Raw genomic sequence first — 230,686 nt, forward strand, 5'->3', positions numbered from 1 at the left:
CTGGAGCAAATGGTTCTGCACCATGTCGCGCAACGCGCCGGACTGATCGTAATAGCCGCCGCGTTCCTCCACCCCGACCGTTTCGGCGACGGTGATCTGGACATGGTCGATGTGGTCGGCGTTCCACAGCGGCTCGAACAGGGAGTTGCCGAAGCGCAGGGCCAGCAGGTTCTGCACCGTCTCCTTACCGAGGTAATGGTCGATGCGGTAGATCTGCGGCTCGGTGAAGACGGCGCCGACGCGGTCGTTGATGTCCTGCGCCGAGGCGAGGTCGCGGCCGATCGGCTTTTCCAGCACAACGCGTGAATCCGGGGTGGCGAGACCGAAGGCGCGCAGCTGGTCGCTGACCGGGCCGAACAAACTGGGAGAGGTGGCGAGATAGAAGATGCGGACCGCATCGTTGCTGCGCGGCGGCGGATTGGTCAGCCGGTCCGCCAGCTCGACCCAGCCATCGTCGGAGGTGACGTCGACCGGCACATAATCCAGCCGCTCAAGAAAACGGGCGATGACCGCCGTGTCGCGTTCGTCCGCCGGCACATGCTCCCGGATCGCCTCCTCCGCCTTGGCGCGGTAGTCCGACGGGGCGAGCGGGCTGCGCGAGACGCCGATGATGCGGCTGCCGTCGGCCACCTGCCCCGCCTTGTCGCGCAGATAGAGCGCCGGCAGCAGCTTGCGCAGGGCCAGATCGCCGGTGCCGCCGAACACCGTATAGTCGAAGGGAGGCAGTACGGGAGCTGCGACGGTGGAGCGCGGGGGCATCTTCGGACCTCTCGACGTCGATGGCACGGTGCGTTGGATCAGCCCGTGCGTCATGGTGCCACAGGGATGGGCCGGTCACAATGCGGGCCGGCATGGCCCGATCCAGGCCCAAGGTTCCAGGGTTTTCCTCTGCCGGATCAGCCCGGCAGGTTTCAGCCCAGCAGGTTGAGGACGGACGCGCCGCTCTCCGCCGGGCCGGCGTTGTTGCGGAACAGGGAGAACAGGTCCCGTCCGCAGCCGTGGGAGGCATCCTCGCTCGGCGGCGGGGGAGCGCCGCGGCTCTCCCACTCGGCGGCATCGACCAGGGCGTTCAAGATCCCGGCCTCCGCATCCAGCCGCAGGATGTCACCGTCGCGCACACGGCCGAGCGGACCGCCACCCTTCACCTCCGGCGTGACGTGGATCGCGGCCGGCACCTTGCCCGATGCGCCGGACATGCGGCCGTCGGTCACCAGCGCGACCTTGAAGCCCTTGTCCTGCAGCACGCCCAGCGGCGGGGTCAGCTTGTGCAGTTCCGGCATGCCGTTGGCGCCGGGCCCCTGGTAGCGGACGACGACGATCACGTCGCGGTCGAGTTCGCCGGCGCGGAAGGCGGCCTGAACGGCCTCCTGGTTGTCGAAGACGCGGGCCGGGGCCTCCACCAAGCGATGCTCCGGCTTGACCGCCGAGATCTTGATGACGCCGCGGCCGAGATTGCCGGTCAGCACGCGCAGGCCACCTTCGGCCGCAAAGGGAGCCGCGGTGGTGGCGACGACCGCCGGGTCGCCGCTCTGGTCGGCGGCCGAACGGGTCCAGGTCAGGGCGCCGCCTTCGTCCAGTTCCGGCATGCTGCGATAGGGCTCCAGACCGCCCTCGCCATAGATGGTCGAGATGTCGGTGTGGACGAGGCCGGCATCGATCAGTTGGCCGATGATGAAGGGCATGCCGCCGGCCTGATGGAAGCGATTCACGTCGGCGGTGCCGTTGGGATAGACGCGGGCCAGCAGCGGGACGACCGCAGACAGTTCCGCGAAATCCTCCCAGTTCAACTCGATGCCCGCAGCGGCGGCGATGGCCGGGATGTGCAGGGTGTGGTTGGTCGAGCCGCCGGTGGCGAGCAGCCCGACGATGCCGTTGACCAGCGCGCGCTCATCGACGATGCGGCCGATGGGGGTGCCGGCGCCGGGCGTGGTCATCTCCACCACACGGCGGGCCGCCGCATCGGTCAGCAAGTCGCGCAACGGCGTGTTGGGATTGACGAAGCTGGCGCCCGGCAAATGCAGGCCCATGATCTCCATCAGCATCTGGTTGGTGTTGGCGGTGCCGTAGAAGGTGCAGGTGCCGGGCGCGTGGTAGGACTTGGACTCGGCCTCCAGCAGTTCCTCGCGGCCGACCTTGCCCTGGGCGTAGAGCTGGCGCGCCTTGGCCTTGTCGGCGTTCGACAGGCCGGACGGCATCGGGCCGGCGGGCACGAAGATCGTCGGCAGATGACCGAAGGCGAGCGAGCCGATCATCAGGCCGGGGACGATCTTGTCGCAGATGCCCAGGCACAGCACACCGTCGAAGGTGGCGTGCGACAGCGCGACGCCAGTCGCCAGCGCGATGACGTCGCGGCTGAACAGCGACAGCTCCATCCCCTCATAGCCCTGGGTGACGCCGTCGCACATGGCGGGCACGCCGCCGGCGACCTGCGCCACGCCGCCGGCCGTGCGCACCGACTCGCGGATCATGGCGGGATAGCGCTCGTAGGGCTGATGGGCCGAGAGCATGTCGTTGTAGGCGGTGACGATGCCGATCGACGGCTGGGTCTCGCCGCGCAGCGCCGCCTTGTCGTTCGCCCCGCAGGCGGCGAAGGCGTGGGCGAGGTTGGCGCAGCCAAGGCGGTGGCGGCGCGGCTTCCCGCCGGCGCTTTCCAGCCGCGCCAGATAGGCGGTACGGCGGTCGCGGCTGCGCTCGGCGATGCGCTCCGTCACGCGGGCAACGACAGAATTCAGGGGGGCGGGCTTGCTCATGATCGCGTCTCGACCGTTTGTGGGAGGCGATGATTTCCGGAACGGACCATACGCCTGAGGGGACGGGCTGTGAAGAAAATTTTTTTCATATATGGAGTGGCGCAGCGGGTTTTCTCGCCATGCACGGCAAAATTCTTCATAGTGACAGGAGCGTCCCTTGCAGCACCGCGCCTGTCCGGCCACCAGCAGGTCCGCCCTATCCAGGGAGTTAACTTTACGTCATGGCACCCCCGGTCAACAGCGCAGCCGCCAATCCTGCACCAATGGACATATTGGAAGAGGTTCGCCGGCTGCGGGGCGACCTGAAACGGTCGGAAGGGCAGATCGCCGATCTGGTTCTGAGCGACCCGCGGCGGGTGCTCGACCTCAATGTCACCTCGCTGGCTCAGGCTGCCGAGGTCAGCGAGGCGACGGTCGTCCGCTTCTGCCGCAGCGTCGGTTGCGGCGGCTTCCCGGACTTCAAGCTGCGGCTGGCCGAATCGCAGGCGCGCGACGCATTGCGCGACGAGGTGCGCGGCGGCACCCCCTATGTCAGCCAGCATGTGGCGCCGGACGATGATGTCGGCACTCTGGCGCGAAAAATTTTTTCATCGAGTGCCGCCGCCCTGACCGCCGCGTCCGCCGCGCTCGATGACGGGGCGCTGGAGCGGGCCATCGCGCTGCTGGCGGATGCGCCGCGCGTGCTGTGCGTTGGCACCGGCGGGTCGAGCGCGCTTGCCCAGGACGCGGCGCACAAGCTGCTGCGCTTTGGCGCCGACGCCCAACCCTGTGCCGATCCGGTGCTGGCACGCATGCTGCTGGTCAATATGGCGGCCGGCGGGGTGCTGCTGGCGCTGTCCAACACCGGGCGCAGCGGGACGATCAACGAACTGGCGGCGGCGGCGCGGGCGCAGGGCACTGCCGTGGTGGCGATCACAGCACCGCGTTCTCCGCTGGCGGCGATGGCGAGCGTGGTCATCGCCAGCCAGCCGGTGGAGGACACCGAGATGTACACGCCTATGGCCTCGCGGCTGGTACATCTGACGCTGATCGACGTGCTGTCGACCGGCGTGGCTCTGCGGCTGGGCGACCCGGCGGTGCGGCAACTGGCCAAGGTGAAGGCGGCGATCAATGCCGGACGACTGCCTCCCTTGACCTGACGACCCTGGCCCTGACGGCCCTGTCCATGATGACCGCCGGCCGGCGGCATGCCGCATGCGTCATCCGACCATCGACCAAGACGGGCTGGCATGAGCGTGGCCGCGCGGGTCGCTCTTGTACCATCGTCGAATAATTACGCAAACGAACGATTGCTATCCTCGGCCGCAATCAGAATCGGCAACCGTCCTGCGCACCCGCGAAACCGGGATCGGCGGCAGGACGGCAAGCGGGATCCCGAAAGACGGATGCAGGAAGAGGACGCACAGATGACGCACAGGTCCGCCACGCCGCCCAATCGCCTCCGCCGTCTGGCGCCTTTCGCTCTCGCCGGGTTGATGGCGACGGGCCTCGCCGGTCCGGTCTTCGCCCATGGCGATGTCACCCCGCAGCCGGTCGACACCACCGGGCTGGAGAAGCTGGGCGAGACGTGGCGGGACAGCAATCCCTATCGCGGCAACGAGCGCGCCATCGAGATCGGCGCATCGGCCTTCAACCAGAATTGCGCGCGCTGCCATGGGCTGGGTGCGGTGTCCGGCGGCATCGCTCCCGACCTGCGCTATCTGGAAAAGGGCGACGCCGGCGACGAGTGGTTCAAGGAGCGCGTCACCAACGGCTCGATCCGCAACGGCGTGACCTATATGCCGAAGTTCGGCGAGGCGCTGGGACAGGAGGCTCTTTGGGCAATCCGCTCCTGGCTGGAGACCGTCCACGAGGAATGATGGCTAGGTCCAGTTGAAGGAGGCCCATGCGATGGCACTGCGACATGTTCGCACACAAAACAATTGATGCCTTTCGCGGTATTGCACCTCCCCATTTCGGTCTGACACAATGGATGCGGGAAGTTGTCCCGCAGTTCGTTCCATCTTCCGCTGCGCAGGGAACCGCAGGCCATGACCCGGATCCTGATTGCCGACGATCACCCGATGGTGCGCGATGCGTTGCGCAGCGCGGTGCTCTATTCCTGCCAAGCCACCGACGTGATGGAGGCGGACCGGCTCGACAGCGTCATGCAGGCGCTGGAGGAGCGGGGCGACCTCGACCTCGTTCTGCTGGACGTCAACATGCCGGGCATGAACGGCCTGGGCGGGCTGCGTACCTTGCGCCAGCGTTTTCCGGCCACCCCGGTCGTCGTCGTTTCCGCCCATGAGGAGCGCCGCTGGGTGCGCGAGGCGATGGAGAGCGGGGCCGCCGGCTTCATCCCCAAATCGACCCCGCGCGACGCCATCGCCGCGGCGCTGCGGCAGGTGCTGAACGGCGAACTCTATGTTCCGCCCTCCGCCACCGACGAGGACGGCGCCGAGGATCCGGAAGATGCGGAGACCGCGGAGATCGCGCGCCGCATCGCCACGCTGACAGCGCAGCAGTTGCGGGTGCTGGAATTGCTGGGCACCGGCAAGCTGAACAAGGAGATCGCCTTCGACCTCAGCATCACCGAGACGACGGTGAAGGCCCATGTCTCCGCGATCCTGCAGAAGCTGAAGGTCTACAGCCGCACCCAGGCGGTGGTGATCGCCAACCGCGTGCTGGCCGACCGGCGGTGAGGGGCTTGTGCTACTGACAGTCTGGATTGGGTCAGTGCTGCCCCCTCCCCGACCCTCCCCCGCTTTGCGGGAGAGGGAGTTAGGTGGCAAAGCTGCGGAGTTCCCTCTCCCGCGTAGCGGGGGAGGGGTAGGGAGGGGGCCAAGCCGGAGGGGGCGAAACCTCCCAAAAATCGCCACTCTCCTCCTCGCCCTCACGCTCCTCACAACCCCTGCCCTCGCCGCTGGTGTGCCGCAGCCCGACGGCTATCGCCTATCCGACTATCGCTCCCCCACGCCGGACGGCGTCGCCGGAGCCGAAACGGTCGACACCCCCGCCGTCCAGTCCCTGCTGTCACGAGGCCACGTCGTCCCGATCTTCGTCCAGCGGCTGGAGCGCAGCACGCTGCCCGGCGGTCCCTGGCTGCAATCGAAGCCCTACCGGCAGATCCCCGGCAGCGTCTGGCTGCCCAATGTCGGCGTCGGCACACCGGACGCGGCGACGCTCGGCTGGTTCGAATCCCATCTGGACCGCCTGACCGGCGGCGACCGGGCGCGTGATCTATTGTTCTACTGCTTGTCCGATTGCTGGCTGTCGTGGAACGCGGCCAAGCGGGCAGTGTTGCTTGGATATGCCCGGGTCCATTGGTACCCGACGGGCATCGACGGCTGGATGGAGGCCGGTCTGCCGACGGAGGAGGCGCATCCGTTGCCGCCGCCGGCTACCGGCGCGCCCTGACGCCGCAGGTGGTCCGGCGCCGAAAGAGGTGGCGGATTACACCATGGTAGCATGGCGGTCGGCCGCCCCGGACCGCTACTCTTCATCTTGCCAACCATCATGGTCAGCAACAGTCAGCAAGCAGGAGTATCACGCGATGAAGACCTGGCGCAAACCCAAGACCACCGAGATCGCCGTCGGCACCGAGATCAACGCCTACGCCTGCGCCGGCCTGTAAGCCGGACGATACGGGTCCGGGGAAGCCACGGCGTGACATCCTCTTCCCCGGCCCTTCTCTTTCAAGACCGTGCATAAGACGGTGGCCATGAAGATTCTCGTACTCGGTTCGGCGGCCGGCGGGGGCTTCCCGCAATGGAACTGCGCCTGCGAGGGATGCCGCCGTGCCCGTTCCGGCGACCCGGCGGCCAAGCCGCGCACCCAATCGTCGCTCGCGGTCACCGCCGACGGCGAACGCTGGCTGCTGCTGAACGCCTCGCCCGACCTCGGCGCGCAGTTGCTCGCCAGCCCGCAGCTTCATCCCCAAGGGGCCTTGCGCGGCAATCCGATCAGCGCGGCCCTGCTGACCAACGCCGACATCGACCATGTCGCGGGGCTTCTGACTCTGCGCGAATCCCACCCCTTCGCCGTCTATGCCACGCCGCGCGTCCATGGCGTGCTGGCCGCCAACAGCGTCTTCAACGTGCTGAACCCGGAACTGGTCGCCCGCCGGCCGATGGCACTGGGCCAGCCCTTCCAGCCCGCCGGGGCCGATGGCCGCCCGCTGGGGTTGGAGGTGGAAGCCTTCGCGGTGCCCGGCAAGGTGGCGCTCTATCTGGAGGATGCCTCCGCCGGCCCCGGCTTCGGTTCCGTCGCCGAGGACACGGTGGCGCTGCGCATCCGTCCGACCGACGGTTCCAGCGACGGCTTCTTCTACATCCCCGGCTGCGCCGGGATGCCGGACTGGCTGGCCGACCGGCTGTTCGGTGCGCCGCTGGTGCTGTTCGACGGCACCACCTGGACCGACGACGAGATGATCCGCAGCGGCACCGGCATCAAGACGGCGGCGCGGATGGGCCATATGCCGATGTCGGGGCATGCTGGCAGCATGGCCGCCTTCGCGCCGCTGAATGTCGCCCGCAAGATCTACATCCACATCAACAACACGAACCCCGCCCTGCTGGAGGATTCGCCCGAACGGGCGGAGGCCGAGGCGGCCGGCTGGCGCATCGCCCATGATGGGCTGGAGCTGACCCTATGACTGAAGTGATGTCCCGCGAGGAGTTCCGCGCCGCCCTCTATGCCATCGGCGAGCGGCAGTATCACGACCTTCACCCGTTCCATCAGCTGCTCCACGGCGGCAAGCTGCAGAAGGGGCAAATCCAGGCCTGGGCGCTGAACCGCTTCTATTACCAGGTGTCGATCCCGCGCAAGGATCTGACCATCATGTCGCGCATGGACGACCCGGCGCTGCGCCGCGCCTGGATGCAGCGCGTGCTGGATCATGACGGGCTGACCCAGACCGGCGAACTGGACGAGACCAAGGTCGGCGGCATCGAACGCTGGCTGCGGCTGACCGACGGGCTGGGGCTCGATCGCGACTATGTGAAGTCGCTGGAAGGCATCCTGCCCGCCACCCGCTTCGCAGTGGACGCCTATGTCAATTTCGTCCGTGACCATTCGCTGCTGGAGGCGGTGGCGTCCTCGCTGACCGAGCTGTTCGCGCCGTCGATCCACCGCGAGCGCATCGCCGGCTTCGAGCAGAACTATGCCTTCGCCAACGACAGCACGCTGTCCTACTTCCGCAAGCGACTGGACGAGGCGCCACGCGACTTGGAGTTCGGGCTGGACTATGTGCTGACCAACGCCAAGACGGCCGAACAGCAGCGGCAATGCCTGCGCGCCCTGCGCTTCAAGACGGAGCTGTTGTGGGCGCAGCTGGACGCCCTGCACCATGCCTATGTCACCCCCAACCTGATCCCGCCCGGCGCCTTCGTGCCGGCGGACATGGAACCGACGCGGTACAGCCGGTGAACGCGATCGCTCCCCATCTGGCCGAGACCGACCGGCTGCGGCTGGCTCCCGGCGTCATGCTGCGCAATGACCGCCGCCGCGAGCAGTGGATGCTGATGGGGCCGGAGCGGCTTCTGGTGCTGGACGAGATGGCGCTGGCGATTGTCCGCGCCTGCGTCGGGCCGGAAATCGCCGACGTGGCGGCCGGCATCGACCGGCTGACCGTGGAATATGATGCCCCGCGCACCGAGGTCGCCGCAGACGTGCTGGAGATGCTGACCGACCTGCGCAACAAGGGCTATGTCGTCACATGAGGTGCCCCAGGAGGTGCGTCCAATGAGCTGCGCCCTGCCCGCCTTCGCCGCCGCTTCCAATGCCGAACCGGCCCCGCCCTTCGCCGTGCTGATGGAGTTGACGCACCGCTGCCCGCTGCGCTGCCCCTACTGCTCCAACCCGGTGGCGCTCGACCCCGCAAGCGCCGAGCTGGACACCGCCACCTGGAAGCGCGTGCTGGACGAGGCGGCCGACGTCGGCGCCCTGCAGGTCCATTTCTCCGGCGGCGAGCCCTGCGTCCGCAAGGATCTGGAGGAGCTGGTCGCCCACGCGACGGAAATCGGGCTCTACAGCAATCTCATCACCTCGGCCGTGCTGCTCGACCAGCCGCGGCTGGAGCGGTTGCAGCAGGCCGGGCTTCAGCATGTGCAGATCAGCCTGCAGGACTCCGAAGCCATCGGGGCCGACCGCGTCGGCGGCTTCAAGGGCGGCCATGTGAAGAAGCTGGAGGTTGCGCGGGCGGTGGTCCGGCAGGGTCTGGCGCTGACCATCAATGCGGTGCTGCATCGCCACAACATCGACCGGGTGAATGACGTCATCGATCTGGCGATGGATCTCGGCGCCGGGCGGATCGAAATCGCCAACGTGCAGTATTACGGCTGGGCGCTCGCCAACCGCGCGGCGCTGATGCCGTCGCGCGACCAGCTGCTGGCGATGGACGCCGCGGTGCGTGCCCGCCTGCCGGAGCTGGCCGGGCGGATCGTGGTCGATTACGTCGTGCCCGACTATTACGCCCGCCGGCCGAAAAGCTGCATGGGCGGCTGGGCGCGCCGCTTCATGAACGTGAACCCGCGCGGCCGGGTCCTGCCCTGCCATGCGGCGGAGACGATTCCGGGGATGGAGTTCGAGACGGTGCACGACCGCAGCCTGTCCGACATCTGGCGCGACGGCCCGGCCTTCACCCGTTACCGCGGCACCGACTGGATGCCGGAGCCCTGCCAATCCTGCGACCATAAGGAAGAGGATTGGGGCGGCTGCCGCTGTCAGGCATTGGCGCTGGCGGGCAGCGCGGATGCAACCGACCCGGTGTGCGAGCTGTCACCCGCCCATGCCGACGTTGCGGTGCTGCGCGACCGTGACGCTGCGGCTCTGGGGACGGAGTGGACCTATCGCGGCGCCTGACCTCCTATCGCTATAAGAACCGTTCGAGCACCATCTGCGTCGTCACGTCGGCCACGCCGGGCAGTCCGGCGATGGCGGCGCGGATGGTCTCGATGCCACGCATGTCGGGCGCTTCCGCCCGGATGACCAGATCGATGGCCCCGGCAACCGCGTCCATCGCGACGATGCCGGGGATCCTCCGCAGCTTGGGAACCAGCTGGGCACAGCTCCGCCCGGCCTCGTGGCGCAGCAGGAAATAAGCGGCGACACCGTCGGCGGCCGGGCCGTCCTCTACGGTCGTGAAGCCCCGGATGACGCCCGACTTCAGCAGCCGGTCCAGACGTTCCTGGGTGGCGCTGCGCGACAGCCCGACATCGCGGGCCAGCGCCACCAGCGTGCGGCGAGCGTCCTTGCGCAAGGCCGTCAGCAGAAGCCTGTCCTTCTCGTCCATCCCCGTCCCCACGACCCTCGTTTTCCGCGCTGACGCCCGGCGGCGAAATGCCGGTCGGCCGGCATCTTGCCGGGCTGCAACCGGCAGCCTTTCGGCGGAATTTAACGGACAGGGACCATGGACGATTTGCACGGAGTATCCAATGACCTTGCTACCGGACGCCTCGCTTCTGCTGCTGGTGGATATGCAGCGCGCCTTTGACGAGCCCTCCTGGCCGCGGCGCTGGAACCGCGCGGCCGATCACAACGGTCTGCGCCTTCTTCAAGCCTGGCGGCGCAGTGGCCGGCCGGTGATCCATGTGCGTCACGATTCGGTGGAGCCGGCCTCCACCCTTCGCGTTGGCCAGCCCGGCAACCGCTTCCGCGAGGGATTCGAACCGCTGGACACTGAGGCGGTGGTCAGCAAGAGCGTCAACTCGGCCTTCATCGGCACCGACCTGGATTTGCGGCTGCGCCGGCTCGGCATCGAACGGCTGGTGGTGTTCGGCATCTCGACCGACATGTGCGTTTCGACCACGATCCGCACCGGCGCCAACATGGGATGGCCGATCACCCTGGTGACCGACGCCTGCGACTGTTTCGAACTGCCGAACGGCCAGGGCGGGACAATCCCGGCGGAGCAGGTCCACGCCGTCCATGTCGCCACGCTGCGCTTCGAGTTCTGCGAGGTGACCACCACCGACAGGATTATCGAAAACCTGTAACCCGCCGAGGTCAGTCGGGCGACGACCGTTCAAGCCTTGTCGCCCGATCCCCCCTTCTTGCCGCCGCCGTCCTGCTTGTTGACAGTCGCCCAGGCCCGCCGTTCGGCCTCGTCGTGGGAGACTCCGCGCTTTTCGTAACCTTCCTCGATATGCTCGGCCTTGCGCTTCTGCTTGTCGGTATATTTGTCCTTGTCGCCCTGGGACATCGGGTCCTCCTGTTGCGGTTTCCCGGACAACAGCCCATGGCAATGGGAAGTTCCTCCGCGGAATAGGCTGAAACGCATATCCGGGACCGGACAGACGAAAAGCGCGGCTTGCCGTAAGCGGCGCCGTCACCCATCCTTTCCCCAATACTTTCAGGGGGAGGTCCAGGGGTGTTCACGATCTTCAACAAGGGTCGCGCCATCATAGGGGCGGCGGCGCTGGCATTCGGGCTGGTCGCCGGAACGGCGCAGGCAGCGGATGCGGTCCGCGTCGGGTCGAAGCTGGACGCGGAGAGCGGGCTGCTCGGCACCATGATCCTCCAGGTGCTGCAGGCCAACGGCATCCCGACGGAGAACAAGATCCAGCTGGGTCCGACCAAGATCGTGCGCGGCGCGCTGCTGTCCGGCGAGATCGACATCTATCCCGAATACACCGGCAACGGCGCCTTCTTCTTCAACATCGACAGCGATCCGGTCTGGAAGAAGGCCGGCGCCGGCTATGACAAGGTCCGCCAGCTCGACAAGGAGAAGAACGACATCGTCTGGCTGAAGCCGGCCCCCGCCAACAACACCTGGGCGCTGGCCGTCCGCCACGACGTGGCCGACGCCAACAAGCTGAAGACGATGGAGGATTTCGCAAAATGGGTCGGCGGCGGCGGCAAGGCGAAGGTCGCCGCCTCTGCCGAGTTCGTGGAGAGCCCGGCGGCCCTGCCCTCCTTCCAGCAGACCTACGGCTTCACGCTGAAGCCCGACCAGATGCTCGTGCTGGCCGGCGGCGACACCGCCGCGACCATCCGTGCGGCGGCGGAACAGACCTCCGGCGTCAACACCGCCATGGTCTACGGCACCGACGGCGCCATCGCGGCCCTCGACCTCATCGTGCTGGCAGACACCAAGGGCGCGCAGATGGTGTATGAGCCGGCGCCGACCGTCCGTGCCTCGGTGCTGACCGCCAACCCGAAGATCGCCGACCTGCTGAACCCGGTCTTTGCCAGCCTGGACGCCGAGACGCTGCGCGGTCTGAACGCCAAGATTTCGGTGGACGGGCAGGACCAGAAGCAGGTCGCCACCGACTATCTGAAGTCCAAGGGCTTCCTGAAGTAAGCCGACGACGTGACCAGCCGCCTGCGCCTGCACAACCGCGTCGCCCTGCTGATGGCGCTGGCCGCTCTGGTCGGCGCCGTCGCCTTGCCGTTCCTCGGCTTCGCGCCGAACCGTCTGCTGTCTGGACGGCCGGTGCCGCTGTGGAGCGCGGTGCAGGGGTTGGGCGGGGTCCTGGCCCTGTTGCCGGGGCTGGTCCTGCTGGCGACGCCCTTCCTGCGGCCCACCCGCTTCGGCGTCGGCCTGACCGTCGCGGCCGGCGGGCTGTTCACGGCCGGACTGGTCTGGCTGGCGGGCGCCGAGGCGGCGGCACTGGCGCAGGGGGCGTCCGCGGCGGCTCGGACTTCCTTCGCCTCCGGCTTCTGGGTGATGGCCGCGGCGGGTCTGCTGGCGGCGGTCGATGCCGCGCGCCGACTGGGGCTGGGCGCCGTCGGCCGGATGACGGTCGGCGCGGCGATCGCGGGGCTGGTGGCGCTTCAGCTGGCGTCCGGCCATCTCGACGCGCTGTCGATCCTCAAGGAATACGCCAACCGGCGTGAGGTGTTCGCCGACGCCGTGCTGCGCCATGCCATGCTGGTGGTGGCGGCGCTGGTCCCGACGCTTCTGATCGGCATACCGCTGGGCGTCGCGGCTCACCGGGTGCAGGCGGTCGGACGCGCGGTGTTCCCGATCCTGAACGTGGTGCAGACGGTGCCGTCCATCGCCCTGTTCGGGCTGCTGATGGCGCCGCTGGCCGCACTCGGCACCATGCTGCCGGGATCGGGAATCAGCGGGGTCGGTCCGCTGCCGGCGGTGATCGCGCTGACCCTCTATTCGCTGCTGCCGATCGTCCGCAACACCGCGGTCGGGCTCGACGGCGTGCCCGCCCCGGTGCGGGAGGCGGCGAGGGGTATGGGGCTGACGCCGCGCCAGATCTTCCTGCGCGTCGACCTGCCGCTGGCCTTGCCGGTCTTCCTGTCGGGATTGCGCATCACCGTGGTCCAGGCGGTCGGGCTGGCGGCGGTGGCGGCGCTGATCGGCGCCGGCGGGCTGGGTGCCATCATGTTCCAGGGGCTTTTCGCCAACGCGCTGGACCTCGTGCTGCTGGGGGCCGTTCCCGTCATTCTGCTGGCGGTGGCGGCCGACGCCCTGTTGTCCATCGGCATCGCCGCCGCCACCCACCGCATCGGCGTTCTGCCGGGAAGGAGTGCGCCATGATCGACTTCGAGCGCGTGACCAAGCGCTTCGGCTCCTGGACGGCGGTCGATGCCGTGTCCTTCACCGTGGCGGAAGGGGAGTTCCGCGTGCTGATCGGCCCGTCCGGCTCCGGCAAATCGACGGTGCTGCGGATGATCAACCGGCTGATCCCGGCCGATGAGGGCGCCATCCGCATCGACGGCGAGGACATCGCCTCGCTGAAGCCGGAGGAGCTTCGCCGGCGCATGGGCTACGTCATCCAGTCGGTCGGGCTGTTCCCGCACTGGACGGTGGAGCGCAACATCGCCACCGTCCCCGGACTGCTCGGCTGGCCCAAGGCGCGCATCCGCGACCGGGTGACCGAGCTGCTGGAACTGCTGAACCTCGACCCCCGCCGTTACCGCGGCGCCTATCCGCACCAGCTGTCCGGCGGGCAGCAGCAGCGCGTCGGCGTCGCCCGCGCGCTGGCGGCGGAACCGCGCATCCTGCTGATGGATGAGCCGTTCAGCGCGCTCGACCCGATCACCCGCGCCAGCCTGCAGACGGAGCTTTCGGCCATCCACCGCCGCACCGGCACCACCGTGGTCTTCGTCACCCACGACATGGACGAGGCCTTGCGGCTGGGCGACAGCATCGCGGTGATGGACCATGGCCGGCTGATCCAATGCGCCTCCCCGCTCGACATCCTGACCCGCCCCGCCAGTCCGCTGGTGCGCGACCTCGTCGGGCGCGAGGAATGGGGGTTGAAGCGGCTGGCGGTGGAGACGGTCGGCGACCGCGCCCGCCGGCAGGAAAGCGCGGCCGGCGAACCGCTGGCTTCCGAGACCCCGCTGCACCGCGCCCTGTCGGAGATGGTCGCCCGCGGCACCGAACGGCTGCCGGTGGTGGACGGCGACGGCCGGCCGGCCGGCGTGCTGCACCTGTCCGACCTCGTGCGTCCCAACACGGGTGGGACGGCATGACCGTCGCCGGCATGGCCCCGCGCGAGCTTCTGACCGACCGGCTGATGCTGGGTATGGTGGCGCTGGTGGCGCTGGTGCTGGGCATGCCATCGCTGAAGCCGCTGTTCGCCACGCTCTATCCCGGCCTGGACCGCCCGCTGTACGAGGCGGAGAGCTTCGTCCGCCTGACCCTCGACCACATGGCGCTGGTCGGCATCTCCAGCCTCGCCGCCATCCTGCTCGGCGGCGGGGCGGGCATCGCCGTCACGCGCCCTTGGGGGCGGGAGTTCCGCGGCCTGCTGGAGACCGTCGCCACTATGGGCCAGACCTTTCCGCCAGTGGCGGTACTGGCGCTGGCGGTACCGGTGATGGGTTTCGGGTCGGAGCCGGCGCTGATCGCGCTGACGCTCTACGCCCTGCTGCCGGTGGTGGAGAACACGGTGGCCGGGCTGGACGGCGTTCCGGCCGCGGTGCTGGACTCCGCCCGTGGCCTTGGCATGGGACCGGCGGAGGTACTGTTCAGGGTGGAGCTTCCGCTGGCCGCCCCGGTAATCCTCGCCGGCGTGCGCACCGCCGTCATCATCAATGTCGGCACCGCCGCCATCGCGTCGACCGTCGGCGCCAAGACCCTCGGCCTGCCCATCATCGTCGGGCTGAACGGATCCAATCAGGCCTACGTCATCCAGGGCGCTCTGATCGTTGCCGCGCTTGCCGTGGTGATCGATGCCGGATTCGACCGTCTGGCCAGGTGGCTGGCACGCTGGTCGCAATGCTGAAAAGCCGCGATATTTCAGATAGTTATCTTGCGTGAGACACTTAATATTCTTTTAGCATTCCCGTAAGAAACAGTTAGTACCCGAAAGCCGATTAGCGCGCTTATGGTCGCTTCCGAACACAGGCCGTTCGGAATGCAACATCGCCACATGCCCCGCCGCTTCGATGAAGTGCGGGCATGAGGGCGCCGCGAAGAAGAATCCCCGCATCCGGACGGTCCCCAATTCAGGGAGACCGCCACCATGACCATCCGTCCACTGGACCCCGTCCAGGCCCTGGAACGCATGATGCTGATCCGGGCCTATGAAGAAACGCTGATCGACCTGCACGGACGCGGGCGCGCTGCCGGGACCTGCACCTCGGTGGGGCAGGAGGCGCCGGCCGTCGGCGTCGTCTCGGCCCTGACCGCCGATGACCTGATCCTGACCAACCACCGCAGCGCCGGCCATCTGCTGGCCCGCGGCGCCGATCCCGGCCGCATGCTGGCGGAGGTGATGGGCAAGCAGGACGGTTATTGCGGCGGCAAGAGCGGGTCGCTGCACATCTCCGCCAAGGAGCTGGGCGTCGTGCTGACCTCCACCATCGTCGGCGGCGAACTGGCGCTGGCGACCGGCGTCGGGCTGTCGCGGAGCATGCTGAATAAGCTGGGCATCGTCGCCTGCTTCTTCGGCGACGGGGCCGCCACCGAAGGGCGCTTCCAGGAATCGCTGAACCTCGCCGCGGTGTGGAAGCTGCCGATCCTCTATGTCTGCGAGAACAACCAGTGGCAGGCCTTCGTCCACCGCAAGGAGACGATGCTGGCCGATGGCATCGCCGGACAGGCGGCGGCGCTGGGGGTGGAGAGCGCGGTGGTCGACGGCAACGATCCGCTGGCGGTGTTCGATGCGGCCAGCGCCGCCATCGACACCATCCGCCGCACCGGCAAGCCCTTCCTGCTGGAGGCGATGACCTACCGCCTGCGCGGCCATTTCGAGCCGGACGACCAGGGCTATGTCGACAAGGCCGAGCTGGCCCACTGGCGCGACCGCGACCCGATCCTGTGCCTGCGCGCCCGACTGGAGCGCGAAGGCCGCCTGACCGCCGAGGCCGTCGCCGCCATCGAAGCCCGCGTCCGCGCGACGATGGAGGCCGCAACGGCCTTCGCCGACGCCAGCCCCTATCCGGGCCTCGAAGCCCTGACCACCGACGTCTACGCCTGAGCGGAGGCCCACCATCATGACCACCATGACCGTCAACGACGCGATCTCCGCCGCCCTGGCCGAAGAGATGCGGCTCGATCCCACCGTGATGATCTTCGGCGAGGGCGTCGCCACCAAGCGCCACGACCTGCTCGCGGAGTTCGGCGCCGCCCGCGTCCGCAACACCCCGCTGGCGGAGGGCATCATCGCCGGCACCGCCGCCGGGGCCGCCGCCACCGGCCTGCGCCCGGTGGTGGACCTGCTGTTCGCCCCCTTCCTGTGCTATGCGATGGACGAGATCGTCAACAGCGCGGGGAAGCTGCGCTACATCTCCGGCGGGCAGTTCAAGTTTCCGATGGTGGTGCTGGCAATGACCGGCGCCGGATGGGGAGTCGGCGCCCAGCACAACCACAATGTCGAAAGCTGGTTCGTCCACAGCCCCGGCCTGAAGATCGTCATGCCCTCCACCCCCGCCGACTTCAAGGGGCTGATGAAATCGGCGATCCGCGACGACAACCCGGTTTTGGTCTTCGCCGACATCGCGCTCGGCTACAGCGCCGGCGAGGTGCCGGAGGATGCCGACGCCATCCCACTGGGCAAGGCGGCGGTGCGGCGCGAGGGCCGCGACGTGACGCTGGTGTCCTACGCCAAGACGGTCGGCATCTGCATGGCCGCGGCCGACACGCTGGCCGCCGCCGGCATCGATGCGGAGGTGATCGACCTTCGCAGCCTGAAGCCGCTGGACGAGAACGCCATCCTGCGCTCCGTCGCCAAGACCGGCCGGCTGGTGGTGGTGCATGAGGCTAGCCGGCTGTGCGGCGTCGGTGCGGAGATCGCCGCCCTGGTGGCGGAAAAGGCCTTCGCCAGCCTGCGGGCACCGGTACTGCGCCTGACCGGCCCGGACGCGCCGGCCCCGGCCAGCTTCCCGCTGGAGCAAGCCTTCGTGCCGCAGGCCGATGCAGTGGTCGCCGCGGTCCGCTCGCTGATGGTCGAACCGGCGACCGTCTGATCACGCGGACCGGGTGCGGGACGCGGCGCCGGCCGGAAGGTCAGCGCCGCACGCCTGTGGCGATGCGGTCGGCCAGCGTCCCGACCGCTTGGCTCATCGCCCGGACCTGGGCATCGGGTCCGGTACCGGCGGACGGCACCTCCACGGTCTCGCGCGTCGGGCCGCTCTTGCGTCCGCCGGTGCCCGGCGACAGGCTCCATTGCGCATCCAGAACCACGCGGCCGGTGGCGTCGGCGTCGAAGCGCAGCACGGTGACGGCGAGCACCGCCGTTCCCTCCCCCACATTGCTTCCGGCCGTCGGCAGCACCGTCGTGCCCGGCAGACGTGCCGACAGATCGCCGGCCAACGTGGAGCGCAGCCCGTCGGCGAGCGGTTCGGCCCAACGGTCGAACTCCAGCGTCTCCACCCGGTTGCCGTCGATCCGGCGGACGATCTGCGGCCGGTCGATCAGCATCGGCAGGTCCAGCGACCCCAACGCCAGCATTTGCGGCGCGGACCGGGCGGGCTGCGCCGTGCCGGCGGGCGGCACCACCGCCAGCGTGTAGAGCCGGCTCTCCGGCGTCGACTGGCAGGCCGCCAGCACGAGAAGCGGCGCCGCCAGCGCGGCGTTCCGCAATCCGCGCACCCAATCCATCACCCCTTCCTCCCCATTCCGTTACCTCTTGCCCCGAAGCAGCGCCTCCGGGTGGCGTTCCAGATAGTCGGCCAACACGCGGAAGGACCGCGCAGCGTCGTTCAACTGCCGCATCACGCCGGCCAGATCGGCCTGTCCGCCTCCGCCGCCCAACAGCCCGTTGGCGCTGTTCAACGTGCCCTGGGCCGCGGTCGCCACGCCGCGCAGGCTCTTCACCAACTGCGGCAGTTGCCGGTCGGCGTCGCGCATCAGCGTGTCGGCGCTGCCCAGCGCCTTGGCGAGCGCCGCCAGCGAGCGCGCGAGGTCCGGCGAGCCGGCGACACCGCTGATCGACTGCAAGGTGCCGCGCAGATCGGCCAGCAGCGCGTCGAGCGGCAGCGCCGCCACCTTGTCCATCACCTGCCCGGCCGACCGGGTCAGGGAGTCGAGGTCGCTGGAGGCGACGGTGGGCAGATCCGACCGCTCGGTCCCCGGCGCCGTCGGCGGGTTGCCGGGCTCGTAGTCGAAGGACACCAGCTTTTGCCCGGTCAGCAAATTGCCGGACGCCAGCCGGCCACGCAGCCCCTTGGTGACCTGGGTGGCGACCAGCTTGCGCACCGCCGCCTCGTCCATCGGCTTGCCGTCGATCACGGCATAGGTCCGGGCGACCAGATCGGGTTCTATGTCGATGTCGACGGGAATGTGCAGCTCCTGCTTGTTCTCGTCATACTCCAGCCGCACGGCGGCGACATGGCCGACGGTCAGGCCGCGCATCAGCACCGGCGCGCCGGCCTGCAGCCCCTGAACCGAGCCCGCGAATTCCAGCCGGTAGCGCACGCGCAACCGGTCGCGCGCTGCGGCGGCCGACGCCTGATCCTCGTAGAGGGTGAAGGTGTCCCAGTCCTTGGCCTGCTCCCCGGCCTCCGGATCGGGCGGGGTTTCCAGAACGACGCCACCCAGCGCCAGCGACTTCAGCGATTCGGTCTGGAACTTGATGCCGTCGGCCCCGGCGGAGAACTGGATCCCCGACGATCGCCAGAAGCGGCTTCCCTCATGCACCAGCCCCTCGTATGGCGCGCGGACGAAGACCGACACCGATACCGTGCGGTCCTGCGGCGACAGGTTGTAGCCCATCACCTCGCCGATCTGGACGCCGCGGAAATAGACGGGGGAGCCCTGGGCCAGCGACCCCAGCTGTTCCGTTTTCAGGTTGAAGCTGCGCCCCGGCACGTCGGCGCGGATCACCGGCGGCTCGTCCAGCGCGTCGAACTCCCGCCGATCGTCGCCGCCGCCCGGCTCCATCTCCACATAGGTGCCGGACACCACGGTGCTGAGCCCGGACACCCCGCCCAGGCTGAGGCGCGGCGCCACCATCCAGAATCGGGTGCCCTCCTTCAGGTGGCGGGTGGCGGTGCGGTCCATGCGGGCGGTGGCGATCACCTGCGACAGGTCGTCGGACAGCCGCACCGATTCGATCACGCCCAGATCGACGTTCTTGTGCTTGATGCGGGTGCGTCCGGCCTCCAGCCCGTCGCCGGACTGGAAGGTGATGATGATCTGCGGCCCGCGCTCCTCGTACCAGCGCCAGCCGAGCCAGCCGGCGATCAGCACCGCCACCAGCGGCAGGATCCATAAGGGCGACAGCCGCCGGCGCGTCGGCATAGCGACCTCTGGCGGATGGCCGCCCGGAGTCTCGTCAGCCATGCCGCGCCACCCCCGCCTGTTCGTCCGGAGCCGGATCGGGTGCGCCCTCCTCCGCCCGGTCCCACATCACGCGCGGGTCGAAGACATGGCTCGCCAGCATGGTCAGCACGACCACGGAGGCGAAGGCGACGGCGCCGGGGTCGGCGCGGACGGAGGCGACGGCGCCGAACTGCACCAGGGCCGTGAGGATGGCGATCATGAACACGTCGATGTTGGACCAGCGCCCGATGGCGTCGATGATACGGTACAGCCGCGTCCGGGCATGCAGCCTCGCGGCCGAACGCCGCCACGCGGCCAGAAGGAACCAGCCGAGCCCCGCCAGCTTCAACACCGGCACGGCGACGCTGGCGACGAAGACCAGAATGGCCAGCGGCCACAACCCGGCCTCCGCCAGCTCGTGCACGCCGCTGAGGATGGTGCTGGGGGCGCCTTGGCCGAAATTGATGACGGTCATCACCGGCAGCAGGTTGGCCGGGATGTAAAGGACCGCGCCTGCCGTCACCAGCGCGGCGGTGCGCTCCAGGCTGTTCGGTTCGCGCGGATGCAGGCGACTGTGGCAACGGGTGCAACGCTCCGGCGCCGGGCCGTGGTCGCAGCCGTGGATGCGCTGGCAGACGCTGCAGGCGACCCAGCGCGCCGGCGCCGGCGCGCCGGACGGCGGCACATGGTCGATGGCCTGCCAGATCCGGCGGCTGTCGAGCGACAGGTCCATCAGCGTGCGGACCAGCACGAAACCGCCCAGCGCCAGCCCGCCGGACAGGAATTCGGCATTGGCGAAGCCCTTCAGCCGCGAATAGCCGACCAGGAGCCCCAGCAGGAAGACGTCCAGCATCGCCCACGGGCGCAACCGCTCGGCCCAGGCAAACAGGCGCGCCGTCTCCCGCACATGGGTGGGCGGGCGCCCTTCGTGCAGGCGCTGCAGAACGGCGATGACCGCCATGTTGCGGGCGAAGGGGGCGGCCAGCACCAGCGCGCCGACCAGCAGCGCCAGCGGCCACATGCCCTGGTCCGCCAGCGTTTCGACCCCGGTGACGACCAGGCTGGTCCGGTCGTTGCCCTGGATGTTCACGCCCATCAGTGGATTGGCGACGATCAGCAGCAGCAGCAGGGCGCCGGCGATCGCCACCGGCAGCGCATGGTGCAGCCCGCCCCGGCTGTGCCGGAACAGCACCGCCCCGCAGCGGGTGCATTCGGCCCGGCGGCCCGGTGCCGGCAGACGGATGCGGTGCAGGCGTCCGCAGTCGTGGCAGGCGACGAGATCGTCACGCACCTCCGCCACCGGCCCCCTCAACCCTTCCTTGCCCAATCCGACCGACATGCACGCACTCGAACCTTCAACACAGCGAAACCCGCTCTCCAATTGGCTTTTTTGAACGGATGCGCAAGCCCTTGCGAAGCGGATAGGCAGAAATCCGCCGCACCGCAGCATGGTGGACAACGGGCCAGGACCAAGTCCGGGAATTCGCGATTGACCGAAAGATTATGTACATACATTATCGCCGAAACGTCACATCGCAACGCTGCGCGGAGAGCGGGGTGCAGGGGTTGGTAAGGCAAGGCCTGACCGGACAGGACCGCAGCGGTGCACCGGCTTCCCAGCCGGGCGATCCGGTGCAGGGCGGCCTGCCCCTGGACAGCAGCCCCGGCGGCTCGCTGGATGGCGCCCTGGATGGCCGCGGCCCCCTGTTCGACCAGATCAAGCGCGCCGTCGCCGGCCAGATCCTGCGCGGACGCTGGCAGGCCGGCCAGCGGCTTCCCAACGAGGCGGAACTGTCGAGCCTCTATGGCGTCTCCCGCCAGACCGTGCACAAGGCCATCGCCCTGCTGGCGCGGGAAGGGTTCCTGGTCCGCCGCCGCCGCGCCGGCACCTTCGTCGCCACCAGCCGCCGCGACCGCTTCGCCCTGCCCATCGAGGACATCGGCGACGTGGTTGCGCGGGAGGGGCGTGTCTACGAATTCCGCATCCGCGACCGCAGGACGCTGCGCAACGGCGAAGGCATCCGCTGGCCGGACCTGCCCGACGGAACACCGATCCTGACTCTGGAATGCCTGCATTTCAGCGATGGGACGCCGATCCAGCACGAACGCCGCCTCGTCAACCTCGACGTCGTGCCGGAGGTGGTTGACGAACCGTTCGACGTCGTGGCACCCAGCCGTTGGCTGGTCGACCGGGTTCCCTGGTCGTCGGCCGACCATACCGTGCGGGCGGTCAACGCCACGGCGGAGATGGCGGCACTGCTGGGGGTGGAGGCCGGCACAGCCTGCCTGTCGATCAGGCGGCAGACCATGCATCTCAGCCGGCCGGTGACGCTGGTGCACTTCCTGTCGGTGGGCGACCGCTTCAGCCTCAGCGGGTCGTCGATCACCGACAGCGCGACAGAGTTGAATTTGTAAACACAAAAGGACCGGCGACAGCCGCCGGCCGCAACAGGGGGTCTGTTCATGATGGAGAGCAAGGCTATGGTTCGGACGATGGTCAAGGCGGCGCTGCTGGGCGCCACGATGCTGGTCGCCGGTGCCGCCGCCGGCACGGCGATGGCCGACACGCTGGCCGACGTGAAGAAGGCGGGCGTCCTGACCGTCGCCACCGAAATGCAGTTCCCGCCCTTCGATTTCCTCGAGAACAACGAATACAAGGGCGTCGACCGCGACCTGATCGACGAGGTGGCGAAGGAGCTGGGCGTCAAGGCCAAGTACATGGACCTGCCCTGGACCAGCGTGCTGCCCGGTCTGGAAGCCAAGAAGTTCGATCTGGTCATCGCCCCGGTCACCATCACGAAGGAGCGCGTGAAGCGCTACGCCTTCACCGTTCCGATTTCGGAAGCGACCGCCGCCCTGATGAAGCGTGCCGACGACAAGACCATCAACAAGCCGGAAGACATCGCCGGCAAGAAGGTCGGCGGCGGCAAGGGCACTTCGCAGCTGGCGCAGGTGAAGGAGTTCGGCCAGACCCTGCCGACCCCGCCGGACGTGCGTGAGTACGTCGACAGCAACCAGTCCTACGCCGATCTGGCCGCCGGCCGCGTCGACGCCTCGGTCAACTCGCTGCCGAACCTGAACTTCGCCGCTTCCAAGCGCAAGGACACCTTCGCCGTCGTCCTGCCGCCCTTCGGCAAGCCGTCCTACTTCTCCTGGGTCGGCCGCCTGGACGAGAATGACAAGAGCCTGATCGAAGCGGTCAACGCCGCCCTGGTGAAGATCCAGAAGGACGGCCGCATGGCGACCATCCAGAAGAAGTGGTTCGGCGTGTCGCAGGACCTGCCGACCACCGTTCCGGAACCGCAGCTGTAACGTAAGTCCCGATTTCTCCCTCTCCCCCCCGGGGAGAGGGTCGGGGTGAGGGGGATGCGCAGCGTGCCTCTGCTGGAAATGCAGAGCGCCGCTCCTTCCCCCATCCACACCATGCATCCCCCTCACCCTAACCCTCTCCCCGGGGGGAGAGGGGATAGGTCGCGGCTCCGCCGTAATCAAAGGCCCACTCGATGAAGTTCAGCGTCATCATCGACGCCCTTCCCTATCTGCTGGGGGCGGCCGTCACGACCATCTGGGTCTCGCTGCTCGGCGTGCTGCTGGGGCAGGTGATCGGTGTCGTCGTCTGCGTCGCGCGCCAGTCCGGCGGCCGGGCGGCCGACATGGCCGGCGGCGTCTATGTCAGCTTCTTCCGCGGCGTGCCGCTGCTGATCCAGCTTCTGCTGATTTATTACATGCTGCCGCTGATCGGCATCGACGTGCCGCCGCTGGTCGCCTCCGTCGCCGCGCTCGGCCTCGCGTCCGGCGCCTATGTGTCGGAGATCTACCGCGGCGCCCTGAACGCCGTCCCGCACGGCCAATCGGAAGCGGCACTTGCGCTGGGGTTCCCCGCCCAGTCGATCTGGACGCGCATCCTGCTGCCGCAGGCCTTCCGCATCTCGGTTCCCGCGCTGGTCAATGAACTGATCCTGCTGCTGAAGGCGTCGTCGCTGATCTCCGTCGTCGGGGTGGCGGAGCTGACGCGGACCAGCCAGACCATTTCAGCCAGCAACTACCGCCCGCTGGAGATCTATCTGGCGGCCGGCCTCATCTATCTGGTGATCAACGGCGCGCTGGCCCTGTTCGGCACGCTGGTCGAACGCCGCCTGCAACAGGCCTGACCCGATGTTGGACCTTTCCCTTCTCGTCCAGTACGGCCCGGCGCTGCTGCGCGGCTTCGGTGTCACCATCCTGTGCTGGGCAGCCGGCTGCCTGATCGGCATGGCGCTGGGCTTCGTGCTGATGCTGCTGCGGCAAGTGCCGGTGAAGCCGCTGCGCTGGGTCATCCGCGCCTATATCGAGGTGATCCGCGGCACGCCCTTCCTGATCCAGCTGTTCCTGCTCTACAGCGGCGGCCCGTCCATCGGCCTGCGGCTGGAGGCGACGACCGCAGGTATCCTCGGCCTCGGCATCTACGGCAGCGCGTACTTCGCCGAGATCTTCCGCGCCGGCTATCAGGCGGTGCCGAAAGGACAGGTGGAGGCGGCGCTCAGCCTCGGCATGTCCTACGGCTCGATCCTGCGCCGGGTGATCGTGCCGGCGATGCTGGTGTCGACCATCCCGGCCATCGTCAACATGATGGCGATCCTGACTAAGGAGACGGTGGTGCTGTCGATCATCACCGTGCCCGAATTGATGTACGAGATGCAGACGATGGCGGCGGAGACCTTCGCCACCTTCGAGACCATCCTGGGGATGGCGCTGTTCTACTGGCTGCTGGTGGAGGTGGTGTCGCGCCTGGGCCGCCGGCTGGAGGCACGCGTCACCCGTTTCCTGACCCATGCCTCGCCGCAGGGGTCGTCGACCGAGACTGCAACCGCGAGGGCGTGATGACCGCCGTTTCCCAAACCGCCACCCCGTCGCGTTCCCCGACCGCCGCCGATGCCGTGCCGATGGTCTCGATCCGCGGTGTCGGCAAGAGCTTCGGCACCAACGAGGTGCTGCGCGACATCGACCTGACGGTCAACAAGTCGGAGGTCGTCTGCCTGATCGGCCCCAGCGGATCGGGCAAGAGCACGCTCCTGCGCTGCATCAACTTCCTGGAGGTCTACGACCGCGGCGAGATCCGCATCGAAGGCAGGCTGGTCGGCTATACTGAGGATACGCCGCGCCGCCGCCTGTCGAACCGCGACCTGCGCAGCCTGCGCCGTAACGTCGGCATGGTGTTCCAGCAGTTCAACCTGTGGCCCCACATGACCGCGCTGGAGAATGTGGCGGAGGCACTGGTGCAAGTCCGCGGCATGGACAAGGCGTCGGCAGCCGCGCATGCCGGCCGGATGCTGGACCGCGTGGGTCTGGCCGCCAAGGCCGACAGCTACCCCGCCCGCCTGTCCGGTGGTCAGCAACAGCGCGTCGCCATCGCCCGCGTCATCGCGATGGAACCCCACCTGATGCTGTTCGATGAGCCGACTTCGGCGCTCGACCCCGAACTGGTGGGCGAGGTGCTGCAGGTGATGCGCGATCTGGCCGCCGACGGCATGACCATGGTGGTGGTGACCCACGAGATGGGATTCGCCGCCAACGTCGCCGACAAGGTCGCCTTCCTCGACCGCGGCCGCATTGCCGCCTTCGGCACCCCGCGAGAGGTCTTCCACGAATCCACCGAACCGCGGGTGCAGCAGTTTTTGCAGACCTACCACGAGCGGAACAGCTTCTGATCCCCGCTCGCAGATGAAGAAAGGCCGCCCACAGGGGGCGGCCTTCATGGCGGCTCAATAATGATACCGGCAGGCGAGGATTTCGAGTGCCTGGGCGTCGCCGCTTCCGGTCACCCGATAGACCAGCCGATGTTCGCCCGTGATGCGGCGCGACCACCAGCCGGCAAGCCCCTCCTTCAATGGTTCAGGCTTGCCCAACCCAGAAAAAGGGTTCCGCTCCGTGTCGCGGATCAGGTCGTTGACCTTCTTCAACACGGCCCGGTCGTTTTTCTGCCAATATAAGTAATCCTCCCAAGCGCCGTCAGTCCAAACCTTCTTCATTCAGAATGTCTCGCTCGATGCCTTTGCCAGCATCAAGTTGGGCGATGCCCTTGAGCAGCCGTTCCGCGTTCTTGGGGATTTTCAGGAGATGAAGCGTCTCCATCAGTCCCTCGAACTCTTCCTCGGAAATCATCACCACCGACCGTCCCTTCTGACGGGTGACGGTCAACGGCGCACGGCTGTCACAGACCTCGTCCATTACGCTGGCAAGATTGTTCCTGAGGTCGGTGTAGCTGATGTGTCCCATATCGCAGTACTTTACCTTGGCCGGAGTAAAGCATTATGTACAGAAACATGGACAGAGGTCAAGGCCTCCCCACAGCGATGCTCCCCCTGGCACCCCGCCCGCAAACCCGCTAAGAACCTTTCGCACGCGCAATAGAACTGCAATGCGAAAGCCCCGCGCCCGTCGATGATCGAACTCCGGTCCGTCACCCACGCCTATGGCGACCGTCCCGTCCTGCACGATTTGTCGCTGCAGCTGACGGAACGGCGCATCGCCATCCTCGGCGGCAACGGCTCGGGCAAGAGCACGCTGGCACGGCTGCTGAACGGCCTGATCGTGCCGACCGCCGGCACCGTCACCGTCGACGGGCTCGACACCCGCAGCGACGGGCGCACTGTGCGCCAGCGGGTCGGCTTCGTCTTCCAGAATCCCGACACCCAGATCGTCTATCCGACGGTCGAAGAAGACATCGCTTTCGGGCTGAAGGCGCGCAAGCTGCCGAAGGACGAGATCGCCCGCCGTGTCGCCGGGGCACTGGAGCGCTACGGCCTCGACCGCTACCGCCACCAGCCGGCCCACCAGATGAGCGGCGGCGAGAAGCAACTTCTCGCCATCGCCGGTGTGCTGGTGCTGGAACCGGCCTATGTGATCTTCGACGAGCCGACCACCCTGCTCGACCTGCGCAACCGCCGCAAGGTGATCGAGTTGGTGCGCGGGCTGCCGCAGACGGTGATCGTCGTCACCCACGACCTCGACATGGTCAGGGACTTCGACCGTGTGCTGGTGCTGGAGGATGGCCGCGTCGTCGCCGATGGCCTCCCGGCGGTCACCGTGCCGGCCTATATCGAGCGGCTCGGCTGATGCTGGGACTCTACCTGCATCGGGAGTCGGTCATCCACCGCCTGCCGGCGGGGGTGAAGCTGGGCGGGCTGCTGCTGGTGACGGTGGCGGTGCTGGCTCTGCCCGGTGCCTGGGGAGCGCTCGCTGCAGCTCTGATCGGTGCGGCGGTGCTAGCGGCGGCGCGGCTGCCCACCGGACGGGTGCTTGCGGAGTTGCGGGCGCCGGTCGTCATGCTGACCCTGCTGTTCGGCTTCCAAGCCCTGCTGGCCGGCGGCGGCTGGGAGGAAACGGCCGTCGCCGTCGCCCGCTTCGCCGCTCTGATCCTGCTGGCGACGCTGGTCACGCTGACCACCCGCGTCATGGATATGGTTGATTTGTTCGAGCGGCTGTTCGGCCTGCTGCGCCCGGTCGGGGTCAATCCGGCGAAGATGGCGCTGATGCTGGCCCTGACCATCCGCTTCATCCCGCTGCTGGGCGAGCAGGTGCACGAGGTGCGGATGGCCCAGCGCGCCCGCGGCGTGGAACGCAACATAGCCGCCTTGTTCGTTCCGCTGCTGGTCAAGATCCTCACCATGGCCGATGATCTGACCGCCGCATTGGAAGCGCGCGGCTACGACCCGGCCGATACCGGGACCAAAGTTACCGGGACCAAAAACAGCACTCAACGATAAAGACACCAGCCGAAGGAAGCGTCCGCCATGTTGTCCACCCGCGACCTCGTCCTCTGCGCCCTGTTCGCCGCCCTGCTGGGCGGGCTTGGCATGGCGCCGCCGATTCCGCTCGGCTTCCTGCCGGTTCCGATCACCGCGCAGACGCTGGGTATCATGCTGGCCGGCACCATCCTGGGCGCCAAGCGCGGCGGCATCGCTGCCCTGCTGTTCGTGCTGCTGGTCGCGGCCGGACTGCCCCTGCTGGCCGGCGGGCGCGGCGGCATCGGCGTGCTGATGGGGCCGACAGGCGGCTTCGTGCTGTCCTTCCCGGTGGCCGCCTTCGTCACCGGCTGGCTGGCCGAGCGTTTCGCCACCAACGCGAACCCGATCCGCCTGTTCGCGGTCAGCGTGCTCGGCGGCATCCTGGTCGTCTATGCCGGCGGCATTCCCTGGCTGTGGCTGGTTGCCGGCCTGCCGATCGAGAAGGCGCTGTTCGGCTCGCTGGCCTTCGTGCCGGGCGACCTGATCAAGGCCGGTGTCGCCGCCGTCGCCGCCTCGGGCGTCCGCCGCGCCGGCATCCTGCCGATCCATGCCTGATCGAATGGCGCCTGACCGGCTCTCTTTGGCCGGCGGCTATACCGGGACGGACAACCTCGCCCGCCCTTTCGCACTGTCCGCCGACCGGACGCCCGGCCATCCTGCGCTGGTCTTCGGTGACGAGGTGGTGTCCTACGGCACCCTGCTCGACCAAGTGCGGCGGGTCGGTGCCGGGGTGGCCGCCCTGCGCCGGGACGGTGGGCCGCCGCGTGTGGCGCTCAGCCTCGGCAACCGGGCGGAGTTGCCGGCGCTGTTCTTCGGCATCGTTGCGGCCGGCGGGATCGTCGGACTGCTCGACCCGAAATGGAGCGCCACGCAGACCGCCGCAGCCCTCGACACCTTTCGCCCCGACCTGCACCTGACGACGGACACCGTTTCCGACTGGATCGCCAATCAAGCGGCGGGCTGGAGCATCCCCGCGATCGATCCGAAAACGCCCTTTCTGGTCGGTTTCACCTCCGGCACCACCGGGCGACCGAAGGCCTTCATCCGCAACCAGGGCTCCTGGCTGGCGACGCTGGAGGCGAGCCGGGTGGAGTTCGGCATCGGACCCGATGATGTCGTCCTGGTGCCGGGACCACTGGTTCATGGTCTGGGCCTCTATGGCGCAGTGGAGGGGCTGTCGGCCGGCGCCACGGTGCGGGTACAGCCGAAATTCGACGCAACGGACGCTGCAGCGCAGTTGGCGGAGTGCGGGGTCACCACGCTGGTGGTGGTGCCGACGATGCTGGTCGGCATCCTCGACGCGGCGGAGCGTGACGGCCGGCGTTTCCCCGCCCTGCGCCGGGCGGTCTGTTCCGGCGCCAAGCTCGCCCCCGCGGTGCATGATCGGCTGGCCGCGCTCTGCCCGGATGCCGCGGTGCTGGAGTATTACGGCGCGTCGGAGTTGAGCTTCGTCAGCCTGCGCTCGTCACGCGAGGGTGCCCCCACCGACAGCGTCGGCCGCCCCTTCCACGGAGTGGAGCTGAGCCTGCGCGACGATAACGGCAATCCGGTTGAGCGCGGCCAGCCCGGCACCGTTTGGGTGCGCAGCGGCATGCTGAGCGACGGCTATCTCGGCACCACCGACGGCGCCGGCTATCGCGAGCAGGACGGCTGGGGCACGGTGGGCGATTACGGCTGGATCGACGGCGACGGCTGGCTGCGTCTGGTCGGCCGGGCCGGGGACATGGTCATCACCGGCGGCCTGAACGTCTACCCGGCGGAGGTCGAAGCGGCCCTGCGCGCCCACCCCGCGGTGTCGGAGGCAGTGGTGTTCGGCCTGCCCGACCCCTATTGGGGCGACGCCCTGTCCGCCGTCGTCTGGTGGCGCGGGAGCGGACGCGCCTCGCTCACCGAGCTGCGCGGCTGGTGCCAGGAGCGGCTGGAAGCCTACAAGGCGCCACGACGGGTTTTCGCGGCGGCCGACATGCCCCTGACCGGCAGCGGCAAGATCGCCCGCGCCGATGTCCGTGAGCGGGCAAGAGCCGGCGGGCTGGAGGTGGTGGAATGAGCAACCGCCCGATCATCGTCGCCGCACGCCGTACGCCCGTAGGCCGCATCGGCGGTGCCCTGCGCGAGCTTCCCGTCGAGGACCTCGCCGCCCCGGTCATTCGTGCCGTGCTGGCCGACACCGGCATGGACCCGGCGGAGGTGGACGAGGTCCTGCTGGGCAACGCGGTCGGTCCCGGCGGCAATGTCGCGCGGCTGTCGGCGCTGGCCGCCGGCCTGCCAGTATCGGTGCCCGGCGTTACGGTGGACCGGCAGTGCGGATCGGGGCTGGAGGCGGTCAACCTCGCAGCCCGGCTGGTGCAGTCCGGCGCCTGCGACGTCGTCCTCGCTGGTGGGGTGGAGAGCACCAGCACCGCCCCTTGGCGCGTCGCCAAGCCGTCCAGCCTCTACCGCAGCCCGACCTTCTACGACCGCGCCCGCTTCGCTCCCGACGAGATCGGCGACCCGTCGATGATCGAAGCGGCGGAGAACGTCGCCGCCGCCCACGGCATCGACCGCGCCCGCCAGGACCGCTACGCTCTGGACAGCCACCGCAAGGCCGTCGCCGCGCAAGCCGCCGGACGGTTCGACCGCGAGATCGTGCCCCTCACCCTCCGCGACGGCCGCATCATCGACCGCGACGAATGCCCGCGCGTCGACACCAGCCTCGACCGGCTGGCGGCCCTGCGCCCCATTCTGCGGCCCGACGGCACCGTGACCGCCGGCAACGCCTGCCCGGTGAATGACGGCGCCGCCGTGGTGGCCGTGGTGTCGGAGCGGAAGTTCCGCGAACTCGGCCTGACCCACGGACTGGCGGTGGTCGACAGCACCGCGGCAGGGGTGGACCCGAAGCTTCTCGGCACCGGCCCGATCCCGGCGGTGACGAAGCTTCTGGCCCGCAACCCCGGACTGTCCGTCACCGACATCGACCTCGTCGAGTTCAACGAGGCCTTTGCCGCTCAGGTGCTGGCCAGCCTCGACGCGCTCGGCATCGACCCGGCGCGCGTGTCGGTCGGTGGCGGCGCGCTGGCGCTCGGCCATCCCTATGGCGCGTCGGGGGCCATCCTGGTGACGCGCCTGTTCACCGAGCTGCTGTTCCCGGCGGCGGGCACCACGCCCCGCAGGGGCCTCGCCACGCTCGGCATCGGCGGCGGGCTGGGGCTCGCCACACTTCTGGAGCCAGTTTGAATGACCAGCGCCGCCACGACCGGAGATAGTTTCCGGTCGGCTTTCCGTCACCGCGCTTTCGCCCTGTTCTGGAGCGCGCGGGTCTGTTCGATGCTGGCAATCCAGATGCAGGTGGTGGCGGTCGGCTGGCAGGTCTATGCCATGACCGGCGACCCGCTCGACCTCGGTCTTGTCGGGCTGTTCCAGTTCCTGCCCACCCTGGCGCTGGTTTTGGTGGCCGGCCATGTGGTCGACAACAACGACCGCAAGACGGTGCTGTTCGGCGCCCTGTCGGTCGAGATGGTCGCCGTGGCCGCCCTGTTCCTGCTGACCATGGCCGGCGGGCTGTCACCCCACGCGATCTTCGCCGTGGTGGCGCTGATCGGCCTCGCCAAATCCTTCGAGGGGCCGGCCAACCAGGCGATCCTGTCGGCGACGGTGCCGGTGGAGGACCTTCCCAACGCCGTCGCCTGGCAGTCGTCGGGCGTGCAGGTGGCGCAGATCTCCGGCCCGGCGCTGGGCGGCCTTCTCTACATCGCCGGCCCGGCGGCGGTCTACGGCGTCAGCACGGCGATGCTGGTGCTGTCGGTCCTGCTGATCGCCGCCTGCCGGCCACGCCCCGTCACCATGACCAAGCGCGCCATGAGCCTGACCAGCATGCTGGCCGGTGCCGCCTTCATCCGCAGCCGGCCGGAGATCCTGGGCGCCATCTCGCTCGACCTGTTCGCGGTTCTGTTGGGCGGCGCGACGGCGCTGCTGCCGATCTATGCGCGCGATGTGCTGTTTGTCGGGCCGTGGGGCCTCGGCCTGCTGCGCTCCGCCCCGGCGCTGGGGGCGCTTGCCATGGCGATGGTCATCACCCGCTGGGGCGTGAAGCGGCATGCCGGGCGCTGGATGCTGGTGGCGGTGGCCGGGTTCGGCGTCGCCACCATCGCCTTCGGCCTGTCGGCCGATCCGGTGCTGTCCTTCATCGCCCTGTTGGCGGTCGGTGCCACCGATCAGGTCAGCATGTTCGTCCGCCAGACGCTGGTCCAGCTCTCCACCCCCGATGACATGCGCGGCAGGGTCGGCGCCGTCACCTCGCTTTTCATCGGTGCCTCCAACCAGTTGGGCGAGTTCGAATCCGGCAGCGTGGCCGCACTGGTCGGCGCAGTTCCGGCGGTGGTGCTAGGCGGCGTCGGCGCGGTCGGTCTGGCCGGCCTGTGGGCGGCGATGTTCCCGGCCCTGCGGCGGGTGGACCGGCTGTTGGGGCGGTAGACGCATCCACACGCCGCAAGCGAAATCCACTCGTACGCTCTCGACATTCTAAGATTGCGCATTTACCCTTTTGAGCATGCCCTAACGGTCACCGCTTCCAACCGGTGGCATGAAGGCGACCGTAGAACGGGATACGCGATGGTGACGCAGGGCACGGCGACGCCGCCCCTGAGATCAGCTGCTGCAAAACATCCACTTAGCCATACTTCCATCGGATTTCTCGAGGCCCCGGAATGACCACTGTCGTCGCGAATGTTTCGATCAATTTATCGGGGTCTGGAGATACCGCTGGTATCGTTTACGACAACTATTCCCTCCTTACGCAAAATTCTTCGCAGATCGCGTTCCGTTATACACTGAACGGGGCACCGGTGATGGACATTACCGTCAACGGGTCGTTCAACATCACCGATTACAATGCGTCCGGAAGGATAACTTCCATGTCAGCGACCCTGCCCGGCGGGGCTCCACTGCTGTCGTTCAGCAATGCCAACATCAGCTTTTACAGCCTCTACAGCCTGTCCTATGCGCTGACCACCCAGAACATCCTGTCCGGTAGCGACCAAATCTTTGGATCGTCCTATGCCGACACGCTCTATGGATACAACGGAAACGATTATATCGGCGGCGGCGGCGGTGATGATCTCATCAGCGGCGGGTATGGAGTCGATACGATCGACGGAGGTGACGGCTTCGATACGGTCATCTCCAGCCAGAGCTATGCGCCCAACAAACTGATGAGCTACGGCGGCCAGTCCGCAATCATCGATCGCCTCAACGGTTCCGATCTGATTCGGAATGTCGAATATATCCGGTTTTCCGACCGCACGGTCTCAGCCTCCAGCGCGACCGCCTTCGACGCGATGAGCTATCTCGCGGCCAACCGCGACTTGGCGGCCGCGTTCGGAACCGACGGTACGGCTGCCTTTTTCCATTACGCACAGACCGGGCACCTCGAAAGCCGGTCGACGACGTTTGATGCCGCCGGCTATCTGGCTGCGAACCGCGATCTTGCTGCTGCCTTCGGCACGAACACTGCGGCCGCGACGGAGCATTACATCACTTTCGGCCGGTTGGAAGGGCGCAGCACGACGTTCAACGCCATGAGCTATATCGCGGCGAACCCGGATCTGATCCGGGCCTTCGGCACCGACACGACCGCCGCGGCTTTGCATTACGCCACGAGTGGACGCCTGGAAGGTCGAACGATCACTTTCAATGCGGCGGCCTATCTGGCACGCAATCCCGATGTGCAGCGTGCCTTGGGCTCCTCCGAGGCGGCTGCGGCCACCCACTACGTCACGTTTGGCTATCGCGAAGGGCGTTCCACCGTCCCGCTGACCACCACGGGACGGGCGGCCCCGATGCTTGAGTCCGACGCCATGTCCGGAACGCTGGCAGCAATCTCGTAAGTGGACGCGCGGCGGGCGGCGGGCATCCACTTTGCCCGACGCATCGCCTGACGATTCACTGATACCGGATCGTCACCTTGTCCGCAGCCTGCTTGGCCCGCGCCCGTGCATCGTCGGTATCGGTCCCGGTGGCCAGCGCCACGCCCATGCGGCGGTTCTTGCGGGTGGTCGGCTTGCCGAACAGCCGGACGTCGACCTCCTGCTCCGCCGATCCCAGGCTCAGCGCCTCGGCCAACCCCTCGATGCGGAAATTCTCCGCCTCGCGGTCGGCCAGGATGACGGCCGACGCCGACGGAGCACGGCAGATGATGTTCGGGATCGGCAAGCCCAGGATGGCGCGGGCGTGCAGTTCGAACTCCGACAGGTTCTGCGACAGCAGGGTGACCATGCCGGTGTCGTGCGGGCGCGGCGACAGTTCGGAGAAAATCACCTCGTCGGCCGTCACGAAGAACTCGACGCCGAAGATGCCGTAGCCGCCGAGATTGTCGACGACGCGCGCGGCCATCGCCTTGGCGTCGTCCAGCATCGCCTGCGGCATGGCGACCGGCTGCCAGGATTCTTGGTAGTCGCCGCGCTCCTGCCGATGGCCGATCGGCTCGCAATAGAGGATGCCGTCGCGGGTGCGGACGGTCAGCAGCGTGATTTCGTACTCGAAGGGGACGAACTCCTCGACGATCACCTTGCGGCGGTCGCCGCGCATATTCGCCACCGCATAGTCCCAGGCGGCCTCCAGCCCGGCAGCGTCCTGCACCGTGCTCTGCCCCTTGCCGGACGACGACATCACCGGCTTGACGACGCAGGGGAACCCGGTGTGCTCGGCTCCGGCGCGTACCTCCTCCAGGCTTTCGGCATAGCGGTAGCGCGAGGTGCGTAGGCCCAGTTCGGTCGCGGCGACCTCGCGGATGCGGTCGCGATTCATCGTCATGGTGGCGGCGCGGGCCGACGGGACGACGGTGGTGCCGGCATCCTCGAACTCGTGCAGCACCTCGGTGCGGATCGCCTCCACCTCCGGCACGATATAGTCGGGGCGGTGCTTGGCGTTGGCCGCGCGCAGGGCGTCGGCGTCCAGCATGGAGAACACCTCCGCCGCATCGGCGACCTGCATCGCCGGGGCGTTGGCATAGCTGTCGCAGGCGATAACCTCGCAGCCCAGCCGCTTGGCCGCGATGACGAATTCCTTGCCCAACTCCCCGGAGCCGAGCAGAAGGATCCTGGCGGTGAACATCCACGCACTCCCCATATTGGCGACAGCAGCCCGACCATAGGGCTTCCCGCCGGCCGGGCCAAGCCCCGCCGCAATCCTTTCGTATGCACCCGCGGGGCTAAAGCAGAGCGGAATAAATATTTCGAAAATGAAATTATAATGGCATCGGATGAAAACCGCCGATCATGTGTTCATGCGTAAATGAAGCCCTATTCCGGGAGGCGGCGATGGAAACGGTGGCACGGCGCGGAGTTTTCGGTGGCAGAACCGTGATGGCCGCTTGCTTGGCGGCGTCGCTGGCCTTACCCGGCTGTGCCGGCAGCGGCAACGACGACATGGCGGGCGCCCTGCTGATTGGCGCCGCTGTGGTCGGGCTGGGCGTGCTGGCCGCCACCGCCGGCGATGACGACGACGATGGCGATTACAACCGCGGCCGGCACCATCACCGGCGCGGCGGCTACGACAATGGCGGCTATTATGGCAACGGCTACGACACCGGGTACCGAAGCCGGGGTCACGGCGGCTACAGCCGCTATGCCGGCAACGGCCGGTGCGACGATGCGCGCTACCGCACCTCCAACGGCGGGCGGGCGGAGGCCGGCAGCGACGAATGGGACTGCCGCCGTTTCGGCGACGGCCGCAAATGACCGGTCAGCGCCGCCGTCCCTCCAGATTCTTGCGAGCGATGCCGGCGATGATCAGCAGGAAGGCCAGCAGGCGCAGCACATAGACCCAGCTCTGCTCCTCCCGCTCCAGCCCGCCCAGCGCCAGCACCACCTGATTGATCGCCAGCAGCGCAAAAGCCAATGCGAAGCTGGCGAACAGCGCATCGCGCGTCCGCCTCCAGAAGCTGAGGAAGAACATCCCCGCGACCGCATACAGCGCCGCCAGCGCCCCGGTGAAGAAACTGTAAGTCGTGGGCAACATCACTCGGCATCCCAGATGAAGCCGTACAGCAGGATCCCGACCCCGGCCAGCGCGGAGAGATGGCGGAACGGCAGCAGGTCGACCTCCGTCGGCAGAACGACGACATCGATGAACAGCAGCAGGTTGTTGATCGCCAACCCGACGAAGCACAGCGTGCTCCACAGCAGCAGGCGGCTGTGCGACCGCAGGTAACTGCGCAGCAGCAGCACCATGCACAGCAGGCTGGCGGCGAAACACAGCAGATAGACCGCAGACTTCAGGACATCCATGTCAGCGCCCTTCTTTCCCTCTCCCCGGCGGGGAGGGGAGCCGATGCGGGCCGGGTATATCCATAGCGAGTATAGCCATTGTCGAAACAGCCATCGTCTCTGTCCAATAAATCTCAGTCATTGAGGCGGAACCTGAAGGAGTCGGCGAAAACCTGCACCTTGTTGCCGGGTGCCGCGAAGATCTCGCGGATGATGGCGGACGGACGGGTGGCATAGGCCTGCGCGATCTCCTCCACCCATTTGTCGAGGATCGGGGCGGCGGGCTGGTAACGGTGACTGCCGTCCGCCAACGCCACCAGAAGCCCGGCCCCGAGAAAGCCGCCCAGCGCCTCCTGAACCACGACATCGCTGCCGCGCAACTCCCTCACGAGGTCGCCATTCGACCAGTCTCGATCGGGATGTCTGCGCAACAGCAAAAGCAGTTCCAACGCCCAGACGGATCGAATGGAGCTTCTGAGCAGGGTTAGCGCGTCGTCGGACAAAACCATGAACCGGAACCTGACCTGATATGCACAACCGGCGGCGTGGGACGGCGCCGCCCTCGATCCCCCTCATCATCCCCGGACGGCCTCCGCCGGGGCGAGAGGGGCCTGCAAATCCAGCGCGCGCCGCAGGGCACGGGCCAGAACGCCGTCGCGGTAAGGCTTCGGCAGCGTTTCCGCCCGGCTCAGCACGGCCCCCAGCACGGCACCGGGATCGGCGGCGCTGCCGGTGTCGGCGGACGCGCCGGCCTCCGGTTCCGGCGCACTGGTTCCGTTGGCATAGCCCGACGCGAACAGCACCCGCAGCGAGGGATGGCGGCGCAAACCCTCCAGCGCCAGTTCGCGCCCGTTCAGCCCGCCGGGCATCACGATGTCGGTGAACAGAAGGTCGACCGGCTGCCGATCCAGCAGGGTCAGCGCCGCTTCCGCCCCGTCGGCTTCCAGCACGCGGTATCCCAGCGCCGTCACCGCCTGGACGGCGACCGCCCGCACGTCGGCGTCGTCATCCACCACCAGCACCGTCTCGCCTCGGCCGGCGAAGGCTTCGTCGGCACCGTCCTCGTCCGGAGTTGGGCTTTGCAGGGCGTCCATCGTCGCCCGCGGCAGATAGAGCCGGAAGGTGGTGCCGGCACCGGGGGTGCTGTCGATGCCGATCAGCCCGCCCGACTGCTTGACGAAGCCATGGATCATGGCAAGGCCGAGTCCGGTGCCCTTCCCCGTTTCCTTGGTGGTGAAGAAGGGTTCGAAGGCGCGTTCCAGCACGTCCGGCGGCATGCCGCATCCGCTGTCCGACACTGACAGCAGGATATAGTCGCCCGCCGGAACCGACATGCCGTGCGCCGTCTGCGGCTCCTCGAAGCGGGTGTTCGCGGTACGGATCCGAAGGGTGCCGCCGCCGGGCATGGCGTCGCGGGCGTTGATGACGAGGTTCAGCAGAGCCGATTCCGCCTGCGAGCGGTCGACCGAGGCGATCCACAGCGGCTCGGCATCGGCCGGCGGCGCCTCGATGGCGATGGCAACCGCCCCGCCCAGCGTGCGCTCCATTAGCTCGCCCATGCCGGCGACCAGTGCGCCAAGATCCACCGGCTCCGGGTGAAGCTGCTGGCGCCGGGCGAAGGTCAGCAGCCGCCGCGTCATGTCGGAACAACGCAGCGCCGCCTGCAGCGCCATCTCCGCCCGCCGCGCCGCCTTGGGATCGTCGGCGAGGCCGGGGACCAGACGCTCCAGGCTGCCGATCACCACCATCAGCATGTTGTTGAAGTCATGGGCGATGCCGCCGGTCAGCCGGCCGACCATCTCCATCTTCTGCGCGTGGGCGAGCTGCTGCTGGGCCTGGCGCGTCTCGGTCACGTCCATGATGGTGCCGAACAGCTCGGTCGGCACGCCGTCCTCGTCGCGCACGACGACCGCCTGATCCAGCAGATGGCGCTCGCCGCCGTCCGGGCCGCGCCAGCGGTATTCCACCATGGTCAGCCCGGTCTCGTGGACCGACTCCAGCTGACGCAGGACGCGGTTGCGGTCGTCCGGATGCAGCCCGCGTTCCCAGAATTGCGGATCCTCGATGAAGCGGGATGCGGGGCAGCCCAGCACCGTTTCCGTGGTGTCCGACAGGTAGCGGAACGGAATGCCCGGCGTCAGGTCGGCGGTGTAGAGCACGATGGGAAGCTGGCCCAGGATCAGCGCCTGCCGCTCCTCCGACCGGCGCAATGCCTGTTCGGCCTGCCGCATCTCGCGCCGCACCCGCTCATTCTCGTCCAGCAGGCGCTGCTTGGCCTCGACCTCGCGCTTCACCTCCTCGGTCTTGCGGTAGAGATCGACGAAGACCGCCACCTTGCATTTCAGGATCAGCGGGTCGACGGGCTTGAACATGTAATCCACGGCGCCGGTGGTATAGCCGCGGAAGATGTGCGTCTCGTCCTTGTTGATGGCGGTCAGGAAGATGATCGGGATGTGGCGGGACTTCTCGCGCAGGCGGATCAGCTCCGCCGTCTCGTAGCCGTCCATGCCCGGCATGTGGACGTCCAGCAGGATCAGCGCGAAGTCCTGCCGCAGCAGATGCTTCAGCGCCTCCTCCCCCGACCGGGCGAGCACCAGTTGCGCCCCCAGATCCTCCAGCGTCTCGCGCACGGCGAACAGGTTCCGCGGGTCGTCGTCGACGATCAGGATCGCGACGTCCGCCTTGTCGGGCTGGGGATTCGAATCGCTGGTCATGGTTCCGCTTTCCCATCCCGCGGGGACGGCAGCCGGGCCGGAGGACGGTGGCACCGGCGTCACGTCGGGTGCAGGGGCCGCCGGCAGAAGCGTCTGGCGAACAGCGCCCTCGCCGGGCATCGGGACGCTGGTGGTGCCGAGCAGGGTGGACCGGCGAACCGGAGGCACCGGACTGGCGGGCGGCGGGACGAAGGGGGCACGCCGCCCCCTCCGCGCCGTCTGGAGCTTGCGCCGGGTCATGGCTGCACTCCGCCGCGCGGCTGCGGCCGGTTGCCCTTGGCGGTCCAGATCCGCAGCAGCGACAGCAGATGGTCGATGTCCACCGGTTTGGCGATGTAATCGGTGGCGCCGGCTTCGATGCATTTGTCGCGGTCGCCCTTCATCGCCTTGGCGGTGACGGCAATCATCGGCAGTCCGCGGAACTCCTCGATGCTGCGGATGGTGCGCATGGTCTCATAGCCGTCCATCTCCGGCATCATGATGTCGACCAGCACGACGTCCACCTCCGGATCGGCACGCAGCCGCTCGATCCCCTCGCGCCCGCTTTCGGCATGCAAGACCTCGATCTTGTGGGCCTCCATCACGCTGGCGAGCGAGAAGATGTTGCGGATGTCGTCGTCGATCACCAGCACCCGCTTGCCGGCCAGCGCCGGGTCATGCTGGCGCAGATCCAGGATGCTGCGCCGCTTCTCGTCGGGCAGCCGGTCGACGGCACGGTGCAGGAACAGCGCCGTCTCGTCCAGCAGCCCGGCCGGCGAGCGGGCGCTCTTCAGCACCACCGTCTCGGCCAGCCGGCGCAGCCGCGCCTCGTCCTCCGGCGCGATGTCGGCGGCGACATAGACCACCACCGGCATCCAGGCGAGCGTGTCGCGGGTGCGCAGCCATTCGATCAGTTCGAAATCGACGGTTACCGGTCCGGGCAGGGTCGGGCTGGACAGGTCCAGCACCATGCAATCGAAGCGGTCGGCCGTCAGCGCCGCCATCGCCGCCTCGATCGAGGTGACGGTGTGGGTCTCGACGTCGCCGTTGCCGATCAGGGCGGCGACGGCGCCCGGCTGCGGGCTGTCCTTCTCCACCACCAGCAGCTTGCGGTGGTCGCGCTCCTTGAAGCTCTTCACCCGGTTCAGGGCGTCGAAGATCGCCTCGCGCTCCACCGGCTTTTCCGAATAGTCGAAGGCGCCCATCGACAGGCCGCGTCGGCGCTCGTCCTTGGCGGAGATGACGTGGACCGGGATGTGGCGGGTCTGCGGATCGCGCTTCAGCAGGTCGAGCAGCGCCCAGCCGTCCATGTCCGGCAGCCCGATGTCGAGCAGCACGGCGTCCGGCCGGTATTTGCGCGCCAGCGGCAGCGCCGCCGACCCGCCGCTGGACAGGATGGTGCGGAAACCCTTCTCCCGCGCCAGATCGAGCAGGATGGAGGCGAAAGTGCTGTCATCCTCCACGATCAGCACCACCGGTTCGCCGGGGCGCAGCTTTTCACGGTCGTCACCGCCCGGCGGCATGTCCAGCAGAGCCAGCCCCTCCTGTGGGCCGGACGCCACCACCGGCCGGGTCGCCGTGTCCGTCCGCTTGGGCAAAAGCCCGGCCGGCGCCGGGGAGGTGCCGATCGCGGGGGTGCCGAGCGGAGCGGCGGGTTCCGCGATGGTGTCGAAGCTGCGCGGGACATACAGGGTGAAGGAGCTGCCCTTGCCGGGCGTGCTGGAAACGCGGATTTCGCCGCCCAGCAGCCGGGCGATCTCGCGGCTGATCGACAGCCCCAGTCCGGTGCCGCCGTATTTGCGGCTGGTGGTGCCGTCGGCCTGCTGGAACGCCTCGAAGATGATGCGCTGCTTGTCCTCCGGGATGCCGATGCCGGTGTCGGTGACGGTGAAGGCCAGCACCGACGATGCCGCATCCAGCGTCGGGTGCGCCGCGCTCCAGCCCTCGGTCGCCGGGGCGACGCGGAAGGTGATGCCGCCGCTCTCGGTGAACTTGAAGGCGTTGGACAGCAGGTTGTTCAGCACCTGGGCCAGCCGCTTCTCGTCGGTCTGGACGCTGGCGGGCAGCGCCTCGTCCATTTCGATGGTGAAGTCCAGCTTCTTCTCCTGCGCCAACTGCGCGAAGGTGCGCTCCACATGGTTGCGCAGGTCGCCCAGCACGACCTCGCCGATTTCCAGCGTCACCGTGCCGGATTCGATCTTCGACAGGTCGAGGATGTCGTTGATGAGCCCCAGCAGGTCGGATCCGGCCGAGTGGATGGTGCGGGCGAACTCCACCTGACGGTCGGACAGGTTGGTGTCGGGGTTGTCGGCCAGCAGCTTCGACAGGATCAGCAGGCTGTTCAGCGGCGTGCGCAGCTCGTGGCTCATGTTCGCCAGGAACTGCGACTTGTATTTGGAGGTCAGGGCAAGCTGTTCCGCCTTCTCCTCCAGCGCCGCCTTGGCGAGCACGACCTCGCGGTTCTTGCGCTCGACCTCGATGTTCTGCTTCTCCAGCTGTTCGGCCTTCTCCTCCAGCGCCTCGTTGGTGGTGGTCAGCTTTTCCTGCTGGGCCTTCAGCAGCTCTTCCGACTTGCGCAGCGAGGCGGCCTGCTGTTCCAGCCGCTCGTTGGTGGTCTTCAGCTCTTCCTGCTGGCTCTGCAGTTCGGTGGTCAGGCGCTGCGACTGCTTCAGCAGACCTTCGGTGCGCATGTTGGCGGCGATGGTGTTCAGAACGATGCCGATGCTCTCGGTCAACTGCTCCAGGAAGCTCTGGTGCGTCTCGCTGAAGCGGCCGAAGCTCGCCAGCTCGATCACCGCCTTCACGTCGTCCTCGAACAGCACCGGCAGGACGATGATGTTCAGCGGCGGCGCCTCGCCCAGGCCGGAGCTGATCGACACATAGTCGCGCGGCACGTTGGTCAGCAGGATGCGCTTCTTCTCATAGGCGCACTGCCCGACCAGACCTTCCTTCAGGTGGAAGCGGTTGGACAGGTTCTTGCGCTCCTTCAGGGCGTAGGAGGCGACCAGTTCCAGCAGCGGCTCGTCGCGGTCGCGAGTGGCGACGTAGAAGACGCCGTGCTGCGCGTTCACCAGCGGCGCGATCTCCGACAGGATCATGTTGGAGACGGTGACCAGATCGCGTTCGCCCTGCAGCATGCGGGTGAATTTCGCGAGGTTGGTCTTCAGCCAATCCTGTTCCGCATTCTTCAGCGTCGTATCGCGAAGATTGCGGATCATCTCGTTGATGTTGTCCTTCAGCGCCGCGACCTCGCCCATCGCCTCGACGGTGATGGAGCGGGTCAGGTCGCCCTTGGTCACCGCGGTGGCGACCTCGGCGATGGCGCGCACCTGGGTGGTCAGGTTGGCGGCCAGCTGGTTCACGTTCTCGGTCAGGTCCTTCCACAGGCCGGCAGCGCCCGGCACGCGGGCCTGACCGCCCAGCTTGCCTTCGATGCCCACCTCGCGCGCCACGTTGGTGACCTGATCGGCGAAGGTCGCCAGCGTGTCGATCATGCCATTGATGGTGTTGGCCAGCGCCGCGATCTCGCCCTTGGCGTCCACCGCCAGCTTGCGCTTCAGGTCACCGTCGGCGACCGCGGTGACGACGCTGGCGATGCCGCGCACCTGACCGGTCAGGTTCGCCGCCATCATGTTCACATTGTCGGTCAGGTCCTTCCAGGTGCCGCCGACGCCCTCTACCTTCGCCTGACCGCCCAGCTTGCCTTCGGAGCCCACTTCGCGCGCCACGCGCGTCACTTCCGAAGCGAAGCTGTTCAGCTGATCCACCATGGTGTTGATGGTGGATTTCAGTTCGAAGATCTCGCCCTTCACGTCGACGGTGATCTTCTTCGACAAATCGCCCTTGGCGACCGCGGTGGTGACTTCGGCGATGTTGCGGACCTGACCGGTCAGGTTCGCCGCCATCATGTTCACGTTGTCGGTCAGATCCTTCCAGGTGCCGGCAACCCCCTTCACCTGCGCCTGACCGCCCAGCTTGCCCTCGATGCCCACCTCGCGCGCCACGCGGGCGACTTCGGAGGCGAAGCTGTTCAGCTGGTCCACCATGGTGTTGATGGTGGATTTCAGCTCAAGGATTTCGCCCTTCACGTCGACGGTGATCTTCTTCGACAAGTCGCCGTTAGCGACCGCCGTCGTCACCTCTGCGATGTTGCGGACCTGACCGGTCAGGTTGGTCGCCATCGCGTTCACATTGTCGGTCAAATCCTTCCAGGTGCCGGCAACCCCCTTCACCTGCGCCTGACCGCCCAGTTTTCCTTCCGAACCCACTTCCCTGGCGACGCGCGTCACTTCCGAAGCGAAGCTGTTCAACTGATCCACCATGGTGTTGATGGTGGATTTCAGCTCCAGAATCTCGCCCTTCACGTCGACGGTGATCTTCTTCGACAAATCGCCATTGGCGACCGCCGTCGTCACCTCTGCGATGTTGCGGACCTGACCCGTCAGGTTGGTCGCCATCGCGTTCACGCTATCGGTCAGGTCTTTCCAAGTGCCGCCGACGCCCTTCACCTGGGCCTGACCGCCCAGCTTGCCCTCGGAGCCCACTTCTCTGGCGACGCGCGTCACCTCCGACGCGAAGCTGTTCAACTGGTCCACCATCGTGTTGATGGTGTTCTTCAGTTCAAGGATCTCGCCCTTCACCGGCACGGTGATCTTCTTGGACAGATCGCCGTTGGCGACGGCGGTCGTCACATCGGCGATGTTGCGGACCTGACCGGTCAGGTTCGCCGCCATCAAGTTCACGCTGTCGGTCAGGTCCTTCCAGGTGCCGCCGACGCCTTCCACGCGCGCCTGACCGCCCAGCTTGCCTTCCGAGCCCACCTCTCTTGCGACGCGCGTCACTTCCGAGGCAAAGCTGTTCAACTGATCCACCATGGTGTTGATGGTGGATTTCAGCTCCAGAATCTCGCCCTTCACGTCGACGGTGATCTTCTTCGACAGGTCACCCGTCGCGACCGCCGTGGTCACGTCGGCGATGTTGCGGACCTGACCGGTCAGGTTCGCCGCCATCATGTTCACACTGTCGGTCAGGTCCTTCCAAGTACCGCCGACACCTTCCACCTTGGCCTGACCGCCCAGCTTGCCTTCGGAGCCCACTTCGCGCGCCACGCGCGTCACTTCCGAGGCGAAGCTGTTCAGCTGGTCCACCATCGTGTTGATGGTGGATTTCAGCTCCAGAATTTCGCCCTTCACGTCGACGGTGATCTTCTTCGACAAATCGCCCTTGGCGACCGCCGTCGTAACCTCCGCGATGTTGCGGACCTGACCGGTCAGGTTTTCCGCCATCATGTTCACGTTGTCGGTCAGGTCCTTCCAAGTACCGCCGACACCTTCCACCTTGGCCTGACCGCCCAGCTTGCCTTCGGAGCCCACTTCGCGCGCCACGCGCGTCACTTCCGAGGCGAAGCTGTTCAGCTGGTCCACCATCGTGTTGATGGTGGATTTCAGCTCAAGGATTTCGCCCTTCACATCGACGGTGATCTTCTTCGACAAATCGCCCTTTGCGACCGCCGTCGTCACCTCCGCGATGTTGCGGACCTGACCGGTCAGATTGGCCGCCATCACGTTGACGTTCTCGGTCAGATCCTTCCAGGTGCCGGCAACCCCCTTCACCTGGGCCTGACCGCCCAGCTTGCCCTCTATCCCGACCTCGCGCGCCACGCGCGTCAGTTCAGTGGTGACGGTGACAAGCTGCTCAACCATGGTGTTGACGTTGCGGGCGGTGCGCAGGAACTCGCCCTGCAACGGGCGGCCTTCGATCTCCAGCGCCATGGTTTTGGACAGGTCGCCCTTGGCGACGGCGCCGATGACGCGGGCGATTTCCGTCGTCGGCTGGATCATGTCGCCGACCAGCGTGTTGATGCTGTCGACGCAGGTTTCCCACCCGCCGGAGGCGTTGTTCAGCTTGGCGCGCTGGCTGATGCGGCCTTCCTTGCCGATGGCGACGCTGAGCCGGCTGGTCTCGGTGGTCAGGTTGTGGTTCAGCTCGACCACGTCATTGAAAGCGGCGGCGATCTCGCCGTCGATCCCGGTGAGGTCGAGCGGCAACCGCACCGAGAAATCGCCCTTGCGCAGTTGTCGCAGGGCCATCAGCAGAACCTTCGGATCCAACGCGTCCGCCGTCTCGACCATCGCCGTCATGCCGTTCCCCAATCCGCGCGCCGAGCCCACCATGGACCGCGCTCCGCCCATCCCCGAAATCGCTCTGTAAAACCGCTCTGCTGTGCGGTGGAAGAAAACGCAAGCCAACACAACCGGAATGCCGAATGCCCGCAACAAGGCTGTGCGTACATCGCCCCAGTCCGAAGATTGACTGCGCAGTCCTACAGCCCCGCACGATGAAGTAAAGGCGATTCCGGTCAATTTAGCCTTTCGTAGGCGGCGCGAATTCGTGCGGAAGGGTTATGCCTATGACTTATGACGGAGAGGGCCGGTTCTTGCGCTTGTCCGGCTTCATCAGCTCGTTCATTCAGCCGATTGACCATTGCGCATCGAGAGGGTGCCGGAACGATTCACCCGCCGTCATCGTTAAGGTTCCAACCCACGGCGGGTCTTTCCGGCACCGGCCGCCTCCCGCGGGGCAAGACAACCCGACCTTCTTCACAGCCCGGGGCTTGGCCATGACTCTGTGGACATTTACCATGCAGGCTTCGATGTGCTGCATGTTCTCTTGGATGCGCGCCTGCCACCAAGGCGTGGCCTTGGCCCATTCTTTCGCCGGAATGCCCGGATTGCCGATCCTCAGCCCGCCACGCCCGCCGGCCGACGTGCTGCCCTTTCCGGCGCGGCGCGCAGCGCGCGGCGGCGGGTTCGGCGGTGCATTGGGCGGACCGGCGGTGGTGATCCCGCTGGGCCGGCGCTGACCGCCCGTTCACGCAATCGTGTAGACCCCGTGATTTGCCGTCGGCCGGCTGCGGACCTATGGTTAGTGGCAGGAATGGTCCGTTCGGGAGAGGGTCGATGCTGTTCAATTTCCCCACCGCGTCGCAGGCGCGCGAAGACGAGGTGACGCCGCGGGAGCTTTTCCTGTCGCGCCGCAGCCTGATGGCCGGTGGCGCCGCCGCGATGGCGCTGGGCAGCCTGCCGGTGTGGAGCGGCAACGCGCTGGCAGCAGCCTTCGAGGCGCCGACCACGATCAAGCCGGCCGATCCGAAGTTCGATCCGACGACGCCGATGAAGTCGGCCACCACCTATAACAACTTCTACGAGTTCGGCACCGGCAAGAGCGATCCGGCTGAGAATGCCGGCACGCTGAAGACGCGCCCGTGGGAAATCGCCATCGGCGGCGAGGTCGCCAAGCCGATGACCATCGGCATCGAGGACATGCTGAAATTCCCGATGGAGGAGCGCATCTACCGCCTGCGCTGCGTCGAAGGCTGGTCGATGGTGATCCCCTGGGTCGGCTTCCCGCTTGCCGAGCTGCTGAAGCGGGTGGAGCCGACCGGCAACGCCAAATACGTCGCCTTCCAGACCCTGAACGACCCGAAGCAGATGCCCGGCCTGCGTTCCTGGGTGCTGAATTGGCCCTATACCGAGGGGCTGCGGCTGGACGAGGCGATGCACCCCCTGACCCTGCTGGCCGTCGGCATGTATGGCGAGGTTCTGCCCAACCAGAACGGCGCGCCGATCCGGCTGGTGGTGCCGTGGAAGTACGGCTTCAAATCGATCAAGTCGATCGTCAAGATCACGCTGGTGAAGGACCAGCCGCCGACCGCCTGGAACAAGGCTCAGTCGAGCGAATACGGCTTCTATTCCAACGTCAATCCGGAGGTCGACCACCCGCGCTGGAGCCAGGCGACGGAACGGCGGGTCGGCGAATTCTCCCGCCGCAAGACGCTGCCCTTCAACGGCTATGGCGAAGAGGTCGCGTCGCTCTATGCCGGGATGGACCTGAAGGCGAATTTCTGACCATGCCCGCTCCCATGGCCACCGCAGGCGGCGTCGATTGGCGCGCCGCCGCCAACGCCGCCCTTGTGTCCCGCTGGGCCAAGCCGGTCGTCTTCACCGCCGCCCTGGTTCCCCTGGTCTGGACCGTCTGGCTCGCCTACACCGGCGAGTTGGGGGCGGAGCCGGTGCTGGAAAGCGTCAAGGCCAGTGGACTCTGGGCCCTGCGCTTCCTGCTGATCGCGCTGGCGCTGACGCCGCTGCGCATGCTGACGGGGCTGGCCGGGCTGGCGCGCTTCCGCCGGATGCTGGGGCTGTTCGCCTTCTTCTACGCCTGCGTCCACCTGTCCACCTACATCGGGCTGGACCAGTTCTTCGACTGGGCGGCGATCTGGAAGGACATCGTCAAGCGGCCCTACATCACGGTCGGCATGGGCGCCTTCCTGATCCTGACGTCGCTGGCTGCCACCTCCACCGACGGCATGGTCAAGCGGATGGGCGGCAAGAACTGGCGCGCCCTCCACAAGGGTGTGTTCATTGCCGGGGTGGCCGGCTGCCTGCACTTCATCATGCTGGTGAAGGGCTGGCAGACGACGCCGTTGATCTACGCGCTGATCTGCATCGGGCTGCTGGCCTTCCGCCGCTGGCCTATCCGGCTGGGATCTCATAAGGACAGGCGGCGGAAGGAAGCTCGGCAAGCTCCGGTCAGAACACGGCCCGCAGCAGTCCAACGGTCCGGCGAAGCGCCAGCACCGCACTTTCCGGATGGAAGCTCCCCCGCTCGTCGCAGTTGAAGCCATGGCCAGCCGGATAGACATGCACCGGCACCCACGGATAGCGCGCGCTTACCCCCTCGGCGACCGACAGCGGGATGGCGTGGTCCTGCTCGCCGAAATGAAGCAGGGTCGGCACGCGCGGGGCGCTGTCCAGCGTCTTGCCGATCTCCCCGCCGTAATAGCCGATGGCCGCGCGCACCGGCAGAGCCGCCGCCGCCGCCCAGGCGATGCTGCCGCCCCAGCAATAGCCGACGATGGCGGCCGACCCGTCACCGCCCAGATAGGCCAGCGCCGCGGCGACGTCCTGCAGGGCATCGGCGGTCGCGACCGCGCCCTTCAGCGCGATGCCCCTCTGGATGCCGGCATCGTCATAGGGCAGTTCCACCCCGCGTTCGGCCCGGTCGAACAGGTCCGGCGCCACGGTGGTGAAGCCCTGCTGGGCAAAGCCGTCGCAGACGCTGCGGATGTGGTGGTTGATGCCGAAGATCTCCGGCGCCACGATCAGGCGCCCGATCTCCTCGCCCTTGGCCGGCGCCCGATAGGCGCGCAGCCGGTGGCCGTCCGCCGCCGTCAACTCGATCCAGCCGGCGGTTGATGCGTCACTCATGTCCCGAACCCTCATCTTGCGAGACCGTCCTGGCGGTCATTGCCCAGGATCATAAGGCGCTGGACCGTCACGGCAACTGGCGACAGGGCAGCGGACCGCCGCGATGGTCATATCCGCCCTTCCGTTCGTATTATTGCCCCATCACGCTGCGGATTCCGGCCTCCGGGCGCTTCACCGGCCGAACAGGTCCTTGAGGGCCGGAGGCAACTGACCGCCCGGAATCGGCAGGGGGAGGTTTCCTGCCGGCTTGTCAGCCTTGCCGGAATTGCCCGAGCCGAGGACGCCGCCGAGGATGTCGGCCGGAGAGGCGCCTTCCTTCAGCCGCCTCACCGCCTCGGCGGCCCTCGCCGGGTCCTTGATGGCGGACAGGGCGACCCCGCTGAAATCGGGCTGGATCGAAGGTGCGCCGAAGCTCCCCGTCACCAGGACGGGGACCGTCACGCCGGTTTGCTGGAACTGCCCGCCCTGCCCCTTCAGGCTCGACGTCACCGTCGGTTCGAGGCGGAGGTTCAGCCGCCGATCCGGCAGCGACACCGTGCCTTGTCCCTCCACGCGGAAGATCGGCGCCAGCATGCGCAGGTCGCCGGTGCGGGCCACGCCGTGATCGAGGCGGAAATTGCCCCCGAACTCGGCGAAGTCGGTTTCCCGTGCCGCGGCCTGCATCTGCCCGGTGGCGGCGGCGACCGGATCGCGCAGGATGGCCGCGATGTTGATCCCCCGCAGCGCGCCGTCGCGGAACAGGATATGGGCCGTCCCCATCAGGGCGGACACCAGCGCCTTCTGGCTGCCGCCGGCCGAGGTCACGTCGATGACCAGCGCGGTGGTGCCGCGGATCACGTTGGTCCCGGCGAAGGTCGCCAACACCTGTTCGGCCTGAAGGCCGTTGGCGGTCATCTTCAGCGCATAGCTCGCCGGCTGCTTCGTGGCGTCCACCCTCAGGCCGCTGCCGGTATGGCCGCCGAAGGCGGGAAGGTCCGGCGCATCGACAACCAGAACGCCGTCCCGAAGGGTGATGGTGGTCCGGGTGGGCCCGATCCCGATGCCCCGGATTCGGGTCCCCTTGCTGTCGACAACCGCGTCCAAGTTCAGACGCCGCAACGGTGAAATGTCGATCGGCTCGTCGCTCCATCCGGCGTCCGCGGAAGCGGGCGCGGGTCCCTGGGCCGGCGCAGCCGGGGCGGGGGCGGGAAGAAAGCGGTCGAGGTCGATCGGATCGACCGACGCCCGCAGCGTCACCGCCGGCACCTTGCCCGACCAGTCGGCTTGCACCGCACCGCTGGCCTTGACGTCGTCGAGCGCCAGATTGAAATCGTCCAGCGACGCCTGCGGCCCACCGAGGCCGGCCTTGCCGGTGAGATGGACCGTCCGCACCGGCAGTGTCCCGGCGTTCGGAACCCCGAGCCAAGCCGCCAGTGCGGTAACGTCAGGCACCGACGCCGTCAGCGGCCCGCCGGTGCGCCCGTCGGCCTCCGGTTTCGCATCCAGCTTGACCTCGAACAGGTCGGATGCCAGCCGACCGCGTGCCGCCGTCGGCTTGCCTGCGGCCAGCGCGCGGGGGGAGTCGACCTGGACCATCAGGGTCAGCGCACGGCCATTGACCGCGGCATGGCCTTCGATATGAGCCGGCGTATCGAGATCGGGCATCGCCACGACCAGCGACCCATCCGACAGGGCGATGGACTGGCCGGACCGCTGGTCGGTGTAGCCGGCCGCCACATTGCCGATGCGGACGTCGCCCAAGCGCAGGTCGGGAAGCTCTTGGGGCTTCTGCCCTTGCGGGCCGGCAGGCTCATTGCCCTTACCGGCGCCCTGGCCGCCAAAGTCCCAGTTGCCGCGCCCTCCGGCATCCACCACCAGATTGGTCCGCAGGCCATCGACATGCAGACGCTCCAGTTCGATCGTGCCGTGCAGCAGGGGCCACAGCGGCATTTCCAACTCGGCGTTCCCGACCTCGACCATCGGCGGGCGTCCACTGCCGGGCACATCGGACAGGGCCGCCGATGCGACCGCCGCTTTCAGTCGCGGGAATAGCGATACCGAGGCGATCCGGAGATCGAGATCGCGGCCGGTGCGCTCCTTCACCGCCGCGGCGATGCGCTGGGCAATGAAATCCCCGGTCAGGACAAAGGGCAGAGCGGCCACCGCGACGACGACCATACCGACGATGACGGCCAGTGCGATCAGCAGCTTTCTCATGACGCCCCCCCTTTGCCGCGGAGAGGGCACCGCTTTCACGGCGCCCGCCTCCCGTGCCGGACAATAGGCGATCCTACCCTTCGTTGCCCCGCCACGTCTCGGCGGATGTGTCCGCCCCGGCGGTCATACGCCCATCGCTCCGCCGCAGCTTGCGCAGGCTAACCTCGATCGTCCGTTCATAAGTGACGAGAGGCGGCTTGAGGCCATGGTTGAACAGGTCCTGCCGCAGCGCGTGGCTGGTCCCGGTCAGGATCACTTTCACGCCGCGCCGGGCCGCCTTGTGCGCCAGCCCTTCGATGGTGTTGGCGGCGGTGGAATCGAGAAACGGCACGGCGCCGAAATCGACGATCAGCACCCGATGCGTGTCGGCGATGCGGTCGAGCACCGAACCGATGGAGGCCGCCGCGCCGAAGAAGAACACGCCGGAGATGCGGTAGATGACCACATCGGGATCGGCGGCGGCTTCATTGTAGGGCGTGCGGGCGGAGGAGGCACCGTCAGGCCGGTCCTCGGCGACGAACGGGGTCTGGGTTTCGATCGCGGTCACCTTCGACATGCGATGGATGAACAGCACCGAACCGAGCGCGAAGCCGATGACGATGGCTTCCGACAGACCGCGGAAGATGGTGAGCAGGAAGGTCGACAGCAGGACCGCGGCGTCCCCGCGCGAGGAGCGCAGCAGCAGCGCGAAGGCCGGCTTCTCGACCATGTTCCAGGACACGACCGCCAGCACGCCGGCAAGGCTGGCCAGCGGAATGAAGCTGGCCAGCGGCGCCGCGACCAGCACGAAGACCATCAGGAACGCGGAGTGCATAATGCCGGAAACCGGCCCGTGGGCACCGGCGCGAACATTGGTCGCCGTGCGGGCGATGGTGCCGGTGACGCAGAATCCCCCGAACAGGGCCGAGGCGATATTGGCGGCGCCCTGCCCGACCAGTTCGCAGTTGGAACGATGGCGACGCCCGGTCATGCCGTCGGCCACCACCGCCGAGAGCAGCGATTCGATGGAGCCGAGCAGCGCGAACGACACGGCGCTCGGCAGGACCGCCTGGATCTTGTCCAGGGTGATGGCCGGCAGGCTCGGCATCGGCAGACCCGGCGGAATGCCGCCGAAATCGGTGCCGATCGTCGCGACCTCCAGGCCAAGGCCGGCGGTCACCGCCGCGCTTCCGGCGACCGCGATCAGCATGCCCGGCCAATGGGGCCGCAGAATCTTCAGACCGGTGATGATGCCGATCGACGCCAGCGCCAGCCCGACCGCCGCAGGTTTCGCCGTCGGCAGGCTCGACCACAGCACCGGCAGCTTGTCGAGCAGCGGACCCGGCTCCGGCACGCCCAGGGTCAGCCCGAGCAGATCCTTGATCTGGCTGGCGAAGATGATGACGGCGATGCCGGCGGTGAAGCCGACCGTCACCGGATAGGGCATGAACTTGATGTAGGTGCCCAACTGCAGAAAGCCGATGGCCGCCAGGATCAGGCCGGACAGCATGGTGGCGAGGATCAGCCCGTCCATGCCGTGCGCCTGGACCGTGGCGGCGACCAGAACGATGAAGGCGCCGGCGGGGCCGCCGATCTGGAACCGGCTGCCGCCGAGAGCGGACACCAGAAGGCCGCCGAAGATCGCGGTGTAGAGCCCCTGGGCCGGCGACGCGCCCGACGCGATGGCGATCGCCATGGAAAGCGGAAGCGCGACGATGGCCACCGTCAGCCCGGCGATCGCATCGGCGCGGAAATTCGATAATCCGTACCCCTCGCGCAGAATTGTGACGAGCTTCGGGGTGAACAATTCGGCAAAACTGGGCTGACGAGGTTGGGAAATCGGTTCGGTTCGGGCTGTCATCTGTCCGGCGGCCTTCAATAAGGCGGCGGGATCGTCGGCATCAGGTCGGCGGTCGCCGTCGCAGGTTCGATCGGGTGTGGCGTCAGGATTTTTCCGTCGGTGTCCTCAGCCGGACGCCTCGGCCGCCGGCGATGCTCTGCGCATTCTCGCCGATCAGTTCGATCCCGGCGTGGGTGAGGGCATCGACCACCTTGGTCAGGCTGTCGACCACGCCGCGCACATTTCCGTCGCTCGCCTCCATGCGCTGAATGGTCGGGACGGACAGTCCGGCCATTTCGGCGAGTGTCTTCTGGTCGATCCCCAGGAGCGCCCGAGCGGCGCGCATCTGCGAAGCCGTGATCATCCTGCATACCACGCTGATACATCTGGAACTATGTTCAGAATATGCATAATGACGTTTTAAATATCAATAGGGATGTTCAGGAACGCAGCCGCGCAACCCGGCCACGACCATAACGACCCGCCTAGTTCATGGGAGCGGCAATTCGGCATCCAAGCTCTTGCCGTCGCCGCGCAAGACATCCAGGAACCGCTCCAGCACCAGATTCGGTTGGGCGCCCTTCTTCGTCACCACCTGGAACTCCAGGGCATGATGGAAGGTGCCGGGCAGCAGCGCCCGCATCATGCCGCGCTCGACCCACTGCCGGGCATAATGGGTCGGCAGAAAGCCGACATAGCAGCCGGTGAGGATCAGGAACGCCACCCCTTCGCGGTCGGTGGCCGTCGCGGTGTTGTTCAGCTCATGGGGAAGCTGCGCCTGGGTCGGCGCCACGGCGTCGGCCGCCTCCACCGCCTCGCGCGTCACCGTTCCCTCGGGTCGGTCGAACAGCGGATGGCCGTCGCCGCAATAGAGCAGCGATTCCTCCTGGTAAAGCGGCAGACCGGCCAGCCCGGGCAGACCTCTGCGGACCGGGACGACGCCGACGTGCAACTGCCCGTCCAGCACGCCCCGCTCGATCTCGTTGGGCGGAATCATGCGGATGTTGACGCGGACCTCGGGCGCCAGCCGCTTCAGGCCGCGAAGGGCGTGCGTCACCCGCATCTGCGGCATGGTGACGAGGTTGTCGGTGATCCCGATGTTCAATTCGCCGCGCAGGCGGCCATGCAGGGTATTGATCTCGCTGCGGAAACTCTCGGTGCTGGCCAGCAGGCGCAGCGTCGCCTCATAGGCCAGATGCCCTTCGTCGGTCAGCCGGAAACCCGCCCGCCCGCGTCGGCACAGCGTCAGGCCAAGCCGCCGTTCGAGATCCGCCATATGCTGGCTGATCGCCGCCCGGCTGATGTTCAGTTCCACCTCGGCGGCGGAAAAGCCGCCGCACTCCACCACCGTCCGGAACACGCGCAGAAGCCGGATGTCGGCATCGCCGATCGGGGCCATGGGCCGGGTAGGGGGCCGGGTGGGGGACCGGGTGGGCTTGCTCATGCTGGAACCGTGAGGGATGTGGGCGTGATAGGTAAGCAAACAGTTATGTGAAGTTCTTATAGTTTGGATTTAATCACAACCAGGAACCGCGCACACTCTCCGGCGACAGCGCCCCTAACGGATGCGGGAGAACAGCGGATGGCACCCCTGGACAGCGATCACACCCAGTCCCTCGGCCAGTCTTTCGACAAGGCCGCCGGACTGACGCGCGAGGAACTTGACGCCCATTGGATGCCGTTCAGCGGCAACCGCCAGTTCAAGAACAACCCCCGCATGATCGTGAAGGCGGAGGGGACCTGGTACTGGGATGCCGAAGGCCGCAAGATCTACGACAGCCTGTCCGGCCTGTGGTGCAGCGGCGCCGGCCACTGCCGCCGCGAGATCTCCGAGGCGGTCGCCCGCCAGATCGCCGAACTGGATTACAGCCCGGCCTTCCAGCACGGCCATCCGGCCGCCTTCAAGCTGGCGCACAAGCTGGCGTCGATGACCCCGGCCGGCCTCGACCATGTCTTCTTTGTCGGTTCGGGTTCCGAAGCGGCCGACACCTCGCTGAAGATGGCGCGGGCCTATTGGCGGATGAAGGGCCAGCCGACCAAGACCAAGCTGATCGGCCGGTCCAAGGGCTATCACGGCGTCAATTTCGGCGGCACCAGCCTGGGCGGCATCGGCGGCAACCGCAAGCTGTTCGGCACCGGCGTCGATGCCGACCATCTGCCCCACACCCTGCTGCCGCAGAACCTGTTCGTGAAGGGCATGCCGGAGGAAGGCGCCTTCCTGGCCGACGCGCTGGAGGAATTGGTGGCGCTGCACGACGCCTCCAACATCGCCGCCGTGATCGTCGAACCGCTGGCCGGCTCGGCCGGCGTGCTGCCGCCGCCGAAGGGCTATCTCCAGCGGCTGCGCGAGATCTGCGACAAGCATTCGATCCTGCTGATCTTCGACGAGGTCATCACCGGCTTCGGCCGCATGGGCGCCCCCTTCGGCGCTGACGCCTTCGGCGTCGTCCCGGACATCATGAACGTCGCCAAGGGCCTGACCAACGGCGCTGTGCCGATGGGGGCCGTGGTGGCGAAGCACGACATCTACCAGGCCTTCATGGACAATGGCGGGCCGGAATACATGGTGGAGTTCCCGCACGGCTACACCTATTCCGCCCATCCGGTCGCCTGCGCCGCCGGTCTGGCCGCGCTCGACATCTTCGAGCGGGAGAAGCTGTGGGAGAAGGCCGCGGCGCTGGCACCGCATTTCGAAAACCTGATCCACGGGCTGAAGGGGCTGAAGAACGTCGCCGACATCCGCAACTATGGTCTGACCGGCGCCGTCACCATCGCCCCGCTTCCGGGCGAACCGGCCCGCCGGCCCTATGAGATCGGCGAGAAGTGCTGGAAGGCCGGCTATTACGTGCGTTTCGGCGGCGATACGCTGCAGTTCGGCCCGCATTTCTACAGCGAGCCCGCCGACCTCGACCGCCTGTTCGACGTCGTCGCCGACGCCATCCAGGCAACGGCGTAAGGGCGCCGGCAGCGCATTGCTCCACCCTTCCCTCCCGCGCCGGGAGAAGGGTGGAGCAAAGACCTTGCACAACGAACACCCCCAGGAAAGCCACCATGACCACCGTTGCCCACCTGATCGGCGGCAAGACTGACGCGCCCGCCGGCACCCGCACCGCCGACATCGTCAATCCCGCCACCGGTGACGTGGCAGGACAGGTCGCCCTGGCATCCCGTGCCACGGTGGAAGACGCCATCGCCGCCGCCGAGGCCGCCTTCCCGGCCTGGCGCGCCACGCCGCCGGCCAAGCGCGCCCGCGTCATGTACCGCTTCAAGCAGCTGCTGGAGGAGAATGCGGAGCGCATCTGCGCCCTTATCACGGCGGAGCACGGCAAGGTCCTGGACGACGCGTTTGGGGAGCTGACCCGCGGCATCGAGAATGTCGAATATGCGTGCGGCGTCCCGGAACTGCTGAAGGGCGAGTTCTCCAAGAATGTCGGGCCGGCCATCGACAGCTGGTCGGAATTCCAGCCGCTGGGCGTCGTCGCCGGCATCACGCCGTTCAATTTCCCGGCGATGGTCCCGCTGTGGATGTACCCGATCGCCATCGCCTGCGGGAACACCTTCGTCCTGAAGCCGTCGGAGCGCGACCCCAGCTCCGCCCTCTACATCGCCCAGCTGGCGCTGGAGGCGGGCCTGCCGCCCGGCGTGCTGAACGTCGTCAACGGCGACAAGGAGGCGGTGGACACGCTGCTGACCGACCCGCGGGTGCAGGGCGTCAGCTTCGTCGGCTCCACCCCGATCGCCGAGTATGTCTATTCGACCGCCAGCGCCCATGGAAAGCGGGTGCAGGCGCTGGGCGGGGCCAAGAACCACGCCATCGTCATGCCAGACGCCGATCTGGACAACGCCGTCAACGCGCTGATGGGCGCGGCCTACGGCTCCTGCGGCGAGCGCTGCATGGCGATCTCCGTCGTCGTCGCGGTTGGCGACGAGGTGGCCGACCGGCTGAAGGACAAGCTGTCGGTGGCGCTGCGTGACCTGAAGGTCGGCGCCGGCACCGCGGCCGGCTGCGAGATGGGGCCGCTGGTCACCCGGGCGCATTTCGAGAAGGTGAAGGCCTATGTCGACCAGGGCGTCGCCGAGGGCGCGGAGCTGGTGGTGGACGGCCGCGGGCTGGTGGTGCCGGGGCACGAGAACGGCAATTTCCTGGGCGGCTGTCTGTTCGACCGCGTCACCCCGGAGATGACGATCTACCGGGAGGAGATCTTCGGCCCGGTGCTGTGCCTCGTCCGGGTGAAGTCGATGCAGGAGGGCATGGACCTGATCGACGCCCACGAATACGGCAATGGCACCTGCCTGTTCACCCGCGACGGCGAGGCCGCCCGCTATTTCGGCGACATGATCAAGGTCGGCATGGTCGGCATCAACGTGCCGCTGCCGGTCCCGGTTGCCTACCACAGCTTCGGCGGCTGGAAGCGGTCGCTGTTCGGCGATCTGTCGGCCTATGGTCCGGACGGCGTGCGCTTCTACACCCGCCGCAAGACCATCACCCAACGCTGGCCGACCGGCGGGATCCGCGAAGGCGCCCAGTTCGCCTTCCCGTCAATGAAGTAAGAATCATCCCCCGTCGTGACGCCGGTGTCGAGGAAGGCACCGGCGTCGGCGTGTTCTTGTGTGTCCCTAGCGGTGAGTTCCGGTTTGCGGCTCCAGGTGGAGATCGCCACTCGGCTTGGCATGTGCCGAAGTCCTTGCCGTCTCGGCCAACAGCTTGGCTGTCGCCACGGCGAGTTGGTGCTGCGTGTATGGCTTGGCAAGCCGCGGCAGGTCGGCGACGACGCCCTCCGGCAGATCGGCATATCCCGTCGCCAGCAGCACCGGCAGGTCCGGAGCCATGGTACGGGCCGCCTGGGCAAGCTCGACGCCGGTCATGCCGGGCATCGCATAGTCCGTCAGCAGCAGGTCGACCGCCTGCCCGCTGCGCAGAAGCTCCAGTGCCTCGACACCCGATCCCGCTTCAAGGACCGTGTGTCCGAGGTCGGCCAGCATATCGACGGTGCTCATGGCGATCAGCGCGTCATCGTCGACCACCAGAACCACGGCGGGAGACACGTCGGCCGCCGGGGCCGGCGGCAACTCGGCCGCCTGGGCCGGTGTCGTCGCCTTCGGCAGCCATAGCTCAACGAGGGCCCCCTGGCCCGGTACGCTCGACAGCCGGAAGGCACCGCCGGACTGCACCGCCAAGCCATGGACCATCGACAACCCCAGCCCGGTGCCTTTGCCGATGCCCTTGGTCGAGAAGAACGGCTCGATTGCCCGCGCAAGCGTTCCCTCATCCATCCCTGTGCCGGTGTCCCGCACGCTTACATACGGGTAGGAACCGGGCGGCAGTCCAGACGCGACGGGGACCGGTGCCTCGTCCACCGTCACGATGAGCGTGCCGCCGTCGGGCATGGCATCGCGGGCATTCACGGCGAGATTCAGGATCGCCAGTTCAAGCTGGTTAGGATCGATCAGCGCCGGCGCCGTCGCAGGACGGGCGTCGATGCGGGTGACGACGCGCGGGCCGACCGAACGCTCCAGCAGTGTTTTCATGCCGTCCAGCAACCCGGCAAGGTCCACCGCCTGCGGCTGCAGATCCTGGCGTCGGGCGAAAGCCAGAAGCCTTTGGGTCAGTATCGCTCCGCGTTGGGCTCCCTGCATGGCGCCGTCGAAAAGGCGCTCCGTCGTCGGGTCGGCGGGAAGGCGTTTGCGCAGAAGCTCCAGATTGCCGAGAACGGCCATCAGCAGATTGTTGAAGTCATGCGCGACACCGCCGGTAAGCTGGCCGAGGGTCTCCAGCTTCTGCGTCTGGCGCAGTTGCTCTTCGGCGCGTTCGCGGTCGCGGATCTCGTCGCGCAGCTGGTCGAGCGTCGCCGCCAATTCCCGGGTGCGTTCCTGCACCTTGGATTCCAGCGTCTCGGTCAGGCGCTGAAGCGCCTCCTGCGCCGTCTTCTGGTCGGTGATGTCGACAATGACGGCGAGCGCTCCGGCTGCCTTGCCGGTGGAATCCCGCACAGGCAAGCCACTGACACGGGTCCAGACCGGCTGACCGCCGGCGGGACGATGGATGAACTCGATCCCGGTGACGGTCTCGCCGCGCAGTGCACACGCTCCGGGATAGCGATCGCCTGACAGACGGTGACCATTCGCGTCGTAGGCGATCCAACTCTCCTCACCTCCCGGCTGCCGGGAGGGAATGACACTGTTCGGAAGAAAGCTCCGGAAGGCCGGGTTGGACAATATGGTCCGGCCGTTCCGGTCCATCAGGTTCACCCCCACCGGCAGGTGCTCCACCAGTGTTTCGAAGCGTGCCCGTTCGTCGGCGAGATCCGCCAGCAACCGCTCGCGCTCCACCAGCCTCGCCCTCGCCTCATACTGCCTGCGCCGGCCGCGCAGGCAGGTCCGTACGACGCTGATCAGGGTGGTCGGGTGGAAGGGGCGCTCCACGAAGGTGACGTTGCCGAGCAGTTCGGTCAGGCGCGCGGCCTCCGGCGTGCGCTCGGCGCCGTCGCCCCGCAGGGTGAGCAGAATGACGGGAAGGTCCGACCATGGCGGCTGCGCGGCGATCCAGGCGACAAGCCCCTGGAGATCGGCGGTGCGAACCGCCTCCTCCGCCAGGATGAGCAATCCGGCCCCCTCCTCCAGCGCCGTGCAAAGCGCCGGCAGGTCGGGGCAGGCGTGCGCGGCGATCCCGACTTCGCCCAGCAAGGCGGACGCGACGGTGGCATCCCGACCATGCGGCGCCAGGATAAGGGCGCGCTCCGTGGTGACAGCCTCGCTCAAGCCGGATCGTCCTTAAGCAGAGGTCCGCCCTGGCCAATATAGACCGGCACGCCGCGCAGCACCCCCTGGAACGCGTCCAGCGGCGGCCCCATGCTGATGCCCCTCTCGGTGACCCGGTACTCGCGGATGGTGTCCTCATGCGGACCGGCGCGCTTCTTGATCACCGAGATCGCCCGGCGGACGCGGCCCAGCGCCTCGAAATAGCGCAGGAGTACGACGGTATCGGCCAGATAGGTGACGTCGACCGGCGCCTGCATGTCACCGATCAGGCCATGCTGCGCGATGGTGAGGAAGGTCGTCACACCCTGGCGGTTCAGGTACAGCAGCAATTCGTGAAGATGCAGAACCAGAAGCTGCTCTTCCGGCATCGCCGCCTGATAGCCGTTCAGGCTGTCGATCACCACGGTGCGGATCTGGTGGTCGTCGACGCAGGCGCGGACCCGGTGGGTGAACTCACCGGGCGCCAGTTCCGCCGCATCCACCTGCTCGATGACCAGGCTGCCGCGATCCCGCAAGGCTTCAAGATCGAAGCCCATCTCCCTGGTTCGGGCGAACAGCAGGCCAAGCTCCTCATCGAAGACGAACAACGCGGCCCGCTCTCCCCGTGCGACGGCGGCCACTGTGAACTGAAGCGCCAGCAGCGACTTTCCGGTTCCGGCCGGGCCGATGATCAGGGCGCTCGACCCGCGCTCCATGCCGCCGCCCAGCAGCGTGTCGAGTTCGGCGATGCCGCTGGCCAGCCGTTCTCCGGCGAAGCCGGTCCGATGTTCGGCAGCGACCAGCCGGGTGAACACCTGGAAACCGCCGGTGGTGATCGTACAGTCGTGGTAGCCGCCGCGATATGCCTGCCCACGGTACTTGAGCACACGCAGGCGCCGCCGCTCCGCGCCATAGGCCGGCGTCAGCATCTCCAGGCGGATCACGCCGTGCGCGATGCTGTGGACCGTCTTGTCCATGGTGTCGGTGGTCAGGTCGTCGAGCAGCAGCACGGTGGCGCCGTGCCGGGCGAAATAATGCTTGAGGGCGAGGATCTGGCGCCGGTATCGCAATGAACTCTGGGCCAGCAGCCGGATCTCCGACAGGCTGTCGAGGACGATCCGCATCGGCTTGCTCCGCCCGATCGCCTCGAACATCAGCTTGGTCGTCTCGCCGAGTTCGAGGTCGGACGAATAGAGCAGACTCTGCTGGTGCGCCTCGTCGAGCAGGCTCTCGGGCGGAACCAGTTCGAACACCGTGATCTCGTCGCCGAGCGTCCAGCCATGCGCGGCTGCGGCGTTGCGCAGTTCGCCCTCGGTTTCCGACAGGGTGATGTAGAGTCCGGATTCACCGGCCGCCGCGCCGTCCAGCAGGAACTGAAGGGCAATCGTGGTCTTGCCGGTGCCGGGGCTGCCCTCGAGCAGGAAGACACGGTCGCGGGCGAGGCCGCCGGCGAGGATGTCGTCAAGACCGGCAACGCCGGTTCGCGCCTTGTGCAGCTGTTCAGAGGATGCGGCCATGGCGGGCTGGGATATCCGTTGATGGGGTGTCGGGCAACGCATGCGCCGGAGCGCAGTGCGGAATGTCTAAAACAACACGCCGCGCATGCGGAAAGTCATGCACCGTTTGAAAATCCGGCTGGAAATAGGCGGGTAATCTGCAGAGGCGGGGTAGCCGGGCGGCCGTCCCGGGCGTGACGGCGGCGGTGCCTACAAGCACGCGGCGGGAAGTCCGGCGCGCAATCGCCAAACCCTGAACCGCCCCGGCCGCCATCAGCCAAAACTCGGGCAACAGGCGGTTGCGACGCACGGCTCCAGGGTGAGGTGGAGGATCAATGGACGAAGATAATTCTGCACGCAGCGATCCTGACCGTTAAACGCGGTCGTCCAAATCTAATGCGTTGAGTGACAGGGCGCAGCCTGGGCTATCCTCATCGACCCTTCGGCGTACAACAATCGATCGGGCACAGCCTTCGCCCGGACCCGGTCAACCCGGAAGGTCAAGGCCGCCGTCGGCCGCAGAATCCGGAGACAGATCCTTCACCGCGCCGATCAGGAACTCCTTGTTCCCTTCCGGTCCGGTGATAGGGCTTTCGGTGATGTCCAGCACACGCCAGCCCGGCAGGGCATCCAGCCACGCGCGGATGCGGTCGCAGACTTCCCTATGCAGTTCGGGCTCGCGCACCACGCCGCCCTTGCCGACGCGGCCCTTGCCGACCTCGAACTGCGGCTTGATGAGAGCGACCAGCCGCCCGCCCGGCACCACGAGGGCCAGAGCCGCCGGCAGCACGATCTCCAGGCCGATGAAGCTGGCGTCGCACACCACGAGGTCGACCGGATCCGGAATCTCGGCAGTGGTCAGGTGGCGGGCGTTGGTCTTCTCCAGAACCACCACGCGCGGGTCGGTGCGCAGCTTCCACGCCAACTGGCCATGACCGACATCGACGGCATAGACCTTGGCGGCACCGCGGGTCAGCAGCACGTCGGTGAAACCGCCGGTGGAGGCGCCGACATCGACGGCGGTCAGGCCGGTCGGGTCGATGGCGAAGACGTCGAGCCCCTTCACCAGCTTCAGCCCGCCGCGCGACACCCAGGGATGGTCCTGCCCCTTGACCGCCAGCGGGGCCTCCGCCGCGATCAGGTCGCCGGCCTTGTCGATGCGCTTCGTCTCGGAATAGACCAGCCCGGCCAGGATCAGCGCCTGCGCTCTAGCACGGCTTTCCGCCAGCCCGCGCTCCACCAGCGCCACGTCAACCCTCACCCGTGCCATGCCGTCGCCCTTCGCTCGCTCGTGACGGCGCATTCCTGACGCGGAACCGCCGCAAGGGCAAGCCCCGGTTCCAGGCGGCGGCCGGCCAGACGTCAGGCCGGCGGGAAATCCACCGACACGCGGGTGCCATAGGGGCTGCTGTCGGCTGTCAGCCGGCCGCGCAGTTGACCGACGAAGGCACGCACCACCTTCAGCCCCAGCGTCGACGCACGGGCGACGTCCAGGCCCTGCGGGAGGCCGATGCCTCGGTCGACAACTTCCAGATGGATGCGGCCGCCGTCGCCACGGCCGAGCCGCACATCGATATCGCCGGGCACTCCGGCGGGAAAGGCATGGCGTGCCGCGTTGCCGACCAGTTCGCTGACGATCAGGCTGAAGGGAATGACCGACTCCATCGGCATCTCGGTCGTCTCGGCCGTGACCTTGACGCGGTGGGCACCGGGCAGCGTCGCCTCAAGCTCCTGGCACAGTTCGCGCAGATGAACCGCCATGTCGACGGTGCCGGCCCGCAGGGCGCCGTGGGTGCGCTGGTGGGCCTGGGTGACGATGCCGACCCGTCCGCCGGCGCTCTGGAGGGCGCGGCGGACCTCGGGGTCCTTGCTCGACAGGGTCTGAAGGGTCAGCAGGCTGGAGACCAGTTGCAGGGTGTTCTTCAGCCGGTGGCTGACGTCGCGCAGCCGCCGGTCATGTTCGGCCGCCGATTCCGGCGTCTCCTCGGCGGTGACGATCAGGGCGCGGACCACGCCATTGACCCCCAGCATCGGGGTGACCCGCACATCCCAGAAGCGCTCGCCATCGGTGGTGCGGTCACTGGCGGCGCGGTTGCGCTGCGGCTGGCCGGTTCGCCGTGCCTCGATCAGCATGGACAGCGACAGGGCCGGAAAACGCTCCGTCAGGTTGGTGCCCGCGACCGCGCCCAGCGCCCGGAAGGCGGCGTTGGCGAAGGCGCAACGGTCGCCCTCCCCCTCCACCAGGGCGGTGGGTGTCGGCGTCTGATCCAGCAGGCTGCGCAACAGCGCCGGATCGTCGATGCCGACGCCCGCGACGTCGGTGCCGGCCGCCCGATCCGCCCCCGGATCGGCGCCGAACTCCGCGTTGCGGTATGCCGTGACCGCCATGATGTGCGCCATCGCCCCTGACCTCGTAGCCATCCGCTGCCGCAGGCTCTTCCCCCATTTCCTGGGGGCTACCATTTCAGCCTGGGAAGTGTAAGGCGTCGCTCGCGCTCCACACCAGTCCAACAACCCGAAAGGCCGCTAGACAAATGGCATTACGCCATTTGGATGCCCCCATCGAATGGGTGAAGGAAGGAGTCGTCAGGCCCGCGCCGCGGTGCTCTCGATCCCCAGCGCCTGCAGCGCGGTGCCGACGATTTGCTGGGCGGTCAGGCCGGCGGCCTCATACTGCTTGGCCGGCGAGTCGTGGTCGAGATAGAGGTCCGGCAGGACCATCGGCCGGATCTTCAGTCCGCCGTCGAGCAGCCCGGCCGTCGCCAGGAATTGCAGCACGAAGCTGCCGAACCCGCCGACCGATCCCTCCTCGATGGTGATCAGCACCTCGTGCTCCAGCGCGAGCCGGCGGACCAGATCCTCGTCCAGCGGCTTGGCGAAGCGGGCGTCGGCCAGGGTGGTCGACAGGCCGCGCGCCGCCAGCTCCGCCGCGGCACGCCGGGCCTCGCCCAGGCGGGTGCCGTAGCTGAGGATGGCGATCTTGGTGCCTTCCTGCAGGATGCGGCCCTTGCCGATCGGCAGCAGGCTGCCGCGTTCCGGCAGTTCCAGCCCCACGCCTTCGCCGCGCGGGTAGCGCAGGGCCGAGGCACGGTCGTCGATGGCGGCCTGGGTCGCCACCATGTGCATCAGCTCCAGCTCGTCCGCCGCCGCCATCAGGACGATGTCGGGCAGGCAGCCGAGATAGGCGGTGTCGAAGGATCCGGCATGGGTCGCCCCGTCCGCGCCCACCAGCCCGGCGCGGTCCAGCGCGAAGCGCACCGGCAGATGCTGCAGCACCACGTCATGGATGACCTGATCGTAGGCGCGTTGCAGGAAGGTCGAATAGATGGCGCAGAAAGGCTTGAACCCCTCGGTCGCCATGCCGGCGGCGAAGGTCACCGCATGCTGTTCGGCGATGCCGACGTCGAAGCAGCGGTCGGGGAAGCGCTCCCCGAACAGGTCCAGCCCGGTGCCCGACGGCATGGCGGCGGTGATGCCGACGATGGTCGGGTCGGCCGCCGCCTCGGCGATCAGGCTCTGGGCGAAGACGCGGGTGTAGGTCGGGGCGTTGGACTTCGGCTTGGACTGGGCGCCGGTCACCACGTCGAACTTGGCGACGGCGTGCAGCTTGTCGGCCGACTCCTCCGCCGGGCCATAGCCCTTGCCCTTCTTGGTGACGACGTGGATCAGCACCGGCTTGTCGTCGTCGGCATCGCGGACGTTCTGCAGCACCGGCAGCAGGTGGTCCAGGTTGTGACCGTCGATCGGGCCGATGTAGTAGAAGCCCAGCTCCTCGAACAGGGTGCCACCGGTGACCATGCCGCGGGCATATTCCTCCGCCCGGCGGGCGGCGTTGCGCAGCGGACGCGGCAACTGGTCGGCGATCTCCTTCGCCAGATGGCGCAGCGACATGTACGGCTTGGACGAGATCAGCCGCGACAGATACGCGCTCATCGCACCCACCGGCGGGGCGATGGACATGTCGTTGTCGTTGAGGATGACGATCAGCCGCGACTTGGTGGAGGCCGCATTGTTCATCGCCTCGTACGCCATGCCGGCGCTCATTGCGCCGTCGCCGATCACGGCGATGACGTTGCGCCGCTCGCCCTTGATCTTGCTGGCGACCGCCATGCCGAGACCGGCGGAGATGGAGGTGGAGCTGTGGCCGGCGCCGAAGGGGTCGTACTCGCTCTCCGACCGCTTGGTGAAGCCGCTCAAGCCCCCGCCCATGCGCAGCGTGCGGATGCGGTCGCGCCGCCCGGTCAGGATCTTGTGCGGATAGCACTGGTGCCCGACGTCCCAGATCAGCCGGTCATAGGGCGTGTCGAAGACGTAATGCAGCGCCACCGTCAGCTCGACCACCCCCAGCCCGGCGCCGAGATGGCCGCCGGTCACCGAGACGGCGTCCACCGTCTCGGTGCGCAACTCGTCTGCGAACTGGCGGAGCTGTTCGGGCTTGAGGGCCCGCAGCTTGGCTGGCGTCGGACAATGGTCGAGCAGCGGGGTCTTGGTGGCGGTCACGTCGTGATGGTCCTCAAGCTCTGGTCAGGCGCGGCGCGCGACGACGAAGTCGGCGACGGCCTTCAACATATCGGCACGCCCATCGAAAATGTCCAAGTGCTGCGATGCCTGATGGGACAGCATTTCCGCCTGGGCGCGGGCACGGTCGCGGCCGAGAATCGACACGAAGGTCGCCTTCCCGGCCTGGGCGTCGCGGCCGACGGTCTTTCCGGTCTCTTCCGCCGTGCCTTCCACGTCCAGCAGGTCGTCGACGATCTGGAAGGCCAGCCCCAGGTCGTGGGCATAGGCGCGCAGCGCCGTGCGCTGCGGCGGGTTGGCCTTGCCCAGAATGCCGCCGGCCTCGCAGGAGAAGGCGATCATCTCGCCGGTCTTCATGCGCTGCAGCCGGGTGGTGGTGCCCAAGTCGAAGCTCTCATGCTCCGCGATCAGGTCCAGCATCTGGCCGCCGACCATGCCGTGGCCGCCGGCCGCCTTGGCCAGCGCCGACACCAGCTGGCAGCGGATGTTGGGATCCTCATGAGTCTCCGGGTCCGCCAGCACCTCGAACGCCAGCGTCAGCAGACCGTCGCCGGCCAGGATGGCGGTCGCCTCGTCGAACTGGCGGTGGCAGGTCGGCCGGCCGCGGCGCAGCTCGCCGTCGTCCATCGCCGGCAAATCGTCATGGACCAGCGAATAGCTGTGGACCATCTCCACCGCAGCGGCGGCCCGGATGGCGCAGTCGGGGTTGACGCCGAACAGCGCCGCCGACTGCATCACCAGGAAGGGGCGCAGCCGCTTGCCGCCGTTCAGGCAGCCATAGCGCATGGCGTCGAACACCCGCGCTTCCGCCAGATCGGTGGTCGGCAGCAGGGCGCCGATCTTCATCTCGACGGCCTGCGCGATCTCCGCCATGGCGGACTTCAATTCGGTCTGGGAAATGGTCTGCACGTCAGTCGATCCGGGCGGGTTCGGTGCCGAGGGAGCCGTCGGCGCTCACGGTGATGCGGTCGATCTTGGCCTGCGCCTCGCGCAGCTTCATCTCGCAATGACGCTTCAGCGCCGTGCCGCGTTCGTAGGAGGAAATGGCGTCGTCGAGCTTACCGCGACCTTCCTCAAGCTGGCGGACGATCCGCTCCAGTTCGGCGAGCGCATCCTCGAAACTGAGGGCGGCGATGTCGGGCGGAATGGGAACGCCAGGATTCGGAATGGAAGCGGCGGAAGGGGGCATGTCGGACTGAACCATCGATGGAACCTCAAGCCCGCGAAGGTATGCCCCGCCCTCGTCTGGCGCAAGGCCCGAGGCACTCCCGTACCCCGCCCCTTGCGGACTATGTGCCGCCACTGTGCGGCCTATGCGTTCGGGCAGCCCCTCCCCCTTTCGGGAGAACGGGACAGCCGTCGCGCGGGGGGAGATTCTGGTCAGCAGTACATCAGTTCGCGCACATGGGCCGCGCTTGCCGACGCCAATGCCCGAAGGTTGTAGCCGCCTTCCAGCACCGAGACGATCCTTGCGCCGCAATGGGTGCGGGCCAGTTCGCCCAGCTTGCGGGTGGCCCAGACGAAATCATCGTCGATCAGGTGCAGGCCGGCCAGCGGATCGCGCGAATGGGCATCGAACCCGGCGGAGATGATCAGCAGGTCCGGCTTGAAATGGTCGATGGCCGGCAGGATCACATGCGTCATCGCGTGCCGGAACTCCGGCGACCCGGCCATGGCCGGCAGCGGCGCATTGACGCAGTTTCCGTACTCCCCCTTTTCCCCCGCATCGCCGGTGCCGGGATAGAGCGGCGACTGGTGGGTGGAGCAATAGAGCATGTCGGGATCGAACTGCAGGATGTCCTGGGTGCCGTTGCCGTGATGGACGTCGAAATCCATCACCGCCACCCGCTGCAGCCCATGGGCGGCGCGGGCGTGGAAGGCGCCGACGGCGGCGTTGTTGAACAGGCAGAAGCCCATGGCCTTCTCCCGCTCCGCATGGTGGCCGGGCGGGCGGACGGCGCAGAAGGCGTTGCGGGACTGGCCGGTCGCCACCGCGTCGATCGCGGCGCAGACCGCGCCGGCCGCACGCAGCGCCGCCTCCCCCGATCCGGGAGAGACGACCGTGTCAGCATCGACGCCCGCATGCTCCACGTCGGGGATCAGCGACAGCACGCGGTCGATGTGCGACTGCGGATGCGCCCGCAGAAGCTGTTCAACCGTGGCGCGCGGCGCCTCCTGCCGTTCCAGCATGTGGAACTCCTCCGTCTCCAGCGCGGCGAGCACGGCGCGCAGGCGGTCGGAGCATTCGGGATGACCGAGACCCGTGTCGTGCTCCAGGCACGCCGGGTGGGTGAACAGGGTGGTGAACATCGATTTTTCGGTCGTTATCGTTGGTTTTCGGGCGGCGATTGCAGCGTTTCCAAAAACCATTCTTCCCGGATCGCTAATGAAAGTACAGGCTGAATCCAGGACGATTCGTCACAGCCCACTTTCGGGAACCGGGGCAATCCGTACCCCCCTGCGATCGGGGTATAACCGGTGCGGAGGATCGCTGGTTCAGGCCACCCGTTCGATGACGAAGCGCAGGATGCCGTCCTCTTCGGTGACGGACAGCAGGCGGTTGCCGGTCGCTTCGCAGAACGCCGGAAAGTCCTTGCGGGCGCCGGGGTCGGTCGCCTCCACCGTCAAAGTGTCGCCGACGGCGATGGCCTTGATCGCCTTGCGCGCGCGCAGAACGGGCAGCGGGCACTGCAAGCCCTTGGTATTCAAAGGATGGTCGGTCATGGCGGAATGCTACCCGACCGGCTGGCCGCTGTCACGACGGATGCTGTGGCCCGGCCGTCGCCTGCCATTACAAATGATTATTGTTAACAACCGAAAGCTGATATATCTGTAGCAGCTCTGTTTCGCGGTGCGAGAAAAACGGCGCTCCGCCGATGATGGCGACGCTCAAGCCGCCGCATGCGCCAAGCAGCGGCGCGGTCGCCATGCCGGATTCCCACAGGTGGACAATAGCCACCCGATACGAATATACTACGATACGAGCATTTTTCTTTGCCGGGTCGTACAACGACGGCCTGCGCACAATACGACACGTAAAAACGAATCGGAACGGACAGGGCGACGGTAGAGCGATGAAGATCGAGGATTTGCAGGCCAACGCCCGCCGGGCAAGTGCGCTGTTGAAGGCGATGTGCAACGAGCGGAGGCTGCTCATCCTGTGCCATCTGAGCCAGGGCGAGCGGTCGGTGGGCGAGTTGGAGGAACTGGTCGGGCTCAGCCAGTCGGCGCTGTCCCAGCATCTGGCTCGGCTGCGCAACGACAATCTGGTCCGCACGCGCCGCAGCGCCCAGAACATCTACTATTCGCTGAATGGGCACGAGGCGCAGACGATCATGACGACGCTGCACGGCCTCTACTGCACGCCCGCGGCGGAGGACGCCGACAGCGATAGCCGCAGCGGCGACTCGGTCGCCGAGCAGTCCGACCTGCGGGCCGCTACGGCCGGCTGATTGACGGGCGCAAGCCTCAGCCGCGCGCCCGCAGAGCCGCGACCGCCAGCGCCAGCCAGCCCAGCATGAAGCTCCATCCGCCGGCCGGCGCCGTCATCGGCACCGGCAGCGGTCCGACGGTGCCCAGCGCGTAGAGCGTGCCGCAGAACAGCAGAATCCCGACGACGAACAGCCATCCCGCGAGCCGCAGGGCCAGACCGCCCATCCCGCCGTTCCCGATCCGGCCGCCAAGCGCCACCAGCAGCACCAGCGCCAACGCATGCGCCATCTGATACTGCCCGGCGATGCGGAACCATTCCTGCGCCTGCGGCTGGGCGGCCAGCGCGTGACTGGCATAGGCCCCGGTGCCGACAGCCATAGCGCCGTTCAGCGCGGCGAAGACGATCCAGATCCGGTCGATCACTCCCACGGGCGTCCTTCCCTTCCTTCGCGCCACCGCCGGCCCGTGTTTAGAGCCTGGAGCAGTGTTATGCTGACGCCTGTCTACACGCAGCCCGCCCGTGCGAGCAAGAAACGACCATGACGCCCACGCCCCCCACTTCCCTGGCCAGCATCGTCACCCCCACCTGGCAGCGCGAGGAGTTCCTGCCGCGCCTGCATGCCTGTATCCGGGCACAAACCCATGGCGAGATCGAGTGGCTGGTGTTCGACGACAGCCCGCGCCCATCGGCCTACCTGAAGGCGCTGGCCAATCCGCGGCTGAAATATTTCTATTCGCCCCGCCGCTACGCCATCGGCGAGAAGCGCAACATCCTGGCCGAACATGCCAAGGGATCGGTGATCGTCCACATGGACGACGACGACTTCTATGCGCCGACCTATGTGGAGCGGATGCTGGACTGGCTCGACCGGGGACATGATCTGGTGAAGCTGTCCGGCTGGTTCCTCTACAGCGTGCCGCATCGGCGCTTCGGCTATTGGGACACGGCCCGCGGCGGCTCGCACCACCGCTGGGGCCGGCAGGCCTGCAGCTATGTCGAGGCGCCGGACACCCCGCCCTCTCCCGACAATCTCGACGGTTACGGCTTTTCCTACGCCTACCGGCGCGCGGTGTGGGAGGCGGTGCGCTTCCCGGCGGTGAACGCCTGCGAGGACGCGCCCTTCGTCAAGGCCGCGCGCGAACGCTTCCGCGTCGGCGCCTTCCCGGACACGGAGGGGCTGTGCCTGCACACGCTGCACGCCCGCAGCACCAGCCTGTGCCTGCCGCAGTACGAGTTGCCGCCGCTGCTGATGGAACGTCTGTTCGGCCCGGAAGCGGCCGCCTACACCTGAACGTCGAGGAACATGCCGCGGCGATAGTTGCGCGGCAGCGTCAGCACGCCGTTGACCACAAGCGCGGCCAGCTCACGCAGGCTCGGAACCCGTTGCCGTCCCTGCTGGACGACGCCTTCGGCACGTGCCCGTGCGCCGCTCGCGACAACACGACCGCCACCGGAGTCGGGGCGGATCAACTCGTTCGAACGGTCGCCGGTGCGTCTGGTCTCTACCATGGAGGCTATTTACCATAAACGCCGCACAGGGGGAAGAGGCGCCGACTGTGACAATAACCGTTTGAACCCAAGAGGATAGCGCCCGCAGCCACCTGCCGGCTGCCGCACGCCGTCCGGGCCGCAGATATTTGACCTAACGTAATTTCGATAGTGGTAGGATTTCCTTTACGTTTAGAATGCGAACCTTCGGTAGACATAATATTTCGCCGGGTGCGCAGGGTCACGCCGTTCCACCCCACCGAGATTCCCGCCCCAACCGCGAGCCTTGCCGAGGCATCATGACATCGGACGTCGCACGCTTCCTTGGCTTCGCATTTGCCAATGCGGATGTGCTGATCGAGGTGGACGCCCGCGGAATCATCGGCTTCGCCGCCGGCGCCCTGCAGCATGTCCTGGGCATCACCGATGCCGACCTGATCGGCCAGCCGGTCGACCGGATGCTGGCGGCCGGCGACCGCGGGCTGGTGCGGCGCCTGCTGCGCACCGCCGGGTCCAATCGGCGGCTGGAGCCGCGGACGGTCGCCCTGGCCGGCGGGGCGCAGGCCACCCTGTCCGGCTATCGGCTCGGCCGCTCGCCCAACGTGCAGCTGACTCTGACCCGGTCGGAAAGCAAAGGAGCCGACGCGCCGGCCCGCGACGCGGAGACCGGGCTGCTCGACCCCGAGGCCTTCCAGGCGCAGCTGGGCGAGCGCTTCGGCGTCGATGTCGGCCAGTCGCCGCCGAAGCTGACCCTCATCAAGATCGCCGACTTCGGCGAGGTCAAATCGCGGCTGGGCCCGGAACTGACGCTGCGCCTGCTGGGAGAGGTCGGGGCGCTGCTGCGCGTCCACGCCGCCGACGACACGCTGGCGACCCGGCTGGGAGAAGACCGCTTCGGCCTCGTCCACGGCAGCGACCTGTCGGCCGGCGCGCTCGCCGACGAAATCGCCGTGGCCGGCGCCGGCCTGTCGCCGGACGGCCAGCCTCTGGCGTCGGAAAATCTGACGCTCGACATGTCCGCACCCGGCCTCAGCCGCGAGGACGCCGGACGCGTGCTGATGTTCACGGTGAAGAGCTTCGCCGAGGAGACGGCAAAATTCGACATCTCCACCATGCATGACGCGGTGAAGCTGCTGGTCGACCAGACGGTGACGCGGGTGACCAGCCTGCGCACCACCCTGACCGACGACCGGCTGAAGCTGCAGTTCCAGCCCATCGTTTCGCTCGCCACCCGCGGCCTGCACCATTACGAGGCGCTGGCCCGCTTCCCCAACGGTGCCCCCGGCCCGACCATCGCCTTCGCCGAGCAGATCGGCATGGTCCATGACGTCGATTTGCTGGTCTGCGAAAAGGCGCTGGAGACACTGAGCGCCGATCCCTCGCTGCAGATCGCCGTGAACATGTCGGCGGCCTCGCTGGGCAGCGACATCTTCGTGGTCGCCTTCCAGCGGCTGGTCGCCCGCGACCCGGCTTTGCGTTCCCGCCTGCTGGTGGAGGTGACCGAATCGACCGGACTGACCGACCTGCCGCGCGCCGCCCGCGTGCTGGAGGAGTTGCGCCGCGCCGGCCACCGCATCTGCCTGGACGATTTCGGCGCCGGAGCGGCGTCCTTCCCCTACATCCAGGCCCTGCCGGTCGATTTCGTGAAGATCGACGGCAGCTATGTCCGCCGGCTGGGCGGCAGCCCGCGCGACGATGCCATCCTGCGCGCCATGGTCGGGCTGTGCCGGGAGATCCGCGTGCAGGTGATCGCCGAGATGGTGGAGACGCCGGACCAGGCGGCGCAACTCAACGCCTGGGGATTCGAGCTGGCCCAGGGCTATCATTTCGGCAGACCGGCAGACCGCCCGGCCTACAAGCCGGCCAGCCTGTTCGCCTCGCCGGCGGCCGCCCGTCCCGGCCTGTCGGACGGCTGGGCCTGAGGCCGCCCAAAATCTATGACCGACGCCATACGACCAAATCTTTTCCTTCCGAGTGGAATGAAAGCCGGAGCGGCGACGTTCATCGGCTCATGAGGGGACAAGATACCCCCGACACCAGGAGGACGCCGGAATGACTGGCCGCTTTGGTTTTGGATTGAAAGCCGTGGTTCTGGGCGCTCTGGTCGCCGGATCGATGCTGGGCGCCACCGTCAGCCCCGCCGCCGCCCATGATGGCTGGCGCGGACGAGGCGACCATGGCCGCGAATGGTACGGCCCTGGCCGCGGCGGACCGGACTGGCGCTGGGAGCGCCCCCATCACCGTCATTGGCGCGAGCGCGGCGCCTATTACGCCCCGCCGCCCGTCGTCTACGCCCCGCCCCCGGTGGTTTACGCGCCGCAGCCGCGGGTGATCTATGCCCCGCCGCCCGTCGTCTACGCGCCGCCGGTGGTCCCCGGCTTCGGCCTCAGCGTCAACATTCGTTGACGCACCTGGCGCTGACGCAACGGCCCACCCGGCGAAAAGGACGGCTTCCGGCAGAGCGCTCCCCGCATTATGGTGCGCCCCGTTCGGTAAAGCCGCCCCCGCCGGGGCGCAGCAGCCAGGGAGACGGGCTTTGCGGGTTCTTAGTGTGTGCGCCGCGATGGTGGGCAGCCTTTCCATCGCCTTCGGGATCGCCGGCACGGTTGCCGGTTCCGCCGATGCGGCCGAGCCCCGCCTGATGGCGGCGCTGGGCAACACCGTGCTGACGATGACCGACATCGGGCCGAAGCACACCCAGGTGTCGGTGAACGACAAGCCCGTGTTCGAGGACAAGGAGAGCGACATGCTGTCCTTCGTCGGCGCCTATTCCCTGAAGGACCGCTGGATCGCCCTGTTCCAGGCCGACACCGGCGCCAAGGACTGCCCCACCCGCTTCCGCATCCTGGAGGTCGGCGGGCCGCAGCCGTTGGTCTCCTATCCCTTCGGGTCCTGCAGCGACGCCGCCCAGGTCACCATCGACAACGATGTCCTGACCATCTCGATGCCGCAGCCCGGCGGCGGGGGCGAGGCCGCCTGGACCTATCGCAACGGCAAGATCGGCCGCACCAAGTGAGCAATCGGCACGGCAGGGTTCCGCATCCCGCGCCGTGTCCCTAGATTGACGGCGGCAGGCGCAGCTTTTAAGGTCCGGACCTCCGCACATTCCCGTTCCGGGACAGGAAGTTCGCTCCATGACTGCCAGCAGCGCCAGCCGGCCCAGCCGCCGGCCCAACACTCCGCTCTTCTCCTCGGGTCCCTGCGCGAAGCGTCCGGGCTGGTCGCTCGACGCGCTGGACGGCGCGCTGCTCGGCCGCTCCCACCGCTCCAAGCCGGGCAAGGCCAAGCTGAAGGAGGTCATCGACCTCACCCGCGCGGTGCTGGGCATCCCCGGCGACTACCGCATCGGCATCGTCCCCGCCTCCGACACCGGGGCGGTGGAGATGGCGCTGTGGTCGATGCTGGGCGCCCGTGGCGTCGACATGCTGGCCTGGGAAAGCTTCGGCAAGGAATGGGTGACGGATGTCGCCAAGCAGCTGAAGCTGCCGGACGTCCGCAACCTGATTGCCCCCTATGGCGAGCTGCCGGACCTGTCGGCGGTCGATTTCAGCCGCGACGTCGTCTTTACCTGGAACGGCACCACCGCCGGCGTGCGGGTGGCCGACGGCGACTGGATCGCCGACGACCGCGAAGGGCTGACCATCTGCGACGCCACCTCCGCGGCCTTCGCCATGGCGCTGCCCTGGCACAAGATCGACGTCGCCACCTGGTCCTGGCAGAAGGTGCTGGGCGGCGAGGCGGCGCACGGCATGCTGGTGCTGAGCCCGCGCGCCGTCGAACGGCTGGAAAGTTTCCAGCCCGACCGGCCGCTGCCGAAGATCTTCCGCCTGACCAAGAACGGCAAGCTGATCGAAGGCATCTTTGAAGGCGACACCATCAACACGCCGTCGATGCTGTGCGTCGAGGACGCCATCGACGGCCTGCGCTGGGCCTTGTCGCTGGGCGGTCTGACCCAACTGATCCGCCGGTCGGAGCAGAACCTGCGCATCGTCGCCGAATGGGAGGAGACCAGCCCCTGGGCCGGCTTCCTCGCCAAGGATCCGGCGAACCGCTCCTGCACCTCGATCTGCCTGCGCTTCACCGATCCCGACGTGACCGCTCTGACGGAGGAGGCGCAGGCCGCCTTCGCCAAGAAGCTGTCCGCCCTGCTGGAGAAGGAGGAGGCCGCCTTCGACGCCGGGTCCTACCGCGACGCGCCTCCCGGCCTGCGCCTTTGGGGCGGGGCCACGGTGGAAAACGAAGATATGGAGGCGGTGCTGCCCTGGCTCGACTGGGCATTCGCCACCGTCAAGGCGGAGGTTCTCGGCCCCAAGCAGGGCTGAGGTCGACCAAGCGCAAGCCGGGCCTTAATCCACAGCCCTGCTCCACCCTCCTCAAAATGCCCCACCGTGGCACAACCGCCACGGTGGGGCTTTTTGCATGGGCTGCTCTTGTGCTTTGCAGCAAAGGTTCGGGCCAAGAAACCGTTCGTACACCGCAGCATTTCTGCACCAGTGTGACCAGCCCGACGCGTGTTCCAACCTCGCGAGCTTGACCATGGTTATCCACAGAACCGTGGACAAGGTGGTGGATAAGCCTGTTGAACCATCGGTGCCGCCTGTCCCGAAACCGTCATGGAGGAAACGGGACCGATTCGCCCCTGCGGTCGCCGGACGGGCGGGGGCGGTTCCCCGGTTGAGGCGCCGCCCTATCCCGAAGATGGTCTGGCACCCTGTCGGTTGTGTCCCGACTCTTGGAAGGGATTTCCGGCGATCCCGCTGCGGTGCGGCAACGCCGGTGCAACGACGGAAGGGCTCGGGAACGACCATGGCGCACTACCTCATCACCGGCGGCTGCGGTTTCATCGGCTCGCATCTCGCCGACCGGCTGCTCGCCGACGGGCACCGGGTGACGATCCTCGACAACATGTCGAGCGGCCGGCTGGAGAACAAGCCAAGCGCCGCAGCGCTGGTGGTGGGTGACATCGCCGATCCCGACGCGGTGCGCGAGGCGATGGCCGGCGATTCCGGCGAAGGCGTGGACGGCGTCTTCCACCTTGCCGCCGTCGCGTCGGTGCAGAAGTCGCGAGAGCTGTGGGCGGAGACCCACCGCACCAACCTGCTGGGCACAGTCACCGTGTTCGAGGCGGCACGCGATGCCAAACGCGGCAGCCCGATCCCGGTGGTCTACGCCTCCTCCGCGGCTATCTATGGCGACAACACCAACACCCCGCTGAAGGAGGACGAGCTGCCGCGCCCGCTGTCGGCCTATGGCGTCGACAAGCTGGGTTGCGAGATGCACGCCCGCGTTGCCTGGGCGATCCAGGGGGTGCCGACAGTCGGCTTCCGCTTCTTCAATGTCTATGGCCCGCGCCAGGACCCGATGTCGCCCTATTCCGGCGTGATCTCCATCTTCGCCCGCCGGGTCGCCCGCGGCGAGGATGTGGAGATCCATGGCGACGGGCAGCAGGTTCGCGACTTCGTCTTCGTCGGCGACGTGGTGCGCATCCTGGCGCTGACGATGGAGCGGCGATTTGCCGGGTCCCAGGTCTACAACCTCTGCACCGGCCGCGCGACCTCGCTGGTGATGCTGCTGGAGGTGCTGCAGGAACTGTGCAACAGCAAGGTCCGCCGCCGCCACACCGAACCGCGGGCCGGCGACATCCGCGTGTCGATCGGCGACCCGTCGCTGATGCGCTCCACCTTCGACACCATGTGCCAGGTCGGCCTGCTCCAGGGCCTGAGCGCCACCCTGACCGGCCGTATGCCTTGAGGGCGGTGCCATAGGCGGGTATGAGGGAGAGGGTGCAGTCGTCAAGGTGAATGAAGCATGGCCCGCCGCCGTTCCCTGCCCCTGCGGGCGCTGTTCGTCATCCTGGCGGTCCTCGCCGTCGTCGCGGTGGCCGAGCGGGTTCACATCATCCCGCCCGGCACGCTCGACCGCCTGCTGGGGCAGGAGACCCACCGCCCCCGCCAGCCGCGCAAGCAGGAGCAGGCCGAACCACCGCCGCCGGTCGTCGCTCAACCCACCGACAAGATCGACTATGCCGATGTCGCTCGGCAGCTCGACGGCATCCGGGTGGAGCCGGAGAAACGACGCGGCTACCAGCGCGAGGACTGGCCGCACTGGCTGGCGCTGGAGGGCGGCTGCCTGAATGCGCGCGAGAAGGTGCTGATCCGCGACTCCCGCCGCCCGGCGACGCTCGACGCCAAGGGCTGCGGCGTGAAGTCCGGCGACTGGCTCGATCCCTACACCGGCGAACGCTACACCGATCCGCAGATGGTCGACATCGACCATCGGGTACCGCTGGAGGAGGCCTATGCCAGCGGCGGCTACGACTGGAGCCGGGAGAAGCGCGCCGCCTACGCCAACGACACCAGCGACCCGCTGACCCTGCTGGTCTCCAGCCGCGAGGCCAACCGCGCCAAGGGTTCCAAGGGGCCGGAGGACTGGCTGCCGCCGAAGCGCGACGGCATCTGCCTCTATGTCGCCGACTGGATTCTGGTGAAGGCGCGCTGGAACCTCAGCATGGACGAGCGGGAGCGGGTGACGGTCGGCAACATCCTGAACGACTGCCGCGCCTCGGCCGGGCAGCAGCGCTGACGCAGCCCTGCCCTGCCCGGTACTTTGTTGGGCGCACCACCGGTTTCGCGCTACCGTCCGCCCCAAAATCAGATGGCCGGAAATGGGAGGGATGCGTGAACCAGGAACCCAACGTCCTGTGGCGGGAAAGCGCCGCCACCCTGGCCGAACGGCTGGCGAAGCGGGAGCTGTCGGCGCGCGAAGCGGTCGAGGCGCATCTGGCGCGGATTGCCGCGGCCGAACCGGCGCTGTCCGCCTTCATCACCGTCGCCGCCGACGCGGCGCTGGCCCGCGCCGACGCGCTGGACGCCCAACCGGCGCCCGTCGGACCGCTGCACGGGTTGCCGGTGGCGGTGAAGGACCTGACCGACACCGCCGGCATCCGCACCACCTACGGCTCGGCGCTCTATGCCGACCATGTGCCGACCAGCAGCGACATCGCGTTGGCGCGGATCGAGGCGGCCGGTGGCATCGTCATCGGCAAGACCAACACGCCGGAATTCGGCTTCGGCGCCATCTGCCGGAACCGCCTGTATGGCCCGACCCGCAACCCGGCCGATCCCGCCCTGACCTCCGGCGGGTCGAGTGGCGGGTCGGCGGCGGCGGTCGCGGTCGGCATGGCGCCGCTGGCGCACGGCACCGACTATGGCGGGTCAGTGCGGATTCCAGCCAGCTTCTGCGGCATCGCCTCCATCCGGCCGACGCCGGGGCTGATTCCGGCACCCGGCCGCGCGCTGGGCTGGGACACGCTGGCGACCCATGGCGTGCTGGCGCGCGACACCGCGGATTGCGCGCTGCTGCTGTCGGCAATGGCCGGCGGCGACCTGCGCGATCCGACCTCACTGTTCGGCGACCGCGACGACGGTTCGGAGACGCGGCTGGGCGCCACCGCCGATTTCGGCTTCGCCACCGTCTCCCAGGCGGTGCGGGAACGCTTCGCCGAAGCGGTGGAGCGGCTGGAGCGGGCCGCCGGGCCGGTGGCGCGCCGGCATCCCGACTGCGGCGACGCCATGGCGACCTTCCGCACGCTGCGCGCCGCCCAGACCCGCCACGCCTTCGGCCCTATGCTGGCCAAACATGGCGAGGCGCTGACCGACACCATCCGCTGGAACATCGAGGCCGGCGCCGGCATCACCGCCGACGCCTATCTGGAGGCGCAGGCCGCCCGTACGGCGCTTTACCGCCGCTTCGTCGCCCTGTTCGAGGAGATCGACGTGCTGGCCGCCCCGGCCTGCGGCGTGCTGCCTTGGCCGAACGAGGACGGCGAGGTGACGGTGATCGACGGCCGGCCGGTGGAGACCATCCTCGACTATATCGGCGTCACCGCCGTCGTGACGCTGATCGGCTTCCCGGTTCTGACCCTGCCGGTTGGCGGTTCGGATGGGGGGGACGGCCTGCCCTTCGGCATCCAGCTGATTGCCCGGCCGGGCGAGGAACGGCGCCTGATCCGCCTGGGGCGCATGCTGGAGCGGGAGGCCGGGTTCACCCACCGCTGGGCCGCCGGGTGGGCACCCTGACCGGCAGCGGGTGACAAGAGGCCGCGCCCAACCTCCATTGCGGCCGGCCACCCCGTAGGCTATGCACCCGCGCATGAGCGCCGACGCCTTTTCCGATTCCACCCTTCCCACTCCCACTTTGCCCCGGTCGCCCGCCGCCCCGCCTGTCGCGGAGGTCCGGCGCGCCACCGGCATCGGGGCCATCGCCATCCTGCTGTGGTCGACGGCGGCGCTGCTGACCTCAATGTCCAGCGCCATTCCGCCGCTGCAGCTGGTGGCTGTCGCCTTCGGGCTGGCCTTCCTGACCGGCAGCACCGTCGCCGCGTTGCGCGGGCGCAGCGTGATCGGCGCATTGCGCCAGCCCCTGCCGGTCTGGCTGGTTGGTGTCGGCGGGCTGTTCGGCTATCACGCCTGCCTGTTCCTGGCCTTCCATCTGGCGCCGACGGCCGCCGTGGAAGTCAACCTCCTGAACTATCTCTGGCCGCTCTGCATCGTCCTGTTCTCCGCACTGCTGCCGGGGGAGCGGCTGAAGGCCGCCCATGTGGCGGGGGCGCTGTGCGGGCTGGCCGGTACGGCGCTGATCGTGTCGGGTCGCGGCGGCGGGCTGCACCTGGACGCCGGCAGCCTGGGGGGCAATCTGCCCGCCTATGGCGCGGCGCTGGCGGCGGCGCTGATCTGGGGCGTCTATTCCGTGCTGTCGCGCTGTTTCGGCTCCGTCCCGACCGAGGCGGTGAGCGGCTTCTGCCTCGTCACCGCCCTGCTCGGCCTGACCGGGCACCTGCTGTTCGAGGAGGCGACCGTCTGGCCGCAGGAGGCGCTGGGCTGGCTGGTCCTGCTGGCTCTCGGCCTCGGACCGGACGGGCTGGCATTCTTCGCCTGGGACCATGGCATGAAGCGGGGAGACATCCGGGCGCTGGGCGTGCTGTCCTACGCCGTGCCGCCCGCCTCCACCCTGCTGCTGATCCTGTTCGGGCGGGCTAGCGGCGGCTGGACCGTCTGGGCCGCCTGTGGGCTGATCGCCGGCGGCGCCCTGATGGCCAGTTGGGACATGATCCGGGGCAAGTGACAGCGAATTCATGCCTCCGGCGCGGCAAAGGGTGGTAATCGGCAGATCATGTGCTGACCGCTTGCGAGTGCCCGACCGATGCCCGCGCGTGCATACACCCCGCCCGCTCCCACCGGACGCCTGTCCGCCGCCCGCCATTTCCTGTCCGACGTCTGGCGCCTGACCAAGCCCTATTGGTCGTCGGAGGAGAAATGGGCGGCGCGCGGCCTGCTGGCGGCGATCGTCATCCTCAATCTGGCGGCGGTGTTCATGGAGGTCTGGTTCACCCAGATCAACGCAGACATCTTCAACGCGCTGCAGGAGAAGGACCAGAGCGGCTTCATTCACGCCCTGCTGGTGTTCGGCGGCCTGGCGCTGGTCTTCATCGCGGTGGCCGTCTATCGCCTTTATCTGAACCAGATGCTGCAGATCCGCTGGCGGCGCTGGCTGACCGAACGCTATCTCCGCGATTGGCTGGAGAATCAGACCTATTACCGGCTGCAATTCGCCAACACCGGCACCGACAACCCCGACCAGCGCATCGCCGAGGATCTGCGCAGCTTCGTCCAGCTGACGCTGAGCCTGTCACTGGGCTTCCTGACCAATCTGGTCTCGCTGGTCTCCTTCCTCGCCATCCTGTGGAGCCTGTCCGGGTCGGTCACCATCCCGTGGCTGGGCATCGATCTTCCCGGCTACATGGTGTGGGTGGCGCTGGTCTATGCCGTCGCCGGCACCTGGATCACCCACAAGATCGGCAAGCCGCTGGCCCGGCTCAGCTTCGACCAGCAGCGTTACGAGGCCGACTTCCGCTTCGCCCTGGTCCGCCTGCGCGAGAATGCAGAGAGCGTCGCCCTGCAACAGGGCGAGGCGCAGGAGGCGCGCGGCTTCGGCGACCGCTTCGCCCGCGTCGTCGCCAACTGGTGGTCGCTGATGCGCACGCAGAAGCGGCTGGTCTGGTTCACCTCCGCCTATGGCCAGATCGCCGTCATCTTCCCGCTGCTGGTCGCCGCCCCTCGCTATTTCAGCGGCGCCCTGCCGTTGGGCTCGCTGATGCAGACCTCCCAGGCCTTCGGGCAGGTGCAAGGCGCGCTGTCCTGGTTCATCGACGCCTATGTGAACCTCGCCGACTGGCATGCCACCACCAGCCGTCTGACCGGCTTCCACCATGCGGTACAGGCGGTGCGCGCCGCCGGCCGCGACCATGCGGGCGTGGAGCGCGCGGCGGCCACAGACGGCGCCCTGACGCTTGACGGGCTGGCCCTGACCCTGCCCACCAGCGGAACGCCGCTGGTCCGCGCCGACCTGACCGTGCAGCCGGGCGACACCTTGCTGATCACCGGCCCTTCCGGGTCGGGCAAGAGCACCATCCTGCGCGCCATCGCCGGCATCTGGCCCTTCGGCCGCGGCCGCATCGCCCTGCCTGCCGGCGGCACGGCCACCGTCAACGGCAGCATGGTCCTGCCGCAGAAGCCCTATCTGCCCATCGGCACCCTGCGCGCCGCCGTCACCTATCCCTCCCCTCCCGACGCCTTCGAGGCGGAGGCGGTGCGCGAGGTGCTGGACGCCGTCGGCATGGCCGGCTTCGCCGACCGGCTGGACGAGGAGGATCACTGGACGCAGCGCCTGTCCGGCGGCGAACAGCAGCGCATCGCCATCGCCCGCGCCCTGCTGCACAAGCCCGACTGGCTCTATCTGGACGAGGCCACCTCCGCCTGCGATCCGGAGACGGAGGAACGACTTTACGGCCTGCTGCGTGCCCGTCTTCCCGGCACCACCCTGGTCAGCGTCGGCCACCGCCCCAGCCTCGCCGCCTTCCACGACCGCCGGTTGACGGTGCGGCGCGACGGCGACGGGATCGGGGAGCTGGCAGCGGCCAGGTAAGGACGATCAGGCGGCGAACCGGATGGTGGAGGCGATCTCGTCATGGGGCATCGACAGGCTGCCGTCCGGATGCCGCTCGATCAGCCCCAGTTCAGCGAGCGCGGATACATCCTCGTGCACGCGCTTGACGTCCCGCTTTAACTCACGCGCAAGCGCCCGGATACCCTCTGCCGGCCGCTGCCGCAAATGGCGCAGCAACTCATAACGCTTGGGCGTCAACACGGCGCAGAGCGCTTCCCAGCTGTCGAAGTACAGCCGGTCGGTGGACTCGACCGTCTCGCCGGCTTCCGCAGCTTTCCACGCGGCGATCACGTCGGCTCCCGCCTGCGCCAGGGCGCCTTCCATTACGCGGATGTCATGCTTCGCCATGATCTCTCCTCCATGCCGCGACGATTCACTCTGCATCACCGAAGTTGTATCGCTCCTCGCATTCTCCAAGACACCGATGAACGCCCTCTCCCGGGGCGGGAGAGGGAAGAGAATGCCCCCTCCCTGCTCGTTCTCGGTCAAATCTCCCCCCGCGCCTCCGCCAGCAGCCACTGTCGGAAGGCGGCGAAGGGCGGGTGGTTGGCCTTGCCGCGGGGGTGGACGAGGTAATAAGCCCGCGCGCTGCGGTGCGGCCGGTCGATGGCCGGGACCAGGGTGCCGTCGTCCAGCTCGGCGCGGACCAGCAGGGTCGGCAGCAGGGCGACTCCCAGCCCCGCCTCCGCCGCCTGGGCGGTGGTGGCGAACTGCTCGAACACCATGCCGGCGCCGGGACGGGGCGGCAGCCCCTGGGCCGACAGCCACTCGTTCCAGGCGTCGGCGCGCGTGCTGGTGTGCAGCAGCGGCAAGGACAGCAGGTCGGCAGGCTCCGCCACCGGATGCGCCTTGAGGAAGGCGGGAGAGCAGACCGGCAGCACCTCCTCGTCCAGCAGATGGTCGCAGACGGCGTCGGGCCAGTCGCCGAAGCCGTAATGGATGGCAGCGTCCAGGTCATGCAGCCGAAAATCGAAGGGCGCCAGCTTGGTGGTGAAGTGGATCGTCACCTGCGGGTGCGCCGCCTGGAAGGCCGGCAGCCGCGGCACCAGCCAGCGCGTGCCGAAGGTCGGCAGGATGGCGAGGTTCAGCACGCCGCCCTTCGGCGCCGCGATGGTCCGCACGGTCGCCGCCGCGATCTGGCGCAGGGCGTCGCGGATCGGATCGGCATAGAGCGCCCCGGTCGGGGTCAGCGTCACCCGCTGGCCCTTGCGGGTGAACAGCGGGGTGCCGATCTGGTCCTCCAGCGCCTTGATCTGCCGGCTGACCGCCCCTTGCGTCAGCGACAGCTCGGCCGCTGCGGCGGTGAAGCTGCCGGTGCGGGCCGCCGCCTCGAAGGCGGTCAGCATGCTCATCGAGGGGAGGAGGCGGCGCTGCAGATCCATGCCCCTTCATTACCAAAGCTCATGACCTGTGGAAAGAAAGTCGTTTGCGCCCTGGCGCGCGGCACGGCACGCTCGCTATCCTGGAGATCCTGAACAGGCGGGGCGGCATCGCGATGAAGACCGGTGGTCAGTTGGTCGTCGAAGCGCTTGAGGCGCAAGGCGTGCGGCGGGTGTTCGGCGTGCCGGGCGAGAGCTATCTCGCCGTACTGGACGCCCTGCACGACAGCCCGATCGAGATGGTCGTCGCCCGCCACGAAGGCGGCGCCGCGATGATGGCGGAAGCGCAGGCCAAGCTGACCGGCCGCCCCGGCGTCTGCCTTGTCACCCGCGGTCCCGGCGCCACCAACGCCGCGTCGGGCATCCATGTCGCGCAGCAGGACGAAACCCCGCTGGTCGTGCTGGTCGGCCAGATCGAGCGCGGCATGCGCGGTCGCGACGCCTTCCAGGAGGTGGATTACGGCAAGCTGTTCGGCGGCATGTGCAAATGGGTCGCCGAGATCGACAGCGCCGACCGCGTGCCGGAGATGATCTCCCGCGCCTTCCACACCGCGATGGCCGGCCGCCCCGGCCCGGTGGTGCTGGCCCTGCCGGAAGACACGCTGACCGAGACCGCGAACGTCGCCATCGCCCCGCGGGCGGAACCGGTGGAGTGCGCCCCCACGCCGGCGCAGCTGGCGTCCTTCGGCGCGCTGCTGGCCAAGGCGGAACGGCCGCTTCTGGTGGTCGGCGGCTCCCGCTGGACGGCGGAGTCTGTCGCGGCGCTGCAGGGCTTTGCCGAGAAGCTGTCACTGCCGGTGGCGGTGACCTTCCGCCGCCAGATGCTGTTCGACCATTGCCACCCGCTCTATGCCGGCGACATCGGGCTGGGCATCAACCCGAAGCTGACGGCTCTGGTCAGGGACAGCGACTTGCTGATCCTGCTGGGCGACCGCTTCTCCGAAGTGCCGTCGCAGAGCTACGACCTGCTCGGCATTCCCGATCCGGGGAAGGCCATCGTGCACATCCACCCCGGTGCCGAAGAGATCGGCCGCGTCTATCGTCCCTCGCTGGGCATGGTCGCCACGCCGGCCGCCTTCCTCGACGCGGTGGCGGAACTGAGCCTGAGCGCGAAACCGGACTGGAAGGCCCGCGCCGAGGCCGCGCACGCCGCCTATGAGGCCTGGAGCACCCCACCCGACTCCATCCCCGGCGACGTGCAGATGGGCCGCATCATGGCCTGGCTGGAAGACCGGCTGGAGCATGACGCCATCTTCACCAACGGCGCCGGCAACTACGCCACCTGGATTCACCGTTTCCACCGCTTCCGCCGCTTCGGCACCCAGGCGGCGCCGGTCTGCGGATCCATGGGCTACGGCCTGCCCGCCGCCATCGCCGCCAAGCTGCAGCACCGCACCCGCGACGTGCTGTGCTTTGCCGGCGACGGCTGCTTCCAGATGACGGGGCTGGAGTTCGGCACCGCCGTGCAGGAGGGGGCCGCCGTGATCGTGCTGGTCGTCGACAACGGCATGTACGGCACCATCCGCATGCATCAGGAGCGCGAATATCCCGGCCGCGTGTCCGGCACCCGGCTGCAGAATCCCGACTTCGCCGCCTTCGCCCGCGCCTATGGCGGCCATGGCGAAACGGTGGAGACCACCGACCAGTTCGCCCCGGCCTTCGAGCGTGCCCGCGCGTCCGGCCTGCCGGCGATCATCCACATCAAGCTCGACCCCGAAGCCCTGACCCCGACCCGGACGCTCTCCGAGATCCGCGCGGCGGGCAAGGGGAAGTGATTTAGGGAACCCAGCCCTCTCCCGGAACGGGAAAGGGACGCATCTTACGCCTCGCTTTTTGACCCAAGGAGCCACCCCGGTGCAGCACAGCGACATCCTCTCCCGTTTCGGCCTGACCTCCAGCGATGCCGGTCTCACCGCCCGGTCGCCGGTGGACGGCGCCACGCTCGCCACGGTGGCGGAGACCGCGCCGTCGCAGGTGTCGGACATCGTCGCCAACGCCGCCCGCGCCTTCGAGGCGTGGCGCTCCGTGCCGGCTCCGCGCCGCGGCGAGCTGGTCCGCCTGCTGGGCGAGGAGCTGCGCGCCGCCAAGGAGGATCTCGGCCGTCTGGTTTCGCTGGAAGCCGGCAAGATCTACCAGGAAGGCCTGGGCGAAGTGCAGGAGATGATCGACATCTGCGACTTCGCCGTCGGCCTGTCGCGCCAGCTCTACGGCCTGACCATCGCGTCGGAGCGTCCGGGCCACTCGATGCGCGAAACCTGGCACCCGGCCGGCCCCTGCCTCGTCATCTCCGCCTTCAACTTTCCGGTGGCGGTGTGGTCGTGGAACGCGGCGCTGGCGCTGGTCTGCGGCGATCCGGTCGTCTGGAAACCGTCGGAAAAGACCCCGCTGACCGCCGCCGCCTGCCAGGTCATCTTCGACCGCGCCGTCGCCCGCTTCGGCGATGCGCCGGCCAACCTGTCCCAAATCGTCCAGGGCGGCCGTGAGATCGGCGAGGCGCTGGTCGCCCACCCCGGCTTCCCGATCGTCTCGGCCACCGGCTCCACCCGCATGGGCCGTGAGGTTTCCAAGGTGGTGGCGGAGCGGTTCGGCCGCTCGATCCTGGAGCTGGGCGGCAACAACGCCATGATCGTGGCGCCGTCGGCCGACCTCGACATGGCGCTGCGCGCCATCCTGTTCTCCGCCGTCGGCACCTGCGGCCAGCGCTGCACCACGCTGCGCCGGCTGATCGTCCACCGCTCGGTCAAGGACCAGCTGCTGCCGCGCCTGAAGGCGGCCTATGCCTCGGTTTCGATCGGCAGCCCGCTGGAGACCGGCGTGCTGATGGGTCCGCTGGTGGACGCCGACGCCTTCAGGGCAATGCAGCGCGCGCTGGAGTCGGCGAAGGCCGAGGGCGGCACGGTGACCGGCGGCGAGCGCACGCTGACCGACCGCTTCCCCAACGCCTATTACGTCACCCCCGCCATCGTCGAGATGCCGGCCCAGACCGAGGTGGTCCGGCACGAGACCTTCGCGCCGATCCTCTATGTCCTGACCTACGACACGCTGGACGAGGCCATCGCGCTGCAGAACGCCGTTCCGCAGGGCCTGTCCTCCTGCATCTTCTCCACCGACATCCGTGAGACGGAGCGCTTCCTGTCGGCCGCCGGGTCCGACTGCGGCATCGCCAACGTCAATATCGGCCCCAGCGGTGCGGAGATCGGCGGCGCCTTCGGCGGCGAGAAGGAGACCGGCGGCGGGCGCGAGTCCGGGTCGGATTCGTGGAAGGCCTACATGCGCCGCCAGACCGCGACGGTGAACTACTCCTCCGCGCTGCCGCTGGCCCAGGGCATCAAGTTCGAGATCATGGGCTGATCGACGACTGAGTCCCGACCTCCGCGGCGTCGTCGCCCCTTGCGACCCTGTTCGACCGGCGCGACACTCCGGCAGCGAAGGTGAAATCGAGGGAAGCGATGGCGGACGCGGCAGGTCATACGGTTCTGGCACGCCTGCAAGCCCTGCGGGCGGCGCCGGAACCGCTGGCGGCCCTGCTGGCCGACCTGCGCGGGATCGAGCATGGCGGCGATCCCCGCTTCGCCATGACGCTCGACCATTATCTGCAAAGCTGGCTGGGCAGCCAGCCGCGCGAGGTGTTCCGGCTGGCCGGACCCCGCCTGCTGATCCTGGCGCCGGCCGATGCCGGGCCGCTGCTCGACGCCGGGGCGAAGGCGCTGGGCCACATGCTGCTGTCCCACGGCTTCGGCACGCTCCACGCCAGCCGCTACGACATGGCGACGGAGGTGGAGCGGCTTTTCGCCGACCTGTTCCCCAACGACGCCACCGCCGCCCTGCGCGAAGCGGCGGAACGCGCGCCCACCGCGGCGCTCGCCCATCTGCTGGAGGTGGAGCGGGTGCTGCACGGCGCCGATGTCGACAGCATCGTTCGCGAACAGCCGGTGTGGTCCTTCGCCGGCGACCGTGCCGCAGTGGTCGCCACCGAACTGGCGGTGTCGCTGGAGGAACTGGAATCCCGCCTCTCCCTGTCGCTTCGGCGCGATTCCTGGCTGCGGCATGAGGTGGCGGTGCGGCTCGACCGCGGCCTGTTGCGCCATATCGCCCGCGACCGCGCCCACGACCCCCGCGCCTTCACCGTCGATCTGCACACCGCGACGGTGCTGGACGACAATTTCGAGGAGCTGGTCCGCGCCATCCCGACGGAGATGCGGGGGCGGATCACCGCCGAGCTTCCCTGCTGGGAGCTCACCCTCGCCCCGTCCCAAGTGGTCGCAGCGGCGGGACGCCTTGCCGATGCCGGATTCGCGGTGGCGCTGGACCATATGCCGCTGGCGGCCCTCGACAGTCTCGATCTGGCAGGGCTGGAACCCGTCTTCATCAAGACGCAATGGATCCATGGAGCCGCCGGCGCCGCCGACAAACTCTCCGCCGCGGTCGCCCGCTTCGGTACCGGGCGGCTGGTGCTGTGGCGCTGCGACGAGCCCATGGCGCTCGACACCGGGCGCACCGCCGGGGTCACACTTTTCCAGGGCCGCGCAGCCGATGCCGCCGCCGCTGCTCCCCACGGCCTGCCCGAGATCCAGCCCCGCCCTGTCGCCGAGGAACCGGAAGAACCGGAAGAACCGGAAGAGGCCGCCCCTGCCATGGCGGAAATGGTGGAGCCGGCACCCCCATCCCGCCCTGGTCTGCTCGGCCGGCTGCTGGGGCGCGGCTGACGGCCGCACAGCGCAGGCATCCGCGCCCCGCGATTGACAGCCGGTCATTACGGGTTCCTAATAGTTAAAATGCTAACGAACGACGAAGGCGTCGGATGTCCGTCCAAGCGCCCAGCCAAACACCCGCGAAGCCCATCCCAGCCGCGGCGACCTCCCGCTCTCCCCGCCTGCTGAACGCCACCGTTTTCGGGCTTGCCGGGGCCTTCGGGCTGCTGTCCTACATCGGCATCGGCCATGGGATGGAGGCGCTGTGGAACCCGACCGGCGCCGTCATCATCGCCGGCGGCATTACCGTTGCCGCCTTGATGGCATTCCGGGCCAGCGAGTTGCACGCCGCCCTTGCCTCGCTCCGCGCGATTTTCCGCGACGACGAGTCCATCGCCCCCGACATCGCGGAGCTGGTGGCCTTCGCCCGCCTCTATCAGCGCGGGCAGATCCAGCGGGCGGAGGAACAGGGGACCAAGGCCGGCAGTCCCTTCCTGCGGCTGGGGTTGCAGCTGATCGCCGACGGCACGCCGGTCAACGACATCCTCCATGTGATGAACTGGCGCATCCAGAAGCTGATCGAGCGCGAGTCGGTGCAGTCGCGCCTGTACCGCACCCTGGCCGGACTGGCTCCCGCCTTCGGGCTGCTGGCGACGCTGGTCGGGCTGATCGGCATGATGGCGCAGCTCGGCACCGCCACCATCTCGCAGGTGGGCGAGCACATGTCGGTGGCGCTGGTGGCGACGCTGTACGGCGTGGTGCTGGCCAACCTCGTCTTCAAGCCAATCGCCATCAAGCTGGAACAGCGCACGGCGCGGCGCGTGGCGATGCTGAACGTGCTGCTGGAAGGCATCATCCTGGTGCGTCTCGGCCGCTCGCCGACGGTCATCGCCGAAGCGCTCGCCGAGTTCGTACGCGAGCGCGGGGACGAACTCCATGGCACCTCCTGACGATGGGGTGCGGGACCGGGATCTGGCGCCGGACGACGCGCAGGACCTCGCCACCCCCACCTGGGCGACCAATTTCGGATCGAACGGCGGCCTGCTGCCCGCTGCGGCGGATGAGGACCAGGAAATCTGGCTGCTCAGCTACTCCGACCTCGTCACGCTCCTGCTGTCGGTGTTCGTCATGCTGCTGGCGATCACCACGCTGAAGGACCAGCTTCCGACCACGCCACAGCCGGAAACGCCCGCCGTCGCGCTCCACGCGACCTCGACGCTCCCGCCCCTGTTCGACGAGCCGGAACCGGCCATGGTTCCCCAGCCGGCTCCGCCAGAGCCAATCCAACCGCCAGACCCGCGCCCGCGCCTGGACGACGACGAGGTGGCGGTGACCGCCCCCGATCTGGTCGCGGCACGGTGGCGCGAAGCCCTGGCGAAGCTGGGCGTGCCGCCCAGCGTGGCGGTCGATGTGCAGCAGAACCGCGTCGGCATCGTTATCGGCGACGGCATCCTCTTCGCCCCCGGACAGGCCGACCTGACGCCGGGCGGCGACGGGCTGCTGCGCCGGCTCGCCCCGACGCTGGCGGCGACCCGCGGCGAGGTGGTGGTGGAGGGGCACAGCGACTCCACGCCGATCGCCAACCGCCGCTTCCCCTCCAACTGGGAATTGTCGGGCGGCCGGGCGGCCAGCGTGGTGCGCCGGCTGATCGAGCTGGGGCTGCCGCCGGACCGGCTGTCGGCGGTGGGCTTCGCCGATACCCGGCCGCTGTCCGCCGGCAGCGATCCGGCATCGCTGGCACGCAACCGCCGCGTCGCCATCACCATCCAGGCCGACGGCATTCCCGCCGGCCACGAGCCCGTCAGAGCGATTCAATAGGGGCAGGGTTTGATTTGACGCAATGCAGCGACACGGCGGAGGGGGCTATGCTGAGGTCTGGTGGTCGATCTGGTTGACGTATTGTCCTCCACCCCGATGGCGCCGCCCCCGGCGGTTGTTTCCCCGGCGGAAACATCCAAAGGAGGCATCCTGGCGCCCCTTCCCCCGCCCGCCGGGGGAAGGTCGGGGAGGCCTCATCCCGCGGCGCTGCCGTGGCCGCCACCATCCCGCACGGTTCCCGTCCCGCCCAACCGGCCGGAGTGACCATGTCCGTTCAGCCTTCCACGCAATCGTCCGCCGACCAATCTGCCGCCCCTGCCACCGAGATTCCGGCCACCGCGAATCCGGCCACCGGGCAGGTGGTCGCCGTCCGTGGCTCGGTCATCGATCTCCGCTTTCCGGAAGCGGCGCTGCCGCCGCTGTTCGATGCGGTGGAGATCCTGTGGGACGGCCCGGAACGGCTGGTGGCGGAGGTGCAGAGCCATCTCGACGCCGGAACCGCGCGCGCCATCGCCCTGCAGGGCACGTCCGGCCTGCGCCGCGGCACGCCGGCGCGCTCCACCGGCGGACCGCTGACCGCCCCGGTGGGCGACGCGGTGCTGGGCCGGCTGATCGACGTCATGGGGCTGGCGCGCGACGACGGGCCGGAACTGCCGCCCGACACCCCGCGCGCGCCGATCCACCGCGCCCCGCCGCCGCTCGCCCGCCGCAGTCCGCGCCGCGACCTGTTGGAAACCGGCATCAAGGTGATCGACCTGCTGGCCCCGATGGCCCGTGGCGGCAAGGCCGCCATGTTCGGCGGCGCCGGGGTCGGCAAGACCGTGCTGGTGATGGAACTGATCCGCAAGATGGTGGAGCGCCACACCGGCATCTCCGTCTTCGCCGGCATCGGCGAACGCTCCCGCGAGGGGCAGGAGCTTTGGGAGGAGATGCAGCGCTCCGGCGTGCTCGACCGCACCGCGCTGGTCTTCGGCCAGATGAACGAGCCGCCGGGTGCGCGCTGGCGCGTCGGCCTGACCGCGCTGACCATCGCCGAGCATTTCCGCGACGAGGAACGACGTGACGTGCTGCTGCTGATGGACAATGTCTTCCGCTTCGTCCAGGCCGGTGCCGAGGTGTCGGGCCTGCTCGGCCGCCTGCCGTCGCGCGTCGGCTATCAGCCCACGCTCGCCAGCGAGATCGCGGAGCTTGAGGAGCGGGTGGCCTCCACCCCCGGCGCGGTGGTGACGGCGATCCAGGCGGTCTATGTCCCGGCCGACGACTTCACCGACCCGGCGGTGGCGGAGCTGTTCAGCCATCTCGACAGCTCCATCGTGCTGTCGCGCGCCATGGCGGCGGAGGGGCTGTATCCGGCGGTCGATCCGCTGACCTCCACCTCCAGCCTGCTCGACCCGCTGGTGGTGGGGGAGGCGCATTACCGGCTGGCGGAGGAGGTGCGCAAGACCATCGCCCATTATCGCGAATTGCAGGATGTGATCGCGCTGCTGGGCATGGAGGAACTGAGCGCCGCCGACCGTCTGGCCGTGCGCCGCGCCCGCCGCCTGCAGCGTTTCCTGACCCAGCCCTTCATGGTGACGGAGGCCTTCACCGGCCATGCCGGCGTCAGCGTGCCGCTGGAGGAGACGCTGAAGGGGTGCCGCGCCATTCTGGACGGCAACTGCGACGACTGGGCCGAAAGCGCCTTCTTCATGACCGGCACCCTGGATCAGGTCCGCGAGCGCGACAGCGCCGGGAGGGGAGCATGAGCGACCTCTCTCTCATCATCACCACGCCGACCTCCGTCGCCGCCCAGTTCACCGGCCTCCGCCATCTGCGGGCGGAGGATGCCAGCGGCGCCTTCGGCATCTGGCCCGGCCATGCCGACCTGCTGACCGCCCTGGCGATCTCCGTCATCAGCTGGCGCGGCGCCGATGGGCGGGAGGGCCATTGCGCGGTGCGCGGCGGGGTGCTGACCATCCGCGACGGCGCGAAGATCGCGGTGGCGACGCGCGAGGCGGTGCCCGGCGACGACCTCCGCGCGCTGGAGCGCGACGTGCTGGCCCGCTTCCGCCGCAACGTGGAGGAGGAGGGGGAGGCGCGATCCGGCGCCCGCCGCATGCATTTGGCCGCGATCCGCCACATCCTGGCCTATCTGCGCCCGGACCGCCGCCGTTCGGAGAATCCCGGCGGGCCCTTCGCACCGACCCCCGACGGCGGGGAGGAAGCACCATGACCGACGAGCAGGATCCGCTTTCCGGCAGCGTCCGCCGCCAGCGCGAACGGCGGGAGCAATGGCTGCGCGAGGGCGAACGGCCGATGGGCCGCAATCTCGCCCTGATCGGGGCGCTGGGCTGGCTGGTGATCGTGCCGATGCTGGCCGGCCTGTTCGCCGGGCGCTGGCTCGACGAGCGGGCCGGCGGCGGAATCTTCTGGACGGCAGCGCTGCTGTTCGCGGGCGTGGTGCTCGGCGGCTGGCTCGCCTGGAACCGCATCGAACAGGAACGCTGACATGACGGCCGTCCCCTTCCTTGTCCCTGTCGTTGCCGGGGCGCTGGCCGGTCTGGCGCTCGGCGTTCTGTTCTTCCGCGGGCTGGCCGCGACGGCACGGCTCTATGCGCTGGGCGGGGTCCGCCGGGCGGTGCCGCTCTATTTGCTTCGGCTGGCCGGCGCCACCGCCGGATTCACCATCGCCGCCCTCTGGGGCGGGGCGGAGGCGCTGCTGGCGATGCTTGCCGGCTTCCAATTGGCCCGCACCGTCGTGGTCCGCCGGGAAAGGCGGGCGCAGGAGGGAACGTCATGACCGAATCGCCGCTGACGACGCCGGTGGTCTTCCTGCTGGGTCCGGTCCCGGTCACGCTGCCGGTCGTCGCCACCTGGGGACTGATGGCGGTGATGGTGCTGGGATCGGCGCTGGCGACCCGGCGGCTGCGGGTGGAGCGGCCCGGCCCGGTCCAGACGGTGCTGGAACTGGTGGTGGAGACGTTGCGCCGGCAGATCGCCGAGACGATGCAGACCGACGCCACCCCCTTCCTGCCGCTGCTGGGCACGCTGTTCCTTTATCTGGCGGTCGCCAACCTGTCGGGGCTGGTGCCGGGCATGAAGGCGCCGACCGCTTTCCTGGAGACCGCGGTGGCGCTGGCGCTGGTCGTGCTGCTGGCGTCGCAGGCGCTGGGCATCCGCCGCCGCGGCCTGTGGGCCTATCTGAAGGGCTTCACCCATCCCACCCCGCTGCTGCTGCCGCTGAACATCCTGTCGGAGCTGACGCGCGCCTTCTCGCTGTCGATCCGCCTGTTCGGCAACGTGATGAGCGGGGAGTTCGTCATCGCCATCGTGCTGTCGCTGGCCGGCCTGTTCGTGCCGGTGCCGCTGATGGCGCTGGAACTGCTGCTGGGCCTCGTCCAGGCGTACATCTTCACCATTCTTGCCGCGGTCTTCATCGGCGGCGCCGTCGGAACAATCGAGAAGGGCTAAAAACCATGGACGTCCATGCCATCAGCATCCTGGGCGCCGCACTGGCGGTGTCGGTCGGCGCCATCGGTCCGGCATTGGCGGAGGGCCGCGCCGTCGCCGCCGCGATGGAGGCCATCGCCCGCCAGCCGGAAGCCGCCAACACCCTGTCGCGCACCCTGTTCGTCGGTCTGGCGATGATTGAGACCATGGCGATCTACTGCCTCGTCGTGGCGCTGCTTCTGCTGTTCGCCAACCCGTTCGCCTGAGTGCCGCAATACCGAGGTCCGTCATGCACATCGACGGTTGGACGCTTCTGCTCCAGGCGGTCAATTTCCTGATCCTTGTCTGGCTGCTGCGCCGCTTCCTCTACCGCCCGATCCTGGCGGTGATCGCCGAGCGGCAGGCCGCCACCGAGCGGGTTCGCACCGAGGCCGAGGCGGCGCGCCAAGCCGCCGAAGCGGCACGCCAGACCCTGGAGGCGCAGCGCACCGCCCTGCCCGCCGAACGCGACCGCCTGATCGCCGCCGCCCGTGTCGAAGCGGAGGCCGAACGCGCCGCCCTGCTGGAGAAGGCGCGGACCGAGGCCGACCACGCGCTGGAGGAGGCCCGCAGCCGGCTGGCCGACGAGCGGGCGCAGGCTTTGGACGCGCTGCAGCGCCATGCCGCCGATCTCGGCACCCAACTGGCGACCCGGCTGCTGCGCGACGCCCCGTCCGGGACCCTGACCCGCCCGCTGCTGGAGGAGGCCTGCGCCGCGGTGGAGGCTCTAAGCGCCCCCCAACGCCATGCACTGGTTGACGGCATCGATCCGGTGCCGGTGCGCCTTGCCGTCGCCGGATTGCTGCCGACGGAGGACGCCGCCCGGACGCGCGACCGGCTGGCGGCGGCGTTCGGCCGACCGGTGGCCTTGGAGCAGGTCGAGGACCCGTCGCTGATCGCCGGGGTGGAACTGCATTTTGCCCACAGCGTCGTCCGCCGCAGTTGGAAACAGACGCTGGCCGAGGCGAGGGAGGAGATGACCCGTCATGACTCCGCAAGAAGCGATGCCGACGCCCTCGCTTGAGGATGCGCTCGACGCCTGGATGCCGGGCGCGCTGCGCCGGCTGGACGGGCTGGACACGGCTGCGCGGCTGGAATCGGTCGGGCGGGTGGAGTCGGTCGGCGACGGCATCGCCCATGTCTCCGGGCTGCCCGACGTCCGGGTGGACGAGCTTCTGCTGTTCCCCGGCGGCGTCGCCGGGCTGGCCATGGATCTGGACGAGCAGATCGGCTGCGTCCTGCTGGGCGACGCCGCGAAGGTGACGGCCGGCGGCACCGTCCACGGCACCGGGACCGTGCTGCGCGTGCCGGTCGGCGACACGCTGATGGGGCGGGTGGTCGACCCGCTCGGCAATCCGCTGGACGACGGCCCGCCGGTGGAGGCCGAAGGGTGGGAGCCGGTGGAGCGTCCCGCTCCGACCATTGCGGAGCGCGCGGCGGTGTCCGAACCGCTGCTGACCGGCACCGTGGTCATCGACGCCATGTTCCCGCTCGGGCGCGGCCAGCGCGAGTTGCTGATCGGCGACCGCGCCACCGGCAAGACGGCCATCGCGGTTGACGCCATCCTCAACCAGACCGACGGCGACGTTTTCTGCATCTATGTCGCCGTCGGTCAGAAGGCGTCGGGCGTGCGCGCGGCGATCGAGGCGGTGCGCCAGGGCGGTGCGGCGGCGCGCACGCTGTTCGTCATCGCCGCTGCCGATTCCGCCCCCGGCCTGCAATGGCTGGCGCCCTATGCCGGCTTCACCATGGCCGAGCATTTCCGCGACAGCGGCCGGCACGCCCTGGTCATCGTGGACGATCTGTCGAAGCATGCGGCGGTCCACCGCCAGATCTCCCTCCTGCTGCGCCGCCCGCCGGGGCGGGAGGCCTATCCCGGCGATGTCTTCTACCTGCACAGCCGCCTGCTGGAACGCGCGGCCAAGCTGACGGCCGCCAAGGGCGGCGGCTCGCTGACCGCCTTGCCGATCGCCGAAACCCAGAGCGGCAACCTGTCGGCCTACATTCCGACCAACCTGATCTCCATCACCGACGGGCAGGTCTGCCTGGACGCCAAGCTGTTCTACGAGGGACAGAAGCCGGCGGTGGACATCGGCCGCAGCGTGTCGCGCGTCGGCGGCAAGGCCCAGCCGCCGGTGCTGCGCAATCTCGCCGAACCGCTGCGGCTCGACTACGCCCAGTTCCTGGAGTTGGAGGTCTTCACCCGCTTCGGCGGACTGGTGGACGAGCGGACGCGCAAGGCGGTGGCGCACGGCCAGCGCATGCGGGCCCTGTTGGCCCAGCGCCACCTGTCGCCCCGCCCGCTGGCGGTCCAGGCGGCGCAGTTGCTGGCGCTGGCCGACGGCACGCTGGACGGCTTGGCCCTGGAGGCGATCCCGCGCTTCCAGGCGGCACTCGCCACCCTGGCCGCCGCCCGCCCGCCGAAGATCGGCGAGACGCTGGACGACGCCACCAAGACGGCATTGCGCGACCTGATCGCGCAAGCGGTCGTCGGCCTTGGCGGAGCCACGCCATGACGGAACGGCTGACGGAGGTCGAAGCGCGGCGGGCCAGCGTGCAGGATTTGGGGGCGGTGACCGATGTCATGCGCTCGCTCGCCGCCATGCGGCTGCAGCAGGCGCTCGGCACGCTCGCCGGCACCCGCGCCTATGCCGAGGTGATCGCCGGGGCGCTGGCCCAGGCGGCCACTCTGCTGGACGACGCCCCGATGCAGTGGCCGGCGAACGGACGCGGCCATTCCGCGCTCGTGCTGTTCGCGCCGGAACATGGCTTCGTCGGCGCCTTCGCCGAACGGCTGGTCGAGGCGGCGCTCGCCGCCCCGCCCGGCTGTGCGTTGTGGGTGGTGGGCCAGCGCGGCGCGGCCCTGCTGGACGAACGCGGCCGTCCGCCCGCCTGGTGCGCGGCGATGGCGACCAACACCGATGCCGTCACCGCCACCGCCCGGCGCATCGCCGACGCGCTCTATCGCGCGGCGGCGGACGGGCGGCTGGGCCGGGTGGAGCTGCTCTACGGCCGCACCAACGCCGGGGCGCCGCCGGAGCTGGTGCGCCGGCCGCTGCTGCCGCTCGGCCTGCCGCGGGACGGTGCCCGGCCGGTGCCGCCGCTGATCAACATGCCGCCGCGCGAGCTGATCGCCCGGCTGGTGGACGAGTATGTCTTCGCCCTGCTGGCCGACGCCGCGATGGAGAGCTTCGCCGCGGAGAATGCCGCCCGCCTCACCACCATGATGACCGCCCGCCACAACATCGAAACCACGCTGGACGAGCTGACCGCAACGGCCCGCCACCTGCGCCAGGAACAGGTCACGAATGAACTGATCGAACTGGTGTCGGGGGCCGAGGCGATGGGGTGAGAGGACGCGCCAACGCCACCAGCAGTTCCGCCGCCGCCAGCGCCGCGATCACCTCCGGCCGCTTGTCGCCGGTCAGCGCGGCACCGATGGGACAGGTCAGCCCCTCCAATACATTGACCTCCCGCCCCCGCGCCCGGAACCAGCGTTCGAACTTCGCGCGTTTCGTCGCCGAACCGATCATGCCGACATAGGCCGCATCGCCCCGGCGCAAGGCCGCCTCGGTGATCTCGAAATCCAGCGCATGGCTGTGGGTCAGCACCAGATAGCCCGCGCCGGCCGGCGCGCTCGTCAGCGGGTCGAGCGGGCTGTCGGTCAGGATGCGCTCCACCCCGGCAAGGATCGTTTCGGGAAACTCCTGCGCCCGGCCGTCGATCCACAGCAGGCGCAGCGGCAGCGGAGCGAAGGCGCTCGCCATCGCACGGCCGACATGACCGGCACCGAACAGCAGCAGGGTCGGACGTGCCGCCAGCGCCAGGCGCTCCCGCTCCCGCAAAGCGGCGAGAGTGCCGGCATCGGCCCACTCCAGACGCAGCACGACATGGCCGCCGCAGCACTGGCCGGTCGCCGGGCCCAGCGGCAGGTCGAGCGTCTCGGCGGCGGTGCCGTCCTCCAGCATCCGCCGCGCGGTGGCGATGGCGGTCCATTCCAGGCGGCCGCCGCCGACGGTGCCGGCGCAGGATTCCCGTCCCACAAGCATGCCGGCCCCTTCCTCCCGCGGGGTGGAGCCGCGCGCCTCGGCGACGGTGACGAGGATGGCGGGGGCGCTCTGGGACAGCCAGTCGGAGAGGGTGGTGGAGAGGGCTGTCATACCAGTTCAGGTGGGAGTGGCGAAGCGCCTTGCCCCCTCCCCGACCCTCCCCCGCTTTCAGCGGGAGAGGGGGCCTTTTGCGAAGCGGCGGCAGTCCCCTCCACCGCCAATGGCGGGGGAGGGTTAGGGAGGGAGCATTCACCGCCTGCAGCCATTCGCTCCCGCAACGCCGAGATACAGCTCAGCACCCGCTCCGGCGTCGCCGGCGCGTCCAGCCTTGGGCAGATGCGGTGCCCGGCCACGCTCGCCACCGCGTCGGACAGGGCGTGGAACACCGACATTCCCAGCATGAAGGGCGGTTCGCCCACCGCCTTGGAGCGGAAGATGGTGTCCTCGCGGTTCGGCGCATTCTCCAGCAGTGCCACGTTGAAGATGCGCGGACGGTCGGAGCAGGCCGGGATCTTGTAGGTGCTGGGCGCGTGGGTGCGCAGGCGGCCCTGCGCGTCCCACCACAGCTCCTCCATGGTCAGCCAACCCATGCCCTGGACGAAGCCGCCTTCGATCTGCCCCCGGTCGATGGCCGGGTTCAGCGACCGGCCGCAGTCGTGCAGGATGCCCACCCGGTCGACCACATACTCGCCGGTCAGCGTGTCCACCGTCACCTCGGCGCAGGCCGCGCCATAAGCGAAATAATAGAAGGGCGTGCCACGTCCGGCCGCGCGGTCCCAATGGATCTTCGGCGTCTTGTAGAAGCCGGTGGCCGACAGCTGCACCCGCGCCATATAGGCGGCGCGCACCAGATCGGCGAAGCTCATGTCGCGGTCGCCGACCACCACCCGGTTGCGCTCGAACCGCACCGCATCGGGCGCCACACCCCAGTTCTCCGCCGCGAAGGCGACCAGCCGCTCCCTGATGGTGCGGGCCGCCGCCTGCGCCGCCTTGCCGTTCAGGTCGGAGCCCGAAGACGCGGCGGTGGCCGAGGTGTTGGGCACCTTGCCGGTGTTGGTGGCGGTCGGACGGATGGTGGCGATATCGACCTGGAACTCCTCCGCCACCACCTGGGCGACCTTGGTGTAGAGCCCCTGCCCCATCTCGATTCCGCCATGGTTCAGCTGGATGCTGCCGTCGGTATAGACATGGACCAGCGCGCCGGCCTGGTTGTAGTGGCTGGCGGTGAAGGAGATGCCGAACTTCACCGGCGTCAGCGCCAGCCCCTTGCGCAGGATGCGGCTCTTGGCATTGAAGGCGCGGATTTCCTCCCGCCGTGTCCAGTAACCACAGCTATCCTCAAGCTGCGCGATCAACTCCGGCAGGATGTTGTCGGTGACGGTCTGGTGATAGGGCGTCAGGTTGCGGTCATCGGTGCCGTAGAAGTTCCGCTTGCGGATTTCCAGCGGGTCCTTGCCCAGCGCGAAGGCGATCTCGTCGATCACCCGCTCCGCCGCGACCATGCCCTGCGGACCGCCGAAGCCGCGGAAAGCGGTGTTGGACACCGTGTTGGTCTTCAGCGGCAGCGACTCCAACCGCGCCGCCGGATAGAAATAGCCGTTGTCGGCATGGAACAGCGCGCGGTCGGTCACCGGGCCGGACAGGTCGGCGGCATAGCCGGCCTTGGCCGCGAACAGCATGTCGACGCCCTGGATCAGCCCGCTGTCGTCGAAGCCGACGCGATAGTCGATCTCGAAATCATGGCGCTTTCCGGTGATCTGGAAATCGTCGTCGCGGTCGGGACGCAGCTTGGCGGCGCGGCCGGTGCGCTTGGCGACCAGCGCGGTGCAGGCGGCGAACAGGTTGGACTGCGTCTCCTTGCCGCCGAAGCCGCCGCCCATCCGCCGCACCTCCACCGTCACCGCGGCGCTGGGCAGGTCCAGAACATGGGCGACGATGTGCTGCACCTCCGTCGGGTGCTGGGTGGAGACGTGGATCAGCACCTCCTGGTCCTCGCCCGGCACCGCCATGGCGATCTGGCTTTCCAAATAGAAATGCTCCTGCCCGCCGATGGCGAGCCTGCCCTCCACACGATGCGCGGCCACGGCCAGCGCCGCATCGGCGTCGCCGACCCGCAGCGTCATCGGCGCGGTGACCAGAGTGCGCTCGCCATCGCGGGCGGCGGCGATGGTCAGGACGGCGGGCAGATCCTCGTACTCGACCACCGCCAGCCTGGCGGCGCGGCGGGCCTGATCGCGGGTTTCGGCGGCGACGGCGAAGATCGGCTGGCCGACATGCTCGACCAGCGTCGAGGCGAACAGCGGCTCGTCATGCTTGCCCATGCAGCCGATGTCGTTCACCCCCGGCACGTCGTCGGCGGTGAAGATCGCCACCACGCCCGGAGCCTGCCTGACCGGCGACAGGTCGATGGAACGGATGCGCGCATGCGCCCGGCCGCTGAGCCCCAGATAGACGTGCAGCAGCCCGGCCGGCTCGGCGATGTCGTCGACATAGACGGCCTCGCCGCTGACATGCTTGTGCGCGCTCTCGTGCCGGCGCGGGTCGTGGACGGCGCCCTCGATGCGGTCCGGAGCGGTGATGGGAGCGATGGGCGTCGTGACGTCAGGCGCCATTGAATCAGGCATGGGCTAGCCTCCGGTCGCCGACCAGACGGGTTTCCGCCGCCGGGTCGCTGGTCTCGACATACAGCTTCATCAGCAAATTCGCGGCCACGGCGGAGCGATAGGCCGCGCTGGCCCGCCAGTCCGACAGCGGCGCGTAATCGTCCGCCAGCGCCTCCATGCCTTGGCGAACGCAGTCCTCGGTCCAATGGCGGCCCAGCAGCACCGCTTCCGCCCCGCCGGCGCGTTTCGGGGTGCCGGCCATGCCGCCGAAAGCGATGCGGATGTCGGCGACCCGCCCCTCGCCGTCCAGCGTCAGGCGGAAGGCGCCGCAGACGGCGGAGATGTCCTGGTCGAAGCGCTTGGCGATCTTGTAGGCACGGAAGCGCATCCCCGCCTCCCGCTTGGGCAGGATCACCGCCTCGACGAATTCGCCCTCGCGGCGGTCCTGCTTGCCGTATTCGATGAAGAAATCCTCCAGTGGCAGTTCGCGCGTCTCGTCGCCGCGCCGCAGCCGCAGGGTGGCGCCGCAGGCGATCAGCGCCGGCGGCGTGTCGCCGATGGGGGAGCCGTTGGCGATGTTGCCGCCGATGGTGCCCATGTTGCGCACCTGCTCCGCCCCGATGCGGCGGATCAGCTCGCCGAAATCGGGATAGAGCGCCGCGATCCGCTCCACCGCGTCGCTATAGGTGACGCCGGCGCCGATCACCAGTGCGTCGCCGCGATCCTCGATCCGCCGCAGGGCGCGCACCCGGCCGGTGTAGATCACCGTCGCCAGCACGCGCTGGAACTTGGTCACCCACAGCCCGACATCGGTCGCCCCCGCCACGATGGTAGCGCCGGGATTGTCGAGCAGAAGCTGCGCCAGCTGCGGCACGGTGGCGGGAGCCAGGAAGCGGCGCCCGCCAGCGCCGACGCTGAGGATCTCCTCGTCGCGCAGGGCCTTCAACTTCTCCGCCATCGCTTCGCGGTCGGCGAAGCGGTCAGCAACCCGGTCACCGATCCCGTACATCGCATGGGCGGCGCGGACGATGGGCTCGTAACCGGTGCAGCGGCACAAATTCCCCGCCAGCGCGTCGTCGATGCGCTGCCCGTCCGGCCGCTCCTCGTTCAGGTAGAGCGCCAGCAGCGACATGACGAAGCCCGGCGTGCAGAAGCCGCACTGCGAGCCGTGGCAGTCCACCATCGCCTGCTGCACCGGATGCAGCGCGCCGTCCGGCCCCTTCAGATGCTCCACCGTCAGCAGCCGGCAGCCGTCCAGCGTGGCGAGGAAGCGGATGCAGGCGTTCACCGCCTCATACCGCAGGGTGTCGCCGTCCAGCCGGCCGACCACCACGGTGCAGGCGCCGCAATCGCCCTCGGCACAGCCTTCCTTGGTGCCGACCCGCCGTTCCGACAGCCGCAGCCAGTCGAGCACCGTCAGGGTCGGATCGACCGCGTCGATCTCCCGAAGCTCGTCGCCGAGATAGAAGCGGAGGCGCTGGCGCATGGCTGCTCCCGATGAACTGGTGACGATGTGACGCAGTATTTCACCGACGTCGACTCTGTCACCAGATCGGCAGCGCGGGAAAGAGTTTCAAACGATTTGCAAAAGAGGCGCCAGCAATAGCCCCCTCCCCATCCCTCCCCCGCTTCGCGGGAGAGGGGGTAGGACGCTCGGTGACGTGGTATTATCGCGAAGCGGCGGAGTTCCCTCTCCCGCAAAGCGGGGGAGGGTTAGGGAGGGGGCATTCGAAGCCGAACCCTTACGCACTCCCCTCCGGCGTCATCGTCGCCAGCCCTCTATCCTGGCCACCATCCGCGCGCACCGACGCCAGCGTCAGCGCATGCCAGTAGAGGTCCAGCAGGGCCGCCGGCATGCCGCCTTCCTCATGGCCTTCCATCGGCAGGATGGCGGCGGCATGGGCCAGTGCGGCGGTGGCGGCGTTCGTGCTGCGCGACACCGCCTCGCCCAGCAGCCCCAGAGTCTGGCCCAACGCCGCGGCGTCGAAGCGCAGCAGGGCGGGCGGCACGGTGATCTGCGCCTCGCCCCCGCGCAGGCGGCCGACGGCGATGTAGACATGCAGCAGGTCGGGCCGCTCCTCCGGCCGCAGTAGGGCGGCGACGATGCGGTTGCCGGTCAGCGGGCCGGTGCCGTCGAACTCGTACATGGTGGCGCGTTCGCTCTGCCGGGTGGCGGCAAGGCCGGCGAGGCGGGCGGTCAGCGGCTCTCCCGCCCGGCGGTTGGCCTCGTCGAACAGGGCGGGGTGGCTGCCGCCCTCGCTCAGCACCACCAGCGGAGCATCGGTCGCTGCCGCGGCGGCCAGCAGACGGGCCAGCACGGCGAAGGGATCGGTGCCCGCTTCACCCGCTTCCGCTTCCAGCAGGCCGGCGCCGCGGCGCAGCATGGCCTCCGCAAAGCTGATGTCGATGTCCATGGCCGAGCCCTCCTCCCTGACGACGGAGCCCCTTTTAGGCCGGGCCGCCCCGTCCGCTCAATGGTAACCGAAGGCGCCCGTCACCTTTCCGCGGAAGATCCAGTAGGAATAGGCGGTGTAGCCCAGGATCGCCGGGATCAGGAAGGCCATGCCGACCAGCAGGAACACCTGCGTTTCCGGCGGGGCCGCGGCCTCCCACACGGTGACGCCCGGCGGGATCAGGTGCGGCCACAGGCTGATGGCGAGGCCGAGATAGGAGAGGGCGAACAGCGCCATCGACAGCACGAAGGGTGCCACGTCCCGGCTTTTGTCGATGGCCCGCCACAGGGCGACGGCCAGCACCGCCGTGAGGATGGGCACCGGCGACAGGAAGATCAGGTTGGGCATGGAGAACCAGCGCGCGGCGATCTGCGGCAGCAGGAAGGGCGTCCACAGGCTAACCACCGCCACGCCGACCAGAACCACCAGCATCAGCAGCCGCGCCATGCGGAAGCACCAGTCCTGCAACGGCCCGATGGTTCGCCAGATCAGCCATGTCGCCCCAAGCAGCGCATAGCCCACCACCAGCGCCGCCCCGCAGAACAGGCTGAAGGGCGACAGCCAGTGCAGCATGCCGCCGACGAACTGCCTCTCGTACACCGGAATCCCCTGGATGAAGGACCCCAGCACGACGCCCTGCGCGAAGGTCGCCAGCAGCGAGCCGAGGAAGAAGGAGCGGTTCCACCAATGCCGCCCCGCACGCGCCTTGAAGCGGAACTCGAAGGCGACGCCGCGGAAGATCAGCGCGATCAGCATGACCAGCAGCGGCAGGTACATCGCCGGCAGAACCACGGCATAGGCGATGGGAAAGGCCGCGAACAGCCCGGCCCCGCCCAGCACCAGCCAGGTCTCGTTGAAGTCCCAGACCGGCGCCACCGTGTTCATCATGGTGTCGCGGTCCTCCTCCGTCGGGGCGAAGGGATAAAGGATGCCGATGCCGAGGTCGAAGCCGTCCATCAGCACATACATAAACACCGCGAAGCCGACGATCCCGACCCAGATCAGGGTCAGCAGGCTTCCTTCCGCAATTTCCTGCATCGGGCTTACTCCGCCGCTTCGAGAGACTGGTCGGTGGCCGACAGCGGCCGTTTCGGGCTCTGCGCCTCCGGCGGCTGGGGGGCATCGTGGATGTGCGTCGGGCCGGTGCGCAGCAGGCGGATCAGGTAATAGGTGCCGGCGCCGTAGATGATGGTGTAGGCGACGACGAAGGACAGCAGCGAGATCAGCGCGGCCTCCGTCGTCAGCGACGGCGTGACTGCGTCGGCCGTTTTGAGATGGCCATAGACCACATAGGGCTGGCGCCCGATCTCGGTGGTGAACCAGCCGGCCAGGATGGCGACGAAGCCGATGGGCATGCAGCCGACCAGAATGCGGTAGAACCAGTCGCTGTTGTACAGCCGGCCGCGGAAACGCAGCACCAGATGAACCGCCGCGACCGTCAGCATCAACAGGCCGATGCCGACCATCAGGCGGAAGGTCCAGAAGATGATGCGCGGATCGGGGCGCTCGTCGGCCGGGAACTGCTTCAGGCCGGGCACCGTGCCGTTGAAGTCGTGGGTCAGGATCAGGCTGGACAGCGCGGGGATGCCGATCTCCAGATGGTTGGTTTCCTTCTCCACGTCGGGGATGGCGAACAGCACCAGCGGCGCGCGCGGGCCGCCTTCCCAATTGCCTTCCATCGCGGCGATCTTCGCCGGCTGGTATTCCAGCGTGTTCAGCCCATGCTCGTCGCCGAGGAAGATCTGCAAGGGCGCAAGGACAGTGATGAGGGCGAGCGCCATGCCGAGCCCCAGCTTCGCATGGTCGAAATGCCGGCGCTTCAGCAGGTAGAAGGCGCTGATGCCGGCGACGACGAAGCTGGTGGTCAGGAACATCGCCGTCACCATATGGGCGAGGCGATAGGGGAAGGACGGGTTGAACACCACCTGCCACCAGTCGGTGACGAAGTAACGGCCGTCCCTGATCTCGAAGCCGGCCGGGGTGTGCATCCAGCTGTTGGCCGACAGGATCCAGAAGGACGACAGCAACGTGCCCAGCGCCACCAGACAGGCCGCCATCAGGTGGATGCCGCGCGGCACCCGGTCGCGCCCGAACAGCAGGATGCCGAGGAAAGCGGCCTCGAGGAAGAAGGCGGTCACGACCTCGTACTGGATCAGCGGACCCAGCACGTTGCCCACCGTGTCGGACCAGCGGCTCCAGTTGGTGCCGAACTGATAGGACATGACGATGCCCGACACCACGCCCAGCCCGAAGGACAGCGCGAAGATCCGCGTCCAGAACTCCGACAGGCTGCGGTAGATGCCCTTGCCGGTGCCCACCCACAGCGCTTCCAGCAGCGCAATCCAGCAGGCAAGTCCCACGGTGAAGCTGGGGAACAGGATGTGGAAGGAGATCGTGAACGCGAACTGAATTCGCGACAGGATCAATGGATCGAGGTCCATGGCCGCCGCCTCTTTTGTTTGGGCGCGTGGATAGCCTTGCGCCGGGCGGAACCCGGCGCGGCTGTGGCAAGACCCCATGTAGGGTGAGTGATTGGGCCGGAAAGGGGACTAGTCTTTCGGGCTTGAGCAGGACTACGGGAAGCGGTAGCGAGGATGCGCTTTGTTGCGCGCACTGCCCCTTTGGACGATTTGGTCAGTGGGGCGGCGAATCAATGTGATGGATATACTGCGGTGATGCCGGAAATCACCGTCTGCGCGGCCAGTGCGGCAAGCACGATGCCCAGCACCCGGCTGACCGTGTGGATCACCGTGCGGCCCAGCAGCCGCCCGACCCGGTCGGCGCCCAGCAGGATCAGTGTCACCCCGCCGATCACCGTCGCCGCCGCACCCAGGACGCTGACCTGCCCCGCCACCGTGGTGCCGACACGGTCCATCAGCAGCAGGATGGAGGTGATGGCGCCCGGCCCGGCGATCAGCGGCACCGCCAGCGGGAAGACGGCGATGTCGTGTGCGTCCTCGTCGGTCATCGCCTCGCCGGTCGCGCGCTCCTTGCGTTCGGAACGCTTGGCGAACAGCATTTCGAAGGCGATCCAGAACAGCAGCGCGCCGCCGGCGATGCGGAAGGCCGGCATTTCGATCGACAGCGTCTGCAGCACGACCTTGCCGAAATAGGCGAAGAAGACCAGCACCACGAAGGCGATGGCGTTGCCGCGCAGCGCAATGATCCGCTTGTGCCGGTCGTCGAAGCCGCGGGTCAGCGCAATGAACAGCGGCACCAGCCCTGGCGGATCGACGACGACGAAAAAGACGACGAGATTGCTGATGTAGTCCGACAATGCGGGCTCCAGCCTGATGTGAACATGGAATTGCGGCACCGATCATAGGCTTGGCGGTGCGGGGTGTCACCCCTCGGCCAGCGCGTGGGCGAACGCATCCACCCCCTGCACGCCGGCCGGGGTCAGCGCGTAGGTGCCGCGCCCGACCCGCTCGAACCAGCCATAGACGTTGCGCAGCAGCATCGGCCCGACATCCTTCGGCGCCCCCGCCTTCCGCAGCGCCGCGACGGTCAGCGGCCCGTCGCGCAGCAGGCGGGCGATGCGCAGCGCGTCCTGGCGATAGGCGGTGACGATGGCGACGCGGGTGGACCCGCCCCGGTTGGGATCGCCGACCCGGCGGGCATGCTCCCCCAGCAGGCGGTGGGTGCGCTTCTTGTCCTTGCGCGGAGTATAGGGAACGGGATCGAGCAGCACGGTGACACGGCAGTCCTCCGCCAGCCCCGGATCGACCATCAGCAGGCCGAGACCCAGCCGGCGGCAGAGCTTCTTCACGTTGCTGTCGAGGGGGGACGGCCCGGTGGCCTTGCGCCCCGGCTGCGGCACGGCAAGATAGACGCTGTCGCTGATCGCCAGCCGGTCCACCCCCTGCAGCACGAGGTCGAGCGTGAAACGCTTCTTCAGTTCGACGATCACCGGCGGCTCGGAGCCACGCGTGGCGACGAGATCGCAGCCATGGATCTCCGCCTTCACGTCATAGCCCTGGGCTTCGAGGAAGGACTTTACAGGCGCGTAGAGGTCGGTTTCGGCGGTGACGGTCATTCGCCGGAGAGCCGCGAACTCACCTCTCCCCCCTGGGGAGAGGTCGGCCGGCGTCGCCGGCCGGGTGAGGGGGGCGGACCCTCGCCCGCTTGCGGGAGAGGGTGGCTGCGCAGCAGCCGGGTGAGGGACTGCGCGATGCTTGAGGAATCCTCGAAACGGTTCCCCCTCACCCCGACCCTCTCCCCGGGGGGGAGAGGGGGACTAGAACAGGCGCTTACCGTCGCCGAAGAGGCCGTACTTATCGACCAACTCATCGTAAGCCTTAAAGGCTTCACGGTTTTCCTCAGTCCAGCGTTGCTTCTCGGCTTCGGTCATACGCGCTCGCTTGCGGTATGCGCAAGCCTCCGAAGCCGAGGAGCCATGCCGATCTTCGGACGACATCAAGCCGCCGCCTTCTGCTTGCGCAGGATGCCCAGGATGTCGGACGCCGCCTTCGGGATGTTGGTGCCCGGCCCGTAGATCGCCGCAGCGCCCGCCTTGTAGAGGAAGTCGTAGTCCTGCGGCGGGATCACGCCGCCGCACACCACCAGGATGTCGCCGGCACCCTGCTTGCGCAGTTCCTCGATCAGTTGCGGCACCAGCGTCTTGTGCCCGGCGGCCTGGGACGACACGCCGATGACGTGGACGTCGTTCTCCACCGCCTGCCGCGCGGCCTCGTCCGGGGTCTGGAACAGCGGGCCGATGTCGACGTCGAAGCCGATGTCGGCGAAGCTGGTGGCGATCACCTTGGCGCCACGGTCGTGGCCGTCCTGGCCCATCTTCACCACCAGGATGCGCGGCCGGCGACCTTCGTCGGCGGCGAAGGACGCGACTTCCTCCTGGATCTTCTTGAAGCCCTCGTCGCCCTCATAGGCCGAACCATAAACGCCCGACACCGAGCGGATGACGGCGACATGGCGGGTGAAGGCCTTTTCCAGCGCGTCGGAGATTTCGCCGACGGTGGCGCGGGCGCGGGTCGCCTCGACCGACAGGGCCAGCAGGTTGCCGGTCTTCTCGGTGGCGGCCTTGGTCAATGCTGCCAGAGCCTCCTGGCACTTGGCCTCGTCGCGGCTGGCGCGGATCTGCTTCAGGCGGGCGATCTGCGCCTCGCGGACGGCAGTGTTGTCGATGTCCAGCACGTCCACCCCCTCGGGATTCTCCGGCCGGTACTTGTTGACGCCGACGATCACCTCTTCGCCGCGGTCGATGGCGGCCTGACGGCGGGCGGCGGCCTCCTCGATCAGCAGCTTGGGCATGCCGCTCTCGACCGCCTTGGTCATGCCGCCCATCTCCTCGACGCGGCCGATCAGCTCCAGCGCGGCGTTGGCGAGGCTGTGGGTCAGATGCTCGATGTAGTAGGAGCCGCCGAGCGGGTCGACCACCTTGGTGACACCGGCTTCCTCGGCGATGATCAGCTGGGTGTTGCGGGCAATGCGGGCGGAGAATTTGGTCGGCAGGCCCAGCGCCTCGTCGAAGGCGTTGGTGTGCAGCGACTGGGTGCCGCCCAGCACCGCGGCCATCGCCTCGATGGTGGTGCGGATGACGTTGTTGTAGGGGTCCTGCTCGGTCAGCGAGACACCGGAGGTCTGGCAGTGGGTGCGCAACGCCAGCGAGCGCGTATCCTTCGGCTGGAACTTCTCCTGCATCAGGGAGGACCACAGCAGGCGCGCGGCGCGCAGCTTGGCGATCTCCATGAAGAAATTCATGCCGATGGAGAAGAAGAAGGACAGGCGCGGCGCGAACTTGTCGACCGGCAGCCCCTTGGACATCGCGGCGCGGACATATTCGAGGCCGTCGGCGATGGTGAAGGCCAGCTCCTGCACCGCCGTCGCCCCGGCCTCCTGCATGTGATAGCCGGAGATCGAGATCGAGTTGAACTTCGGCATGTGCTGGGAGGTGTACTCGATGATGTCGGCGATGATCCGCATCGAGGGTTCGGGCGGGTAGATGTAGGTGTTGCGGACCATGAACTCCTTGAGGATGTCGTTCTGGATGGTCCCGCTCAGCTTGTCCTGGCTGACGCCCTGCTCTTCCGCCGCGACGATGTAGCCGGCCAGGATCGGCAGCACCGCGCCGTTCATCGTCATCGACACCGACATCTTGTCGAGCGGGATGTCGGCGAAGAGAACCTTCATGTCCTCGACGCTGTCGATCGCCACGCCGGCCTTGCCGACGTCGCCGACGACGCGCGGATGGTCGCTGTCATAGCCGCGGTGGGTGGCGAGGTCGAAGGCCACCGACAGGCCCATCTGGCCGGCCTTGAGGTTGGCCTTGTAGAAGGCGTTCGACTCCTCCGCGGTGGAGAAGCCGGCATATTGCCGGATGGTCCAGGGCTTCACCGCGTACATCGTGGCGCGCGGGCCGCGGGTGAAGGGCGGGAAGCCGGGCAGCGTGTCCAGCTCCATCCCTTCCAGGTCGGCGGCGGTGTAGAGCGCCTTGACGTCCAGCCCTTCCGGAGTCTTCCAGGTCAGCTTGGAAAGGTCGCCGTCGGCGCCGAGATCCTTGGCCGCCAGCTTGTCCCAATCGGCAAGGGTCTTCTTCGGGAACTCGGTCATCGACGCCTCCTGATGGCTTCTTATGGCGCTGGTAGGGTATCAGTGCGTTTCCTCCCGATGCACCCCCTTCCAACGGTCCCATGGACCATTGGAAGAGGGGCAAGGGGGTACGCTTCCTCTCGGTACTGTTCTTCTTATTATACGGTTACGCGAATTCCACGATCTTCTGATCGACCGCCAGGCTGCTGCCCGGGGCTGCGTGGATTTTCGCGACCGTTCCGTCCTGCGCGGCGCGCAGAATGTTTTCCATCTTCATGGCCTCGACCACGGCCAGCACCTCGCCGGCCTTGACCTCCTGGCCTTCCGACACCGCCAGCGACACCAGCAGGCCCGGCATCGGCGACAGCAGGAACTTCGACATGTCCGGCGGCGCCTTGACCGGCATCAGCGCGTCCAGCTTGGCCGCCTTCGGGGTCAGCACCTTGACGATCGCCTGCGAGCCGCTGTGGTGCAGGCGATAACCGACGCCGACGCGGTCGATCTGCACGCAGACATGCTCGCCGTTCACCGTGCCGCGGAACAGCGGCTCGCCGATCTGCCAGTCGCTCCACACCGTGTGGTGCTTGCCGTCGATGTCGACGGCGTAGCCGATGCGCTGCGGGCTGCCGTCGGCCGGGTGCAGATGCACCGGATGCTGCGTGCCGTCCAGCACCACCACCCAGTCGTCGCGCACCGTCACCTTGCTGCCGGGCAGCTTGCCGGAGATCTGGATGTCGCGGTCGTTCAGGCTGCGGTGGATCACCGCCGCCACCGCGATCAGCACCGCCGGGTCTTCCGGCGGCAGGTCGGAGGCGTGGAAGCCGTTCGGATATTCCTCGGCGATGAAGTTGGTGGTCAGCCGCCCGTCGACGAAGCGCTGGTTCGCCATCAGCGAGGCCAGGAACGGGATGTTGTGGCTGACGCCGCGGATGTAATACTGGTCCAGCGCCTCGCGCATGCCGGCGATCGCCGCGTCGCGCGTCGATCCCCAGGTGCAGAGCTTGGCGATCATCGGATCGTAATACATCGAGATCTCGCCGCCCTCGAACACGCCGGTGTCGACGCGGACATGCGGATCGGCGGCCGGCGGCTGGTAATGGGTCAGGCGGCCGGTGGAGGGCAGGAAGTTGCGGAAGGGATCCTCGGCATAGACGCGCGCCTCGACCGCCCAGCCGGTCAGCTTCACATCATCCTGGGTGATCGACAGCTTCTCGCCGTAGGCGACGCGGATCATCTGCTCGACGAGGTCGAGGCCGGTGATCAGCTCGGTGACCGGGTGTTCGACCTGAAGACGGGTGTTCATCTCCAGGAAGTAGAAGTTGCGCTCGGCGTCGACGATGAACTCGACAGTGCCGGCCGACTTGTACTGCACCGCGTTGGCCAGGGCCACCGCCTGCTCGCCCATCGCCTTGCGGGTGGCGGCGTCGAGGAACGGCGACGGCGCCTCTTCGATGACCTTCTGGTGGCGGCGCTGGATCGAGCATTCACGCTCGCCCAGATACAGGCAGGTGCCCTGCCCGTCGGCCAGAACCTGGATTTCGATGTGGCGCGGCTGCTGGATGTACTTCTCGACGAACACACGGTCGTCGGCGAAGCTGGAGCGCGCCTCGTTCTGGGCCGAGCGGAAGCCCTCGCGCGCCTCCTCGTCGTTCCAGGCGACGCGCATGCCCTTGCCGCCGCCGCCGGCCGAGGCCTTGATCATCACCGGATAGCCGATGTCGCGGGCGATGGTCACCGCCTCGCTGTCGTCGGCGATGACGCCGAGATAGCCGGGGACGGTGGAGACGCCGGCCGCCTTGGCCAGCTTCTTCGACTCGATCTTGTCGCCCATGGCCTGGATGGCGTGGGCGTCCGGACCGATGAAGGCGATGCCGGCGGCGGCCAGAGCCTCCTGGAACTCGCGCTTCTCCGACAGGAAGCCATAGCCGGGATGGACGGCCTGGGCGCCGGTCTTCTTGCAGGCATCGACGATGCGGTCGACCAGCAGATAGCTCTGCGCCGACGGGGCGGCGCCGATATGGACGGCCTCGTCGGCCATCTCGACATGCAGGGCGTTCTTGTCGGCGTCGGAATAGACCGCGACGGTCTTGATGCCCATGCGGCGTGCCGTGCGGATGACGCGGCAGGCGATCTCGCCACGGTTGGCGATGAGGATCTTCTCGAACATGCTGCCGGCCCTCACAGCGGAATGTTGTCGTGCTTGCGCCAGGGGTTCTGGAGCTGCTTGTTCTTGAGCATGGACAGCGCCTTCGTGATGCGGCGGCGGGTGCCGTGCGGCATGATGACGTCGTCGATGTAACCGCGCGAGGCGGCGACGAAGGGGTTGGCGAACTTCTGCTTGTACTCTTCCGTACGCGCTTCGATCTTCTCGGCGTCGCCGATGTCGCTGCGGAAGATGATCTCCACCGCGCCCTTGGCACCCATCACCGCGATTTCAGCCGACGGCCACGCATAGTTCAGGTCGCCGCGCAGATGCTTGGACGACATCACGTCGTACGCGCCGCCGTACGCCTTGCGGGTGATGACGGTCACCTTCGGCACGGTGGCCTCGGCGTACGCGTACAGCAGCTTGGCGCCGTGCTTGATGATGCCGCCGTACTCCTGCGACGTGCCGGGCATGAAGCCGGGGACGTCGACCAGGGTCAGGATCGGGATTTCGAAGGCGTCGCAGAAGCGGACGAAGCGCGCGGCCTTCTTGGAGCTGTCGATGTCCAGGCAGCCGGCCAGAACCATCGGCTGGTTGGCGACGATGCCGACCGTGGAGCCGTTCATGCGGGCGAAGCCGATGAGGATGTTCTTGGCGTATTCCGGCTGGAGTTCGAAGAAATCGCCCTCGTCCACGATCTTGAGGATCAGCTCCTTCATGTCGTAGGGCTTGTTCGGGTTCTCCGGCACCAGCGTGTCGAGCGAGAAGTCCTCGCGGTCGAGCGGGTCGCTGCAGGGGCGGACCGGCGCCTTCTCCCGGTTGGAGGACGGCAGGAAATCGACGAAGCGGCGCAGCTGCAGCAGCGCTTCGACATCGTTCTCGAAGGCCAGATCGGCCACGCCCGACTTGGTGGAGTGGGTGACGGCGCCGCCCAGCTCTTCCGCGGTCACGACCTCGTGGGTGACGGTCTTCACCACGTCCGGCCCGGTGACGAACATGTAGGAGCTGTCCTTCACCATGAAGATGAAGTCGGTCATGGCCGGCGAGTACACCGCACCGCCGGCGCACGGCCCCATGATGAGGGAAATCTGCGGGATGACGCCCGACGCATCGACGTTGCGCTGGAACACCTCGGCATAGCCGCCGAGCGAGGCGACACCCTCCTGGATGCGGGCGCCGCCCGAATCGTTCAGGCCGATGACCGGCGCGCCGACCTTCAGCGCCTGGTCCATGATCTTGCAAATCTTCTCGGCATGCGCTTCCGACAGCGCGCCGCCGAAGACCGTGAAGTCCTGGCTGAAGACGAAGACGAGGCGGCCGTTGACGGTGCCGTGGCCGGTGACCACGCCGTCGCCGGGGACCTTCTGGTTTTCCATGCCGAAGTCGATGCAGCGATGTTCGACGAACATGTCGAACTCCTCGAACGATCCTTCGTCGAGGAACAGCTCGATCCGCTCGCGCGCGGTCAGCTTGCCTTTGGCGTGCTGGCCGGCGATGCGCTTCTCACCGCCGCCCAGCCGCGCGGCGGCGCGCTTGGACTCCAACTTGGCCAGAATGTCTTGCATCGGGCGTTTCCAATCCTTGGCGTCGCAGTGACGGTCCCCGCTCCGGCGGCAAGCGACGCAATCATTCACCGGAACGCCGCGGATTATTCACAAACTTCGCAGCGCTTCAAACAGCCTCTTCGCAAAAAGGTGCGAAGTTGCGAAGCCCTTTGCAATTGCGGCTTTGCGCTTGCTAAGATTGCGAAGAACGGCGGATTTCCAAGGCCGTCGCCGGGGCGGGATTTTATACGCATGCAAAAGAAGCTATTCCTTGGCTACAAGCTGCGCCGCCTGCGCGAACAGCGCGGCCTGACCCAGGCCTCGCTGGCCAAGACTCTGGAGCTTTCGCCCAGCTATCTCAACCAGTTGGAGAACAACCAGCGCCCGCTGACCCTGCCGGTGCTGATGCGGATCGCCGCCATCTTCGAGCTGGAACTGTCCGCCTTCCTGGAGGATGAAGACAGTCGGCTGGTCTCCGACCTGCGCGAGGCGCTGGCCGATCCGCTGTTCGTCGGCGCGCCGCTGACCGCGGGCGAGTTGCGCAGCGTGGTGGGCTCCAGCCCGGAACTGGCCCGCCGGGTGCTCAGCCTGCATCAGGCCTATCAGAAGCTGCATGAGCGGGTGCAGTCGCTGGCCGACAGCCTGTCCAACCGCGAACCCAGCAGTCAAGAGGGCGACAACTTCGCCGGGCCACAATTTCCGTATGAAGAGGTGCGGGACTATTTCCACTATTGCAACAATTACATCGGCCCGCTGGACGAGGCGGCGGAACGGCTGTGGGATAGCGAGAAGATCCATTCCGGATCGCTGCTGAACGAGCTGGCCGCCTATCTGAAGCGCCGCCACGACGTGCGGGTGAAGATCGTCGCCGACGAGGCCGGCGAAACCGCCATGCGCAGCTACGACGCCACCACCGGGACGCTGCGGCTGTCGGCCTTGCTGACCAGCTCCAGCCGCGCCTTCCATATGGCAAACCAGATCGCGCAGCTGGAGTTCGGCGACCAGATCGACGAGCTGGTGGATCAGGCGAAATTCTCCAGCGAGGACGCGCGGTCGATCTGCCGGGTCGGGCTCGCGAATTACTTCGCCGGGGCGCTGGTTCTGCCCTACCGCGCCTTCGCGGCGCAGGCCCGCGCCTTGCGCCACGATGTGGAGCAACTGCAAAGCCGCTTCTCCGCCAGTTTCGAGCAGGTCTGCCACCGGCTGTCCACCCTGCAGCGGCCGGGGGCACGCGGCCTGCCCTTCTATTTCGTGCGGGTCGACATGGCCGGCAACATCACCAAGCGCCATTCGGCGACCCGCTTCCACTTCGCCCGCTTCGGCGGCGCCTGCCCGTTGTGGAACGTGCACGAGGCCTTCGCCCAGCCCGGCAAGATCCTGGTGCAGTTCGCCCAGATGCCCGACCGCACCGCCTATATCAGCATCGCCCGCACGGTGACCAAGCGCGGCGGCGCCTATCTGAAGCCGTCACGCCAGTTCGCCGTCGGGCTGGGCTGCGAGGCAAGCCACGCGCCGGAGTTGGTCTATGCCGCCGGCATCGACATCACCGACATGAAGGCGGCGGTGCCGATCGGCGTGAACTGCCGCCTGTGCGAGCGCACCGATTGCCAGCAGCGCGCCTTCCCGCCGATCGGCAGCGAATTGCGGGTGAACGAGCATCACCGCAGCTTCGTGCCCTATCTGTTCAACCCGCCGGACACACGGTCCGGCTGACCTTCGCGCCGGTCGGGACCGCCTCGCCCCCGTCGCCATCGTCACCCCGGTCGAGAACGACCCGGTCACGCCCTTCGCCCTTGGCCCGGTACAGCGCATTGTCGGCGCGGATCAGCAGGCGGTCGATGCCGTCGCCGTCCCGGAAGCCGGCGACGCCGAAACTGCCGGTCTGCCGGTGGCCGTTGGGGAAGCCATAGGCGCGCATGGTCCGCCGCAACCGCTCGGCAAGCGCAAACGCGGCTTCCAGGCTGGTCTCCGGGCAGAGGATCAGGAATTCCTCGCCACCCCAGCGGCCGACCGTGTCGGTCGACCGCAGCGCGTCGCGGGCCAGACCGGCGAATTCGACCAGGACCTGATCGCCGAAAACATGGCCGTAGCGGTCGTTGACCTGCTTGAAATGGTCCAGATCGATGAGGATGATCGACATCGGCCTGCCATAGCGGACAGCCCGCTCCATTTCCGAACGGCAGACGTCGTTCAGGTGGCTGCGGTTGGCAAGGCCGGTCAATACGTCGGTGCGCGACTGCACCCGCAGCCGCTCGTTCACCCGCATCAGCTTGACGATCCAGAACAGGCTGGTCAAAATGACCGCCGCCGGAATGGCCAACAGCTTCGCCAGCGTCCACGGATCGAGCGGCGACTGGACCTGAATGGCGACATGCCGATTGGCGATGACGGTACGCTCCGCGGTCGAGATCGTCCGAACCCCGCGGTCGAGGGTGGCCAGAAGTTCCGGCTCGTCCCGGCGCACGCCGATCCGCAGCAGATTCTCATAACCCGGCAGATGGCCCGCAACCTTCAGGTTGAACCAGCCGGCCGTCTTGATGGTGTAGACGGCGACCGTCAGCGATCTCAGCGTCATGTCGGCCTTGCCGCGGGAAACCATGGCAAATGCCTCGGCCTCGGTGTCGACCAGGACGATGCGGAGGTTGGGGAAATCGCGCCGCACCCTCTCTTCGATCGACGTGCCCTTGGGAAGCACCATCGTCTCGCCGCTGAGCCCGGCGAGATCGGCGACATAGTCGTGACCCTCCCGCGTCACCAGCACATTGGGATCGACGAACAGCGGTTCGGTGAAGGCCAGCCACTCCTCGCGCGTCGGCGTGCGATTCAGAAAGCTGAGGAAGCGGCAACGCCCGTCACGCGCCGCCGCCATGCTTTCCTCCCAATCACGGGTCGGCAGGACACGCAGTTCCACCCCGGAGCGTTGCGAAACCAGGGACAGCAGGTCCGCGGCGATTCCCTGGTGCTTTCCGTCGGCGGTGATCGATTCGTAGGGCGGCCAGTCCGGATCGGTGCAATAGGGAATCGCCTCGCCGCCATGCGCCGCCACACTGACCAGCAGCTGTACCGGAACCGCAAGCGCCGCCAGGAGGTGCCGCAGTCGGCCCAACGGTCGCCCGGACATCGATTCTGCCATAGAGCCACTTCTCCGGCGTCGGCCTGCCTACCCAGGTATTTCGCGGCAGGATAACGCGCTTCCTGGATCAGGGCTTGCTAAATGATGCTCCGCTGGCCCGTAACTTGCTGAGAATGGGTCGCAAGATCGGCCGGAGCGCTGACCTCGGTCGTTTTCCGGCCCGATCGCTGCAAGCTGCGTCGCATTTTGCCAATGGCGGGCCATGGACGGTGACAATCTGCATCACGCCCCCAACCGGCGGGGGACGGCCTTCGCACCCGAAGCGCTGGCCCGCATGCTGTCGGTATCGACCGCGGCCCTGGCCCAGGGACGCGGCATCGCCCTGGACGTGAGCGTGCTGAGCGGCATGCCGCCGCGGCTGGTGGGCGATGCGGAAACCGCAGGCGCGCTGTGCAACGCGCTGGCCGCCAGCGCCATCGCCAATGCCGGCCCCGGCCGGCTGGATGTCCGCCTGTCGGCCCTGCCGGCGGGGGATGAGCGCGTCACCCTACGGGCCGAGCTGAGCGGATGCTTCGACAGCCATGGCGAGACCGGCTTCGGCCAGGAACTCGCCCGGCGCCTGCTGGCGGCGCTGGGCGCCCAGATGACGGTGGAACACCATGCCGACGGGATGCGGCGGGCGGTGCTGGACATGCCGGTCGCCCTGCCCTCCCGCACCACCGACGCCGAGCGGCTGATGAGCTGGGCACGCGCACGCGGCGGCCGGCTGCTGGTGGTGGACGACAGCGCCACCAACCGCATGGTGGTCGCCGGGCTGCTCGCCAAAGCGGGATTCTCGGTCGAAACCGCCAATGGCGGAGCGGAAGCGGTGGAGGCCGTCGCCCAGGCGCCGGTTCCGCCCGAAGCGGTGCTGATGGATGTCGCCATGCCCGACATGGACGGGGTGACGGCGACCGCCACCATCCGCCGGCTGGGCGACGGGCGGGGCCGCATCCCGATCATCGCCGTCACCGCCAACGCCCAGCCGGAAGACCGCATCCGCTGCCTGTCCGCCGGGATGAACGACTATCTGACCAAGCCGGTGCGGCGCGCCGACCTGCTGGGCGCCCTGGAACGCTGGCTGGCGCCACCACCGGCCTGAGGAACCGTCCTCATCAGAAGGACGAGTCCGGCTCCGTCAGGAAGGCTTCCTCTTCGGGCGTGCTGGCACGGCCGAGGATGGCGTTGCGGTGGGGGAAGCGGCCGAAGTGCTGGATGATCTCGCGGTGCCGCCGGGCATAGCGTACCGTCGTCTCGTCGCCCACCCGCTCGGCGAACAGGGCGACGGAGCGGTCCTGGCTCGCCATGTCCTCGTGATGCTCGAAGGGCAGGTAGAGGAAGATCCGCTCGTCGGTCGTGCATTCCAGGTCGAAGCCGTTGGCGACGGCATGGTCGCTGACGCCCCGCGCCTTGCCGTCGGTGGCGAAGGCGCGCGGATCGTTGCGGAACATGTTGCGCGGCACCTGATCCAGCAGCACGCACAGCGCGATGCAACCGTCGACATCCTCCATCCAATGATCGTATGCGCCGCGCGCCGCGGCCTCGTAATGCGGGCCCAGCGTATCGGCGACCGCCCGGTCGAAGCTGGCCGATTTGCGGAACCAATAGGGCTTCATCGCCTCGTCGAACCAGAAATCGACGATCTCGTCGATCAGCGTGTCCACCATCGTTCTCTCCACCCCTGCGTCTGACGCCCGAAGAGCTTATACCCCCAAACAGGAACAGGGCGCCCAACGGGGCGCCCTGTCCAGGTCTCACATCACCTCACCGAACCGTCAGGCTCAGTGCAGCGTGCTCCACAGCTTGCGCTTGGCGGCATACATCAGGCCGGCCAGCACCAGCAGGAACAGGATGACCTTGACGCCCATCTGCTTGCGGGCATCCAGGTGCGGTTCCGCGGCGAAGGTCAGGAAGGTCGCCACGTCGTGCGCCTGCTGCTCCACCGTCGCCTTGGTGCCGTCGGCGAAGGTGACGCCGTCGGGCTGCAGGATGTTCGGCATGCCGACCTGATGGCCGGGGAACACCTTGTTGTAGTTCATGCCGTCCATCAGATGGACGTCGGCCGGCGGCTCCTCGAAGCCGGTCAGGAAGGCGTAGACGTAATCCTCGCCACCCACACGGGCCTTGGCCATCAGCGACAGGTCCGGCGGCAGCGCGCCGTTGTTCGCCACGCGGGCGGCCTGGTCGTTCGGGAACGGAGCCGGGAAATGGTCGGCCGGGGTGCCCGGACGCATGAACATCTCACCCGCATCGTTCGGGCCGGCCTGCACCTCATAGCCGGCGGCGAGCGCCTTCAGCTCGTCTTCCTTGAAGCCGATGCCGGCCAGCGTGCGGATCGGCACCAGATTCATGGAGTGGCAGGCCGAGCAGACTTCCTTGTAGATCTGGAAGCCGCGCTGCGCCGCCGCCTTGTCGATGGTGCCGAAGATGCCGGAATGCGGCCAGCTCTGCTTGGGGATGTGTATGCCTTCGGCAGCCTGCGCGGCCCCGGCGATGCCGAGCGCCAGCGCCGCCGAAAGGATTGCAGTCTTCAACGCGCGCATCAGGCCTTCTCCATCGGCTTGGCATGGGCGCCGGCGGCGATGCCACCACCGCCCTTCAGAACGGACTCGGAGATGCTGGTGGGAAGCGGAGGCGTACGCTCCAGCTTGCCCAGCAACGGCAGCAGAATCAGGAAGTGGAAGAAGTAGTAGGCGGTGCCGATACGCGCGATCAGCAGCCAGGAGCCCTCGGCCGGCTGCGAACCGGCATAGCCCAGGATCAGGGCGTCGATCGCCAGGATCCAGAAGAACTGGCGGTAGACCGGGCGGAACTTGCAGCTGCGGATCTTGGAACGGTCGAGCCACGGCAGGAAGGCCAGCAGCGCGATCGAGCCGAACATCGCCAGCACGCCGCCCAGCTTGTCCGGGATCGCGCGCAGCATGGCGTAGAAGGGCAAGAAGTACCATTCCGGCACGATGTGCGCCGGGGTCACCAGCGGGTTGGCCGGAATGTAGTTGTCCGGATGGCCCATGTAGTTCGGCATGAAGAACACGAACACCGCGTAGATGATCAGGAAGATCACCACGGCGAAGCCGTCCTTGACCGTCACGTACGGGTTGAACGGGACGGTGTCCTGCGGACCCTTGGGTTCGATGCCGAGCGGGTTGTTCGAACCGCAGACATGCAGCGCCGCCGTGTGCAGGATCACCAGACCCAGCAGGACGAAGGGCAGCAGGAAATGCAGCGCGAAGAAGCGGTTCAGCGTCGGGTTATCGACCGAGAAACCGCCCCACAGCAGCGTGACGATGGGATCGCCGACGATCGGGAAGGCGGAGAACAGGTTCGTGATGACGGTGGCGCCCCAGAAGCTCATCTGGCCCCAGGGCAGCACATAGCCCATGAAGGCGGTGCCCATCATGACGAGGAAGATGATGACGCCCAGGATCCACAGGATTTCGCGCGGCGCCTTGTAGGAGCCGTAATACATGCCGCGGAACATGTGGATGTAGACGGCGATGAAGAACATCGACGCGCCGTTGGCGTGCACATAGCGCAGCAGCCAGCCGTAATTCACGTCGCGCATGATGCGCTCGACCGAAGTGAAGGCCAGCGAGGTGTGCGACGAGTACTGCATCGCCAGGAACAGGCCGCTGGCGATCATGATGACCAGCATGATGCCGGCAATGGCACCGAACGCCCACAGATAGTTGACGTTCCGCGGCATCGGGTAGTGGTTGTACTCGTGATCCAGCATCGTGAAGATCGGCAGGCGGCTGTCGATCCAGTTCACGACCGGATTCTTGAACTTGGTGGCTTGAACCTGAGCCATCTCGGGGTCTCCAGAACCGTTGGGCCGCTTAACCGAGCCGGATCTTGGTATCGCCGGTGAAGGCGTACGTCGGAAGGACAAGGTTGGCGGGGGCCGGGCCCTTGCGGATGCGCCCAGCGGTGTCGTAGTGCGAGCCGTGGCAGGGGCAGAACCACCCACCATAGTCGCCGCGCGGATCGGTGACCTTCTGCCCGAGCGGCACACAGCCCAGATGCGTGCAGATGCCGATGACGATCAGCCATTCCGGCTTCTTCACGCGGGCATCGTCGGCAACCGGGTCGCGCAGGTCGTTCAGATTGACTTCCTTGGCGGACTCGATCTCTTCGGCGGTGCGGTGGCGGACAAAGACAGGCTTTCCGCGCCAGGTGACCGTGATCGCCTGGCCGACGGCCACGGGGGCCAGATCGACGTCGATGGAGGCGAGCGCCAGGGTGTCGGCTGCCGGGTTCAGGCTGTCGATGAAGGGCCAAGCCGCCGAGGCCGCCCCGACGACGCCGACCGCACCGGTGGCAAGATACAGAAAATCGCGGCGGGAACCCCCCTCGCCGCCGGAGGCCGCGTGGCCACCCGTCCCGGGCGGATGCGTGGTCTGAGCCATAAGCCTGTTTCTCCTCAAGGCATGCCCGACGCCCTTTGCCCGCGCCGGACGACCGATGGACCGTAATACTGCAAGACGCGGTTAGCCCGCCCGCCGGAAGGAAAATCCTCAGGCATGCCGCGTCCGTCCGGAGTGGGTATCTCCGGATTCAGACCTGCGGTATACCGTCGCGTCGACATCTTGAAAAGTCCTTGGCCGGGGGACAATTTGTCGCGTGTGCGAAGGGCAAGAACATTTGTATGCAAAACAAACACTTCGAAGCAAGGCCCGCGTTGCGCCTTGTGCTGTTCGAACCCGACATTCCGCAGAATGCGGGGACCCTGATGCGACTCGCGGCGGGGCTCGGCGTCGCGCTCGACCTGATCGAACCCTGCGGCTTCGTGCTGGATGACCGCCGGTTGCGGCGCGCCGGGATGGACTATCTGGACCATCTGGACTGGGTACGGCACAGCTCGTGGTCCGCATACCGCGCGGCGCCGCAGGCCGGGCGGCTGGTGCTGCTGACCACGCGGGCGGCGATTCCCTACACCGATTTCCGCTTCGCCCCCGGCGACCGCATCCTGGTCGGCCGCGAGAGCGCCGGAGTGCCCGACGAGGTGCATGACGCCGCCGACGCCCGGCTGGTGATCCCGATGGTGCCGCCCGCCCGCTCCTTGAACGTTGCGGTCAGCGCCGCGATGGTGTTGGGTGAGGCCTTGCGGCAGACTGCCGCCGCAGGTCTCCAGACCCTCTCTGCACAGCCGGAAACGCCATGACAGCCGACCCCAGCACCGTCGAAGACCGCAAGGCCCGCGCCGCCGCCTGGTTCCAGGAGCTGCGCGACCGCATCTGCGCCGCCTTCGAGATGCTGGAGGACGAGCTGACCGGCACCCATGCCGACCTGCCCCCCGGCCGGTTCGAGCGCAAGAGCTGGGCTCGGCCGGATCATGGAGGCGGCGAGGGCGGCGGCGGCACCATGTCGGTGATGAAGGGCCGGGTGTTCGAGAAGGTCGGGGTCAACATCTCGACCGTTCACGGCACCTTCAGCCCGGAATTCCGCGCCAACATCCCCGGTGCGGCCGAGACCGGCGCGTTCTGGGCATCGGGGATCAGTCTGGTGGCGCACATGCGCTCGCCGCTGGTGCCGGCGACGCACATGAACACACGCCACATCGTGACGACCAAGGGCTGGTTCGGCGGCGGCGCCGACCTGACGCCGATGATCCCGGACGACCGGGATACCGCCGATTTCCATGCCGGTCTGCGCGCCGCCTGCGACCGCCACGACCCGGACTATTATCCGCGCTACAAGGAGTGGTGCGACCGCTATTTCTACCTGCCCCACCGGGACGAGGCGCGCGGCGTCGGCGGCATCTTCTTCGACAATCTCGAGTCGGGCGACTGGGAGGCCGACTTCGCCTTCACACGCGACGTCGGCACCGCCTTCCTCGACACCTACGTCGCCCTGGTCCGCCGGCACATGAACCGGCCCTGGACCGCCGAGCAGCGCGAGCACCAGCTGGTCCGCCGCGGCCGGTACGTCGAGTTCAACCTGCTTTACGACCGCGGCACCACCTTCGGCCTGAAGACCGGCGGCAACACCGAGGCGATCCTGATGAGCCTCCCGCCGGAAGTGAAGTGGCCGTGACCTGACGGCCCTGACTTAACGGCGCTGCCCCATCCGAACCCAGGGCGCCCAGGCCTGCCGCACCATCTCACCCCACAGCCGCATCGGCGCCATCCACAGCTCGGCCATGCCGGCCGCCGCCGCCATCGGGTCGGCGGCCGGCTTGCCACCGAGGGGGCCGGCCAGCAGCAGCGGGGTCATCAGGCTGGGGGCGAGCAGCTTGGCCACGGCATCGAAGGACGGGGTGGCGCGGAACTGGATGGCGATCACCTCCGCGCCGTCGTCGCCGGCCTCGCGGTGGCGGATCTGGATTTCCAGGTTCGGCAGATGGGCGGTCAACGTCGTCTCGTCCGGCTTGCGGTCCATGCTCAGGCGCTCCGTTCGGGTTTTTTGGCCGGGGTGGGCCGGAATTTTGCCGATCCAGGATAGGGTTTTTGCAACTGCGAAGAAACCCTCTCCGAAGGGGGTAAAGGCAACCAAACACCGCGCCGGCCGTTGTTGGCCGTATGGACAGCACCCTCCCCCCACCCGATGCGGCCCCGTCCGACGCGGACACCCCCTCGCCCGAGCAGGAAGCCGCCTGCGCCGGGCTGACCTACAGCTCCGACGAGATGCCCGGCATCCGGCGGCGGCGCTACGGCAAGGGCTTCCGCTTTCTCTGGCCCGATGGGGCGCAGGTGACGGAGGAGGACACGCTGGCGCGCATCCGGAAGCTGGCGATCCCGCCAGCCTACCGCGACGTCTGGATCTGCCCCGATCCCGACGGCCATCTGCAGGCGACCGGCCGCGACGCCAAGGGGCGCAAGCAGTACCGCTACCACCGCCGCTGGACCGAATTGCGCGAGGGCACAAAGTTCGGCCGCATGCTGGATTTCTGCCGCGCCCTGCCGCACCTGCGCGAGCGGGTGAACGCCGACCTCGGCCATCGCGGCCTTCCGCGGGAGAAGGTGCTGGCCGCCGTGGTCCGCCTGCTGGAAACCACGCTGATCCGCGTCGGCAACGAGAGCTATGCCCGCGAGAACAAGAGCTATGGCCTGACCACGCTGCGCGACGGCCACACTGAGATCGAAGGGTCGGAGGTCCGCTTTTCCTTCAAAGGCAAGTCGGGCAAGGAATGGAACGTCTCGCTGCGCGACCGCCGGCTGGCGCGCGTCGTTGGTGCCTGCCGCGACGTGCCGGGCGACGAGCTGTTTCAGTATCTCGATGCCGACGGCCAGCGCCACGCGGTGACCTCCGGCGACGTCAACGCCTATCTGCGCGAGGCGACCGGCGCCGATTTCACCGCCAAGGACTTCCGCACCTGGGCCGGCACGGTGCTGGCCGCCATGGCTCTGCGCGAGTTCGAGAGCTTCGACAGCGCCAGCGCCGCCAAGCGCAACGTCACCCGCGCCATCGAGCAGGTCGCCACCCGCCTGGGCAACACCCCCAGCGTCTGCCGCAAGAGCTACGTCCACCCCGAGGTGCTGGACGCCTATCTGGAAGGCGACCTGCTGGAGTCGCTGAAGCGCGAGGTCGAGGCGGAGTTGCGCAACGAATTGGCGGGGCTGAGTGGCGAAGAGGCCGCGGTGCTGGCATTCCTGCGCGAGAGGCTGGAACGGGAAACGGCGTCGCGGGCGCGGGAGAAGCGGTAGGTAGCGGGCTCTCGCCCGCTCAAACGGCCTCCGCCGCCTCCGTCACCGGCAGCAGGCGGCGCATGACCAGGCAGACCAGATCGCCGGCGATCAGGCCGTCCGCTCCCACATGGGACTGCACGCTGCGCAGCACCAGTTCGGTGCGGTCGCGGGCGGACACGCCGCGGCTGTGGGCCAGGGCGGCGGCGAGGCGCTCCTCGCCGAAGGGTTCGCGCTGGCCGTCGATGGAGCGCAGCACGCCGTCGGTGCACAGGAACAGCGTTTCGTCCTGGTTCAGCGTCACCACAGCTTCGGCATAGGGCGCGCCGCGGCGGACGCCCAGCGCCGGACCGCCGGTGGCGGTCAGGAACTCCACCCCGCCGTCGGCGGTGATGCGGCAGGCGCCGCGATGGCCGGCGGCGGCATGGACCAGCGTGCCGGCGACACGGTCATAGACGGCGACGAAGACGGAAGCGAAGCCGTTGAAGGGGCTTTCGCCGCACAGCCGCTCGTTCGCATGGGTCAGGATCGCCGCCGGGCCGACGCCGGGACGGGCCGCTTCGCGGATGGCGCCGCGCACCATCAGCATCAGGAAGGCCGCCGGCACGCCGCCGCCGGACACGCCGGCGGTGACCAGCAGGCTGTAGCGCTCGTCCAGCTCGATCACGTCATAGAAGTCGCCGCTGACCGTGTGGCCGGGCAGCAGCATGCCGTAGAACTGGCTGTCGCGGCCGACCGGCAGCTGGCGGGGCAGCAGGTTGGACTGCACGTCGCGGGCGGCGCGCTGCTCCTCCTCGATCAGTTGTTCGGCGGCGGCAAGCTTCTCCGTCTTGGTCTCAAGTTCCGCCCCGCGCATGACCAGCTGGGCGTCGAGCGTCTCCTCGCGCGCGGTCGCCTCCATCGCCATGCGGCGGAAGACGCGCGACAGCCGGCCGAACTCGTCGTCACGGTCGGCGGCCTCGTTCAGGGTGAAGGGGTTGAAGCGGCCGGCCTCCACCGCCTTGACCGCCTCGCTCAGCCGCTCCACCGGCGCCATCTGGTCGCGGGCGAAGCGCACGCAGGCATAGACGCCCAGCGCCAGCACGAGGACGCCGACCAGACCGCCGATCTTCAACTGGCGGCTCAGCATCGCCCCCGGCTCCGTATAGGGAACCCGCACGACGGCGACCGTCGGCACGCCCGCCGCCGAACCCGCGGCGGTGGTGGGGCCGGCGTAACGGATCGGCGCCAGCGCCAGCATGCTGTTGCCCGACACGCGGACCGCCACGTCGCCGCCCGGCACCGCCGCCTTCGCCGCCGAGATGTCGGCGTCCGACAGCGGACCGCCGGCCCCGTCGCCCATCACCGCCCCACGGGCCAGCACCCGCCCGTCGCGGTCGAGCAGCCATGCCCCCTCCACCGCGCGGGTGGCAAGCAGCCCGTCTATCAGGCCGTCGGTGCCGGCGTTGCGCACGATGTCGGCGAGGCGCCGCACGTCGGTGCCGACCTGGACGATGCGCGGCTTGTCGACGCCGGTCACGCCGGCGAACTTCATCAGCCGGCCGTTCTCCATCGCCGGTTCGGAAACCACCGACGCGGGGGAGCGGTTCAGCAGGCCGGTATAAGCGCCGTGGCGCGGCCCGCCCTTGGCATCCTGGCCGAAGACCGGGTCGGGACCGGCGAGATTGTGCAGATAGGCCCGGCCGCGGTTGTCGGTGATCCACATTTCGTCCGGGCCGCCGGCTTCGGCGATCTGCTTCAGCCGGTCGTTGATGGCGCGCGGCGACTGCTTCGCCGCTTCCGCCATCGCCACCAGATGGGCGGTCAGCGTCGCTTCCGACAGCAGCCGTTCAGACAGCAGGGCATCGACCTCCTGCGGGATGTCGCGGGCCTGGGCGGCCCCGCGCGCGAGCAGCCCGGCGGTCAGCCGCGCCTCCGCCTCGATCCGCTCGGTCAGGGCGGCGCGCGTCGTCCAGGTCATCGTCGTGGTGACCGCCGCAATCGCCAGCAGCACCAGACCGGTGACCAGCAGGATCAAACGCTGTTGGAACGTCATGGGTTTGCGCCCGCCCCCTGTGGCTGAACAAGCAATTTGCCTTTGCCACCGCTTCTACCGGTCCCGGGCGCGCAAGTCCAGGCACCGGTCGGTGTGGACTTGCGGCAGAACGCTCCGCCGGAGCATCGTGCGCAAGATTCAACCGCGGGCGCGACATTATCTCTTTCGTAACCAGATGGTCGGTAAGACGGACAGGATCCGTCGCCTTCCCGCTGGTGCACGCCCATGCCGATGAATGTCCTGGAAATCGCCATCTATGCCATGGTCCTCACCGCCGGCAATCCGCAACCCTACGAATGCGTGGCGGTGAAGCCGGAGGGGGTGAACTGCACCAACGGCCTGTCGGCGAAGCCCGACGGACCGAATCTGCTGTTCAACACCGGGATCCAGGTCATCAAGGACCGTCAGGGCCGCGTGCAGCTGAGCAACGGGCTGCAGACCCGCTTCGACAGCTCCGCCTGGGTGGAATTCCAGGATGCGGGCAAGAAGCCGGTGGTCAGCGTCCGCAAGACCGGCCCGCTGCGCTTCAAATTCTCCAACGGCTTCCAGTGCGAGGCGATGGGCAACCCGGAAGACATGGCCCGCTGCTACAAGCCCTGACGGCAGTCTCTGCTCAGCGACTGATGCCGCGGCGGTCCATCTCGTCTTCGATGGCGCGGCGGTTCTGCCGGATCTGGCGCTGTTCCTCGCTCAACCGTTCATACTGGTTGCGCAGGTCGCGGTCGGAATAGTCGCTGTAGGCATTGCCGCGGCGGTTGCCGGAGGAGCCTTCGTAGCGGCGGCCATCCCGATTCACGTCGCGGTTCAGGTCGCGCTCGTCGCCCGCGCGGCCGTCGCGGTCCTGCGGGTAGGCGTTTGGGTTGACCGCACGGTTCAGCTGGTCGAGTGCCCCGCCCCATCCATTCTGCGATTGCCCATTCTGGGATTGGCCGCTCTGGGCCAGCGCCGGTGACGAGAGGGCCAGGACGGCCGCGGCCGCCAGGATGACTGTACGCATCGGACGTATCCCCTTCATGCGGTTGTCGTTCTCTTATCGACAACCGCCGGGGACGCGATCCGTTACGATTCCAGAGGATCAGGTCCCAGATCGCCACGGCCGTGCGGGGCGTCGAGGTCCAGTTCCGGCCCCTTCGGCACGATGCCGGTGGGGTTGATGGTGGCGTGGCTGCCGTAGTAATGGCGCTTGATGTGGTCGAAGTTCACCGTCTCGGCCACGCCCGGCACCTGATAGAGGTCGCGCAGATAGCCCGACAGGTGCGGATAGTCGGCGATCCGCCGCTTGTTGCACTTGAAATGCCCGACATAGACGGCGTCGAAGCGCACCAGCGTGGTGAACAGGCGCCAATCCGCCTCGGTCAGGCGGTTGCTGACCAGCCAGCGCCGGGTCGCCAGCTTGGCGTCGATACCGTCCAACGCGGCGAACAGCGCGTCGAAGGCGGCCTCGTACTTGTCCTGGGAGGTGGCGAAGCCGGCCTTGTAGACGCCGTTGTTGATGGCGTCGTAGACGAAGGCGTTGACGCGGTCGATCTCCTCCAGCAGGTCCGGCGGGCAGAAGTCGGTGCGCACGTCGGTGAAGGCGTCGAACTCGCGGTTGAGCATGCGGATGATCTCCGCCGACTCGTTGTTCACGATGCTGCCGGTCTTCTTGTCCCACAGCACCGGAACCGTCACCCGGCCGCTGTAGCCCGGATTGGCCTTCAGATAGACCTCGTACAGCCGGCGGGCGCCGGTGACCGGTTCCGGTTCGGCGAAGGTCCAGCCGTCCGACAGCATCAGCGGATCGACCACGCTGACGCCGATCACCCCATCGAGCCGCTTCAGCTTGCGGAAGATCAGGGTGCGGTGCGCCCAGGGGCAGGCCAGCGACACCATCAGGTGATAGCGTCCGGCCTCCGCCGGGTAGGGGGTGGAGCCGTCGGCCGACACCCGGTCGCGGAACTGCGCCTCCGTCCGAACGAACGCGCCGCCGGTCTTCTTGGTGTCGTACCACTGGTCGTGCCACTGTCCGTCGATCAGCAGGCCCACGGCTCCCTCCTCTTCTTCAGCGTTTGTGACGGGTCATCAACCGTGCAGCTTGGTCGCGATCTCGGCGACATGGCGGCCCTGATAGCGGGCGCCGTCCAGCTCGACCGCGCTCGGCCGGCGGGAGCCGTCGCCGCCGGCGATGGTGCTGGCGCCATAGGGCGAGTTGCCCATCACTTCCGAAACGCCCATCTGGCCCTGGAAGGAATAAGGCAGGCCGACGATCACCAGGCCCAGATGCAGCAGCACGGTGTGGGTGCTGAGGATCGTGCTCTCCTGCCCGCCATGCTGGGTGGCGGTGGAGGTGAAGGCCGCGCCGACCTTGCCGACGAGCGCACCCTTGGCCCACAGGCCGCCGGTCTGGTCGAGGAAGTTCTTCATCTGCGAGGCCATGTTGCCGTAGCGGGTCGGCGTGCCGATGACGATGGCGTCGTACTGCGCCAACTCGTCCACCGTGGCGACCGGGATGTTGCTCTCGTCCTTGTAATGGGCGGACTGGCGGACGGCCTCCGGCACCAGTTCCGGCACGCGCTTCACCGCCACCTCGGTCCCGGCGACGGAGCGGGCGCCCTCGGCCACCGCCTGCGCCATCTCCGACACGTGGCCCCAGCTGCTGTAATAGAGGACCAGAACCTTCGCCATCGCCGTCACTCCCTGTTTCGTTGCGTCATCGGGCCGCCGCAGCCGCTCATGGCCGCGGGGTGACACCAAACATAGGGCGCAACGGCCTTTCCGGTATTGCCGGATCTTGGCACCTCATTGTTTCCGGGTGTACAACAATGCCATGGATCGCCTCGACGACATGCTCGCCTTCATCAAGGTGGTGGACACCAAGAGCTTCACCGCCGCCGCCGACCGACTCAACCTGTCGAAGTCGGTGGTCTCCCGCCGCATCGGCGAGTTGGAGAACCGGCTCGGCGCCCGACTGCTGAACCGCACCACCCGCAAGCTCAGCCTGACCGAGGTGGGGCAGGCCTATTACGAGCGCTGCACCCGCATCCTCGCCGACCTGGAGGAGGCGGAGCAGGCGGTCGCCGACCTGCATGCCGCCCCGCGTGGCCGGCTGCGGCTGAACGCGCCGGTCAGCTTCGGCATCCTGCATCTGGCCCCGGCGGTGGCGGAGTTCCTGGAGCGCTATCCGGCCATCGAGATCGACATGGACCTGAACGACCGCACGGTCGATCTGGTCGACGAGGGCTATGATCTGGCGGTGCGCATCGGCAAGCTGCGCGACAGTTCGCTGATCGCCCGGCGGCTGGCCCCGGCGCGGATGGCGCTGTGCGCCAGCCCGGCCTATCTGCAGAAGCATGGCGTGCCGGAAACCCCGGACGATCTGGCCAACCACAACTGCCTGATCTACACCAACGTGCCGACGCCGGACCTCTGGCCCTTCACCGTCGATGGCGAGCCCCGCAGCGTCCGGGTCTCCGGGCCGATCCGCAGCAACAACGGCGATCTGCTGCGCGAAGCGGCGGTGGCCGGTGTCGGCTTCATCATGTCGCCGACCTTCCTGTGCGGTCAGGCGCTGGCGCGCGGCGAACTGGTCAGCGTCATGTACCGCCATATCCCCTCGGAACTGGCGGTCAACGCGGTCTATCCGCAGAACCGCCACCTGTCACCGAAGGTGCGGGTGTTCGTTGATTTCCTGGTCCAGCGATTCGGCCCGCGCCCCTATTGGGACTGCGCGCTGCTGGACACGCTGTCGCCGGAGGAAGGCTGAAACGGCTTATGACGGCTGGTTGGGCCGGCGGCGGGAGCGCAGGTTCAGCGCGGTAATGAAGTTCGGCTGCTGGCCGACCACCGGACCTTGCGAAACCGGCTTCTTCGGGGCGGTGGACAGGAAGCCGCCGACCCGGCCGCGCAGTTCGACCGCATGGTGCGCCGCTTCGTCCGCGGTTTCCGCCACTTGGCGGCGGACCGAGGGCTCCAGCGTGTTGAAGGCGCGGGAGGCGAATTCGAAGGCCGGCTGCGATTTGGTGGCGATCACCTGACGCAGCGCCTTGGACACCAGCACCGTGTCGAGACCGCCCGGCCCCTCCACCCCGTCCAGCACGTCGGCGAGGATGCCGATGGCCTGGATCGTGCGGTTGTCGTCCAGCGAAAGGTCGTGAGCGTCCATACGGGTCTTCCGATCGTCTCAAGCGGTACGGGCCCCGTCCCTGCGGACACCCGGATTGCAGCAGACGAATCATAGTGTTTGCGCCGGCATCTGGCAATGGACGCCATATCGGCCGGCGGTGGAATCGTTAAGACGGCGCTTGGATGTTTATGGCCGAGTGGTCAGGGCCGCGTGGCGAAGGTCGGCGGCAGCAGCCGTTCGACGCAGGCGCCGGCATCTCCGACGGCCAGCGTCTCGACGAAGCGGGCGGCGGCATTGCGGCCGCACAGGCTGGCGCCCAGCACATCATGGCCGAGGCCGCGGAAGGACAGCAGCGTCGCCCGTGGCAGGCTCCGCCCCATCGCCTCGGCCCGCGCCGGGGCGGTGAAGGTGTCGTAGGCGCCGGTCAGGATCAGCGTCGGCACGTCCGACGTGGCCGGCCGGTAGAAGGACGCATCGACCGGCCGCAGCCCCAGCGCCGGACAAGCGGCGTCGTAATCCGTCTCCACCGCCTCGGCCATAACATAGGGGCGCAGGTCGGCGGCGGCGCGGCGGGCGGCGGCGGCGTCGATGTGCGGCCGGTTTTCGCGGCAGCCGACGGTCAGGTTCAGGCCGTAGGCCAGACTGTCCAGCACGGTCCAGATCGGCGGCGGCATCACCAGGGACAGCACGGCCGGGTCGTCCACCCGCCCCGCCGCAGGATCGCCGACGATGCGGTCGAGACGGTCGAGCAGGGTCGGCACCGCCACCATCCCGTCGCCGCTGCCCAGCCGCAGCGCCAGGACGCCCGCCAGCATCGGCCAGTCCAGGCGCAGGTCGGTCTCCCGCCCGGTGACGGGATGGCGCAGCCGCAGCTCCAGCGGTTGCCGCTCCAGCGCCGCCGCCAGCCGATCGACCGCCTGCCCCAGCCGGGGGAAGGCGCGGGCGCAGTCGGGCTGTGCGGCGCAATCCTCCACCATGCGGCGATGGGCCTGCCGGATGGCGGTCAGGCGGTCGAGGTCGAGCCACGTCGCATCCGCCGTAGCCGGGGAATTCAGCACGAGGCTGCGCACCGCCGCCCCGTCGATGCGGAGAAGCGCCCGCGCCAGCACCCCGCCATAGGAGGTCGCGACGACGTTCCAGCGCTCCACCCCCAGGGCGCGGCGCAGCGCCGGCAGGTCGGCCGCGCTCTGGCCGCTGTCGAAATTCTCCAGCCGGTAGCCGGCGCGGCGCAGCGGCTCCAGGCAGGCGGTGGCATCCTGCGCCGTCACGCCGCCGAACCAGTAACGCAGCGGGTCGAGCCCCGGACAGCGCAGCGACGGTTTCGACAGGCCGGTGCCGCGCTGATCGACCAGGATGACGTCGCGGCCGGCCCGCATCGGCGCCAGGATCGCGGCGGTGCCGCGCAGATCGTCGCTGCCGCCCTGCCCCGGCCCGCCGCTGAGCAGCACCACCGGGTCGGCGGCCGGCGCGCCGTTCAGCGCCGGCAGGATCGTCACGAACAGGTCGACCGGCGGGCCGTCCGCCTGCTGCCAGTCGGACGGCACGCGAAAGGACCGGCAGCGCGGTGCCGGCCCGGCCGGCAACGGACCGTCCGGGCAACGGGCCTCCGACAGCGCCGGGAGAGCCGGCGGGACGGGAACGGCGGTCGGGCCCGGCGCGGGAAGAGGGGCAGGGACCGAAGCCGGGACGGGAGCCGGGATGGCAGGCGGCGGCTCCACCGCCACAATTTGCGGCAGGGCCGGAGTAGGGCTCGCCAGCCGGTCGATGCCGAGGCCGAGCAGCCCGCCGGCCAGCGCGCAGAGCGCCAGAAGGCCGGCGATGATGGCCGGACGCCGGCCGCTGCCGCTCATCGGCGGAGCTATTCGGCGACGGTGGCGAAGAAGGCGGACTGGGCGACCACGCCGCCCTTGGCCTCCGCCTTCGCCAGCGCGCCGCGCAGGCTCGCCAGATAAGGGCCGGCCGGCTCCACCTCCTCGCGGTCGGCGGGGAACAGCGGTTCGCGGGTCACCAGCGCCAGGATCATCGCCGGGCCATAGGGCGGGGCGATGGTATAGACGCGGTCGCTCGCCGATTTCGCGATGCCCAGCGTCACCGGCCGGCCGGCCTCCAGCCGGTCGTCGCGGCGCAGCCGCATCGGCACCATGTGGATCGCGTTGCCTTCCATGTCGATGTAATCGACGGTCAGGTAGCCCGAGGTCCCGGCGGTCACGGTGACCTCCAGCTTGTCACCCTTGCGGTAGACCATCGACGGCCGGTTGAAACCCAGCCCCAAGGCGCCGATCCCCTGCGCCTCCGCCCGTGCCGGCAGTCCGGCGGCGCCCAGCGCCTCGCACAGCGGCCAGGGGCGCACGGCGACCTGCGCATCGACGTCGATACCGGCCGGCAGGGCGGTGATCGCAGCCTTCAGGACCCTGGCATCCTCCTCCGTGCCGACATAGCCGCCGATCCGCAGCCCGTTCCCTGCCTCGGCCGTCCCGACTCCGGCGCAGGTGAAGGCACCGGCGGCCGTCTCCACCGCCTTGCGCGCCTCGGCCGGCGTCAGGCGCGGGACCGGTGGAGCGACGGGAAGGGCCGCCTGCTGGACCGGCGATTGCGGCTGAGTCTGACCTTGTGGCTGGGGCTGCGCCGGGGGCGGGCTTGGCGGGGTCACCGTCTGGACCGCCGGCGTGATCGGCAGCGGCGGCGTGGCCGGTTCGGCGGGCTGGATGGCCGGCTTGACCGGGTTGGGCAGCGCGGCCTCCACCTTTGCCGTCTCGACGGGAGCCGGCTTCTGCTGCTGTGCCGATGTCGAGGCGGAGGTGCCGAGCGGCGCCGTCGTCATGCCCGTCGAGGGCGGCGGAGCGGACGCGGTGGCAGCCGGCGGTGCCACCGTCGTCGCGGTTGTCGTCGTTGCGGTCGTCGTAGGGGTGGCGGCCTGCTTGACGGGAGCGGGCGGCTGCGATTGCCCGAACAGCAGGAATCCGGCGATGCCGGCCGCCACCAGACCGCCGACGCCACCGGCGATCAGACCGACCGGCGCCTTCTTCGTCTCACCGGGGGCCTTCCGGCCAGCATCCGCCGGCTCGGGCTTGGCGGCCACCGTCGGCGTCACCACCGTCTTCGTCTCCTTGTCCGGCGTGGAGACCGGAAGGGAGGTGTGTTCGAAGGGCGTGATGTCGGCGGCGCGGCGGGTCAGGGCGCCGACCAGCTCCGCCATCGTCCTGGCGCGGTTCTGCGGGTCCGGCTCCAGCATCGAACAGAGGACGCCGCGCAACGGCTCCTCCAGCGCCGACAGGTCGGGCACCGACATGCGCCGCTCGATCATCGCCTGCGGCGTGCGGCCCATGTCGAGCGGATGCCCCAGCGCCGCCGCGGCCAGCACCAGACCGGCGCTGTAGATGTCGGACTGCGGCCCGACCTGCCCGCCGAACAGCCCAAACTGCTCGGGCGAGGCGAAGCCGTATTTGCCGGCGAAGCCGTCGCCGATGACGGTTCCCGCCCCGGCGGCGGTCTGCTTGGCGATGCCGAAATCGATGATCTTGGCGTTGGCGATGTCGCGGCCGGGCAGGATGACGTTGTCGGTCGACATGTCGCGGTGGATGATGCCGCGCTGGTGCGCCGCCGCCAGACCGGAGGCGATGCGGTCGAGCAGGACGGCGACCGACGCCGCGTCCAGCGGGCCGGCCTGCAGCACCTCATGCAGCGACGGTCCGTCGAGAAACTCCATCGACAGCAGGATCCGGCCGAATTCGTCGCGGAAGACGCCGTCGTAGGACACCACCGCTTCGTGCCGGATCTCGCGCAGTGCCGCCGCCTCGCGCCGCAGCAGCTCGACCATCTTAGCGTCCTGCGCCAGTTCCGGCCGGATCACCTTCACCGCATGCCATGTGTCCATGTCGACATGGCGGGCGCGGTGCACCTCGCCCATGCCGCCACGGGCGATCAGCCCCTCCACCCGATAGGTGTGGCTCAACAGCGTGCCCGGCCCGATCGGTTCCGGAACGGCCCGGATGCCTGTCGGCTCCACACCCGGTGCGGTGGAGGTCGGCACCGGGGTGGACGGCACCGGGGTTGCGGGCGGCGCCGTCAGCCGGGTGGCCTGGGGATCCGCCCCTGTTTCCGTGCCCGTATCCGCCCCCGTGCCGGCGGCGGGCAGGATGGCGGTGGGCTCGTGGCTGTCGTCGGGGGGCTGGGCCATGGAAGGGGCGTGGTCCGGTCAGGGGGATTGATGCGGCGGCGGAGTCGGGCGGATTCAGTCGGGCTTTTCGCCGTCGGTGCCATCGCGGCGGATGAAGCGGTCGTATTCACGGGCGATGGCATCGCCGACGACGCGGTCGAAATCCTCCTCCAGCTCGACCACCAGATCCTTGTAAAGGACCTCGTACTGGTCCCAGTAGCGCGCCTTGCGCGCGGCCGGAACGAGGCTGTCGAGAAGCCGGGTCTCCAGCCGCTGGCTCAGCGCGCCGGGATCGAACTTGGCGACCACCTGCTTCAGCGCGATCTGCAGCGCCGCGGCATAGGCAAGGTGATGGACCTGCACGTCGCTCGCCGCCTCGCGCACCGCGTCGCCCATCGGCAGGAAGCCGCGCAGGCGCGGGTTGGCCAGCACCGACACCGCTTCGTCCAGGGTTTCGCAGCGCTTCAGCGGGTTCTCGCCCGCGGGGCGGAAGCTGGTCTGCTCCAGATGGAACTCGTCCTTGAAACGCGCCCGCGCCCGCAGGCTGCCATGCAGCGCCCCCAGGCTGGCACGCAACGCCTCGCCCAGGCTGCGCATCATCGCGGTGGGATCCGGCAGCCCATCCGGCGGCAGCGGCGCGCCGAACCCCTCGTAGAAGGCGGCGACCGCCGCACCGGCATCGGGCGCCACCAGGGGTGCAGACAGTGGCGCCGGTGTCGGCCTTGGCGCCGGAGCCGGCATTGCCGCGACCGGACGGGGAGCGATGTCGGTATCGTCCGGCAGCGGGTCCGGTTCCGGCGGCGGGACCGATTCCGAAGGAAGAATCGGGGCGGCGGATTTGGGCGGCAGGTCCGGCGCCGCCTGATCGGGCAGCGTCTCGTCGATGTTCCAGTCGTCCGGCAGCGCCTGGGCCGGTTTCGGCGGCGGGAAAAACTGTGGGTCCGGGGTGGCCGGGGCTGCCGGCTGCGGCATGCCGAAGAGCTCGTCATCCCAATCGTCGGGGATGCCGCCGCCGGACGAACGCTGCGGCTCGTCCGGGAATGGGGCTGGGAAAGGAGCCGACACCGGGGCCGGGAAGGAGACGCCAACCGACAGCGGCTGGTTCAGCGGATCGGAATGGTCGTCGACGGTGCCGAAATGCCAGTCGTCCGCCCGCTCCCGCGCCGCCGCCCCACTGCTAGAGGAGGTCCAGGAATCGAAAGGCTCGGCCTCCGAACGCAGCGGCTGGCCTTCGAAGGGGCGTGCCGTCGGGTCGCCGAACAGCTCGTCGAACGGATCCTGCTCAGCAGCATGCCGGGCCGGTGCCGGAGCGAACGGGTCGGCCTCCCCGCCTCTGCCGCCCAGCGAGAACGCCCCGGTGATTTCGGTGAAGCTGGGGGCGCTCAGCGATTCCACCATCGCCTCGATGATGAAACGGCCGATGCGGATGCGGTCGCCCGACGACAGCGGCGCCGTCGCGTTGCGGCCGATCGGCTGCTCCGACCCGTTGAGGAAGACGCCGTTGGTGCTGGTGTCGGTCACCCGGAAGCCGGTCCCGGCCGCTTCGATCACGCAATGCTGGCGCGACAGCAGCAGGTCGGGATCGGGCAGGATCCAGCCGTTCTCCACCCCCCGCCCAACGGTGAGGCTGCCGCCATGCAGCGTCTTCTCGGCATTGCCGCCCAGCGACGCCCGATGGTCGGACACGATCCTCAGCCTCAGCATTCCACCATCTCCACCGCTGGCATCTCCACCGCTGGGGTCTCCTTTGGCTCGGGCATCAGCGGACAGGGGGGGTGCCGGCCGCCCCCGCAGGCGCGCCGAGGGGCACTTCGACGCGGCGCAGGTCGCCGTCAACCAGTTCGAACAGGATGAGCGCCGCGGCGCCCGCGTCCTCCATCATGAACCGGATGCCGGACCCGAACAATGCGTCGCGCTGGGCCGCATCGCTGATCGGCAGGAAGCTGCGCAGCACCGCCGGATCGTAGAAGCGGAACAGGTAAGTCGCCCCCTTCGCGTCGTTGACGATGGTGAGCTTGCGGAAATGCCGGCGCACCATGTCGATGTCGCCGCCGGCCTGCACCAGGATGCCCCAGCCACGGCCCCAGCCCTCCCCGACCAGCCAGTCGGCGACGGCGCCGCCGCGATCCAGCCGGACCAGATAGGGGGCCACCTCGGCCATCTCGCTCGCGGTTTCGCCCTGGTAGAGGGCGCGCATCTCCGCCTCCTCCTCCCGCGCCAGCAGGCCGGGATAGAGGCCGGGATCGCGCGCGGCGTCGACGATCATGTAGAGACCGCGCTCCTCCCCATCCGATCCGCCCTCTCTCTCGCCCTGCGGCCACAGATGATGCGCGAGCCGGGCAACCACCTCCTGCGGGGTGCGGCGGGGGGATGGGCCTGTCATCGCCTTGTTCATGTCTGGAAGATCATGTCCGGTGGGTCATTTCTGGCATCATTTCTGACAGATCTCGCACAGCGGCGTGTTGGACGCGGCGGCGTTGCGCATCACCATCGCCTGCGCGGCGGCCTTCGGGCTGTGACTTTGCGCCGCGCGCGGCAGCTTCGCCTTGGGCGGCGCCTTGATCGAGCCGCCCTTGTCCTTGTCGGCGGGCGACGGCTTGTCGGGCTTCGCCGGCGCCGCGCTCAGCCCGTTGGCGGCACCGCCGCTGTTGATCAGCACCATGGTGCCGTTCATCGAGATGCCGGCCGCGTTCAGCGTGATGAAGCTGCCGCCGACCTTGAGGGTCAGCGAGGCCCCGGCCTCCAGGCACAGGTTGGTCCCGGCATGGACGGCATAGTTGGTGCCGACCTTGTCATGCACATCGACGCCGACATTGCGCGACACGCCGCCGCCGATGGATTCGACATGGTCGCCGTCCACCGTGGCGTGGTGGTTCTTGCCCACCCACTCCCACAGGCCCCCGGCGACGTTCACATGCTGGCCGGACGCCACCGACGTCCGGCTGTCATGGCCGATGCGCAGGTCGTAGTCGCGCTGGGCATGGAGGAAGACCTGCTCCTTCCCCGCCTTGTCCTCGAATCGGATTTCGTTGAAGCCACGCCCGCCGGGCGAACTGCGCGTCTTGATGCCGGACCGCGTCTTGTGTTCGGGCAGGGCATAGGTCGGCAGCGCATCGGCGTTGTTGACCACGCCGATCACCATCGGCCGGTCGGGATCGCCATCGACGAAATCGACCAGCACCTCCATGCCGACGCGCGGCACCGTCTGCATGCCCCACTGATGCCCGGCCCAGCTCTGCGCCACCCGGATCCAGCAGGAGCTTTTTTCGTCCGACCGGCCGCGGCGGTCCCAATGGAACTGCACCATGATGCGGCCGAACTTGTCGGTGTAGATCTCCTCCCCCGCCGGCCCGACGACGAAGGCGGTCTGGATGCCGCGCACCGACGGTTTCGGCGTCGACCGCGCCGGCCGCACCACCGATTTCGCCGGCAGGGCGTGGAAGCTGTTGCCGTAGGAGGCCTTGCGCTTGTCGCCGGGCAGGAACCCTTCATTGCAGGCGTCGAACTCCAACTCCGCCACAACGACCGGCTGGTTGTTCTCGGCCGCCGTCGGGTGGTCGGTCAGCGCGAAGGTCATGCCGGGATGCAGGGTGCGGCAGGCGCCGACGCCGCGCACCCCCTCCAGCCCGCGCTCCTCCGTCTCCATCCGGCGGCGGGCGATCGCGGAGCCGGCATCGCGCGTGGCATAGCGGCCGGGATATTCGAACAGCTCGTATTTGGTGGACACCGGCACCTTGGCGACCGACGCCTCGTCGCTGTCGAGCGGCGTGCGCGGCGCCTGGAAATCATAATCCTTGGTTGCCCAGCGCCCCGACGCGATGGAATAGACCCGCTGCCACCGCTCGATCTGGTCGGCATATTGGCCGCTGGGGTTGAAGCGCAGCGTCGCCGCCGGCAGCTTGGCATAGCCGGCGGCACTGTCCGACAGGATCAGCTTGTGGCGATTGCGCTCATGCGCGAAGTAATAATAGATACCCTCTTCTTCCAGCAGCCGGCTGACGAAGTCGAAATAGGTCTCGTTGTACTGGACGCAATATTCGCGCGGCTGGTAGCTACCGGTCAGGCTGCGGAATTCGAAGTTGGAAAAGCCGAATTCATGGAAGATCGTCTCGACGATCTTCGGCACCGCCATCGGGCCGCCGCTGCCCAGGCTGTGGAAGATGCGGCAATCGCTGGTGTAGGACAGCAGCGACAGCCAGGGCACCACCTCGATCGTGTAATAGCGCTGGTCGCGACCCACCGGCACGCCGACGCCGAGCGAGCGGGCGATGCCGTTGACGTAATGCCGCTCGCCGTCCAACTGGCGGAAGCCGATGTTGACGCTGTTGCCGACGATGACTTCCGGCGCCAGCGGTTCGATGGGGCCGAGCGCATCGATGCGGTAGAGGAAGGGGCTGGACAGCGACTCCCGCCCCTGGACCCGCTCCACCAGCAGCACATCGGGGCCGGCCGGGGTTTCCAGCGACAGCAGACGGTCATCCTGGACGAACTGCATCACGACGCCCCCTCCCCGGCCCGGCCGGTCAGGAAATCGGCGAAGCGTGCCGCGGGCGGCAGGCCGGCGCCGGTGAAGCCCTGCTCCGCCACGCCCTCCCCGCCCAGCGTCCACCAGCGGACGGCAGCGGACGATGACGGCCCTGAGGGTCGCGGCACCGACAGGGCGCCGACGGAGCCGACGAAGGCTTCGACATCCAGCGTGTGGGTCAGGGCGGACAGGGCCAACTCCTCCGCCGCCTCGAACCATGGGTCGTCGGCCTCCACCCCGTCGGCGGAGTGGCCGGGTGCGAGCAGCGCCACCAGGGTCAGCGGGAAATGCCGGCCGGCCTTGTCGACGCTGGACATCATCACGCCGGCCGCCGCCTGCGGGCCACACACGCCGGCCTCCAGCACGAAACGCCAGATCGGCGCGTTGAGGTAGCGGTCCATCCACCCCTCGCCCAGCGCCGCCCGGCTGGCCTGCAACCCGTCGAGCAGCCACTCGTGCCACGGGTCGGCGAAGCTCCGCGGCAGGCCGCGCAGCAGGAAGTCGCCGCGCGCCGGCAGCTTGCCGAAACAGCCGGCATGTCCCATCAAAGACTGGCCCATCAAAGGCTGTCCGGGCATCGGAAGTCCTTGAGGTCGCGGATCGAGAAGGGGTTGACGGCGCTGGTCATGCGCACGTCGAACCCGGCCGACTTGCCGGCGGCGCCGAAGCTCAGCGGGATGCGGTCGGGCACCGCCCCCTTGCGGCCGCGGTTGGCGTCCAGCGTGCGGAACCACGCCCAGCTTCCGCTGCGCTGGGTCATCTCCGGCGGTTCGGTCGGCTGCCCGGTGAAGGTCACGCGCAGGTCGCCCGCCCCACCCGGCTTCGGCCATTGCAGCCCCTGCGCCAGCGTGGCGTTGCGGGCGAAGGTCAGGCGCTGGCCGTCGATGTCCAGATCGACCTGCTCCACCCCCGGTCCGAGATAGGTCGGGCGCAGTTCGAAGCGCAGCGACGGCGCCCGGCCCCCGTCGGGGAAGAAGGCGTCGCGGATCGCCGCCGCATGCTGGAAGGCCGGCAGGACGGCGGCCGGGATGCCGAGGTCGGCGGCCGACGGCTGCCAGCGCCAGGGCTCCTTCGTCGTGTCGACGAACGGCCGCAGCCGGTTGGTGAAGAAGGCGTCGATCAGCCCGCCGGGCGCGAACATCCGGGCGAAATCATCCATGCCGACATCGGCCGAGGCGCCCTTGACGAAGGGATAGCGGTTGTCGAGCGCGCGGCGGCACCAGGGCACGACCGTGCTCTGCCATTCCGCGTTGATCTGCGCGCGGGCGCCGCTCAGCGTCCGCGCCGTGCCCTGCTCCACCAGTTCCTCGGTCCAGCGGCGGACCGGCTGCGGGAAATAGCCGACATCGGTGGCCAGCTTCTGGAACACCTCGCCGCCGCCGTTGGCCGCCAGATCGAACAGCTTCTGCCCGCCGCCGGAGCCGAGCGACAGCCGCGCCAGCACGGCATGCACGGCCTCCAGCTGGCGCAGCAACTCCTCCAGCCGGGCGTTGCCGCTGTTGCGGGTAAAGTCGTTCAACGGCCGGAAGCGGTCGTCGACCATCTGCGTGACCAGCTTCGCCACGCCGCTGTCGGCAGCCGCCGCGGCCACCGCCGCCACCGCGGGCGAGGCGCCGGCCGGCGCCTCCGGCACACGTTGCAGCGTCGTCTCGTTCGCCACCGCCGTCAGCAACTTCTGCAGGGGAGAGCTGCGGCCGGACAGGATGTTGACCTCCTCGGCCAGCGCCTGCGGGTTGGCGGCCGGCACCAGGGTGATGTCGTTCAGCAGCGCGTCCCAGCGGCCGGCATAGTCGCGAAGGTAAAGCGTCAGTGCCGCCGTCTCAAGTTCCGGACCGGCTTCCTCCCCGCGCGGGGGCCCTAGCAGCCAGCTGAGGTCGCGCACCGAGCGCGCCGCGCCGGGCAGGCCCGGTAGCATGACGGAGGTGAAGCCTTGCAGGGTATAGAAGCCTGGAACGCCGTCGCTGAGGCGCGCACCGGAGGACCGGCGGAACACCCGGTCGCCTTCCGGACCGGCCTGCTCCGACGGGCGCCAGTCCTGCAGCTTGCGCGCCGCCTCGCCGTCACGCACGACGGCATAGGCGCGGGCGGCCAGCGGCGTGCGGGCCAGCACTTCGCGCGCCTGCCGGATCAACTCGGCATCCAGATTGGCCTTCGGCAGGCCGGCGGGAGCGGACAGCCCGGCGTCGATGTGGCCGAGGATCGCCTTGGTCTCCTCCTCGCCCGGCGGGGGCGAGACGCGGCGCAGCCAGCCGACGGTCCAGCCCTTCACCTCGTCGCCGTTGACCGGCCCGGCGCCGCCCAGCGTCAGGTAGAGGCGCAGCAGGGCTTCCACCGCCGGGGCGTCGTCGGCCATCAGCCGGTCGCGCAGGTCGCGCTGCACCCGCACCAGCAGGCGCGGCATCAGCAACCCGTTGACGGCACGGCGATAGAGCGTGTCGCCGGCCTCCTCCAGCTTGTCGCCCTGGTAGAGGCCGAAATCGAGCGCCAGCTTCTGCTTCAGCGCCAGCGTGTCATGGCCGGCCGGCAGGGCGCGCAGCTCGTTCAGCACCGGCCACACGCGGCGGATGTCGTCGTCGGCGACGGTGCCGGCGGCCAACGCCTCCGCCTTCGGCCGATAGGCGTCGACCGCCTGCTGTTCGCGGTCGATCAGCCCGGCATTGCCGAGATAGCTGGCGACCCAGGCGGCGGTCGCGGCGATTGTGACCAGCCCGAACAGGCTGTAGGCGATGCGCGGGATCCAGATGCGCCGCCGTTCCGCCGCCGGGTCGAAGCCGACCATGTTGGCCTCGCGGAACACCAGATCGTTCAGCAGGCCGCCCAGGAAATAGCTGCGCTGCTGCCCCGCGGCGACGGCGCCGCCGCGGAAGGGCGCCGCCGGCAGGCCGAAGCTTTCGGCCAGTCCGCCGATCAGCCGGTCGATCTGCGTGCCTTCCTGGGTGCCGCTGGTGAAATAGATGCCGCGCAGCCGCAGCGCCGGCTCGTACCGGTTGGCCTTGAAGGCGGCGGACACGAAGTCGAGCAGCGGTTCCTTCAAGGAGGCGAGCTGCGACGGGAAGGCGAAGATGGCGCCGCGGCGCTCCTGCGCATGTTCCTGCTGGATGCGGTCGACGGCGCGGGCGGACAGCCGGCCGGCGATGCCGTCCAGTTCGCTGCCCAGCGTCGCCATGCCGGCATCGCCCAGTTCGCTCTCGGCCGCCGGCAGGGTGACGCCGACGATCTGCCTGCGTTCGTCGCGGTTCAGGTCGTGGAAGAACTCGTTGAAGCCGGCGATCAGATCGGCCTTGGTCAGCAGCAGATAGACCGGCGCCTTGACCTTGAGCGTCTCGTACAGCTCGCGCAGGCGGCGGCGGATGGCGGCGGCATGCTGCGCCCGCTCCTCCGGTCCGGCGGCGGCGAGGTCGGGGACTGCCATCGCCACAAGCACGCCGTTGATCGGCTGGCGCGACCGCGCATCCTTCAGCAGTTTCAGGAAGGCGCCCCAGCCGGTCTGGTCGACCGTCTCGTGGCTGTCCTGGGTGGTGTAGCGCCCGGCGGTGTCGAGGAAGATCGCCTCGTCGGCGAACCACCAGTCGCATTGCCGGGTACCGCCGACGCCCTTCAGCGGCTTGCCCCCGGTCTGGTCGGCCAGCGGGAAGTTCAGGCCGCTCTTCAGCAGCGCCGTGGTCTTGCCGGCGCCAGGCGGGCCGATGATGACGTACCAGGGCGTGCTGTAGAGATAGCCGTCGCCCAGGCCCCGCTGCTTGCGTCCGGCCTTCAGCAGGGCGAGGGACTCGGCGAAGGTCTTGCGCAGGCCGGCGACCTCGTCGGCCTGGTCCACCGCCGCCATGCGCGCCGCGTCGGCGCCGCCGGTCAGCTCCGCCGTCATCCGTTCCTCGGCCTTGGCGTCGCGGCGCTTCAGCAGGATCAGCACGACGGCGAGGATCGGGAAGGGCACGGCGGCGGCAACCGCCAGCCAGGGCATGTCCAGACCGGCGAGCGGCGCCAGCAGCGTGATCAGCGCCGCGGCGATCACCGCGCCGATGAATCCCAACACTGCGCGGGAGAGCAAGATGGCGGTCAGCCGACTCATTCCGATACCCCTGTCCCTGATCTTCTTTCGGCGTCTTCGCCTTCAGGCGTCTCTGCCGGCCGCTGGCACCGCCCCCGGTGGGGCGGTTCCGCTCATTTCTTGAGGATGATGTCGATCCGGCGATTCGCCGCCCGGCCCTCGGGCGTGTCGTTGGACGCCACCGGCTCGGTATCGGACTTGCCCTCCGCCTTCAGGCGGGACTTGTCGGCGAACAGCGGATCGAACTCCGCCATCACCGATTCGGCGCGGGCCTTCGACAGGTGCCAGTTCGAGGGGAAGCGCAGCCGTCCGCCGCCGGTCATCGGCACATTGTCGGTGTGGCCGGTGATCAGCACCGCGCCCGGCTCCTCCGAAACGGCGCGGCCGACGCGCAGGACCGATCCCCGCACCTTGTCGTTCAGGGTGGCGCTGCCGCTGGCGAACAGGGTGGTGCCGCGCATGCGCACGGTGACCGACAGCGCGTCCTCCGTCACCTCGACCAGTCCCTCGGCGATCTCCGGTTCCAGGAATTTGCGCACGCGCTGGACCTGGGTCGTCGGCGGCGGGGGCGGTGGGGCGATCTGCGGCGGGGGCGGCGCCTCTTCCGCCAGCTTGACCGGGGCGGGCGCCTCGATCACCACGCCGCCATGCGGCGGCAGCCCGGCCAAGCCGGCGAACAGCCGGTCGGACGCGCCGTTCAGCAGGAAGCTCAAGGCCAGGAACAGCAGCAGCAGGAACAGCGCCGTGCCGGCGCCGGTCACCCAAACCGGCAGCGAACTGCGCGGCGGCCGGTATTCCATCGCCATCGCCGCCGCGTTCGGGCAGAGAATGCGGTCGGCGTAACCGCGTTGCTTGACCAGGATGTTGTAGACGTCTTCGCGGATGCGGGCGTGCTCGGTGTCCTGGCGCCCGCCGACGCGGTAGCGGCCGCGGAAGCCCAGCGACAGGCAGAGATACATCAGCTCCAGCAGATCGCCGTACTTGCCCGGATCCTGACGGGCGGAAGCGAGACGCTCATAGAACTGCTCACCGCCGACGACGTTCTTGTGGAACATGCTGGTGACGTTCTGGCGCGTCCAGGAACTCTGGCTGCCCCAGGGGGAATTCAGCACGATGTCGTCGATCAGCGCGCAGAGCACATAGTGCGCCGTCGCCTGGGTCGCCCCGTCCATGCCGGACGCCGTCACCCATTTCTTGAAGTCGCCGAGCGCTCCGATCACGCGCTGGCGCAGAGACTCAAGGTCCGGCACGCCGCCGATGTCGTTCAGCCGCGCCGCCAGAAGCAGCACCGGCGAGGCGGCGGCGGCCAGCGGCGAACGCGCGGCGAAGATGGCCGCCAGCGCCGGGCCGGAAACCCCGACCGCCGATGCCCGCGATGCGAAAACCGCCTCCCCGCCGGCTGAACCGTCCGACGCGGCCGGCCGCCGGCCGCCCGGCGTCGGCATCAGGACCGTGCGTTCCGATTCCGGTCCGGGCGTGCCGCCAAACTGATCGCCGCCTTGCATGTCCACCCCAATCCCCGCGCCGTTCCCGAAACGGTCCGGTCCATCATTTCCAAACACTGTGAACGAACCAATCGACGTTAATCTACCCATTTCTGGCTGGCGATTTTGGGAGACGTCGCAACGGTCGGCCCTGTGGCGGCGTTCCGCCCCCACCCCACCCGCCTCATGGCTTTCCGGCCTCCGGCGCGGCCAGCGGGAACGGGTTCAGCTCGTTGCCGCCGGTCTTGAAGATCGCGGACTGGTGCCAGCGCTTTTCCCGCGCCAGACGCGGCACAGCACGGTTCACATATTGGCCGAGCGTCAGGTTGTAGACCGCCTCGTCCCCCGGCAGCAGCGCCTTGCCCTTCAACCCTTCCAGCACCGCGTGGGCGAAGATGCCGTTGCGGCCGTCATAGCTGTCCAACGCCTCCTCCTGCTCCGACGAGGCAGCCAGCAGGTAGCGCTGTCCCATGTCCTGGTACAGCTTGTCGACCGTGCCGGCGGACACCGCGCCGGAATGGCAAGTGTCGAGCATCACCAAGACGTTGCGGGCGGAAATCGCGCTGACCAGCCGGTTCAGCTCCTTCTCCGACAGGCCTTCCCGGCTGATCGCCTCGGCGGTGGCGGCGGTCACGTCCTGGGTGATGAAGTGATAGAGCTTGACCGACGGGTCCTTCGGCGACGGCACGATCACGCCATGGCCGGCAAGGTAGAGGACGACCGTATCCTCCTCCCGCGCATTGGCGGCGAGTGCCTCCAGCCCGGCGACCATGGCCTCGCGGCTCGCCTGCTCGTCATAGAGCGTCTTGGACAGCGCCAGCGACCGTTCACGGTCATAGCTGGCGGGAATCCGGCCGCGCAGCGCGTCGGCGAAGGCGGTGGCGTCGGCGCGGGCGAAGCGCAACTGCGACCCCTCCGGCCGGTACTTGTCGATGCCGACGACGAAGGTGATCAGCCGCGGCCGGTCCGGCACCGCGCGCTGCCCCTTGCCGTCGTCCGCCGCGGCGTCGGCAACCACGGCAGGTTTCGGCAGCACGAAATCGACCAGGGCCGAGCGTTCGTAGATCGCGTCGGAGCCGTTGTAGGCGCGGATCTGCACCCGGTTGCTGCCGGGGTCGAGCCGGATGGTGCTGACGCGCTCCTCCGGCGCCGGGGGCTGGTCCTTGGGCGGAGCGACAGAGGGTTGCGCCGCAGTTGCGGGTTGAGGCGCCGGCTCCTTGGCGCGGGCGAAGGCGCGCGACTTGTCCTGACCGCTGACGTTGCGGCCGTTGCGGAACAGGTCGATCGTGCCGATGCCGCCGCCGGTGTCGGCCAGACGATAACGCAGACGGACGGAACCGATCCCCTCCGGCAACGCGACGGTCAGGCGCGGTTCCTCCGCCGCAACGTCCAGATCCACCCCCTGCGCCCCGCCCTGAGCCGCAGGCTTCAGCGGTGCCGGTTCCTTGGCGCGGGCGAAGGCGCGGCTGACCGGCGTCATGTCCAGCGGATGGCAGGTTTCGGCATCCGCCGCCGCGGTCGGAGCGGCCGGCGCGGGGGCCGGGGCGGGGCTTTCCGTCGGTGCGGGTGCCTCGGCGGCGCCGGTGCCGAGCGCCAGTCCGCGGGCGGCGGCTGGCACGGTGCAATAATCCAGCAGGGTGACCTGCGGCCGGCGCTGGGTCAGCAGGCGGATGTCACCGATGGCGGCGAGCCGCGCCGCGATATTCGCCTGCCCGGTCTGCTGCAGCTTGGCACGCACCAGTTCGGGCGCGTCGAAGACGCGGTAGACCTGCTTGAACTCGATCCACTGGCTGCCCTTCTTCTTCGGGTCGTTCAGGTGGAAGCCGACCAGCGTCTCGCCACCGCTTTCCGAATGGTCAAAGAAGGCCTCCGGCGTCCACAGCACCCAACGGCGGCCGTCGCGGTGCGGGAACAGCGCCGCCAACTCCTCCAGCGGGCGGGCGCCGCCGGACAGCGCGTACCAGCGCAGCGTGCCGTCGCCCAGCGCCGCCACGGCGACCCGACCGTCCGCGGAGGCGACGACTCCCCACACGGCGGCCGGCACCTCGGCGCGGGCAAGCTCGGCCCCGGCCGAATCGAGCAGGCGCAGGCTGAATTCACCGCCCAGCAGCACGCGGCGCTGCGGCCCCAGCACGGTGACGCTGCGCGCCCACTCGCCGCTGTCCAGCTTCACCGGCTGGCCGTTGACCTTCGGCGTGCGGCTGTTGCGCCAGTCGGCGACGCCGATCCCCGGCCCTTCGGCGGCCGGGCGGTTCAGGCCCGGCAGCGGTTCAGGCGCCGGGGTCAGGCTGCGGGCCAGAACATCGAAGCGCATCGGCCGCCGGCCGCCCTGCTCCATGCCGAATTCCAGCACCAGACCGTCGTCGGACAGGCCGAAACGGCCGAGATGGATATCGCGGTAATCGGCGACGTCGCCCATGCGGGCGAACTGCAGCCGGCCGGCCGGATCGATCACCCCCCAACCGGGATCGGCGGCGGCGAATGCCACGCCGCCGCCCGGCAGGGCCAATAGGTGGGTCACGGAATCGCGCGCCGCCGCGACGTCGGTGAAGGCGCCCTTCCCCGCCTCGGCCCAGCGGCGCACCACGTTGCGCGTTCCGTCCTGGGTCGCGGTGCCGGCGGCGACCAGGGTGGTGCCATCCCAGGCGACGGCGGCAAAGCTGCCCCCGGCGACGCCGGTGGTCTTGGGCGAATAGCGCGTCTTCAAGTCGGTGCCGGACAGCACGTCGACCCGCGTCTGGTCGGCATAGCCGACCGCCAGCAGCGATCCGTCTTGGGAAAAGGCGACCGAGTAGGGAAGGCCTTTGCCCGGACTGCGCTTGGCCTTCTGCTTGAAGCCGGCGTCATAGAGCCGGACATTGCCGTCGAAGGAGGCGGTGGCGAGCCGTCCGTCGGGGGCGAAGGCGAGGGCCGAGACCCGCGCCCCGTATCCAGCATCCTCCGCGACCATGCGGAAGCTGGCGCTGTCCCACACGCGGAGCCCCGCGGTGCCGCCGAAGGCCCCGGCGACGAACCGGCCGTCTGGCGAGATGGCCAGATCGTTCAGCACCTGCGGCTGGCCGGGAAGCCGGGCCTTCAACCGCTGCGCCTTCACGTCGAACAGGTAGAGCGTGACGCCGTCGCCCCAGCTGGTTCCCGTGTTCCCCGCGGCGACGGCCAGCGAGCCGTCGGCGGACAGGGCGACGGCATAGAGCGCCCCCTCGTCCCCCGCCTCCATCGGCACGCGCAGCACGCCCAGCGGCTCGCCGCTGTCGCGGCTCCACAGGCGCAGGGTCTTGTCGTTGGAAACGCTGGCGATCAGCCGGCCCTGCGCATCGCTGGCCAGCCGGTTGACGCGCGCGGTGTGGCCGCCGGTCTCGATCCGCAGGAAGGCGCCGGTCGACGCATCGCCCGCCAGCGCCGCCCCGGCCCCGAGCCAGCCCGGCAGGAGCCCGGCCAGCAGCAGGCCGAAAACGGCCCACAAGTAGACGGCGGCGCGGAGGCCGCATCGAAGTCGCACGTTCTGGCGAGTAGGACAGCCGGCCATCATCCGTTCCGCTTGCACTGTGTCACCGGGACTGGTCCGGCCGCAGGTCCCGTCGATCTCCGGGGACACGCGGCCGGGCCGCTCCGGTCAGAGTAGGCCTCAGACCGCGTCGAGGGTGGCTTCCTTCTGGGCGATCTGCTGAATGCTGCCGGTGGTGGCGTTGATGCGCTCCGACGTCTCGAACGCGGTGTTGGTGCGCTGGACCACCTGCGATGCCGGGGTACCGCTGGCGGTGGTCGTGACGGCCTGCTTCGCCTTCTTCTTCTTGGTCTGCTCCTTGACCGCGGTCTTGGTGCGGATCCTCTCGGCGGCGCCCGGTTCGATGTTGTCGGCGGCGATCAGATACTCGTCGCGGCGCTTGACGATGTTCTGGTTGATGCTGCTGGCGATGGCGTAATCCTTGTCCAGTTGGGCACGGATCAGGGTCATGCGCTGCTCCGCCTCCGGCTTGCCGATGCGTTGGGCCTTGTAGTCGGCCTTGACGCGCGCGATCTCGGCGCGGCGGCAGTTCACCAGCTGGTCGAGAGCGACCTGGGTGCGGTTGAGGTTCTGGTTTTCGGTGTCGAGGTCGTTCATCACGCCCAGGATCGCCTGATCGCGGCCCTGCTGCGCCTTGGAATTCCAGTAACCACCGAGCGTGCCCAGCGCGGCACCGGCCGCGGCGCCGATCAGCGCGCCCTTCAGGTTGCCGCTGGCCAGCACGCCGGTCAGCGCGCCGACGCCAGCGCCGATGGCGGCGCCCTTCAGCATGTCCTCGGCATAATAATCGCCGGTCGAATCGAGCGCGACGCGGTACTGGTAGCAGGCGTCGGTGCCGTCATTCGCGCCGATGCGGTCCTGCTGCGTGGTCACGCAGCCGCTGAGTGCCATGGCGACGATGGTGATGGAGACGAGGCTTGCCTTGGCGCGGTTGCTTCGCATGAGCTGATTCCCGTTTGCACTGCCGTTTGCGGCGTCATTCGTTCTGTTCCCGAAGTCCCGGCCGGCCGTTCCACCCCCACAGTGGATGCGGCCCCCCTGCCGATCGGGTCCGGCTACAACGCTGCCATAGCAACAACCGCAAAGGAAGTGATCTTTACCACCAATTCGTGCAGCCTTTTATGCATAGGCATCAACGTGTAGCCTGTGCTGCACGGGCATCGTTGGGGGACTGCAATGTTTGGAGGAAGGCGACGCGAGGGCGCAGCCATGCGCAAGATCCTGGGCAGCCTCGTCATGGTCGCGGCCGGTGTAGGACTTGTGCTCGCCGCTACGCCTGCGCGAGCGGAAATCGCCGCCCTGGTCATCGGAATCGACCGATATACCCAGGTCAACCCGCTGCAGGGCGCGGTGAACGACGCCCGCGATATCGCCGACGCGCTGAAGGGGCTGGGCGTCCGCAAGCTGCGCCTGTTCATCGACGGGGAGGCGGAGCGCAGCCGGATCATCGCCGCGTGGCGGCAGCTGATCGCCGAGACCGCCCCCGATTCGACGCTGGTGCTGACCTTCGCCGGCCATGGCGCCCAGCAACCGGAGCGTGTGCCCGGCAGCGAGGCCGACGGCATGGACGAGTTCCTGGTGCTGGCCGATTTCGCCCCGCGCGGCACTGGCACCGCCCAGCGTCTGACCGACGACGAGATCGCCGTTCTGCTGAAGGAGGCCGCTCCGCGCCGGGTGATCTTCATCTCCGATTCGTGCCATTCCGGCACGATGACTCGCGCTTTCGACGACCGCGCCGGCATGTTGGGCACGCGGGCGGCGAAGATCGACGGCGTTCCGGTCGACCATATCGAGGACGACGCCCTTCCCCTGCCCACCCGCGCCGCCCTGCAGGCGGAGGCGGAGGAGCAGCCGAACGTCACTTTCTTCGCCGCAGTGGCCGACCACGAGTTGGCGCCGGAGGTGATGATCGACCAAAAGCCGCGCGGCGCGCTCAGCTGGGCCTTCGCCAATGCGCTGCGCGGTCAGGCCGACCGCGACGGCGACGGCATCGTCACCAAGGGGGAGCTGGAGGCGCATGTCCGCGGCGCCGTGCGCATGGCGCTGGAGGGGCGGCAGCATCCGCAGGTGCAGCCACGCGGCCGTGGCGAGATTCCGCTGATCGACCCTGTCGCCGCCAAGCCGAAGCCGCCGTCCCTGCTGCCGGACGCCGGGCCGATCCCGTTGCGCATCCTGGGCAAGCCGGCGGCGGTGAAGAAGCTGGCGGCGGGCTTCACCGGGATCGAACTCGCCGGCAAGGACGATCCCGCCCTGGTCTGGGACAGCGCCACCGGCGAGGTGGTCAGCTCCATGGGCGACGTGCTGGCCAGCATCCCCGGCGACCCGGCGGACCCGGAAACCCGGCGGCGGGTGCAGGGGGTGGTCGACAAGTGGGCGCTGGTGGTGCGGGTGAAGGCGGCGGCGCAGGACCGCTCGCTGACCCTGGCGGTGGAGCCGGGCGACCGCGATTACCGCAAGGGGGAGACGGTCTCGCTCGACATCGGCGGCAACAGCGGGACCTATTTCACCCTGATCAACCTCGCCGCCGACGGCACGGTCAACTACCTCTACCCGCTGGCGGACCGCAACGACCCGGCACAGATCCCGCGCGGCGGCCCCTACCGGCTGGCGCTGACGGTGGAGCCGCCCTTCGGCGCCGACCATTTCCTCGCCATCGCCTCGCCGAAGCCGATGACGGCGCTGCAGCGCGATCTCGCGGCACTGGACGGCAAGCCGGCCGCCGCGGAGGTCGCCACCCTGCTGACCCGTCACCTGACCGGACAGCCGGTGGAGTTCGGCATCCACGGCGTCTACAGCACCGCAAACTGACGGGCGGCGGAGGCGGCGTCAGGCCAGCGCCGGCAGTTGCGGGGCGAGCGCCAGATGCAGTTCGTGGCGCCCGTCCGGCAGCCCCGGCCGGTAGCCGAAGTCGAGGGCGATGCCGGACAGCGCCAGCCCGTTCGCCTCGGCATGGGCCTGCAGGCGGGCGAAGCCGTCGGCAATCCCCGCCACCGGTCCGTCCTGCACGGTGCGCAGGTAACGGCCGGCGTCGAGGTCGACGCGGACCATGCCGGCGGGAATCTCGCTCGCCTTCGCCGCCATGAAGCCGACCAGCCGGCGCTGCAGCCCGTTCTCCTCCGGCAGCGACACGGCGGCGAAAGCGGCCGTTCCGGTGTCGGCGGCGAACACGCGCTCCCACGCGGCGGCGACGGCGGCGGGCAGGTCGTCGCGACCCGCCTCGACCATGCAGCCGATGACGGTCAGCTCGGGAAAGGTCACTGTCTCGATCATCGCATTCTCTTGAATGGCGCCATGAATGGCAAATCACAGGTCCGCATCGGCCAGCAGACGGTCCAGCACCGGGCCTGCGGTACCGGAACCGACCGGCCGGCCGTCCACCGCCACCAGCGGGCGCAGGCCCAGACTGTTGGTCAGGATGGCCTCGTCGGCGCGGGCAAGGTCGTCGGGGGTGAGCGGCGCCTCCTCCGCGCCATGGCGCGCCAGGATCAGGGCACGGCGGATGCCGGGCAGGGCGCCGTCGGCGACGGGTGGGGTCAGCAATCGGCCGCCGAGGAACAGGAACAGATTGGCGACGCTCGATTCCGCCAGCCGGCCGGCGCCGTTCAGCAGCAGAGCCTCGTCGGCGCCGCGCTCCGCCGCCTCCTGCCGGGCCAGGATGGAATCCAGGTAGTTCAGCGACTTCAGCCGCGACAGCGGCGAATGCTCGTTGCGGCGGGTGCAGCCGGCGATGATTGCGGCGACCGGCGTGGTCATGTGGGCGGCCGGCGCCGCCGTCATCAGCAGGGTCGGCCGAGCGTCGGCCGGCGGCAGCACGCCGCGGGCGCCGGTGCCACGAGACAGGGTCAGGCGCAGGACGCCGTCGGTCAGGCCCACCGCCACGATCAGCGCCGTCATGGCACCGGTCAGATCCGCGGCGTCATAGGGCAGCGGCAGGCGGAGCAGCGCCGCTCCGGCGCCCAACCGGTCGAGATGGCGCGGCAGGTGGCGCGGAGCGCCGTCCTTGATCCGGATCGTCTCGAACAGCCCGTCGCCCAGCGTGAAGCCGCGATCGGCCGGGTCGATCCGCGCCTCCGCGGCGGGCATCAGCCGCCCGTTCAGCCAGATTGTCATGCCATTTTCTCCCCTGCCCACTCCACCACCGGATCGCCGGCGGCGCGCAGCTGGGCACGGGCCTTGACCAGCATCTCCTCATGCTCGTCCGCCGGATCGGAATCGGCGACGATGCCGCCGCCGGCCTGGGCGATCACATGATCCTGCGTCACCGACAGGGTGCGGATGACGATGTTGCTGTCCATGGCGCCGTCAAAGCCGATCCAGGCCACAGACCCGCAATAGGCGCCGCGCCGCGCCACCTCCAGCTCGTCGATGATCTGCATGGCGCGAATCTTCGGCGCCCCGGTGATCGACCCGCCGGGACAGGCGGCGCGCAGCAAATCCACCGGCCCCAGCCCCGGCAGCAGTCGGGAGGTGACGACGGAAACGAGGTGATGGACTGTGGCGAAGCTCTCCAGCCCGAACAGCACCGGCACCTTGACGCTGCCGATCTCCGACACCCGCGCCAGATCGTTGCGCAGCAGGTCGGTGATCATCAGGTTTTCCGCCCGGTCCTTGATGCTGGCCGACAGTTCCGCCGCCGCCGCCGCGTCGGCGGCCGGGTCGGCGTGACGGGGTCGGGTGCCCTTGATCGGCCGCGTCTCGATCGTCCGGTCGGCGCCCAGCCGGATAAAGCGCTCCGGCGACGCCCCGGCCAGACGCAGCCTGGGGCCGCAGTTCAGGAAAGCGGCGAAGGGTGCCGGGCTGAACCGGCGCAGCCGCTCATACAGCGCGTAGGCGTCGGTGTCCGGCCCGGCATCGGCCAGGAAGCGATGGGTGAAGTTCGCCTGATAGATGTCGCCGGCGCGGATATACTCCAGAACCCGCCCGACACGGTCGAGATATTCGGGACGCGACAGCTCCGACCGCCAGCGCATCGGCGCAGGCCCGGCCGATTGTTCCGGAGGCGGAACGGACAGCCGCGCCGCCATGCGCCGGGCGCGGTCCTCCGCCTCCGGCCGGGCGGCGATGACCCAGGCGCGCCGCTCCTGCCGGTCAAAGGCCGCAACGACGTCGTACAGGCCGAAGGCGAAGTCCGGCTGTCCGCCCGGATTGCCATGGCGGGAGCGCAGCCCCTCCAAAGCCGTTCCGGCTTCGTAACCGATGAAGCCCACGGCTCCTCCGGTGAAGGGAACCGGGCCGTCGGAGAGATGCGGATGAGCGGCAAGCGCCCGTTCCAGCGCGTCGAAGGGACTGCCGCCAGTCGGCCGGCCGTCGATCAGGGTCTGGCCGCCGATGGCTTCGACGGTTTGGAACGGTTCCGCAACGATATAGGAATGCCGCCCATTCCGCGGATGGGGCGCGGCGCTGTCGAGCAGCATCGCCCAGGGCTCGGCGCTCCAGGGGCGGAACAGGGCGGCGGGATCGCCGCAGGAAATGGGAATTGTCAGCATGGCGGGGGCAGTCGGCCGTCGGCTTACATCAAGATGGTGGCGCCGCCATCGACGACCAAGACGTGACCATTGACATAGGACGCCGCCGCCGAGGCCAGGAACACCGCCGCCCCGGCGATCTCCTCCGGCCGGCCCCAGCGCCGCATCGGCGTGCGGTTCGCGAAATAGGCGGAGCGCTCCGGGTCTCCCGTAATGGCCGCATTCGTTTCGGTTGCGAAAAAGCCGGGAGCAATGGCGTTGCTGGTCAGTCCCATCGGTCCATATTCGGCGGCCAGCGCCCGCACCATGCCGTTCAGCCCCGATTTCGCCGCGGCATAGACGCTGTCGTTGGCCCGCGAAATCTGCCCGGCGACGGAGGTGACGGCGATCAGCCGTCCGCTGCCCCGCGGCAGCATCAGCCGCGCCGCTTCCCGCGCCAGGATCAGGCTGGAGGCCAGATCGACGTCAAGAAGGGTGACGATCTCGTCGTCCGTCAGATCGGCCAGCGGCTTGCGGTTGCGCTGCCCGACATTCTGGACCAGCACGTCAAGGCGTCCATGCTCCCGTTCGATCCGTGCGAAGGCGTCGCGCACCGCCGCCCGGTCCGCCACGTCGAAGGGCAGCGCCGACGCCGACCCGCCGGCGGATTCAATTTCGGCGACGCGGGCCTCCAGCGTCGCGGCGTCGCGGCCGTTCAGAAGCACATGCGCGCCCGATCCGGCCAGCGCCCGCGCAATCTCCAGCCCAAGCCCGCGACCCGACCCGGTGACGAGCGCGACCTGCCCGGCCAACGAGAAGGTCGACAGATACGGTTGGATGGCTGCGGTCATCTCTGCCCCCGGCTGTTGCGGCGCCGCCGAGATGTAGCAGAGCCGCAGACTCATTGGCACCCTCGATGGCAGGCCGAGGCATCACGCTTGGCGAGGATTTCCCTCGTCCGGGACGGGAGAGAAGGCATCGGCAGGCGCTTGCCGGCCAATTGTTTCCTCGATACCACTATTTTGCAAATCGGCCTCGCAAGCCGTCCCACTGCGAAAGGTCCGGCCATGCCGCTTCCTCCTCCCGACAAGCTTCGCGAACTCGCGACGATGTTTGCGACCAACGCGCCGGCCGCCGACAGTTTCGAGCCGTTCAGCGAAACACGGAACAAGCTGGCGAAATACTCCAAGATGGCGCTGATCGGCGGAGCCCAGAGCGGCCTGCAGACCGGCGTCACCATGCTCAGCGGGGTGGCGACCACGAGCATCAATATCGGGATCGGCTCGATCGCCCTGTTCCCGCTGGGGGCGGCGCTGGGGCCGTGGCTGGTGGCGCTGGCCATCGGCATCACCGCGAACGGCATCTTCGCCCTGCACGACCTCCGCACCGCCGCCACGCGCAGCAACGGCTATCCGTGCAGTTGCGGCAAGTGCAAGGCCAACCTGACCTACGTGATTGACCGCAAAGAAAACAACATGGCGATCAAGGCGGTCAGCGTCTTCACCGTCGGGCTTCCCTTCATCGCCGACCGCATCTGGTCGATCCGCAAGTCCTTCCGGAAGGACAGCCCGAAGGAGAATGTCTGCACCAGCCTGATCGAAGGCGCGCGCGGCGGCTGCGTGTGCGCGATCGCCTCGATCATGATGCTGTGCGGCGAGTGGAAGCAGAACGAAAAGGCGGATGCCGCGCTGGTGGTCGACGCCGTCGCCATCATCTGGTCGAGCGACGGCGCCAAGCGCCTGAAGTCCCATTGGTAACGGCGCGTCGGACGGGTTGGAGCAGGCAGGCCGCATAGCAAAAAGGCTTCGGATGCCGGAGCATCCGAAGCCTTTCCGTTACCGCGCCACCGTCAGTGGACCGACGCCTCCCGCGCTGCGGCGGCGCTCGCCACCGGCGGCAGGGCGAAGCCCAAGGGCGGACGCTCCGGCGCCTTGAAGCCGTGCGCCCGGTCCTCCTCGACCACCACGCCGTCCAGCGCCAGCCGGCCGTCGACCACCGACAGGGTCATGGTGGTCTTGCCCTCCACCTCCTCGTCGAGCAGACGCTCGGCGATCGGGTCCTCGACAAGGCCCTGGATGGCGCGCTTCAGCGGACGGGCGCCGAAGGCGGGATCCCAGCCCAGATCGCCCAGCCGCCGCTTGGCCGCCGCATCCGCCGCCAGGGTGACGCCGCGCTCGGCCAGCCGCTCATTGACGCGGGCGAGTTGGATGTCGACGATCCGCGACATCTGGTCCCGGCCCAGCCGGCGGAAGATCAGCACATCGTCCAGCCGGTTGAGGAACTCCGGCCGGAAGGCCTTGCGAACCGCGTCCATCACCTCCACCGTCGCACCGGCCATATCCTCGTCATCGCCCAGCGCGCTCAGCGCCTCGGCCCCCAGGTTGGAGGTCATGATGAGGATGGCGTGGCGGAAGTCGGCGGTGCGGCCCTGCCCGTCGGTCAGCCGCCCGTCGTCGAGCGCCTGCAGCAGGACGTTCAGCACGTCGGGATGCGCCTTCTCCACCTCGTCCAGCAGCACGACCTGATAGGGCCGACGCCGGATGCGTTCCGCCAGCGAACCGCCGTCGTCATAGCCGACATAGCCCGGCGGCGAGCCGATCATGCGGCTGACCGCGTGCTTTTCCATGTACTCCGACATGTCGAGGCGGGTGATCGCCGTCTCGTCGTCGAACAGGAAGGCGGCCAGCGCCTTGGCCAGTTCGGTCTTGCCGACGCCGGTCGGACCGAGGAACAGGAAGGAGCCGGTCGGGCGGCTGGGGTCCTTCAGCCCGGCGCGGGCACGCCGCACCGCCTTGGACACCGCACGCACCGCCTCTTTCTGGCCGACGACGCGCTCGGCCAGCTTGTCCTCCATGCCCTTCAGCCGCTGGCGTTCGCCCTCCAGCATCCGTTCGACCGGAATGCCGGTCCAGCGGGTGACGACGGCGCCGATGTCCTTGGCCGTCACCTCGTCACGCTCCGTGCTGGCGCGCGATTCGGCCTCGGCCAGACGCTTTTCCAGGTCGGGCACCACGCCATAGGCAAGCTCGCCGGCCTTGGCCCAGTCGCCGTCGCGCTGGGCGCGCTCCAGCTTGGTCCGGGCCTGGTCAAGCTCCTCCTTCAGGCGGCGCCCCTCGGTGCGACGGGACTGCGAGGCGCGCCAGTCCTCCTCCATCGAGGTCTGGCGGGCTTCCGCCTCGGCCAACTCGCCTTCCAGGGCGTGCAGCCGTTCCTGCGACGCGGCATCCGGCTCGGCCTTCAGCGCCTCACGCTCGATCTTCAACTGGGCGACGCGACGGTCGACGGCGTCGAGCGCCTCCGGCTTGCTGTCGATCGCCATGCGCAGGCGGCTCGCCGCCTCGTCGACGAGGTCGATGGCCTTGTCGGGCAGCCGGCGGTCGCCGATGTAGCGCGACGACAGGCTCACCGCCGCGACCACCGCCGCGTCGGCGATGCGCACGCCGTGATGCACCTCGTACTTGCCCTTGATGCCGCGCAGGATCGACACGGCGTCGTCCACCGACGGTTCGTCCACCGTCACCGGCTGGAAGCGCCGGGCCAGCGCCGCGTCCTTCTCGATGTATTTGCGGTACTCGTCCGGCGTGGTGGCGCCGACGCAGCGCAGCTCGCCACGCGCCAGCGCGGGCTTCAGCATGTTGGCGGCGTCCATCGCCCCGTCGGTGCGGCCGGCGCCGATCAGGGTGTGCAACTCGTCGATGAACAGGATGATGCGGCCGTTGGCCTCCTGCACCTCGGCCAGGACCGACTTCAGCCGCTCCTCGAACTCGCCGCGGAACTTGGCGCCAGCCAGCAGGGCGGTGAGGTCGAGCGCCAGGACGCGGCGGTCCTTCAACCCTTCCGGCACGTCGCCGGAGGCCAGACGCTGGGCCAGCCCCTCGACCACGGCGGTCTTGCCGACGCCGGGATCGCCGATCAGCACCGGGTTGTTCTTGGTGCGGCGGGCCAGCACCTGAATGGTGCGACGGATCTCGTCGTCACGGCCGATGACCGGGTCGAGCCGGCCCTGCCGCGCTTCGTCCGTCAGGTCGCGGGTGTAGCGGGCCAGCGCCTCTCCGGAGGTGGTTTCGGTTTCGGCGTCGGCGGGGTGGTCCTTGCGCTGGGCATCGGCGGCGGCGGCCAGCGCGTCGGCATCGACACCGGCGCGGCGGAACAGCGCGCGCAACGGGCCGCTCTGGCGGGCGAGGCTCTCCAGCAGCCGTTCGGCGGTGACGAAGCGGTCGCCGCCGTTGCGCGCCGAGGCAACGGCGCCCTGCAGCACGGCGGCCAGCGCCGGCGACATGTAGAGCGGCTGCGGGCCTTCGTTGGCGCCCGGCTGGACCGGAGCGCGGGACAGTTGTTCCTCGGTCGCGGACTTCAGCAGATCGGGATCGCCGCCGGTGTCGCGCACCAGACGCGCGGCGACGCCGCTGGTGTCGTCGATCAGGGCCTTCAGCAGATGTTCGGGGAGAAGCTGTTGGTGCCGCTCGGCAAGGGCGGCGATCTGCGCGGCCTGAATGACGCCACGCGCACGATCGGTGAATTGACCGAAGTCCATCCGGCACTCCGTTTCCATGGTCTCCCGCCCAGCCATCCGGCGCGGGACGGCGCGTCCACGATCCGCAAAATGCGCGATCGCCCGGCGCCTGATGGGTAAATGGTGAACGGAATTGCGACGATCAAGAGGGTGGGGCAACGGTCGCCCCGACGGGCAGACGCCATATTGACACACGATCCCGACTGCCCCTTTCATAACACCACGATATGGTAAAAAGGGTTCCGGTGGGATGGACGTGCGGCAGCTTCGCTATTTCCTGGGCATCGTCGAACATGGCTCGATCTCCCGCGCGGCGGAGACGTTACGGGTGGCGCAGCCGGCGCTCAGCCTGCATCTGAAGCGGATGGAGGAGGATTTCGGCTGCCAATTGGTTCTGCGCACGGCGCGTGGTGTGGTGCCGACGGAAAGCGGGCGGCGGCTGGCGCAGCGGGCGGCGGCGCTGATCGGCCAGATGGACGGGTTGCGCGACGAGGTGCGCGCGGTGGAAGCCACGCCCGCCGGGCCGGCGACCGTCGGCATCCCGACCTCGCTGGGGCCGGTGCTGACCGTGCCGCTGGCGCTGGCGGTGCGCCGCACCCATCCGCAGATCCGGCTGCGGGTGGTGGAGGGGCTGTCCGGCCACATGCTGGAATGGGTGCTGTCGGGGCAGCTCGACCTTGCGCTGGTGTTCGGCACCAAGGAAATGGGCGGGCTGGAAACCGAGCTGGTGGCGCGGGAACGGCTGCATCTGGTCGGGCCGGCCGACGACCCGCTGCTGCGCGGCCGGAGCGCCATTCCCTTCGCCGAGGCGCTGTCGCTGCCGCTGATCCTGCCCGGCCGCCCGCACGGCGTGCGCGAGGAGGTGGAGCATGCCGCCCTGCTGGCGAGGGCCGGCGTCACCGTCGCGCTGGAGATCGACGCGCTGGAGCAGATCAAGGCGCTGGTGGCGGAGGGCTGCGGCTATACCGTCCTCTCGGACCGGGTGGCGCGGCATGGCGCAACGGCGGAGCGGCTGACCGGCCTGCCCATCGTCGATCCGCAGATCGACCGGACCATCCTGCTGGCCCATGCCGCCGGCCGGCCGATGTCAGCCGCCGCCCGCGCGACGCACGGCATCCTCGGCGGCATCCTGGCCGGCCTGACGCAGGACGGCGGCTGGCGGTGAGCACCCCCGCCCGGCCGGTCAGGAGCCTAGGTTGACGATCTCCACCCGCCGGTTGGCGTCGCTGGCCGGGTTCGCCGGGTCGAGAAGCTGCTGGGAACCGCGGCCGATGGCAACCAGCCGGCCCGACGACACGCCGAAGGTCCGGGTCAGGTAATCGCGAACCGAGGCGGCGCGCCGCTTCGACAGGGCGAGGTTGTAGTCGGGGTTGCCGACGCCGTCGGTGTGGCCGGTCAGCTGGAAACGGTAGGCGGCGAGATCGGGCGAGGTCAGGGCGCGGCCCAGCTCGTTCAGGATGCCGGTCGCCTTCGGCGTCAATTCCGCCGAATTGAAGGCGAACTCCACCTGGAAGCTGATGCGCGGCGCGGCCTTCGGCTGGGGGGCGGGGCTGCCGTAGCCCGGTGCCGGAGCGGGAGCGGGAGCTGGAGCGGTAGTCGGCGCCGCAGTGGTGTCGCCGGTTCCCAGCGCCAGACCGCGGGTCCGCGGCTTCTCGTCGCCCTGCGGCCGATCCGGCTTCAGCGCGCGGATGAAATCCTCCGACGTGGTCGGTGCGGCAGCCGGATCGGTGGCCAGCGCCGAACCGCTCACCGACAGCAGCAGACCCAAGCCGGCCAGCGCCGGCCGCAACATCCCGACCGCATCCATTCCCGCACCCCCGCTTCCATATCAGGACCAAGCTTCGGCCATCCTATCCAAATGCGTGTCCCGCCGCCAGCGCCGGCCCGTGGGGTTGTGACCCGGCGCTCCGATTCAGCCCGGCGGCGGAGCGGCACCGCGCGCATCGCTGCGGACCATTTTTGCCGCAGGACCGGACAGTTCCCGGTCTTGCCCCGGCAAGAGTGCGGCGATACCGTGCAGCCCACGCCGCAGCCGTTCCGTGGAAACATGCACGATATCGTCATTCAAGTCCTGGGCGTTGCCGGGCTTCTCGCCCTCGTCAGTTTCCTGCCGCCGCTGGCCGCCCGCTTCCAGGTGCCCTACACGGTGCTGCTGGCCGGCGTCGGTGTGGCGCTGGGTGCCGTGATCCAGACCTTCGCCGGCATGCCGGGCAAGGGGCCGTTCCACGACTTCCTGGCGTCGCTGGCGGAGCTGGACGTTTCCTCCGACGTGCTGCTGCACATCTTCCTGCCGATCCTGCTGTTCGAAACCGCTCTGGCGGTCGATGTGCGCCGGCTGTTCGACGATCTGGGGCCGATCCTGCTGATGGCGGTGGTGGCGGTGTTCGTCTGCACCTTCGCCGTCGGCTATGCAGTCAATCTGTTCACCCCGATGCCGCTGGTCGCCTGCCTGCTGCTGGGCTCCATCGTCGCCTCCACCGACCCGGCGGCGGTGATCGGCATCTTCCGCGACCTGGGCGCGCCGCGCCGGCTGACCACGCTGGTCGAAGGCGAAAGCCTGCTGAACGACGCCGCGGCCATCGCCCTGTTCACGCTGCTGCTCGACATGCTGACGCGCAAGGCCACCGGCGGAGCGGGAGCGGCGGCGCTGGACTTCCTGCGCGATTTCTCCGGCGGCGTCGTCACCGGCTACATCTGCGGCCGCATCGTCTGCATGCTGGTGGAACCGGTGCGCAACCAGCCGATGGCGGAGATCACGCTGACGGTGGCGCTGGCCTATCTGTCCTATGTGCTGGCCGAACATTATGTCGGCGCGTCGGGCGTGGTGGCGGTGGTGGCGTCGGCTCTGGTCATCGGATCGGTCGGCCGCACCCGCATCTCCCCCGCCACCTGGGGCGCCATGGAGCATGTCTGGCAGCAGCTGGGCTTCTGGGCCAACTCCCTGATCTTCCTGCTGACCGCCATCCTGGTGCCGCGGCTGATGGCCGACGCCGGCTGGGCGGAGGTCGGGCTGGTGCTGGTCGTCGTGCTGGCCGCCTTCGCCGCGCGCGCGGTGGTGCTGTTCGGGCTGCTGCCGATCCTGTCCTGGGCCGGTCTGGCGCAGAAGGTCAGCAATTCCTACAAGTCGGTGATGCTGTGGGGCGGCATGCGCGGGGCGGTGTCGCTGACGCTGGCCCTGGCGGTGACCGAGAATTTCCGGGTGCCCGACCGGGTGCAGAGCTTCGTTGCGGTGATGGTCACCGGCTTCGTCTTCGTCACCCTGTTCGTCAACGGCACGACGCTGCGCTGGCTGATCCGCCTGCTGAAGCTGGACGAGCTGACGCCGGTCGAGCGCGCCATGCGCAACCGCGCGCTGGCGCTGTCCACCGACAGCATCCGCGACCGCGTCGCCGCGGTTGCCGAGACCTATGAGGTCGACGGCGTCGTCAAGGACGTGATGGTCGCCCGCTATGAGGAGCGGCGGAAGCAGATCGACCAGGACCGCCAGGAGGAGGCCCAGCTGACCGGCGAGGACCGCGTCACCATCGGCCTCGTCATCCTGGTGAACCGCGAGGAGGAACTCTATTACGCCCACTTCTCCGAAGGGGTGGTGTCGCGTGCGGTGATGGAGATGCTGGCCGGACGCAGCGGCCGGTTGCTCGACGCCGTCAAGAGCCAGGGCCGCAACGGATACCGCGCCTTCGAGGAGCCCTTCATCGCCTTCTCCCCTTGGATGCGGGCGGCGAGTTGGCTGCAGCGCCGCTTCGGCATCCACCGTCCGCTGGCCCGGCGCCTGTCGATGCGGTTCGAGGTGCTGGTGGCCGTGCGCACCGTGCTGCGCGAGTTGCTGGCCTTCACCCGCGACCGGCTTGCCCGCGTGCTGGGCCAGGAGGTGGCGTTCGAGCTGGAGGGCATGCTGGTCGGCCGGCTCGGCATCGTCGAACAGGCGCTGTCGGCGCTGAAGCTGCAATATCCCGACTATGCGGTGGTGCTGCAGAGCCGTTACGTCGGCCGCGCCGCCCTGCGGCTGGAGCATGCCGAATACCGCGCCATGCACGCCGAATCGATCATCAGCCAGGAGGTTCTGACCGACCTGGAACGCGATCTGGAACAGCGACGCCGGGTGCTGGAACGGCTGCCGAAGCTGGATGTCCGATTCGATGTGGCGGAACTGGTGCGCCGGGTGCCGCTGTTCGCCGGCCTGCCGTCGGAGCGGGTGGCGACCATCGCCACCCTGCTGCGCGCCCAGCTGGCGCTGCCGGGCGAGACCATCGTGCGCAAGGGCGAGCGCGGCGATGCCATGTTCTTCATCGCGTCGGGTGCCGTGGAGGTGCTGGTGCCGATGCTGGCGGAGCCGGTGAAGCTGGGCACCGGCGACTTCTTCGGCGAGATGGCGCTGCTGTCCCGCCAGCGACGCAATGCAGACGTGCGCGCGCTGGGCTATTGCCAACTGCTGGTGTTGGATGAGAAGGATTTCCGCCGGCTGGTGCAGAAGGACGCGGATTTGCAGTCCCACATCCAGGCGGTCGCCGAAGCGCGCCGCCAGCCGACCCAGTCGTCTCCGGCCGTTCCGGCGGTGAGCTGACCGGATCGGGGAAGGGATACAAGGATGAGCGGGACCGCGACGGGCGGCCAACCCTGGCTGCGCCTGATGCCGGGCCTTTTCGTGCTGCTGTGGAGCACCGGCTTCATCGGCGCGAAATACGGCCTGCCCTATGTGGAGCCGCTGACCTTCCTGCTGATCCGGCTGGGGCTGGTCGCCGTGGTGCTGGCGCTGGTGGCGCTGGTCAGCCGGGCGCCCTGGCCCAGGGACTGGCCGACTGCCGGGCGGATCGTGCTGGCCGGATTGCTGGTGCATGGCGTCTATCTCAGCGGCATCTTTATCGCCATCTCGCAAGGTCTGCCGGCCGGGGTGACCGCCCTGGTGGTCGGCATCCAGCCGCTGCTGACCGCCGCCCTGTCCGGCCCGCTGCTGGGCGAACGGGTGACCGGCCGGCAATGGGTCGGACTGCTGCTGGGCCTTGCCGGCGTCGGTCTGGTGGTGCGGGAGAAGCTGTCGATCGACGCCGCGCATCTGGTCCCGTTCGCCTATGCCCTGGTCGCGCTGATCGGCATCACGCTGGGCACGCTGTACCAGAAGCGCCATGGCGGCGGCATGGATCTGCGCAGCGGCACCGCCATCCAATACGGCGCCACCGCGGTCGTCTTGGCGATCGCCGCCCCGCTGACCGAGACAATGCAGGTGCAATGGACCGGGGAGTTCATCTTCGCCCTGCTGTGGCTGTGTTTCGTGCTGTCGGTCGGCGCCATCTTCCTGCTGTTCGCCCTGATCCGCCGCGGTGCGGCGGCCAAGGTCGCCAGCCTGTTCTACCTGACCCCGCCGGTCACCGCGCTGATCGCCTGGATCCTGTTCGGCGAGAAGCTGGGCCTCGTGGCGTTGGCCGGCATGGCGGTGGCGGTCTGCGGCGTGGCGCTGGTGAACCGGAAGTAGGCGAAGGGGCCGGGTGAGCCGCCGGGCGAAAGCACCGGCCGCGGCAAGATTTCGCTGGATCGTCCGCCCGCTCAGCAATTTAATACGTCTGACAAATCGATAAATCCCCTGGGGAGGGACGCGATGGCGGACGTGTTGGATTTCGGCAGCTTCGACTACATCATCGCGGGCGGCGGCACGGCCGGCTGCGTGCTGGCCAACCGGCTGTCGGCCGATCCGGACGTCTCGGTCCTGCTGCTGGAGGCGGGCGGCAAGGACAGCTGGGTCTGGCTGCACATCCCCGCCGGCTATCTGTTCTGCATCGGCAATCCGCGCACCGACTGGTGCTTCAAGACGGAGGCCGAGCCGGGGCTTAACGGCCGCAGCATCCATTACGCCCGCGGCAAGGTGCTGGGCGGCTGTTCGTCGATCAACGGCATGATCGCCATGCGCGGGCAGGCGCGCGATTACGACGAGTGGGCCGCCATCACCGGCGACAGCCGCTGGAACTGGAGGGAGGTGCTGCCGGTCTTCAAGGGCAGCGAGGATTATTGGCGCGGCGCCGACGAGATGCACGGTGCCGGCGGCGAATGGCGGGTGGAGCGGCAGCGGCTGCGCTGGGACCTGCTCGACCGCTTCGCCGAGGCGGCGCAGCAGGCCGGCATTCCCCGCAACGACGACTTCAACCGCGGCGACAATCTCGGCGTCGGCAGTTTCGAGGTGAACCAGAAGGGCGGAATTCGCTGGAGCGCGGCCAAGGCCTTCCTACGGCCCGCCCTCGACCGGCCCAACCTGAAGCTCGCCATCGATGCGGCCATCGACAAGGTGGAGATCGCCGACGGCCGGGTCACCGGCATTCGCTTCACCGTCAAGGGGGAGCAGGCGCGGGCGACATCCAAGATCGAGACGGTGCTGGCCGCCGGGGCCATCGGCAGCCCGGCGATCCTCCAGCGCTCCGGCATCGGCCCGGCGGAGCATCTGGAGAAGCTTGGGATTCCCGTGGTGCTGGACGCGCCGGATGTCGGCGCCAACCTGCAGGACCATTTGCAGCTGCGCATGATCTACAAGGTCGACGGCATCGTCACGCTGAACAAGCGGGCGGGCAGCCTGTTCGGCAAGGCGATGATGGGGCTGGAATATGCGCTGTTCCGCAAGGGGCCGCTGACCATGGCGCCCAGCCAGCTCGGCGTCTTCGCCAAATCCGCTCCCGACGTCGAGAGTGCCGACCTGGAATACCATGTGCAGCCGCTGTCGCTGGAGAAGTTTGGCGATCCGCTGCACGGCTTCCCGGCCTTCACCGCCAGCGTCTGCGACCTGCGCCCGGCGTCGCGTGGCTGGACCCGCATCACCACCGCCGACCACCGCGAGAATCCGGCCATCGCCCCCTGCTATCTGTCCGATCCGGCCGACCGGGCCAAGGCGGCGAAGGCGCTGGCGCTGACCCGCCGGATCGTGGCGCAGCCGGCGCTCGCCCCCTACCACCCGCAGGAATACAAGCCCGGCCCCAGCTTCCAGACCGAAGAGGAACTGGCCAAGGCCGCCGGCGACATCGGCACCACCATCTTCCACCCGGTCGGCACCTGCCGGATGGGCGGCAAGGACGACGCCACCGCCGTCACCGATGCGGAGATGCGGGTGCGCGGCGTGCGCGGCCTGCGGGTGATCGATGCCTCGGTGATGCCGACGCTGACCTCCGGCAACACCAACACGCCGACGGTGATGATCGCCGAACGCGGCGCCGCCCTGATGCGGGCCGACCGCCGCGCCGCTCTGAAAGGGTAATCCAGCCGGAAAGCCCAGCGGCCTGCGCAAAATTTTCGCTGAGTGATCCAACAATCCGCAATAGGATTTTCCGATCACCCCCGATCCACGGTCAACCCGCAAAATCATTTGCCTGCGAAAGGTACAGACTTGTTCCCAACGATAGAAATCCGAGGGGACGAGAGATGGACGGCATGCCGAAAGGCCTGCGGGCGGAACAGGTGGCGATCGATGACGGCTATCGCCTCGACGACCGCTATGCCCGAGCGGAAGGCCAAGTCTATCTGTCCGGCACCCAGGCACTGGTCAGGCTGCTGCTGCTCCAGGCGGAAAGCGACCGGCGGGCGGGGCTGAACACCGCCGGCTTCGTCAGCGGCTATCGCGGTTCGCCGCTGGGCGGGCTGGATCAGGCGCTGTGGCAGGCACGCAAGCATCTCGACGCCCATGCCATCAGCTTCGTCCCCGGCATAAACGAGGATCTGGGCGCCACCGCCGTCATGGGCACCCAGCAGGTCGAATCGTCGGGCGAGGGCACCGTCGATGGCGTGTTCGGCCTGTGGTACGGCAAGGGGCCGGGGGTGGACCGCTCCGGCGACGTGCTGAAGCATGCCAACGCCTATGGCAGCTCGCCGCGCGGCGGGGTGCTGGCGGTGGCCGGCGATGACCATGGCTGCGTGTCCTCCAGCATGCCGCACCAGAGCGACCTTGCGATGATCGCGTGGTCGATGCCGGTGCTGAACCCGTCGGGCGTGCGCGAATTCCTTGATTTCGGCCTCTACGGCTATGCCCTGTCGCGCTTTTCCGGCGCCTGGGTCGGGTTCAAGGCGATCTCGGAATCGGTGGAAAGCTCCGCCACCGTGCGGCTGCCCTCGCTCGACCGCGGCTTCCTGCCGGTGGAGTTCGATCCGCCGCCGGGGGGCTTGCATTACCGCTGGCCCGACCTGCCCAGCCTCGCCATCGAGGAACGGCTGGCCGCCAAGGTCGCGGCGGTGAAGGCCTTCGCCCGCGTCAACCGCATCGACCGTACCGTTCTTGGCCGGGGCGGCTGGCTGCGCATCGTCACCACCGGCAAGGCGCATCTCGACCTGATGGAGGCGCTGAGAGTCCTGGGCATCGGCCCGGTGGAGGCGGCGGAGATCGGGCTGTCGGTTCACAAGATTGGCCTGTCCTGGCCGCTGGAACCCGACTTCGCCCTGACCGCCGCACGCGGTGCCGAGGAGATTCTGGTGGTCGAAGAAAAGGCCCCCGTCGTCGAGGGCCAGTTGAAGGATCTGCTGTTCCACCTGCCAGCCGGCGAGCGCCCGCGTGCCGTGGTCGGCAAGACCGACGAGTTCGGCGCCCCGCTGCTGCCCGCGACCGGCGAACTGCGCCCCTGGATCGTCGCCAAGGCCCTGGTGGAGCGCATCCGCCACCGCTTTCCGGAGCGTGACTTCACCAGCCGTCTGGCCGAGCTGCTGCCGGGCGAGGCGCCGACCGCCCCTGCCCTGCCGCGCACCCCCTATTTCTGCTCCGGCTGCCCGCACAGCAGTTCGACCAAGGTGCCGGAGGGCAGCAAGGCGATGGCCGGCATCGGCTGCCATTTCATGGCGTCGTGGATGGACCGCGATACGGTCGGCCTCAGCCAGATGGGGGGCGAGGGCGTCAGCTGGATCGGGCAGTCGCGCTACAGCAAGCGCCCGCACATCTTCCAGAATCTGGGCGAGGGCACCTATTTCCATTCCGGGCTGCTGGCGATCCGGCAGGCGGTGGCCGCCAAGGTCAACATCACCTACAAGATCCTGTTCAACGACGCCGTCGCCATGACCGGCGGCCAGCCGGTGGACGGCCCGATCTCCGTCGACGCCATCACCCGCCAGTTGGCGGCGGAGGGCATCACCCGCATCGCCGTGGTCAGCGACGCGCCGGAAAAGTACGACAGCCGCAGCGGCCTCGCCCCCTTCACCACCGTGCATCACCGCGAGGAGTTGGACGCCGTCCAGCGCGAAATGCGCGAGATCCCTGGCGTCACCGCCATCGTCTATGAGCAGACCTGCGCCGCCGAGAAGCGCCGCCGGCGCAAGCGCGGCACCATGGCCGACCCGGCCCGCCGCATGGTCATCAACGATCTGGTCTGCGAAGGCTGCGGCGATTGCGGCAAGAAGTCGAACTGCCTGTCGGTGCAGCCGAAGCAGACCGAGTTCGGGGTCAAGCGCCAGATCGACCAGTCCAGCTGCAACAAGGATTATTCCTGCGCTGACGGCTTCTGCCCCAGCTTCGTCTCGGTGATGGGCGGAAGTTTGCGCAAGCCGAACCCCGACAAGGTTGCCGCCCGCTTCGCCGACGATCTGGCGGCATTGCCGCTGCCGAATTACTCCGCCGCCGAGGATCCGGCCGAAATCCTGATCGTCGGGGTCGGTGGCACCGGCGTCGTCACCGTCGGCGCGGTGCTGGCGATGGCCGCCCATCTGGAGGGCAAGGCGTCTTCCGTGCTCGACTTCATGGGCTTCGCGCAGAAGGGCGGCGCGGTCTACAGCTACCTCCGCGTGGCCGGCGATGTGGCACGGCTGAACCAGGCGCGGATCGACCCGAAACAGGCGCAGCTGGTGCTGGCTTGCGACACAGTGGTCGCCGCCTCGCCCGACGCGCTGAAGACGGTCCGGCTGGGCCGCACGCGGGTGGTGGCGAACGCCCATGTCGCGCCGACCGGCGCCTTCACCCGCGACGGCAGCAAGCTTCCGGATGCCGGCGGGCTGCTGCGGAGCCTGCGCCGCGCCGCCGGTCCCGACCGGGTGGAGGTGGTGGACGCCAACCGGGTGGTCACCGCCCTGTTCGGCGACAGCATCCTCGCCAACGTCTTCCTGATGGGCGTCGCTTTCCAGAAGGGGCTGCTGCCGGTCGGGCTGGAGGCGCTGACCCGCGCCATCGAACTGAACGGCACCGGCGTCTCCGCCAACCTGCGCGCCTTCGCCTTCGGCCGCCTCGCCGCGCACCGGCCGGAGTTGCTGGCGACCCTCGGTGCGGAGGAGGAGGCGCCCGCATCCGACTTCGCCACCATCGTCGAGCGCCGTGCGGCGTTCCTCGCCGACTATCAGGACCGCGCCTATGCCGACCGCTACCGCGCGCTGGTGGAGCGGGCGCGTCAGGCCGAGGCCCGCGTCGCCCCCGGTTCGACTGCGCTGGCCGAGGCGGTGGCGCGCAGCGCCTTCAAACTGATGGCCTACAAGGACGAGTATGAGGTCGCCCGCCTGCACAGCGACCCTGCTTTCCGCAAAAGCCTGGAGGATCGGTTCGAGGGCGACTGGAAGCCGGTGTTCCACCTCGCCCCGCCGCTGCTGTCGCGCGACACCAATGGCTATGGCGAGCCGCGCAAGATGGCGTTGGGCGCCTGGATCCTGCCGGTGTTCCGCGGGATGGCGGCGATGAAGAAGCTGCGCGGCACGGCGCTCGACCCGTTCGGCTACACGGCGGAGCGGAAGATGGAGCGTGCGCTGATCGCCCGCTATGAGGCGACGGTGGCGGAGATCGCCGAGCGGCTGTCGTCCGACCGGCTTGCCACCGCGGTGGAGCTGGCGGCCTTGCCGCAGGAAATCCGCGGCTTCGGCCCGGTCAAGCACCGCGCGCTGGAGGCGGTCGAGCCGCGCTGGCGGGCGTTGGAACAGCGGTTGCGGGAGCGGACTGCGCAGGCGGCGTGAGGGAGACGGCGTAAGGCGGCCTCACTTCGCCAGAAAGTGCAGGAAGGGGAAGGCTTCGAAGTCGAAACGGATCAGGGCCGGTGCCCCGCCGCTGCGGACCAGATGGTCGTATGTGCAGTAGGGCGCCGCCTGATCCAGCCCCCAGAAAGCCCGGCCCTCGTCGAAATGCCGGCCGATATAGGCGACGACGAGGTCGAGATAGCGCTGGGCGGCCGGCGTCCGGTTGAAGGCGAGGAAGCCGGCGAGGAAATCGCGGGTCGGCCCACGGCCCCGCCGGTCCTGCATCACCGCCACGTCCCACGCCTGCCAATCGGCCATCGCAAGCCCCGGATCGGCGAGCAGCAGCGCATCCACATCGACCTGGATCACCGGCCCCGCCCCCTGCCGCAGAAGCTGCTGCGTCACCGCGAAACGGGCGGAGGCGAAATAGGTCAGCCGCACCGGCTCGGGCAGCGCGGCGAGGTCGATGGTCTCGAAGGAGACCGACAGCGGGGTATCGCCGTCGCCCGCCAGCCTCATCAGCTCCGCCTCGGTCTCTTCCGACGGGTTGACGACATGGACATGCAGGGCGCAGGACGGCGCCTTCTCCAGCCGGGTGGCGAGGAATCCGGCGCCGAAACGGCGCCAATAGGTCTCGTCGCAGCCCACCAACAGGATCGGCCGGCCATCGGCCTGCGGCGGGACCGGCAAGCGGCGGACGGCGCGGCTGAAGCATGCCGGCGGCTCGGCGGCCAGACCGTCGAAGAAGGCCGGTTCGCCGCGCACCATCGACCACAGCAGCATCTCGAAATCGGTGGCGATGTCCTGCGGCGTCCAATGGCGGGCGTGTTTGCGGAAATAGCGGCTGGCGAGGTCGAGCCGACCCCCGCGATACAGGCGATAGCAGACCACCGACAGGGCGACGCTGTCGCGCGGCTCCGCCATCAGCCGGCGGCGGGCGGCGGAGGCGATCCGTTCCAGCGTCGCATCGTCCATCACCCCGGTCTGGATCGCCACCACCGCCGTGCCGAACAGGTTCTTCACGGCATCGGCATGGCCGTCTGCCGCGGCATCGGCGAAGGCGGCGATGGCTTCCCCCAGGGCGATCCGGTCGACCGTCTGTCCGGCAGTGGCGAGCACCGCCGCCATCAGCCGGCTCGCCGCCAGCCGGCACAGGCCCAGCCGGTACCGGCAGTCGGCGCGGCCGGGATGGAGGGAGTCCAGCCGCCGGTAACACTCCTCCGCCTCATCCGTCCGCTCCTGGGCATAGAGGCAGTCGCCGAGCCGCAGCAGATAGGCGTCGGACTCGGGCGCCAGCCGCAAGGCCCGGCGCAGCGCAACGGCGGCACCGGCGCCGTCGTCCAGATCGGACAGGGCGCCGGCCAGATTGCCGAAGGGCTTGACCCACCCCGGATCGATGGCGGTCGCCGTCCGGTGATGAGCGGCGGCCCGATCCGCCTGCCCCGCCGCCCGCAGTGCCGATCCGAGATTATCGTGATAGGCGGCGCAGAGGGGATCCCGCCGGATCGCTTCGCCGATCAGCCGCACGGCTTCGGCGGACTGGCCAGACTGGTGGTGCAGCACGCCCAGCAGGTGCCACGCATCGGCGACCTCGGGGGCCGCCTGGATGATCTTCCGGTAGATGTCCGCCGCCTCGGCCAGGCGATTGCCCTGGTGCAGCCCGACGGCCATGCGCAGCGCTTCGGATACGGTGGTCATGGCGGGCGGGCTTCCGATGTGGGATCTTTCGTCGGAGACGGGATCTTTAGGCTACATCGCGCCCAGATCCTGCGCCTCCAGCACCGTTTCGGGTAAGGTCAGCGACAGCCCGTCGAAGGGCGCCAGCAAGGCGCGGATGTTGGAGCCGAGGCCGCAGGCCCGGTATTCCAGACGCACCGCCTCGATCCGTTCCGGCAGCATCCGCTTGTGGTCGGTGATCAGCTGCCACGCCAGGACGCAGCTGTTCTCCCCGTCCTGGGCGGTGACATAATCGTAGTCGCCGTAGCGGTTGCGGCGGGCGGCGTCGGCGACCTTGACGGTCATCTCCGGGAATTCGCGCTTGGTCGTCGCCAGCAGCGTTTCCATGGTGTATAGCGGCACCGGGAAGACGCGCGGCGGCTGGACCAGGGCGCCGAACAGGCTGTCGGGCAGGGTCTGCACGTCGACGGTCAGGCGGTTCTCGCCCGGCAGGACCGTTGGGTTGCCCAGCACGACGATGTAGGATTTGTAGACGGCGCCGGTGTCGCGCATGCGGGCGGCGACGATGGGGAAGTCGCGGCTGTCCGGCATGGTCACCGGCAGCGCCGTCGGCTGCACGCGCCGCCAGGGCGTGGGCGCCTGGGTCAGGTTGTCGCGAACCCAGCCGGCGCAGCCGGAGGTCAGCAGCGTCGCTGCCGCCAAAGCAGCCAACAGCGCCGCGCGCCTGCGGCCGGTCCGCGCCATACCGGAAATTGAAGTCTCGGGCATCGGGGCTCCCTTACCAGTCATGCCCTTACCAGTCATGGTAAATGGTCTTCCAGGTGATGCTCACGCCTTCGCGCGATTCCTCGGTGCTCAGCCGGTCGTCGACGGACTTGAACTGGGCATAGGCCTCGTCGAAGCGCATCAGGTTGTAGAGCGCCCAGCCGCGCAGGATCCCGAGGTTCCGCGGCTCCGGCGTCAGCTCCTTGCGGGCGTCGAGCAGGCGCAGCACGTCGTTGTAGCGCTTGTCCTCCAGCGCCCGGTTCGCCTCCGTCGCCATCAGCGACGCGCGGATCTCCGCCTTCTGCGCCGGGGTCATGTTGGCGCGCGGCAGGTCGCGGGTCAGGCCGACCGTGTCGCCGGTGGCCAGCCGCGCCACCGCCTGACCATAAGCGTTCTCCTGCGCCAGCGTCGCCTTCTGCGGCAGGCCGGACGCCGCCGGTGTACGCGTCGTCCCGGTGGATGCGCCGCCCTTCGCCGGTTCGCGCGCAGCCATCGCCTGCGCCTCGGCGAAGGCGGCCTCGGCCTCCGACGGGCGCTTCATCTCCAGCAGGCACCAGCCGCGCTGCTGCAGAAGGGCGGCGGTCGGACCGCTTTTGGCGATGCTGCTGCGGATGATGCTGAGGCACTCGGCGAAGTCGTGGCGGGCCAGCGCCCGGTCAAGCTCGCTCGGCCCCTGCGGACCGCTGCGGCCGCCACCGGCCCCACGGGGCGGATCCACCGCCTTCAGCGCCTGATCGATCCGGCTCGACTTGCCCTTCCACGGCGCCGCTGCGGCGCGGGCCTGAGCCTTCTCACCCAAGCCGTTGTAGGCCAGGACCAGCCCTTCCGCCGCCTTGTCGGACGGCGCCCAGCCGTTGGCCTGCGAGAACCAGCTCTGCGCCTCGGCGAAGTTCTTCTGCTTCTGGAAATACCAGCCGAGCGCGATGGCGCCGTCGGCATCCTGCTTGTCGCGGACGATGCCCTGGATGCGCGACAGGTCGGCCGCCGACAGGGCGCCGGGCTTCGCATTGCCCAGGCGCTCCAGCAGCCGGCCGGTCTCAAGCTCGGCCTCCGCGGTGCGGACGGTGGAGTAATCCTCCCCCTTCGCCGGGTTGGCGGTGGCGCCCAGCGCGGTCAGTTCGCGCAGCTGGTCCGGGCTGAGATAGCGCGACGCCTTGAAGATGGTGTCGCGCCGCTCCTTCGCCTTGGGGCAGGTGCTGACGATGGTCCGGTAGGTGTCGAAGGCGCGGTCGGCCTGCTTCAGCTCGGCATAGGCCTCGGCCAGCCGCCACGCATTGTCCAGCCGGTTGCAGGCCACCGCCTCCGGATGGGCGGCGGCGGCATCGACTACCTCCTGCCAGCGCTTGGTGTCGCTGGCCGAGCGGATGCGGCCGGCGCTTTCGGCGGTGTCGAGTTCCTGCAGAAGCTTGTCCGACGGCTGCCAGGACGACGATTTGCGCCGCTGTTCGGCGATGGCCGCCCGCGCCTCCGCCACCTTGCCGGCGGACATCAGGTTCCAGAACGGCGTCTCGTCGACGCCCGGGGTGGTCGGCTGCGGCGCGAACAGGTCCTTCGGCGGTTCCCAGCCCGGGTCGAGCGCGCGCAGCCGGGCGATCTCGGCCTCCAGCCGTTCGCCGTCGCCGATGCGGGCGTAATAGCGCAGCGCCGTCTCGTCCACCTTGCCGGCGGCGGGGGCGGAGCCGCTGCCGGGAGCCGGCGCCACCTCCACCTTCACGCCGGGGGCTAGCGCGCGGGCGCCGCCGTTCGACTGCGCCCATGCACCGGTTCCGGCAGCGGTGGCGGCGATGCCGGCGAGAAGAAGGGCCGAAAGAAGGACAGGACGGGTCACGGATCGATCCCCAGGCTTTGCGCCGCCAGCGCGGACAGATGGGCCAAGGTGGTGGAGTAATAGTCTTCGTCCGGCGCCAGCGGCGGCACCGTCACTGCGTCGCCCGCGCCCGCAAGACGGCAGGCCAAGCGGTAGACCGCCAGCATGCCGACCGATGCCGCCACCTGCGTGGTGGTGCCGCCCGGCAGCGAGACGGTGGCGGGAACCGCTGTGCCGCCGAACTTCGCGACCAAGGCGGCGAAGGGCCGGAAATAATAGGGATCGCGGTAGCCGTCCCACGCCAGATACAGCGGCACCCGCACGGCGTCGTAGCCGTACTGTTTCTTGAAGCCGTCGGCGATGCCCACCGTCCCGGCGGCATCCAGCGTCATCCAGTCCGGCGGCAGTTGGAACCCGCCGAAGCGCGCCTTCGACAGCAGCACCAGCCCGGCATCCGACAGCTTGCCCCAGCGTTCTCCGTCGGGCAGGGCGGCGAAAGCGCGAATGGCCGGAAAGATCCAGTAGCTAGGGTTGAGGACCAGCGTGTCGCCTTTGCGGAAGCCGTCGCGTCCCGGCAGCAGGACGGTCAGCCCGGCCTGCTCAACCAGCAGCCCGGAGGCCAGAGCCTTGACGATGGCGGTGGCGGCGGTGCGGTAGGCCTCGGCCTGCCAGACCTCGGCGGCGCGCAGCAGCGCCCAGGCGATCAGCATGTCGCCGTCCGACGCGTTGTTGCGGTCGGCAACCCCGCCGTCGGGCGTCCAGCGCCAGGCGGCCAGCCCGTCGCCGCGCACCATCAGCACGCGCTGGGTCCAGCCCCACAGCCGGTCGAAGGCGGCGCGGTCGCCCGCCGCCACTGCCAGCAGCATGCCGTAGCCCTGCCCTTCGGAATGGCTGATACCCTTGTTGCCGGTGTCGACGATCCGTCCTTCCGGCAGCAGGAAGCGCTCGGCATAGCGGTGCCACGCCGCCGCGTCGAAGGGCGCCGCGCACAGGTTTCCCGGCAAGGCCGCCGCCAGCCCGAGGGCGGCCGATCCGATCAGCAGGTCGCGCCGCGATGCCGTCATGATCCGCTCACTTCCTCCCCACTGCCGTCTCCCCCACTGCGTTCACGATGCCCACCCTTCAGCAGCAGGCGCATGCTGACCGTCAGCACCACCGCTGTGCCCAGCAGCAGGGCGAACAGGACCTCGATCCGCTGCGACAGGTTGCGGGCCAGAATCAGGATCAGATTGCCGATGTCAAAGGGATTGAGAATGATCTGGTAGGGGCGCGACGCCTCCACCGTGGTGACCGCCGGAGCCGCGCTGCTCCACAGCGCCCCGCCGCCGCGCAGCTTGTCCCACTGCTTCTCCCCTTGGCCCGCCTCGCCCAGGCTGCGCATCGCGCGGTCGATGGCGCGCGGGTCCGAAGCGGTCAGCAGGGTCCAGGTCAGCGGATCGTTGCCGGGAGCCCGGTATTGCAGCAGGGCCGCCTCCGGCAACGTCTCGGCGGTCTCGGTCAGCGCCACGACGTCGACCGGGGCATCCTCCACCGTCCAGTGGTTGATGTAGCGCGCGGCGACCGCCACCACCCGCCGCGCCCAATCGGGCAGCCAGCCATGTCCGGCGGCCGGTTCCCTGGCGTCGCCGGCCATCCGCTGCCAGCGGTTCGCCGTTCCGCCGTCGGCCGCCATCGCCGACCCCATCAGGCCGATCTGCCCCGACGTCTGCGCCGTTGCCCCCGGCCGTGCCGCACCGGCGCGGGCGGCGTTGCCGGACCAGCCCAGCCGCAGCCGGTCGGCCAAGGCGCGCCGGTCGGCCGCCGCCATCGGCTCGCCCCGTGCCTTGGCCTGGGCGATCAGCGATCCCGCCTCCAGCAGTCCGGCCAGACGGTCGGCGGGAAGCGGCGCGGTGGCGAAGACCGCCTGCGGCAGCGCCGCGACCGGGCCGACGATCAGCGCATTGTCGTTCGGCGCTCCGTCCCAGCCGGTGTAGGGCACCACCGCCATCAGGTCGCCGGCCCGCTGCGCCAGCTTGGCGGTCAGGCTCCAGGCGGCGCCGGACCAGGCGGGATCGCGCCCGACCACCACGAGGTCGAAGGGCGGCGCCGGCTCGCCCCCGGCAGTGCCGCCGTAGGGGAAGGCGGTGTTGGCGAAACCGCGCAGGTTGGGCAGGGTGACCAGACGGGCGAAGCCGGGAATTTCGATGCTGGAGCTGTCCAGCAGGGTGAAGGTCGGGCGCCGCACCGCAAAGACGCAGTCGGTGCCGCCGGCCGGCGGCAGTTCCGCCTCCACCTCGATCAGGTTGGGGCCGGGGCGGAACAGCGCCATCGCCAGCGGCATCTCGCCATTCTCGATGACGCCGCTGGACCGCTTGTCGACCTCCATGGCGCCGGCCGACTTGCCGTTGACCCGGACGTTCAGCACCGCACCGGGGCCAAGATTGCCTTCGAAGGCACCATTGACGTGGAACAGGATGGAACGGTCGCTGACCGGGGCGAAACCGGCCGGCAGCGTCAGGTCGAAATGGCCGGTGTAGCGGTATCCGCTGTGCTGCACCGTCTGGAAGCCCAGCTCCGAAAGGCGATAGCGCCCTTCCACCTGCACCGGTGGGGGCGGTGGAGCGGTGGGCGCGGTCGCGTCGGCGACGATCATCGCGGTCTGGGTCGGCAGCGGCCGAGTAACGTCGGAAAGCCGCATCACCGCCTGATCGACCTCCTGCTGCGTGCGGCCGGTGGCGACGGTGACAAAGCCGCCGCCGGTCCCGTCGGCTGCGGCCGGCAGGGGATAGACCGCCAGAAATGGGCCGGTGATGGCGGCGGCGCGCGCCTCCCCCAGGATCGGGGCGATGCGGTCGCGGGTGCCGATCAGGATGTTCTTGCCGCCGGGCAGCGGCAGGCTTTCCAGCGTCTGCGCCGCACCACCGGCGGGCTTGGCCGGCACCGGCACCGCCACCACGCGCGGGGTCCGGTCGCCCAGCAGCAGGCCATAGGACTGCGCCACCATCGCGCCCCAGCCGAGATGGTCGGCATCGATCTCGCTGCCGGGATAGAGGATCGCCAGCGGTTCGCGCGCCCGGTCGGCCGACGCCAGCAGCTGGCGCATCATCGCGAGATCCGGTTCCGGCACGCCGCCGTCCGACAGCAGGGTCAGCGAGGACGCCGCCAGATTGACCCGCGCCCACAGGTCGTAGGTGCCGCGGACCGTGCAGATGGCGCGGTGCTGGGCGCTGGTCTGGAAGACGATCTGGTTCTCGCCGGGACGGATCAGGCTGCCCGGCAGGGTGATGGAGGCGTTGACCGGTCCCCGGAAGGCGGAAAGCGGCAGGTCGGCCACCGGCGAGCCGTTGATGAAGACCGACATCGCCCCCTTCTCGGGCAGGATGTCGATGCCGTTCTCGTAGGTCAGCGCCAGCACGGCGGAGGTCAGCCCGACCACCGGCGGCAGGACGGCGCGCAGGACCACCGTCTCCGTCTCGCCGTTGAGGGTCACGTCCGGCTGGTCGTCGCGCAGGTTCGACAGCGGGATCACCCGCTTGTCCGCCGCCAGCAGCGGCGGCGCCCAGCCGATCCACAGGGACAGCAGAGCCAGCAGCATCCAGCCGGCCCGGCGGACGCCGGTATGATTGCGCATGCCCACCATCGCCGTTACGGAGCCTGGAAGGTCACGATGCGCCGCAGCGCGCCGGGCAGGGCCAGCAGCACATGCCCCAGCCGCGGCACCACCCGCGTGGCGAAGAACAGCAGCCCGCCGAAGAAGGTCGGCGCGGCCACCCGCTTGCGGTCCAGGAAGATGTCCCAACCGACGCTGTTGCCGAAGACGAAGCGTGCCATCTCCACGATGTCCTGGCGGTCACGCGGGGCGAATCCGGCGCCGACCGCCAGCTCGCCGCCGCGCATCTCGATGCGGAAGATGCGCACGCCGGTGGTGGTCGCCGCCTCCGTCTCCGTCGCGGCGATGGTCAGGACCGGCGTGCGGTCGGGCTGGGCCAGCAGATCGCGCCATTTCGGATCGACCAGCAGCCCGACGCCGCCGGCCGACACGTCGGCGACCATAAGGTCGATGCTGGTGCCGTCCTCGAATTTCAGGGCCGCCGGGCGGTCGACGGTGAAACGCTCCTGCCGGCGGACGCGCTTGCGCTCGTAGACAACGGCGAGGCCGCCCAGCGCCAGCAGGAAGCTCAGCGAACACCACACCGCCACCGGGACGATGGCGGCGCGATGTTCCGGGAAGATCGAATAGCGCCAGGCGCAGGCGGCCAGCCCGGCGGCCAGCAGCAGCGTGGTGACGATGAAGGGCGTGGCCAGCGGCGAAAAGCCGTCCTCGTCCACCGATTGGCCCTTGGCGGTCACCTTGAACACCGGGTCGCGCGGCCGGATCATCGTCGCCAGCGCCGCGCGGGAGACGTGGAAGGACTGCAGATATTCGTACAGTTCCGAGAACAGCGGCCAGCGCATCCGCCCGTGCAGGAACTGCGACAGGAAGGCGGCGGCGAAGACATGCGGAATGACGAAGCAGGCGAAGTCCGGCAGGTTGATGCGGTAGATCTCCAGCCCGAACAGGGCGTAGCACAGCGGCGACAGCAGGAAGATCGGCCGCCAGAACCAGAAGAACCAGTAAAGCATGGTGCTGGTGTAGCAGAGCCGCTGCGAGATGGTCAGGCCGCGCTTGAACAGCGGATTCTTCAGCAGGAACAGCTGGATCATGCCCTGGGTCCAGCGCGAGCGCTGGGCGATGAAGCTGTCGAAGGTTTCCGGCTGCAGCCCGGCGATCAGCGGGCGCGGCAGATAGACGCTGCGCCAGCCGCGCGAATGCAGCTCCAGCGCGGTCTCGCAATCCTCCGTCACCGTGTCGCCGCTGAAACCACCGACCTCTTCCAGCGCCGCGCGGCGCAGGATGGCGGCGGACCCGCAGAAGAAGGAGCCGTTCCAGCGGTCGAGCCCCGGCTGGATCGAGTAATAGAACATCTCGTTCTCGCTCGGCATCCGCTCGAAGGTGCCGAGGTTGTATTCGACCGGGTCGGGATTGACGAAGAAATGCGGCGTCTGCACCAGGAACAGGCCGGAATCCTGCTGGAAGAAGCCGACCGTCGCCTTCAGGATGCCGACCGTCGGCACATGGTCGGCGTCCAGGATCAGCAACAGATCGCCCGACGTCTTGTGAAAGGCGTGGTTGATATTGCCGGCCTTGGCATGCTCGTTGCGCGGCCGGGTCATGTAGGTGACCTGCAGCCGTTCGCACAGCGCCTGCAGCGTCCGGCGCCGCTCCTTCGCCGCGGCGGCCTGCGCCGGGTTGCTGTGGGCCAGCTTCTGGTCGGTGCCGCCGTCGTCCAGCAGATAGACGTGCAGCTTGTCGCGCGGGTAGTCGATGCAGACCGCGGCGGCCAACGTCGTCTCCAGCAGCTCCGGCTCCTCGTTGTAGGAGGGGATGTAGACGTCGACGCTGGGCCAGAGGGCGGGGTCGCCCGTCGGCTCCGACGGTTCGCGGGCGACGGGGTCGATGATGACGAACAGCGAGGTCAGGAACAGCACGAAGGACAGCGCTTCGGCCGCGAACAGCGTCACGCCGGGGATGAAGTTCACCAGATCGTCCACCGGCGGCATCGTGCCGGTCAGCCGCCAGAAGAAATAGCGGAAGGTGACGAAGGCCAGCAGCAGCACGGTCAGCGTGCGGGCATGCCAGAAGCGCTGAGCGAAGCGCCCCAGCACGAAGGCCGCCGCAACCACGCCGGCGGAAATGGCGGCGCTGGCAAATCTTCCGACGGGCAGGGCCGCCAGCGCAAGGAACAAACCCGCCGATAGCAACAATAGAATCCAGAGCAGAACCGACCGCAGCGAGAACCGGCGACTCTTCAGGCTCGACTGTCGTTTGGCTTGCTGCGCCTTATTGTTCAGAGGGCGAACAACGGTCTTGGCGCCGGACGAAGTTGTCATGCGGATCCGCGGAATGGGGCCATTCCACCTTAGTGGGTGCCCACTTATCGCTCAAGCTTCGTTACAAATCGTTACTGACTCGTGATAAAGATTGCTCAAAAGCCATGTTTGCCGGGCCGCGGCCTTCGTGACGACCCTCCCGGCCATGACGGACGCCGCCATCGCCCACACTCAGAGCCACGACTCGGGAAGGACACCGGCCCGCCGCGCAAACTGATCCTTTGCGCGGCTGCCTTGCACGGCGGCTTGGGCTTGGGGGGATGACGCGACGCGGGAATGCCGCCATGGTGGCTGACAATTCGTCCACCCACCGGTTGCAGCACGGGATCCGCACAGCCTCCATGCCCGCCTTCGCCCTTCTGTCCGACGCCTTCGCGGTGCTGGCCCCGGTCTTCCTTGTGGCGGCGCTGGGCTATGGCTGGACCCGTCGAAAGCTCCCCTACGACAGCGCCTTCATCACCACCTTCGCGATCAACGTGTCGTCGCCCTGTCTGGTCTTCTCGGCCCTGACCCGGCTGCACCTGTCGGCCGACGTGATGGGGGAGATGGCGCTGGCGGCGACCGCCTGCATGGCGCTGACCGCGCTGGCCTCGATCCCCGTGCTGCTGGCGAGCGGGCTGTCGCTGCGGGTCTATGTGCCGGCTATGGCCTTTCCGAACGCCGGCAACCTTGGTCTGCCGGTCTGCCTGTTCGCCTTCGGCGAGAACGGCCTCAGCCTTGCCGTGCTGTTCTATGCGGTGATGGCGGTCGGCCAGTTCACGCTCGGGCCGGCGCTGGCCGCCGGGCGGTTCGATCTGGGGCAGATGGCCCGCACGCCGACGATCTACACGGTGGCGCTGGCGGTGGCGATCCAACTGACCGGGCTGCCGCTGCCGGTGTGGATCGGAAACACCACCACGCTGCTGGGCAACTGCGCCGTGCCGCTGATGCTGTTCTCGCTGGGGGTGGCGTTGTCGAAGCTGCGGCTGTCGGGGGCGGTGCGGGCGCTGTCGATGTCGGCCTTCCGGCTGGCGGTGGGCTTCGCCATGGGGCTGTTGGTGGCCTGGGCGCTGGGGCTGACCGGGACGACGCGCGGCGTGGTGCTGGTGCAAAGCTCGATGCCGGTGGCGGTCTTCAACTATCTCTGGGCGCTACGCTACCGCAATTCGCCGGAGGATGTGGCGGGCATGGTGCTGGGGTCCACCGCCATGGCCTTCGTCGGGCTGCCGGCGCTTCTGATGATCGTGATGCAGTAGAAGGGAGGGAGTTCATGGCGCACAGGCAACACCGCTATGCCGTCCGGCTGGGCTGGACCGGCAATCTCGGCACCGGCACCTCGGCCTACAAGGCGTACAGCCGCGACCACGAGCTGACCGCCGGGACCAAGCCGGCCATTCCGGCCACCTCCGATCCGGCCTTCCGCGGCGATCCGGCGCGCTGGAACCCGGAGGAAATGCTGATCGGCGCCCTGTCCTCCTGCCACCAGCTCTGGTACCTGCATCTCTGCTCGGTCGCCGGCATCGTCGTCACAGCCTACAGCGACGATGCCGAGGGGGTGATGGAGGAGGAGGCCGACGGTGCCGGCCAGTTCACCACCGTCGTGCTGCGGCCGCGGGTGACCCTGGCGCCGGGATCGGACGCCGACAAGGCGCTGGCCCTGCACCACGACGCCGCGCAGAAATGCTTCATCGCCCGCTCCGTCAACTTCCCGGTCCGGCACGAGCCGACGGTGGAGGTCGAGGGATGAGCGGCGCCCCTCCCCTCTCCGCACTCGATGCCGTCGCCGGCCGGCGCAGCATCCGCGCCTTCCTGCCCACGCCGGTGGAGCGGGAGACGGTGCTGCGCATCCTCGACCTCGCCGCCCGCGCGCCCAGCGGTTCCAACATCCAGCCCTGGAAGGTCCATGCCATCGCCGGGGAGGCACGCGCCGCCCTGTCGGCCGACCTGCTGGCCGCCCATGAGGCGGGGGAGCCGGAGGTGCCGGAATATCCCTATTACCCGGAAAACTGGCGGGAGCCCTATCTCGGCCGCCGCCGCGCGGTGGGATGGGCGCTCTACGGCTCGATCGGCATCGGCAAGGGCGACCGCGAGCGGATGGCGCGCCAGCATGGCCGCAACTGGCTGTTCTTCGGGGCGCCGGTCGGGCTGTTCTTTTCGATCGACCGCGACATGGGCAAGGGTGCCTGGCTCGATCTCGGCATGTTCATGCAGAATGTCATGATCGTCGCCCGCGGCTTCGGGCTGGAGACCTGCCCGCAGGCGGCCTTCTGCTACCGCCACGCCATCACCGCCCGCCATCTGGGGCTGCCCGACACGGAAATCATCGCCAGCGGCATGGCGCTGGGCTTCGCCGACTGGTCGGCCCCGGAAAACAACTTCCCGACCGACCGCGAACCGGCCGAGGCGTTCACCCGCTTCACCGGCTTCTGAAAACGTCGCTTCTTAGAGGGTGACGAATCCGCTGGGCGCCGCCGGGGCGGGGGCGCAGGGCGACAGCAGCCGGGAGACGAAGGCGGCGGTCTGCACCAGGACGCGCGGCGAGAACGGCTTGGCGATATAGCCGAGCCCGATGCCGCCGGCCTGGGCCTTGCTGGGCGGGTTCCCGGTGGCGAAGACGCACGGAATCCCCAGCGCCTTAAGTTCACGGGCGACGTCCAGCCCGTTCGATCCGTTGGCCAGCTTGATGTCGACGAAGGCCATGTCGGGCCTCTCCTTCCCGGCCAGGGCGAGGGCGGAGGGCAGATCCTCAGCGATCCCCGTCACCTCGTGGCCGGCGGACTGAAGCGTCAGCGCCACGCCCTCGGCGATCAGAAATTCGTCTTCTATGATCAATATCTTCATTGTTTTTCTTGTAATTTTTGTACGTTGTCCGGAAACGTCACGCTTGGGTTGGCGCTCCCGGCTTCATGGGGAAAGTTAAAAGGAAGCGCGTGCCCGGAGTCAAACGTTCGATCTCCAGCTGCCCCCTTATCTGCCGCGTTAGATTGCGGACCGTGTTGAGCCCGAAGCCACCACCGCCGCCACTCCCGACCTCCTCGGGCAAACCGATGCCGTCGTCCGTGACGTCGATATGGACCTCATTCCCCTCAACCTCCATGTCCAGCCTGACGGTGCCGGTCCGCCCATCGGGGAAGGCGTGCTTGTAGCTGTTGGTCAGCAACTCGTTGACGATCAGCGCCACCGGGACCGCGGTGTCGACCGGCGCCGGCAGCGGCGTGCCCACCGCCACGCTCATCGCCGGCTCGCCGCCGCCCGCGCCGCTGGATGGGATGGCATTCTCGGCGATGCTGCGGATCAGGTCCGACAGTTCGACCGTGTCATACACCGCACCTTCGCCGTAGAGGCGGCGATGGACCTCGGCGATCGCCAGCACGCGGCTGCTGCTGTCCAGCAATTCCTGCCGCACCTCCTGACTGCGATGGCGGAGCGCCTGGGTCCGCAGCAGGTTGGCGACGATCTGCAGCGAGTTCTTCACCCGGTGGTTCACCTCGTCCAGCAGGATGCGGTTCTCCTGCAGCGCCACGGCCAGCGCCTGCCCCTCCGCCCGTTCCGCCCGATAGTCCCGCTCCAGCCGCCGGACGGTCGTGTAGCCGAGCCAGCCGGTCACCGTCACGAACAGCAGCCCATAGGCGATCATCAGCAGTTCGAGGATAGTGGCGTGGCGGCTGCGGCGGGCGAGCAGTTGGTCCTCCTCCGCCCGCATGGTGGCGGTCATCCGCCGGATCTCGGCCATCATGCCGGCGCCCGACCCGTCGCGGACCATGGCGAGCGCCCGCTCGATGCCGCCGTCCTCCACCTGCCGCAGGACCTCGGCCATCCGGGCGAGACGGTCGGCGGTCAGCGCGCGCAGGGCCTTCACCTTGTCCTGCTGGGCCGGGTTGTCGACGGTCAGGGAGCCGAGACGGTCCAGCAGCGCCCGGCTGCTCTCCACCCCCTCCTCGTAGGAGGCGAGATGGTCCCGGTCCTGCGACAGCAGAAAGCCGCGCTGGCTGGATTCGGCGTCGGACAGGTTGGACTGCAGGTCCTCGACCGTGGAGATGACCATGTGCGTGTGGTCGACCCAGTCGATGGCGCGGCGATATTCGATGAAGACGCCGACGAGAAGCAGGAAGCCGACGAACAGCCCGCCGAACAGCACCGCCGATACTCTGGCGGCACGGGCGCGAACCTGCCGCCGCGCGAGGCTGGCATCCGTGTTGGTGGGCATGGACCGTTCCCGCCTCTTGTCGACGACCGCCTGATCGCTGGTCCGGACAGTCTGTAGCTTCCCGCATGGGCGGCATTGACGTGAGTCAAATGCAACGGCACTGGAAAAAGTGCATAGGGATTACCCGTCCTATGATGGGAGTCCGCGGTCACCGGCCCAGCGCCGACGCCAGTGTGTCCTGCAGGCGGGCAGGCTGGATCGGCTTGTGCAGCAGCGCGCATTGCGCGCCGGCCGCCTCGCGCAGACGGTCGGCCGACGTGTCGCCGGTCAACAGAACGCCGGGAACGTCGCGCGACAGGCGGCGGCGGACCATGTCCATCACCATCAGCCCCGTGGTTCCTTCCGGCAGGCGATAGTCGGCGAGGATCAGGTCGGGCGGTTCGCCGGCGTCGATCAGGCTGTTCAGAAGCTGTTCCGCCTCCGCCCCGCTGCCCGCCTCCACCACGCGATAGCTCCAATCCTCAAGCATCAGGACCAGGGCCATGCGGATGACGGCGTCGTCCTCCACCAGCATGACCAGCCGGTCCGTGCCGCCGCCGGAGCGGGTGCCGTCGGCGTTCCCGCCGGCAACGGCCTGATCCCGACCATCCGCCTCGGCTTCCGTCAGCGGCAGGCTGACGGTGAAGCGGCTGCCGCGGCCGAGCGAGGAGGTCACGTCGATGACCCCGCCCAGCATGGTGACCAGCCGCCGGGCGATGCTCAGCCCCAGCCCCAACCCTTCCCGCCGGTCGCGGGCGGCATTGCCGACCTGGAAGAAGTCCTGGAAGATTCGGCCGATATGCTGGTCGGCGATGCCGATGCCGTTGTCCCAAACCTCGATCTGCAGACGGTCGCCGCGCCGCCGGGCGCCGAGCAGCACCCGGCCGCCGGGGGCGTAGCGCAGCGCGTTGGTCAGCAGGTTGCGCAGCACCCGCTCCAGCAGCCCCGGATCGGTCCGCGTCGTCAGCGGCGGAGCCACCAGACGCAGCCTCTGCCCGCCCTTTTCGGCCGCGTGAGCGAATTCGCCATGCAGCCGGGCCAGCAGGGCGGCGATGTCGACGGATTCCGGATTGGGGGCCACCAGCCCGGCCTCCAACTTCGAGATGTCGAGCATCCCGTCCAACATGCCGCCCAGCCCGCCGAGCGAGGACTGGATCTGCTCCGCCATTCGCCGCGCCCCGGCGGGAAGGCTTTCCTTCAGCAGCAGGTCGGACAGCAGCAGCAAGGCCTGCACCGGCTGGCGCAGATCGTGGCTCGCCGCCGCCAGGAAGCGTTCGCGGGCGTCCAGCGCCACGTTCAGGTCACGCTCCAGCGCCTTCACCGCGGTGATGTCGGCGACGCTGGACACCACGGCCTCCACCCCGCCGGCCTGATCGGCGACGGGATGGCTCGACACCCGCAGCCAGCGGGTGGGCGCGGTCGCCTCCTCCCCCTCGACCAGACCGATGATCCGTTCGACCACCGGCTTGCCGTTGCGCGCCGCCTCCGCCGCTGGGGGAAGCCCGTGCAGGCGGTTGCCGTTGGCGTCGATGAAGCGGCGGCCGGCGGTGGTCGGCGCCGGCTGCCCGTCCGCCGCGTCATAGGCGGATGCGGTGGGGTCGAGCAGCGCGCTGGCCGGGCCGTCCAGCAGCCGCTCCGCCATGGCATTCGCCAGCAGGTTGCGGCCGTCGGCGGCGGTCATCGCCAGCGCGTCGTGCAGCGACTGCACCAGCACCCGGTGCCGCCGTTCGCTGAGGTTCAGCGCCGCTTCCGCCGTCCGCCGCGCGGTGACGTCGCGGAAGGCGACGACGGCGCCCTGGATGCGCTCCTCCATCGGGGCGAGGCGCTTGCCCGACGCCAGCATCGGCGAGATGGAGATTTCCACCAGCAGCGCGCCGCCATCCTCGCGACGCAGCCTTTCACAGGCGACCCGGCGGGGCCGGCCATCGGTCAGCGACAGGGCCAGCGCGCGGGCCGCCCCGCCGGCCGGAACCGCGTCGCCCTCCCCGACCGGCAATCCCGCCTCGGTCTCCGGCGCCGGGCCGGCCAGCAGGTCCGACGGCGGCCGGCCGATCAGGTCGAGGTCTAGATGGCCGGTCATCGCCGTCGCCGCGGCGTTGACGAAGCGGATGCGGCCGTCGGCGTCTACCCCCAGGATGCCGTCTCCGACAGACTGAAGAATGTGGTGATAGTCGGCCCGCGCCCGCTCGGCGTCGTCGCGGGCCTGCTGCACCTCGCGCAGCCAGGCGTTGCGTTCGGTCAGGTCGGTGATGGTCAGCAGCACGTCGCCGCGGTCGCTGTCGTCCAGCGTCACCCGGCGGGCATCGGTCAGCCCGTCGATGATCGTGCCCTGCGGCCCAAGATAGCGGAATTCCTGCCGGATCCACTCGCCGCCGTCGCGCTGCCGGCCGAGGGCGGTGAACAGCCGGCCATGGTCGAGACTGTCGACCAGCAGGGTCAGCGGGCGCCCCTTCAGCCGCAGCATCGGCAGGCCGAACTGGCGTTCGGCGGCGCTGTTGGCCTCGCCGACGATGCCGGCGGCGTTCACCGCCAGACAGGCCAGCGGCACCGACTGGAAAAGCTGGAGATATTGCAGGCGCGACGCCTCCAGCGCCTGCTGGGCGCCGCGCAACTCCTCGTTCTGGATCTCCAGTTCGGCCTGATGGACGTACAGCTCGTGCAGCAGTTCCTTCATCGAGGTGGCGGTGACGTCCGCCGCCTCGAAATTTCCGCCGCTGAGGATGGTTTCGGCACGGCGCCGCAGACGGCCGGAGGAGTCCTCGCTCAATTCTCGCCTCCGCCGGCCTTACCGGCCCCGTCCAGTTGCAACTCCATCAGCCTGCGGTTGGTGATGTTGATGTGGCTGACGACGATGCCGCCGCCATGGTCGTTCAGGCGGGTGGCGTGCATCAGGAACCAGCGTTGCTCGTCGGGCGAATGGCAGGGATATTCGATGGTGAAGTGGTCGGCTTCACCGTCCAGGATGCGGCGCAGACCGTCATGCACCGCGCGGCCGATGCCGTCCTTTTCCCGCTCCTCCGGAGTGAGGCAGACGTCGAGATAGTTGCTGCCGACGCCGCAACGCTCCATCGCCGGGGCGCCGTTGCGCTGCGCGAAGCCCTGCCAGGCGGCGTTCACCATGACGATCCTGCCGTCGCGGTCGGTGACGGCGATATGCTCCGGCAGGCTGTCCAGCACCTTCTGCAGCCGCTCTTCCGCCAGCTTGGTGTCGGTCACGTCGACGAAGGTCACCACCACGCCGCCGACCTGATTCTTGTCGGTCAGGTAGGGCAGGATGCGGGTCAGCACCCAGCGGCCGTCATGGACGCGGACATGGCGCTCCATCGCCTCGTGCCCGTCGAACATCTTGCGGATGTCGCCCAGGAAGTTCGGATAGTCGATGTTGGTCGACAGATGCGCGATGGAGCGGCCGATGTCGCGCGGGATGATGTTGATGAAGCCGGCCGCCGCCGGGGTGAAGCGACGGATGACGAAATCGCCGTCCAGGAACACCGTGCCGATCTCGGTCGAGCGCAGCAGATTGTCCAGGTCGTTGGTGATCTCCGTCAGCTCCTCCACCTTCGCCTGATATTCGGCGTTGACGGAGTAAAGCTCCTCGTTGACCGACTGCAGTTCCTCGTTGGTGCTCTGTAGTTCCTCGTTTGAGGCCAGAAGTTCCTCGTTGGTGGCCTGCAGCTCCTCGTTGGCGGTTTCCAGCTCCTCGATGGTCGCCTGCAGGTTCTCGCCGCGCGACAGCAGCTCCTGCTCCAGCCCGCGGATGCGTTCGGCGGCGTCGGCATTCAGGTCGAAGTCGGAATCCGGCACCGACAGCGGCCGCAGGTTGGCGCGGTCCAGCACCACCAGGGCGAAGCGGCGCCCGGTCTTGCGCGCGACATAGGGCTGGACGCGCAGGCTGATCGCCGCAACGCCTTCGCGGTCCTTCACCGGGATGTTGGACAGCGCGAACTCCTCGCCGGAGCGGAAGGCGCGGTTCAGCGCGGTGCCCGTCACCATGGCGACCGACGACGGCAGCAGCTTCAGCACGTTCAGCGTCGCCTCGCCCGGCGGCACCTTCAGCAGCGAGGACGCGTCGCCGAACACATGCATGATCGTCATCTGTTCGTTGACCAGCAGGCAGGGCGGCACATAGGCCTTCATCAGCGCGGCCATCGCCTCGTCGATGGCGGCCCCCTCCTCCATCGCGTGGGATCCACCGTCCTCGCCATGCCGCGCCAGCGGGGCCGAGACGGTGGGCACCAGCAGCCGCGACAGCCGGAACCACCCGGCGCGCAGGCTCTGGAACACCTTGTTGCGGCTGTCCACCGTGTGGAAATCGCCTTGCAGGTCGCCCAGCGTCTCGCTGGTGCCCAGGAACAGGAAGCCGCCCTGGCGCAGCGCGTACTGGAACAGGCTGAGCACTTTGCGCTGCAGCGGCTGGTCCATATAGATCAGCAGGTTGCGGCAGCTCAGCAAATCGATCTTGGTAAAGGGCGGGTCGCGCATGATGTTGTGGGCGGCGAACACCACCATGCGGCGGATGTCGCGCGCCACCACATAGCTCTCGCCCTGTGCGGTGAAGAAGCGGGCGAGCCGTTCCTGCGACACGTCTTCGGCGATGGCACGCGGATACTCGCCCAGGCTCGCCACCTCGATGCTGTCCTGATCGATGTCGGTGGCGAAGATCTTGACGTCGAAACTGCGGCCCAACCGCTCCTGCGCCTCGGCGAACAGGATGGCGAGGGAATAGGCCTCCTCCCCGCTGGCGCAGCCGCAGACCCAGACGCGGATCATGTCGGTCGGGCTGCGGTTCGCCAGCAGACCGGGGATCACCCGGTCGGCCAGGACGCGGAAGGCCGCCTCGTCGCGGAAGAAGCGGGTGACGCCGATCAGCATCTCCTTGTAGAGATTGACCGCTTCGGCGCTGTTCCGCCGCAGCAGGGCGGCATACTCCTCCATCGACTCCAGCCCGGCGCCCTGCATCCGCCGTTCGATCCGCCGCAGCAGCGTCGCCAGCTTGTAATGCGAGAAATCGACCCCGGTGACGGAGCGGATGACCGCGATGATCTGGGCAAGCGGATCGTCGCCGTCCTCGCGCCGCTGCCGGGTGGGCATGGGACGGGCGCGGGTCAGTGCCTTGCGCGCATGCTCGATCAGCCGGGCCGGCAGGTCTTCCGGCGGCAGGGTAGCGTCGATCTGCCCGGTGGCGAGCGCGCTGCGCGGCATGCCGTCGAACTGCGCCGTCTCCGGCTGCTGGACCGCGGTGAAGCCGCCCGCCGACTTGATCGCCATCAGGCCGCGCGTGCCGTCCGACCCGGTGCCCGACAGGATCAACCCGATGGCGAACGGCCCCTGGTCGCGGGCGAGCGCGGTCAGGAAGATGTCGATCGGCAGGCTCATGCCGCTGCCGGCATCCTTGGTGGTCAGCCGCAGGCGGCAGTCCTCGATGGTCAAATGCTTGCCCGGCGGCAGCAGATAGACGGTGTTGCGCTGGACCGGCACGCCGTCGGTCGCCTGCACCACCTCCATCTCCGTGTGCTTGGCGAGCAGATCGACCATCAGGCTCTTGTGAACCGGCGACAGGTGCTGGACCACGACATAGGCGAGGTCGCTGTCGCCCGGCACCGCATCGAAGAATCGCTGCAACGCCTCCAGCCCGCCGGCCGAGGCACCGATGCCGACGATGCAGCAGGCCTGCTCCGGCGGTGCGCCATTTTCTGCCGGCATGGTCGCAACCTCCGCATTCTCCTGCGGTGTTGCGGTGTTCACATCAGGTTGCGTGACCGGTGTTTCCGTTGACACGGCGATAAACAAGTCCTTCCGGGGTGGGCTGTCGGTTCTTGGCGCAGGAGAGCCTTTGGCTATATCCGCCGCACTTGGTTTGGTCAACTTGGCTGTCGCAGGTCTTCTCCTCCAACGTCATCATTTTAATTGGAATGTATCCTATGAGCTATCGATTTGACTTTGGTTTTATAACGAATGTATCGTGTCTGAAGTATCTTGTGCGGAAGGCCATGCCGGCGGAGTCCGATTGGACCGAAAGCCGCGCCCCATCGGGACGGGAGACCTGACGCGCGCGAAATTCCTGCTATGTTTGCTTCCCAGGCACCACATCCGGGGCGCCACATCCGGGAGCGTCACGGGCATGCAAGTCAGCAGGAACGGGTCATGAGCTTCACCTCGATCTATCGCCACGGATTCGCGCGGGTGGCCGCCTGTACCACGCGCTGCACCCCGGCCGATCCGGCGGCCAACGCCGCCGCCGTCCTGGAGGCCGCGCGCGCCTGCCACGACAAGTCGGTGGCGGTGGCGCTGTTTCCCGAACTGGCGCTGTCCGGCTATGCCATCGACGATCTGCTGATGCAGGACCCGCTGATCGACGCGGTGGAACAGGCGATCCTCGATCTGGTCCAGGCTTCGACCGGGCTGATGCCGCTGCTGTTGGTCGGCGCGCCGCTGCTGTATGACGGGCGGCTCTACAACACGGCGGTGGCGATCCAGCGCGGCGAGCTGCTGGGCGTGGTGCCGAAGCAGCATCTGCCGAACTACCGGGAATTCTACGAGCGCCGCCAGTTCGCCTCCGGCGCCGGCACCGAAGGCGGGACGATCCGAATCGGCGACCTGACCGCCCCCTTCGGACCCGACCTGCTGTTCTCCGCCGAGGATCAGCCCGGTCTGGTCGTCCATGCCGAGATTTGCGAGGATCTGTGGGTCCCGGCACCGCCCAGCACCATGGCCGCCCTGGCCGGCGCCACCGTGCTGGCCAATTTGTCGGCCAGCAACATCACCATCGGCAAGTCCGACACCCGCCGCCTGCTGGCCAAGTCGCAATCGGCGCGCTGTCTCGCCGCCTATCTTTATTCGTCGGCCGGGACCGGCGAATCGACCACCGACCTCGCCTGGGACGGCCAGACCTCGATCTTCGAGAATGGCGAGATGCTGGCGGAGACCGACCGCTTCCCCGACGGCGCCCAGATGGCGGTCGCCGACGTCGATCTCGACCTGCTGCGCCAGGAACGGCTGCGCCAGGGCACCTTCGACGACAACCGTCGCCTGTTCCTTGATGCCACCGGCGGTTTCCGCACCGTCGCCTTCCGGCTCGACGCGCCGGAGGAGGATGTCGGGCTGCTGCGCGCGGTGCCGCGCCTGCCCTTCGTTCCGGCCGCCGCCGAACGGCTGGAGCAGGATTGCTACGAGGCCTACAACATCCAGGTCGCCGGACTGGTGCAGCGGCTGCGCGCCACCGGCATCGGCACGGTGGTGATCGGCGTGTCGGGCGGGCTGGACAGCACCCACGCCCTGATCGTCGCCGCCCGCGCCATGGACCGGCTGGGCCTGCCGCGCTCGGGCATCCTCGCCTACACCATGCCCGGCTTCGGCACCAGCGAGGGCACCAAGTCAAACGCCTGGCGGCTGATGACGGCGCTGGGGGTGACGGCCAAGGAACTCGACATCCGGCCGGCCGCCAACCAGATGCTGAAGGACATGGAGCATCCCTACGCCCGCGGCGAGGCGGTGTATGACGTGACCTTCGAGAATGTGCAGGCCGGCCTGCGCACCGATTACCTGTTCCGCCTCGCCAACCACAACAACGGCCTCGTGCTCGGCACCGGCGACCTGTCGGAACTGGCGCTGGGCTGGTGCACCTATGGCGTCGGCGACCAGATGTCCCATTACAACGTCAATGCCGGCGTGCCGAAGACGCTGATCCAGCATTTGATCCGCTGGGTCAGCCGCACCGGCCAGTTCCAGCAGGAGGTATCGGAGACTCTCGACGCCATCCTGAAGACGGAGATCTCGCCGGAACTGGTACCGGCCGGATCGGACAAGGCGCTGCAAAGCTCCGAATCCGTGGTCGGGCCGTATGATTTGCAGGACTTCAACCTGTTCTACGTGCTGCGCTACGGCTTCCGCCCGTCGAAGATCGCCTTCCTGGCCCGCCATGCCTGGGGCGATGTCGCCAAGGGCGACTGGCCGGAGGGCTATCCGCTGGAGAAGCGCCGCGCCTACAGCCCGGCCGAGATTCGCGACTGGCTGCGCGTGTTCCTGCGCCGCTTCTTCGGCTTCAGCCAGTTCAAGCGCTCCGCCATGCCCAACGGCCCGAAGGTGACCGCCGGCGGCTCGCTGTCGCCGCGCGGCGACTGGCGCGCGCCGTCGGACGGCAACGCCCGCATCTGGCTGGAGGAGCTGGAACGCGAGGTTCCGGCGGAGTGAGGGCGGTTCCCGGCCCCTCCTCTGCCGTCATTCCCGCGAAGGCAGGAATCCAGTCGCTTCAGGCGCCTGGGCCGTGAGCCTGGATCCCCGCCTTCGCGCACTGCTGTCCGGGATTTTTGTATAGCTTTCAGCTGCACGGCAGACAAAGCCAGAGTTCTGGCCCAAAATCGCAGTCGCCAAACATAGATTTTGAGGTCTGCCGTGCCGTTCCAAGCTAGCGGATTTTTGCGCCTTGTGGAACCACTGGACCGTCGTGCGGTGAACGGGATTGTCGCGCGGCACCGTGGCAATCATGGGGTTGGGAGTGGTGACAAGGGCTGGACGTGCCAGCGGCACCTGAAGGCGATGCTTTTCGCCCAGTTCGCCGGGCTGAAGAGCCTTCGCGAGATTGCGGAGGGGTTGGCGGCCCAACCGGCAGGGCTTTACCACACCGGGCTGCGGCCGGTGAGCAAGAGCACGCTCAGCGATGCCTCGGCGGCCCGGCCTGCTGCGGTGTTCCGCGAGATAGCCGAGTTGGTCATGGGCGGCTTGGCCCGATCGGCGCGTCAGGAAAGCCGGGAGTTGGTGCGGCTGATCGACGGCTCTGCGATCATGTTGCGGGACCGCCGCTTCGACTGGGCCGAAGCCGATTCGCGTTGCCGTGGCCTGAAGCTGCATCTGGCCTACGATCCGCGGGCGGCGACACCGGTCCATTTTGCCGTGGAAACGCCCAAGCTCAGCGAAATCAAGGTGGCGCGGCGCCTGCCGTTCGTTGCCGGCGCCACTTACGTCTTCGACAAGGGATACACGGATTACGGTTGGTGGCATGAGATCACCATTGCAGGGGCGCTGTTCGTGACCCGGCTGAAGAGCAATGCCCGCCGCCGGGTGGAGCGAACCGACGAGGCGGTTGGCGACACCATCGCAGCGGACCGCCGGGTGAAGATCGGCCATAGGAAGCCACGCGGCGGCGCGACCAACCCGCTCTACGACACCGAACTTCGTGAAGTGGTGGTGGCGCGTCCGGATAAGGAACCACTCCATCTGATCACCAATGATCTTCACCGGACTGCCCAGGAGATAGCCGATCTCTATAAGGAACGCTGGCAGATTGAATTGTTCTTCAAGTGGATCAAACAGAACCTGAAGATGAAGACATTCTTCGGTCGCTCCGAGAATGCCGTCAGAATTCAGATCTACACGGCATTGATTGCCTTCTGCTTGTTGCGGCTGTTCCAGAACACCTACGCCAAAAACCACGTTGGCGGTGCGAAGGCTCTCAAGGTCAGGCTCAAGGTTGCACTCTTCGAACCGTTCGACACCACCAATCGCTGTCCGACAACGCCACGGCCACCGCAAAAACGACCCCCAGACCGCCAACTCAGCCTCAAACTGGCCGAGACCTGAAAATCCCGGACAGCAGTGCGCCTTCGCGGGGATGACGACCGAGAGACGCTCTGAAACATAAGAAGTCTGAAAATAAGCAAAAAGGCCGGCGCCCCATCGGAGCGCCGGCCTTTTTGCTGTCGATATGAACCCGCTCAGATCGAAATGCGCAGCGATTCCCGATTGACCGGGGCGGCATCGGGGGCCGTCATCGGACGCGGCGGCACAGCCGGGCGCATGCCGGCGGGCGGCTGGCCCGGCGCCGGGGCGGCGGCCGGAGCAGCCTGGGCGGCGGGCGCCTGCGGAGCGGCGGCCTGCGGCGTGCCCGGATGCGGCTGGGTCGCCTGCTGGGCGGCGATGAACTGGCCCTGGGCGGTCAGGCCGCTGGCGACGTTGCGGTTGATGTTGACCAGCGTGTCGATCTTGGGGAAATCCAGGTCGACCAGGCGGTTGGTCGTCTCGCGGTCGACCAGCAGCGACAGGGCCGCGATGTTCGTACGGACCTCCGGCGGATGGCCGCAATCCTCTTCGGTGATCGCGGCCTGGAAGATCGTCCACAGGCGTTGGTTCAGTTGAAGAGCCTCGCGGAAGGCCTTTTCGTCCTTGGCATGGCTGGCGGCGATGATACGGCGCGCCGCTTCCGCCAGGGCCCAAGCCTCGACGTCGCGCGGATTGTCCGAGGTCGGCTTGTTGGCGTAGGTGGGAGTCGGCTTCATTCCAAACCCTCGGGGGAAAACCCATCCGGTGGGGCGGACCTGCCCCTTTGCTTCGTCGCGGAAGTGTCGGTTATCCGGTCGGCTTTGTCAACGCAACGGGGGTACTTCGGCCGGTCCGCAGGCCCTTGCCGCAAACTGGTCACAAGTTCTATGCGCTTCGGACAGGAGTTCACTTGCGGTTTCCACCACCCGCTCCTCGCCTATGCCGTCCATCAGGCCGCGGTCGTCGGGGTCGGCGGCGACGCGGGCCAGCAGGTCCGCCTGCGGCACGCTGCTCGTCACCACCCGGCCGCGCGGCCCCCAGGGGCCGTAGATGGCGGGATAGCCGGGGCCGAACAGCCCGACGGTCGGCACACCCGCCGCCGCCGCGATGTGCATCAGCCCGCTGTCGTTGCCGACATAGAGCGCCGCCCGCTCCAGGCAGGCGGCGGCGGCCATCGGGTCGGTGCGGCCGGTCAGGTCGATGGCCTTCGATCCCAGCGCGTCCAGCACCGGCCGCGCCCGCTCGCGCTCCGGCGGGGCTGCCAGCACCGCCACCTGGGCGCCGGCCAGCGGCCCGCCCTCCCCCGTCAGGCGCAGCGCCAGTCGGGCGAAGCGGTCGGCCGGCCACTCCTTGCCCAGCCAGTTGGCCGTCGGCCCGATGGCGAGGAAAGGGCCGGTCCCGGCGGGAATCAGGGCGTCGGCCTGCTCCCTCGCCGCCGCGTCGATCCACAGACGCGGGGCCGGCGGCGGCGACAGGCCCAGCACGGCGGCATTCTCCTCCACCTTGTGCATCGGGCGGGCGGCCTTGGCGTGGAAGGCGCGGCGCCGGGCCGGCACCAGCCGCCCGACCGCCGAGTTGCGCAGATCGACCACCAGATCCCAGCGCGTGCCCACGCACTCCAGCCACAGCCGCAGCCAGTGCCGCGCATAGGAGCGTTTGGCCAGCGGGATCAGCCGCTCCAGCCCCGGCACGGCGCGGAACAGCGGCGCCGGCAGCGGCCCGCAGGCGATGGTCAGCCGCGCGCCCGGATAGGTCCGAGTCAGATGGTCGAGCAGCCCGGTCGACAGCACCGCGTCGCCCAACCGGTTGGAGGTGATGAAGAGAATGCGGCTCATGACGCGGGCCCGGCCGCCGCATCATGTCCGGAAGCGGCCCCAGCCGGGGCGCCGTTCCGCCGTCCGGGACGCAGACTCAGGCCGCGCGACATCACCCACAGTGCCGGCAGAATCGCCACCAGCGGCATGGCGTACATCAGCGGCACGAAGACCGTCGCCTTGCCGGCGAGGCTGGTCAGCCCCAGCGCCGCCGCCTGCAGCCCCATCACCAGCAGCACGGCGATGGTGACGCGGGACGACTGGCCACGCCGGTTGAACTCGCCCGACAGCAGCGCCGACAGCGCCACCAGCGCATAGGTCAGCGCCAGCAGCGGCGAGGAGAAGCGGTGGTGCAGCTCGGCGATCAGGCCGCGGCGCATGCGGTCGTCCTGGGACGGGACGTTGCCGTCCATCAACTCCCCCGTGGTGCGTTCGCGGGCGTCGGGCCAGCGCTCCGCCGCCTGGGGAGCCACCGCCTTCAGGTCCACGGCATAGCGGTCGAAGAACAGCTGGGACAGCCGGTTGGTCTTGCGGTCCAGCTCCTGCCGGTTGCCGTCATAGACGACGAAGCGCGTGCCGTCCGGCCCGGTCTGCATCACCGCGCGGTCGCCCATGATCGTCACCGGCTTGTCCGGCTGGCGGCCGTCATGGATCAGCACCTTGTGCAGGTTGCCGTCGGCGTCGCGGTCGCGCAGGAAGACGCTGAAGCGGTCGCCGACCTCGTTGAACACGCCTTCGCGCAGGAACAGCTGCGAATAGTCGCTGCGCACCGTGTATTCCATCCGAACCAGCTCGCGGTGGGCAGCCGGGGTGATCCAGATGTTCAGCGTGAAGACGACGGCCATCACCCCCACCGCCAGCACCAGCGCCGGCTTCGACAGCGAGAAGGGACCGACGCCGGCCGCGCGCATCACCACCAGCTCGCTGTCCGTCGCCATCTTGTTGTAGGTGAACAGGATGGCCCCGACCAGCGCCAGCGGCAGCACGATGCCGAGGAAGGTCGGCACGGTCAGCAGCAGCAGCCACAGGAACATGCCCATCGGCGCGCCGGCGCTGACCACGATCTCGATCAGGCGCAGCGACTGGCTGAGCCAGATGGTCAGCGTCAGGCCGGCGGTCGAATAGAGCGTGGCGATCAGCAGGTTGCGGAACAGGTACCGTTGCAGTCGGTTCATGGAGATCGGCCGAGATCTGTATAAGGCCGGCAAGCTGACCGCCCCGGCCCGCCGGGTCAAGTGTTGAAAACCGGCGGCGGCGATACGGGTGGTCCATCCGCCGCCATCCCGCCCCCATCACACCTTGGCACACTATACTGGGAAAGGGCTGGCACCGGCCCCCGCCAACCGGTATGACGGTCGTCATGGCGACGATCCAGGAAGCGATGGCTGCCGCGGTGGCGCATCATCAGACCGGCCGGCTTGCCCAGGCGGCGGCCCTCTACCATGCCGTGCTCGACGCCATGCCCGGCCATGCCGACGCCGCCCACCTGCTGGGGGTTGTCCATCTGCAGTCGGGCCAGCCCGACCGCGCCGCCACCCTGATCCGCGGCGCCATCCAGCAGAATCACCGGGTCGCCGACTATCACGACAATCTGGGCAGCGCGCTGAAGGCGCTCGGCCGGCTGGAAGAGGCGGTGGCGGCCCACCGGCAGGCGGTCCGCCTGCGGCCGGAGTTCGCCCAGGCGCTCTACAATCTGGGGAACGCGCTGGAGGCGCTCGGCCGGCTGGAGGAGGCGGCGACCGCCTTCCGGCAGGCGGCGGCGCGCCGTCCCGGCTATGCCCGCGCCCGCTTCAACCTGGGCAACGTGCTGGCGGCCCTCGGCCAGCGGGCCGACGCCGACGACGCCTATCGCGCCGCCCTGGCCGACGATCCGACCTTCGTCGAGGCGCATGCCAACCGAGGGTCGCTGCTGCTGGCGCTGGACCGGCCGCAGGACGCGGCGGCGGCATTGGCCCGCGCACTGGCCCTGCGCCCCGACCATGCCCCGGCCCTGTCCAACCTCGCCGCCGCCCGTCTGGCGCTGGGCGACCGCGACGGTGCGGAGAGCGCCGCCCGCCATGCCATCGCATCCCGCCCGGATCTGGCCGACTGCCTGCTGCGGCTGGGCGAGGTGCGCCAGCGCACCGACCGGCTGGGCGCCGCCGCCGATGCCTACCGCGCGGCGCTGGCGCTGAATCCGGCCCTGGCGGAGGCTCATGCCAATCTCGCGCTGGTGCGGCAGGGCCAGGGGCTGCTCGACGCGGCGGAGCTGGGCAACCGGCGGGCTCTGGCGCTCGATCCGTCGCTGACCGACGTGCGCTCCAACCAGGCCTATCTCCTGCTGTTCCGGCCAGGGGTGACGGCGGCGGCGGTGCTGGAGGCGCATCGCGACTGGGACCGCGTTCATGGCGCCCCCCACCGCGGGCGCTGGGTCAAGCCCGGCAAGGCGACCTCCGGCAAGGGGCCGCTGACGGTGGCCATCCTGTCCGGCGATTTCCGCCGCCACCCCGCCGGTCTGTTCGCCGTCCGCACGGTGGAGGCGCTGCCCGCCCATGATATCCGCCTGCTGCTCTACGCCAACCAGACCGAGTCCGACGACGTGACCGACCGCTTCCGCAAGGCGGCGGCGCGCTGGATCCCGGTCGCTGGACAGCCGGATGCCGAGGTGGCGAGCCGGATCCGCCACGACCGCCCGGACGTGCTGATCGACCTCGCCGGCCACAATGCCCGCGGTCGGCCCGGCGTCTTCGCGCGCAAGCCGGCGCCGGTGCAGGTCGCGTGGTCCGGCTATATGGCGACCACCGGGCTCGCCGCCATGGATGCGCTGGTCGCCGACCGCCACCATGTGCCCGACGGCATGGAGGCCTTCTATGCGGAGCGGGTGCTGCGCATGCCCAACGCCTTCATCGCCTATGATGCGCCCGGCGACGATACGGAGCTTCCGCTGACGCCGCCGCCCAGCCTGTCGGGCGAGCCAGTGACCTTCGGCAGCTTCAACATCCTGACCAAGCTGAATGACGATGTGCTGGCGGCCTGGGCCGCCATTCTGCAGCGGGTGCCGGACTCCCGCCTGCTGATGAAGACCAAGGCGCTGTCCTGCCCCGTCACCGCCGATCTGTGGCGCGTCCGGCTGGCCGCCGCCAGCATCGATCCCGGCCGGGTGACGATGGTCGGCGCCACCAACAGCCTGGACCACATGCGGCGCTGCGCGTCGGTCGACGTGGCGCTCGACCCCTTCCCGTTTTCCGGCAGCACCACGACGCTGGAGACGATGTGGATGGGCGTGCCGGTCGTCACCCTGCCGGGGGAGACCTTCTCCAGCCGCCATTCCCTGGCCTTCCTGACCGTGGCGGGGGTGGAGGGCTGCATCGCTTCCGACCCGGCCGACTATGTGGACCGCGCCGTCGCCTGGGCATCCGCCCCGCAGCGGCTGGCGGAGCTGCGCCGCACCTTGCGCAGCCGCATGGCCGCCGGCCCGCTGTGCGACGGCAACCGGCTGGCCGCCGCCCTGGCGGCGGAGCTGCGGGCGCTCGCCCGGCCGCACTGAGGACCGCAACGGAACCAACGCATCAGCAGCACCGTTGACCGTGGGTACTCCCTCCACGCCCACAGACGCGGGATTTCGGCGCATGCACAGCACCATACGGCCAGCCCTCATGCTTTCCGCGACGGTCGCGGTCCTGTCGCTCGCCGGCTGCGGCGATCAGGCGACCTTGCCGGTGTCGGCCGGCACCGGTCCCAACCCGACCCTGCCGGAACCGAAATCCTCGCTGATTCCCACGGTCAACATCGCCGACGCCGTCGGCTGGCCGCAGGGGGCACAGCCGGTCGCGGCCCAGGGGCTGAGCGTCACCCCCTTCGCCACCGGGCTGGACCATCCGCGCTGGCTGCTGGCTCTGCCCAACGGCGACATCCTGGTGGCGGAGACCAACGCCCCGCCGAAGCCGGAGGACGGCAAGGGCATCAAGGGCTGGGTGATGGGGCTGGTGATGGGCAAGGCCGGCGCCAAGACGCCCAGCGCCGACCGCATCACCCTGCTGCGCGACACCGACGGCGACGGCAAGGCCGACGTCCGCGAACCCTTCCTGCAGGGGCTGTATTCGCCCTTCGGCATGGCGCTGGTCGGCAACGACCTCTACATCGCCAACACCGACGCGGTGGTGAAGGTGCCCTACAAGGAGGGCGACACCAAGATCACCGCCAAGCCGGTGAAGGTCGTCGACCTGCCGGCCGGACCGATCAACCACCATTGGACCAAGAACATCATCGCCAGCCGCGACGGCGGCAAGCTCTACGCCACCGTCGGGTCCAACAGCAATGTCGGCGAGAACGGGATGGAGGCGGAGCAGGGCCGAGCCGCCATCTGGGAGATCGACCTGAAGACGGGCGCGCACCGCATCTTCGCGTCGGGCCTGCGCAATCCCAACGGCATGGACTGGAATCCGGTGACCGGCGAGCTGTGGACCGCCGTCAACGAGCGCGACGAGATCGGCAGCGACCTCGTTCCCGATTACATGACCTCGGTGAAGGACGGCGGCTTCTACGGCTGGCCCTACAGCTATTACGGCCAGCATGTCGACCAGCGGGTGGAGCCGCAGCGCCCCGACCTCGTCGCCAAGGCGATCCCGCCCGACTATGCGCTGGGTCCGCACACCGCCTCGCTCGGCTTCACTTTCTCGCACCAGGGCGAATTGCCGCCGAACCTGCAGCAGGGCGCCTTCATCGGCCAGCACGGCTCCTGGAACCGCGAGCCGGCCAGCGGCTACAAGGTGATCTTCGTGCCCTTCCAGAACGGCAAGCCGGCGGGCGAACCGGTCGACGTGCTGGCCGGCTTCCTCGACAAGGACGGCAAGGCGCAGGGCCGCCCGGTTGGTGTCACGTTGGACAACAAGGGCGCGCTGCTGGTCGCCGACGATGTCGGCAACGCCGTCTGGCGCGTCAGCGGCAGCAACGCGGCGCAGTCGGCGGAGCGGCCGGACCAGCCGTCGCAATGACTCGATTGAAGGGGAGAAGGACATCCCTCCTCCCCTTCCGCCGCCGATGGCGCGATACTGCGCGCCATGATCTATCTCGACCATCTGGCCTCGACGCCGCTCGACCCGCAGGTTCTTGAGGCGATGCTGCCCTGGATGCGGGCGCAAGCGGCCGGCAACCCGCATGCCGCCCATCCGGCAGGCTGGCGCGCCGGCGACGCCATCGCCCAGGCGCGGGCGGAGGTCGCCGCCCTGGTCGGCGCGCAGCCGGGCGAGGTGGTCTTCACCTCCGGCGCCACTGAAGCCAACACGCTGGCGCTGCTGGGCGGCGTCCCGGCGGGCGGCGGCTGCGTCGTCTCGGCGGTGGAGCATGCCAGCGTGCTGGGCTGCCTGCCGGAGCTGCGGCGGCGCGGCCACGCGGTGGCGATCCTGCCGGTGGATTCCGGCGGCCGGGTCGATCCCGCCGCCTTGGACGACACCCTGGCCGGTTTGCCGACACCGGCGCTGGTATCGGTGATGGCCGCCAACAACGAGGTCGGGACGGTCCAGCCGCTGGCCGATCTGGCGGCGGTCGCGGCGCGCCATGGTGCGACGATGCACAGCGACGCGGTGCAGGCCCTGAGCACGCGCGCCCTCGACATGGCGGCGCTCGGGATCCACGGCCTCAGCCTGTCGGGGCACAAGCTTTATGGACCGATGGGAATCGGCGCCCTGATCGTCCGCCGCCCCTTCCGGCCGGTGCCGGCCTCGCCCGGCGGCGGGCAGCAGCGCGGCCTGCGGGGCGGAACCTTGCCGACGCCGCTCTGCGTCGGGCTGGGCGTCGCCTGCCGGCTGGCCCGTGAACGGCGGGAGGAGGATGCCCGGCGCATCGGCGAATTGCGCGACCGGCTTTGGCAACGGCTGCAGAGCCGCCTGCCCGGCATCCGCCGCAATGGCGCGGATGGACTGGCCGGTTGCCTGAACGTCACCATTCCCGGCATCGACGCCGCCGACCGGCTGCTGGATCTGCCGGAGCTTGCCGTCGCCACCGGCTCCGCCTGCCACAGCGGGGCGAGCGAGGCGTCGCATGTCCTGCTGGCGCTCGGCCTCTCCGTCATGGATGCCCATGCCAGCCTGCGTTTCGGCCTTGGCCGCGGCACGACGGCGGCGGAGGTGGACGAAGCGGCCGACCGGCTGGCCGCCGCGCTCGGTTCGGCGATGCCAAGGGAATGAATCGCCCGGGCTGAGCGTCTTCATTCAACTGGCTCAGCCAGCAAGGTCCATCCCGGCCACACAACAAACAGCAACGGAGGAAACCCATGAGCAGTGCAAGCGTCCGGATCGCAGCGGCGGCCGCCTTCCTGTTGGCGATCCCGGGGGCTGCGGCGGCGCAACAGTCCGGCCCGTCCGCCATGACGTTCTTCGTCACCAGCGTCGGCACCGGCAAGGGAGCAGATCTCGGCGGGCTGAACGGCGCCGACCGTCATTGCCAGCAGCTGGCCCAGGCCGCGGGCGCCGGCAACCACACATGGCGGGCCTATCTCAGCACCCAGGCCGCCGATGGGCAGCCGGCGGTCAACGCGCGCGACCGCATCGGCAAGGGCCCCTGGCAGAACGCCAAGGGTGACGTGATCGCCCGCTCGGTCGAAGAGTTGCACGGGACCAACGCCCTGACCAAGCAGACCGCGCTGAACGAGAAGGGTGAAACGATCAACGGCCGCGGCGACCAGCCCAACACGCACGACATCCTGACTGGGTCGCAGCCGGACGGCACCGCTTTCCCCGCCGGCCAGGACATGACCTGCGGCAACTGGACCAAAAGCGGCACCGAGGGTGCGGCCATGCTCGGCCACCATGACCGCATGGGGCTGGACGAGCAGCCGCCGGCGAAATCCTGGAACTCCTCGCACGCCTCGCGCGGCGGCTGCAGCCAGGACGCTCTGAAGGGTACCGGCGGCGCCGGGTTGCTCTACTGCTTCGCGGCGAACTGAACGGCCCGACCCCGTCACGCCAGGGGGATATGGCAGGGATGTGGCTGGGGGTTGGCGATGTCATCCCCCGCCCGTTCTGCCGCGGCTAGAACAACAGGCGGGCGCCGACCTTCACCACGGCGGCCAGGGAATCGGCACTGGTGTCGATATCGGTGTCGGCCATCACCTGCCAGCGCGGCGTGATGTGATAGGTCAGGTCGGCCAGATATTGGCCGCCGGCGACGCCTTGGTAAGGGACCGTCCGCCGCACCCGCAGCGACAGGGTCAGGTCGCCAGTACCATAGGCCAGTGCCGCATTCAGGCTGCGGATCGAAGCGCCGTCCGCCTCTTCCTGCTGGCGGAGGTCGCCGTTCAGGGTCACGCTTTTCCAGGCCAGTTGGGTGCCGACCATCCAAGTCTGGCGCGGCAGGCGGCGGCTGTCGCTGCGCACCCGCGCCCAACTGGTGCCGGCGGTCAGCCGGCTGCTGATGGCGCCGAACTGCATTGTCTTGCGCAACGCGGCCTCCACCAGATGCATCGCTTCGCGCGGATCGGGCATGTCGCCGTTGCCGCGGGGCATCGGCGTATAGCTGGCCCCCACCTCGAACCCCCGCAATGGAGGGGTGTAGTAGGTCAGCTTCGCCGAGTTGCTTCCAGCCCCGGTGGACGGCGGCAGGATCGACGATCCCACCAGACGGTTGCGGGCGCTGTCGGTCTGCCCGATCTCCAGCTCTCCCCAGGAGACATCGACCTGCAAGAAATGTCGCTGATCTGCAACACTACCCTTTTGGTAGAGAATATCAGCAGACGCCTCGCCGGCCGATAAAATCGCCACTGCCGCCAGAATAGGCATGGAAATTCGTCGTTGCATTGGCAAGACCTGTGCTGTTTGGCCGAGGATCGACTATCCTTTTGGTCGACACGGCCCTGTGTATCCTTTCTCGTTTGAGGGATGTTCGTCTAAAATTCTGACAAAACTGTGACCCGATCTTGGCATGCTGCGATGCAAAGATGGGCGGTGGTTCGCGTAATGGGTGAGGGTGTGGGAGGCTGCAGGCTTGGAGTGCCCCCTCCCCATCCCTCCCCCGCTTCGCGGGAGAGGGGTTAGAAGCTTTGCGGGAGTACGGCGGCAGTCCCCTCTCCCACTGAAGGTGGGGGAGGGTTAGGGAGGGGGCAAAGACCTACTGGAAATCAGACACTCCCCACCGCCCGCACCACCACTCCCGCCGCTTCCAGCGCGCGCCGCACCGTCGCCGCCATCGCCACCGCGGTCGGCGTGTCACCATGGACGCAGACGGTATCGGCGACGATCGGCAGCCGGGTGCCGTGGCGGCTTTCCACCGCCCCGTCCAGCACCATCCGCACCACCCGCGCGGCGGCCAGATCCGGATCGTGGATCACCGATCCGGCCACAGTCCGCGGTGTCAGCGTGCCGTCATCCTCATAGGTGCGGTCGGCGAAGGCCTCGCGCGCGACGCGCAGACCCACATCCTGCCCGGCGCGTTCCATGGCGCTCAGCGGCGGGACGACGAACAGCAGGGCGGGGTCAACCGCCTTGACCGCGCGGGCGATGGCGCCGGCCAGATCCGGCTCCACCGCCGCCATGTTGTAGAGCGCGCCGTGCGGCTTCACATGGGTCACCCGCTGGCCCGACAGCGCGGCACAGGCCTGGAGCGCGCCGACCTGATAGGCGACCAGCCGTTCGACCTCCGTGGTGGTGATGCCGCGGATCACCCGGCGGCCGAAGCCGGAGCGGTCCTCGAAGCCGGGATGGGCGCCGATGCGCACACCCTTCTCACCCGCCAGCCGGGCGGTGTCGGCCATGATGGTGGGATCGCCGGCATGAAAGCCGCAGGCGATGTTGGCAGAGGTGACGATGTCCAGCATCGCCCGGTCGTCGCCCATGGTCCAGGCGCCGTACCCTTCCCCCATGTCGCAATTCAGATCGATGCTCGGCATGGCATTTCTCGCAGTTTATTTATGAAAGACGACAGGGCGTTTTCACGCCGCCTCCGACTGTCGCAGGGAATGGATGAAGCCGGCAACCTCGCTGCGCATCGCCCCCATCTGCTCCGCCAGCATGCCGGCGGCGCCGTCCAACTGGTTGGATGCGGCTCCGGTCTGCCCCGCCACGTCGGAGGTGGCGTTGACGTCGCCCAGCAGGGCGCGCACCCCTTGCGCCGCCTCGCTGACGCCACGGCCGATTTCCGCCGTCGCCGCATTCTGCTCCTCCACCGCCGCGGCGATGGAGGCGCTGATCTGGCTGAGGCTCTCCACCACGCGGGCGATCTCGACGATCTCGTCGGCGGCGGAGCCGGTGGAGCCCTGGATGGCGCGGATCTGGGTTTCGATGTCTTCGGTCGCCTTGGCGGTCTGGGTCGCCAGCGCCTTCACCTCGCCGGCGACGACGGCGAAGCCCTTGCCGGCCTCCCCCGCACGTGCGGCCTCAATGGTGGCGTTCAGCGCCAGCAAATTGGTCTGCTTGGCGATGGCGTGGATCAGCGTCACCACCGCCGACACCCGGTCGGAGGCCTGGACCAGACCCGCCACCTGCTCCGTCGCCCGCGAGGCGCGGCGCGAGGCCTCGTCGGCAATGGATTGCGAATGCTGCGCCTGGACCGATATCTCGCGGATCGATGCCACCAGCTCGTCCACTGCGGCGGCCATCCCGTCAACCGAGGCGTTCACCGCCGCCGCGTTGCCGGCGGCCTGCCGGCTGACCTGCCCGTTGTGCTCCGCCACGTCGGCAAGATCGCGGGTGGCGGCCCCCATGCCGTCTGTGGTGCGCAGCACCTCGCCCAGAACGCTGCCGACGCGACGTTCGAAATCATCGGCGACCGCGGCGATGGCGGCATGCCGCTCCGCCTCGGCCTGCCGGCGCAGCGCGACCTGTTCGGCCTCCAGCCGCTGCTTGGCAGCGCCCTGCTCCTTAAAGACCTGCACCGCGGCGGCCATGCGGCCGATCTCGTCGCGGCGGTCGAGCGACGGCACGTCGACCGCCCCATCGCCGTCGGCCAGCCGCGTCATCACCCCGGTCAGCCGGACGATGGGCCGGGTGGCGCCCCGCACCATCAGGAACAGCACACCGCATAGCGCCACCAGCGCCGCCAGCCCACCGCCGGCCAGCAGCCATGCCCGCTCCGCCGCCTGCCGTTCGGCGCGGCGGGGCGACAGGTGGATTTCCACCGTGCCCAGCTTGTCCATACGGGTGCCGGTCTTGCGCTTGATGTCGGCGCGGCGGACCAGCACAGACGGATCGCCGTCCGACACGTCGCCGCTCTTGGCGAAGAGCTGCCCCTTCGGGTCGAGCACCCGGCTGCCGAGATAGTCCGGATCGTTGGTCAGCGCCGCCAGCTGCGCCGCGGCGGAGTCGGCATCGACGTTCCACAGCGGCTCCGCCAGCCCGCCGGCGATGACGCGGACGGTGACGGCGGCCCGGTCCTCCAACGCGGTGCGGGCATCCTCGCGGTTGACGGTGACGACGGCGGCTATGCCGGTCGCGCTGATGACCGTGACCATCAGGGCGATGGGAACGACGACACGCATGGCGAGGGTACGGCCCACACGCTGCAGCATCGGGAGACCTCCATTGTGGATGACGGAAAGGGGCGGGATCAGTCCCAGCCGGTGACGGCGCCGCCGATCAGGTTGAAGCCGAGCAGCCGGCCGCTGTCGTACAGCGCGAAGCCGCCGGCCGATTGCAGGAGCGCCGGCAGGCCGTCCACCATCTCGCGATGGCGGGCCTGGATGCGTCCGGCCTCGGCCGCGTCGACGGGGGTGAAGCGCAGCCGCTCGCCCGGCCGCATCTGCGCCAGCGCCGCAACGTCCGGGCCGACGACGCAGGCGATCTTCGGATAGCCGCCGGTGGTCTGGCGGTCGGCCAGCAGCACGATGGGACGCCCGGTGCCCGGCACCTGCACGGCACCCAAGGGGATGCCATCGGAGGTGATGTTGAAGCCGCGGGCATGCTCGATCACCGGGCCGTCCAGCCGGCAGCCCATGCGGTCGGCCTCGTGGCTGACGGTGTAGTCCTCCTCCAGGAAGGCTTCGATGCCGGCCGGGATGAAGTAGTCCTGCTGCGGGCCCAGCATGACGCGCAGCCGTTTGCCGCGCGCCGGCAACAGCGACGGGTCGAGGCAGCGCTCCCCCCGGTCCGCTGCGTGATCCAGGGCAAGCGGAAGGCGGTCGCCAGCCTTCAGCGCACCGCCGTCCAGCCCGCCCATACGGCTGCGTATGTGGGTGGCGACGCTGCCCAGCACCGGCTGAAGCGCGAAACCGCCCTCCACCGCCCAATAGCCGCGCATGCCACTGCGCAGGGCGCCGATGCGCAGAGTCTGTCCGTCGGTCAGGCGCAGGCTGGTCCAGGCCGGCACCGGCTCGCCATCGACCGTGAGTTCGGCATCGGCGGCGACGGCGATGCGCACCGGCCCGCCTTCCACCACGACGCTGTCGCCGGCCAGGGTGAACTCCACCGCCCCCGCCCCCGGCCGGTTGCCGACCAGGGCGTTGGCGACCGCATGCAGCAGCGGATCGGCCGCCCCGGCGACTGAGACACCATAGCGCTGATACCCGACCCGCCCGCGGTCCTGGATGGTGGAGCTGGGGCCGGCGGCCACGACACGAAGATGGCTGGTCATGCGGCGGCTCCCTGCAGCAGGGAGGCGGGTGCGGTCACCGTCTCGCAGTCGGGCAGATAGCCGCTGAGTCCGTCCAGCCGGTCGAACTCGGCGGCACTGATCGCGGTGAAGCGGATACGGTCGCCCGGCGCCAGCAGGAAGGGTGGGTCCCGTCTAAGATCGAAGGTCTTTGCCGGGGTGCGGCCCAGCAGATGCCAGCCGCTGGGCATGACGATGGGGGAAATCGCCGCCTGCGCCCCGCCCTGCATGACGCTGCCCGCCGGGGTGACCATGCGCGGGTTCTCGCGCCGCGGCTGGTGCAGCATCTCCGGCAGCCCGCCGAGATAGGCAAAGCCGGGGGAAAAGCCCAGCATATAGACCCGGTAGTCGGCGGTGCAGTGCAACCGCACCACCTCCTCGGTGCTCAATCCCGATCGGCGGGCCACATCGTCCAGATCCTCGCCATGCCGGCCGCCGAAACAGGCCGGCACGATCCAGCGCAGTTGCGGTTCGGCCGCGGCCTGCGTCAGTTCCGCCGCCAGCCCGAGCAGAGCTTGGCCCAGCGGTTCCGCCGCCGTCACCGCCGGGTCGAACTGCACCAGGATCGAGCGGTATGTCGGTACCGTCTCTACAATGCCGGGAAGGCCGGCGTCGGCGATGCGGCGGTCGAGCCGATGGACGGCGGCGTTCAAATCCTGGGCGATGCCGTCGCCCAACTCGACGATCAGGGCGCTGTCCCCGGCCGGCCGCAGAACGGGCGCCGGAAACGAAGTGGTCACGCTCATGGCGGCTTCTCGAAGTCTGGTCGAAGGGGGAAGACGCCCGCCACTCAGCGGGCATTTTTCAGCGGGCGTATTTGTCCAGGATCTGCTGGTAGGCGCCGCTGGCCTTCATCGCCGCGACGCCCTTGTCGAACTCGTCGCGCAGCTTGGTGGTGTCGCGCGCCTTGGTGAAGGCGATGTAGCTGGGGATGTCCTGCACCGCCGGGGTCAGTTCCTTCACCTTGTCCAGCGCGCCGGCCTGCTTCAGGAAATACTGCGCGACATAGCGGTTGCTGGGCATCACCTCGAAGCGGCCGGAGACCAGCTTCTTCACGTTGCTGTCGCTGTCGTTCGACTTTTCCACCGCCGGCAGCACGCCGTTCTTGATCGCGTCGTCGACGATGGAGCCATAGCTGATCTGGTTGACGACGCCGAACTTGCGATCGGCCAGCTTGGACAGGTCGCCGTCGAAGCTGACGGGGCTGTCCTTCGCCACGAACAGCGACACCACCTGCGGCACCAGCACCTGGGTGGAGTAGTTCAGGAACTGCTCGCGCTCCGGCGTCTTGTAGGCGGTGAAGATGGCGTCCGCCCCGCCCTCGCGCACGGTGTCCAGCGCACGCGCCCACGGCATGATCTCCACCGACACACTGTGGCCGGAGGCCTTCATCGCCTCCGTCACGATGTCATAGGCGATGCCGGCCGGCTTGCCGCCGTCGTCGTAGATCAGCGGCGGAAAGCTGAGCGCCACCATGCGCAACTGGTCGGCCGAGGCCGGCCCGGCAACGGCCAGCAGGCCGACGGCGAGAAGGGACGAGGACAGCAGGCGGGAGGGGAACGGACGCGGCATCGGGCAAGCCTCCACTGTTGCCGCGCGTGGCGGAGTGCCCGCGCAGCGGCCGGTGTTGCTGGAATTTGAAAGGGAGAGAAAGAGAGCGCTCAGAGCACCGACAGGTGCGTGTTCAGCAGGTCGGTGATCAGCATGGCGCCGGGGCTGTGGGTGATGGCGGTCGGCGGACGAGCGTTGCGGATCGCGACCTGTGGCGTCACCCCGCAGGCCCAGAAGACCGGTACCTCACCGGGTTCGATCGGAACCGCCTCGCCATGTTCGGGATCGGCGATGTCGCGGATGCCGATGGCGGCCGGGTCGCCGAAATGTACCGGCGCACCATGCACCGACGGGAAGCGCGAGGTGATCTGGATGGCGCGGATGGCGTCCTTCGGCACCATCGGCCGCATCGACACCACCATGGTGCCGCCGAAGCGGCCGGCAGGCGTGCAGGCGATGTTGGTCTCGTACATCGGCACATTGCGGTTCATCGCGATGTGGCGAACCGGCAGCCCGTCGGCCAACAGCGCCTCCTCGAAGGAGAAAGAGCAGCCGATCAGGAAGGCGACGAAATCATCCTGCCACAGGTCGGTGATGTCGGTCGGCTCGTTCGCCAGCACGCCGTCGCGATAGACCCGGTAGCGCGGCACGTCGGTGCGGATGTCGATGTCGTGGCCCAGCGTCGGCAGGCGCGGGTCGCCGACCTCCGACACCGCCAGCAGCGGGCAGGGCCGCGGGTTTGCCTGGCAGAAGCGCAGGAAGTCGCCGGCCCAATCCGCCGGCAGGATGGCGAGGTTGGCCTGCACATGGCCGGGAGCCAGCCCGGCGGTCTGGCCGCTGTTGGCGCCGCTGCGGATGCGCAGGCGTTCGGCGGCGGCGGTGAGGAAGGGTGTGGTCATGGGGATGATCCGGGGATTTGGTGTTTGTGGAATTGTGCAGGTGGGGAAAAGTGCTGTGCCCCCTCCCTAACCCTCCCCCGCCTTTGGCGGTGGAGGGGACTGCCGCCGCTTCGCATAAGGCACCCTCTCCCGCGAAGCGGGGGAGGGTTGGGGAGGGGGCAATCGAAGCCGACTTCTCTCACATGCCCAGATACGCCTGCCGCACCTCGTCATTGCCCAGCAGGTCGTGGCCGCTGCCTTCCATCACGACGCGGCCGGTCTGGATGACATAGCCGCGGTCGGCGATCTCCAGCGCGCGGTGGACGTTCTGTTCGACCAGCAGCACGGTGATGCCGCGACGGCGGATCAGCTGGATGGTCTCGAAGATGCGGGTCACCAGCTTGGGCGCGACGCCCCAGGACGGTTCGTCCAGCATCAGCAGGTCGGGCTGGCTCATCAGCCCGCGGCACATCGCCAGCATCTGCTGCTCGCCGCCGGACAGGGTGCCGGCCTGCTGTTTCCGCCGCTCGCCCAGCACGGTGAAGGTGTCGTAGGCGAACTGGAGCGTTTGCTCGCGCTTGGCCGCATCGCTGGTGGTGAAGCCGCCCAGCATCAGGTTCTGTTCCACCGTCAGGCGGGGAAACAGCCGGCGGCCTTCAGGCACCAGTACCAGCCCGCGCTTCACCCGTTCATGGGCCGGCACGGCGGAGATGTCCTGGCCCTTCAGCAGGACCGATCCGCCATCGAGAGCGTTCAGCCCGGCGACGGCGCGCAGCGTGGTGGACTTGCCGTTGCCGTTGCCGCCGACCAGCGCGACGATCTCCCCCCGGTTCAGGGTCAGGCTGATGTCGCGGATGGCCGGGACGCGGCGGTAGCTGGACTGGATGTTGCGGACCTGCAGCATCGCCTCGCCCTGCGGCGCGACGGCGACGGCGACGGGGCGGATGGGTTCGGACAGCGTCGGTTGGAGCATCGTCTCACTCCCCCAGATAGGCGGCGATCACCGCCGGGTTCTCGGCGATCTCGGCCGGGGTGCCATCGGCGATCTTGGCACCATAATCCAGCACAAGCATCCGGTGGGCGATGGGCATGATGCCCTCCATCACATGTTCGACGATGATGCTGGCGATGCCGCGCTGGTGGATGCGGTGGACCAGTTGCGACGCCTCGCGCACCTCGGTGGGATTCAGCCCGGCCATCACCTCGTCCAGCAGGATCAGCTTCGGTTCGGTGGCGAGCGCGCGGGCGACCTCCAGCCGCTTCTGTTCCGACACCGTCAGGTCGGACGCCGGGGTATCGGCGCGGTGCGACAGGCCGACGAAGGCCAGTTCCTCCTCCGCCCGGTCGCGGGCTTCGGCCACCCGCTTGTTGCGCAGCATGGCGCCGACCATGACGTTCTCCAGCGCGGTCATCGACTGGAAGACGCGGACGATCTGGAAGGTGCGGGCGATGCCCAGCGCCGCCGCGGCCTCCGGCGTCGAGCCGGTGATGTCGTGCCCTTCGAAGGCGATGCGGCCGGTGGTGGGGGTGTGGAAGCCGGCGAGGCAGTTGAACAGCGTGGTCTTGCCGGCGCCGTTCGGGCCGATCAGCCCGATGATCTCGCCATGATGAACGATGAAGCTGATGTCGCGGTTGGCGATCAGTCCGTCGAAGGCCTTGCCCAGGCCGTCCACGGCAAGCAGGGGAGCGGTGTTCACGGGCGGACCTCCATCTTCTCGGCCTTCACGCCCTCGGACTTGGCGGCGGGCTTGGCGCCCGGCAGGTGGCGACGCAGGTCGCCCAGCAGGCCCAGCACGCCGGACGGGCTGAACACGGCGACCAGGATGATCATGGCGGCGTAGATGATCATGTCGGTGCCGGACCCGGTGCTGCCGAACAGGGTGCGGCTGTATTCCTCGATGGTGATGAGGATGACGGCGCCCAGCACCGGCCCCATCAGCCGGCCCACCCCGCCCAGGATGGCGATCAGCGCGATCTTGATCGAGATCGTTGTGGCCAGGACCGAGCCCGGATCGATGAACATCTCCTTCTGGGCGTAGAAGCTACCGCCCATCGCGGTCAGGAATGCCGACACCGACAGCGCGATCAGCTTGTACCGGGTCAGGCTGACGCCCAGCGCGCGTGCCGCCTCCGGCTCGTCCTTGATGGCGCGGAAATAATAGCCGATGTGGCTGCGCTCGATCGCCCAGGAGACCAGCACCGTCAGCACCAGCAGGCCGAGGATGATGTAGTAGTAGGGCAGCTTGGACAGGAAGATCAGCCAGGTCCAGCCGCTGCGGTCCATCGGCAGATAGAGGCCGACGGCACCCTCCAGGAAGTCGCTGTTGGTGACCAGGATCTGCATGATCTCCGCCACCGCGATGGTCGCCATGGCGAAATAATGCCCCTTCAGCCGGAAGCAGGGCCAGCCCATGGCGAGCGCGAACAGCGCCGCCACCAGCCCGCCGGCCACCGCTCCGATCCAGGGGCTGATCCCCAGCGTCAGCAGCAGCATGGTCGAGGTGTAGGCGCCGATGCCGTAGAACACCGCATGGCCGAGCGAGACCTGGCCGGCATAGCCGCCGACGATGTTCCAGGCGACACCCATCTGGGCGCCCATCAGGATCAGGATCAGGAAGTTCTGCTGCGACGGTTCGGTGATCGCCAGCGGCAGCACGGCGGCAAGCGCCAGCAGGGCGCCGGTGCCCATTGCTTTGCGCGAGACGGGCGCCTTGCGTGAGAGAGTGGTTCCAGTCGTCATCAGGCTTTCCCCAGCAGGCCGCGCGGACGCACCAGCAGCACGATCAGCAGCAGCGACAGCACGATGGCGGTCTTGTATTCCGGGCCGATCAGGAAGCCGCCCAGCACCTCGATCAGTCCGACGATGATCCCGGCCAGGAAGGCGCCGGTGACGCTGCCGAAGCCGCCCAGCACGACCACCACGAAGGCGATCAGGATGAAGTTCGACCCCACCTCCGGGAAGATCGGGAAGAAGGTGGCGATCAGACCGCCGGCCAGACCGGCGCAGGCGGCGCCGATGCCCCAGGCAAGGGCGAACATCTTCTGCCCGTCGATGCCCATCAGGGTCGCCGCCTCACGGTCGATGGCAGTGGCCTCCAGCGCGGTGCCGAGCCGGGTGCGGTGCAGGAACATCCACAAGGCGCCGGTGACGCCGACCGCCCCCAGCGCCGCCACGAACTGCGGCAGGCCGAACTGGACGGGACCGAGGGCGATGTTGCCGCTGACCAGGCTGTGCGGGATCAGCCGATGGTCGGGCTTCCAGAAGAACTGCGCCAGTCCGCGCAGCAGGATCATCAGGCCGAAGGTCGCGAAGATCTGCGACAGCATCGGCGCCTTCAGGATGCGGCGGATCACCGTCTGGTAGACGATGACGCCCACCGCGAACAGCAGCAGCGCGGTCAGCGGCAGAGCGACGATGGGGTCGATGGCGAAGAGGGCGAAGGCCCAGAAACTGGCATACATGCCCAGCATCAGGAATTCGCCATGGGCGAAATTGACGATGTCCATCACGCCGAAGATCAGCGTCAGACCCACCGCAACCAGGGCATAGATCAGCCCGATCAGCAGGCCCGAGACGAGCACTTGGATGAGAATGTCTGCGGTCATTGCCGCGCCCCTTTTGCGGTCAGGGTGGGCCGGAGGAGCTTTGGCGGGCGGGATACCTCCCCGCCAAAGCTCCAACGAAAAAACGTCGCCTCAGCGGCCGTCCCAGGCCGGCATCGGGTAGACGACCGGCTTGGTCGCCACGTCGAACGGCCACACCGTCACATACTGGCCGCCCTGCACCTGAACGATGATGCCCTGGCCCAGTTCGTTCTGGCCGTTGGCGTCGAACTTCACGCCCTTCCACGGCATGATCAGGCCGCTGGCCGGGATGTCGGTCTTCTGAAGCGCCTCGCGGATCGCGTCGGGCTTGGTCGAGCCGGCCCGGTCGAGCGCGTCGGCCAGCACGGCTATGCCGGTGAAGGCGCGGGCGGAGTTGCCGTTGAAATTCACGCCGGTGCGCTGGTGCATCAGGTCGTTGACCTGTTTGATCAGCGGATTGCGCTCCGCCTGATCGAGCGCCCAGACCTCGCGGCTGATGACGAACTCGCCATCCTTGCCCATGGTCTTCAGGAACTCGCTGTCGTTGAAGCCGGCGTCGTTGGCCAGCAGCATCTTCGGCGAGAAGCCCAGCTCCTTGTAGGTCTTCATCGACAGGATGGCGTCGCCGAGATAGCTGGACTGCATGATGACCGCCGGGGCGGCTGCCTTGATCCGCTGCACCTCCGACGTCATCTGCGTCGTCTTCGCCGGATAGAGGATCTTCTCGGCGATGGTGAACTTCTGCTCCTCGGCCAGCTTCACCTGCAGCTTGGTCGTCTCGTTGCCCCACAGCGTGTTCTCGTTGAACAGCGCGACGGTGCGCAGCTTGTCGCCGGTCTTCTTCTCCATGTCCTGCAGGAAGGTGAAGAAGTTGCCGACGAACAGGTCGTCATGCGGCGTGGTGCGGAAGAACCATTTGAACTTGCGCTGGGTCAGCGAAGCCGACGAGGACTCGCCGTTCAGAAAGGGGATGCCATAGCGCTCGGCGACCTGACTGGCGGTGGCGGTGACGTTGGAGAAATAGGCGCCGGTCAGCGCCACCACCTTCTCACTGGTGATGAGGCGTTCGGCCTCGGTGGCGCCGACCTGCGGGTTGCCCTGATGGTCGCCGAAGATCAGCTTGATCTTGGCGCCGTGCAGATGCGGCAGGCCGATGCCGGCGATCAGCCCCGGCGGGGCGGGGATTTCCTTGTTGATGATGGCGGCGGCCAATTCGGCGGCGGCCTTCAGCTCCACACCGGTGGAGGCGGCGGCGCCGGTCAGCGGATAGATCACGCCGATGCGGATCTCGTCCTCCGCCTGGGCCGGAGAGGCGCCGAAGCCGACGCCGGTCAGCGCGGTCGTGGTCAGCAGGGCCGCCGCCGCAAGCATGCGCTTGATCGTCTGCCGGCGGGTGGGGAGCTTGCCCTTGGGCGTGCGGGTGAGGTCGGTGATCGCTGCCGCGAACCGCATCGTGAAATCTCCTCTGTTCAGTGCCTTGGTGGCTTTTGGCGCGTGCCTTTGTGGCTGTTCGGTTGCGCCTCTGACAAGGATGATGACACGAACAGTCTTGTGTCCGTCCAATCGTATGTTTTGATCTGGATTGATAAGCAGCGACGATCAATCGCTTGCTAATCCGCGCCGATCACTCCGCGGCCTGGGGCGCCTCGTTGCCCGTCGTCGCCTCGTAATTTGCGGCCACCTCGGCCGCGAGATCGGCGACGACCGACGCCATATGGTTCTCCGCCGTGGCGGAATGGGCGGCGCAGAAGGTCATGCCGGGCAGCGGTGCCTGCGACCGGATCAGCCGCAGCCGGCCTTCCGCCAGTTCGCGCTGGACGATGACGGTGGGGATGACGCTGACGCCGACGGCATCCACCGCCATCCGCACGACGCTGGCGAGCGAGCTGTTGCCGAACATCCGCACCGGCAGGCCGATGGACGAGAACATCTCGCGGATCACGCCATAGGGCTGGGTGGTGCGGGAAAAGGTGATGATCGGCCAAGCCGCCAGATCTGCCAGCGACACCGGCTCCGCCGGCAGCGACAGCGCCGGACTGGCCACCCAGCCCAGCGGGTAATTGCCGACGGGGATCGTCCTGAACCGCATGTCGGTGTAGGAAGCCAGCATCACCGCCACGTCCAGCTCATGCCGGGCAAGCGCATCGCGCAGGCTGGGGGAGGTTTCGACCTCGATTTCCAGCGATACGGCAGGGTAGAGGGCGTTCAGCCGTTCGATCAGCTGGCTGAGCCAGGTGTGGACCACCGTCTCCGCCACGCCAAGGCGGATGACACCGCGGATGGCGCTGCGGTCCGCGACCGCGGTCAGCAGCTCCGACCTCAGCGCCATCATCTTCTCGGCATAGGTCAGCAGGACCATCGCCTGCGGTGTCGGCGCCACCCGCCGGCCGACCCGTTCGAACAGGGTGACGCCCAATTCGTCCTGAAGCTGGGCGATGCGGGCGGAGACGGCCGGCTGGGTGGTGTTCAACCGCTCCGCCGCCCGACGGAACCCGCCGAGCCGCATCGTCCAGATGAAGATCTCCAGCGATTTCAGGTCCAGCATGCCTCACCCATCCCCGTCCCGGATCATCGCACGCCGCACCGTCATCGCCGGCCGTTCTCAGTCCTCGTCGGCCAGCGTCGCCAGTTCCGCCTCCAGAACCGCCAGCCGTTCGCGCAGCCGGTCGCGCTCCGCCTCCAGCGCCTCGCGGCGGCTGACGTGGTCGATCGCCTTGTTCCGCAGGTCACGCTTGAAGCGGACGATCTCCGGCCGGGTGACGTCGGGACGGATCAGGTTGCGCTGGTCGGCCAGCCGCAGCTGCTCGCTGGTCAGGGTGGCGAGCTGGTAGACGGTGGCGTAGCTCGGCGGCAGCTTCGGTCCGGGCAGGCGCCCGCTGTCCACCGCCTCCGCCACCATGCGCAGCTGATAGGCGACCTGATAGCCGAAGGGCAGCTCGTTCTCGACCATCGCCTGGAACTCGCCATGCGGCAGCCGCGCCCGCGCCTGGACCAGATAGCGGCCGATCAGCAGGAACTTCTCCTGCGCGCTCCGCCAGAGGGTGGAGATTTCCTGGACGAACTCCTCGCGCCGGACGAGGTCAACCGTCGCCTCCGACATGCGTTCGATCCGCTCGTCCACCGCGATGTGGCGACGGGCCTGGGCCTTGGAAACCTGCTTGAACCCGCTCATTGCGCCAGCTCCAGTTCGTGGCGGACGAAGGCCCAGACGCCGGCGACATGCTCGGCGCCCTTGCCCCCCTTCAGCTCCAGCAGGCCGAGTCCGCGGCCGGCGGTGAACTGGATATCCTCGTAATCCGGCACCTCGACCGGACAGATCCGGCCGTCGCCCAACAGCTTGCGCTGCGCCTCGGTGAAGCCGCGGGTCCGCGGCTTGACGCGGTTCATGACGAAGGCGGCGTTCTTGCCATAGCGGCGGACGAAGCGCATCCAGGGCCGGACGGAATCCAGGTCGTCGTCGCTCTGCCCGGTCGGGACCACGATCAGGTCCGACGACAGCGCCAGCAGCTTGAACTCCTCCGGATGGTCCTCGATCGACGGCGGCGTGTCGATGACCAGAAGATCGAAGCCCGCGATGCCGTCCAGCGCCGCCCGGATGTCGACGGGCGTCATGCCGGCCTCGAAATGGGTGATGGAGGCCATGCCGTCCGGACGCTTGGCGAACCACTTGGTCAGGCTGCGCTGCGGATCGAGGTCCAGCGTCGCCACCGCGCAACCGTCGAGCGCGGCGGCCACCGCGATGTTGCGGCTGAGCGTCGTCTTGCCGATCCCGCCCTTCGGGCCATTGACCAGCAAGCGCTTCACCGGCCCGTGTCCCGTGTCGTTGCTCATTCCCATGCCCCTTATCGCCATCGGCTGTCGGCCCCTTTTACCAAAGCCGAGCCGTGGCGCAAATCTAAGACATGTCTTAGCTTCGCACCGCCGGTACAGGGTGTCACCCCTGCCACAGAAGTACGAGTTAAGACAGAAACCGTCCTCATCATCGCATACGACGCATAGCCGACGCCAGTACCGGACGCACGGCACCGGCTCCGCCGCCCAACTCCCCGGTTCGCTCGCCGGCCCTTTCCCCAGCTAGGGCGATGGCACGCAACCGTTCGGCCAGAGCCCGTTCGGCGGCACAGGCCTCCTCGCACAGCGCGCGGATCTCGGCGATGCTCGGCCGCCATTTGCGGGTGCGTCGCCAGCGGCGGGCCGCCTGATCGATGGCCCAGGCCGGAAACTCCCCCAGATCGTCCGCCCAATCCATCGCGAGCAATTGCTCCACCTCCGGCGTCGTCGCCTTCGCCGGGAAATGGCTGAGCAGCGCCAGCACGCGACCCAGCAGATGGTTGGCAGATGCCGGCGCCAGGATGGTTTCGTCGATCTCCGCAAGCGCCATGCTGGCGAGTGCGGCATGGCGCGGCGTCACCCCGTCGGGAGGCGTCCAGTCCTCCACCACATCGGCAAAGCCATCCTCGGTGAAGCGGCTGTGACGCCCGACCTGCCCGCGGTCGAGCAGCCGTTGCAGCGGCTCCGGCAATGCTTCGCGCAGCATCCGGCTGCGCAGGGCCGGGGTCATCGCCGGATCGAAGGGCAGCGGCAGGCTGGGCGGAGCGGCGGGGGCTGCTGGGAACGGGTGCAGGTTGCTCATGCGATCCCCCAGGGATTGGCGGGCGTGGCCGATTGTCCGGCGTTCAGGCGCGCGGCAACGCTGGCCCAGGCCGACAGGCGCTGTTCCGCATTCGCGGCGGCAGCGGGTGGTGATGTGCGGGAAGCAGTGCGGGCACCGCGGTTGACCGATCCGCGGACTGTTCCCGCGAGCTGTGGCGCCATACGCCCAGCGTCCTGTAACAGCCAGGACCGCCATGCCGCCGCCGGATCGCGGTAGCGGTAGCCATGGGCCCGGCATTGCTGGACGAAGCGCTCGGCATGCCCATCGACGTCTAGGTCGGGGAAGCGACTTGCAGCCCACTCGCGGTCGGCGGTCGGTGGCGTCCAGTCCTGCGGAACCGCCTCGGCCACTGGTGCCATCCCGTCGTCCGCACGCCGGTGGAGCGTGTCTGGAATCTGTTCTGGTTCAGGCTGTTCATGACTCGCTGCTGAACAGGGGGAGTCCGCGGCTGAGTCAGCGGGGCTGTCCGCCCCTGCACCATCACCGGCCTTCTCTTCCGCCGTGTTTCCGGCGATCAGCGCCAGCCGATAGCGGCAGCTCAGCCGGCCACCGTTGGACGAGCGGCGGTGTTCGATGCCGACCAGCCCGAGCGCCTCCAGCCGGCCCAGGATCCGGTTGACGGTGGGCCGGCTGCGTTTCAGCTTGGCCGCCAGCGTCGCCTGCGACGGCCAGCACACTCCCGCCTCGTCGGCGTAGGTACTGAGCGCCGCCAACACGGCGAGGCCGTCGGCGTCGAGGTCGGGGTGGTCGAGCCACCAGGCCGGGATCCGGCCCCAGCGGTTCGGGTTCGTGCTGTTCTCGGTCATCTGTGGCGATACTCCTCCGCGCCATCCGCGCAAGATTGGACGCATGGACGGCCGCATGTCTGGCTGTCGCGATTGGTCCAGAGGATTCGAAGCGGTTGATGGCAGAGTCGAATCGCGGGCAGGCACTCCATGACCACCCCATGGAGCGGTAGCCCGCGCATGGTGAGCGACAGCCCGCGACCATAAAGCCCCTGCCCGCGACCATGGAGCATCCGCTCGCGGTTCCGCGGCGAATCGGAATCCTGGTGCTTTTGGCCGCGGTCCTGGAGCCTTTGCCCGCGATTTGGAGCCCGCCGCCCGCCCGCGATCCCGGACAATCCTGGAGCAACAGCCCGCGATTGACCGCGGATAGCGGCATTCGCGAGCAATCCGGCCCCTCTCGCTTCCGCTCCCGCCTGCCATGGAGTGGCAGCCCGCGGTTCCGCTCAGCCCGCCTGCCGGTCCGTCGGTGCCGATTCTCCCCGATTCTTCAAGGAGTCGCCGTCACGCACGCTAGCAGGACCGCCCTCGCGGCCCAATCGCGGGCTATCGCTCCATGATCGCGGGCCGTTGCTCCATCATCGCGGGGTGCTGCGCCATATCCGCGGGCTGTCGCTCCATCCCGGATGCGGTAATTTCTCCGCGTTCTGTTGCACCGGCGGGTTCGGCGCGCCATGGTTACTCCCGACCTTCGGAGACGTTCATGACCAAGATGGCCCCGACCAGCGCCGCGCAACTTATCCTGTTCGAGCTGGAAGACCGTTCGCAATCACACCTGATCGCGCTCTACGATCTGGCGCCGCGCTTCGTCTTCGTCTCCCGCGACAATGACAAGGAAAAGGCCGCCAAGGACAAGGGCGAGCTGGTCACCAAGGACAACTTCATCAAATCGGTGCGGCGCGAGTTCGCTTTCCGCGGTCGCAACTATCGTCTGACCGTCCAGCCCGCCCGTATCGACCGGCTCAGCACCGCGAAGAAGGACGACCGCGTCCCCGGCACCGGGCCGGATCTGGTCGAAGTCGAGATCTTCCCGTCGGAGCGCGAACAGGTGGTTGAGCAGGTCGTCCGCCGCCTCGCCATGGACCGCTCGCGCCTGTCGCTGACCGGCGAGAACCGCGACAAGGTGCAGATGCGCTTCAGCCTCTACGAGATCCAGCGGGAGCTGCGGGCGGTCAACCACACCCTGTCGATCCAGGACATCCGCGAATCCCTGACCATCCTTGCGCGGTCGCGCATCATCATCTCCACCGGCGGCAGCGCCGAGCCGGGGAAGAAGAGCCGCGGGCAGAACCTGCTGGAATCCACCGCCTTCCCGGTGCTGGCGATCCGCTCGCGCCCGGATCTGGTCGACGAGGATGGCGGGGTCGAAGAGACCTATCTGGAATTCAATCCGCTGGTCTCCGCCGCCATCCGCGATCTGGAGTTCAAGCCGGTCTCCTACGCCTGGCTGATGAAGCTGAAGTCGCCGGTGTCGCGCTGGCTCTACAACCGCCTGTCGATCGAATACGACACCGCCGACGACGAGGCGAAGCCGATCTCGATCAGCGCCGACGAGATCATCAAGAACAGCGGCATGAACGAGTGGTCGCGCCGCCGCGATACGCTGCGGGTGGTGACCTCCGCCGTCGACGCGCTGGTGGAGGAGGGGATCCTAGACGTCGCCGACAAGGAATACACCAAGGTTGGCAAGCGCATCGATGCCATCGACTATGTGCTGACCCCGTCGCAGAAGTTCCTGGATCAGGTCCGCCGTGGCCGCCGGGTGCAGACCACCAACATCGACCTGCTCAAGCAGATCGTCGGCAACGCCATGCGGCCCGACGGTTTCGTGCCGCTGAAGGCGGGGGAGGTGGCGGAGGTCCGCAACAAGCGCGCCAAGCGGCTCGCCGATTCGGCCAAGCCGGCGCAGGCCGCCTTGCCACTGCCCAAGAAATAGCGGCTCAGCGCGCCAGCAGGCGCCGCGCCAACAGAGTGACCGCCGTTCCCAGCAGCGCGCCGGCCAGCACGTCGGACGCCCAGTGCCTATGCCGGACCACCCGTCCGCCGGCAAGCGCCGCCGCCGTTCCATAGATCATCAGGCTTTGCGCGGGCGACCGGCTGACGGTGGCGAGCGCCGTCGCCGCGGCGAAGGCGCTCGCCGCATGTCCCGACGGCAGCGACCGCGCGCTGATGCGCCATCCCGGTTTGCGGCGCGGGGCGCATTCATCCGGACGCCGACGCTTCACATAGCGTTTGATCGAGCGACTGGCGGTCGCAGTCACCACCAGACCGGCCACGCCGACGCTGCCGGCGCGGCGCAGATCCGGTTGACCGGTCAGCAGCCCGACGAGGCCGGCGATGGCGAAGCCGGGGATCAGCACATGCCGCTTTATGGCGTAATGGCCCGCGGTCGCCAGAGCATGGCTGACCGGGCCGGGATCGCAGGTGACGATGTCGTGGACCTGCGCGTCCAGCGCATCGACGGCGGTCAGGGTGGGCTGGAGGATGGCGGGAACCGGGTTTCCGCCATAGCCGATGCCGCCGCCCGGATTCTCGATGCCGCTCTGTTCCCCGCTCTGTTCGATGATGTCGCTCAACGTCGGTCCTCTGCATCCTGCGCCGCAACAAGGGGCGCCGCAGAGGAACGCGAGGCGCATGGGGGCGGTTCCCCGCCCCCGATACGGATCAGCCCTGCACCGGCCGCCAGCCGGCGAAGGCGTCCAGCACCGCCGTCAGCACCCGCTGCAGCTTTTCAGCCCGGTCGGGGCAATAGGCGAAGGGCGGCGCTTCCTCGTCCATGTAACGGTCCTGCGCCAGTTCCATCTGGATGGCGTGGATGCCGTCCGCCGGGCGGCCGTACTGGCGGGTGATGTGGCCGCCGACGAAGCGGCCGTTGGTGACGCAGGTCAGCCCCTCCGCCGCCGAAGCACTTTCCATCGCCGCGACCACGCGGGCGGCCAACTGCGGATCGACGCTGGTGCCGCGCGCCGTTCCCAGATTCAGGTCGGGCAGCCGCCCATCGAACAGGCGCGGCACATGGCTGCGGATCGAGTGGGCGTCATAGAGCAGGGCGTAGCCATGCCGCGCCTTCACCCGCTCCAGTTCCGCCGCCAGCGCATCGTGGTAGGGCCGCCAATAGCCTTCGACCCGCTGCGCCACTTCTGCCGCGTCGGGAACCTGTCCGTCGCGGTAGAGCGGCGTGCCGTCGAACAGCACATCCGGACACAGGCCGGTGGTCGCCTGTCCGGGATAGAGGCTCTCGCCGGTCGAGGCCCGGTTGAGATCGACGACATAGCGGGAATAGCGGGCGCTGAGCAGTGTGGCGCCCATATCCTTGGCGAAGCCGTAGAGGCGCGGGATGTGCCAGTCGGTGTCGCGCAGGGTCAGCGCCTCCTCCGTCAGCCGCCCGGCCAGACCGGGGGAGAGTTCGGTGCCGCAATGGGGCATGCTGACGACTAGCGGCCCGTCGCCTCGCTCCAGATCGAAGATGGTGTCGCTCATTGTGCGGTCTCCAGTTCCACCGGCATCAGATGGTCAAGCGCACCGTTGCGCACCAGGGCGCCGATGGCGGCCAGATCCGGGGCGAAGTAGCGGTCGACCTCGTAACGCGGCACGTCGGTGCGGATGGTGGCGATGGCCTGCTCCAGCCGGTCGGCGGTCTTCAGCGGACGATGGAACTCCAGCCCCTGAATCGCGGCCAAAAGCTCTATACCGACGATGTCGGCGACGTTGCCGGCGATGTCGCCGAGACGCCGGGCCGCGAAGGTCGCCATGCTAACATGGTCCTCCTGGTTGGCGGAGGTCGGCAGGCTGTCAACGCTGGCGGGGTGGGCGAGCGACTTGTTCTCCGACGCCAGGGCGGCGGCGGTGACATGGGCGATCATGAAGCCGGAATTCAGGCCCGGTTCCGCCACCAGAAACGGCGGCAGGCCGCTGATGGTGGTGTCGATCAGCATGGCGATGCGGCGTTCGGCCAGCGCGCCGATCTCCGACGCGGCGATGGCGAGTTGGTCGGCGGCCATCGCCACCGGCTCCGCATGGAAGTTGCCGCCGGACAGCACCTCGTCGGTGTCGACCAGAACCAGCGGGTTGTCGGTGACGCCGTTGGCCTCGATCACCAGCGTGCGCGCCGCCTGCCGCATCTGGTCCAGCACCGCGCCCATCACCTGCGGCTGGCAGCGCAGGCTGTAGGGGTCCTGCACCCGGTGGCAGTCGGGGCCCTGGTGGCTGGCGTTCAGCTCGCTGTCGGCCAGCACCTCGCGGAAGGCGGCGGCGACGGCGATCTGGCCCGGTTGGCCGCGCAGCGCGCTGATGCGGGCGTCGAACGGACGGTGGCTTCCCTTGACCGCCTCGACCGACAAGGCACCGGCGACCAGCGCCGCCTTGAAGGTGCGCTCGATTTCGAACAACCCGGCGAGCGCCAGACCGGTCGACACCTGGGTGCCGTTGATCAGCGCCAACCCTTCCTTGGCCTTCAGGTCGAAAACCGGCAGACCGGCGATGCGCAGCCCCTCTTCCGCCGGCAGGGTCTCGCCCTTCACCCGGACATGGCCGATGCCGAGCAGCACACCGCAGAGATGGGCGAGCGGCGCCAGATCGCCCGAAGCGCCGACGGAGCCCTTGCCCGGCACCACCGGCAGCACGTCTGCCTCATACAGCTTCAGCAGCGCATCGACCAACGCCGGCCGCACGCCCGAGGCGCCGACCGCGAGGCTGACCGCCTTGATGACCAGGATCAGCCGCACCACGCCATCGGCCAGCGGGGCGCCGACGCCGGTGGCGTGCGACAGGATCAGGTTGCGCTGGAGCGTTTCCAGATCCGCCGCGGCGATGTGGGTGTGCGCCAGCTTGCCGAAGCCGGTGTTGACGCCATAGACCGCCTCGTCGCCGCCGGCGATCTTGTCGATCAGGGCGCGCGAGCGCTCCATCCGCGGATAGGCCGCCGGGTCGAGCGTCAGGGCCGGACGGCCACGGTAGATGCTGCGCAACGTGTCGAGCGACAGCGCGCCCGGAACCAGAGTGATGCTCTCGCTCATCCCAGAAGTCTCCCAAGTGTCTTTTTGAAGCGGTCGGCGATCTCCTCCTCCTGCGGGTGGCGGCGGTCGCGGACGATTGCGCGTCCGGCGATCACCACATCGCGCACGAGGGGGGCGTTGCCGGCGAAAATCCAGCCGTCCAGCAGCGCATCGCCTTTGCGGGCCGCCAGCAGCGGGTGATCGGTGTCGAGCACGACGATATCGGCGCGGAGGCCGGCGGCGATGCGCCCGGAGTCGAACCCGGTCGCCTGCGCCCCGCCGGACTGGGCGTCCTCCACCAGCCGGCGGGCGGTGGAGCGGCGGGGGCCGCCGGCCAGCACGGTGCGCCGTTCGCTGGTCAGCCGCGCGCCGTATTCCAGCCAGCGCAGTTCTTCCACCGGGCTGACGGAGATGTGGCTGTCGGAGCCGATGCCCCAGCGGCCGCCCTGCGCCATGTAGGAGTCGGCGGCGAAGAAGCCGTCGCCGAGATTGGCCTCGGTGGTCAGGCAAAGCCCGGCGACCGCACCGCTGGCGGCGACGCCCGCCACCTCCGCTGCGGTCATGTGGGTGGCGTGGATCAGGGACCAGCGGCCATCGACCGGCTGGGTGTCGAGCAGATGCTCCACCGGGCGGCGGCTGCGGAAGGCGAGGCAGTCCTCGACCTCCCGGCGCTGCTCGGCGATGTGGATGTGGATCGGGCCTTGCGGGTTGGCGGCGACAGTCTCGGTCAACAACCCGTCCGGCACGGCGCGCAGCGAATGCGGGGCGATGCCAAGTTGCACGTCGGAGGATTCGCCATAGGTGCTGCGCAGGGCCGTGGTCAGCCGGTCGAACCCTGCCCCGTCATGGATGAAGCGCCGCTGCCCGGCGGTCGGTGGCGTGCCGCCGAAGCCCGACGCGTTGTACAGCACCGGCAGCAGCGTGATCGGCAGCCCGGCGGTCCGCGCGGCGGCGATGGCGCGGTGGCTCATCTCCGCCGGGTCGGCGTAGGCGCGCCCGTCGCGGTCGTGGTGCAGGTAATGGAATTCGGCGATGGCGGTGAAGCCGGCCTTCAGAGTCTCCACATAGAGCTGGGTGGCGACCGCCTCGAAATCCTCCGGCTCCATACGGTCGAGCGCCCGGTACATCACCTCGCGCCAGCTCCAGAAGCTGTCCGACCCCTCGCCGGAGCTTTCGCCCATGCCGGCGATGGCGCGTTGATGGGCGTGGGAATGCAGGTTGGCGATGCCGGCGACCGCCGCCCCGGCGAAGCGCTCCGCATCGGCCGGGCAGGCGGCATTGGGCATCGCCGAGACGATCCGGCCGCGCTGGTCCGTCGTGACCAGCACATCCTCCGCCCAGCCGTCCGGCAGCAGCGCCGAGGCAAAAAACAGGTTGCTCATGAGGGCGCCCTCGCTATTATAGACAACACTATACAAGTATAGGCAACCTGCTGCCAAGGGGGTTGCGGTACAAACTTGTAGGAAGGAGCCGAACCGATGCCGACCAGCGCGCCGTGGGATTCCCTGTGGATCGATCTGTCCGTAACCACGATGGGTGATGCTGACGGCTACGGCGCCATCGTCGACGCCGCGGTTGGCATCAAGGATGGCCGTATCGCTTATGTCGGTCCGCGCGCCGATCTGACCGATGAGCCGGAGGCGTTGGCGACCGAGGTGCATTCGGGGCAGGGCGGCTGGATGACTCCCGGCCTGATCGACTGCCACACCCACCTCGTCTATGGCGGCAACCGCGCCCGCGAGTTCGAGATGCGGCTGAACGGCGCCACCTATGAGGAGATCGCGCGGGCCGGCGGCGGCATCCTGTCCACCGTCACCGCCACCCGCGCCGCCAGCGAGGACCAGCTTCTGGCAGCCTGCCTGCCGCGGCTGGACAGCCTGCTTGCCGAAGGCGTGACGACGGTGGAGGTGAAGTCCGGCTATGGCCTCGACACCGAAACCGAAACTCGCATGCTGTGCGTCGCCCGCCGGCTGGCCCAGGTCCGCCCGGTGGAGATCCGCACCACCTACCTCGGCGCCCATGCCCTGCCGCCGGAGTTCAAGGGCGACCCCGACGGCTACATCGACCGCGTCTGCGCCGAGACGCTGCCGGCCATCGCCGAAGCCGGGCTGGCCGATGCGGTGGACGCCTTCTGCGAAGGGATCGGCTTCTCGGTCGCCCAGACCCGCCGGGTGTTCGAGACGGCGAAGCGGCTCGGCTTGCCGGTGAAGCTGCATGCCGAACAGCTGAGCAATCTCGGCGGCGCCCGGCTGGTGGCGGAGTTCGGCGGGCTGTCGGCCGACCATATCGAGCATCTGGACGAGGAGGGCGTCGTCGCCATGGCCAAGGCAGGCACGGTGGCGGTGCTGCTGCCCGGCGCCTTCTACGCCCTGCGCGAGACCAGGCTGCCGCCGATCGACCTGCTGCGCCGCCATGGCGTGCCGATGGCGCTGTCCACCGACAATAACCCCGGCACCTCGCCGGTGACCTCGCTGCTGCTGATGCTGTCGATGGGCTGCACCTTCTTCCGGCTGACCCCGGCGGAGGCGCTGGCCGGCATCACCCGCCATGCGGCGAAGGCGCTGGGGCTGGCCGACCGCGGTGTCATCGCGCCCGGCATGCGCGCCGATCTGGCGGTCTGGCGCATCGAGCATCCGGCGGAACTGGCCTACGCCATCGGCCTCAACCCCTGCATGGCGGTAGTGAATGGCGGCGTGGTCCGCAGCCCCCGCATGGAGGCCTCATGAGCGACACCATCTCCACCGCGCAACCGCGCTACGCCCAGATCAAGGAAGCCATCCGCCGCCGGATCAGCTCCGGCGACTGGCCCGAAGGCTTCCAGATCCCGTCGGAGCACAAGCTGCTGGAGGAATTCTCGGTCAGCCGCATGACGGTCCACCGCGCGCTGCGCGACCTGACCGACGAGGGGCTGCTGACCCGCGTGCAGGGGCTGGGCACCTTCGTCGCCGAACGGCCGCCCAGCACCGACGTGGTGGAACTGCGCAGCATCGCCGACGAGATCGCCGAGCGCGGCAACCTCCATTCCTGCCGGGTGGAGCAATTGCTCGCGGATGCCGCCGATGCCGGTCTGGCCCGCCGCTTCAACCTGCCGGTCGGGGCCAAGCTGTTCCATTCCATCGTCGTCCACAGCGAAAGCGATGTGCCGGTGCAGCTTGAGGAACGCTGGGTCAATCCGGCGGTGGCGCCCGACTATCTGGACCAGGACTTCACCCGCCAGACGCCCGGCGAGTACCTGATCCGGCTGGAGTCCTCGCCGCAGGTGGAGCACGTCATCGAAGCGGTATCGCCGACGGCGGAAATCGCCCGGCTGCTCGACATCCCCGTCACCGAACCCTGCCTGCGCGTTACCCGCCGGACGTGGGTGCAGGGGAGGGTGGTGACGGTGGCGATGCTGGTGCATCCCGGCAGCCGGTATCGGCTGGGGGCACGGTTCCAGTTGCCGCCGCCTTAAAGGTTCTCGCCCGCGGCCCCCTCCCTAACCCTCCCCCGCCTTTCGGCGGGAGAGGGGACTGCCGCCACTCCCGCGCTCAACTCCCTCTCCCGCGAAGCGGGGGAGGGTCGGGGAGGGGGCAACAGCACCTTTCCTAACCTTCACCCTCCCACCAGGAGCCATCCACCCATGTCATCCCGCCTCGACAACCAGCGCGTCATCCGTGCCCCGCACGGCCCCGAACTGAGCTGCAAGAGCTGGCTCGCCGAGGCGCCGATGCGCATGCTGATGAACAACCTCGACCCCGACGTCGCCGAACGGCCGCAGGAACTGGTCGTCTATGGCGGCATCGGCCGCGCCGCCCGCGACTGGGAGAGCTTCGACCGCATCGTCTCGGCGCTGAAGACTCTCAACGACGACGAGACCCTGTTGGTGCAGTCGGGCAAGCCGGTCGGCGTCTTCCGCACCCATGCCGACGCGCCGCGCGTGCTGATCGCCAACTCCAACCTCGTGCCGCGCTGGGCGACCTGGGAGCATTTCAACGAGCTGGACCGCAAGGGTCTGGCGATGTACGGCCAGATGACCGCCGGCAGCTGGATCTACATCGGCAGCCAGGGCATCGTGCAGGGCACCTACGAGACCTTCGTCGAGGCCGGACGCCAGCACTACAACGGCGACCTGAAGGGCAAGTGGATCCTGACCGGCGGTCTCGGCGGCATGGGCGGCGCTCAGCCGCTGGCCGCCACCATGGCCGGCGCCTGCATGCTGGCGGTGGAATGCCGCCCCAGCAGCATCGAGATGCGCATCCGCACCGGCTACCTCGACCGTCACACCGCCGACCTCGACGAGGCGCTGGCCTGGATCAACGAGGCCTGTGCGAAGGGCGAGGCGATCTCCGTCGGCCTGCTCGGCAACGCCGCTGACGTCTTCCCGGAACTGGCGCGCCGCGCCGGCACCGACATCAATGCCCGGCCGCACATCGTCACCGACCAGACCTCCGCCCATGATCCGGTGAACGGCTATCTGCCGCAGGGCTGGACGCTGGAAGAGTGGGAGAGCGCCCGCGAAAGCCAGCCGGCCGCCGTTGCCGCCGCCGCCCGCAAGTCGATGCGCGTGCAGGTCGAAGCCATGCTGGCCTTCCACGCCATGGGCATCCCGACCGTCGATTACGGCAACAACATCCGCCAGATGGCGAAGGAGGAGGGGTTGGAGAACGCCTTCGACTTCCCTGGCTTCGTCCCCGCCTATATCCGCCCGCTGTTCTGCCGCGGCATCGGCCCGTTCCGCTGGGCGGCGCTGTCCGGCGATCCGGAGGACATCCGCAAGACCGACGCCAAGGTGAAGGAGCTGATCCCCGACGATCCGCACCTGCACAACTGGCTCGACATGGCGGCCAAGCGCATCCAGTTCCAGGGCCTGCCGGCGCGCATCTGCTGGGTTGGCCTGGGGCAGCGCCACCGCCTGGGCCTCGCCTTCAACGAGATGGTGAAGTCGGGCGAGCTGAAGGCCCCCATCGTCATCGGCCGCGACCATCTCGACAGCGGCTCGGTCGCCAGCCCGAACCGCGAGACCGAGGCGATGAAGGACGGCTCCGACGCCGTGTCGGACTGGCCGCTGCTGAACGCGCTGCTGAACACCGCCAGCGGGGCGACCTGGGTCAGCCTGCACCATGGCGGCGGCGTTGGCATGGGCTTCTCGCAGCATTCGGGCATGGTCATCGTCTGCGACGGCAGCGACGCGGCGGCCAAGCGGATCGAGCGCGTGCTGTGGAACGACCCGGCCACCGGCGTGATGCGCCACGCCGACGCCGGCTATGACATCGCCATCGAGTGCGCCAAGGAGCAGGGCCTGAACCTGCCGTTTCTGAAGTAAGGCGGGCGGAGAATCTCCCTCTCCCGTCCCGGGAGAGGGAAGGGGCCCATGCGGAGCATGGGAAGGGTGAGGGGTGGCGCAAGGAACCATGCGCTCCGTGATTCTTGACCTAACCCTCACCCTCCCCACTTCGTGGGTCCCCTCCCTCTCCCGGGGCGGGAGAGGGCATTACGCCCCCCGGATCAACTGCGAGTACCAGCGCGCGGACTCCTTCGGGATCCGCGCCTGGGTTTCAAAATCGACCCGGACGATGCCGAAGCGCGTGCCGTACCCGCCGCCCCATTCGAAATTGTCCAGCAGCGACCAGACGAAGTATCCGCGCACGTCGGCACCCAGCCCCTTCGCCTCCGCCATTGCAGCGATGTAGGCCTGCAAATAGGCCAGCCGCTCCGCATCGACCACGCGCCCCTCGGCGTCGGGCGTCTCCGCCGCCTTGGTGCCGTAGCCGTTCTCCGTCACGTAGATCGGCAACCGGTAACGCCGGGTCAGGTCGACAAGCGTCTCGCGGAAACAGCCGGGGTCATAGGGCCAGTCGATGGCCGTCCGCTTCATCCCCGGCGGCGGTGACCCGAAGCCGAAGCCCCAGATCAGGCTGTCGTCCCGGCGACCATAGACCGGCGCGTAATGATTCAGCCCGAACCAGTCCACCGGCCGGGCGATGCGCGCCATGTCGCCGGGCTGCACATAGGGCTCGATGACTTCGGCGATGCGGCGCGGATAGTGGGCCAGCAACTGCGCATCGGGGAAGGCGCGGTTCCAATGCTCGTCGAACAGGGCCGCCGCCTCGACATCCTCCGACTTGTCGGTTTCCGGCCGCATCGGCTGGACGCTGTGCACCGCGCCGATGGAGGCCCCCGGCACCAGCGCGCGCAGCACGTCCACCCCGGCGCCATGGGCGAGGTTGACGTGGTGGATCGTCTTCAGGTGGGCGGCACGGTCGGCGATGCTGGGCGCCCCCCAGCCGAAGGCCCAGCCGAACAGGGTGAAGACCGAAAACTCGTTGAAGGTGGCCCAGCGCTTCACCCGATCGCCATAGCGCCGGGCGCACAGCGCCGCATAATCCTCGAACCAGCCCACACCGTCCCGCGTGCTCCAGCCGCCCAGATCCTGCAAGGCCTGCGGCAGATCCCAGTGATAGAGGCAGAGCCAGGGCTCGATCCCCTTTTCCAGCAGCCGGTCGATCAGCCGGTCGTAGAAATCCAGCCCCTTCCCGTTCGGCGCCCCCCGCCCGCGCGGCAGCACCCTGGGCCAGGAGACGGAGAAGCGGTAGGCCTGCAAGCCCAGATCCGCCATCAGGCCCACATCCTGCGGCATCAGGTGGTAATGGTCGCAGGCGACGTCGCCGCTCTCGCCGTTGTCGACGCGGCCCTTCAGCTTGCAGAAGGTGTCCCAGATGCTGGGCGCCCGCCCGTCGGCCTCGGCCCCGCCCTCGATCTGATAGGCGGAGGTGGAGGCGCCCCACAGGAAATCTTTGGGAAAAACCGGACGTTCGGCCATGACGGATCACCCGAATGGAGAGTGGTCGGATCCTACCCTTTTCCCATCCGGGTGGAAGGGGCCAATCGTCGCTGCGGCGGGTGGCGTGGGGCACCACCATCCGTCGGGTAAAGCGTCACCATATCGCGGTCGACAGGACGGCGCGGCGCTCCTATGGTCACGCCGACCGGACGAGCGAATTCAAAAAGGGGATGGGCGCATCATGGCGAAGAAGGACGGAGTCAACGGCAAGGGCGGCCAGTTCAGCGGGACCCCGGCCGACCGGCTGGTCCGGCTGTGGCGCAACAACGACGAACGTTTCGGCGCCCTGCTGGACGAGGTGCTGGACGGCAACCGCCAGGGCGTGATCGAAGCCGCCCTGGGCAAGCTGCGCGAGGAGGAAGGCTACGACTTCATGGACGAGGTCGAGGCCTTCTCGGAAACGGCGCAGAGCACCGACGAGCATGGCGACCCCACCCTGTCCACCCTGTTCTGGGTGGCGCTGGAGGTCGACGGCCGGCTGGATGAGCCGCCGTCGGTCGATGCCATCGAACGCGCGCTCGATTCGGCCGGTCTGCTGGAAAAGGCGACCGACATGCGGCTGCTGCCGCTGTGGCTCGATCCGGAACCCCTGTCCTACCTTGAGGCCGCCGACCGCCGCACCCTGCTGCGCCGCCTGATCGAGTCGCCCGAGGCGGCCGAGTCCTTCGTGCGCGAGCAGGATCTGGTCGCCGCCGTCGATGACATCGGCACCCGCCTCGTCGGCGTCGTCGGTCTGGTGATCGAGGAGGATGCCGAGCAGGAGGGCGAGGCGATGCCCGATCCGCTGAACCTCGGATTCTCCGGCGAGGGCGAGGAACTGGAGATCGACCCCATCGAGCAGGAGCGCATCCGCCAGTCGATGGCCGCCTTCGCCGAGGCGGTGGCATCCGCCGACCCGCGGGTGAAGCGCTGCGAACCGGTCGGCGGGCTGAACGACCTGCTGGACTTCACCGCCGAGGGCGTCTGGCCGGACGACGTCGAGGCCAGCTTCGACGAGGTCAACGACTTCCTCGACATCGCCGGAAACGAGACCGGCGACGGCATCCTCGACGTGACGGCGGAACAGACGCCGGAGGGCCTGCAGGTGCGCGCCTACAACTCCGACGGCGTGCTGCTGGACGAGCGCAGCTTCGACCTGACCGACGACCGGGCGGAAGAGGCGCTGGCCCTGATGAAGCGCCGCTGCCGCCGCGTCAGCGAGGGGTAATCCGCCTCTCTCCGCTCTCTCAATTCATCTCCTCCAGCCGCAGGGGCTTTTCCACCAGCAGGCGGAAGCGGCCCCGACCGGTCTTCTCGATGCGCAGGGGGCCGCAGCGGTCGGCCAGCCGGCGTTGCAGCAGGATCAGCCGCGCTTCCAGGTTCTCGGCAAGGTCGGGCAGCGGGATGTCGGGCGCCAGCCGCAGTTCGCGGTTGGTGAAGTCGGTGCGGCCCAGCGTGGTGTGGTCGCGCACCAGCTTCCACAGGATGGCGCCGGCCACTCCCTTGATCAGGTAATCATGGTCGAGGAAGACGCTGTCGTCGCAGGCGTAATGGCGCACAGTGATCGGATCGCCGATCGCCGGCGCTCCGGCAATCGGGGCCGGCGCCTCTTCGGCCTCGGCGCCATGGGCCGGCGGCAGGCCGCGCATCAGCGCACCCAGCTGTGCGGCCAGCGTCGCCAGCGCATCCTCGTCGTCATAGGTGAAGCGCATCTCCTGCGCGCTTTCCACGAACAGCACGCCGGCCAAATCCCCGCAGGCGCCCGGATGCGCCAGGATCGGCACTGCCAGTTGGCTGTGCGGCCGGTCCAGACCGGGGAAGGGGATCTCGCGCAAGTGGCCCGCGGCCGTCCCCTCGCGCATCGCCATGCTGTAGGCGACATCGGTGGTCATGTGGGTGATGCGGATCGGCACCCGCTCGCGCGCCGCCATGCCGATCACGCCATCGCCGGCCGTCACCTCCCAGCCGATGCCGCTGCCGCGGCTTGAGGCCTCGTAGCCCAGCGCCGCGACGGTGAACAGCCGGCCGCTGGTGGCGTCGGGCAGCAGAATCAGCGCATGCTCCACCCCGAACAGATCGCGCAAGGCGGCGATGGCGCGGTCGAGCAGGTCGGACAGGTCGGCGGCGCCGCGCAACCCCTCGCAGGCGCGCCGGACCGCCGACAGCAGGCTGCGCGGCCGGACCGGGGCGGGCAGGGGACAGCCGCCGGCGACCGCCTCGATCGCTACCACCCGGAACAGGTCGGCGCCGCGCAAGCGGAACACCTCCGCCATCCCGACATGGGAGGCGATGCCCGACAGCTTCGCCTTCATGCTCTCGAACAGCGGCCCGTCCGTCTCGGTGCGCAGATAGGCCAGCCGCAGCCGGTACTGCGCCCCGGTGGACGGGTCGATCACCTCCAGTTGCGCGTCCGGATTGGCCAGGATGTTGGCGCGCGTCTTGTTGAAGAACTGATAGGACAGGGCGATGTGGCCGGGATCGACGTAATGGACCTGCGACAGCTGAGACACGTTCGGCGTCCCGTCCGCCGCCGCCGTGGCGATGGTGCCGGGGATAACGCCCTCCAGGCAGGTCCGGATGGCCTCCAGGGTAAGAGCGTTCTGGGGCAGGGGGCTGTTCATGCCGGAATCCGCTCGCCGGCCTTTGGTCCCGGCGTCTGGTCGAAGACCGCGGCGGGGTGCAGATGCAGCGCCACCAGATCGGCCGGATCGAACTCCATCACCGCCCGGACGAAGGCTTCGGTGAATCCCATCCCGGCCAGTTCGGCGATGAAGCCTTCGATGTAGGGACCGGGCAGCGCCGCCTCTTCCACCGTCGGCGCCGCCACGGTGGAAGCGTCGTCCTTGATCTGAATGGACCGGTGGGTGCTGGGTTCGGTGAAGACCACGGCCAGCCGCCCGGTCTCGGCGACGGCGGCGACCAGCGCGGCGTTGGCTCGCCTGTCGATCAGCACGGTCAGCCGCTCGCCGCCCGGCGCCACCCGCGCCGCCACGGCTCTGGCTACCAGCGGGCGCCCGTCGCGGTCACTGGTCGCGACATTGACGCTGAGGCTGCGGTCCAGGAAGCGCAGGACCGTCTCGTCCAAACCCCTGTCCTGCCGCATGTCCTTCTGCTCCGCACTGCCGACCAACCGTCAGCATAGCGCCGCCGCCGGCCCGGCGGCAAACCAACCGAAGGACGTCATCCATCGGCGAAGCTTGCGGCGGAGCCTGTTCAGGCCCCCGGCGCCACCACGAAACAGGCCATGCCGATGTTGACCAGTCCGCTGCAGGCGCTGGCGGCATCCTGCTGCGACAGGCCGGACAGGCGGGCGCGATAGAGCGGCCCGGTCTGGGTATCCACCGCCTGGACGACCCGTTGCGAACGCGACAGCACCGGCATGGAGTTGCGGGCGCGGTCGATCACGCGCTGGCTGTCGTCGGGCGAGCGGAAGGCGCCGAGCTGCACCGTCCACACCCCGCCGCCGGCGGTCGCCGCCCCGCTCATCGCGGCCACCGGACGCGGCGCCGGCGCATCCGGAGTCGAAGTATCGGGCGCCACCACCCGCACCGCCGGTGCCGGAGCGGGCGCCGGAGCCGGCAGGGCGGCCACGGCGATTGGCGGCCGGCTTGCCGCCGGGCGGCTGCTGGCGGGAGGGGTGTAGGACGGCGCCGGATTGACCGGGGCCGAATAGGAGGAGGACGGCCGGGCGTAGGGCGAACCGTAATCCGGCGGCGAATCGGAGGACGGCGCGCTGACCAGCACGATGTCGGCGCCGTTGGGCGCCGGGGTGCGGTTCAGTCGCGGCCCGACCGACGCGATGTAGCGGCGCGTCTCGCCCGGCAGGCCGCGCTTGCCGGCCAGATAGTCGCCGTAACAGCCGGGACCGCAGTTGTAGGCGCCGAGGAAGCCCGGCGCGCCGAACAGGTTGTACATCTCGCGCAGATACGCGGTGCCGGCGATGATGTTGTCATGCGGATCGAAGGGGTCGGAGCCCAGATTGTGCTTGCGCCGCATTTCGTCATAGGTCGCCGGCATCACCTGC

198 protein-coding genes (2 of these 198 running past the window's edge) are annotated in these 230,686 nt (G+C 68.6%); 87 read left to right on the forward strand and 111 right to left on the reverse strand.

The window, feature by feature from the left end:
• Positions 1-759: the start of a glucose-6-phosphate dehydrogenase gene (gene zwf, locus M5E06_RS23070; protein WP_252140189.1), read on the reverse strand. It extends 762 nt beyond the left edge of the window; 759 of the gene's 1,521 nt are visible here — the first part of the coding sequence; the start codon lies at positions 757-759; the stop codon falls past the left edge of the window.
• A 152-nt stretch (positions 760-911) separates the two neighbouring features.
• Positions 912-2,750, reverse strand: a complete 1,839-nt coding sequence (edd, locus tag M5E06_RS23075) for a phosphogluconate dehydratase (RefSeq protein WP_252140190.1) — start codon at positions 2,748-2,750, stop codon at positions 912-914.
• Between the two features lie 221 nt (positions 2,751-2,971).
• Here edd and M5E06_RS23080 point away from each other — a divergent pair, with 221 nt between their 5' ends.
• The 9 genes from M5E06_RS23080 (at position 2,972) to pqqE (ending at position 9,590) form a co-directional block, all read left to right on the forward strand.
• A complete protein-coding gene (locus tag M5E06_RS23080; protein WP_252140191.1) occupies positions 2,972-3,889 on the forward strand; it encodes an SIS domain-containing protein in 918 nt (305 codons plus the stop codon).
• 267 nt (positions 3,890-4,156) lie between these two features.
• Positions 4,157-4,609 carry a cytochrome c-550 PedF gene (gene pedF, locus M5E06_RS23085; RefSeq protein ID WP_252140192.1) on the forward strand — a complete coding sequence of 151 codons (453 nt, stop codon included), beginning with the start codon at positions 4,157-4,159 and terminating at the stop codon, positions 4,607-4,609.
• Between the two features lie 171 nt (positions 4,610-4,780).
• Entirely contained in the window at positions 4,781-5,431 is a 651-nt protein-coding gene (locus M5E06_RS23090; RefSeq protein ID WP_109153670.1) for a response regulator, read from the forward strand.
• 169 nt (positions 5,432-5,600) lie between these two features.
• Entirely contained in the window at positions 5,601-6,146 is a 546-nt protein-coding gene (locus M5E06_RS23095; RefSeq protein ID WP_353654362.1) for a rhodanese-like domain-containing protein, read from the forward strand.
• Between the two features lie 136 nt (positions 6,147-6,282).
• Positions 6,283-6,363, forward strand: coding sequence for a pyrroloquinoline quinone precursor peptide PqqA (pqqA, locus tag M5E06_RS36090; protein WP_014249839.1), 81 nt, complete (start codon positions 6,283-6,285; stop codon positions 6,361-6,363).
• A gap of 87 nt (positions 6,364-6,450) precedes the next feature.
• Positions 6,451-7,383 carry a pyrroloquinoline quinone biosynthesis protein PqqB gene (pqqB, locus tag M5E06_RS23105; protein ID WP_252140194.1) on the forward strand — a complete coding sequence of 311 codons (933 nt, stop codon included), beginning with the start codon at positions 6,451-6,453 and terminating at the stop codon, positions 7,381-7,383.
• On the forward strand, positions 7,380-8,156 hold the full coding sequence (gene pqqC, locus M5E06_RS23110) for a pyrroloquinoline-quinone synthase PqqC (protein ID WP_252140195.1): 777 nt from the start codon (positions 7,380-7,382) through the stop codon (positions 8,154-8,156). Before pqqB ends, pqqC begins: the two co-directional genes overlap by 4 nt.
• On the forward strand, positions 8,153-8,449 hold the full coding sequence (gene pqqD, locus M5E06_RS23115) for a pyrroloquinoline quinone biosynthesis peptide chaperone PqqD (RefSeq protein WP_252140196.1): 297 nt from the start codon (positions 8,153-8,155) through the stop codon (positions 8,447-8,449). The genes pqqC and pqqD overlap by 4 nt, the downstream gene beginning before the upstream one ends.
• Before the next feature lie 22 nt (positions 8,450-8,471).
• Positions 8,472-9,590 (forward strand): pyrroloquinoline quinone biosynthesis protein PqqE, encoded by a 1,119-nt coding sequence (gene pqqE / locus M5E06_RS23120; protein ID WP_252140197.1) that lies wholly within the window; start codon positions 8,472-8,474, stop codon positions 9,588-9,590.
• Positions 9,591-9,600: 10 nt separating this feature from the next.
• On the opposite strand, the gene M5E06_RS23125 is transcribed toward pqqE, so the two are convergent.
• On the reverse strand, positions 9,601-10,032 hold the full coding sequence (locus M5E06_RS23125) for an Lrp/AsnC family transcriptional regulator (protein ID WP_252140198.1): 432 nt from the start codon (positions 10,030-10,032) through the stop codon (positions 9,601-9,603).
• A gap of 130 nt (positions 10,033-10,162) precedes the next feature.
• Here M5E06_RS23125 and M5E06_RS23130 point away from each other — a divergent pair, with 130 nt between their 5' ends.
• On the forward strand, positions 10,163-10,723 hold the full coding sequence (locus tag M5E06_RS23130) for a cysteine hydrolase family protein (RefSeq protein ID WP_252140199.1): 561 nt from the start codon (positions 10,163-10,165) through the stop codon (positions 10,721-10,723).
• A 29-nt stretch (positions 10,724-10,752) separates the two neighbouring features.
• Here M5E06_RS23130 and M5E06_RS23135 read toward each other — a convergent pair whose 3' ends face one another.
• Entirely contained in the window at positions 10,753-10,929 is a 177-nt protein-coding gene (locus tag M5E06_RS23135) for a hypothetical protein (RefSeq protein WP_169054941.1), read from the reverse strand.
• A gap of 168 nt (positions 10,930-11,097) precedes the next feature.
• Between M5E06_RS23135 and osmF the strand changes: the two genes are divergently transcribed.
• The 6 genes from osmF (at position 11,098) to M5E06_RS23165 (ending at position 17,105) form a co-directional block, all read left to right on the forward strand.
• A complete protein-coding gene (gene osmF, locus M5E06_RS23140) occupies positions 11,098-12,030 on the forward strand; it encodes a glycine betaine ABC transporter substrate-binding protein OsmF (protein WP_353654357.1) in 933 nt (310 codons plus the stop codon).
• 9 nt (positions 12,031-12,039) lie between these two features.
• A complete protein-coding gene (locus tag M5E06_RS23145; protein ID WP_252140200.1) occupies positions 12,040-13,224 on the forward strand; it encodes an ABC transporter permease in 1,185 nt (394 codons plus the stop codon).
• Entirely contained in the window at positions 13,221-14,165 is a 945-nt protein-coding gene (locus M5E06_RS23150) for an ABC transporter ATP-binding protein (RefSeq protein WP_252140201.1), read from the forward strand. The genes M5E06_RS23145 and M5E06_RS23150 overlap by 4 nt, the downstream gene beginning before the upstream one ends.
• A complete protein-coding gene (locus tag M5E06_RS23155) occupies positions 14,162-14,920 on the forward strand; it encodes an ABC transporter permease (RefSeq protein ID WP_286208931.1) in 759 nt (252 codons plus the stop codon). The genes M5E06_RS23150 and M5E06_RS23155 overlap by 4 nt, the downstream gene beginning before the upstream one ends.
• A 240-nt stretch (positions 14,921-15,160) precedes the next feature.
• Entirely contained in the window at positions 15,161-16,117 is a 957-nt protein-coding gene (locus M5E06_RS23160; RefSeq protein ID WP_252140202.1) for a thiamine pyrophosphate-dependent dehydrogenase E1 component subunit alpha, read from the forward strand.
• A 16-nt stretch (positions 16,118-16,133) separates the two neighbouring features.
• Positions 16,134-17,105 carry an alpha-ketoacid dehydrogenase subunit beta gene (locus M5E06_RS23165; RefSeq protein WP_252140203.1) on the forward strand — a complete coding sequence of 324 codons (972 nt, stop codon included), beginning with the start codon at positions 16,134-16,136 and terminating at the stop codon, positions 17,103-17,105.
• Between the two features lie 40 nt (positions 17,106-17,145).
• On the opposite strand, the gene M5E06_RS23170 is transcribed toward M5E06_RS23165, so the two are convergent.
• From M5E06_RS23170 to M5E06_RS23180, 3 genes are read right to left on the reverse strand one after another with little or no spacing between them, the layout of a single operon-like run.
• A complete protein-coding gene (locus M5E06_RS23170) occupies positions 17,146-17,739 on the reverse strand; it encodes a PqiC family protein (protein WP_252140204.1) in 594 nt (197 codons plus the stop codon).
• Between the two features lie 21 nt (positions 17,740-17,760).
• Complete coding sequence (locus M5E06_RS23175; RefSeq protein ID WP_252140205.1) at positions 17,761-19,422, reverse strand: PqiB family protein; 1,662 nt, start codon at positions 19,420-19,422, stop codon at positions 17,761-17,763.
• Positions 19,415-20,740: a paraquat-inducible protein A gene (locus M5E06_RS23180; protein WP_252140206.1), complete on the reverse strand. Its 1,326-nt coding sequence runs from the start codon at positions 20,738-20,740 to the stop codon at positions 19,415-19,417. Before M5E06_RS23180 ends, M5E06_RS23175 begins: the two co-directional genes overlap by 8 nt.
• A 218-nt stretch (positions 20,741-20,958) precedes the next feature.
• On the opposite strand from M5E06_RS23180, the gene hutC (M5E06_RS23185) reads away from it, so the two are divergent.
• The 5 genes from hutC (M5E06_RS23185) to M5E06_RS23205 all read left to right on the forward strand — a co-directional run bounded on the left by hutC (M5E06_RS23185) (position 20,959) and on the right by M5E06_RS23205 (position 25,088).
• Positions 20,959-21,816 (forward strand): histidine utilization transcriptional repressor HutC, encoded by an 858-nt coding sequence (hutC, locus tag M5E06_RS23185; protein WP_252140207.1) that lies wholly within the window; start codon positions 20,959-20,961, stop codon positions 21,814-21,816.
• A 48-nt stretch (positions 21,817-21,864) separates the two neighbouring features.
• Positions 21,865-22,713 carry a transporter substrate-binding domain-containing protein gene (locus M5E06_RS23190; RefSeq protein WP_252140208.1) on the forward strand — a complete coding sequence of 283 codons (849 nt, stop codon included), beginning with the start codon at positions 21,865-21,867 and terminating at the stop codon, positions 22,711-22,713.
• Between the two features lie 191 nt (positions 22,714-22,904).
• Entirely contained in the window at positions 22,905-23,552 is a 648-nt protein-coding gene (locus M5E06_RS23195; protein ID WP_252140209.1) for an amino acid ABC transporter permease, read from the forward strand.
• A 4-nt stretch (positions 23,553-23,556) separates the two neighbouring features.
• Entirely contained in the window at positions 23,557-24,261 is a 705-nt protein-coding gene (locus tag M5E06_RS23200; RefSeq protein WP_252140210.1) for an amino acid ABC transporter permease, read from the forward strand.
• Complete coding sequence (locus tag M5E06_RS23205; RefSeq protein ID WP_286208933.1) at positions 24,261-25,088, forward strand: amino acid ABC transporter ATP-binding protein; 828 nt, start codon at positions 24,261-24,263, stop codon at positions 25,086-25,088. The genes M5E06_RS23200 and M5E06_RS23205 overlap by 1 nt, the downstream gene beginning before the upstream one ends.
• A gap of 54 nt (positions 25,089-25,142) precedes the next feature.
• Here M5E06_RS23205 and M5E06_RS23210 read toward each other — a convergent pair whose 3' ends face one another.
• Positions 25,143-25,409 (reverse strand): Txe/YoeB family addiction module toxin, encoded by a 267-nt coding sequence (locus tag M5E06_RS23210; protein ID WP_252140211.1) that lies wholly within the window; start codon positions 25,407-25,409, stop codon positions 25,143-25,145.
• Positions 25,390-25,656, reverse strand: a complete 267-nt coding sequence (locus M5E06_RS23215; protein WP_252140212.1) for a type II toxin-antitoxin system Phd/YefM family antitoxin — start codon at positions 25,654-25,656, stop codon at positions 25,390-25,392. The genes M5E06_RS23210 and M5E06_RS23215 overlap by 20 nt, the downstream gene beginning before the upstream one ends.
• 165 nt (positions 25,657-25,821) lie before the next feature.
• Here M5E06_RS23215 and M5E06_RS23220 point away from each other — a divergent pair, with 165 nt between their 5' ends.
• From M5E06_RS23220 to M5E06_RS23250, 7 genes are all read left to right on the forward strand, one after another.
• The gene (locus tag M5E06_RS23220; RefSeq protein ID WP_252140213.1) at positions 25,822-26,496 is read left to right on the forward strand and encodes an energy-coupling factor ABC transporter ATP-binding protein; all 675 of its coding nucleotides are present in this window, start codon (positions 25,822-25,824) and stop codon (positions 26,494-26,496) included.
• On the forward strand, positions 26,496-27,146 hold the full coding sequence (locus tag M5E06_RS23225; RefSeq protein WP_252140214.1) for an energy-coupling factor transporter transmembrane component T family protein: 651 nt from the start codon (positions 26,496-26,498) through the stop codon (positions 27,144-27,146). Before M5E06_RS23220 ends, M5E06_RS23225 begins: the two co-directional genes overlap by 1 nt.
• Before the next feature lie 27 nt (positions 27,147-27,173).
• Positions 27,174-27,722 (forward strand): biotin transporter BioY, encoded by a 549-nt coding sequence (locus M5E06_RS23230; protein ID WP_252140215.1) that lies wholly within the window; start codon positions 27,174-27,176, stop codon positions 27,720-27,722.
• Positions 27,715-29,214, forward strand: coding sequence for a class I adenylate-forming enzyme family protein (locus M5E06_RS23235; RefSeq protein WP_252140216.1), 1,500 nt, complete (start codon positions 27,715-27,717; stop codon positions 29,212-29,214). The genes M5E06_RS23230 and M5E06_RS23235 overlap by 8 nt, the downstream gene beginning before the upstream one ends.
• On the forward strand, positions 29,211-30,380 hold the full coding sequence (locus M5E06_RS23240) for a thiolase family protein (protein WP_252140217.1): 1,170 nt from the start codon (positions 29,211-29,213) through the stop codon (positions 30,378-30,380). Before M5E06_RS23235 ends, M5E06_RS23240 begins: the two co-directional genes overlap by 4 nt.
• Positions 30,381-31,616 (forward strand): MFS transporter, encoded by a 1,236-nt coding sequence (locus tag M5E06_RS23245; RefSeq protein WP_252140218.1) that lies wholly within the window; start codon positions 30,381-30,383, stop codon positions 31,614-31,616.
• Between the two features lie 233 nt (positions 31,617-31,849).
• Positions 31,850-33,028, forward strand: coding sequence for a hypothetical protein (locus tag M5E06_RS23250; RefSeq protein WP_252140219.1), 1,179 nt, complete (start codon positions 31,850-31,852; stop codon positions 33,026-33,028).
• Between the two features lie 55 nt (positions 33,029-33,083).
• Here M5E06_RS23250 and purT read toward each other — a convergent pair whose 3' ends face one another.
• The gene (purT, locus tag M5E06_RS23255) at positions 33,084-34,253 is read right to left on the reverse strand and encodes a formate-dependent phosphoribosylglycinamide formyltransferase (protein ID WP_252140220.1); all 1,170 of its coding nucleotides are present in this window, start codon (positions 34,251-34,253) and stop codon (positions 33,084-33,086) included.
• Positions 34,254-34,504: 251 nt separating this feature from the next.
• Between purT and M5E06_RS23260 the strand changes: the two genes are divergently transcribed.
• Entirely contained in the window at positions 34,505-34,879 is a 375-nt protein-coding gene (locus M5E06_RS23260) for a hypothetical protein (RefSeq protein WP_252140221.1), read from the forward strand.
• A gap of 4 nt (positions 34,880-34,883) precedes the next feature.
• On the opposite strand, the gene M5E06_RS23265 is transcribed toward M5E06_RS23260, so the two are convergent.
• The 5 genes from M5E06_RS23265 to M5E06_RS23285 form a co-directional block, all read right to left on the reverse strand.
• Positions 34,884-35,159, reverse strand: coding sequence for a DUF5985 family protein (locus M5E06_RS23265; protein ID WP_109153614.1), 276 nt, complete (start codon positions 35,157-35,159; stop codon positions 34,884-34,886).
• The gene (locus M5E06_RS23270; RefSeq protein WP_199230977.1) at positions 35,159-35,428 is read right to left on the reverse strand and encodes a DUF5985 family protein; all 270 of its coding nucleotides are present in this window, start codon (positions 35,426-35,428) and stop codon (positions 35,159-35,161) included. The genes M5E06_RS23265 and M5E06_RS23270 overlap by 1 nt, the downstream gene beginning before the upstream one ends.
• Before the next feature lie 113 nt (positions 35,429-35,541).
• Positions 35,542-35,916 (reverse strand): hypothetical protein, encoded by a 375-nt coding sequence (locus M5E06_RS23275; RefSeq protein ID WP_109153612.1) that lies wholly within the window; start codon positions 35,914-35,916, stop codon positions 35,542-35,544.
• 66 nt (positions 35,917-35,982) lie between these two features.
• Positions 35,983-38,361, reverse strand: a complete 2,379-nt coding sequence (locus M5E06_RS23280) for a PAS domain-containing hybrid sensor histidine kinase/response regulator (protein WP_252140222.1) — start codon at positions 38,359-38,361, stop codon at positions 35,983-35,985.
• Entirely contained in the window at positions 38,358-44,273 is a 5,916-nt protein-coding gene (locus tag M5E06_RS23285; RefSeq protein ID WP_252140223.1) for a hybrid sensor histidine kinase/response regulator, read from the reverse strand. The genes M5E06_RS23280 and M5E06_RS23285 overlap by 4 nt, the downstream gene beginning before the upstream one ends.
• Before the next feature lie 557 nt (positions 44,274-44,830).
• Here M5E06_RS23285 and M5E06_RS35660 point away from each other — a divergent pair.
• From M5E06_RS35660 to msrQ, 3 genes are all read left to right on the forward strand, one after another.
• Positions 44,831-44,962: a hypothetical protein gene (locus M5E06_RS35660; protein ID WP_286208934.1), complete on the forward strand. Its 132-nt coding sequence runs from the start codon at positions 44,831-44,833 to the stop codon at positions 44,960-44,962.
• Between the two features lie 97 nt (positions 44,963-45,059).
• Entirely contained in the window at positions 45,060-46,007 is a 948-nt protein-coding gene (gene msrP, locus M5E06_RS23290; RefSeq protein WP_136703506.1) for a protein-methionine-sulfoxide reductase catalytic subunit MsrP, read from the forward strand.
• 14 nt (positions 46,008-46,021) lie between these two features.
• Entirely contained in the window at positions 46,022-46,777 is a 756-nt protein-coding gene (msrQ, locus tag M5E06_RS23295) for a protein-methionine-sulfoxide reductase heme-binding subunit MsrQ (RefSeq protein ID WP_502802006.1), read from the forward strand.
• On the opposite strand, the gene M5E06_RS23300 is transcribed toward msrQ, so the two are convergent.
• From M5E06_RS23300 to M5E06_RS23320, 5 genes are all read right to left on the reverse strand, one after another.
• Entirely contained in the window at positions 46,689-47,366 is a 678-nt protein-coding gene (locus M5E06_RS23300) for a dienelactone hydrolase family protein (RefSeq protein ID WP_252140225.1), read from the reverse strand. The two genes, msrQ and M5E06_RS23300, sit on opposite strands and share 89 nt — an antisense overlap.
• Before the next feature lie 171 nt (positions 47,367-47,537).
• Positions 47,538-49,562 carry an AsmA family protein gene (locus M5E06_RS23305; RefSeq protein ID WP_252140226.1) on the reverse strand — a complete coding sequence of 675 codons (2,025 nt, stop codon included), beginning with the start codon at positions 49,560-49,562 and terminating at the stop codon, positions 47,538-47,540.
• A 73-nt stretch (positions 49,563-49,635) separates the two neighbouring features.
• Positions 49,636-51,402, reverse strand: a complete 1,767-nt coding sequence (locus M5E06_RS23310; RefSeq protein ID WP_252140227.1) for a SulP family inorganic anion transporter — start codon at positions 51,400-51,402, stop codon at positions 49,636-49,638.
• Positions 51,403-51,484: 82 nt separating this feature from the next.
• Positions 51,485-51,745 carry a helix-turn-helix domain-containing protein gene (locus M5E06_RS23315; RefSeq protein ID WP_252140228.1) on the reverse strand — a complete coding sequence of 87 codons (261 nt, stop codon included), beginning with the start codon at positions 51,743-51,745 and terminating at the stop codon, positions 51,485-51,487.
• A gap of 126 nt (positions 51,746-51,871) precedes the next feature.
• Positions 51,872-52,825, reverse strand: coding sequence for a LysR family transcriptional regulator (locus tag M5E06_RS23320; protein ID WP_252140229.1), 954 nt, complete (start codon positions 52,823-52,825; stop codon positions 51,872-51,874).
• Between the two features lie 138 nt (positions 52,826-52,963).
• On the opposite strand from M5E06_RS23320, the gene aptA reads away from it, so the two are divergent.
• Positions 52,964-54,337, forward strand: coding sequence for an omega-aminotransferase AptA (gene aptA, locus M5E06_RS23325; protein WP_286208935.1), 1,374 nt, complete (start codon positions 52,964-52,966; stop codon positions 54,335-54,337).
• 95 nt (positions 54,338-54,432) lie between these two features.
• Positions 54,433-55,932, forward strand: a complete 1,500-nt coding sequence (locus M5E06_RS23330; protein ID WP_252140230.1) for a CoA-acylating methylmalonate-semialdehyde dehydrogenase — start codon at positions 54,433-54,435, stop codon at positions 55,930-55,932.
• A gap of 66 nt (positions 55,933-55,998) precedes the next feature.
• On the opposite strand, the gene M5E06_RS23335 is transcribed toward M5E06_RS23330, so the two are convergent.
• From M5E06_RS23335 to M5E06_RS23380, 10 genes are all read right to left on the reverse strand, one after another.
• Entirely contained in the window at positions 55,999-58,140 is a 2,142-nt protein-coding gene (locus M5E06_RS23335) for a response regulator (protein WP_252140231.1), read from the reverse strand.
• A complete protein-coding gene (locus tag M5E06_RS23340) occupies positions 58,137-59,636 on the reverse strand; it encodes an ATPase domain-containing protein (protein ID WP_252140232.1) in 1,500 nt (499 codons plus the stop codon). The genes M5E06_RS23335 and M5E06_RS23340 overlap by 4 nt, the downstream gene beginning before the upstream one ends.
• Positions 59,637-60,102: 466 nt before the next feature.
• The gene (locus M5E06_RS23345) at positions 60,103-60,885 is read right to left on the reverse strand and encodes a TlyA family RNA methyltransferase (protein ID WP_252140233.1); all 783 of its coding nucleotides are present in this window, start codon (positions 60,883-60,885) and stop codon (positions 60,103-60,105) included.
• 92 nt (positions 60,886-60,977) lie between these two features.
• Positions 60,978-62,015, reverse strand: coding sequence for a sensor histidine kinase (locus M5E06_RS23350; RefSeq protein ID WP_252140234.1), 1,038 nt, complete (start codon positions 62,013-62,015; stop codon positions 60,978-60,980).
• Positions 62,016-62,201: 186 nt separating this feature from the next.
• Positions 62,202-64,115 (reverse strand): 1-deoxy-D-xylulose-5-phosphate synthase, encoded by a 1,914-nt coding sequence (dxs, locus tag M5E06_RS23355; RefSeq protein WP_252140235.1) that lies wholly within the window; start codon positions 64,113-64,115, stop codon positions 62,202-62,204.
• Positions 64,116-64,139: 24 nt separating this feature from the next.
• Complete coding sequence (locus M5E06_RS23360) at positions 64,140-65,042, reverse strand: polyprenyl synthetase family protein (protein WP_252140236.1); 903 nt, start codon at positions 65,040-65,042, stop codon at positions 64,140-64,142.
• A 1-nt stretch (position 65,043) separates the two neighbouring features.
• Complete coding sequence (locus M5E06_RS23365) at positions 65,044-65,337, reverse strand: exodeoxyribonuclease VII small subunit (RefSeq protein WP_247870575.1); 294 nt, start codon at positions 65,335-65,337, stop codon at positions 65,044-65,046.
• 176 nt (positions 65,338-65,513) lie between these two features.
• Positions 65,514-66,443 (reverse strand): histone deacetylase family protein, encoded by a 930-nt coding sequence (locus tag M5E06_RS23370; protein WP_252140237.1) that lies wholly within the window; start codon positions 66,441-66,443, stop codon positions 65,514-65,516.
• Positions 66,444-66,629: 186 nt separating this feature from the next.
• Complete coding sequence (locus M5E06_RS23375) at positions 66,630-66,857, reverse strand: sulfurtransferase TusA family protein (RefSeq protein ID WP_109150299.1); 228 nt, start codon at positions 66,855-66,857, stop codon at positions 66,630-66,632.
• Between the two features lie 67 nt (positions 66,858-66,924).
• On the reverse strand, positions 66,925-67,062 hold the full coding sequence (locus M5E06_RS23380; protein ID WP_158282349.1) for a hypothetical protein: 138 nt from the start codon (positions 67,060-67,062) through the stop codon (positions 66,925-66,927).
• Between the two features lie 145 nt (positions 67,063-67,207).
• Here M5E06_RS23380 and M5E06_RS23385 point away from each other — a divergent pair, with 145 nt between their 5' ends.
• Positions 67,208-67,585: an ArsR/SmtB family transcription factor gene (locus M5E06_RS23385; RefSeq protein WP_252140238.1), complete on the forward strand. Its 378-nt coding sequence runs from the start codon at positions 67,208-67,210 to the stop codon at positions 67,583-67,585.
• 16 nt (positions 67,586-67,601) lie between these two features.
• Here the strand turns inward: M5E06_RS23385 and M5E06_RS23390 are convergent, their stop codons facing one another.
• Positions 67,602-67,988, reverse strand: coding sequence for a DUF423 domain-containing protein (locus tag M5E06_RS23390; protein WP_252140239.1), 387 nt, complete (start codon positions 67,986-67,988; stop codon positions 67,602-67,604).
• Positions 67,989-68,104: 116 nt separating this feature from the next.
• Here M5E06_RS23390 and M5E06_RS23395 point away from each other — a divergent pair, with 116 nt between their 5' ends.
• Positions 68,105-68,857 carry a glycosyltransferase family 2 protein gene (locus M5E06_RS23395; RefSeq protein ID WP_252140240.1) on the forward strand — a complete coding sequence of 251 codons (753 nt, stop codon included), beginning with the start codon at positions 68,105-68,107 and terminating at the stop codon, positions 68,855-68,857.
• On the opposite strand, the gene M5E06_RS23400 is transcribed toward M5E06_RS23395, so the two are convergent.
• Positions 68,848-69,075, reverse strand: coding sequence for a hypothetical protein (locus M5E06_RS23400; protein ID WP_252140241.1), 228 nt, complete (start codon positions 69,073-69,075; stop codon positions 68,848-68,850). The genes M5E06_RS23395 and M5E06_RS23400 overlap by 10 nt on opposite strands.
• Positions 69,076-69,353: 278 nt before the next feature.
• Here M5E06_RS23400 and M5E06_RS23405 point away from each other — a divergent pair, with 278 nt between their 5' ends.
• The 9 genes from M5E06_RS23405 to M5E06_RS23445 all read left to right on the forward strand — a co-directional run bounded on the left by M5E06_RS23405 (position 69,354) and on the right by M5E06_RS23445 (position 80,037).
• On the forward strand, positions 69,354-70,976 hold the full coding sequence (locus tag M5E06_RS23405) for an EAL domain-containing protein (protein WP_252140242.1): 1,623 nt from the start codon (positions 69,354-69,356) through the stop codon (positions 70,974-70,976).
• A 130-nt stretch (positions 70,977-71,106) separates the two neighbouring features.
• The gene (locus M5E06_RS23410; protein ID WP_252140243.1) at positions 71,107-71,460 is read left to right on the forward strand and encodes a hypothetical protein; all 354 of its coding nucleotides are present in this window, start codon (positions 71,107-71,109) and stop codon (positions 71,458-71,460) included.
• 157 nt (positions 71,461-71,617) lie between these two features.
• Positions 71,618-72,070, forward strand: a complete 453-nt coding sequence (locus M5E06_RS23415; protein ID WP_109150306.1) for a hypothetical protein — start codon at positions 71,618-71,620, stop codon at positions 72,068-72,070.
• Between the two features lie 118 nt (positions 72,071-72,188).
• The gene (locus M5E06_RS23420) at positions 72,189-73,376 is read left to right on the forward strand and encodes a phosphoserine transaminase (RefSeq protein WP_252140244.1); all 1,188 of its coding nucleotides are present in this window, start codon (positions 72,189-72,191) and stop codon (positions 73,374-73,376) included.
• Positions 73,377-73,860: 484 nt separating this feature from the next.
• Entirely contained in the window at positions 73,861-74,805 is a 945-nt protein-coding gene (locus tag M5E06_RS23425) for an SDR family NAD(P)-dependent oxidoreductase (RefSeq protein WP_252140245.1), read from the forward strand.
• Between the two features lie 57 nt (positions 74,806-74,862).
• Positions 74,863-75,636, forward strand: a complete 774-nt coding sequence (locus tag M5E06_RS23430) for an HNH endonuclease family protein (RefSeq protein ID WP_252140246.1) — start codon at positions 74,863-74,865, stop codon at positions 75,634-75,636.
• Between the two features lie 95 nt (positions 75,637-75,731).
• Positions 75,732-77,132, forward strand: coding sequence for an amidase (locus tag M5E06_RS23435; protein ID WP_252140247.1), 1,401 nt, complete (start codon positions 75,732-75,734; stop codon positions 77,130-77,132).
• Between the two features lie 73 nt (positions 77,133-77,205).
• Positions 77,206-78,177 (forward strand): aromatic amino acid exporter YddG, encoded by a 972-nt coding sequence (gene yddG, locus M5E06_RS23440; protein WP_252140248.1) that lies wholly within the window; start codon positions 77,206-77,208, stop codon positions 78,175-78,177.
• A gap of 78 nt (positions 78,178-78,255) precedes the next feature.
• Entirely contained in the window at positions 78,256-80,037 is a 1,782-nt protein-coding gene (locus M5E06_RS23445; protein ID WP_252140249.1) for an ABC transporter ATP-binding protein/permease, read from the forward strand.
• 6 nt (positions 80,038-80,043) lie between these two features.
• On the opposite strand, the gene M5E06_RS23450 is transcribed toward M5E06_RS23445, so the two are convergent.
• Complete coding sequence (locus tag M5E06_RS23450; protein ID WP_252140250.1) at positions 80,044-80,406, reverse strand: HVO_A0114 family putative DNA-binding protein; 363 nt, start codon at positions 80,404-80,406, stop codon at positions 80,044-80,046.
• A 137-nt stretch (positions 80,407-80,543) separates the two neighbouring features.
• Positions 80,544-81,440: a transcriptional regulator GcvA gene (gene gcvA / locus M5E06_RS23455; protein ID WP_252140251.1), complete on the reverse strand. Its 897-nt coding sequence runs from the start codon at positions 81,438-81,440 to the stop codon at positions 80,544-80,546.
• A gap of 113 nt (positions 81,441-81,553) precedes the next feature.
• Between gcvA and M5E06_RS23460 the strand changes: the two genes are divergently transcribed.
• The 14 genes from M5E06_RS23460 to M5E06_RS23525 all read left to right on the forward strand — a co-directional run bounded on the left by M5E06_RS23460 (position 81,554) and on the right by M5E06_RS23525 (position 94,766).
• On the forward strand, positions 81,554-83,212 hold the full coding sequence (locus M5E06_RS23460) for a thiamine pyrophosphate-binding protein (protein WP_252140438.1): 1,659 nt from the start codon (positions 81,554-81,556) through the stop codon (positions 83,210-83,212).
• 79 nt (positions 83,213-83,291) lie between these two features.
• Entirely contained in the window at positions 83,292-84,788 is a 1,497-nt protein-coding gene (gene amaB, locus M5E06_RS23465) for an L-piperidine-6-carboxylate dehydrogenase (protein ID WP_252140252.1), read from the forward strand.
• 98 nt (positions 84,789-84,886) lie between these two features.
• Positions 84,887-86,143, forward strand: a complete 1,257-nt coding sequence (locus M5E06_RS23470; protein ID WP_252140253.1) for a hypothetical protein — start codon at positions 84,887-84,889, stop codon at positions 86,141-86,143.
• 95 nt (positions 86,144-86,238) lie between these two features.
• Positions 86,239-87,078 carry a motility protein A gene (locus M5E06_RS23475; protein ID WP_252140254.1) on the forward strand — a complete coding sequence of 280 codons (840 nt, stop codon included), beginning with the start codon at positions 86,239-86,241 and terminating at the stop codon, positions 87,076-87,078.
• Positions 87,065-87,946, forward strand: a complete 882-nt coding sequence (locus tag M5E06_RS23480; RefSeq protein ID WP_252140255.1) for an OmpA/MotB family protein — start codon at positions 87,065-87,067, stop codon at positions 87,944-87,946. Before M5E06_RS23475 ends, M5E06_RS23480 begins: the two co-directional genes overlap by 14 nt.
• Before the next feature lie 266 nt (positions 87,947-88,212).
• Positions 88,213-89,691 carry a F0F1 ATP synthase subunit beta gene (gene atpD, locus M5E06_RS23485; RefSeq protein WP_252140256.1) on the forward strand — a complete coding sequence of 493 codons (1,479 nt, stop codon included), beginning with the start codon at positions 88,213-88,215 and terminating at the stop codon, positions 89,689-89,691.
• Positions 89,688-90,158 carry a F0F1 ATP synthase subunit epsilon gene (locus tag M5E06_RS23490; RefSeq protein WP_252140257.1) on the forward strand — a complete coding sequence of 157 codons (471 nt, stop codon included), beginning with the start codon at positions 89,688-89,690 and terminating at the stop codon, positions 90,156-90,158. The genes atpD and M5E06_RS23490 overlap by 4 nt, the downstream gene beginning before the upstream one ends.
• Positions 90,155-90,433 (forward strand): AtpZ/AtpI family protein, encoded by a 279-nt coding sequence (locus M5E06_RS23495; protein ID WP_252140258.1) that lies wholly within the window; start codon positions 90,155-90,157, stop codon positions 90,431-90,433. The genes M5E06_RS23490 and M5E06_RS23495 overlap by 4 nt, the downstream gene beginning before the upstream one ends.
• Before the next feature lies 1 nt (position 90,434).
• Positions 90,435-90,725: an N-ATPase subunit AtpR gene (locus M5E06_RS23500; protein WP_252140259.1), complete on the forward strand. Its 291-nt coding sequence runs from the start codon at positions 90,435-90,437 to the stop codon at positions 90,723-90,725.
• A complete protein-coding gene (locus tag M5E06_RS23505) occupies positions 90,722-91,396 on the forward strand; it encodes a F0F1 ATP synthase subunit A (RefSeq protein WP_252140260.1) in 675 nt (224 codons plus the stop codon). The genes M5E06_RS23500 and M5E06_RS23505 overlap by 4 nt, the downstream gene beginning before the upstream one ends.
• 5 nt (positions 91,397-91,401) lie before the next feature.
• Positions 91,402-91,641, forward strand: coding sequence for a F0F1 ATP synthase subunit C (locus M5E06_RS23510; RefSeq protein WP_012977203.1), 240 nt, complete (start codon positions 91,402-91,404; stop codon positions 91,639-91,641).
• 23 nt (positions 91,642-91,664) lie between these two features.
• Positions 91,665-92,438, forward strand: a complete 774-nt coding sequence (locus M5E06_RS23515; protein ID WP_252140261.1) for a F0F1 ATP synthase subunit B family protein — start codon at positions 91,665-91,667, stop codon at positions 92,436-92,438.
• Positions 92,401-93,930 (forward strand): F0F1 ATP synthase subunit alpha, encoded by a 1,530-nt coding sequence (locus tag M5E06_RS23520; protein ID WP_252140262.1) that lies wholly within the window; start codon positions 92,401-92,403, stop codon positions 93,928-93,930. The genes M5E06_RS23515 and M5E06_RS23520 overlap by 38 nt, the downstream gene beginning before the upstream one ends.
• Positions 93,927-94,766, forward strand: a complete 840-nt coding sequence (locus tag M5E06_RS23525; RefSeq protein ID WP_252140263.1) for a F0F1 ATP synthase subunit gamma — start codon at positions 93,927-93,929, stop codon at positions 94,764-94,766. Before M5E06_RS23520 ends, M5E06_RS23525 begins: the two co-directional genes overlap by 4 nt.
• Here the strand turns inward: M5E06_RS23525 and xdhC are convergent.
• The 12 genes from xdhC to M5E06_RS23585 form a co-directional block, all read right to left on the reverse strand.
• On the reverse strand, positions 94,717-95,574 hold the full coding sequence (gene xdhC, locus M5E06_RS23530) for a xanthine dehydrogenase accessory protein XdhC (protein ID WP_252140264.1): 858 nt from the start codon (positions 95,572-95,574) through the stop codon (positions 94,717-94,719). The genes M5E06_RS23525 and xdhC overlap by 50 nt on opposite strands.
• Positions 95,571-98,087 carry a xanthine dehydrogenase molybdopterin binding subunit gene (xdhB, locus tag M5E06_RS23535; protein ID WP_252140265.1) on the reverse strand — a complete coding sequence of 839 codons (2,517 nt, stop codon included), beginning with the start codon at positions 98,085-98,087 and terminating at the stop codon, positions 95,571-95,573. Before xdhB ends, xdhC begins: the two co-directional genes overlap by 4 nt.
• Positions 98,080-99,552 (reverse strand): xanthine dehydrogenase small subunit, encoded by a 1,473-nt coding sequence (gene xdhA / locus M5E06_RS23540; RefSeq protein WP_252140266.1) that lies wholly within the window; start codon positions 99,550-99,552, stop codon positions 98,080-98,082. The genes xdhB and xdhA overlap by 8 nt, the downstream gene beginning before the upstream one ends.
• A gap of 256 nt (positions 99,553-99,808) precedes the next feature.
• On the reverse strand, positions 99,809-100,480 hold the full coding sequence (locus M5E06_RS23545) for a hypothetical protein (protein ID WP_252140267.1): 672 nt from the start codon (positions 100,478-100,480) through the stop codon (positions 99,809-99,811).
• Between the two features lie 57 nt (positions 100,481-100,537).
• Entirely contained in the window at positions 100,538-101,557 is a 1,020-nt protein-coding gene (gene cydB / locus M5E06_RS23550; protein WP_252140268.1) for a cytochrome d ubiquinol oxidase subunit II, read from the reverse strand.
• Positions 101,558-101,562: 5 nt separating this feature from the next.
• The gene (locus M5E06_RS23555) at positions 101,563-102,960 is read right to left on the reverse strand and encodes a cytochrome ubiquinol oxidase subunit I (protein ID WP_252140269.1); all 1,398 of its coding nucleotides are present in this window, start codon (positions 102,958-102,960) and stop codon (positions 101,563-101,565) included.
• A gap of 209 nt (positions 102,961-103,169) precedes the next feature.
• Positions 103,170-103,796: a MarC family protein gene (locus M5E06_RS23560; protein ID WP_252140270.1), complete on the reverse strand. Its 627-nt coding sequence runs from the start codon at positions 103,794-103,796 to the stop codon at positions 103,170-103,172.
• Positions 103,797-103,862: 66 nt separating this feature from the next.
• Positions 103,863-104,555, reverse strand: a complete 693-nt coding sequence (locus tag M5E06_RS23565) for a DUF2161 domain-containing phosphodiesterase (RefSeq protein ID WP_252140271.1) — start codon at positions 104,553-104,555, stop codon at positions 103,863-103,865.
• A gap of 201 nt (positions 104,556-104,756) precedes the next feature.
• Entirely contained in the window at positions 104,757-104,936 is a 180-nt protein-coding gene (locus M5E06_RS35665; protein WP_286208936.1) for a type II toxin-antitoxin system CcdA family antitoxin, read from the reverse strand.
• Positions 104,936-107,089: a methylmalonyl-CoA mutase gene (gene scpA, locus M5E06_RS23575; RefSeq protein ID WP_252140272.1), complete on the reverse strand. Its 2,154-nt coding sequence runs from the start codon at positions 107,087-107,089 to the stop codon at positions 104,936-104,938. Before scpA ends, M5E06_RS35665 begins: the two co-directional genes overlap by 1 nt.
• A 145-nt stretch (positions 107,090-107,234) precedes the next feature.
• On the reverse strand, positions 107,235-109,235 hold the full coding sequence (locus M5E06_RS23580; protein ID WP_252140273.1) for an acetyl-CoA carboxylase biotin carboxylase subunit: 2,001 nt from the start codon (positions 109,233-109,235) through the stop codon (positions 107,235-107,237).
• An 11-nt stretch (positions 109,236-109,246) separates the two neighbouring features.
• Positions 109,247-110,779, reverse strand: coding sequence for an acyl-CoA carboxylase subunit beta (locus M5E06_RS23585; RefSeq protein WP_109151733.1), 1,533 nt, complete (start codon positions 110,777-110,779; stop codon positions 109,247-109,249).
• 231 nt (positions 110,780-111,010) lie between these two features.
• On the opposite strand from M5E06_RS23585, the gene M5E06_RS23590 reads away from it, so the two are divergent.
• Positions 111,011-112,471 carry a helix-turn-helix domain-containing protein gene (locus tag M5E06_RS23590; protein WP_252140274.1) on the forward strand — a complete coding sequence of 487 codons (1,461 nt, stop codon included), beginning with the start codon at positions 111,011-111,013 and terminating at the stop codon, positions 112,469-112,471.
• On the opposite strand, the gene M5E06_RS23595 is transcribed toward M5E06_RS23590, so the two are convergent.
• On the reverse strand, positions 112,443-113,891 hold the full coding sequence (locus M5E06_RS23595; RefSeq protein ID WP_252140275.1) for a diguanylate cyclase: 1,449 nt from the start codon (positions 113,889-113,891) through the stop codon (positions 112,443-112,445). The genes M5E06_RS23590 and M5E06_RS23595 overlap by 29 nt on opposite strands.
• Before the next feature lie 202 nt (positions 113,892-114,093).
• On the opposite strand from M5E06_RS23595, the gene M5E06_RS23600 reads away from it, so the two are divergent.
• Positions 114,094-114,972 (forward strand): response regulator, encoded by an 879-nt coding sequence (locus M5E06_RS23600; RefSeq protein WP_252140276.1) that lies wholly within the window; start codon positions 114,094-114,096, stop codon positions 114,970-114,972.
• A 13-nt stretch (positions 114,973-114,985) separates the two neighbouring features.
• Here the strand turns inward: M5E06_RS23600 and M5E06_RS23605 are convergent, their stop codons facing one another.
• The 4 genes from M5E06_RS23605 to petA all read right to left on the reverse strand — a co-directional run bounded on the left by M5E06_RS23605 (position 114,986) and on the right by petA (position 118,279).
• Positions 114,986-115,537, reverse strand: coding sequence for a DUF924 family protein (locus M5E06_RS23605; RefSeq protein WP_252140277.1), 552 nt, complete (start codon positions 115,535-115,537; stop codon positions 114,986-114,988).
• A gap of 114 nt (positions 115,538-115,651) precedes the next feature.
• On the reverse strand, positions 115,652-116,413 hold the full coding sequence (locus M5E06_RS23610) for a cytochrome c1 (RefSeq protein WP_252140278.1): 762 nt from the start codon (positions 116,411-116,413) through the stop codon (positions 115,652-115,654).
• Positions 116,413-117,681, reverse strand: a complete 1,269-nt coding sequence (locus M5E06_RS23615; RefSeq protein ID WP_109151739.1) for a cytochrome b — start codon at positions 117,679-117,681, stop codon at positions 116,413-116,415. Before M5E06_RS23615 ends, M5E06_RS23610 begins: the two co-directional genes overlap by 1 nt.
• A 28-nt stretch (positions 117,682-117,709) precedes the next feature.
• Entirely contained in the window at positions 117,710-118,279 is a 570-nt protein-coding gene (gene petA / locus M5E06_RS23620) for a ubiquinol-cytochrome c reductase iron-sulfur subunit (RefSeq protein WP_109151740.1), read from the reverse strand.
• A gap of 272 nt (positions 118,280-118,551) precedes the next feature.
• On the opposite strand from petA, the gene M5E06_RS23625 reads away from it, so the two are divergent.
• On the forward strand, positions 118,552-119,034 hold the full coding sequence (locus M5E06_RS23625) for a tRNA (cytidine(34)-2'-O)-methyltransferase (protein WP_109151741.1): 483 nt from the start codon (positions 118,552-118,554) through the stop codon (positions 119,032-119,034).
• Complete coding sequence (gene hemF, locus M5E06_RS23630; protein WP_252140279.1) at positions 119,031-119,906, forward strand: oxygen-dependent coproporphyrinogen oxidase; 876 nt, start codon at positions 119,031-119,033, stop codon at positions 119,904-119,906. The genes M5E06_RS23625 and hemF overlap by 4 nt, the downstream gene beginning before the upstream one ends.
• Before the next feature lie 15 nt (positions 119,907-119,921).
• Here the strand turns inward: hemF and M5E06_RS23635 are convergent, their stop codons facing one another.
• Positions 119,922-120,251 (reverse strand): hypothetical protein, encoded by a 330-nt coding sequence (locus M5E06_RS23635; RefSeq protein WP_252140280.1) that lies wholly within the window; start codon positions 120,249-120,251, stop codon positions 119,922-119,924.
• A 140-nt stretch (positions 120,252-120,391) separates the two neighbouring features.
• Between M5E06_RS23635 and M5E06_RS23640 the strand changes: the two genes are divergently transcribed.
• Complete coding sequence (locus M5E06_RS23640) at positions 120,392-121,516, forward strand: DNA topoisomerase IB (protein WP_252140281.1); 1,125 nt, start codon at positions 120,392-120,394, stop codon at positions 121,514-121,516.
• A 19-nt stretch (positions 121,517-121,535) separates the two neighbouring features.
• Here M5E06_RS23640 and M5E06_RS23645 read toward each other — a convergent pair whose 3' ends face one another.
• Positions 121,536-123,530, reverse strand: a complete 1,995-nt coding sequence (locus M5E06_RS23645; protein WP_252140282.1) for a PP2C family protein-serine/threonine phosphatase — start codon at positions 123,528-123,530, stop codon at positions 121,536-121,538.
• A 225-nt stretch (positions 123,531-123,755) separates the two neighbouring features.
• Between M5E06_RS23645 and M5E06_RS23650 the strand changes: the two genes are divergently transcribed.
• Positions 123,756-124,130 (forward strand): hypothetical protein, encoded by a 375-nt coding sequence (locus tag M5E06_RS23650; RefSeq protein ID WP_252140283.1) that lies wholly within the window; start codon positions 123,756-123,758, stop codon positions 124,128-124,130.
• 13 nt (positions 124,131-124,143) lie between these two features.
• Here the strand turns inward: M5E06_RS23650 and M5E06_RS23655 are convergent, their stop codons facing one another.
• The 3 genes from M5E06_RS23655 to wrbA form a co-directional block, all read right to left on the reverse strand.
• Positions 124,144-124,527, reverse strand: a complete 384-nt coding sequence (locus tag M5E06_RS23655; RefSeq protein ID WP_109151746.1) for a hypothetical protein — start codon at positions 124,525-124,527, stop codon at positions 124,144-124,146.
• Positions 124,528-124,589: 62 nt separating this feature from the next.
• Positions 124,590-125,555 carry a glutathione S-transferase family protein gene (locus M5E06_RS23660; RefSeq protein ID WP_252140284.1) on the reverse strand — a complete coding sequence of 322 codons (966 nt, stop codon included), beginning with the start codon at positions 125,553-125,555 and terminating at the stop codon, positions 124,590-124,592.
• A 36-nt stretch (positions 125,556-125,591) separates the two neighbouring features.
• The gene (gene wrbA, locus M5E06_RS23665) at positions 125,592-126,194 is read right to left on the reverse strand and encodes an NAD(P)H:quinone oxidoreductase (RefSeq protein ID WP_252140285.1); all 603 of its coding nucleotides are present in this window, start codon (positions 126,192-126,194) and stop codon (positions 125,592-125,594) included.
• 142 nt (positions 126,195-126,336) lie between these two features.
• Here wrbA and M5E06_RS23670 point away from each other — a divergent pair, with 142 nt between their 5' ends.
• A complete protein-coding gene (locus M5E06_RS23670) occupies positions 126,337-127,272 on the forward strand; it encodes a LysR family transcriptional regulator (RefSeq protein WP_252140286.1) in 936 nt (311 codons plus the stop codon).
• 6 nt (positions 127,273-127,278) lie between these two features.
• On the opposite strand, the gene M5E06_RS23675 is transcribed toward M5E06_RS23670, so the two are convergent.
• The 11 genes from M5E06_RS23675 to M5E06_RS23725 form a co-directional block, all read right to left on the reverse strand.
• On the reverse strand, positions 127,279-127,671 hold the full coding sequence (locus tag M5E06_RS23675) for a hypothetical protein (RefSeq protein ID WP_252140287.1): 393 nt from the start codon (positions 127,669-127,671) through the stop codon (positions 127,279-127,281).
• A 161-nt stretch (positions 127,672-127,832) separates the two neighbouring features.
• Positions 127,833-129,482: an alpha/beta fold hydrolase gene (locus M5E06_RS23680; protein ID WP_252140288.1), complete on the reverse strand. Its 1,650-nt coding sequence runs from the start codon at positions 129,480-129,482 to the stop codon at positions 127,833-127,835.
• An 8-nt stretch (positions 129,483-129,490) separates the two neighbouring features.
• Positions 129,491-131,809, reverse strand: a complete 2,319-nt coding sequence (locus M5E06_RS23685) for a serine/threonine-protein kinase (protein WP_252140289.1) — start codon at positions 131,807-131,809, stop codon at positions 129,491-129,493.
• 54 nt (positions 131,810-131,863) lie between these two features.
• Positions 131,864-133,492, reverse strand: a complete 1,629-nt coding sequence (gene tagH / locus M5E06_RS23690) for a type VI secretion system-associated FHA domain protein TagH (RefSeq protein WP_252140290.1) — start codon at positions 133,490-133,492, stop codon at positions 131,864-131,866.
• A 55-nt stretch (positions 133,493-133,547) separates the two neighbouring features.
• Entirely contained in the window at positions 133,548-134,183 is a 636-nt protein-coding gene (locus tag M5E06_RS23695) for a DUF4123 domain-containing protein (protein WP_252140291.1), read from the reverse strand.
• A gap of 36 nt (positions 134,184-134,219) precedes the next feature.
• The gene (locus tag M5E06_RS23700; protein ID WP_252140439.1) at positions 134,220-136,283 is read right to left on the reverse strand and encodes a type VI secretion system Vgr family protein; all 2,064 of its coding nucleotides are present in this window, start codon (positions 136,281-136,283) and stop codon (positions 134,220-134,222) included.
• The gene (gene tagF / locus M5E06_RS23705; protein WP_252140292.1) at positions 136,283-136,873 is read right to left on the reverse strand and encodes a type VI secretion system-associated protein TagF; all 591 of its coding nucleotides are present in this window, start codon (positions 136,871-136,873) and stop codon (positions 136,283-136,285) included. The genes M5E06_RS23700 and tagF overlap by 1 nt, the downstream gene beginning before the upstream one ends.
• A complete protein-coding gene (gene tssM / locus M5E06_RS23710) occupies positions 136,873-140,382 on the reverse strand; it encodes a type VI secretion system membrane subunit TssM (protein ID WP_252140293.1) in 3,510 nt (1,169 codons plus the stop codon). Before tssM ends, tagF begins: the two co-directional genes overlap by 1 nt.
• 92 nt (positions 140,383-140,474) lie before the next feature.
• On the reverse strand, positions 140,475-141,866 hold the full coding sequence (gene tssL / locus M5E06_RS23715; protein WP_252140294.1) for a type VI secretion system protein TssL, long form: 1,392 nt from the start codon (positions 141,864-141,866) through the stop codon (positions 140,475-140,477).
• 163 nt (positions 141,867-142,029) lie between these two features.
• A complete protein-coding gene (locus M5E06_RS23720) occupies positions 142,030-145,308 on the reverse strand; it encodes a caspase family protein (RefSeq protein ID WP_252140295.1) in 3,279 nt (1,092 codons plus the stop codon).
• A gap of 162 nt (positions 145,309-145,470) precedes the next feature.
• Positions 145,471-146,292, reverse strand: a complete 822-nt coding sequence (locus tag M5E06_RS23725; RefSeq protein WP_252140296.1) for a YMGG-like glycine zipper-containing protein — start codon at positions 146,290-146,292, stop codon at positions 145,471-145,473.
• 267 nt (positions 146,293-146,559) lie between these two features.
• Between M5E06_RS23725 and M5E06_RS23730 the strand changes: the two genes are divergently transcribed.
• Entirely contained in the window at positions 146,560-148,158 is a 1,599-nt protein-coding gene (locus M5E06_RS23730) for a caspase family protein (RefSeq protein WP_252140297.1), read from the forward strand.
• Positions 148,159-148,176: 18 nt separating this feature from the next.
• Here M5E06_RS23730 and M5E06_RS23735 read toward each other — a convergent pair whose 3' ends face one another.
• The 4 genes from M5E06_RS23735 to M5E06_RS23750 are packed head-to-tail and all read right to left on the reverse strand — an operon-like array spanning position 148,177 to position 151,645.
• Entirely contained in the window at positions 148,177-148,620 is a 444-nt protein-coding gene (locus M5E06_RS23735) for a GyrI-like domain-containing protein (RefSeq protein WP_252140298.1), read from the reverse strand.
• A gap of 33 nt (positions 148,621-148,653) precedes the next feature.
• Complete coding sequence (locus M5E06_RS23740; RefSeq protein WP_252140299.1) at positions 148,654-149,460, reverse strand: aminotransferase class IV; 807 nt, start codon at positions 149,458-149,460, stop codon at positions 148,654-148,656.
• Positions 149,457-150,836 carry an aminodeoxychorismate synthase component I gene (pabB, locus tag M5E06_RS23745; RefSeq protein ID WP_252140300.1) on the reverse strand — a complete coding sequence of 460 codons (1,380 nt, stop codon included), beginning with the start codon at positions 150,834-150,836 and terminating at the stop codon, positions 149,457-149,459. The genes M5E06_RS23740 and pabB overlap by 4 nt, the downstream gene beginning before the upstream one ends.
• 23 nt (positions 150,837-150,859) lie before the next feature.
• A complete protein-coding gene (locus M5E06_RS23750; RefSeq protein WP_252140301.1) occupies positions 150,860-151,645 on the reverse strand; it encodes an SDR family oxidoreductase in 786 nt (261 codons plus the stop codon).
• A gap of 216 nt (positions 151,646-151,861) precedes the next feature.
• Here M5E06_RS23750 and M5E06_RS23755 point away from each other — a divergent pair, with 216 nt between their 5' ends.
• A complete protein-coding gene (locus M5E06_RS23755) occupies positions 151,862-152,551 on the forward strand; it encodes a hypothetical protein (RefSeq protein WP_252140302.1) in 690 nt (229 codons plus the stop codon).
• A 92-nt stretch (positions 152,552-152,643) separates the two neighbouring features.
• Here the strand turns inward: M5E06_RS23755 and clpB are convergent, their stop codons facing one another.
• Positions 152,644-155,328: an ATP-dependent chaperone ClpB gene (gene clpB, locus M5E06_RS23760; RefSeq protein WP_109151763.1), complete on the reverse strand. Its 2,685-nt coding sequence runs from the start codon at positions 155,326-155,328 to the stop codon at positions 152,644-152,646.
• A 229-nt stretch (positions 155,329-155,557) separates the two neighbouring features.
• On the opposite strand from clpB, the gene M5E06_RS23765 reads away from it, so the two are divergent.
• Positions 155,558-156,472, forward strand: coding sequence for a LysR family transcriptional regulator (locus M5E06_RS23765; protein WP_252140303.1), 915 nt, complete (start codon positions 155,558-155,560; stop codon positions 156,470-156,472).
• A gap of 18 nt (positions 156,473-156,490) precedes the next feature.
• Here M5E06_RS23765 and M5E06_RS23770 read toward each other — a convergent pair whose 3' ends face one another.
• Positions 156,491-157,114, reverse strand: coding sequence for an OmpA family protein (locus M5E06_RS23770; RefSeq protein WP_252140304.1), 624 nt, complete (start codon positions 157,112-157,114; stop codon positions 156,491-156,493).
• A 240-nt stretch (positions 157,115-157,354) separates the two neighbouring features.
• Between M5E06_RS23770 and M5E06_RS23775 the strand changes: the two genes are divergently transcribed.
• The 4 genes from M5E06_RS23775 to M5E06_RS23790 all read left to right on the forward strand — a co-directional run bounded on the left by M5E06_RS23775 (position 157,355) and on the right by M5E06_RS23790 (position 166,188).
• Entirely contained in the window at positions 157,355-159,871 is a 2,517-nt protein-coding gene (locus M5E06_RS23775; protein ID WP_109151768.1) for a cation:proton antiporter, read from the forward strand.
• Between the two features lie 24 nt (positions 159,872-159,895).
• A complete protein-coding gene (locus tag M5E06_RS23780) occupies positions 159,896-160,777 on the forward strand; it encodes a DMT family transporter (protein WP_252140305.1) in 882 nt (293 codons plus the stop codon).
• A gap of 123 nt (positions 160,778-160,900) precedes the next feature.
• Positions 160,901-162,538 carry a GMC family oxidoreductase gene (locus M5E06_RS23785; protein WP_252140306.1) on the forward strand — a complete coding sequence of 546 codons (1,638 nt, stop codon included), beginning with the start codon at positions 160,901-160,903 and terminating at the stop codon, positions 162,536-162,538.
• A 173-nt stretch (positions 162,539-162,711) separates the two neighbouring features.
• Entirely contained in the window at positions 162,712-166,188 is a 3,477-nt protein-coding gene (locus tag M5E06_RS23790) for an indolepyruvate ferredoxin oxidoreductase family protein (RefSeq protein WP_252140307.1), read from the forward strand.
• A gap of 21 nt (positions 166,189-166,209) precedes the next feature.
• On the opposite strand, the gene M5E06_RS23795 is transcribed toward M5E06_RS23790, so the two are convergent.
• From M5E06_RS23795 to bcsA, 6 genes are read right to left on the reverse strand one after another with little or no spacing between them, the layout of a single operon-like run.
• Entirely contained in the window at positions 166,210-167,886 is a 1,677-nt protein-coding gene (locus M5E06_RS23795; protein ID WP_252140308.1) for a tetratricopeptide repeat protein, read from the reverse strand.
• A 51-nt stretch (positions 167,887-167,937) separates the two neighbouring features.
• On the reverse strand, positions 167,938-168,633 hold the full coding sequence (gene bcsN / locus M5E06_RS23800) for a cellulose biosynthesis protein BcsN (RefSeq protein ID WP_252140309.1): 696 nt from the start codon (positions 168,631-168,633) through the stop codon (positions 167,938-167,940).
• A 25-nt stretch (positions 168,634-168,658) separates the two neighbouring features.
• Entirely contained in the window at positions 168,659-170,458 is a 1,800-nt protein-coding gene (locus tag M5E06_RS23805; protein ID WP_252140310.1) for a hypothetical protein, read from the reverse strand.
• Positions 170,455-171,501, reverse strand: a complete 1,047-nt coding sequence (locus tag M5E06_RS23810; protein WP_252140311.1) for a family 8 glycosyl hydrolase — start codon at positions 171,499-171,501, stop codon at positions 170,455-170,457. Before M5E06_RS23810 ends, M5E06_RS23805 begins: the two co-directional genes overlap by 4 nt.
• Positions 171,498-174,047, reverse strand: a complete 2,550-nt coding sequence (locus M5E06_RS23815) for a cellulose biosynthesis cyclic di-GMP-binding regulatory protein BcsB (RefSeq protein ID WP_252140312.1) — start codon at positions 174,045-174,047, stop codon at positions 171,498-171,500. The genes M5E06_RS23810 and M5E06_RS23815 overlap by 4 nt, the downstream gene beginning before the upstream one ends.
• 14 nt (positions 174,048-174,061) lie before the next feature.
• Complete coding sequence (gene bcsA / locus M5E06_RS23820; RefSeq protein ID WP_286208937.1) at positions 174,062-176,347, reverse strand: UDP-forming cellulose synthase catalytic subunit; 2,286 nt, start codon at positions 176,345-176,347, stop codon at positions 174,062-174,064.
• 284 nt (positions 176,348-176,631) lie between these two features.
• On the opposite strand from bcsA, the gene M5E06_RS23825 reads away from it, so the two are divergent.
• From M5E06_RS23825 to M5E06_RS23835, 3 genes are read left to right on the forward strand one after another with little or no spacing between them, the layout of a single operon-like run.
• A complete protein-coding gene (locus M5E06_RS23825) occupies positions 176,632-177,582 on the forward strand; it encodes an AEC family transporter (protein WP_252140314.1) in 951 nt (316 codons plus the stop codon).
• 14 nt (positions 177,583-177,596) lie between these two features.
• Positions 177,597-178,073, forward strand: a complete 477-nt coding sequence (locus tag M5E06_RS23830) for an OsmC family protein (protein ID WP_252140315.1) — start codon at positions 177,597-177,599, stop codon at positions 178,071-178,073.
• Positions 178,070-178,756, forward strand: a complete 687-nt coding sequence (locus tag M5E06_RS23835; RefSeq protein WP_109151778.1) for a nitroreductase — start codon at positions 178,070-178,072, stop codon at positions 178,754-178,756. Before M5E06_RS23830 ends, M5E06_RS23835 begins: the two co-directional genes overlap by 4 nt.
• 12 nt (positions 178,757-178,768) lie before the next feature.
• On the opposite strand, the gene M5E06_RS23840 is transcribed toward M5E06_RS23835, so the two are convergent.
• From M5E06_RS23840 to M5E06_RS23855, 4 genes are all read right to left on the reverse strand, one after another.
• Positions 178,769-179,167 carry a response regulator gene (locus tag M5E06_RS23840; protein WP_252140316.1) on the reverse strand — a complete coding sequence of 133 codons (399 nt, stop codon included), beginning with the start codon at positions 179,165-179,167 and terminating at the stop codon, positions 178,769-178,771.
• Positions 179,168-179,204: 37 nt separating this feature from the next.
• The gene (locus M5E06_RS23845) at positions 179,205-180,533 is read right to left on the reverse strand and encodes a sensor histidine kinase (RefSeq protein WP_252140317.1); all 1,329 of its coding nucleotides are present in this window, start codon (positions 180,531-180,533) and stop codon (positions 179,205-179,207) included.
• 148 nt (positions 180,534-180,681) lie between these two features.
• Positions 180,682-183,279 (reverse strand): PAS domain S-box protein, encoded by a 2,598-nt coding sequence (locus tag M5E06_RS23850; RefSeq protein WP_252140318.1) that lies wholly within the window; start codon positions 183,277-183,279, stop codon positions 180,682-180,684.
• Positions 183,276-186,215 carry a chemotaxis protein CheB gene (locus M5E06_RS23855; protein WP_252140319.1) on the reverse strand — a complete coding sequence of 980 codons (2,940 nt, stop codon included), beginning with the start codon at positions 186,213-186,215 and terminating at the stop codon, positions 183,276-183,278. The genes M5E06_RS23850 and M5E06_RS23855 overlap by 4 nt, the downstream gene beginning before the upstream one ends.
• A 441-nt stretch (positions 186,216-186,656) precedes the next feature.
• On the opposite strand from M5E06_RS23855, the gene M5E06_RS23860 reads away from it, so the two are divergent.
• Both M5E06_RS23860 and M5E06_RS23865 read left to right on the forward strand, forming a co-directional pair.
• Positions 186,657-188,702, forward strand: coding sequence for an NAD(+) synthase (locus M5E06_RS23860; RefSeq protein ID WP_252140320.1), 2,046 nt, complete (start codon positions 186,657-186,659; stop codon positions 188,700-188,702).
• A gap of 201 nt (positions 188,703-188,903) precedes the next feature.
• Positions 188,904-190,088, forward strand: a complete 1,185-nt coding sequence (locus M5E06_RS23865) for an IS4 family transposase (RefSeq protein ID WP_252140321.1) — start codon at positions 188,904-188,906, stop codon at positions 190,086-190,088.
• A gap of 134 nt (positions 190,089-190,222) precedes the next feature.
• Here the strand turns inward: M5E06_RS23865 and M5E06_RS23870 are convergent, their stop codons facing one another.
• The 3 genes from M5E06_RS23870 to lptF form a co-directional block, all read right to left on the reverse strand.
• A complete protein-coding gene (locus M5E06_RS23870; protein ID WP_252140322.1) occupies positions 190,223-190,783 on the reverse strand; it encodes a flagellar biosynthesis regulator FlaF in 561 nt (186 codons plus the stop codon).
• 87 nt (positions 190,784-190,870) lie between these two features.
• Positions 190,871-191,881 carry a glycosyltransferase family 9 protein gene (locus M5E06_RS23875; protein WP_252140323.1) on the reverse strand — a complete coding sequence of 337 codons (1,011 nt, stop codon included), beginning with the start codon at positions 191,879-191,881 and terminating at the stop codon, positions 190,871-190,873.
• Entirely contained in the window at positions 191,878-193,035 is a 1,158-nt protein-coding gene (lptF, locus tag M5E06_RS23880) for an LPS export ABC transporter permease LptF (RefSeq protein ID WP_252140324.1), read from the reverse strand. The genes M5E06_RS23875 and lptF overlap by 4 nt, the downstream gene beginning before the upstream one ends.
• 185 nt (positions 193,036-193,220) lie before the next feature.
• On the opposite strand from lptF, the gene M5E06_RS23885 reads away from it, so the two are divergent.
• The 4 genes from M5E06_RS23885 (at position 193,221) to M5E06_RS23900 (ending at position 198,782) form a co-directional block, all read left to right on the forward strand.
• Positions 193,221-195,386, forward strand: a complete 2,166-nt coding sequence (locus M5E06_RS23885; protein ID WP_252140325.1) for an O-linked N-acetylglucosamine transferase, SPINDLY family protein — start codon at positions 193,221-193,223, stop codon at positions 195,384-195,386.
• 109 nt (positions 195,387-195,495) lie between these two features.
• Positions 195,496-196,833, forward strand: coding sequence for a PQQ-dependent sugar dehydrogenase (locus tag M5E06_RS23890; protein ID WP_252140326.1), 1,338 nt, complete (start codon positions 195,496-195,498; stop codon positions 196,831-196,833).
• Between the two features lie 66 nt (positions 196,834-196,899).
• Complete coding sequence (locus M5E06_RS23895; protein WP_252140327.1) at positions 196,900-198,024, forward strand: cysteine desulfurase family protein; 1,125 nt, start codon at positions 196,900-196,902, stop codon at positions 198,022-198,024.
• 86 nt (positions 198,025-198,110) lie between these two features.
• A complete protein-coding gene (locus M5E06_RS23900) occupies positions 198,111-198,782 on the forward strand; it encodes a hypothetical protein (protein ID WP_252140328.1) in 672 nt (223 codons plus the stop codon).
• Between the two features lie 85 nt (positions 198,783-198,867).
• Here M5E06_RS23900 and M5E06_RS23905 read toward each other — a convergent pair whose 3' ends face one another.
• From M5E06_RS23905 to M5E06_RS23985, 17 genes are all read right to left on the reverse strand, one after another.
• Positions 198,868-199,632 (reverse strand): porin, encoded by a 765-nt coding sequence (locus tag M5E06_RS23905; protein WP_353654358.1) that lies wholly within the window; start codon positions 199,630-199,632, stop codon positions 198,868-198,870.
• Between the two features lie 320 nt (positions 199,633-199,952).
• Positions 199,953-200,720 (reverse strand): LamB/YcsF family protein, encoded by a 768-nt coding sequence (locus tag M5E06_RS23910; RefSeq protein WP_252140330.1) that lies wholly within the window; start codon positions 200,718-200,720, stop codon positions 199,953-199,955.
• A gap of 42 nt (positions 200,721-200,762) precedes the next feature.
• Positions 200,763-202,337 carry a methyl-accepting chemotaxis protein gene (locus M5E06_RS23915; protein ID WP_252140331.1) on the reverse strand — a complete coding sequence of 525 codons (1,575 nt, stop codon included), beginning with the start codon at positions 202,335-202,337 and terminating at the stop codon, positions 200,763-200,765.
• A 38-nt stretch (positions 202,338-202,375) separates the two neighbouring features.
• Complete coding sequence (locus M5E06_RS23920) at positions 202,376-203,398, reverse strand: 5-oxoprolinase subunit C family protein (RefSeq protein ID WP_252140332.1); 1,023 nt, start codon at positions 203,396-203,398, stop codon at positions 202,376-202,378.
• Positions 203,395-204,162 (reverse strand): 5-oxoprolinase subunit PxpB, encoded by a 768-nt coding sequence (gene pxpB / locus M5E06_RS23925; RefSeq protein WP_252140333.1) that lies wholly within the window; start codon positions 204,160-204,162, stop codon positions 203,395-203,397. The genes M5E06_RS23920 and pxpB overlap by 4 nt, the downstream gene beginning before the upstream one ends.
• Positions 204,163-204,220: 58 nt before the next feature.
• The gene (locus tag M5E06_RS23930; RefSeq protein WP_252140334.1) at positions 204,221-204,988 is read right to left on the reverse strand and encodes a substrate-binding periplasmic protein; all 768 of its coding nucleotides are present in this window, start codon (positions 204,986-204,988) and stop codon (positions 204,221-204,223) included.
• 89 nt (positions 204,989-205,077) lie between these two features.
• The gene (locus M5E06_RS23935) at positions 205,078-205,866 is read right to left on the reverse strand and encodes a putative hydro-lyase (RefSeq protein ID WP_252140335.1); all 789 of its coding nucleotides are present in this window, start codon (positions 205,864-205,866) and stop codon (positions 205,078-205,080) included.
• 178 nt (positions 205,867-206,044) lie between these two features.
• Positions 206,045-206,818 carry an ABC transporter ATP-binding protein gene (locus M5E06_RS23940; RefSeq protein ID WP_252140336.1) on the reverse strand — a complete coding sequence of 258 codons (774 nt, stop codon included), beginning with the start codon at positions 206,816-206,818 and terminating at the stop codon, positions 206,045-206,047.
• A gap of 4 nt (positions 206,819-206,822) precedes the next feature.
• Positions 206,823-207,542 (reverse strand): ABC transporter ATP-binding protein, encoded by a 720-nt coding sequence (locus M5E06_RS23945; protein ID WP_247870719.1) that lies wholly within the window; start codon positions 207,540-207,542, stop codon positions 206,823-206,825.
• Complete coding sequence (locus M5E06_RS23950) at positions 207,539-208,585, reverse strand: branched-chain amino acid ABC transporter permease (RefSeq protein WP_199230864.1); 1,047 nt, start codon at positions 208,583-208,585, stop codon at positions 207,539-207,541. Before M5E06_RS23950 ends, M5E06_RS23945 begins: the two co-directional genes overlap by 4 nt.
• A complete protein-coding gene (locus M5E06_RS23955; protein WP_109151798.1) occupies positions 208,585-209,451 on the reverse strand; it encodes a branched-chain amino acid ABC transporter permease in 867 nt (288 codons plus the stop codon). Before M5E06_RS23955 ends, M5E06_RS23950 begins: the two co-directional genes overlap by 1 nt.
• 90 nt (positions 209,452-209,541) lie before the next feature.
• Entirely contained in the window at positions 209,542-210,882 is a 1,341-nt protein-coding gene (locus tag M5E06_RS23960) for an ABC transporter substrate-binding protein (protein WP_252140337.1), read from the reverse strand.
• 172 nt (positions 210,883-211,054) lie between these two features.
• On the reverse strand, positions 211,055-211,975 hold the full coding sequence (locus M5E06_RS23965; protein WP_252140338.1) for a LysR family transcriptional regulator: 921 nt from the start codon (positions 211,973-211,975) through the stop codon (positions 211,055-211,057).
• A gap of 57 nt (positions 211,976-212,032) precedes the next feature.
• Positions 212,033-212,602: a hypothetical protein gene (locus M5E06_RS23970; protein ID WP_109151800.1), complete on the reverse strand. Its 570-nt coding sequence runs from the start codon at positions 212,600-212,602 to the stop codon at positions 212,033-212,035.
• Positions 212,599-213,261 carry a ParA family protein gene (locus M5E06_RS23975; RefSeq protein ID WP_109151801.1) on the reverse strand — a complete coding sequence of 221 codons (663 nt, stop codon included), beginning with the start codon at positions 213,259-213,261 and terminating at the stop codon, positions 212,599-212,601. Before M5E06_RS23975 ends, M5E06_RS23970 begins: the two co-directional genes overlap by 4 nt.
• 148 nt (positions 213,262-213,409) lie before the next feature.
• The gene (locus M5E06_RS23980; protein ID WP_252140339.1) at positions 213,410-214,063 is read right to left on the reverse strand and encodes a hypothetical protein; all 654 of its coding nucleotides are present in this window, start codon (positions 214,061-214,063) and stop codon (positions 213,410-213,412) included.
• The gene (locus tag M5E06_RS23985) at positions 214,060-214,890 is read right to left on the reverse strand and encodes a helix-turn-helix domain-containing protein (RefSeq protein WP_252140340.1); all 831 of its coding nucleotides are present in this window, start codon (positions 214,888-214,890) and stop codon (positions 214,060-214,062) included. The genes M5E06_RS23980 and M5E06_RS23985 overlap by 4 nt, the downstream gene beginning before the upstream one ends.
• 682 nt (positions 214,891-215,572) lie before the next feature.
• Between M5E06_RS23985 and M5E06_RS23990 the strand changes: the two genes are divergently transcribed.
• Positions 215,573-216,805: a plasmid replication protein gene (locus M5E06_RS23990; protein WP_252140341.1), complete on the forward strand. Its 1,233-nt coding sequence runs from the start codon at positions 215,573-215,575 to the stop codon at positions 216,803-216,805.
• 4 nt (positions 216,806-216,809) lie between these two features.
• On the opposite strand, the gene M5E06_RS23995 is transcribed toward M5E06_RS23990, so the two are convergent.
• The 4 genes from M5E06_RS23995 to M5E06_RS24010 all read right to left on the reverse strand — a co-directional run bounded on the left by M5E06_RS23995 (position 216,810) and on the right by M5E06_RS24010 (position 221,245).
• Complete coding sequence (locus M5E06_RS23995) at positions 216,810-217,445, reverse strand: phosphatase PAP2 family protein (protein ID WP_252140342.1); 636 nt, start codon at positions 217,443-217,445, stop codon at positions 216,810-216,812.
• Between the two features lie 88 nt (positions 217,446-217,533).
• Positions 217,534-218,349 carry an N-formylglutamate deformylase gene (gene hutG, locus M5E06_RS24000; RefSeq protein WP_252140343.1) on the reverse strand — a complete coding sequence of 272 codons (816 nt, stop codon included), beginning with the start codon at positions 218,347-218,349 and terminating at the stop codon, positions 217,534-217,536.
• Complete coding sequence (hutH, locus tag M5E06_RS24005; RefSeq protein WP_252140344.1) at positions 218,346-219,884, reverse strand: histidine ammonia-lyase; 1,539 nt, start codon at positions 219,882-219,884, stop codon at positions 218,346-218,348. Before hutH ends, hutG begins: the two co-directional genes overlap by 4 nt.
• On the reverse strand, positions 219,881-221,245 hold the full coding sequence (locus M5E06_RS24010) for a formimidoylglutamate deiminase (protein ID WP_252140345.1): 1,365 nt from the start codon (positions 221,243-221,245) through the stop codon (positions 219,881-219,883). Before M5E06_RS24010 ends, hutH begins: the two co-directional genes overlap by 4 nt.
• 96 nt (positions 221,246-221,341) lie before the next feature.
• Here M5E06_RS24010 and hutI point away from each other — a divergent pair, with 96 nt between their 5' ends.
• The 3 genes from hutI to hutU all read left to right on the forward strand — a co-directional run bounded on the left by hutI (position 221,342) and on the right by hutU (position 225,165).
• Positions 221,342-222,589, forward strand: a complete 1,248-nt coding sequence (gene hutI, locus M5E06_RS24015; RefSeq protein WP_252140346.1) for an imidazolonepropionase — start codon at positions 221,342-221,344, stop codon at positions 222,587-222,589.
• On the forward strand, positions 222,586-223,314 hold the full coding sequence (hutC, locus tag M5E06_RS24020) for a histidine utilization transcriptional repressor HutC (protein WP_252140347.1): 729 nt from the start codon (positions 222,586-222,588) through the stop codon (positions 223,312-223,314). The genes hutI and hutC (M5E06_RS24020) overlap by 4 nt, the downstream gene beginning before the upstream one ends.
• Positions 223,315-223,482: 168 nt before the next feature.
• A complete protein-coding gene (hutU, locus tag M5E06_RS24025; RefSeq protein WP_252140348.1) occupies positions 223,483-225,165 on the forward strand; it encodes a urocanate hydratase in 1,683 nt (560 codons plus the stop codon).
• Positions 225,166-225,333: 168 nt separating this feature from the next.
• Here the strand turns inward: hutU and M5E06_RS24030 are convergent, their stop codons facing one another.
• Entirely contained in the window at positions 225,334-226,662 is a 1,329-nt protein-coding gene (locus tag M5E06_RS24030; protein WP_252140349.1) for a GH1 family beta-glucosidase, read from the reverse strand.
• 202 nt (positions 226,663-226,864) lie between these two features.
• On the opposite strand from M5E06_RS24030, the gene M5E06_RS24035 reads away from it, so the two are divergent.
• Positions 226,865-227,890, forward strand: coding sequence for a hypothetical protein (locus M5E06_RS24035; RefSeq protein WP_252140350.1), 1,026 nt, complete (start codon positions 226,865-226,867; stop codon positions 227,888-227,890).
• 19 nt (positions 227,891-227,909) lie between these two features.
• Here the strand turns inward: M5E06_RS24035 and M5E06_RS24040 are convergent, their stop codons facing one another.
• The 3 genes from M5E06_RS24040 to M5E06_RS24050 form a co-directional block, all read right to left on the reverse strand.
• Positions 227,910-229,283, reverse strand: coding sequence for a GAF domain-containing protein (locus M5E06_RS24040; protein ID WP_252140351.1), 1,374 nt, complete (start codon positions 229,281-229,283; stop codon positions 227,910-227,912).
• Entirely contained in the window at positions 229,280-229,765 is a 486-nt protein-coding gene (locus tag M5E06_RS24045; protein WP_252140352.1) for a hypothetical protein, read from the reverse strand. The genes M5E06_RS24040 and M5E06_RS24045 overlap by 4 nt, the downstream gene beginning before the upstream one ends.
• A 110-nt stretch (positions 229,766-229,875) precedes the next feature.
• A protein-coding gene (locus M5E06_RS24050) for a transglycosylase SLT domain-containing protein (protein WP_252140353.1) crosses the window boundary here: on the reverse strand, positions 229,876-230,686 show its 3' portion. 260 nt of this gene lie beyond the right edge of the window; only the last 811 of its 1,071 coding nucleotides appear in the window; its start codon lies off the right edge, out of view; it ends in the stop codon at positions 229,876-229,878.

Source organism: Azospirillum sp. A1-3 (assembly GCF_023806445.1).
GTDB lineage: Bacteria > Pseudomonadota > Alphaproteobacteria > Azospirillales > Azospirillaceae > Azospirillum.

Coding starts and splice junctions, on each gene's coding strand:
- M5E06_RS23425 (WP_252140245.1), top strand. CDS start 73,861: ATGGCGCACTACCTCATCACCGGCGGCTGCGGTTTCATCGGCTCGCAT.
- M5E06_RS23420 (WP_252140244.1), top strand. CDS start 72,189: ATGACTGCCAGCAGCGCCAGCCGGCCCAGCCGCCGGCCCAACACTCCG.
- M5E06_RS23495 (WP_252140258.1), top strand. CDS start 90,155: ATGACCGACGAGCAGGATCCGCTTTCCGGCAGCGTCCGCCGCCAGCGC.
- M5E06_RS23275 (WP_109153612.1), bottom strand. CDS start 35,916: ATGGTTTTGTCCGACGACGCGCTAACCCTGCTCAGAAGCTCCATTCGA.
- M5E06_RS23155 (WP_286208931.1), top strand. CDS start 14,162: ATGACCGTCGCCGGCATGGCCCCGCGCGAGCTTCTGACCGACCGGCTG.
- M5E06_RS23300 (WP_252140225.1), bottom strand. CDS start 47,366: ATGAGTGACGCATCAACCGCCGGCTGGATCGAGTTGACGGCGGCGGAC.
- edd (WP_252140190.1), bottom strand. CDS start 2,750: ATGAGCAAGCCCGCCCCCCTGAATTCTGTCGTTGCCCGCGTGACGGAG.
- M5E06_RS23645 (WP_252140282.1), bottom strand. CDS start 123,530: ATGACGTTCCAACAGCGTTTGATCCTGCTGGTCACCGGTCTGGTGCTG.
- M5E06_RS35665 (WP_286208936.1), bottom strand. CDS start 104,936: ATGTCGTCCGAAGATCGGCATGGCTCCTCGGCTTCGGAGGCTTGCGCA.
- M5E06_RS23230 (WP_252140215.1), top strand. CDS start 27,174: ATGTTGTCCACCCGCGACCTCGTCCTCTGCGCCCTGTTCGCCGCCCTG.
- scpA (WP_252140272.1), bottom strand. CDS start 107,089: ATGACCGAGTTCCCGAAGAAGACCCTTGCCGATTGGGACAAGCTGGCG.
- M5E06_RS23940 (WP_252140336.1), bottom strand. CDS start 206,818: ATGCTCCAACCGACGCTGTCCGAACCCATCCGCCCCGTCGCCGTCGCC.
- xdhB (WP_252140265.1), bottom strand. CDS start 98,087: ATGCCTGATTCAATGGCGCCTGACGTCACGACGCCCATCGCTCCCATC.
- M5E06_RS23240 (WP_252140217.1), top strand. CDS start 29,211: ATGAGCAACCGCCCGATCATCGTCGCCGCACGCCGTACGCCCGTAGGC.
- M5E06_RS23835 (WP_109151778.1), top strand. CDS start 178,070: ATGAGCGGCGCCCCTCCCCTCTCCGCACTCGATGCCGTCGCCGGCCGG.
- M5E06_RS23795 (WP_252140308.1), bottom strand. CDS start 167,886: ATGACCACCGTATCCGAAGCGCTGCGCATGGCCGTCGGGCTGCACCAG.
- M5E06_RS23430 (WP_252140246.1), top strand. CDS start 74,863: ATGGCCCGCCGCCGTTCCCTGCCCCTGCGGGCGCTGTTCGTCATCCTG.
- pqqB (WP_252140194.1), top strand. CDS start 6,451: ATGAAGATTCTCGTACTCGGTTCGGCGGCCGGCGGGGGCTTCCCGCAA.
- msrP (WP_136703506.1), top strand. CDS start 45,060: ATGCTGTTCAATTTCCCCACCGCGTCGCAGGCGCGCGAAGACGAGGTG.
- M5E06_RS23955 (WP_109151798.1), bottom strand. CDS start 209,451: ATGACCGCAGACATTCTCATCCAAGTGCTCGTCTCGGGCCTGCTGATC.
- M5E06_RS23750 (WP_252140301.1), bottom strand. CDS start 151,645: ATGACCGCAGCCATCCAACCGTATCTGTCGACCTTCTCGTTGGCCGGG.
- pqqA (WP_014249839.1), top strand. CDS start 6,283: ATGAAGACCTGGCGCAAACCCAAGACCACCGAGATCGCCGTCGGCACC.
- M5E06_RS23780 (WP_252140305.1), top strand. CDS start 159,896: ATGAGCGGGACCGCGACGGGCGGCCAACCCTGGCTGCGCCTGATGCCG.
- hutG (WP_252140343.1), bottom strand. CDS start 218,349: ATGAGCGACACCATCTTCGATCTGGAGCGAGGCGACGGGCCGCTAGTC.
- M5E06_RS24035 (WP_252140350.1), top strand. CDS start 226,865: ATGGCGAAGAAGGACGGAGTCAACGGCAAGGGCGGCCAGTTCAGCGGG.
- M5E06_RS23460 (WP_252140438.1), top strand. CDS start 81,554: ATGAAGACCGGTGGTCAGTTGGTCGTCGAAGCGCTTGAGGCGCAAGGC.
- M5E06_RS23545 (WP_252140267.1), bottom strand. CDS start 100,480: ATGGACATCGACATCAGCTTTGCGGAGGCCATGCTGCGCCGCGGCGCC.
- M5E06_RS23200 (WP_252140210.1), top strand. CDS start 23,557: ATGTTGGACCTTTCCCTTCTCGTCCAGTACGGCCCGGCGCTGCTGCGC.
- M5E06_RS23670 (WP_252140286.1), top strand. CDS start 126,337: ATGGATCGCCTCGACGACATGCTCGCCTTCATCAAGGTGGTGGACACC.
- M5E06_RS23775 (WP_109151768.1), top strand. CDS start 157,355: ATGCACGATATCGTCATTCAAGTCCTGGGCGTTGCCGGGCTTCTCGCC.
- M5E06_RS23410 (WP_252140243.1), top strand. CDS start 71,107: ATGACTGGCCGCTTTGGTTTTGGATTGAAAGCCGTGGTTCTGGGCGCT.
- M5E06_RS23175 (WP_252140205.1), bottom strand. CDS start 19,422: ATGGCTGACGAGACTCCGGGCGGCCATCCGCCAGAGGTCGCTATGCCG.
- pqqE (WP_252140197.1), top strand. CDS start 8,472: ATGAGCTGCGCCCTGCCCGCCTTCGCCGCCGCTTCCAATGCCGAACCG.
- M5E06_RS24010 (WP_252140345.1), bottom strand. CDS start 221,245: ATGAGCAACCTGTTTTTTGCCTCGGCGCTGCTGCCGGACGGCTGGGCG.
- wrbA (WP_252140285.1), bottom strand. CDS start 126,194: ATGGCGAAGGTTCTGGTCCTCTATTACAGCAGCTGGGGCCACGTGTCG.
- M5E06_RS23480 (WP_252140255.1), top strand. CDS start 87,065: ATGGCACCTCCTGACGATGGGGTGCGGGACCGGGATCTGGCGCCGGAC.
- M5E06_RS23260 (WP_252140221.1), top strand. CDS start 34,505: ATGGCCGCTTGCTTGGCGGCGTCGCTGGCCTTACCCGGCTGTGCCGGC.
- M5E06_RS23905 (WP_353654358.1), bottom strand. CDS start 199,632: ATGCAACGACGAATTTCCATGCCTATTCTGGCGGCAGTGGCGATTTTA.
- M5E06_RS23345 (WP_252140233.1), bottom strand. CDS start 60,885: ATGGCACGGGTGAGGGTTGACGTGGCGCTGGTGGAGCGCGGGCTGGCG.
- M5E06_RS23725 (WP_252140296.1), bottom strand. CDS start 146,292: ATGCGAAGCAACCGCGCCAAGGCAAGCCTCGTCTCCATCACCATCGTC.
- yddG (WP_252140248.1), top strand. CDS start 77,206: ATGAGCGCCGACGCCTTTTCCGATTCCACCCTTCCCACTCCCACTTTG.
- tagF (WP_252140292.1), bottom strand. CDS start 136,873: ATGGGCCAGTCTTTGATGGGACATGCCGGCTGTTTCGGCAAGCTGCCG.
- M5E06_RS23080 (WP_252140191.1), top strand. CDS start 2,972: ATGGCACCCCCGGTCAACAGCGCAGCCGCCAATCCTGCACCAATGGAC.
- M5E06_RS23845 (WP_252140317.1), bottom strand. CDS start 180,533: ATGCCCACCAACACGGATGCCAGCCTCGCGCGGCGGCAGGTTCGCGCC.
- M5E06_RS23975 (WP_109151801.1), bottom strand. CDS start 213,261: ATGAGCAACGACACGGGACACGGGCCGGTGAAGCGCTTGCTGGTCAAT.
- M5E06_RS23640 (WP_252140281.1), top strand. CDS start 120,392: ATGGACAGCACCCTCCCCCCACCCGATGCGGCCCCGTCCGACGCGGAC.
- M5E06_RS23965 (WP_252140338.1), bottom strand. CDS start 211,975: ATGCTGGACCTGAAATCGCTGGAGATCTTCATCTGGACGATGCGGCTC.
- M5E06_RS23385 (WP_252140238.1), top strand. CDS start 67,208: ATGAAGATCGAGGATTTGCAGGCCAACGCCCGCCGGGCAAGTGCGCTG.
- M5E06_RS23310 (WP_252140227.1), bottom strand. CDS start 51,402: ATGACAGCCCGAACCGAACCGATTTCCCAACCTCGTCAGCCCAGTTTT.
- M5E06_RS23305 (WP_252140226.1), bottom strand. CDS start 49,562: ATGAGAAAGCTGCTGATCGCACTGGCCGTCATCGTCGGTATGGTCGTC.
- M5E06_RS23580 (WP_252140273.1), bottom strand. CDS start 109,235: ATGTTCGAGAAGATCCTCATCGCCAACCGTGGCGAGATCGCCTGCCGC.
- M5E06_RS23900 (WP_252140328.1), top strand. CDS start 198,111: ATGAGCAGTGCAAGCGTCCGGATCGCAGCGGCGGCCGCCTTCCTGTTG.
- M5E06_RS23555 (WP_252140269.1), bottom strand. CDS start 102,960: ATGGACCTCGATCCATTGATCCTGTCGCGAATTCAGTTCGCGTTCACG.
- M5E06_RS23815 (WP_252140312.1), bottom strand. CDS start 174,047: ATGCGCAATCATACCGGCGTCCGCCGGGCCGGCTGGATGCTGCTGGCT.
- M5E06_RS23740 (WP_252140299.1), bottom strand. CDS start 149,460: ATGACAATCTGGCTGAACGGGCGGCTGATGCCCGCCGCGGAGGCGCGG.
- M5E06_RS23595 (WP_252140275.1), bottom strand. CDS start 113,891: ATGGCAGAATCGATGTCCGGGCGACCGTTGGGCCGACTGCGGCACCTC.
- M5E06_RS23160 (WP_252140202.1), top strand. CDS start 15,161: ATGACCATCCGTCCACTGGACCCCGTCCAGGCCCTGGAACGCATGATG.
- M5E06_RS23890 (WP_252140326.1), top strand. CDS start 195,496: ATGCTTTCCGCGACGGTCGCGGTCCTGTCGCTCGCCGGCTGCGGCGAT.
- M5E06_RS23655 (WP_109151746.1), bottom strand. CDS start 124,527: ATGCGTACAGTCATCCTGGCGGCCGCGGCCGTCCTGGCCCTCTCGTCA.
- M5E06_RS23170 (WP_252140204.1), bottom strand. CDS start 17,739: ATGGATTGGGTGCGCGGATTGCGGAACGCCGCGCTGGCGGCGCCGCTT.
- M5E06_RS23135 (WP_169054941.1), bottom strand. CDS start 10,929: ATGTCCCAGGGCGACAAGGACAAATATACCGACAAGCAGAAGCGCAAG.
- M5E06_RS23990 (WP_252140341.1), top strand. CDS start 215,573: ATGACCAAGATGGCCCCGACCAGCGCCGCGCAACTTATCCTGTTCGAG.
- M5E06_RS23365 (WP_247870575.1), bottom strand. CDS start 65,337: ATGGTTCAGTCCGACATGCCCCCTTCCGCCGCTTCCATTCCGAATCCT.
- pqqC (WP_252140195.1), top strand. CDS start 7,380: ATGACTGAAGTGATGTCCCGCGAGGAGTTCCGCGCCGCCCTCTATGCC.
- xdhC (WP_252140264.1), bottom strand. CDS start 95,574: ATGACAGCCCTCTCCACCACCCTCTCCGACTGGCTGTCCCAGAGCGCC.
- M5E06_RS23985 (WP_252140340.1), bottom strand. CDS start 214,890: ATGACCGAGAACAGCACGAACCCGAACCGCTGGGGCCGGATCCCGGCC.
- M5E06_RS23840 (WP_252140316.1), bottom strand. CDS start 179,167: ATGAAGATATTGATCATAGAAGACGAATTTCTGATCGCCGAGGGCGTG.
- M5E06_RS23960 (WP_252140337.1), bottom strand. CDS start 210,882: ATGCGGTTCGCGGCAGCGATCACCGACCTCACCCGCACGCCCAAGGGC.
- M5E06_RS23615 (WP_109151739.1), bottom strand. CDS start 117,681: ATGGCTCAGGTTCAAGCCACCAAGTTCAAGAATCCGGTCGTGAACTGG.
- M5E06_RS23215 (WP_252140212.1), bottom strand. CDS start 25,656: ATGGGACACATCAGCTACACCGACCTCAGGAACAATCTTGCCAGCGTA.
- M5E06_RS23730 (WP_252140297.1), top strand. CDS start 146,560: ATGCGCAAGATCCTGGGCAGCCTCGTCATGGTCGCGGCCGGTGTAGGA.
- M5E06_RS23650 (WP_252140283.1), top strand. CDS start 123,756: ATGCCGATGAATGTCCTGGAAATCGCCATCTATGCCATGGTCCTCACC.
- lptF (WP_252140324.1), bottom strand. CDS start 193,035: ATGAACCGACTGCAACGGTACCTGTTCCGCAACCTGCTGATCGCCACG.
- M5E06_RS23270 (WP_199230977.1), bottom strand. CDS start 35,428: ATGGATGTCCTGAAGTCTGCGGTCTATCTGCTGTGTTTCGCCGCCAGC.
- M5E06_RS23225 (WP_252140214.1), top strand. CDS start 26,496: ATGCTGGGACTCTACCTGCATCGGGAGTCGGTCATCCACCGCCTGCCG.
- M5E06_RS23165 (WP_252140203.1), top strand. CDS start 16,134: ATGACCACCATGACCGTCAACGACGCGATCTCCGCCGCCCTGGCCGAA.
- M5E06_RS23400 (WP_252140241.1), bottom strand. CDS start 69,075: ATGGTAGAGACCAGACGCACCGGCGACCGTTCGAACGAGTTGATCCGC.
- M5E06_RS23875 (WP_252140323.1), bottom strand. CDS start 191,881: ATGAGCCGCATTCTCTTCATCACCTCCAACCGGTTGGGCGACGCGGTG.
- M5E06_RS24045 (WP_252140352.1), bottom strand. CDS start 229,765: ATGCGGCAGGACAGGGGTTTGGACGAGACGGTCCTGCGCTTCCTGGAC.
- bcsN (WP_252140309.1), bottom strand. CDS start 168,633: ATGCCCGAGACTTCAATTTCCGGTATGGCGCGGACCGGCCGCAGGCGC.
- M5E06_RS23765 (WP_252140303.1), top strand. CDS start 155,558: ATGGACGTGCGGCAGCTTCGCTATTTCCTGGGCATCGTCGAACATGGC.
- M5E06_RS23950 (WP_199230864.1), bottom strand. CDS start 208,585: ATGACGACTGGAACCACTCTCTCACGCAAGGCGCCCGTCTCGCGCAAA.
- M5E06_RS23475 (WP_252140254.1), top strand. CDS start 86,239: ATGTCCGTCCAAGCGCCCAGCCAAACACCCGCGAAGCCCATCCCAGCC.
- aptA (WP_286208935.1), top strand. CDS start 52,964: ATGGCACCCCTGGACAGCGATCACACCCAGTCCCTCGGCCAGTCTTTC.
- pxpB (WP_252140333.1), bottom strand. CDS start 204,162: ATGAGCGTGACCACTTCGTTTCCGGCGCCCGTTCTGCGGCCGGCCGGG.
- M5E06_RS23350 (WP_252140234.1), bottom strand. CDS start 62,015: ATGGCGCACATCATGGCGGTCACGGCATACCGCAACGCGGAGTTCGGC.
- M5E06_RS23930 (WP_252140334.1), bottom strand. CDS start 204,988: ATGCCGCGTCCGTTCCCCTCCCGCCTGCTGTCCTCGTCCCTTCTCGCC.
- M5E06_RS23885 (WP_252140325.1), top strand. CDS start 193,221: ATGGCGACGATCCAGGAAGCGATGGCTGCCGCGGTGGCGCATCATCAG.
- M5E06_RS23920 (WP_252140332.1), bottom strand. CDS start 203,398: ATGACCAGCCATCTTCGTGTCGTGGCCGCCGGCCCCAGCTCCACCATC.
- tagH (WP_252140290.1), bottom strand. CDS start 133,492: ATGCTGAGGCTGAGGATCGTGTCCGACCATCGGGCGTCGCTGGGCGGC.
- M5E06_RS23500 (WP_252140259.1), top strand. CDS start 90,435: ATGACGGCCGTCCCCTTCCTTGTCCCTGTCGTTGCCGGGGCGCTGGCC.
- bcsA (WP_286208937.1), bottom strand. CDS start 176,347: ATGACAACTTCGTCCGGCGCCAAGACCGTTGTTCGCCCTCTGAACAAT.
- M5E06_RS23265 (WP_109153614.1), bottom strand. CDS start 35,159: ATGTTGCCCACGACTTACAGTTTCTTCACCGGGGCGCTGGCGGCGCTG.
- M5E06_RS23680 (WP_252140288.1), bottom strand. CDS start 129,482: ATGAGCGGCAGCGGCCGGCGTCCGGCCATCATCGCCGGCCTTCTGGCG.
- M5E06_RS23515 (WP_252140261.1), top strand. CDS start 91,665: ATGCACATCGACGGTTGGACGCTTCTGCTCCAGGCGGTCAATTTCCTG.
- tssM (WP_252140293.1), bottom strand. CDS start 140,382: ATGAGTCGGCTGACCGCCATCTTGCTCTCCCGCGCAGTGTTGGGATTC.
- M5E06_RS23700 (WP_252140439.1), bottom strand. CDS start 136,283: ATGCAGTTCGTCCAGGATGACCGTCTGCTGTCGCTGGAAACCCCGGCC.
- M5E06_RS23970 (WP_109151800.1), bottom strand. CDS start 212,602: ATGAGCGGGTTCAAGCAGGTTTCCAAGGCCCAGGCCCGTCGCCACATC.
- M5E06_RS23205 (WP_286208933.1), top strand. CDS start 24,261: ATGACCGCCGTTTCCCAAACCGCCACCCCGTCGCGTTCCCCGACCGCC.
- M5E06_RS23280 (WP_252140222.1), bottom strand. CDS start 38,361: ATGACCCGGCGCAAGCTCCAGACGGCGCGGAGGGGGCGGCGTGCCCCC.
- M5E06_RS23090 (WP_109153670.1), top strand. CDS start 4,781: ATGACCCGGATCCTGATTGCCGACGATCACCCGATGGTGCGCGATGCG.
- M5E06_RS23675 (WP_252140287.1), bottom strand. CDS start 127,671: ATGGACGCTCACGACCTTTCGCTGGACGACAACCGCACGATCCAGGCC.
- clpB (WP_109151763.1), bottom strand. CDS start 155,328: ATGGACTTCGGTCAATTCACCGATCGTGCGCGTGGCGTCATTCAGGCC.
- M5E06_RS23380 (WP_158282349.1), bottom strand. CDS start 67,062: ATGGCGACCGCGCCGCTGCTTGGCGCATGCGGCGGCTTGAGCGTCGCC.
- M5E06_RS23910 (WP_252140330.1), bottom strand. CDS start 200,720: ATGCCGAGCATCGATCTGAATTGCGACATGGGGGAAGGGTACGGCGCC.
- M5E06_RS23150 (WP_252140201.1), top strand. CDS start 13,221: ATGATCGACTTCGAGCGCGTGACCAAGCGCTTCGGCTCCTGGACGGCG.
- purT (WP_252140220.1), bottom strand. CDS start 34,253: ATGTTCACCGCCAGGATCCTTCTGCTCGGCTCCGGGGAGTTGGGCAAG.
- M5E06_RS23245 (WP_252140218.1), top strand. CDS start 30,381: ATGACCAGCGCCGCCACGACCGGAGATAGTTTCCGGTCGGCTTTCCGT.
- M5E06_RS23695 (WP_252140291.1), bottom strand. CDS start 134,183: ATGAACAAGGCGATGACAGGCCCATCCCCCCGCCGCACCCCGCAGGAG.
- M5E06_RS23180 (WP_252140206.1), bottom strand. CDS start 20,740: ATGTCGGTCGGATTGGGCAAGGAAGGGTTGAGGGGGCCGGTGGCGGAG.
- M5E06_RS23470 (WP_252140253.1), top strand. CDS start 84,887: ATGGCGGACGCGGCAGGTCATACGGTTCTGGCACGCCTGCAAGCCCTG.
- M5E06_RS23585 (WP_109151733.1), bottom strand. CDS start 110,779: ATGCAAGACATTCTGGCCAAGTTGGAGTCCAAGCGCGCCGCCGCGCGG.
- M5E06_RS23915 (WP_252140331.1), bottom strand. CDS start 202,337: ATGCTGCAGCGTGTGGGCCGTACCCTCGCCATGCGTGTCGTCGTTCCC.
- M5E06_RS23190 (WP_252140208.1), top strand. CDS start 21,865: ATGATGGAGAGCAAGGCTATGGTTCGGACGATGGTCAAGGCGGCGCTG.
- M5E06_RS23415 (WP_109150306.1), top strand. CDS start 71,618: ATGGTGGGCAGCCTTTCCATCGCCTTCGGGATCGCCGGCACGGTTGCC.
- gcvA (WP_252140251.1), bottom strand. CDS start 81,440: ATGGATCTGCAGCGCCGCCTCCTCCCCTCGATGAGCATGCTGACCGCC.
- M5E06_RS23220 (WP_252140213.1), top strand. CDS start 25,822: ATGATCGAACTCCGGTCCGTCACCCACGCCTATGGCGACCGTCCCGTC.
- M5E06_RS23520 (WP_252140262.1), top strand. CDS start 92,401: ATGACTCCGCAAGAAGCGATGCCGACGCCCTCGCTTGAGGATGCGCTC.
- M5E06_RS24040 (WP_252140351.1), bottom strand. CDS start 229,283: ATGAACAGCCCCCTGCCCCAGAACGCTCTTACCCTGGAGGCCATCCGG.
- pedF (WP_252140192.1), top strand. CDS start 4,157: ATGACGCACAGGTCCGCCACGCCGCCCAATCGCCTCCGCCGTCTGGCG.
- M5E06_RS23405 (WP_252140242.1), top strand. CDS start 69,354: ATGACATCGGACGTCGCACGCTTCCTTGGCTTCGCATTTGCCAATGCG.
- M5E06_RS23735 (WP_252140298.1), bottom strand. CDS start 148,620: ATGATCGAGACAGTGACCTTTCCCGAGCTGACCGTCATCGGCTGCATG.
- M5E06_RS23600 (WP_252140276.1), top strand. CDS start 114,094: ATGGACGGTGACAATCTGCATCACGCCCCCAACCGGCGGGGGACGGCC.
- msrQ (WP_502802006.1), top strand. CDS start 46,022: ATGGCCACCGCAGGCGGCGTCGATTGGCGCGCCGCCGCCAACGCCGCC.
- cydB (WP_252140268.1), bottom strand. CDS start 101,557: ATGCAGGAAATTGCGGAAGGAAGCCTGCTGACCCTGATCTGGGTCGGG.
- tssL (WP_252140294.1), bottom strand. CDS start 141,866: ATGCAAGGCGGCGATCAGTTTGGCGGCACGCCCGGACCGGAATCGGAA.
- M5E06_RS23605 (WP_252140277.1), bottom strand. CDS start 115,537: ATGGTGGACACGCTGATCGACGAGATCGTCGATTTCTGGTTCGACGAG.
- M5E06_RS23770 (WP_252140304.1), bottom strand. CDS start 157,114: ATGGATGCGGTCGGGATGTTGCGGCCGGCGCTGGCCGGCTTGGGTCTG.
- M5E06_RS23315 (WP_252140228.1), bottom strand. CDS start 51,745: ATGATCACGGCTTCGCAGATGCGCGCCGCTCGGGCGCTCCTGGGGATC.
- M5E06_RS23505 (WP_252140260.1), top strand. CDS start 90,722: ATGACCGAATCGCCGCTGACGACGCCGGTGGTCTTCCTGCTGGGTCCG.
- M5E06_RS23510 (WP_012977203.1), top strand. CDS start 91,402: ATGGACGTCCATGCCATCAGCATCCTGGGCGCCGCACTGGCGGTGTCG.
- M5E06_RS23590 (WP_252140274.1), top strand. CDS start 111,011: ATGCAAAAGAAGCTATTCCTTGGCTACAAGCTGCGCCGCCTGCGCGAA.
- M5E06_RS23210 (WP_252140211.1), bottom strand. CDS start 25,409: ATGAAGAAGGTTTGGACTGACGGCGCTTGGGAGGATTACTTATATTGG.
- M5E06_RS23130 (WP_252140199.1), top strand. CDS start 10,163: ATGACCTTGCTACCGGACGCCTCGCTTCTGCTGCTGGTGGATATGCAG.
- M5E06_RS24030 (WP_252140349.1), bottom strand. CDS start 226,662: ATGGCCGAACGTCCGGTTTTTCCCAAAGATTTCCTGTGGGGCGCCTCC.
- M5E06_RS23895 (WP_252140327.1), top strand. CDS start 196,900: ATGATCTATCTCGACCATCTGGCCTCGACGCCGCTCGACCCGCAGGTT.
- M5E06_RS23980 (WP_252140339.1), bottom strand. CDS start 214,063: ATGAGCAACCTGCACCCGTTCCCAGCAGCCCCCGCCGCTCCGCCCAGC.
- M5E06_RS23250 (WP_252140219.1), top strand. CDS start 31,850: ATGACCACTGTCGTCGCGAATGTTTCGATCAATTTATCGGGGTCTGGA.
- M5E06_RS23785 (WP_252140306.1), top strand. CDS start 160,901: ATGGCGGACGTGTTGGATTTCGGCAGCTTCGACTACATCATCGCGGGC.
- M5E06_RS23195 (WP_252140209.1), top strand. CDS start 22,905: ATGAAGTTCAGCGTCATCATCGACGCCCTTCCCTATCTGCTGGGGGCG.
- M5E06_RS23685 (WP_252140289.1), bottom strand. CDS start 131,809: ATGGCCCAGCCCCCCGACGACAGCCACGAGCCCACCGCCATCCTGCCC.
- M5E06_RS23320 (WP_252140229.1), bottom strand. CDS start 52,825: ATGAGCAAGCCCACCCGGTCCCCCACCCGGCCCCCTACCCGGCCCATG.
- hutH (WP_252140344.1), bottom strand. CDS start 219,884: ATGAGCGAGAGCATCACTCTGGTTCCGGGCGCGCTGTCGCTCGACACG.
- M5E06_RS23330 (WP_252140230.1), top strand. CDS start 54,433: ATGACCACCGTTGCCCACCTGATCGGCGGCAAGACTGACGCGCCCGCC.
- M5E06_RS23395 (WP_252140240.1), top strand. CDS start 68,105: ATGACGCCCACGCCCCCCACTTCCCTGGCCAGCATCGTCACCCCCACC.
- M5E06_RS23375 (WP_109150299.1), bottom strand. CDS start 66,857: ATGACCGACCATCCTTTGAATACCAAGGGCTTGCAGTGCCCGCTGCCC.
- M5E06_RS23635 (WP_252140280.1), bottom strand. CDS start 120,251: ATGGACCGCAAGCCGGACGAGACGACGTTGACCGCCCATCTGCCGAAC.
- hutI (WP_252140346.1), top strand. CDS start 221,342: ATGCCGACCAGCGCGCCGTGGGATTCCCTGTGGATCGATCTGTCCGTA.
- M5E06_RS23445 (WP_252140249.1), top strand. CDS start 78,256: ATGCCCGCGCGTGCATACACCCCGCCCGCTCCCACCGGACGCCTGTCC.
- atpD (WP_252140256.1), top strand. CDS start 88,213: ATGTCCGTTCAGCCTTCCACGCAATCGTCCGCCGACCAATCTGCCGCC.
- M5E06_RS23525 (WP_252140263.1), top strand. CDS start 93,927: ATGACGGAACGGCTGACGGAGGTCGAAGCGCGGCGGGCCAGCGTGCAG.
- M5E06_RS23790 (WP_252140307.1), top strand. CDS start 162,712: ATGCCGAAAGGCCTGCGGGCGGAACAGGTGGCGATCGATGACGGCTAT.
- M5E06_RS23565 (WP_252140271.1), bottom strand. CDS start 104,555: ATGACCGTCACCGCCGAAACCGACCTCTACGCGCCTGTAAAGTCCTTC.
- M5E06_RS23810 (WP_252140311.1), bottom strand. CDS start 171,501: ATGACGGCATCGCGGCGCGACCTGCTGATCGGATCGGCCGCCCTCGGG.
- M5E06_RS23855 (WP_252140319.1), bottom strand. CDS start 186,215: ATGCCGGCAGAAAATGGCGCACCGCCGGAGCAGGCCTGCTGCATCGTC.
- M5E06_RS23935 (WP_252140335.1), bottom strand. CDS start 205,866: ATGACCACACCCTTCCTCACCGCCGCCGCCGAACGCCTGCGCATCCGC.
- hemF (WP_252140279.1), top strand. CDS start 119,031: ATGACAGCCGACCCCAGCACCGTCGAAGACCGCAAGGCCCGCGCCGCC.
- M5E06_RS23825 (WP_252140314.1), top strand. CDS start 176,632: ATGGTGGCTGACAATTCGTCCACCCACCGGTTGCAGCACGGGATCCGC.
- hutU (WP_252140348.1), top strand. CDS start 223,483: ATGTCATCCCGCCTCGACAACCAGCGCGTCATCCGTGCCCCGCACGGC.
- M5E06_RS23830 (WP_252140315.1), top strand. CDS start 177,597: ATGGCGCACAGGCAACACCGCTATGCCGTCCGGCTGGGCTGGACCGGC.
- pabB (WP_252140300.1), bottom strand. CDS start 150,836: ATGCTGACAATTCCCATTTCCTGCGGCGATCCCGCCGCCCTGTTCCGC.
- M5E06_RS23610 (WP_252140278.1), bottom strand. CDS start 116,413: ATGCGCGCGTTGAAGACTGCAATCCTTTCGGCGGCGCTGGCGCTCGGC.
- M5E06_RS23450 (WP_252140250.1), bottom strand. CDS start 80,406: ATGGCGAAGCATGACATCCGCGTAATGGAAGGCGCCCTGGCGCAGGCG.
- M5E06_RS23340 (WP_252140232.1), bottom strand. CDS start 59,636: ATGGCCGCATCCTCTGAACAGCTGCACAAGGCGCGAACCGGCGTTGCC.
- M5E06_RS23490 (WP_252140257.1), top strand. CDS start 89,688: ATGAGCGACCTCTCTCTCATCATCACCACGCCGACCTCCGTCGCCGCC.
- petA (WP_109151740.1), bottom strand. CDS start 118,279: ATGGCTCAGACCACGCATCCGCCCGGGACGGGTGGCCACGCGGCCTCC.
- M5E06_RS23235 (WP_252140216.1), top strand. CDS start 27,715: ATGCCTGATCGAATGGCGCCTGACCGGCTCTCTTTGGCCGGCGGCTAT.
- M5E06_RS23860 (WP_252140320.1), top strand. CDS start 186,657: ATGAGCTTCACCTCGATCTATCGCCACGGATTCGCGCGGGTGGCCGCC.
- hutC (WP_252140347.1), top strand. CDS start 222,586: ATGAGCGACACCATCTCCACCGCGCAACCGCGCTACGCCCAGATCAAG.
- M5E06_RS23370 (WP_252140237.1), bottom strand. CDS start 66,443: ATGTTCACCACCCTGTTCACCCACCCGGCGTGCCTGGAGCACGACACG.
- M5E06_RS23755 (WP_252140302.1), top strand. CDS start 151,862: ATGCCGCTTCCTCCTCCCGACAAGCTTCGCGAACTCGCGACGATGTTT.
- M5E06_RS23285 (WP_252140223.1), bottom strand. CDS start 44,273: ATGGTGGGCTCGGCGCGCGGATTGGGGAACGGCATGACGGCGATGGTC.
- M5E06_RS23870 (WP_252140322.1), bottom strand. CDS start 190,783: ATGAAGCCGACTCCCACCTACGCCAACAAGCCGACCTCGGACAATCCG.
- xdhA (WP_252140266.1), bottom strand. CDS start 99,552: ATGCGCCAGCGCCTCCGCTTCTATCTCGGCGACGAGCTTCGGGAGATC.